213 protein-coding genes, 4 tRNA genes, 1 other RNA gene and 17 pseudogenes (2 of these 235 running past the window's edge) are annotated in these 229265 nt (G+C 69.2%); 102 read left to right on the top strand and 133 right to left on the bottom strand.

Annotated features, from left to right (window positions below; translation table 11 throughout):
- Positions 1-1956 carry the 5' portion of an acyl-CoA dehydrogenase family protein gene (locus B9D87_RS16505; RefSeq protein ID WP_007772384.1) on the bottom strand. Its footprint begins 195 nt before the window's first position, so 1956 of the gene's 2151 nt are visible here — the first part of the coding sequence; it begins with the start codon at positions 1954-1956; its stop codon lies off the left edge, out of view.
- 343 nt (positions 1957-2299) lie between these two features.
- Between B9D87_RS16505 and kstR the strand changes: the two genes are divergently transcribed.
- Positions 2300-2899: a cholesterol catabolism transcriptional regulator KstR gene (gene kstR / locus B9D87_RS16510; RefSeq protein WP_007772383.1), complete on the top strand. Its 600-nt coding sequence runs from the start codon at positions 2300-2302 to the stop codon at positions 2897-2899.
- Positions 2900-2910: 11 nt separating this feature from the next.
- Here the strand turns inward: kstR and B9D87_RS16515 are convergent, their stop codons facing one another.
- Complete coding sequence (locus tag B9D87_RS16515) at positions 2911-3999, bottom strand: Rv3575c family transcriptional regulator (protein WP_007772381.1); 1089 nt, start codon at positions 3997-3999, stop codon at positions 2911-2913.
- Positions 4000-4127: 128 nt separating this feature from the next.
- On the opposite strand from B9D87_RS16515, the gene B9D87_RS16520 reads away from it, so the two are divergent.
- Genes B9D87_RS16520 through B9D87_RS16545 form a run of 6 tightly spaced genes read left to right on the top strand, consistent with a single transcriptional unit; the run spans position 4128 to position 9215 of the window.
- Positions 4128-5063: a metal ABC transporter solute-binding protein, Zn/Mn family gene (locus B9D87_RS16520; RefSeq protein WP_007772380.1), complete on the top strand. Its 936-nt coding sequence runs from the start codon at positions 4128-4130 to the stop codon at positions 5061-5063.
- Positions 5060-5875 carry a metal ABC transporter ATP-binding protein gene (locus tag B9D87_RS16525; protein ID WP_007772378.1) on the top strand — a complete coding sequence of 272 codons (816 nt, stop codon included), beginning with the start codon at positions 5060-5062 and terminating at the stop codon, positions 5873-5875. Before B9D87_RS16520 ends, B9D87_RS16525 begins: the two co-directional genes overlap by 4 nt.
- On the top strand, positions 5875-6735 hold the full coding sequence (locus B9D87_RS16530) for a metal ABC transporter permease (protein WP_007772376.1): 861 nt from the start codon (positions 5875-5877) through the stop codon (positions 6733-6735). The genes B9D87_RS16525 and B9D87_RS16530 overlap by 1 nt, the downstream gene beginning before the upstream one ends.
- A 34-nt stretch (positions 6736-6769) precedes the next feature.
- Positions 6770-7480 carry a sensor domain-containing protein gene (locus tag B9D87_RS16535; protein WP_007772374.1) on the top strand — a complete coding sequence of 237 codons (711 nt, stop codon included), beginning with the start codon at positions 6770-6772 and terminating at the stop codon, positions 7478-7480.
- A 59-nt stretch (positions 7481-7539) separates the two neighbouring features.
- Positions 7540-8298, top strand: coding sequence for a LamB/YcsF family protein (locus B9D87_RS16540; RefSeq protein WP_007772370.1), 759 nt, complete (start codon positions 7540-7542; stop codon positions 8296-8298).
- Positions 8298-9215 carry an MBL fold metallo-hydrolase gene (locus B9D87_RS16545; RefSeq protein WP_007772369.1) on the top strand — a complete coding sequence of 306 codons (918 nt, stop codon included), beginning with the start codon at positions 8298-8300 and terminating at the stop codon, positions 9213-9215. The genes B9D87_RS16540 and B9D87_RS16545 overlap by 1 nt, the downstream gene beginning before the upstream one ends.
- Here the strand turns inward: B9D87_RS16545 and B9D87_RS16550 are convergent.
- Complete coding sequence (locus tag B9D87_RS16550) at positions 9117-10442, bottom strand: MFS transporter (protein ID WP_052002526.1); 1326 nt, start codon at positions 10440-10442, stop codon at positions 9117-9119. The two genes, B9D87_RS16545 and B9D87_RS16550, sit on opposite strands and share 99 nt — an antisense overlap.
- 213 nt (positions 10443-10655) lie before the next feature.
- Between B9D87_RS16550 and B9D87_RS16555 the strand changes: the two genes are divergently transcribed.
- Positions 10656-11897, top strand: a complete 1242-nt coding sequence (locus tag B9D87_RS16555) for an SLC13 family permease (RefSeq protein ID WP_007772366.1) — start codon at positions 10656-10658, stop codon at positions 11895-11897.
- A gap of 286 nt (positions 11898-12183) precedes the next feature.
- Here B9D87_RS16555 and B9D87_RS16560 read toward each other — a convergent pair whose 3' ends face one another.
- From B9D87_RS16560 to carD, 6 genes and pseudogenes are all read right to left on the bottom strand, one after another.
- A complete protein-coding gene (locus tag B9D87_RS16560; protein WP_052002534.1) occupies positions 12184-13137 on the bottom strand; it encodes a glycerophosphodiester phosphodiesterase in 954 nt (317 codons plus the stop codon).
- 41 nt (positions 13138-13178) lie between these two features.
- Positions 13179-14109, bottom strand: a pseudogene (gene rlmB / locus B9D87_RS16565) (23S rRNA (guanosine(2251)-2'-O)-methyltransferase RlmB).
- The gene (gene cysS, locus B9D87_RS16570) at positions 14110-15528 is read right to left on the bottom strand and encodes a cysteine--tRNA ligase (protein ID WP_007772363.1); all 1419 of its coding nucleotides are present in this window, start codon (positions 15526-15528) and stop codon (positions 14110-14112) included.
- A 49-nt stretch (positions 15529-15577) separates the two neighbouring features.
- Positions 15578-16066, bottom strand: coding sequence for a 2-C-methyl-D-erythritol 2,4-cyclodiphosphate synthase (gene ispF / locus B9D87_RS16575; protein ID WP_007772362.1), 489 nt, complete (start codon positions 16064-16066; stop codon positions 15578-15580).
- The gene (gene ispD / locus B9D87_RS16580; RefSeq protein WP_007772361.1) at positions 16063-16776 is read right to left on the bottom strand and encodes a 2-C-methyl-D-erythritol 4-phosphate cytidylyltransferase; all 714 of its coding nucleotides are present in this window, start codon (positions 16774-16776) and stop codon (positions 16063-16065) included. Before ispD ends, ispF begins: the two co-directional genes overlap by 4 nt.
- Positions 16777-16792: 16 nt before the next feature.
- Positions 16793-17281, bottom strand: coding sequence for an RNA polymerase-binding transcription factor CarD (gene carD / locus B9D87_RS16585; RefSeq protein WP_003419482.1), 489 nt, complete (start codon positions 17279-17281; stop codon positions 16793-16795).
- A gap of 300 nt (positions 17282-17581) precedes the next feature.
- Between carD and B9D87_RS16590 the strand changes: the two genes are divergently transcribed.
- From B9D87_RS16590 to disA, 3 genes are read left to right on the top strand one after another with little or no spacing between them, the layout of a single operon-like run.
- The gene (locus B9D87_RS16590) at positions 17582-18142 is read left to right on the top strand and encodes a copper chaperone PCu(A)C domain-containing protein (RefSeq protein WP_007772346.1); all 561 of its coding nucleotides are present in this window, start codon (positions 17582-17584) and stop codon (positions 18140-18142) included.
- 49 nt (positions 18143-18191) lie between these two features.
- Positions 18192-19607, top strand: coding sequence for a DNA repair protein RadA (radA, locus tag B9D87_RS16595; protein WP_040630642.1), 1416 nt, complete (start codon positions 18192-18194; stop codon positions 19605-19607).
- A 27-nt stretch (positions 19608-19634) separates the two neighbouring features.
- Positions 19635-20708, top strand: coding sequence for a DNA integrity scanning diadenylate cyclase DisA (gene disA, locus B9D87_RS16600; protein ID WP_007772344.1), 1074 nt, complete (start codon positions 19635-19637; stop codon positions 20706-20708).
- Between the two features lie 33 nt (positions 20709-20741).
- Here disA and B9D87_RS16605 read toward each other — a convergent pair.
- A pseudogene (locus B9D87_RS16605) lies at positions 20742-21550 on the bottom strand (hypothetical protein).
- 124 nt (positions 21551-21674) lie between these two features.
- On the bottom strand, positions 21675-22292 hold the full coding sequence (locus B9D87_RS16610; protein ID WP_007772342.1) for a carbonic anhydrase: 618 nt from the start codon (positions 22290-22292) through the stop codon (positions 21675-21677).
- Here B9D87_RS16610 and B9D87_RS16615 point away from each other — a divergent pair.
- Entirely contained in the window at positions 22291-23202 is a 912-nt protein-coding gene (locus B9D87_RS16615; protein ID WP_007772341.1) for an HhH-GPD family protein, read from the top strand. The genes B9D87_RS16610 and B9D87_RS16615 overlap by 2 nt on opposite strands.
- 19 nt (positions 23203-23221) lie before the next feature.
- Here B9D87_RS16615 and B9D87_RS16620 read toward each other — a convergent pair whose 3' ends face one another.
- The 8 genes from B9D87_RS16620 to B9D87_RS16655 form a co-directional block, all read right to left on the bottom strand.
- The gene (locus B9D87_RS16620) at positions 23222-24661 is read right to left on the bottom strand and encodes a hydrogenase large subunit (RefSeq protein ID WP_052002533.1); all 1440 of its coding nucleotides are present in this window, start codon (positions 24659-24661) and stop codon (positions 23222-23224) included.
- 47 nt (positions 24662-24708) lie between these two features.
- On the bottom strand, positions 24709-26187 hold the full coding sequence (locus B9D87_RS16625) for a proton-conducting transporter transmembrane domain-containing protein (RefSeq protein WP_007772339.1): 1479 nt from the start codon (positions 26185-26187) through the stop codon (positions 24709-24711).
- A complete protein-coding gene (locus B9D87_RS16630) occupies positions 26187-26849 on the bottom strand; it encodes a hypothetical protein (RefSeq protein ID WP_007772338.1) in 663 nt (220 codons plus the stop codon). The genes B9D87_RS16625 and B9D87_RS16630 overlap by 1 nt, the downstream gene beginning before the upstream one ends.
- Positions 26846-27796, bottom strand: coding sequence for a respiratory chain complex I subunit 1 family protein (locus tag B9D87_RS16635; protein WP_007772337.1), 951 nt, complete (start codon positions 27794-27796; stop codon positions 26846-26848). The genes B9D87_RS16630 and B9D87_RS16635 overlap by 4 nt, the downstream gene beginning before the upstream one ends.
- 5 nt (positions 27797-27801) lie before the next feature.
- Positions 27802-29745, bottom strand: coding sequence for a proton-conducting transporter transmembrane domain-containing protein (locus tag B9D87_RS16640; RefSeq protein ID WP_007772336.1), 1944 nt, complete (start codon positions 29743-29745; stop codon positions 27802-27804).
- Between the two features lie 29 nt (positions 29746-29774).
- Positions 29775-30254, bottom strand: coding sequence for an NADH-quinone oxidoreductase subunit B family protein (locus B9D87_RS16645; protein ID WP_007772335.1), 480 nt, complete (start codon positions 30252-30254; stop codon positions 29775-29777).
- Positions 30255-30268: 14 nt separating this feature from the next.
- The gene (locus tag B9D87_RS16650) at positions 30269-30604 is read right to left on the bottom strand and encodes a lsr2/espR transcriptional regulator (protein ID WP_007772334.1); all 336 of its coding nucleotides are present in this window, start codon (positions 30602-30604) and stop codon (positions 30269-30271) included.
- 107 nt (positions 30605-30711) lie between these two features.
- A complete protein-coding gene (locus tag B9D87_RS16655) occupies positions 30712-31476 on the bottom strand; it encodes an alpha/beta fold hydrolase (RefSeq protein ID WP_007772333.1) in 765 nt (254 codons plus the stop codon).
- Positions 31477-31539: 63 nt separating this feature from the next.
- Between B9D87_RS16655 and mhuD the strand changes: the two genes are divergently transcribed.
- Together mhuD and B9D87_RS16665 are read left to right on the top strand one after the other, a co-directional pair.
- On the top strand, positions 31540-31860 hold the full coding sequence (mhuD, locus tag B9D87_RS16660) for a mycobilin-forming heme oxygenase MhuD (RefSeq protein ID WP_007772332.1): 321 nt from the start codon (positions 31540-31542) through the stop codon (positions 31858-31860).
- Positions 31835-33199, top strand: coding sequence for a serine hydrolase (locus B9D87_RS16665; protein WP_040630641.1), 1365 nt, complete (start codon positions 31835-31837; stop codon positions 33197-33199). Before mhuD ends, B9D87_RS16665 begins: the two co-directional genes overlap by 26 nt.
- A 774-nt stretch (positions 33200-33973) precedes the next feature.
- Here the strand turns inward: B9D87_RS16665 and B9D87_RS16675 are convergent.
- The 18 genes and pseudogenes from B9D87_RS16675 to B9D87_RS16760 all read right to left on the bottom strand — a co-directional run bounded on the left by B9D87_RS16675 (position 33974) and on the right by B9D87_RS16760 (position 51361).
- Positions 33974-34522, bottom strand: a complete 549-nt coding sequence (locus tag B9D87_RS16675; protein ID WP_007772325.1) for a histidine phosphatase family protein — start codon at positions 34520-34522, stop codon at positions 33974-33976.
- Positions 34519-35304, bottom strand: a complete 786-nt coding sequence (locus B9D87_RS16680) for a CbtA family protein (protein ID WP_007772324.1) — start codon at positions 35302-35304, stop codon at positions 34519-34521. The genes B9D87_RS16675 and B9D87_RS16680 overlap by 4 nt, the downstream gene beginning before the upstream one ends.
- Before the next feature lie 9 nt (positions 35305-35313).
- On the bottom strand, positions 35314-35529 hold the full coding sequence (locus B9D87_RS16685; RefSeq protein WP_007772322.1) for a CbtB domain-containing protein: 216 nt from the start codon (positions 35527-35529) through the stop codon (positions 35314-35316).
- A gap of 188 nt (positions 35530-35717) precedes the next feature.
- Entirely contained in the window at positions 35718-38264 is a 2547-nt protein-coding gene (clpC1, locus tag B9D87_RS16690; RefSeq protein WP_007772321.1) for an ATP-dependent protease ATP-binding subunit ClpC, read from the bottom strand.
- A 324-nt stretch (positions 38265-38588) separates the two neighbouring features.
- Positions 38589-38927: a histone-like nucleoid-structuring protein Lsr2 gene (lsr2, locus tag B9D87_RS16695; RefSeq protein WP_007772320.1), complete on the bottom strand. Its 339-nt coding sequence runs from the start codon at positions 38925-38927 to the stop codon at positions 38589-38591.
- Positions 38928-39055: 128 nt separating this feature from the next.
- Entirely contained in the window at positions 39056-40552 is a 1497-nt protein-coding gene (gene lysS, locus B9D87_RS16700; protein WP_007772319.1) for a lysine--tRNA ligase, read from the bottom strand.
- Positions 40553-40630: 78 nt separating this feature from the next.
- A complete protein-coding gene (locus tag B9D87_RS16705; RefSeq protein ID WP_007772318.1) occupies positions 40631-41446 on the bottom strand; it encodes a type III pantothenate kinase in 816 nt (271 codons plus the stop codon).
- Between the two features lie 2 nt (positions 41447-41448).
- A complete protein-coding gene (panD, locus tag B9D87_RS16710; RefSeq protein ID WP_007772317.1) occupies positions 41449-41868 on the bottom strand; it encodes an aspartate 1-decarboxylase in 420 nt (139 codons plus the stop codon).
- Positions 41868-42788, bottom strand: a pseudogene (gene panC / locus B9D87_RS16715) (pantoate--beta-alanine ligase); the annotation flags it as partial. The pseudogene panC and the gene panD, both read right to left, overlap by 1 nt.
- A gap of 13 nt (positions 42789-42801) precedes the next feature.
- Entirely contained in the window at positions 42802-43713 is a 912-nt protein-coding gene (locus tag B9D87_RS16720; RefSeq protein ID WP_007772315.1) for a Rossmann-like and DUF2520 domain-containing protein, read from the bottom strand.
- Positions 43714-43776: 63 nt separating this feature from the next.
- Positions 43777-45306 carry a DUF6779 domain-containing protein gene (locus tag B9D87_RS16725; protein ID WP_254425535.1) on the bottom strand — a complete coding sequence of 510 codons (1530 nt, stop codon included), beginning with the start codon at positions 45304-45306 and terminating at the stop codon, positions 43777-43779.
- Positions 45307-45432: 126 nt separating this feature from the next.
- Positions 45433-45909 (bottom strand): DUF3180 domain-containing protein, encoded by a 477-nt coding sequence (locus tag B9D87_RS16730; protein ID WP_007772313.1) that lies wholly within the window; start codon positions 45907-45909, stop codon positions 45433-45435.
- Complete coding sequence (folK, locus tag B9D87_RS16735) at positions 45909-46457, bottom strand: 2-amino-4-hydroxy-6-hydroxymethyldihydropteridine diphosphokinase (RefSeq protein ID WP_007772312.1); 549 nt, start codon at positions 46455-46457, stop codon at positions 45909-45911. The genes B9D87_RS16730 and folK overlap by 1 nt, the downstream gene beginning before the upstream one ends.
- Positions 46454-46855, bottom strand: a complete 402-nt coding sequence (folB, locus tag B9D87_RS16740; RefSeq protein WP_007772311.1) for a dihydroneopterin aldolase — start codon at positions 46853-46855, stop codon at positions 46454-46456. The genes folK and folB overlap by 4 nt, the downstream gene beginning before the upstream one ends.
- Complete coding sequence (gene folP / locus B9D87_RS16745; RefSeq protein WP_007772310.1) at positions 46848-47699, bottom strand: dihydropteroate synthase; 852 nt, start codon at positions 47697-47699, stop codon at positions 46848-46850. Before folP ends, folB begins: the two co-directional genes overlap by 8 nt.
- Positions 47696-48298 carry a GTP cyclohydrolase I FolE gene (folE, locus tag B9D87_RS16750; RefSeq protein WP_007772309.1) on the bottom strand — a complete coding sequence of 201 codons (603 nt, stop codon included), beginning with the start codon at positions 48296-48298 and terminating at the stop codon, positions 47696-47698. The genes folP and folE overlap by 4 nt, the downstream gene beginning before the upstream one ends.
- A 16-nt stretch (positions 48299-48314) precedes the next feature.
- Positions 48315-50741, bottom strand: coding sequence for an ATP-dependent zinc metalloprotease FtsH (ftsH, locus tag B9D87_RS16755; protein ID WP_007772308.1), 2427 nt, complete (start codon positions 50739-50741; stop codon positions 48315-48317).
- 185 nt (positions 50742-50926) lie between these two features.
- Entirely contained in the window at positions 50927-51361 is a 435-nt protein-coding gene (locus tag B9D87_RS16760) for a VOC family protein (protein WP_040630639.1), read from the bottom strand.
- Positions 51362-51469: 108 nt separating this feature from the next.
- Between B9D87_RS16760 and B9D87_RS16765 the strand changes: the two genes are divergently transcribed.
- From B9D87_RS16765 to B9D87_RS16780, 4 genes are read left to right on the top strand one after another with little or no spacing between them, the layout of a single operon-like run.
- A complete protein-coding gene (locus B9D87_RS16765) occupies positions 51470-52432 on the top strand; it encodes an alpha/beta fold hydrolase (protein ID WP_085977825.1) in 963 nt (320 codons plus the stop codon).
- Positions 52432-53619, top strand: coding sequence for an LLM class flavin-dependent oxidoreductase (locus tag B9D87_RS16770; RefSeq protein ID WP_007772305.1), 1188 nt, complete (start codon positions 52432-52434; stop codon positions 53617-53619). The genes B9D87_RS16765 and B9D87_RS16770 overlap by 1 nt, the downstream gene beginning before the upstream one ends.
- A complete protein-coding gene (locus B9D87_RS16775) occupies positions 53619-54632 on the top strand; it encodes a zinc-binding dehydrogenase (protein ID WP_007772304.1) in 1014 nt (337 codons plus the stop codon). Before B9D87_RS16770 ends, B9D87_RS16775 begins: the two co-directional genes overlap by 1 nt.
- 32 nt (positions 54633-54664) lie before the next feature.
- Positions 54665-56248, top strand: a complete 1584-nt coding sequence (locus B9D87_RS16780) for an HNH endonuclease signature motif containing protein (RefSeq protein WP_007772303.1) — start codon at positions 54665-54667, stop codon at positions 56246-56248.
- A gap of 4 nt (positions 56249-56252) precedes the next feature.
- On the opposite strand, the gene B9D87_RS27540 is transcribed toward B9D87_RS16780, so the two are convergent.
- The gene (locus tag B9D87_RS27540) at positions 56253-56456 is read right to left on the bottom strand and encodes a PPE family protein, SVP subgroup (protein WP_052002524.1); all 204 of its coding nucleotides are present in this window, start codon (positions 56454-56456) and stop codon (positions 56253-56255) included.
- Between the two features lie 277 nt (positions 56457-56733).
- Between B9D87_RS27540 and B9D87_RS16790 the strand changes: the two genes are divergently transcribed.
- Positions 56734-57474 (top strand): SIMPL domain-containing protein, encoded by a 741-nt coding sequence (locus tag B9D87_RS16790; protein ID WP_007772301.1) that lies wholly within the window; start codon positions 56734-56736, stop codon positions 57472-57474.
- A 65-nt stretch (positions 57475-57539) separates the two neighbouring features.
- Here B9D87_RS16790 and hpt read toward each other — a convergent pair whose 3' ends face one another.
- From hpt to dacB, 4 genes and pseudogenes are all read right to left on the bottom strand, one after another.
- Positions 57540-58151: a hypoxanthine phosphoribosyltransferase gene (hpt, locus tag B9D87_RS16795; protein WP_007772300.1), complete on the bottom strand. Its 612-nt coding sequence runs from the start codon at positions 58149-58151 to the stop codon at positions 57540-57542.
- A 45-nt stretch (positions 58152-58196) separates the two neighbouring features.
- Positions 58197-59170, bottom strand: a pseudogene (gene tilS / locus B9D87_RS16800) (tRNA lysidine(34) synthetase TilS).
- Complete coding sequence (locus tag B9D87_RS16805; RefSeq protein WP_007772296.1) at positions 59149-60222, bottom strand: zinc-dependent metalloprotease; 1074 nt, start codon at positions 60220-60222, stop codon at positions 59149-59151. Before B9D87_RS16805 ends, tilS begins: the two are co-directional and overlap by 22 nt.
- Positions 60219-61604: a D-alanyl-D-alanine carboxypeptidase/D-alanyl-D-alanine endopeptidase gene (gene dacB / locus B9D87_RS16810; protein ID WP_085977824.1), complete on the bottom strand. Its 1386-nt coding sequence runs from the start codon at positions 61602-61604 to the stop codon at positions 60219-60221. The genes B9D87_RS16805 and dacB overlap by 4 nt, the downstream gene beginning before the upstream one ends.
- A gap of 105 nt (positions 61605-61709) precedes the next feature.
- Here dacB and B9D87_RS16815 point away from each other — a divergent pair, with 105 nt between their 5' ends.
- Entirely contained in the window at positions 61710-62198 is a 489-nt protein-coding gene (locus tag B9D87_RS16815; RefSeq protein ID WP_007772291.1) for an inorganic diphosphatase, read from the top strand.
- A gap of 76 nt (positions 62199-62274) precedes the next feature.
- Positions 62275-62967: a hypothetical protein gene (locus B9D87_RS16820; protein WP_040630638.1), complete on the top strand. Its 693-nt coding sequence runs from the start codon at positions 62275-62277 to the stop codon at positions 62965-62967.
- Here the strand turns inward: B9D87_RS16820 and B9D87_RS16825 are convergent.
- Positions 62964-64046 (bottom strand): DUF475 domain-containing protein, encoded by a 1083-nt coding sequence (locus B9D87_RS16825; protein WP_007772285.1) that lies wholly within the window; start codon positions 64044-64046, stop codon positions 62964-62966. The genes B9D87_RS16820 and B9D87_RS16825 overlap by 4 nt on opposite strands.
- Positions 64047-64174: 128 nt before the next feature.
- Here B9D87_RS16825 and B9D87_RS16830 point away from each other — a divergent pair.
- From B9D87_RS16830 to B9D87_RS16840, 3 genes and pseudogenes are all read left to right on the top strand, one after another.
- Positions 64175-65442, top strand: a pseudogene (locus tag B9D87_RS16830) (hypothetical protein).
- Positions 65443-65477: 35 nt separating this feature from the next.
- Positions 65478-66176, top strand: coding sequence for a polyprenyl-phospho-N-acetylgalactosaminyl synthase PpgS (ppgS, locus tag B9D87_RS16835; RefSeq protein WP_007772281.1), 699 nt, complete (start codon positions 65478-65480; stop codon positions 66174-66176).
- A complete protein-coding gene (locus B9D87_RS16840; protein WP_007772279.1) occupies positions 66173-66514 on the top strand; it encodes a DUF2304 domain-containing protein in 342 nt (113 codons plus the stop codon). Before ppgS ends, B9D87_RS16840 begins: the two co-directional genes overlap by 4 nt.
- A 7-nt stretch (positions 66515-66521) precedes the next feature.
- Here B9D87_RS16840 and B9D87_RS16845 read toward each other — a convergent pair.
- Positions 66522-67465 (bottom strand): annotated as a pseudogene (locus B9D87_RS16845) (NAD-dependent epimerase/dehydratase family protein).
- On the opposite strand from B9D87_RS16845, the gene B9D87_RS16850 reads away from it, so the two are divergent.
- Complete coding sequence (locus B9D87_RS16850) at positions 67431-69248, top strand: hypothetical protein (RefSeq protein ID WP_238553456.1); 1818 nt, start codon at positions 67431-67433, stop codon at positions 69246-69248. The pseudogene B9D87_RS16845 and the gene B9D87_RS16850 sit on opposite strands and share 35 nt — an antisense overlap.
- A gap of 20 nt (positions 69249-69268) precedes the next feature.
- Here the strand turns inward: B9D87_RS16850 and B9D87_RS16855 are convergent.
- Both B9D87_RS16855 and B9D87_RS16860 read right to left on the bottom strand, forming a co-directional pair.
- Positions 69269-69344, bottom strand: a tRNA-Thr gene (locus B9D87_RS16855).
- Between the two features lie 54 nt (positions 69345-69398).
- Positions 69399-70625, bottom strand: a complete 1227-nt coding sequence (locus tag B9D87_RS16860) for a DNA polymerase III subunit delta' (protein ID WP_007772276.1) — start codon at positions 70623-70625, stop codon at positions 69399-69401.
- Between the two features lie 153 nt (positions 70626-70778).
- Between B9D87_RS16860 and B9D87_RS16865 the strand changes: the two genes are divergently transcribed.
- Positions 70779-72407, top strand: coding sequence for an adenylate/guanylate cyclase domain-containing protein (locus tag B9D87_RS16865; RefSeq protein ID WP_040630637.1), 1629 nt, complete (start codon positions 70779-70781; stop codon positions 72405-72407).
- A gap of 7 nt (positions 72408-72414) precedes the next feature.
- Here B9D87_RS16865 and topA read toward each other — a convergent pair.
- From topA to cspA, 3 genes and pseudogenes are all read right to left on the bottom strand, one after another.
- Positions 72415-75227: pseudogene (gene topA / locus B9D87_RS16870) on the bottom strand (type I DNA topoisomerase).
- A gap of 214 nt (positions 75228-75441) precedes the next feature.
- Positions 75442-76041 (bottom strand): hypothetical protein, encoded by a 600-nt coding sequence (locus tag B9D87_RS16880; RefSeq protein ID WP_007772269.1) that lies wholly within the window; start codon positions 76039-76041, stop codon positions 75442-75444.
- A 154-nt stretch (positions 76042-76195) separates the two neighbouring features.
- A complete protein-coding gene (cspA, locus tag B9D87_RS16885) occupies positions 76196-76399 on the bottom strand; it encodes a cold shock protein CspA (protein WP_007772268.1) in 204 nt (67 codons plus the stop codon).
- Between the two features lie 296 nt (positions 76400-76695).
- On the opposite strand from cspA, the gene B9D87_RS16890 reads away from it, so the two are divergent.
- Complete coding sequence (locus B9D87_RS16890; protein WP_007772265.1) at positions 76696-79047, top strand: DEAD/DEAH box helicase; 2352 nt, start codon at positions 76696-76698, stop codon at positions 79045-79047.
- A 292-nt stretch (positions 79048-79339) separates the two neighbouring features.
- Positions 79340-80377, top strand: coding sequence for a PAS domain-containing protein (locus tag B9D87_RS16895; protein ID WP_007772264.1), 1038 nt, complete (start codon positions 79340-79342; stop codon positions 80375-80377).
- On the opposite strand, the gene B9D87_RS16900 is transcribed toward B9D87_RS16895, so the two are convergent.
- From B9D87_RS16900 to ssd, 7 genes are read right to left on the bottom strand one after another with little or no spacing between them, the layout of a single operon-like run.
- Complete coding sequence (locus B9D87_RS16900) at positions 80262-80675, bottom strand: Rv3654c family TadE-like protein (RefSeq protein WP_367648959.1); 414 nt, start codon at positions 80673-80675, stop codon at positions 80262-80264. The two genes, B9D87_RS16895 and B9D87_RS16900, sit on opposite strands and share 116 nt — an antisense overlap.
- A 31-nt stretch (positions 80676-80706) precedes the next feature.
- On the bottom strand, positions 80707-81009 hold the full coding sequence (locus B9D87_RS16905) for a TadE family type IV pilus minor pilin (RefSeq protein ID WP_007772262.1): 303 nt from the start codon (positions 81007-81009) through the stop codon (positions 80707-80709).
- Positions 81010-81032: 23 nt separating this feature from the next.
- Positions 81033-81233: a DUF4244 domain-containing protein gene (locus B9D87_RS16910; RefSeq protein WP_007772261.1), complete on the bottom strand. Its 201-nt coding sequence runs from the start codon at positions 81231-81233 to the stop codon at positions 81033-81035.
- Positions 81234-81251: 18 nt separating this feature from the next.
- Positions 81252-81809 carry a type II secretion system F family protein gene (locus tag B9D87_RS16915; protein ID WP_437340114.1) on the bottom strand — a complete coding sequence of 186 codons (558 nt, stop codon included), beginning with the start codon at positions 81807-81809 and terminating at the stop codon, positions 81252-81254.
- Positions 81810-81846: 37 nt separating this feature from the next.
- Entirely contained in the window at positions 81847-82644 is a 798-nt protein-coding gene (locus B9D87_RS16920) for a type II secretion system F family protein (protein WP_007772258.1), read from the bottom strand.
- A complete protein-coding gene (locus B9D87_RS16925) occupies positions 82641-83804 on the bottom strand; it encodes a TadA family conjugal transfer-associated ATPase (RefSeq protein WP_040630635.1) in 1164 nt (387 codons plus the stop codon). The genes B9D87_RS16920 and B9D87_RS16925 overlap by 4 nt, the downstream gene beginning before the upstream one ends.
- On the bottom strand, positions 83801-84865 hold the full coding sequence (gene ssd, locus B9D87_RS16930; RefSeq protein WP_007772254.1) for a septum site-determining protein Ssd: 1065 nt from the start codon (positions 84863-84865) through the stop codon (positions 83801-83803). The genes B9D87_RS16925 and ssd overlap by 4 nt, the downstream gene beginning before the upstream one ends.
- Positions 84866-85356: 491 nt before the next feature.
- Here ssd and B9D87_RS16935 point away from each other — a divergent pair, with 491 nt between their 5' ends.
- A complete protein-coding gene (locus tag B9D87_RS16935; RefSeq protein ID WP_007772252.1) occupies positions 85357-86214 on the top strand; it encodes an HAD-IB family hydrolase in 858 nt (285 codons plus the stop codon).
- 449 nt (positions 86215-86663) lie between these two features.
- Here B9D87_RS16935 and B9D87_RS16945 read toward each other — a convergent pair whose 3' ends face one another.
- The 5 genes from B9D87_RS16945 to B9D87_RS16965 are packed head-to-tail and all read right to left on the bottom strand — an operon-like array spanning position 86664 to position 92468.
- The gene (locus B9D87_RS16945; protein ID WP_007772251.1) at positions 86664-87422 is read right to left on the bottom strand and encodes a Fic family protein; all 759 of its coding nucleotides are present in this window, start codon (positions 87420-87422) and stop codon (positions 86664-86666) included.
- A gap of 4 nt (positions 87423-87426) precedes the next feature.
- Entirely contained in the window at positions 87427-89055 is a 1629-nt protein-coding gene (locus B9D87_RS16950; RefSeq protein ID WP_007772250.1) for a dipeptide ABC transporter ATP-binding protein, read from the bottom strand.
- A complete protein-coding gene (locus B9D87_RS16955; RefSeq protein ID WP_007772249.1) occupies positions 89052-89909 on the bottom strand; it encodes an ABC transporter permease in 858 nt (285 codons plus the stop codon). Before B9D87_RS16955 ends, B9D87_RS16950 begins: the two co-directional genes overlap by 4 nt.
- Positions 89902-90828, bottom strand: a complete 927-nt coding sequence (locus B9D87_RS16960; protein WP_007772248.1) for an ABC transporter permease — start codon at positions 90826-90828, stop codon at positions 89902-89904. The genes B9D87_RS16955 and B9D87_RS16960 overlap by 8 nt, the downstream gene beginning before the upstream one ends.
- A gap of 2 nt (positions 90829-90830) precedes the next feature.
- The gene (locus B9D87_RS16965) at positions 90831-92468 is read right to left on the bottom strand and encodes a peptide ABC transporter substrate-binding protein (protein WP_040630633.1); all 1638 of its coding nucleotides are present in this window, start codon (positions 92466-92468) and stop codon (positions 90831-90833) included.
- A 75-nt stretch (positions 92469-92543) separates the two neighbouring features.
- Here B9D87_RS16965 and B9D87_RS16970 point away from each other — a divergent pair, with 75 nt between their 5' ends.
- A complete protein-coding gene (locus B9D87_RS16970) occupies positions 92544-93341 on the top strand; it encodes an LppU/SCO3897 family protein (RefSeq protein ID WP_040630631.1) in 798 nt (265 codons plus the stop codon).
- 6 nt (positions 93342-93347) lie between these two features.
- On the opposite strand, the gene B9D87_RS16975 is transcribed toward B9D87_RS16970, so the two are convergent.
- Positions 93348-93890, bottom strand: coding sequence for a DUF4232 domain-containing protein (locus B9D87_RS16975; RefSeq protein WP_174320927.1), 543 nt, complete (start codon positions 93888-93890; stop codon positions 93348-93350).
- 136 nt (positions 93891-94026) lie between these two features.
- Between B9D87_RS16975 and acs the strand changes: the two genes are divergently transcribed.
- Entirely contained in the window at positions 94027-95979 is a 1953-nt protein-coding gene (acs, locus tag B9D87_RS16980) for an acetate--CoA ligase (protein WP_007772244.1), read from the top strand.
- A 10-nt stretch (positions 95980-95989) separates the two neighbouring features.
- Here the strand turns inward: acs and B9D87_RS16985 are convergent, their stop codons facing one another.
- Positions 95990-96688: a S1 family peptidase gene (locus tag B9D87_RS16985; RefSeq protein WP_085977822.1), complete on the bottom strand. Its 699-nt coding sequence runs from the start codon at positions 96686-96688 to the stop codon at positions 95990-95992.
- A gap of 262 nt (positions 96689-96950) precedes the next feature.
- Between B9D87_RS16985 and B9D87_RS16990 the strand changes: the two genes are divergently transcribed.
- Entirely contained in the window at positions 96951-97490 is a 540-nt protein-coding gene (locus B9D87_RS16990) for a phage holin family protein (protein WP_007772240.1), read from the top strand.
- The gene (locus B9D87_RS16995) at positions 97491-98450 is read left to right on the top strand and encodes an alpha/beta fold hydrolase (RefSeq protein ID WP_007772239.1); all 960 of its coding nucleotides are present in this window, start codon (positions 97491-97493) and stop codon (positions 98448-98450) included.
- Positions 98451-98460: 10 nt separating this feature from the next.
- On the opposite strand, the gene marP is transcribed toward B9D87_RS16995, so the two are convergent.
- From marP to nth, 4 genes are read right to left on the bottom strand one after another with little or no spacing between them, the layout of a single operon-like run.
- Entirely contained in the window at positions 98461-99654 is a 1194-nt protein-coding gene (gene marP, locus B9D87_RS17000; RefSeq protein WP_007772238.1) for an acid resistance serine protease MarP, read from the bottom strand.
- A 5-nt stretch (positions 99655-99659) separates the two neighbouring features.
- Entirely contained in the window at positions 99660-100475 is an 816-nt protein-coding gene (locus B9D87_RS17005) for an NUDIX hydrolase (protein WP_007772237.1), read from the bottom strand.
- Positions 100476-100504: 29 nt separating this feature from the next.
- On the bottom strand, positions 100505-101173 hold the full coding sequence (locus B9D87_RS17010; protein ID WP_007772235.1) for a TlpA family protein disulfide reductase: 669 nt from the start codon (positions 101171-101173) through the stop codon (positions 100505-100507).
- 30 nt (positions 101174-101203) lie between these two features.
- Positions 101204-101884, bottom strand: coding sequence for an endonuclease III (gene nth / locus B9D87_RS17015; RefSeq protein WP_040630627.1), 681 nt, complete (start codon positions 101882-101884; stop codon positions 101204-101206).
- Between the two features lie 173 nt (positions 101885-102057).
- Between nth and B9D87_RS17020 the strand changes: the two genes are divergently transcribed.
- Positions 102058-102453: a hypothetical protein gene (locus B9D87_RS17020; RefSeq protein ID WP_238553455.1), complete on the top strand. Its 396-nt coding sequence runs from the start codon at positions 102058-102060 to the stop codon at positions 102451-102453.
- A gap of 104 nt (positions 102454-102557) precedes the next feature.
- Positions 102558-103232: a cAMP-activated global transcriptional regulator CRP gene (gene crp, locus B9D87_RS17025; protein ID WP_007772229.1), complete on the top strand. Its 675-nt coding sequence runs from the start codon at positions 102558-102560 to the stop codon at positions 103230-103232.
- A gap of 63 nt (positions 103233-103295) precedes the next feature.
- On the opposite strand, the gene B9D87_RS17030 is transcribed toward crp, so the two are convergent.
- From B9D87_RS17030 to sp36, 3 genes are read right to left on the bottom strand one after another with little or no spacing between them, the layout of a single operon-like run.
- Positions 103296-104090: an MBL fold metallo-hydrolase gene (locus tag B9D87_RS17030; protein WP_007772227.1), complete on the bottom strand. Its 795-nt coding sequence runs from the start codon at positions 104088-104090 to the stop codon at positions 103296-103298.
- Positions 104091-104094: 4 nt separating this feature from the next.
- Positions 104095-104550 (bottom strand): RidA family protein, encoded by a 456-nt coding sequence (locus tag B9D87_RS17035; protein ID WP_007772225.1) that lies wholly within the window; start codon positions 104548-104550, stop codon positions 104095-104097.
- 13 nt (positions 104551-104563) lie between these two features.
- Complete coding sequence (sp36, locus tag B9D87_RS26550) at positions 104564-104725, bottom strand: Sp36 family protein (RefSeq protein WP_007772224.1); 162 nt, start codon at positions 104723-104725, stop codon at positions 104564-104566.
- A 35-nt stretch (positions 104726-104760) separates the two neighbouring features.
- Between sp36 and bagA the strand changes: the two genes are divergently transcribed.
- A complete protein-coding gene (gene bagA / locus B9D87_RS17040; RefSeq protein WP_007772223.1) occupies positions 104761-105780 on the top strand; it encodes an ATPase BagA in 1020 nt (339 codons plus the stop codon).
- A complete protein-coding gene (gene bagB, locus B9D87_RS17045) occupies positions 105777-106934 on the top strand; it encodes an ATPase BagB (RefSeq protein WP_007772222.1) in 1158 nt (385 codons plus the stop codon). Before bagA ends, bagB begins: the two co-directional genes overlap by 4 nt.
- 170 nt (positions 106935-107104) lie before the next feature.
- On the opposite strand, the gene B9D87_RS17050 is transcribed toward bagB, so the two are convergent.
- Complete coding sequence (locus B9D87_RS17050) at positions 107105-107455, bottom strand: WhiB family transcriptional regulator (protein WP_007772220.1); 351 nt, start codon at positions 107453-107455, stop codon at positions 107105-107107.
- Positions 107456-107808: 353 nt separating this feature from the next.
- Between B9D87_RS17050 and ponA2 the strand changes: the two genes are divergently transcribed.
- From ponA2 to B9D87_RS17070, 4 genes are all read left to right on the top strand, one after another.
- The gene (gene ponA2, locus B9D87_RS17055; RefSeq protein ID WP_007772218.1) at positions 107809-110238 is read left to right on the top strand and encodes a transglycosylase/D,D-transpeptidase PonA2; all 2430 of its coding nucleotides are present in this window, start codon (positions 107809-107811) and stop codon (positions 110236-110238) included.
- 99 nt (positions 110239-110337) lie between these two features.
- Complete coding sequence (locus B9D87_RS17060) at positions 110338-111357, top strand: metallophosphoesterase (protein ID WP_007772217.1); 1020 nt, start codon at positions 110338-110340, stop codon at positions 111355-111357.
- A complete protein-coding gene (cds1, locus tag B9D87_RS17065) occupies positions 111354-112478 on the top strand; it encodes an L-cysteine desulfhydrase Cds1 (protein WP_007772216.1) in 1125 nt (374 codons plus the stop codon). The genes B9D87_RS17060 and cds1 overlap by 4 nt, the downstream gene beginning before the upstream one ends.
- 61 nt (positions 112479-112539) lie before the next feature.
- Positions 112540-112613 (top strand) — tRNA-Pro (locus B9D87_RS17070).
- A gap of 61 nt (positions 112614-112674) precedes the next feature.
- On the opposite strand, the gene B9D87_RS17075 is transcribed toward B9D87_RS17070, so the two are convergent.
- Genes B9D87_RS17075 through B9D87_RS17085 form a run of 3 tightly spaced genes read right to left on the bottom strand, consistent with a single transcriptional unit; the run spans position 112675 to position 115602 of the window.
- On the bottom strand, positions 112675-113688 hold the full coding sequence (locus tag B9D87_RS17075) for a hypothetical protein (RefSeq protein ID WP_007772215.1): 1014 nt from the start codon (positions 113686-113688) through the stop codon (positions 112675-112677).
- Between the two features lie 17 nt (positions 113689-113705).
- The gene (locus B9D87_RS17080) at positions 113706-115022 is read right to left on the bottom strand and encodes a Dyp-type peroxidase (protein WP_007772214.1); all 1317 of its coding nucleotides are present in this window, start codon (positions 115020-115022) and stop codon (positions 113706-113708) included.
- Positions 115023-115041: 19 nt separating this feature from the next.
- Complete coding sequence (locus tag B9D87_RS17085) at positions 115042-115602, bottom strand: hypothetical protein (RefSeq protein WP_007772212.1); 561 nt, start codon at positions 115600-115602, stop codon at positions 115042-115044.
- A 279-nt stretch (positions 115603-115881) separates the two neighbouring features.
- Here B9D87_RS17085 and B9D87_RS17090 point away from each other — a divergent pair, with 279 nt between their 5' ends.
- Positions 115882-116571 carry a GAF and ANTAR domain-containing protein gene (locus B9D87_RS17090; protein WP_007772210.1) on the top strand — a complete coding sequence of 230 codons (690 nt, stop codon included), beginning with the start codon at positions 115882-115884 and terminating at the stop codon, positions 116569-116571.
- Between the two features lie 42 nt (positions 116572-116613).
- Here the strand turns inward: B9D87_RS17090 and B9D87_RS17095 are convergent, their stop codons facing one another.
- From B9D87_RS17095 to B9D87_RS17105, 3 genes are all read right to left on the bottom strand, one after another.
- The gene (locus B9D87_RS17095) at positions 116614-117261 is read right to left on the bottom strand and encodes a restriction endonuclease (RefSeq protein WP_007772208.1); all 648 of its coding nucleotides are present in this window, start codon (positions 117259-117261) and stop codon (positions 116614-116616) included.
- Between the two features lie 109 nt (positions 117262-117370).
- A complete protein-coding gene (locus tag B9D87_RS17100) occupies positions 117371-117673 on the bottom strand; it encodes a DUF4193 domain-containing protein (RefSeq protein ID WP_007772206.1) in 303 nt (100 codons plus the stop codon).
- A gap of 161 nt (positions 117674-117834) precedes the next feature.
- Complete coding sequence (locus B9D87_RS17105; RefSeq protein ID WP_007772203.1) at positions 117835-118152, bottom strand: hypothetical protein; 318 nt, start codon at positions 118150-118152, stop codon at positions 117835-117837.
- 235 nt (positions 118153-118387) lie between these two features.
- On the opposite strand from B9D87_RS17105, the gene B9D87_RS17110 reads away from it, so the two are divergent.
- The gene (locus B9D87_RS17110) at positions 118388-119065 is read left to right on the top strand and encodes an HAD family hydrolase (protein ID WP_007772202.1); all 678 of its coding nucleotides are present in this window, start codon (positions 118388-118390) and stop codon (positions 119063-119065) included.
- 16 nt (positions 119066-119081) lie between these two features.
- On the opposite strand, the gene B9D87_RS17115 is transcribed toward B9D87_RS17110, so the two are convergent.
- Together B9D87_RS17115 and B9D87_RS17120 are read right to left on the bottom strand one after the other, a co-directional pair.
- Positions 119082-119582, bottom strand: coding sequence for a DUF6328 family protein (locus B9D87_RS17115; protein ID WP_007772200.1), 501 nt, complete (start codon positions 119580-119582; stop codon positions 119082-119084).
- A gap of 262 nt (positions 119583-119844) precedes the next feature.
- Positions 119845-120213 carry an STAS domain-containing protein gene (locus B9D87_RS17120; RefSeq protein WP_234010010.1) on the bottom strand — a complete coding sequence of 123 codons (369 nt, stop codon included), beginning with the start codon at positions 120211-120213 and terminating at the stop codon, positions 119845-119847.
- 170 nt (positions 120214-120383) lie between these two features.
- On the opposite strand from B9D87_RS17120, the gene B9D87_RS17125 reads away from it, so the two are divergent.
- The 6 genes from B9D87_RS17125 (at position 120384) to B9D87_RS17150 (ending at position 126041) form a co-directional block, all read left to right on the top strand.
- Positions 120384-121286, top strand: coding sequence for an STAS domain-containing protein (locus B9D87_RS17125; RefSeq protein ID WP_007772197.1), 903 nt, complete (start codon positions 120384-120386; stop codon positions 121284-121286).
- Between the two features lie 22 nt (positions 121287-121308).
- Entirely contained in the window at positions 121309-121698 is a 390-nt protein-coding gene (locus B9D87_RS17130; protein WP_007772196.1) for an STAS domain-containing protein, read from the top strand.
- Positions 121688-122098: an anti-sigma regulatory factor gene (locus B9D87_RS17135; RefSeq protein WP_007772194.1), complete on the top strand. Its 411-nt coding sequence runs from the start codon at positions 121688-121690 to the stop codon at positions 122096-122098. The genes B9D87_RS17130 and B9D87_RS17135 overlap by 11 nt, the downstream gene beginning before the upstream one ends.
- A gap of 46 nt (positions 122099-122144) precedes the next feature.
- The gene (locus B9D87_RS17140) at positions 122145-122717 is read left to right on the top strand and encodes a SpoIIE family protein phosphatase (RefSeq protein WP_007772192.1); all 573 of its coding nucleotides are present in this window, start codon (positions 122145-122147) and stop codon (positions 122715-122717) included.
- Entirely contained in the window at positions 122714-124930 is a 2217-nt protein-coding gene (locus tag B9D87_RS17145) for a SpoIIE family protein phosphatase (protein ID WP_007772191.1), read from the top strand. The genes B9D87_RS17140 and B9D87_RS17145 overlap by 4 nt, the downstream gene beginning before the upstream one ends.
- Positions 124931-125000: 70 nt before the next feature.
- A complete protein-coding gene (locus tag B9D87_RS17150; RefSeq protein ID WP_007772190.1) occupies positions 125001-126041 on the top strand; it encodes an iron-containing redox enzyme family protein in 1041 nt (346 codons plus the stop codon).
- On the opposite strand, the gene B9D87_RS17155 is transcribed toward B9D87_RS17150, so the two are convergent.
- The 9 genes and pseudogenes from B9D87_RS17155 to selD all read right to left on the bottom strand — a co-directional run bounded on the left by B9D87_RS17155 (position 125968) and on the right by selD (position 135852).
- Entirely contained in the window at positions 125968-126222 is a 255-nt protein-coding gene (locus B9D87_RS17155; RefSeq protein ID WP_077093504.1) for a CDGSH iron-sulfur domain-containing protein, read from the bottom strand. The two genes, B9D87_RS17150 and B9D87_RS17155, sit on opposite strands and share 74 nt — an antisense overlap.
- A complete protein-coding gene (locus B9D87_RS17160; RefSeq protein WP_040630624.1) occupies positions 126219-126908 on the bottom strand; it encodes a HemK2/MTQ2 family protein methyltransferase in 690 nt (229 codons plus the stop codon). The genes B9D87_RS17155 and B9D87_RS17160 overlap by 4 nt, the downstream gene beginning before the upstream one ends.
- 106 nt (positions 126909-127014) lie before the next feature.
- Positions 127015-127569 carry a type 1 glutamine amidotransferase domain-containing protein gene (locus tag B9D87_RS17165; RefSeq protein WP_007772186.1) on the bottom strand — a complete coding sequence of 185 codons (555 nt, stop codon included), beginning with the start codon at positions 127567-127569 and terminating at the stop codon, positions 127015-127017.
- Between the two features lie 32 nt (positions 127570-127601).
- Positions 127602-128009, bottom strand: coding sequence for a hypothetical protein (locus B9D87_RS17170; RefSeq protein WP_007772184.1), 408 nt, complete (start codon positions 128007-128009; stop codon positions 127602-127604).
- Positions 128010-128196: 187 nt separating this feature from the next.
- Positions 128197-129183, bottom strand: coding sequence for an LLM class F420-dependent oxidoreductase (locus tag B9D87_RS17175; RefSeq protein WP_007772183.1), 987 nt, complete (start codon positions 129181-129183; stop codon positions 128197-128199).
- A 46-nt stretch (positions 129184-129229) separates the two neighbouring features.
- Positions 129230-130315 (bottom strand): NrfD/PsrC family molybdoenzyme membrane anchor subunit, encoded by a 1086-nt coding sequence (gene nrfD / locus B9D87_RS17180; protein WP_040630740.1) that lies wholly within the window; start codon positions 130313-130315, stop codon positions 129230-129232.
- Complete coding sequence (locus B9D87_RS17185; RefSeq protein WP_040630738.1) at positions 130312-131295, bottom strand: 4Fe-4S dicluster domain-containing protein; 984 nt, start codon at positions 131293-131295, stop codon at positions 130312-130314. Before B9D87_RS17185 ends, nrfD begins: the two co-directional genes overlap by 4 nt.
- Positions 131270-134610 (bottom strand): annotated as a pseudogene (fdh, locus tag B9D87_RS17190) (formate dehydrogenase). The gene B9D87_RS17185 and the pseudogene fdh overlap by 26 nt, the downstream one beginning before the upstream one ends.
- A 222-nt stretch (positions 134611-134832) precedes the next feature.
- A complete protein-coding gene (selD, locus tag B9D87_RS17210) occupies positions 134833-135852 on the bottom strand; it encodes a selenide, water dikinase SelD (protein WP_080598569.1) in 1020 nt (339 codons plus the stop codon).
- A 45-nt stretch (positions 135853-135897) separates the two neighbouring features.
- Here selD and B9D87_RS17215 point away from each other — a divergent pair.
- From B9D87_RS17215 to B9D87_RS17225, 3 genes and pseudogenes are all read left to right on the top strand, one after another.
- Positions 135898-135992, top strand: a tRNA-Sec gene (locus B9D87_RS17215).
- Between the two features lie 18 nt (positions 135993-136010).
- Positions 136011-137302 (top strand): annotated as a pseudogene (gene selA / locus B9D87_RS17220) (L-seryl-tRNA(Sec) selenium transferase).
- Positions 137290-139002 carry a selenocysteine-specific translation elongation factor gene (locus tag B9D87_RS17225; RefSeq protein ID WP_007772174.1) on the top strand — a complete coding sequence of 571 codons (1713 nt, stop codon included), beginning with the start codon at positions 137290-137292 and terminating at the stop codon, positions 139000-139002. The pseudogene selA and the gene B9D87_RS17225 overlap by 13 nt, the downstream one beginning before the upstream one ends.
- On the opposite strand, the gene B9D87_RS17230 is transcribed toward B9D87_RS17225, so the two are convergent.
- Positions 138986-139450 (bottom strand): GatB/YqeY domain-containing protein, encoded by a 465-nt coding sequence (locus tag B9D87_RS17230; RefSeq protein WP_007772173.1) that lies wholly within the window; start codon positions 139448-139450, stop codon positions 138986-138988. The two genes, B9D87_RS17225 and B9D87_RS17230, sit on opposite strands and share 17 nt — an antisense overlap.
- Positions 139451-139562: 112 nt before the next feature.
- Here B9D87_RS17230 and B9D87_RS17235 point away from each other — a divergent pair.
- From B9D87_RS17235 to B9D87_RS17255, 5 genes and pseudogenes are all read left to right on the top strand, one after another.
- A pseudogene (locus B9D87_RS17235) lies at positions 139563-140811 on the top strand (DUF7847 domain-containing protein).
- Between the two features lie 25 nt (positions 140812-140836).
- A complete protein-coding gene (locus tag B9D87_RS17240; protein WP_007772167.1) occupies positions 140837-141490 on the top strand; it encodes a DUF4129 domain-containing protein in 654 nt (217 codons plus the stop codon).
- Positions 141490-142629 carry a DUF4350 domain-containing protein gene (locus tag B9D87_RS17245; protein WP_040630734.1) on the top strand — a complete coding sequence of 380 codons (1140 nt, stop codon included), beginning with the start codon at positions 141490-141492 and terminating at the stop codon, positions 142627-142629. The genes B9D87_RS17240 and B9D87_RS17245 overlap by 1 nt, the downstream gene beginning before the upstream one ends.
- Positions 142626-143603 (top strand): AAA family ATPase, encoded by a 978-nt coding sequence (locus tag B9D87_RS17250; protein WP_007772164.1) that lies wholly within the window; start codon positions 142626-142628, stop codon positions 143601-143603. The genes B9D87_RS17245 and B9D87_RS17250 overlap by 4 nt, the downstream gene beginning before the upstream one ends.
- Positions 143603-144925: a DUF58 domain-containing protein gene (locus B9D87_RS17255; protein WP_007772163.1), complete on the top strand. Its 1323-nt coding sequence runs from the start codon at positions 143603-143605 to the stop codon at positions 144923-144925. Before B9D87_RS17250 ends, B9D87_RS17255 begins: the two co-directional genes overlap by 1 nt.
- 17 nt (positions 144926-144942) lie before the next feature.
- Here B9D87_RS17255 and B9D87_RS17260 read toward each other — a convergent pair whose 3' ends face one another.
- The gene (locus B9D87_RS17260; RefSeq protein ID WP_007772162.1) at positions 144943-145935 is read right to left on the bottom strand and encodes a stage II sporulation protein M; all 993 of its coding nucleotides are present in this window, start codon (positions 145933-145935) and stop codon (positions 144943-144945) included.
- Positions 145936-146012: 77 nt separating this feature from the next.
- Between B9D87_RS17260 and B9D87_RS17265 the strand changes: the two are divergent.
- Positions 146013-146940 (top strand): annotated as a pseudogene (locus B9D87_RS17265) (RDD family protein).
- On the opposite strand, the gene B9D87_RS17270 reads toward B9D87_RS17265, so the two are convergent.
- Positions 146937-147326 (bottom strand): hypothetical protein, encoded by a 390-nt coding sequence (locus B9D87_RS17270; protein WP_007772160.1) that lies wholly within the window; start codon positions 147324-147326, stop codon positions 146937-146939. The pseudogene B9D87_RS17265 and the gene B9D87_RS17270 overlap by 4 nt on opposite strands.
- Before the next feature lie 194 nt (positions 147327-147520).
- Between B9D87_RS17270 and B9D87_RS17275 the strand changes: the two genes are divergently transcribed.
- Positions 147521-148237, top strand: a complete 717-nt coding sequence (locus B9D87_RS17275; protein WP_007772158.1) for a PadR family transcriptional regulator — start codon at positions 147521-147523, stop codon at positions 148235-148237.
- 42 nt (positions 148238-148279) lie between these two features.
- Here B9D87_RS17275 and glpK read toward each other — a convergent pair.
- Positions 148280-149805, bottom strand: a pseudogene (gene glpK, locus B9D87_RS17280) (glycerol kinase GlpK).
- Between the two features lie 135 nt (positions 149806-149940).
- Between glpK and B9D87_RS17285 the strand changes: the two are divergent.
- Positions 149941-151413 carry a glutamate-cysteine ligase family protein gene (locus B9D87_RS17285; RefSeq protein WP_007772156.1) on the top strand — a complete coding sequence of 491 codons (1473 nt, stop codon included), beginning with the start codon at positions 149941-149943 and terminating at the stop codon, positions 151411-151413.
- Positions 151414-151423: 10 nt separating this feature from the next.
- Entirely contained in the window at positions 151424-152092 is a 669-nt protein-coding gene (locus B9D87_RS17290) for a class I SAM-dependent methyltransferase (protein WP_040630622.1), read from the top strand.
- On the opposite strand, the gene egtE is transcribed toward B9D87_RS17290, so the two are convergent.
- The 9 genes from egtE to B9D87_RS17335 all read right to left on the bottom strand — a co-directional run bounded on the left by egtE (position 152089) and on the right by B9D87_RS17335 (position 161309).
- Complete coding sequence (gene egtE, locus B9D87_RS17295; RefSeq protein ID WP_238553461.1) at positions 152089-153204, bottom strand: ergothioneine biosynthesis PLP-dependent enzyme EgtE; 1116 nt, start codon at positions 153202-153204, stop codon at positions 152089-152091. The two genes, B9D87_RS17290 and egtE, sit on opposite strands and share 4 nt — an antisense overlap.
- 47 nt (positions 153205-153251) lie before the next feature.
- Positions 153252-154217, bottom strand: coding sequence for an L-histidine N(alpha)-methyltransferase (gene egtD / locus B9D87_RS17300; protein WP_007772153.1), 966 nt, complete (start codon positions 154215-154217; stop codon positions 153252-153254).
- Positions 154217-154915 carry an ergothioneine biosynthesis protein EgtC gene (gene egtC, locus B9D87_RS17305; protein WP_007772146.1) on the bottom strand — a complete coding sequence of 233 codons (699 nt, stop codon included), beginning with the start codon at positions 154913-154915 and terminating at the stop codon, positions 154217-154219. The genes egtD and egtC overlap by 1 nt, the downstream gene beginning before the upstream one ends.
- The gene (gene egtB, locus B9D87_RS17310) at positions 154915-156231 is read right to left on the bottom strand and encodes an ergothioneine biosynthesis protein EgtB (protein WP_040630620.1); all 1317 of its coding nucleotides are present in this window, start codon (positions 156229-156231) and stop codon (positions 154915-154917) included. Before egtB ends, egtC begins: the two co-directional genes overlap by 1 nt.
- Positions 156232-156275: 44 nt before the next feature.
- A complete protein-coding gene (gene egtA / locus B9D87_RS17315) occupies positions 156276-157598 on the bottom strand; it encodes an ergothioneine biosynthesis glutamate--cysteine ligase EgtA (protein WP_007772142.1) in 1323 nt (440 codons plus the stop codon).
- 169 nt (positions 157599-157767) lie between these two features.
- Positions 157768-158394: a sensor domain-containing protein gene (locus B9D87_RS17320; RefSeq protein ID WP_085977828.1), complete on the bottom strand. Its 627-nt coding sequence runs from the start codon at positions 158392-158394 to the stop codon at positions 157768-157770.
- 77 nt (positions 158395-158471) lie between these two features.
- Positions 158472-159920, bottom strand: a complete 1449-nt coding sequence (locus B9D87_RS17325; RefSeq protein WP_007772140.1) for a catalase — start codon at positions 159918-159920, stop codon at positions 158472-158474.
- A 245-nt stretch (positions 159921-160165) separates the two neighbouring features.
- Positions 160166-160717 carry a hypothetical protein gene (locus tag B9D87_RS17330; RefSeq protein WP_007772139.1) on the bottom strand — a complete coding sequence of 184 codons (552 nt, stop codon included), beginning with the start codon at positions 160715-160717 and terminating at the stop codon, positions 160166-160168.
- Positions 160718-160871: 154 nt separating this feature from the next.
- Positions 160872-161309, bottom strand: coding sequence for a hypothetical protein (locus tag B9D87_RS17335; protein WP_007772138.1), 438 nt, complete (start codon positions 161307-161309; stop codon positions 160872-160874).
- Positions 161310-161444: 135 nt separating this feature from the next.
- On the opposite strand from B9D87_RS17335, the gene B9D87_RS17340 reads away from it, so the two are divergent.
- A complete protein-coding gene (locus B9D87_RS17340; protein ID WP_007772137.1) occupies positions 161445-161648 on the top strand; it encodes a hypothetical protein in 204 nt (67 codons plus the stop codon).
- Positions 161649-161859: 211 nt separating this feature from the next.
- On the opposite strand, the gene B9D87_RS17345 is transcribed toward B9D87_RS17340, so the two are convergent.
- From B9D87_RS17345 to B9D87_RS17355, 3 genes are read right to left on the bottom strand one after another with little or no spacing between them, the layout of a single operon-like run.
- Positions 161860-163020, bottom strand: a complete 1161-nt coding sequence (locus B9D87_RS17345) for a DUF4185 domain-containing protein (protein WP_040630618.1) — start codon at positions 163018-163020, stop codon at positions 161860-161862.
- Positions 163021-163027: 7 nt separating this feature from the next.
- Positions 163028-164062, bottom strand: coding sequence for an aspartate-semialdehyde dehydrogenase (locus B9D87_RS17350; RefSeq protein WP_007772135.1), 1035 nt, complete (start codon positions 164060-164062; stop codon positions 163028-163030).
- Positions 164063-165328 (bottom strand): aspartate kinase, encoded by a 1266-nt coding sequence (locus B9D87_RS17355; RefSeq protein WP_007772133.1) that lies wholly within the window; start codon positions 165326-165328, stop codon positions 164063-164065. It lies immediately after the preceding gene.
- Positions 165329-165621: 293 nt separating this feature from the next.
- Here B9D87_RS17355 and leuA point away from each other — a divergent pair.
- A pseudogene (gene leuA / locus B9D87_RS17360) lies at positions 165622-167429 on the top strand (2-isopropylmalate synthase).
- Here leuA and B9D87_RS17365 read toward each other — a convergent pair.
- On the bottom strand, positions 167430-168422 hold the full coding sequence (locus B9D87_RS17365; RefSeq protein ID WP_040630617.1) for a DEDDh family exonuclease: 993 nt from the start codon (positions 168420-168422) through the stop codon (positions 167430-167432). It abuts the pseudogene before it with no gap.
- 99 nt (positions 168423-168521) lie between these two features.
- Between B9D87_RS17365 and B9D87_RS17370 the strand changes: the two genes are divergently transcribed.
- From B9D87_RS17370 to B9D87_RS17380, 3 genes are read left to right on the top strand one after another with little or no spacing between them, the layout of a single operon-like run.
- Positions 168522-169760, top strand: a complete 1239-nt coding sequence (locus tag B9D87_RS17370) for a Mur ligase family protein (RefSeq protein WP_007772129.1) — start codon at positions 168522-168524, stop codon at positions 169758-169760.
- Positions 169761-169764: 4 nt separating this feature from the next.
- The gene (locus B9D87_RS17375) at positions 169765-170460 is read left to right on the top strand and encodes a type 1 glutamine amidotransferase (RefSeq protein WP_174320935.1); all 696 of its coding nucleotides are present in this window, start codon (positions 169765-169767) and stop codon (positions 170458-170460) included.
- A gap of 13 nt (positions 170461-170473) precedes the next feature.
- The gene (locus tag B9D87_RS17380; protein ID WP_254425536.1) at positions 170474-170830 is read left to right on the top strand and encodes a hypothetical protein; all 357 of its coding nucleotides are present in this window, start codon (positions 170474-170476) and stop codon (positions 170828-170830) included.
- A 72-nt stretch (positions 170831-170902) separates the two neighbouring features.
- Here the strand turns inward: B9D87_RS17380 and recR are convergent, their stop codons facing one another.
- Entirely contained in the window at positions 170903-171514 is a 612-nt protein-coding gene (recR, locus tag B9D87_RS17385) for a recombination mediator RecR (protein WP_007772124.1), read from the bottom strand.
- Between the two features lie 14 nt (positions 171515-171528).
- Entirely contained in the window at positions 171529-171873 is a 345-nt protein-coding gene (locus B9D87_RS17390) for a YbaB/EbfC family nucleoid-associated protein (RefSeq protein WP_007772122.1), read from the bottom strand.
- Between the two features lie 98 nt (positions 171874-171971).
- Here B9D87_RS17390 and B9D87_RS17395 point away from each other — a divergent pair, with 98 nt between their 5' ends.
- Positions 171972-172733: an Rv3717 family N-acetylmuramoyl-L-alanine amidase gene (locus B9D87_RS17395; RefSeq protein ID WP_007772121.1), complete on the top strand. Its 762-nt coding sequence runs from the start codon at positions 171972-171974 to the stop codon at positions 172731-172733.
- Positions 172734-172840: 107 nt separating this feature from the next.
- A complete protein-coding gene (locus tag B9D87_RS17400) occupies positions 172841-173830 on the top strand; it encodes an IS481 family transposase (protein ID WP_007770691.1) in 990 nt (329 codons plus the stop codon).
- A 1-nt stretch (position 173831) separates the two neighbouring features.
- Here B9D87_RS17400 and B9D87_RS17405 read toward each other — a convergent pair whose 3' ends face one another.
- Positions 173832-174269 (bottom strand): SRPBCC family protein, encoded by a 438-nt coding sequence (locus B9D87_RS17405; protein WP_007772119.1) that lies wholly within the window; start codon positions 174267-174269, stop codon positions 173832-173834.
- 82 nt (positions 174270-174351) lie between these two features.
- On the opposite strand from B9D87_RS17405, the gene B9D87_RS17410 reads away from it, so the two are divergent.
- On the top strand, positions 174352-175752 hold the full coding sequence (locus B9D87_RS17410; RefSeq protein WP_040630613.1) for an FAD-binding oxidoreductase: 1401 nt from the start codon (positions 174352-174354) through the stop codon (positions 175750-175752).
- The gene (locus tag B9D87_RS17415; RefSeq protein WP_193787394.1) at positions 175749-177059 is read left to right on the top strand and encodes a class I SAM-dependent methyltransferase; all 1311 of its coding nucleotides are present in this window, start codon (positions 175749-175751) and stop codon (positions 177057-177059) included. The genes B9D87_RS17410 and B9D87_RS17415 overlap by 4 nt, the downstream gene beginning before the upstream one ends.
- A gap of 4 nt (positions 177060-177063) precedes the next feature.
- On the opposite strand, the pseudogene B9D87_RS17420 reads toward B9D87_RS17415, so the two are convergent.
- The 3 genes and pseudogenes from B9D87_RS17420 to ffs form a co-directional block, all read right to left on the bottom strand.
- Positions 177064-178942: pseudogene (locus B9D87_RS17420) on the bottom strand (DNA polymerase III subunits gamma/tau).
- A gap of 232 nt (positions 178943-179174) precedes the next feature.
- The gene (locus B9D87_RS17425) at positions 179175-180458 is read right to left on the bottom strand and encodes an aspartate aminotransferase type Ic (RefSeq protein WP_157373223.1); all 1284 of its coding nucleotides are present in this window, start codon (positions 180456-180458) and stop codon (positions 179175-179177) included.
- An 85-nt stretch (positions 180459-180543) separates the two neighbouring features.
- Positions 180544-180640, bottom strand: an RNA gene (gene ffs, locus B9D87_RS17430) — signal recognition particle sRNA small type.
- A gap of 76 nt (positions 180641-180716) precedes the next feature.
- Between ffs and B9D87_RS17435 the strand changes: the two genes are divergently transcribed.
- Both B9D87_RS17435 and lucA read left to right on the top strand, forming a co-directional pair.
- Positions 180717-180805 (top strand) — tRNA-Ser (locus B9D87_RS17435).
- A gap of 88 nt (positions 180806-180893) precedes the next feature.
- Positions 180894-181724, top strand: a complete 831-nt coding sequence (lucA, locus tag B9D87_RS17440) for a lipid uptake coordinator LucA (RefSeq protein WP_007772114.1) — start codon at positions 180894-180896, stop codon at positions 181722-181724.
- On the opposite strand, the gene B9D87_RS17445 is transcribed toward lucA, so the two are convergent.
- Positions 181725-182465, bottom strand: a complete 741-nt coding sequence (locus B9D87_RS17445) for an enoyl-CoA hydratase/isomerase family protein (RefSeq protein WP_101896881.1) — start codon at positions 182463-182465, stop codon at positions 181725-181727.
- Between the two features lie 14 nt (positions 182466-182479).
- Positions 182480-182860: a hypothetical protein gene (locus B9D87_RS17450; protein WP_007772112.1), complete on the bottom strand. Its 381-nt coding sequence runs from the start codon at positions 182858-182860 to the stop codon at positions 182480-182482.
- Between the two features lie 175 nt (positions 182861-183035).
- On the opposite strand from B9D87_RS17450, the gene B9D87_RS17455 reads away from it, so the two are divergent.
- The 3 genes and pseudogenes from B9D87_RS17455 (at position 183036) to B9D87_RS17465 (ending at position 186679) form a co-directional block, all read left to right on the top strand.
- Complete coding sequence (locus B9D87_RS17455; protein WP_174320934.1) at positions 183036-183494, top strand: lipoprotein LpqH; 459 nt, start codon at positions 183036-183038, stop codon at positions 183492-183494.
- Between the two features lie 97 nt (positions 183495-183591).
- Positions 183592-185297, top strand: a pseudogene (locus B9D87_RS17460) (ATP-binding protein).
- The gene (locus tag B9D87_RS17465; protein WP_007772105.1) at positions 185294-186679 is read left to right on the top strand and encodes a CHAT domain-containing protein; all 1386 of its coding nucleotides are present in this window, start codon (positions 185294-185296) and stop codon (positions 186677-186679) included. The pseudogene B9D87_RS17460 and the gene B9D87_RS17465 overlap by 4 nt, the downstream one beginning before the upstream one ends.
- 3 nt (positions 186680-186682) lie before the next feature.
- Here the strand turns inward: B9D87_RS17465 and B9D87_RS17470 are convergent, their stop codons facing one another.
- Positions 186683-187021 carry a hypothetical protein gene (locus tag B9D87_RS17470; protein WP_040630610.1) on the bottom strand — a complete coding sequence of 113 codons (339 nt, stop codon included), beginning with the start codon at positions 187019-187021 and terminating at the stop codon, positions 186683-186685.
- Between the two features lie 44 nt (positions 187022-187065).
- Here B9D87_RS17470 and B9D87_RS17475 point away from each other — a divergent pair, with 44 nt between their 5' ends.
- Genes B9D87_RS17475 through B9D87_RS17490 form a run of 4 tightly spaced genes read left to right on the top strand, consistent with a single transcriptional unit; the run spans position 187066 to position 191268 of the window.
- The gene (locus B9D87_RS17475; protein WP_040630608.1) at positions 187066-188394 is read left to right on the top strand and encodes a hypothetical protein; all 1329 of its coding nucleotides are present in this window, start codon (positions 187066-187068) and stop codon (positions 188392-188394) included.
- Complete coding sequence (locus B9D87_RS17480) at positions 188391-189530, top strand: hypothetical protein (RefSeq protein WP_007772099.1); 1140 nt, start codon at positions 188391-188393, stop codon at positions 189528-189530. Before B9D87_RS17475 ends, B9D87_RS17480 begins: the two co-directional genes overlap by 4 nt.
- Positions 189531-189568: 38 nt before the next feature.
- Positions 189569-190636 (top strand): NAD(P)H-dependent amine dehydrogenase family protein, encoded by a 1068-nt coding sequence (locus tag B9D87_RS17485; RefSeq protein ID WP_007772097.1) that lies wholly within the window; start codon positions 189569-189571, stop codon positions 190634-190636.
- Positions 190633-191268 carry a cutinase family protein gene (locus B9D87_RS17490; protein WP_007772096.1) on the top strand — a complete coding sequence of 212 codons (636 nt, stop codon included), beginning with the start codon at positions 190633-190635 and terminating at the stop codon, positions 191266-191268. Before B9D87_RS17485 ends, B9D87_RS17490 begins: the two co-directional genes overlap by 4 nt.
- On the opposite strand, the gene lipL is transcribed toward B9D87_RS17490, so the two are convergent.
- Positions 191263-192537, bottom strand: a complete 1275-nt coding sequence (gene lipL / locus B9D87_RS17495) for an esterase/beta-lactamase LipL (RefSeq protein ID WP_007772095.1) — start codon at positions 192535-192537, stop codon at positions 191263-191265. The genes B9D87_RS17490 and lipL overlap by 6 nt on opposite strands.
- 171 nt (positions 192538-192708) lie before the next feature.
- On the opposite strand from lipL, the gene B9D87_RS27725 reads away from it, so the two are divergent.
- A complete protein-coding gene (locus B9D87_RS27725; RefSeq protein ID WP_274517471.1) occupies positions 192709-192837 on the top strand; it encodes a hypothetical protein in 129 nt (42 codons plus the stop codon).
- Positions 192838-192844: 7 nt separating this feature from the next.
- On the opposite strand, the gene B9D87_RS27060 is transcribed toward B9D87_RS27725, so the two are convergent.
- The gene (locus B9D87_RS27060; RefSeq protein ID WP_007772094.1) at positions 192845-193009 is read right to left on the bottom strand and encodes a hypothetical protein; all 165 of its coding nucleotides are present in this window, start codon (positions 193007-193009) and stop codon (positions 192845-192847) included.
- Between the two features lie 60 nt (positions 193010-193069).
- On the opposite strand from B9D87_RS27060, the gene B9D87_RS17500 reads away from it, so the two are divergent.
- From B9D87_RS17500 to B9D87_RS17510, 3 genes are read left to right on the top strand one after another with little or no spacing between them, the layout of a single operon-like run.
- Entirely contained in the window at positions 193070-193243 is a 174-nt protein-coding gene (locus B9D87_RS17500; protein ID WP_007772093.1) for a CsbD family protein, read from the top strand.
- Positions 193243-193965 (top strand): cutinase family protein, encoded by a 723-nt coding sequence (locus tag B9D87_RS17505; RefSeq protein WP_007772092.1) that lies wholly within the window; start codon positions 193243-193245, stop codon positions 193963-193965. The genes B9D87_RS17500 and B9D87_RS17505 overlap by 1 nt, the downstream gene beginning before the upstream one ends.
- A gap of 26 nt (positions 193966-193991) precedes the next feature.
- Positions 193992-194978 carry an NAD-dependent epimerase/dehydratase family protein gene (locus B9D87_RS17510; protein WP_007772091.1) on the top strand — a complete coding sequence of 329 codons (987 nt, stop codon included), beginning with the start codon at positions 193992-193994 and terminating at the stop codon, positions 194976-194978.
- 11 nt (positions 194979-194989) lie between these two features.
- Here B9D87_RS17510 and B9D87_RS17515 read toward each other — a convergent pair whose 3' ends face one another.
- From B9D87_RS17515 to B9D87_RS17525, 3 genes are all read right to left on the bottom strand, one after another.
- Positions 194990-195379, bottom strand: coding sequence for a PPOX class F420-dependent oxidoreductase (locus B9D87_RS17515; RefSeq protein WP_007772090.1), 390 nt, complete (start codon positions 195377-195379; stop codon positions 194990-194992).
- Positions 195380-195462: 83 nt separating this feature from the next.
- Positions 195463-196917, bottom strand: a complete 1455-nt coding sequence (locus B9D87_RS17520) for an aldehyde dehydrogenase (protein WP_007772088.1) — start codon at positions 196915-196917, stop codon at positions 195463-195465.
- 30 nt (positions 196918-196947) lie between these two features.
- Positions 196948-197652 carry an SDR family NAD(P)-dependent oxidoreductase gene (locus B9D87_RS17525; protein WP_007772086.1) on the bottom strand — a complete coding sequence of 235 codons (705 nt, stop codon included), beginning with the start codon at positions 197650-197652 and terminating at the stop codon, positions 196948-196950.
- 136 nt (positions 197653-197788) lie between these two features.
- On the opposite strand from B9D87_RS17525, the gene B9D87_RS17530 reads away from it, so the two are divergent.
- The 5 genes from B9D87_RS17530 (at position 197789) to B9D87_RS17550 (ending at position 202009) form a co-directional block, all read left to right on the top strand.
- A complete protein-coding gene (locus B9D87_RS17530; protein ID WP_040630604.1) occupies positions 197789-198754 on the top strand; it encodes a TIGR03621 family F420-dependent LLM class oxidoreductase in 966 nt (321 codons plus the stop codon).
- Positions 198755-198855: 101 nt separating this feature from the next.
- The gene (locus B9D87_RS17535) at positions 198856-199755 is read left to right on the top strand and encodes an enoyl-CoA hydratase/isomerase family protein (RefSeq protein ID WP_007772083.1); all 900 of its coding nucleotides are present in this window, start codon (positions 198856-198858) and stop codon (positions 199753-199755) included.
- Positions 199752-201068, top strand: a complete 1317-nt coding sequence (locus B9D87_RS17540) for an aromatic ring-hydroxylating oxygenase subunit alpha (protein ID WP_007772082.1) — start codon at positions 199752-199754, stop codon at positions 201066-201068. The genes B9D87_RS17535 and B9D87_RS17540 overlap by 4 nt, the downstream gene beginning before the upstream one ends.
- The gene (locus B9D87_RS17545) at positions 201065-201391 is read left to right on the top strand and encodes a hypothetical protein (RefSeq protein ID WP_007772080.1); all 327 of its coding nucleotides are present in this window, start codon (positions 201065-201067) and stop codon (positions 201389-201391) included. Before B9D87_RS17540 ends, B9D87_RS17545 begins: the two co-directional genes overlap by 4 nt.
- A 60-nt stretch (positions 201392-201451) precedes the next feature.
- Positions 201452-202009 (top strand): TetR/AcrR family transcriptional regulator, encoded by a 558-nt coding sequence (locus B9D87_RS17550; RefSeq protein WP_052002532.1) that lies wholly within the window; start codon positions 201452-201454, stop codon positions 202007-202009.
- Positions 202010-202018: 9 nt separating this feature from the next.
- Here the strand turns inward: B9D87_RS17550 and B9D87_RS17555 are convergent, their stop codons facing one another.
- The 3 genes from B9D87_RS17555 to B9D87_RS17565 form a co-directional block, all read right to left on the bottom strand.
- Positions 202019-203221 (bottom strand): cytochrome P450, encoded by a 1203-nt coding sequence (locus B9D87_RS17555; protein WP_007772076.1) that lies wholly within the window; start codon positions 203219-203221, stop codon positions 202019-202021.
- Between the two features lie 11 nt (positions 203222-203232).
- The gene (locus B9D87_RS17560; protein ID WP_101896848.1) at positions 203233-204066 is read right to left on the bottom strand and encodes a mycofactocin-coupled SDR family oxidoreductase; all 834 of its coding nucleotides are present in this window, start codon (positions 204064-204066) and stop codon (positions 203233-203235) included.
- An 80-nt stretch (positions 204067-204146) separates the two neighbouring features.
- Positions 204147-204734, bottom strand: coding sequence for a TetR/AcrR family transcriptional regulator (locus B9D87_RS17565; RefSeq protein ID WP_007772072.1), 588 nt, complete (start codon positions 204732-204734; stop codon positions 204147-204149).
- A gap of 96 nt (positions 204735-204830) precedes the next feature.
- Between B9D87_RS17565 and B9D87_RS17570 the strand changes: the two genes are divergently transcribed.
- The 3 genes from B9D87_RS17570 (at position 204831) to B9D87_RS17580 (ending at position 207208) form a co-directional block, all read left to right on the top strand.
- Entirely contained in the window at positions 204831-205415 is a 585-nt protein-coding gene (locus B9D87_RS17570) for a PaaI family thioesterase (protein WP_007772071.1), read from the top strand.
- Between the two features lie 6 nt (positions 205416-205421).
- Entirely contained in the window at positions 205422-206186 is a 765-nt protein-coding gene (locus B9D87_RS17575) for an SDR family oxidoreductase (RefSeq protein WP_007772070.1), read from the top strand.
- A gap of 191 nt (positions 206187-206377) precedes the next feature.
- Positions 206378-207208, top strand: a complete 831-nt coding sequence (locus B9D87_RS17580) for a rhomboid-like protein (RefSeq protein ID WP_007772069.1) — start codon at positions 206378-206380, stop codon at positions 207206-207208.
- Here B9D87_RS17580 and B9D87_RS17585 read toward each other — a convergent pair.
- Both B9D87_RS17585 and ligD read right to left on the bottom strand, forming a co-directional pair.
- Positions 207149-209161: a glycoside hydrolase family 172 protein gene (locus tag B9D87_RS17585; protein ID WP_040630722.1), complete on the bottom strand. Its 2013-nt coding sequence runs from the start codon at positions 209159-209161 to the stop codon at positions 207149-207151. The genes B9D87_RS17580 and B9D87_RS17585 overlap by 60 nt on opposite strands.
- 1220 nt (positions 209162-210381) lie before the next feature.
- A complete protein-coding gene (gene ligD, locus B9D87_RS17595) occupies positions 210382-211413 on the bottom strand; it encodes a non-homologous end-joining DNA ligase (protein WP_007772065.1) in 1032 nt (343 codons plus the stop codon).
- 26 nt (positions 211414-211439) lie between these two features.
- Between ligD and B9D87_RS17600 the strand changes: the two genes are divergently transcribed.
- Positions 211440-212510, top strand: coding sequence for an ATP-dependent DNA ligase (locus B9D87_RS17600; protein WP_007772064.1), 1071 nt, complete (start codon positions 211440-211442; stop codon positions 212508-212510).
- 13 nt (positions 212511-212523) lie between these two features.
- Here B9D87_RS17600 and B9D87_RS17605 read toward each other — a convergent pair whose 3' ends face one another.
- Entirely contained in the window at positions 212524-212811 is a 288-nt protein-coding gene (locus B9D87_RS17605) for a CDGP domain-containing protein (RefSeq protein ID WP_007772063.1), read from the bottom strand.
- Positions 212812-212893: 82 nt separating this feature from the next.
- Between B9D87_RS17605 and B9D87_RS17610 the strand changes: the two genes are divergently transcribed.
- Positions 212894-213262, top strand: a complete 369-nt coding sequence (locus tag B9D87_RS17610) for a hypothetical protein (RefSeq protein WP_007772062.1) — start codon at positions 212894-212896, stop codon at positions 213260-213262.
- Here the strand turns inward: B9D87_RS17610 and B9D87_RS17615 are convergent.
- From B9D87_RS17615 to B9D87_RS17640, 6 genes and pseudogenes are all read right to left on the bottom strand, one after another.
- Positions 213259-214517: pseudogene (locus B9D87_RS17615) on the bottom strand (cytochrome P450). The gene B9D87_RS17610 and the pseudogene B9D87_RS17615 overlap by 4 nt on opposite strands.
- Before the next feature lie 35 nt (positions 214518-214552).
- On the bottom strand, positions 214553-215458 hold the full coding sequence (locus B9D87_RS17620) for a haloalkane dehalogenase (RefSeq protein WP_007772060.1): 906 nt from the start codon (positions 215456-215458) through the stop codon (positions 214553-214555).
- A gap of 1 nt (position 215459) precedes the next feature.
- Positions 215460-215945 (bottom strand): NUDIX hydrolase, encoded by a 486-nt coding sequence (locus B9D87_RS17625; protein WP_007772058.1) that lies wholly within the window; start codon positions 215943-215945, stop codon positions 215460-215462.
- Positions 215946-215951: 6 nt separating this feature from the next.
- Positions 215952-217307: a WS/DGAT/MGAT family O-acyltransferase gene (locus B9D87_RS17630; RefSeq protein ID WP_007772057.1), complete on the bottom strand. Its 1356-nt coding sequence runs from the start codon at positions 217305-217307 to the stop codon at positions 215952-215954.
- Between the two features lie 108 nt (positions 217308-217415).
- Complete coding sequence (locus tag B9D87_RS17635; protein WP_007772055.1) at positions 217416-217799, bottom strand: DUF1330 domain-containing protein; 384 nt, start codon at positions 217797-217799, stop codon at positions 217416-217418.
- A gap of 45 nt (positions 217800-217844) precedes the next feature.
- Positions 217845-218702 (bottom strand): SDR family oxidoreductase, encoded by an 858-nt coding sequence (locus tag B9D87_RS17640; protein ID WP_007772053.1) that lies wholly within the window; start codon positions 218700-218702, stop codon positions 217845-217847.
- A gap of 113 nt (positions 218703-218815) precedes the next feature.
- On the opposite strand from B9D87_RS17640, the pseudogene B9D87_RS17645 reads away from it, so the two are divergent.
- From B9D87_RS17645 to B9D87_RS17660, 4 genes and pseudogenes are all read left to right on the top strand, one after another.
- Positions 218816-219874 (top strand): annotated as a pseudogene (locus tag B9D87_RS17645) (NAD(P)H-dependent amine dehydrogenase family protein); the annotation flags it as partial.
- A gap of 85 nt (positions 219875-219959) precedes the next feature.
- Positions 219960-220400, top strand: coding sequence for a VOC family protein (locus B9D87_RS17650; protein ID WP_044488862.1), 441 nt, complete (start codon positions 219960-219962; stop codon positions 220398-220400).
- Positions 220397-221170: an SDR family NAD(P)-dependent oxidoreductase gene (locus B9D87_RS17655; RefSeq protein WP_007772049.1), complete on the top strand. Its 774-nt coding sequence runs from the start codon at positions 220397-220399 to the stop codon at positions 221168-221170. The genes B9D87_RS17650 and B9D87_RS17655 overlap by 4 nt, the downstream gene beginning before the upstream one ends.
- Entirely contained in the window at positions 221167-221760 is a 594-nt protein-coding gene (locus B9D87_RS17660) for a TetR/AcrR family transcriptional regulator (protein ID WP_007772048.1), read from the top strand. Before B9D87_RS17655 ends, B9D87_RS17660 begins: the two co-directional genes overlap by 4 nt.
- Positions 221761-221768: 8 nt before the next feature.
- Here the strand turns inward: B9D87_RS17660 and B9D87_RS17665 are convergent, their stop codons facing one another.
- On the bottom strand, positions 221769-222758 hold the full coding sequence (locus B9D87_RS17665) for a D-2-hydroxyacid dehydrogenase family protein (protein ID WP_007772047.1): 990 nt from the start codon (positions 222756-222758) through the stop codon (positions 221769-221771).
- A 117-nt stretch (positions 222759-222875) separates the two neighbouring features.
- Between B9D87_RS17665 and B9D87_RS17670 the strand changes: the two genes are divergently transcribed.
- Positions 222876-223256: a hypothetical protein gene (locus tag B9D87_RS17670; RefSeq protein ID WP_007772044.1), complete on the top strand. Its 381-nt coding sequence runs from the start codon at positions 222876-222878 to the stop codon at positions 223254-223256.
- A gap of 30 nt (positions 223257-223286) precedes the next feature.
- Here the strand turns inward: B9D87_RS17670 and B9D87_RS17675 are convergent, their stop codons facing one another.
- On the bottom strand, positions 223287-224702 hold the full coding sequence (locus tag B9D87_RS17675) for a short-chain fatty acyl-CoA regulator family protein (RefSeq protein WP_040630595.1): 1416 nt from the start codon (positions 224700-224702) through the stop codon (positions 223287-223289).
- Between the two features lie 118 nt (positions 224703-224820).
- Here B9D87_RS17675 and prpD point away from each other — a divergent pair, with 118 nt between their 5' ends.
- The 4 genes in view from prpD to B9D87_RS17695 are tightly spaced (at most 5 nt apart) and all read left to right on the top strand, a layout consistent with a single transcriptional unit that may run on beyond the window.
- Positions 224821-226326, top strand: a complete 1506-nt coding sequence (gene prpD / locus B9D87_RS17680; protein ID WP_007772041.1) for a 2-methylcitrate dehydratase PrpD — start codon at positions 224821-224823, stop codon at positions 226324-226326.
- The gene (gene prpB, locus B9D87_RS17685; RefSeq protein WP_007772040.1) at positions 226326-227243 is read left to right on the top strand and encodes a methylisocitrate lyase; all 918 of its coding nucleotides are present in this window, start codon (positions 226326-226328) and stop codon (positions 227241-227243) included. Before prpD ends, prpB begins: the two co-directional genes overlap by 1 nt.
- The gene (locus B9D87_RS17690; protein WP_007772039.1) at positions 227240-228367 is read left to right on the top strand and encodes a bifunctional 2-methylcitrate synthase/citrate synthase; all 1128 of its coding nucleotides are present in this window, start codon (positions 227240-227242) and stop codon (positions 228365-228367) included. Before prpB ends, B9D87_RS17690 begins: the two co-directional genes overlap by 4 nt.
- Before the next feature lie 5 nt (positions 228368-228372).
- On the top strand, positions 228373-229265 hold the 5' end (the start) of the coding sequence (locus B9D87_RS17695; protein ID WP_007772038.1) for a pyruvate carboxylase. The gene runs 2491 nt beyond the window's last position; the window shows 893 of its 3384 coding nt (coding positions 1-893); it begins with the start codon at positions 228373-228375; its stop codon lies beyond the right edge, outside the window.

Raw genomic sequence — 229265 nt, forward strand, 5'->3', positions numbered from 1 at the left:
GATGAGTTTGCGCACGCTGGACTGCGCCCCCGGGTCTTGGCCGCCGACGGCCAGCTGAGCGATCCGCTGGTCCAGCAGCGCGCCGGTCTGCGCGGTAACGATCAACCGCCCCAACCGATCTTGTGCGGCGGCGTCGAGGTCGAGCTCGGCGAGCAGCTCGAGCAGTTCCTCCATCGGGTTGCCCAGCGCCGTCCCGTTGGCCATCGCGACCCGCTCGTTGGCCAGGGTGGTACGGGCCAGCCGCCAGCCGTCGTTGACCTCCCCGACGACCAATTCGTCGGGAACGAAGACGTTGTCCAGGAACACCTCGTTGAACAACGAGTCACCGGTGATCTCACGCAGCGGACGGATCTCGATGCCCGGGGAGCTCATCTCCACCAGGAAGTAGGTGATGCCTTTATGTTTCGGCGCATCGGGATCCGTGCGGGCCAGGCACACGCCCCACTTCGCCTTGTGCGCGGCCGACGTCCACACCTTCTGCCCAGTCAGGTTCCAGCCGCCCTCGGTGCGGACCGCTTTGGTGCGCAGCGAGGCCAGGTCAGAGCCGGCCCCGGGCTCGGAAAACAGCTGACACCAAAGGAATTCGCCGCGCGTGGTGCCGGGCACGAAGCGCTCGACCTGTTCCGGTGTGCCGTGCTCGAGGATGGTGGGGGCCGCCCACCAGCCGATCACCAGATCAGGCCGGGCCACCCCGGCCGCCGCCAGCTCCTGATCGATCAGCAGCTGCTCGGCCGGGCCCGCGCCGCGCCCATAGGGCGCCGGCCAGTGCGGCGCCTGCAGGCCCGCCTCGGCCAGAGCCGCCTGCCGCTTGTCCTCGGGCAGCTCGGCGATCCGGGCCACCGCGGCGGCGATCTCCGCCCGCTGGTCCTCGACCTCGGTCAGGTCGATCCCCAGCCGGCGCCGCACGCCAGCCTGGGTCAGCGCGGTGATGCGGCGCAACCAGGTCTCGGCCCCGCCCAGGAACCGGCCGATGGCGTGCGCCCGGCGCAGGTACAGGTGCGCGTCGTGCTCCCAGGTGCAGCCGATGCCGCCGAGCACCTGGATGCAGTCCTTGACGTTGGCCTTCACGGCCGCGATGCCGGTGCTCGCGGCGAGGCCCGCGGCGATGGAGAACTGGGATTCGTCGCCCTCGGCCGCGGCGCGCGCGGCGTCGGCGGCGGCCACCTCGGCCTGCTCGGCGCGGCACAGCATCTCGGCGCAGATGTGCTTGATCGCCTGGAAGCTGCCGATCGGCTTGCCGAACTGCTCGCGGACCTTGGCGTAGTCGACGGCGGTCTCCAGCGACCAGCGGGTGATGCCCGCCGCCTCGGCCGCCAGCACCGTCGCGGCCAGCTCCTCGACGCGGGTGCGGGTGTCCGACACCACGGTGGCCGGGGCCGCGCTCAGCACCACCCTGGCCAACGGTCGGGAGAAGTCGCTGGCAGCCAGCGGCTCGATCTGCACACCCTCAGCGCCGGTGTCGATCAGCAGCCACTTCGCGCCGGCCGGCGCCAACAGCACGGCCCCGTCGGCCACACCCAGTGCGAACGGCAGCGTGCCCGACGCCTTCGACGTCGTGCCGTCGAACTCGACGTCGCCTTCCAGCGCCAGCCCGGCGAAGCGTTCCCCGGCGGCGAGGGCGCCCAGCAACTCGGGATCCGAGCCCGCTTCGGAGAGAACCACAGTGGCCAGCGCCGTGGTGGCCACCGGGCCGGGAACCAGCGCTTTCGCCGCCTCCTCCACCATCGCGCACAGGTCTTCGATGCTGCCGCCGGCGCCGCCCAGCTCCTCCGGGATCGCGACACCGAAGATCCCCAGCTCGGCCAGCCGGGAGTACACCGGCCGCCAGGCGTCGGGTTTACCCTGCTCCACGTCGCGGATCGCCGTGGTGCCGCCCGGCCCCGACGTCGAATTGCGGGCCCAGTCGCGCACCAGGGCGCGCGCAGCAAACTGCTCGTCGGTGACGGTCGCTACCACCTGAGAGGACCTCCGCGTCCTTGACTCGACGTGACAAGGGGCCGGGCCCCTGTCCTGATTGTGCGATCTGCCCGCCAGGCGGGTATGTCTCCATCACGTGTTGGCGTGCAACCCGCTCTCTCCGAGACTAGAACGTGTTCTAATAGTGCCAGTGATCGACCGTCAAGTCGAACGCCATCACAGCAGCACAGCGCTTGTCCGCGGCGGTATGGAGGTGGGAAATTCACACGCAGAATGCGTATCGTTTGCAAGCGAACCGCCGGGAACAGGAGCAAACCGTCACATGCCAGCCAACGCAAATCCGGGCCGCGTGTCCGACGCGCAGCCGCGCGAGGTCATAAACGTGGCGGTACTGGCGGAATCAGAATTGGGGTCCGAAGCGCAGCGGGAACGCCGCAAGCGCATCCTGGACGCCACCATGGCGATCGCCTCCAAGGGCGGGTACGAGGCAGTTCAGATGCGGGCGGTGGCCGATCGCGCCGATGTCGCGGTGGGGACGCTGTACCGGTACTTCCCGTCGAAGGTGCACCTGCTGGTGTCGGCCCTGGGCCGCGAGTTCAGCCGCATCGACGCCAAGACGGACCGCTCGGCGATGACCGGTGGCACGCCCTTCCAGCGGCTCAATTTCATGGTGGGCAAGCTCAACCGGGCGATGCAGCGCAATCCCCTGCTGACCGAGGCGATGACGCGCGCCTACGTGTTCGCCGACGCCTCGGCGGCCAGCGAGGTCGACCAGGTCGAGAAGCTCATCGATTCGATGTTCGCGCGCGCGATGGCCGACGGCGAACCGACCGAGGACCAGTACCACATCGCGCGGGTGATCTCGGACGTGTGGCTGTCAAACCTGCTGGCGTGGCTCACCCGGCGGGCCTCGGCCACCGACGTCAGCAAGCGGCTGGACCTGGCGGTGCGGCTGTTGATCGGCGACACCGAACAGGCCTAGTCTCCAACCGGCTACGCCGGCGGGCCGGCGGTGCGGCCCCGGACGAGCTCGGTGTCCAGCAGTTCCACGGTCGGCAGGCCCGGCGTGCCCGTCCGTGGCGGCTTCAGCAACAGCTCCCCGGCCCGACGGCCCTTCTGCAGGCTGGATTGCGACACCGTGGTCAGGCCGCGGTTGATGGCCTCGGGGACGCCGTCGAATCCGGTGACGGTCATCTGGCCGGGCACGTAAATGCCGTGCGCCCGCAGGTAATCCATGGCGGACAGGGCCAGGATGTCCGCGGTGCACATCAGCGCGGTGATCCGCGGGTTGGCTTCCAGGGCCACCTTCGCGGCCGCGCCGCCGGATTCGGGCAGGTGCTCGTAGCTTTCCACCACGGTCAGGGAATCGGGGTCGACGCCGGCGGCCGTCATCGCCTCCCACACGCCGATGATGCGCTCGCGCTGCACGTCGAACGCGGGTGAGCGCAGCCGCTCGGCGTCCACCAGACCCTGGCGCCGGTCCCGGCCCAGCCGCATGGTCAGCAACCCGATCTCGCGGTGCCCCAGGCCCAGCACGTAGTCGGCGAGCTCGCGCATCGCGGCGCGGTCGTCGATGCCCACCCGCGAGACGCCGGCGAGCCCCTTCGGTTGGTCGACCACCACGACCGGCAGCCGGCGCTGCAGCACCACCTGCAGATAGGGATCGTCGTCGCACACCGAATACACCACGAAGCCGTCCACGCCGGCCGAAAGCACCGCGGCCGTCCCGTCTTTGAGGCCGCGGCTGGGCCCGACGGCGACCAGCAGCAGACCCTGGCCCAGCGCCTCGCACGACTGCGCCACCCCGGTGACGAAGTCGCGGGCGGCCGGGTCGCTGAAGAAATAGGTCAGGGGTTCGGCCATCACCAGGCCGACGGCGCCGGCCTTGCGGGTGCGCAGCGATCGGGCCACCGGGTCGGGACCGGCGTATCCGAGCCGCTTGGCCGTCGCGAGCACACGCTCCCGCAGGTCCGGGGAGAGCTGATCGGGCCGATTGAAGGCATTCGAGATCGTCGTGCGCGAAACGTTGAGCTCGTCCGCCAACGACGCCAGAGTCGCACGCCGGCGCGGTGTGGGACTCACGTTCGGTGAGGCTACAGCGGATCGGGCCCCGCGCGTACGAGCTTCCGCTTGCGGCTTTGTAATGGAAACGATTTTCATTAGTATTGTGGATCGGCTGACTCGCCGGCGGGAGGAAATCGGATGTGCGGATGGCACTGACGCGGCAGCGAACGGCGAAGGCCAGGACCGCCGGCGCGACCCGGTGGCTGGCGGCCGCCCTGGTGTTGACCGGCGGTGCGATCCTCACCGCCTGCGGCGGCACCGCCCACTCACGCGCCATCTCCATCGTCGCCTCCACCGATGTGTGGGGCAGCGTCGCGCGCGCCGTCGCGGGTTCCCACGTCACCGTCAAATCCATTCTGAGCGGGGCGGACGTCGACCCGCACTCCTACGAGGTCAGTCCCGCGGACGCCGCCGCGATCGCCGACGCCCCGCTGGTGGTCTTCAACGGCGGCGGATACGACGGCTGGGTCGACGACGTGCTGGCCCGCCACCCCGATGCCAAGCCGGTCGACGCCTACTCGTTCCTGGACGGCGGGCAGCCCCGCAACGAGCACGTCTTCTACGACCTGACGGTCGCGAAGGCGGTCGCGGCCACCATCGCCGACCGCCTCGCGGCGATCGACCCGGGCAACGGCGCCGACTACCGGGCCAACGCCGCCGCGTTCGGCCGCGAGGCCGACTCCATCGCCGGCGTCGAACACGCGATCGCGACCACCCACCCCAACACTTCGGTGATCGCGACCGAACCCGTCGCCTTCTACCTGCTGAAGGCTTCGGGGCTGATCAACCGGACCCCGCCCACCTTCGAGGCGGCCATCGAGAACGAGACCGATCCCGCGCCGGCCGACATGGCGGCGGTCCTGGACCTGGTCAACCGGCGGCAGGTCGCGGCGGTGCTGGTCAACCCGCAGACCTCCACGACGGCGGTCAACGGCCTGCGCGACGCCGCGCGGCACGCGGGTGTGCCGGTCACCGATGTGGCCGAAACGCTGAGCGACGGCACGGATTACCTGACCTGGCAACGCAATACGGTCAACCAGCTGCAGTCCGCGCTGCAGTCGGGCCGGCCCGCGCCGTCATGAGCCTCGAACCGAGCATCGAGAACACCGCGGAGACCGTCTCGCTGCGCGGCGCCCGACTGTCGTTCGGCGACCGCGTGCTGTGGGACCACCTGGACCTGTCGGTGTCGCGCGGCGAATTCATCGCGGTGCTGGGCCCGAACGGCAGCGGCAAGACCTCGCTGCTGAAGGTCCTGCTCGGCCAGCTGGCACTGAGCGCGGGCACCGGGCTGGTGGACGGCAAGCCGATCACCTCGGGCAGCGGACGCATCGGCTATGTGCCCCAACACCATCCGATGGACGCCGACGTGATGCTGCGCGGGCGCGATCTGGTCCGGCTGGGCATCGACGGGCCGCGCTGGGGCGCCATCCCGCTGCGGTCCGCCGATCGGGCCCGCCGGCGCGCGGCCGTGGGTCAGGCGTTGCGCCAGGTCAACGGCGAACATCTGGCCGACGTCCGGGTCGGGATGATGTCGGGCGGCGAGCTGCAGCGGGTGCGCATCGCCCAGGCGCTGGTCAGCGACCCGCTGCTGTTGCTGTGCGACGAGCCGCTGCTGACCCTGGACCCCGCGAACGCCAAGCTGGTGTCGGCGCTGATCGATCGGCGCCGCCAGGACGCCGCGACGACGGTCATCGTCGTCACCCACGAGCTCAACCCGATCCTGCCGTACGTGGACCGGCTGCTGTATCTGGTGGACGGCCGGTTCCAGATCGGCACCGTCGAGCAGGTGATGACCAGCCAGACGCTTTCGGCGCTGTACCAATCCGACATCCAGGTGGTGAAGGTCAAGGACGGCTACGTGGTGGCCGGCGCGCACGACGACGGGCACTGCTGATGGGGAATCGGCTCGCCGGCCTGCTGGACCGTCTGTTCTCCTTCGACATCACGGCCCACCTGCTCCGCCACGACTTCGTGCAGCAGGCGCTGGTGGCCGCCGCCCTGCTGGGACTGGTGGCCGGGCTGATCGGGCCGTTCATCGTGATGCGGCAGATGTCGTTCGCCGTGCACGGTTCCAGCGAATTATCGCTGACCGGAGCCGCTTTCGCGCTGCTGGTCGGCTTCGGCGTGGGCGTGGGCGCGCTGGTCGGCAGCGCCCTGGCCGCGGCGCTGTTCGGCGTGCTCGGGCGGCGCGACCGGGAGCGCGATTCGGTGATCGGCGTGGTGCTGGCCTTCGGGTTGGGCCTGGCGGTGTTGTTCATCCATCTCTACCCGGGCCGCACGTCGACCAGCTTCGCCCTGCTGACCGGCCAGATCGTCGGGGTCGGCTACACCGGACTGACAATGCTGGCGCTGGTCTGCCTGCTCGTCATCGCCGTGCTGGCGACGTGCTACCGGCCGCTGCTGTTCGCCACCGTCGATCCCGACGTCGCCGCGGCCCGCGGTGTGCCGGTGTACGCGCTGGGCATCGTGTTCGCGGCCCTGGTCGGTGTGGTGGCGGCCCAGGCGGTGCAGATCGTCGGCGCGCTGCTGGTGATGTCGTTGCTCATCACGCCGGCGGCCGCGGCGGCCCGTGTGGTCGCCTCGCCGGCGGCGGCGATGGTGACCTCCGTGGTGTTCGCCGAGGTGTCCGCGGTCGGCGGCCTGGTGCTGTCGCTGGCGCCGGGAGTGCCGGTGTCGGTGTTCGTCGCGAGCATCTCGTTCCTGATCTATCTGGTCTGCTGGATGATCGGGCGCCGCCGAGAGTCCGCCGCCTAAGCTGGTTACACACATTGGCCCCACGTCGGAGGCAGTGGTGCGCGGGTGGATCGCAGTCCTGGTGCTTGCGGCGGTGTGCGCGCTGACGGCCGGCTGCACCACCGTCGTCGGCGGCCGCGCGTCGCCCGCGGACACCTCCGGCCCGGTGCCCCGGACCCCGCTGAGCGCCGCGGACCTCGACGGGCTGCTGCTGGACAAGGATCAGATCAACTCCTTGCTCGACGCGGGGATGCGACTGCGCTACGGCGTGCAGGAGATGTGGGACTGGAGCTCGACTTTCAGCGACAAGAGCTGCCTGGCAATGGACGGGCCGGCGCAGGCGGCCGTCTACGCGGACACCGGGTGGACCGCGATGCGCGGCCAGCGCTTCGACGACAACTTCGACGACCCCGCCGTTCGCAACGACTCCGCCATCCAGGCCGTGATCGCCTACCCGTCCGCGCGGAAGGCCAACACGTTCTACGACGCCTCGGTGCGGCGATGGTTCGCCTGCGCCAATCGCAAGTTCTCCGAACGTCCCACGGGCAAGCCCGAAATCGTGTGGGCGGTGGGCGACGCCCACAAGGTCGGGGGCACGCTGAGCACGTCCGAGGTTCAGGACAGCAGCGACGGCTGGACGTGCCAGCGGGCGCTGACCGCGCGCAACAACGTCGTCATCGACGTCGCCACCTGCGGCTCCTTGCTGCCCGGCGGGTCCGCGGTCGACCTGGCCGAGCAGATCGCGGCCAAGGTCAGCAGGCAGTAGCAGCGGCTGCCGAACCTCCTCGCCTAGGCCGGCGCACGGCTCCCCCATAAGCTGGGCGGGTGGCCGGTATCGACCTCAACGCCGACCTGGGCGAGGGCTTCGGCGTCTGGCGCCTCGGTGATGACGACGCCATGCTCGGCATCGTCACCAGCGCCAACGTCGCGTGCGGTTTTCACGCCGGCGACCCCGCGGGTCTGGTGCGGGTGTGCCGGTCGGCGGCCGCGGCCGGGGTCCGCATCGGGGCGCAGGTGAGCTACCGCGACCTGGCCGGGTTCGGCAGGCGGTTCATCGACGTCACCGCCGAGGACCTGATCGCCGACGTGGTGTACCAGATCGGCGCGCTGCAGGCGATCGCGCACGCGGCCGGCTCGTCGGTGTCCTACGTGAAACCGCATGGCGCGCTGTACAACACGATCGTGACCCATCACGAGCAGGCCGCCGCCGTGGCCGAGGCGGTGCGCCTGGTGGACGCGCGGCTACCGGTGCTGGGCATGGCCGGCTCGGTGTTTTTCGACGAAGCCGCCCGCCGCGAGTTACGCACGATCGCAGAGGCTTTCGCAGACCGGGCGTATCGTCCCGACGGCCGGCTGGTGTCCCGCCGTGAGCCGGGCGCGGTGCTGCACGACCCGGCGGCGATCGCCGACCGGGTGGCCGCCATGGTCACCTCGGGCCGGGTCACCGCGATCGACGGCACGCAGATCGCCTTGCAGGCGCAATCCGTTTGCGTGCACGGTGATTCGCCGGGAGCGGTGCGGATCGCCACCGCCGTTCGCGACCGCCTCGCGGCGGCCGGCATCGAGATCGGGGCCTTCTGCTGATGCGGCTGAAACTCGGGCGCCCCGACATCGCGCGGTACGCACACCGGTTCGACGCGCCCGCCGCCGAGCCCGGCGCGCCCTCGGTGACCTGGATGGGCGTGGCGACCCTGCTGATCGACGACGGCTCGTCGGCGTTGCTGACCGACGGCTACTTCTCCCGGCCGAGCCTGGCCAAAATCGCGACCGGCAAGGTCGCGCCCTCGCCGGCGCGCGTCGACGGATGCCTTGCGCGGGCCAAGGTGTCGCGCCTGGCGGCGGTCATCCCCGTGCACACGCACATCGACCACGCGCTGGACTCGGCCCTGGTCGCCGACCGCACCGGCGCGCGGTTGGTCGGCGGGCGGTCCGCGGCCAATGTCGGGCGCGGGTACGGGCTGGCCGAGAACCGGATCGTCGTCGCGGTCAGCGGCGAACCGATTCGGTTGGGCGCCTATGACGTCACCCTGATCGAATCGCACCATTGCCCGCCCGACCGATTTCCCGGCGTCATCGACGAACCGGTGATCCCGCCGGTGAAGGCGTCGGCGTATCGCTGCGGGGAATCCTGGTCGACGCTGGTGCACCACCGATCCACTGGCAGGCGGCTGTTGATCCAGGGCAGTGCCGGCTTCGTCAAGGGCGCCCTGGCCGGCCATCGCGCCGACGCCGTGTACCTGTCCGTCGGGCAACTGGGGCTGCAGCCACGGTCATACCTGGTCGACTATTGGACCGAGACCGTGCGCGCGGTGGGGGCGCGCCGGGTGATCCTGATTCACTGGGACGACTTCTTCCGACCGCTCACAAAGCCGTTGCGCGCCTTGCCCTATGCGGGAGACGACTTAGACTTTTCCGTCCAGATCCTCGACGAGCTCGCCGCCAACGACGGTGTCGCGCTGCACCTGCCGACGGTGTGGCAACGCGAAAACCCCTGGGCCTGAAGCGGTCCCGGTCGCCGTTTCCGGCATCGCGATCAGGTAGAGGGCGAAGCCGAGCGCGGCGATCGCACCCAGCGACATAAAAGCCACGCTGTAGCCCGCGGCGACCACGATCCCGCCTGCGACGAAATTCGAGAGCGATGCGCCGATGCCCCACGCGCTGGTGATCGCCCCCAGGCTGACGTTGAACCGGCCCGTGCCGTGCGTGACATCCTGGACGACCAGCGGGAACAAGGCCCCGAATATGCCTGCCCCGACTCCATCGAGCAACTGCACACCGACCAGCCAGTAGGAATTGTCCGACAGCGGGTACAGGAATGCGCGAACCGTCAAGACGGCGAATCCCACCAAGAAGATCGGCTTTCGTCCCCAGCTGTCGGTTTTGGCGCCGACGAGGTAGGCCACCGGCACCATCACCACCTGCGCCGCGACGATGCACGCCGACATGAGCGCCGTCCCGACCTCCTTGTTGTGCAGGGCCAGCTTCTGACCGACCAGCGGCAGCATGGCCGCGTTGGCGAGGTGGAACGCAAAGACCACCACGGCGAAGATCATCAATCGCCGGTTGTGCAACAGCACCCCGAAACCGGACGGCCCCCGGTGTTGTCCTGACGTTGCCTTGTCCATGCCACGCGCTACGTCGTCGTCAATCGCGTCGCCCGGAACACGCAGCGTCGCAACGACACTGAGCACCGCCATGACGGCCAGCAGCCAGAACACCACCACCGGCCCAAAATAGTAGGCCAGCCCGCCGGCGACGACGGCGGCCGACGCGGTGCCGGCGTGCCTGAACGATTCGTTGCGCCCCACCCGCCGGGAAAACAGCCGCGGCCCCACGATGCCGAGCGTGATCGCGGCCAGCGCGGGGCTGAAGATGGAGCCGGCGATCCCGGTGACGGCCTGCAGGAATGCGATCGTATAGAAGCCTGGCAGCAGCGGCATCGCCAACGCGGCGACGGCCACCCCGACGGCCCCGGTAATGACCAGCGCCCGCTTCGCGGTCGTCTTGTCGACCAATGCGCCGACGGGTGTCTGCACGATGACGCCGGCGATACCGCCGAGGGCCATGACGAATCCGATCGAGGCCTGATCCCAATGATGGGTCACCAGAAGGTATATCGACAGGAACGGCCCCAAGCCATCGCGAACGTCGGCCAGCGAGAACGCCATCAGGTCAAGCGCGTGCGCCGTTCGCCGCCGGAGCGTCACCGCATTATCTGGCTGCGTCATCCAATCCGCTCTTTCCGACGGTTGGCAGGATCGCCATACGCTAACCGATCCGCACGGGGTTCGGCGCGCGACGTTGACGCCGCCGCACGGGATCGGCCGCCGACCGGTAACATCCGATCCGCAATCGCGGTTGGCGTCATCGCATTCACCGATAGGAGCACCGCCCCTATGGCCCTGACGCGTCGCCGACGATCTCCGGCAGCGAACTGAGCGATGGCCCTGACGCTTGCGCTGTTGCTGCTTGCCGTGGTTCTGGCGTTCGCCGTCGCGCGGCCCGGCGGTTGGCCCGAGGCGCTGGCGGCGGTCCCGGCAGCCCTGATCCTGGTCGCGGTTGGCGCGATCTCGGTTCACCAGGCGGCCAAACAGATCGCCGACCTGTCCGGGGTGGTGGCGTTCCTGGGTGCGGTGCTGGTGCTGGCCAAGCTGTGCGACGACGAGGGCCTGTTCGAGGCCGCCGGCGCGGCGATCACGCGGGGGCGGGTCGGGTCGGGCGGCCTGCTGCGTCGGGTGTTCGTCATCTCCTCGGTGATCACCGCGGTGCTGAGCCTGGACGCCGCCGTGGTGTTGCTGACCCCGGTGGTGCTGGCCGCCGTGCGCCGACAGCGCACCCGGGTGCGGCCGTACGCCTACGCCACAGCGCATCTGGCCAACGGCGCCTCGCTGTTGCTGCCGGTGTCGAACCTGACCAACCTGCTGGCCTTTCACACCGCCAACATCTCGTTCACGAAGTTCACGCTGGTGATGGCGGCTCCGTGGGTGGGCGCGGTGGTGGTCCTCTATTTGATCTTCCGGTGGTTCTTCGCCAAGGACCTGCGGGTGCAGCCGGACCCGGAGCAGCTGAGCGAGCCGCCGCGCCCGCCGGTGTTCGTGCTGGTGGTCGTCGCGCTGACGCTGGCCGGGTTCGCGGTCGCGCAGTCCGTGGGGATCGCGCCGGCCTGGGTGGCGCTGTGCGGCGCCGTGGTTTTGGCGGTGCGCAGCCTGCGCCACCGGCACACCTCGGTGGCCGACATCGTGCGCTCGGTGAACGTGTCGTTTCTGGTGTTCGTCCTGGCGCTGGGCGTCGTGGTGCAGGCGGTCATGCTCAACGGGATGGACCGGGCGATGTCGGCGGTGCTGCCATCGGGTTCGGGCCTGGCGGCGTTGCTCGCCATCGCCGCGATAGCCGCGGTGCTGGCCAACGTCGTCAACAACCTGCCCGCGACGCTGGTGCTGCTGCCGCTGGTTGCGCCGAGTGGGCCGGTGGCGGTTTTGGCCGTGCTGATCGGGGTGAACATCGGGCCCAACCTGACCTACGTCGGCTCGCTGTCCAACCTGTTGTGGCGGCGCGTGTTACGCCAGCACGACGTCGACGCCGGCGTCGGCGAGTACACCCGCCTCGGCGTGTGCACGGTGCCGGCCTCGCTGGTGGTCGCGGTGCTGGCGCTGTGGGGCTCGGCGCGGCTGCTCGGCCTCTAGCGCACGGGCGAACACGGCAGGGGCCCGACCGGATGATCGATGCCAGCTCCTCGCGCCCTGGCAGGCCCGGTACACGTGGCCCTCCACGGTGCGCACCGACATCACCGGCTTCTGGGCGATCTCGCGATTGGACAGGCCGGCGTTCGACGTCGGCGCGCTGCCGGCCGGACAACTTCAGTCCCGTCGGGGTGTGCAACGCCGGGGTGTGCAGGCCACCGCGCTAGTAGGCCAGTTCCCTGGCCACCGAGGCCCGCGAGAACGGCGACCTGGCCGGCAGCGTCGCCCGCTAGCCCCGCCGGTAGGCCGGCGGCAGCGGCATCGCCAGTTCGGCGAGCACGCCGCGCAGCAGCGTCGGATAGTCGGTGATCAGGCCGTCGACCCCGTATCCGATCTGCTGACGCATGGCGGCGGCGTCATTCACCGTCCACGGAATCACCTTGAGCCCCAACGCATGTGCTCTGTCGACGTACGCCTGACCGGTGACCATTTGATAATCCGGTGAGACGATGCCGGCGCCCACGATTCGCGCGCCGATCAGCGGATCGCCGATGAGCGTGGGGTTTTCGCCGGCCAGCCACGGCGAGTCCGGCGCCCAGGTGTGGCCGTCGTAGAGGGCCACCAACGGAATCGCCGGATCGGCGCGCCGCACCAGCGGCAGGGTGCGCCAGTCGAAGCTCTGAATCTGTACCCGGTCGGCCTTGCCCGCGGAGGTGACCGCGGCCAGGATCACGTCGACGAACTCCTGCGGCTCCGCCGACGCGCCGGGCCGGTCGGCCTCCACCTTGGTTTCGATGTTGTATCGGATCCCGTCGGCGCGGTAGGAGTCGGCGAGCGCGAATACCTGAGGCAGGGTCGCTATCTTGTTGCCCCGCACCACCTCCGCGTGGGGATACGCATCGAGCGGGCGGCCGCAGTCCAGCGTGTCGACCTGCGCCAGGGTGAGCTCGTGCACGAGCTTGCCGACGTAGGGGAACTGCGGGTCACCGGCGAACGCGGGCGCGGTGTCGGCGCACTTCTCCGCCCGGATCGTCGGGTCATGCCACACCAGCGGTTGTCCGTCCTTGGTCAGGACGACGTCGAGTTCCAGTGTGCTGACGCCTAATTCGAGCGCCTTGGCGAACGCGCGCAGGGACTCCTCGGTGGTCTCGCCCCGCCCCCCGCGGTGCGCCTGCAGGTCGAAGTCGGCCACCTGGGCCCGGGCGGCGCCAGTCGGGTACAGCGCGACGGCCAGCAGCACCAGCAGCGCGGCAAGGAGGCGCGCGGGCCGGCCGGGCAGCGGAGTCAACTCCTGCGTTGACGCGTGATCTCGGCGAGCACCACCCCGGCGGCCACCGACGCGTTGAGCGATTCGGTGTTTCCGGCCATCGGGATGGACACGACCTCGTCGCAGTTCTGCCGCACCAACCGCGACAATCCCTTGCCTTCCGAGCCCACGACAACCACCAGCGGATCGGTGCCGTCGATGTCGTCGAGCGTGGTGTCACCGTCGGCGTCCAGACCGATCACCCGCAGGCCGCGCGCGGCCCAATCCGTCAGTGTCCTGTTCAGATTCGTGGCGCGTGCCACCGGGATGCGGGCCGCGGCCCGGCGCTGGTGCGCCAGGCCACCGCCGTCACCGACGCCGACCTCCGCTGCGGGATCAGCACCCCGTGGCCGCCGAACGCCGCCACCGAACGGACGATGGCGCCCAGGTTGCGGGGGTCGGAGATGTTGTCCAGCGCGACCAGCAGCGCCGGCGGCGCGGAGAGTGCGGCGGCGACCAGGTCGTCGGGGTGGGCGTACTCGTAGGGCGGCACCTGCAGCGCGATGCCCTGATGCAGGTGATTGCCGGTCATCCGGTCCAGATCGGTGCGCGGCACCTCGAGGATGGAGATGCCCGAATCGGCCGCGCGAGTGACGGATTCGGTGAGGCGCTCGTCGGCTTCGGTACCCAGCGCCACGTAGAGCGCGGTGGCCGGCACCCCGGCCCGCAGGCATTCGAGCACCGGGTTGCGCCCCAGCACCGTCTCGGCTTCGTCGGTTCGGCCCCGCGCCGGCCGACGGCTCTGGGCCTTGGCGCGCTTGGCGGCCGGATGGTTTGGGCGCATGTGCGCCGGCGGGGTGGGCCCACGTCCTTCCAGGCCACGGCGGCGCTGGCCCCCGAACCCACGGTCGGGCCCTTCTTGGAGCCCTCTTTGCGGATCGCCCCACGGCGACGCGAGTTGCCGGCCATCTACTCGTCGGGCTTTTCGTCGTGTGCCGAAAGCTCCCACTGCGGTCCGTCGGCGGTATCGGTGACCTCGATCCCGGCGTGCTTGAGCCGGTCGCGGATCTCGTCGGCGAGCGCCCAATTGCGTTCCTCGCGCGCCTTCTGCCGGTTCTCCAGCTCCGCCCGGACCAGCACGTCGACGGCGGCCAGCGCCGCCGACGTTTCGTCGCGGGTCTCCCAGCGTTCGTCGAGCGGATCGCAACCCAGGATGCCCATCATCGCGCGGATGGCGCCGGCGTGTTGCAGCGCGCCTTCGTGATCACCGGAGTCCAGCGCCCGGTTGCCTTCGGCGCGGGACTGGTGCACCTCGGCGAGCGCGGCGGGCACCGCCAGGTCGTCGTTGAGCGCGTCGGCGAACTTCTGGGTCCACTGCCCGGGCTCGACGCCGCCGACCCGCACCCGCACGCGGTGCAGGAATTCCTCAACGCCGACATAGGCTTTCACCGCGTCCTGCAGGGCGACCTCGGAGAATTCCAGCATCGACCGGTAATGGGCGCTGCCCAGGTAGTAGCGCAGTTCGGCGGCCCGCACCCGCTGCAGCAGCGCCGGTATGGCCAGCACGTTGCCCAGCGACTTGCTCATCTTCTCGCCGCCCATCGTCACCCAGCCGTTGTGCAGCCAGTAGCGGGCGAAGCCGTCGCCGGCGGCGCGGCTCTGGGCGATCTCGTTCTCGTGATGCGGGAAGACCAAATCCATTCCGCCGCAATGGATGTCGAATTCCGGCCCCAGGTACGTGCGGGCCATCGCGGAGCATTCCAGGTGCCAGCCCGGGCGCCCGCGGCCCCACGGGGTGGGCCAGGACGGCTCGCCGGGCTTGGCGGCCTTCCACAGCGTGAAGTCACGCTGGTCGCGTTTGCAGGTGGCCACGCCCTCGCCCTGGTGGACGTCGTCGATCTTGTGTCCGGACAGCTGCCCGTACTCCGGGTAGCTGAGCACGTTGAAGTACACGTCGCCACCGGCGGCATAGGCGTGATCGGTTTCGATCAGGCGCCCCATCAATTCGACCATCTGGGTGATGTGCCCGGTGGCTCGCGGTTCGGCCGACGGAGGCAGCACGTCCAGCGCGTCGTAGGCGGCGGAAAAGGCACGCTCATAGGTGGCCGCCCACTCCCACCACGGCCGACCCGCCGCGGCGGCCTTGTTGAGAATCTTGTCGTCGATGTCGGTGACGTTGCGGATGAACGCGACGTCGCAGCCGCGCGCGATCAGCCACCGGCGCAGGATGTCGAAGGCCACGCCGCTGCGGACGTGGCCGATGTGCGGCAGGCCCTGGACGGTGGCGCCACACAGGTAGATGGAGACGTGACCCTCGCGCAGCGGGACGAAATCCCGCACGGCACCGGCCGCGGTGTCGTGTAGCCGCAAGCGGGCCTGATCGGTCACGACGTGCCAGCTTACCGGGTAGTTCCCCGGCGCCCGGCGGTGCGCGGGCTTACCCGGCGGGGATCACCAGCGCGGTGGCGATGGCGGCGAGGCCCTCACCGCGTCCGGTCAGCCCCAACCCGTCGGTCGTCGTCGCCGACACCGACACCGGCGCGCCGAGCAATTCCGACAGCACCCGCTGCGCCTCGTCGCGACGCGGACCGACCTTCGGCCGGTTGCCGATGACCTGCACGGCGGCGTTACCGACCCGAAAGCCTTGGCGCGACACCAGATCCGCGACATGGCGCAGCATGTCGGCGCCGCTGACGCCCTTCCAGCGCGGATCGTCAACCCCGAACACCGCCCCCACGTCGCCCAGCCCGGCCGCCGAGAGCACCGCGTCGCACAGCGCGTGCGCCCCCACGTCACCGTCGGAATGACCGGCACAACCGTCGGCGCCGGCGAACAGCAGACCCAGCAGCCAGCACGGCCGCCCGGGTTCGATCGGGTGAACGTCGACACCCAGCCCGACCCTGGGCAGCGCGGGCTGCGCGGTCATCGGCGTACCACGGTCTCGGCCAGCAGCAGATCGAGCTGGGTGGTGATCTTGAACGCCAGCGGATCGCCGTCGACCACCTGGACCTGGCCACCGACGTGCTCGACCAGCGACGCGTCATCGGTGAAACCGCCGCCGCCACCGGCCCGATACGCCCCGTAGGCGCGCAGCAACAGTTCGGTGGCGAAGCCCTGCGGCGTCTGCACGGCTCGCAGGCCGGCGCGCTCCGGCGTCCCCAGGACCACCCCGTTGGCGTCCACGGCCTTGATGGTGTCATGCAGCGGCAGCGCGGGCACCACGGCGTCGTGACCGGTCCGCAGCGCCTCCACCACACGGGTGATCAGCGCCGGGGGCGTCAGCGCCCGGGCGGCGTCGTGCACCAGCACGAACTCGGGCACCGCCGTCGGCAGCGCCGCCAGCGCGAGCTTGACCGATTCGGTGCGGTCCGCGCCGCCGGCGACGACGGTGGCCTGCCCGGCGCCGACGTCGCCGCCCAGCACCCGGTTGGCCTCGTCGATGCGGTCGGCGGGAACCGCCACCACAACGTGATCGACCGCTCCGGAAGCCAGCAAACCCGCGACGGCGCGCTGCAGCAGCGTGCGGCCGTCGACCGAACAGAATGCTTTGGGGATTCCTGCGGCGAGCCGTTCGCCCGACCCTGCGGCGGGGACGACAGCGACTACTTTGCCTGAGGTGCCCGTCTCCGGGACCACCGAAGTATCAGGACCTTCAGGAGGCGGCGGCCAGAACCTCGTCGAGGATGGTCTCCGCCTTGGCGTCGTCGGTGCTCTCGGCCAACGCCAGTTCACCGACCAGAATCTGACGCGCCTTGGCCAGCATCCGCTTCTCGCCGGCGGACAGGCCGCGTTCCTGATCGCGGCGCCACAGGTCGCGGACTACCTCGGCGACCTTGTTGACATCGCCGGAAGCAAGCTTTTCGAGATTGGCCTTGTAGCGGCGCGACCAGTTCGTCGGCTCTTCGGTGTGCGGCGCGCGCAGCACCTGGAAAACCTTGTCCAGACCTTCTTGTCCGACGACGTCGCGGACACCGACGTACTCAGCGTTCTCGGCGGGAACTCGAACTGTCAGGTCTCCCTGCGCCACCTTCAAGACGAGATACTCTTTTTGCTCCCCTTTGATCGTCCGGGTTTCGATCGCCTCGACTAACGCAGCACCGTGATGTGGATAAACAACGGTGTCGCCGACCTTGAAGATCATCTGATTCGAGCCCCTTTCGTTACTTCATCCTAACACGGCCGCCTAGCTACGCGCGAAGCAACGATGCAGGTCAGGGGCACAACACGCGCAGATTAGGGGTTGACATGGGGATCAAGTCGTGCAGTGCAGCACATTACCAACGCCCCGGAAGCGGCCCGGCAGTGGCCCATCGGAGGCCCATCGGAAGCCCATTCGGCCGCTCCCGCGCTGGTCTGGCGCCCCGCGCTATCGCGCGCGGAGCCTTCCTACTACTGTGCATAGTTGCATCAGTCGGACCGGCTCAGCAGGAGGCCTGAGAGAGTGAACCGCTTCAAGATCCGCCTCGGCCTTCCCGCGCTCGCCGTCGCCGCAGTGATGGCCGTTCTGGCCGCCCTGCTGAGCGGTTGCGGAGCCGGTCAGGTGTCGCAGATGGCGGTCCAGGAGCCGGCCATCAACGGCAACAAGGTCACGTTCAACAACGTGGCGTTGCGCAACATCCACATTCAGGCCAACCAGACCGGCGACTACCTGCAGCCGGGCCGGACCGTGGACCTGGTGCTGGTGGCGGTCAACCTGTCGCCGAATTCGCCCGACAGGCTGGTCGGCATCACCAGTGACATCGGCACGGTGACGGTCAGCGGCGACGCCCGGCTGCCCGCAGGCGGGTCGCTGTTCGTCGGGACGCCGGAAGGCCAGAAGGTGGCCCCGGGCCCGGTGGGGCCCGACACCACCGCGGCCAAGGCGACCGTCAATCTGGCCAAGCCGATCTCCAACGGCCTCACCTACAACTTCACCTTCACCTTCGAGAAGGCCGGACAGGCCACCGTCGCCGTGCCGATTTCGGCCGGTTTGGCACCGCCGCAGCAAAACCAAGCGGGGTAACCGCCTGTCGTGACGCGGGCTTGTCGTACCGGCTCGATACCGTCATGGCGTGGCAACTGCGCGCTCCCAATACCGGTGTTCGGAATGCCGGCACATCACCGCGAAATGGGTCGGCCGCTGCATGGAATGCGGCACCTGGGGCACCGTTGACGAGGTCCCGGTTCTCAGTGCGGTCGCCGGCCGCCGCAACGGCCTGGCCGCGGCCTCCCCGGCGGTGCCCATCACCTCCATCGAGCCCAACGCCAGCCAGCACCGCACGACGGGCGTAGACGAGCTCGACCGCGTGCTCGGCGGCGGCGTGGTGCCCGGCTCGGTCACGCTGCTGGCCGGCGATCCGGGGGTGGGCAAGTCGACGCTGCTGCTCGAGGTCGCGCACCGCTGGGCGCAATCCGGCCGCCGCGCGCTGTACATCTCCGGTGAGGAATCGGCGGGCCAGATCCGGCTGCGCGCCGACCGCATCGGCTGCGGCAGCGACGAGCTCTATCTGGCCGCCGAGTCCGACCTGCACACCGTGCTCGAGCACATCGCCACGGTCAGGCCCGCGCTGGTGATCGTGGACTCGGTGCAGACCATGTCGACCACCGAGGCCGACGGCGTGGCCGGCGGCGTCACGCAGGTGCGCGCGGTGACGTCGGCGCTGACCGCCGCGGCCAAAACCAACGCGGTCGCGCTGATCCTGGTCGGGCACGTCACCAAGGACGGCGCCATCGCCGGGCCGCGTTCCCTCGAGCATCTGGTGGACGTCGTATTGCACTTCGAAGGCGACCGCAACGGCTCGCTGCGCATGGTCCGGGGGATCAAGAACCGGTTCGGGGCCGCCGACGAGGTCGGGTGTTTCCTGTTGCACGACAACGGGATCGAGGGCGTCGCCGACCCGTCGAACCTGTTCCTGGATCAGCGTCCGGCCCCGGTTCCCGGCACCGCGATCACGGTCACGCTCGACGGGAAACGGCCGCTGATCGGCGAGGTGCAGGCGCTGCTGGCCATGCCGGCGGGCGGCTCGCCGCGGCGCGCGGTCAGCGGCATCGACCACTCCCGTGCCGCGATGATCACCGCGGTGCTGGAGAAGCACGCCAAGCTGCCCATCGGCGCCAACGACATCTACCTGTCCACGGTCGGCGGCATGCGGCTCACCGATCCGTCGTCGGACCTGGCGGTAGCGGTCGCGCTCGCGTCGGCGCTGACCGGCCTGCCGCTGCCCACCACGGCGGTGATGATCGGCGAGGTGGGACTGGCCGGGGACCTCCGGCGGGTCAGCGGCATGGAGCGGCGCCTGTCCGAAGCCGCGCGCCAGGGCTTCAGCATCGCGCTCATCCCGGACGGGGACGATCCACGGCGCGAGATCGTGCCGAACGGGATGCGGGCCCTGCGCGCGCCCACGATTGTGGCGGCGCTCGAGCACATGATCGACATCGCCGACCACCGCGGCGGCGCTCCCGCAAACCCGCGACGGCTGGACGCATGACGCGTCGGGCCGGAAGAATGACACGCTGTGACCCGTCCGACCCTGCGTGAAACCGTCGCCCGCCTGGCTCCGGGCACCGGGCTGCGCGACGGCCTGGAACGCATCCTGCGTGGCCGCACCGGCGCGTTGATCGTGCTCGGCAACGACGAGGCCGTCGAGGCCATCTGCGACGGCGGATTCGCCCTCGACGTGCGCTACGCGCCGACCCGGCTGCGCGAGCTGGCGAAGATGGACGGCGCAGTCGTGCTGTCCACCGACGGCAGCCGCATCGTGCGGGCCAACGTGCAGCTGGTCCCGGACCCGTCGATCGCGACCGACGAGTCGGGAACCCGGCACCGCTCCGCGGAGCGGGCCGCGATCCAGACCGGCTACCCGGTGATCTCGGTGAGCCACTCGATGAACATCGTGACCGTCTACGTCGGCGGCGAGCGCCACGTCGTCGCCGACTCGGCGACCATCCTGTCCCGGGCCAACCAGGCCATCGCCACCCTGGAGCGGTACAAGATCCGGCTCGACGAGGTCAGCAGGCAGCTGTCGCGCGCGGAGATCGAGGACTTCGTGACGCTGCGCGACGTCATGACCGTGGTGCAGCGGCTCGAGCTGGTCCGCCGCATCGGCCAAGTGATCGACAACGACGCCGTCGAACTCGGCACCGACGGGCGCCAACTGCGGCTGCAGCTCGACGAGCTGCTGGGCGGCAACGACAACGCGCGCGAACTGATCGTGCGTGACTATCACGCCAGCCCGGAGCCGTTGTCCGAGGTGCAGATGACGGCCACGCTGGACGAGCTGGATGCGCTCTCGGATACCGAGCTGCTCGACTTCACCATCCTGGCAAAGGTTTTCGGGTATCCGACCACCACCGAGGCGCAGGATTCTGCGGTCAGCCCGCGCGGCTACCGGGCGCTGGCCGGCATTCCGCGGCTGCAGTTCGCCCACGCCGACCTACTGGTCCGCTCGTTCGGGACGCTGCAGAACGTGCTGGCGGCCAGCGCCAGCGACCTGCAGTCGGTCGACGGCATCGGCGCGATGTGGGCCCGCCACGTGCGGGAGGGGCTGTCGCAGCTGGCGGAGTCGACGATCACCGACTCGCTGAGCTAGGTGAGTGCTAGGCGCGCTTGCGCGGGTTCGGTCTTAGCCGGCCGGCGGCGGGGGCATCGGCGGCGCCTCCGGCTGGGGCACGGCGCCGGGCTGACCCGGCCCGGGCACCGGGCCCGGGGGTGGCGGCGGCTGGTTCATGACGAACGGGACCGGCATCGAGCGCAGATTGCCCAGTTGCACGACGAGGTTGTAGGTGCCCGGCCCGATCGCCGGCCGCGGCAGCGGGCAGTGCGGCGCCGAGCCCATGCCCGTCCACGTCACCGCCGTGGTCACCTGCTCGCCCGGGGTGAAGGTTTTGATCAGCGTCTCGTTGGACGGGGCGCAGTCCAGGTTCGACCACAGCCGCTTGTTGTCCAGCGAGTAGACGTAGGCCGCCAGCACCGCGGCGCCGACGTCGCGCTTGCAGGCCACCAGGCCGATATTGGTGACGACCATGGTGAACTTCGGCTGGTCACCGATGAAGTACTGGGGCGCGTTGGTCAACCCCTTGACCGCCAGCGTCGAATCGGGGCAGTCGTCGCCCTCCTTCAGCACCGGGGGCGGTTGGACGGCGGCGGTGGGTGTCGGAGTCTCGGGGTTCTGCCCCTGCGCGGGCGGCGCCGCCGGCGCGGGGCCCTCGGGTCCCGGCGGCGGGGCGCTTGGGGCGCGGGCGAGCCCGGCTTGTTCGCAGCGGCGCTGGCCTTGTCGGCATTGGCGGGCTTGGCTCCCGTGCTATGCCCCATGAAGGCGATGACGATGGCGGCCACGATCCCGATCACGACGACCGCGATACCAATGGCCAGGCCTCTGCGCCGCCAATAGATCTCGGTGGGTAGCGGGCCACGCGGTTCCAGATCGAGCACGTTCGCAGCGTAGGCCCAGGTCACATCGATTCGGCTGACCCGCCTCGGCGTGTCGCCAGGTTTGCTGGGCGACCGGCGTGTAGTGGCGCCGGAAAACGCCGCCCGACGCGGTCCGTATTCGGCGCTATACGCCGATGTCCCCGGCGTGATCGCACAACTCCGCCCGCCCGTCCGCAAGGTGGTAGGTGACCCCCGCCACCGCGACGGTGCCCGCCTCCACCCGCTCGGCGATGATCGCCGACCGAGAGGTCAGTTGCGCAACCGTTTCGCAGACGTGCCGCTTCTCGAACTCGTCCACGCGGCTCAGGCCCTCGCGCCGGCCCATCAGGATCGAGGGGGCCACGCGTTCCACCACGTCGCGCACGAAACCGCCCGGTATCGTGCCGTCGTCGATCGCGGCCAGCGCCGCCTTGACGGCGCCGCAGCTGTCGTGACCCAGCACGACGATGAGCGGCACGCTGAGGACCGCCACGGCGAACTCGATGGAACCCAACACCGCCGAATCGATGGCCTGCCCGGCGGTGCGCACCACGAACATGTCACCCAGACCCTGATCGAAGATCAGCTCGGCGGCCACTCGGCTGTCGGCGCAGCCGAACACGACCGCGGTGGGGCTCTGACCTCCGGCCAGGCGCGCTCGATGCTCAACACTTTGGCTGGGATGCTGCGGCTTACCGGCGACGAATCGCTCGTTACCCTCTTTGAGTGACTTCCACGCGGTTACCGGACTGGTGTTAGGCATGGCTGACATCATGCCGCATCCGCCGGTTGCGGGCCCCGAATTCATATCAGTCACCAATCTTGTTCACTGGTACGAAAGTTCGCGCCGCGATCTGCCGTGGCGCGAGCCCGGGGTGAGCGCCTGGCAGATCCTGGTCAGCGAATTCATGCTGCAGCAGACGCCGGTGTCGCGGGTGCTGCCGATCTGGACGGATTGGGTGCGGCGCTGGCCGACCCCGTCGGCGACGGCCGCGGCCAGCGCCGCGGACGTGCTGCGCGCCTGGGGCAAGCTCGGCTATCCGCGCCGGGCCAAGCGGCTGCACGAGTGCGCCACCGTGATCGCGCGCGATCACGGCGACGTTGTGCCCGACGACGTCGACACCCTGCTGACGCTGCCCGGCGTCGGCAGCTACACCGCCCGCGCCATCGCCTGCTTCGCCTACGGCCAGTCGGTACCGGTGGTGGACACCAACGTGCGCCGGGTGGTGGCGCGCGTGGTGCACGGCCTGGCCGACGCGGGCGCGCCGTCGGCGACCCGCGACCACGCCGACGTGTCGGCGCTGCTGCCCGCCGACGAAACGGCGCCGAAGTTCTCCATCGCGCTGATGGAACTGGGCGCTACGGTCTGCACGGCGCGCGCGCCGCGCTGCGGGCTGTGCCCGCTGGACCGGTGCGCCTGGCGGGACGCCGGCCATCCGCCCGCGCAGGGCCCGGCCCGCCGCGTTCAGACCTATGCCGGGACCGACCGCCAGGTCCGCGGGCGCCTGATGGATGTGTTGCGCGCCAACGACTCTCCGGTGACCCGCGCCGAGCTGGATGCGGCCTGGCTGACCGACACGGCGCAGCGCGACCGCGCGCTGTATTCGCTGCTGGCCGACGGCTTGGTGACGCAGACCCGCGACGGCCGGTTCGCGTTGGCGGGCGAGGAGTAACGGCCGGGCTCAAAGGTCCTCAAAGATCGTTGCCGGCATAGGACTGGTTGAAGCTTTTGTTGGCCAACGGGAAATCGGGGACGATGGTGTCGGCCATCGCGACCGGCAACGCGGGCCAGTTGAACCACGACGGGTCGACGATTTTCGCGCGGGTGAGGCGGTTGGCCGCGTCGGTTTCCACCCGATGAACGATGGTGCCGCGCCAACCCTCGACGATGCCGATCCCGCTGCGCTTCCGCTGTGGCGTCGGCATCGTCAACACGTATTCGATTGGGCCACAGTGTGATTCGACCAGATGACAGGCAAGATCGGTGGACGCCGCGAATTCTTGGCACCGCACCGTGTAGCGCGCCAGCACGTCACCCGCATCCGCACCGCTCACACTGACGGGCAGCACGGTGGTGGGGTGCTCGAGCCGGGCATCGGTGTGCACCCCGCTCGCCCGCGCCACGTATCCCAGACAGCCGAGTGCGCGAGCGTCTTCGCGGGTCAGCACGGCGGTGCCGGCGAATCGGTCGTACACGACGGAGTTGCGCAGGGTCAGTTCGGCCAGCTCGGCGACATCGGCCGCAATGGCGCGCAGCGCGGCGACGTCGGGCAGCGCCTTCAGCGTTACCGCACCGGGGCGGATGGCGTCGCGCAGCAGCCGGTGCCCGGTGACCGACGCGTTGAGCCGCAGCAGTCGCTCCCGAACGCGTTGCGCGTGCGCGTTGGCCAGCGAGAATCCGACGTCGTTGGCCAGCGCGCCCAGGTCGGTGACGTGGTTGTACAGGCGCTCCAGCTCGACGAGCAACGACCGCAGCCGGTGCGCCTCGTCGGGAACCTGCACGCCGAGCGCGTCCTCGACGGCAAGGCTGTGGGCGAGCGCGTGCGCCGCCGACGTGTCACCGCTGATCCGTTCGGCCAGCTCGACGGCGTCGTCGGCCGGGCGGCCCTCGAACAGCTTTTCCATGCCGCGGTGCACGAACCAGAGCCGGGCCTTGAGCCGCACGACGGTTTCGCCGGCGACCGAGAAGCGGAAGTGGCCCGGCTCGATCAGTCCCGCGTGCACGGGGCCCACCGGGATTTCATAGATCCCCGGTCCCTCGACGGTGACGAACGGGAAATGCGCCCGGAGGTCGCCGACGCCCTCGAATTCCGGCGGCGGGCCCGCGGCCGCGCGCATGGGGTGCCACTCCTCGGGCCAGTGCGCATGCCGCACCAGGCGCCGCGGCTTGGGATGTCCGACCGGTGAGATCCCGTACAAATCCGCCATCTCGCGCTCGAACCGGCTGGCCGGGAACGACAGGTGAGCCAGCGAACGCACCGCAGGGTCACCGTTGGGCACAACGCATTCCAGTTCGACGCGACGGTCCGGCGCGCCGGCGAGAAACAAGTAGACCAGTCGCAGAACGCTGTCGTCGTCATGCGCTGCCACCAGTGCCAGGCGGAACCCGTTGCCCAGCAACTGTTCTGACATATCGGCCAGCTCGTCCCGCGACAGCCTGTGGCGGGCGACGGCGGTGTTCACGGCGATGCCCCCACGATGCCCGCCGCGGCGGTGAACAGGCCGGCAAGCGGGCCGGCGGTCACCCCGAGGGCGATCGATGCGGCGACACCGAGCGTCAGTGCGGCGGCGATCGTTTTAGGCACAACGATTTCCGGTGCTACCTCGGATGCGCCGGTGGCACCGCCGAGCAGGATGCGGCCCGAGTTGCGCGCCAGCGCGGCGAATGCGATGGCGATCGCCAGCAGGCCCGCGGCCAGGACCCAGGTGAGCCGGGCGTTGGCAAGCGCGCGGACGATGGACAGCTCGCTGGCGAACATCGCGAAGGGCGGCAGTCCGAGCAGCACGATCACCCCGGCAACGATCGACACACCCAGCATCCGGGAGCGCCGCAGCACGGCGGTGATGTCGGCGATGGCGGTGGAATCGTGCGCGGCCTGCAACTGGCCGCCGGCCAGGAACAGCACCGTCTTCCCGATCCCGTGCGCGAGGACGTGCAGCAGCAGCGCGGCGATCGCCAGCGTCGTGCCGGCGGCCGCCGCGATCGCGATCAGGCCCATGTTCTCCATCGAGGAGTAGGCGAGCATGCGCTTGATGTCGGATGTCACGGTCAGCATCAGCGCCGCGATGATCAGCGTCGCCAGTCCGGTCACCAGCAGCCCCGAGCGCATGAAGGCGGTCCCGGTTGCCGCGTCGATGATCGGCCTGATGCGGATCAGCACCGAGACGGCCACCGACAGCAGTACGCCGCTCATCAGAGCCGAGACGGGCGCCGGGGCCTGGCTGTGAGCGTCGGCCAGCCAGGTGTGAAACGGGAAAAGCCCGGCTTTCGCGCCATATCCGATCAGGAGTAAGCCGCCGGCCAGTCGCGCGGTGCCGGAATCAAGCTGCGCCGCGTGCGCGGTCAATGCGTCGAGGTTCAGCGCCGCGGCGGCGGGTGCTCCGGCGTGCTCGGCGGCGTAATAGAGCAACACGGTGCCCAGAAACGCGATCGCGATACCGACCGAGCAGATGACGACGTATTTCCAGGTCGCCTCGAGCGCTGTGCGCGTGCGGCGATGACCGACCAGGAAGGCGGTGATCACGGTGGTCGCCTCGATTGCGACCCAGATGACCCCAATATTGTTGGCGGACACCGCCACAACCATCGCGGCCAGAAATGCCGGGGTCAGCACGCCGTAGGTCCGCGCACCGCGGGCGTCGGTGTGGCCGCGCGCGAGTTCGGTTCCGATGTAGCCGACGCTGGCCCACGTCGCCAGTGTGGCAACGGTTCCGATGACGATCAGCATCGTGACGCTCAGCGCGTCCACCCGCAGCAACCCGCCCAGGGCGAATCGGGCCCCGGATCCGGCACCGCACCCCAGCGCCACCCCACACGCGAAAACCGTTGCCGCCGAGAGCACGGTCAGCGACGCGGTGGCACGGCGCCACCCACCGATCAAGGTCGCCAACGACGCGGCGACAGGCGCGAGGATCGCGGCGAGAAGTAGACCGGTCATCAGTCGTGCAACTCCTGCAAGGCGTCGAGGTCGGCGCCGCCGAAGGCACCGGTCAGGCGTCCGGTCAACACCCCGATCACCAGGACGGCGAAAAGGATGTCCAGCGAGGCGCCGAGTTCGACGATCAGCGGTACGCCCGCGGTGAGCAAGAACGCGGTGGCGGCAATTCCGTTGTCCAACATGAGAAACCCTGCGGCCTGCGACACCGCATGCCGCCGCGTCACCATGACGAGCAGCGCCACCAGGACTGCCGCCGAGGCGGCCGGCACCGCGGTGGTGGTGGCCCCCGGCTGCAGGTACACCAGCGGACGGGTGGCGGCGAACGCCACCAGCGTCAGTCCGGCGGTGATCAGCAGCGACGTTGCGGTGTTGACCAACGGCGTGGCCTCGCGGTGCCGTTGCGGCGCAACCCCGGCCGCCCGGGCCAGCAGCCGCGGCAGTATCAGGGCCCGCAACGCGAGGACTGCGACGCCGACGGCGACGAGTGCGGCATCGCGGGAGTACGCCCCGCGCAGGATGGGGATCGCCGCCAGGGCGACGCCCTGCCAACCCAGCAGGCGCACGATGGCGCCCACGTCGCGGCGCCACACGACCAGCACCGCAACCAAAATCAGTCCCCCGGCCGCGAAGTCGACGAGGATGGCGAAGGTATTCGGCGTCATGCGGGCACCCCGAAGAAGTTCGCGGCGATCACCGCGAGCAACGCCAACACGAATGACCCGGCCAGCAGCTCGGGCACCCGGAAGAGCCGAAGCTTGGCCATGAACACCTCGACGGTGGCCAGGACCGCGGCCAGCACGGCGACCTTGGCCACGACCGCCACCAGGCCGATGACGATGCCGATCGCGCCGGGGCCGCCGTCGGCAATTCCCCACGGCACGAACAGGTTAGCCAACAGCGCCAGCAGGACCGTCAGCCGCATACCGGCCGCCCACTCCACCAGGGCGAGGCGAGGGCCCGCGTATTCGAGGACCATGGCCTCGTGGACCATTGTGAGCTCCAGGTGGGTTGCCGGGTTGTCCACCGGAAGGCGCCCGGTCTCGGCGACGATCACGATCACCAGGGCGACGAAGGCCAGCACCGCGGCCAGCGACACCACCCCGCCGGGATGGGCGATGGTATGCGCAACCAGCGCACCGAGATTGGCCGACCCCGCCGGCATGGAGAGCGCGAAGACCGCGAGCAAAATGGTGGGCTCCACCAACGCCGCGATGGTGATTTCGCGACTGGCCCCCATGCCGCCGAAGGAGGTCCCGGTGTCAATCCCGGCCAGGGTCAGCGCGACGGTGCCCACGAACAGCAGGCCGACCACGGCGAACAGGTCGGCGCTGGCGTCCAGTGGAGATCCGGTCGCGACGAGCGGCGCGATCGCGGCGATCAGCAGGGTCGACGCTGCGACGATGACGGGGGCGGCCGCGAACACGACCGTCGTTCCGAGTGGCTTGATCTGTTGTTTGCCAAGCTGTTTGACGATGTCGTACCACGGCTGCAGGACGCCCGCGCCGACGCGGCCCTCCCACCGCGCCCGCACCTGCCGGGTCAGGCCCACCACGAGCGGTGAACCGGCGACCACGGCGCCGAGCTGAGTCGCACCGGCGGCGTAGGACAACGCGTTCATCGGGCGATCACCAGCACGGCGAGGACGCCGAGCGCACCGTAGGCCAGGTACAGGTGAACGCTGCCGGTGTGCGCGCGGCGCACCACAGCCGCGGCCGCCGCCACCAGTTGCAGCACCGGCGCGTAGAAGCGTTCCTCTATCGCGTCGGCGATGCGGGTGCGATAGACGATCCTCTCGGCGAAATACCGCGACTCGGCAACGTGGGTGATCTCGACGTCGGTGTCGGGTCGCAACACATCGTCGAAGACCCGCTGCAGCGGTTCGGCGAAAGAGGTTGCGGTGTATTGCATGCGGTCGGTGAGATCGTCCGCGCCACAGGCCCATAGCGGCAAGTCGGCGGGTTCCGGTCGAAGGCGCTTGCGCCATTGCGCCAACGCGGTGACGGTCACCGCGGCCACGCCCAGGGCGGCCGCGATGACCCCGGGTGCCACCGACCCCTGCACGCCCGGAAGCCGTACCAGGGTGCCGAAATCGGTGAACTGCGCCGCCCGCGCCGCGGGTAGCGCGGCGAGCGCCCGGCGCAGTGCCGGCGCCACCACCGACGGCACCAGCGCCAGGACCACGCAGGCGGCGGCGGCGAGGACCATGCCCGCCACCATGGCGGCCCCCGCCTCGCGGGCGCGGGCGGCCTCGTCGCTGCGCGGCCGCGCCAGGAAGCCGATCCCGAACGCCTTGACCATCGCCGCCACACCCAGGCCGGTGGTGAGCGCGACGGCGCCGACGGCCAGCGGCGTGGTCAAGGCCAGGAGGGTGGCATGACCGGAAGCCGTGTGAATCAGCGACTGCACCAGCAACCACTCGCTGAGGAAACCGGCCCCGAGCGGCAACCCACACGCCCCGAGCGCGGCCGTCCCAAACAGCATGGTGGTGGCCGGCATTCGGCGGGCCAGACCGCCCAACCGATCGAGGTCACGCAGGCCCGTCGCGGCCAGCACCGACCCGGCCGCCAGGAATCCGAGACTCTTGAACGCCGCGTGCGCCATCAGGTGCAACATGGCCGCGGCCGCGGCGATCACGGCGGGCCCGGCGGCGCCGGACGCCGCGAACAGGGTCGCGGCTCCCAACGCGAGGGTGATCAACCCGAGGTTCTCGGTTGTCGAATACGCCAGTAGGCGTTTGAGATCCGTGGCGACCGAGGCCTGCACCACCCCGTAGAGGGCGGAGACCGCACCGATGGCCATCAGGGTGAGGCCCCACCACCGCGGCCCCGGTCCGAGCAACTGCAGATCGAAGCGACAGATGCCGTACACCCCCAGGTTGACCATCGCCGCGCTCATCAGCGCCGACACCGGGCTGGGCGCTTCCGGGTGAGCGCGCGGCAGCCACGCGTGCAATGGCACCAGGCCGGCCTTCGAGCCGAACCCGGCCACCGTCAGCGCAAAGACCGCGGTGGCGGTGCCCGGCGGTATCCGATGCAGATCGGCGAACCGGTCGCCGCCGCCGGCGGCGGCCAGCACCACCAGGCCGGCCAGGATCGACACGAAACCCAGCTGCGTCATCACCGCGTACACCAACGCGGCCGCGCGAACCTCCAGTCGGGTGTGCTCGGCCAACACCAGCACCAATGACGCGACCGCCATCGATTCCCACGCGAACAGGAATGTGGTCGCCGACCCCGCGGCCGGCACCGCCAGCATCGCCGCGACGAACACCGGCAACGCCGTCAGCGTGGCCCGGCTCGGCCGCCCGTGCCGGGCATACCCGATCACGTAAACGCCGACCGCCCCCGCGACAGACCCGGTGAGCGCCATGAAGAAGCCGCCCAGCGGGTCCAGATCCAGCTGCACCCCGGACAGCGGCAGCAACCAACCGACGTGGACCGCACGGGCCTTGCCGAACATTCCCAGCAGGCCGGCCCAGACGCCGAGGGCACCGAGCAACGAGGTGAGCGCCCCCGCCAGAACGGGACCGAAATCGCTGCGGCGCAACGGCTTCGACATTCTCCCGTTGCCAGTGTGCAGTTGTGCGGTCACTTGCCGGTCACCGATCGCAGCGCGGCGACGATCTGGCTCGGGCTCGGCGGACATCCCGGAATCTCCACGTCGACGGGCACCACATCGCCCACCGCGCCGACGACGCCGTAGCCGTCCCTGAAGACACCCCGGCCAAGCGCACAGTCGCCGCAGGCGATCACCCGCCGCGGCCGGGGGGTGGCGTCGAGGGTGGCGCGCAGCGGTCCGGCCATGTTCCGGGTCACGACGCCGGTCACCAGCAGGGCATCCGCGTGGCGGGGGGAGGCCACCAGCCGCGCCCCGAATCGCTCGACGTCATATACCGGTCCGAACGCGCCGGAGATCTCCACCTCGCAGCCGTTGCACGAACCGGCATCGACGTGCCGGATTTGAACCGAACCGCGCACTCCCGCAACCGGATTCGCCGACATCGGCGGAGCGGGTGCGGCGGGTTCGGTGATGCGGCCCACCCGCAGGGCCCTGCCGATCCAGCCCACTGACAAGCCCCGCCTTACTCCGCGCCGCCGGCGCGCAGGTCTTCCAACACCGCGACGCGGTCGCTGAGCACCCCGGTGAGAACTTTGCGGGCCACCAGCAGCAGCTCGGCAATGTCTGGCGAGGCGATCGAGTAGATCACGGTGTTGCCGTCCCTGAGCGCGTCGACCACGCCGGCCCGGCGCAGCACCCCCAGCTGCTGAGACAGATTCGACGATTCCAGCCCGACCTCGGGCAACAGTTCGCCGACGGACTTCTCGCCCGCCACCAGCAGCTCGAGAATCCTGATCCGCGCCGGATGGCCCAACGTCTTGAAGAACTCGGCCTTGAGCTTGTACAACGGCTCCGACACGGCACCGATCTCCTGACGATTACAGCTTTTATAGAATCGAACAGTTGAAGAAATTATCAGATGTTGTTGCGGACTTCATCTCGGGCGCGGGTGACCGCCGCCACGGTTCAGGCCCGCGGCGTCGCCAGGAAGGCCTCGACAGCCTCGCGGTACAGCTGAGGCGCCTCGTCATGGATCAGGTGGCCTGCTTGCGGCGCCTTCAAATGCGTTGTCGCGTGGCCGGTTTCGGCCATCACTTGCATCTGTCCCGGTGGGGTCACCGAATTGCCGGCCTCGATGAGCAGCGCGGGGGCGCGCACCGCGCGCCACTGCGCCCAGTAGTCCCGGGTGCCCCACTCGGCGGCGATCTCGATCCAGCGGGCGGTATGGCCGTGCAGGCGCCAGCCGGTGTCGGTGCGGTCGAAGGCCTCCAGGAAATACTGGCCCGCGACGGGCCCGAATTCGGCGAAAACCTGCTCGGCGGAATCGAATTCGACGGGAAGGGCGTGCAACCACGGTTCCCAGGGGCCGGTGGTGCGGCCGCGGAAGTCCGGCGCCATGTCCTCGAGCACCAGGGCGGACACCAGTTCGGGCCGCTGCGCCGCCAAACACCACGAGTGCAGGGCGCCCATCGAATGCCCCACCATCCGGGCCGGCTCCCCCAGCGAACCCACCGCCTCGGCCAGATCGGCCACGAACCGTTCGGTGCTGATCGGGTGCGGATCGTCGACGTCACGACCCCGGTGCCACGGGGCGTCGTAGGTGTACACGGTGCCCAGCCCGGTCAGCCAGGGCAGCTGCCGCGGCCAGGTGCTTCCGCGCCCCATCAGGCCGTGCACCAGCACCAGCGGCTCACCGACGCCCCCCTGGCACGTCAACAGTTGGCTGGGCATAGCACCATCTTGCGTGCACCGCCCTCGGACCCGGCACCGGGATGGGCGGGGTAGCCTAGCGGCATGTCGCCAGTGGTGAAGATCAACGCAATCGAAGTACCCGCCGACGCCGGCCCGGAGCTGGAGAAGCGGTTCGCCCACCGGGCGCACGCCGTCGACAACCAGCCGGGCTTCCTCGGCTTCCAGCTGCTCCGCCCGATCAAGGGCGAGAACCGCTACTTCGTGGTGACGCAGTGGGAGTCCGAAGAGGCGTTCCAGGCGTGGGCGCAGGGCCCCGCGATCGAGGCGCACTCCGGCGAGCGGGCGAAGCCGGTGGCGACCGGGGCCTCGCTGCTGGAATTCGAGGTTGTGATGGACGTTGCCGGCAACAAGCAGGCTGGCTAGCGGGCTGTCGGCCTGGCGCCGCGCATTGACGCTGAGCGCGGCCGCCGCACTGGTAGCGACATCGGCGCCCGGGTGCGCCCCCAACCCCTCTCCGCAGGCCAACGCCGCGAATCCGGGGCGGCAGATCGACACCCGGACCCCGCCCGGAATCCGGGCGCAGCAGACGTTGGACATGCTCAACTCGGACTGGCCCATCGGCCCGGTCGGCGTTCGCACGCTGGCCGCGCCGGACATGGTCGAGTCGGTGGAGACCACCATGGAGGCGCTGTGGTGGGATCGTCCGTTCACGCTCAACGGGGTAGACCTCGGCGCGAGCGTGGCGACCCTGCACCTGACCTCGTCCTACGGAGCCCGGCAAGACATCCGGATTCACACCGACGACGGCGGCTCGGTGGATCGATTCGATCTCGACACCCGGGCGCCCACGATCAACTCGTGGCACGACATCGACGCGGTGCTGAGCAAGACCGGTGCGCGCTATTCGTATCAGGTCGCCAAGGTCGATGACGGCCATTGCGACCCGGTGGCGGGTACCAACACGCACGAATCTTTGCCGCTGGCATCCATTTTCAAGCTTTACGTGTTGCATGCGCTGGCGGGCGCGATCAAGGACGGGACGGTGTCCTGGGATGACCAGCTGACCGTGACCGACAAGAGCCGCGCCGTCGGCTCGTCGGGGCTGGCCTTGCCCACCGGAGCGCACGTTTCGGTGCGGACCGCCGCCGAGAAGATGATCGCCACCAGTGACAACATGGCCACCGACCTGCTGATCGGCAAGATGGGCACGCACGCCATCTCCGAAGCGCTCGCCACCGCGGGTCATCACGACCCGGCCAGCATGACCCCGTTCCCCACCATGTACGAGTTGTTCTCGGTCGGCTGGGGCAGACCCGACCTGCGCGAGCAATGGGAACACGGCTCGCCGCAAGTCCGCGGGCAGCTGCTGGAGCAGGCGAATTCGACGCCGTATGACCCGGATCCGATGCGGGCCCACTCGCCGGCATCCTCCTACGGCGCGGAGTGGTACGGCAACGCCGAGGACATCTGCCGGGTTCACGCGGCGCTGCAGGCCGACGCGGTCGGCAAGGCCGCGCCGGTGCGAGACATCCTGTCCGCGGTCGCCGGCATCCAGCTGGACCGCAACGTGTGGCCGTACATCGGCGCGAAAGCCGGTGGCCTGCCCGGTGATCTGACGTTCAGCTGGTATGCCGTCGACAAGACGCGGCAGCCGTGGGTGGTGAGCTTCCAGCTGAACTGGCCCCGCGATCACGGCCCGACGGTGACCGGCTGGATGCTCAAGATCGCCAAGCAGGCCTTCGCGCTGATCGCCCCGCGCTGAGGCTCACAGCCGGTTCACGCCGTGACCGCCCGCGAATCGCTGCTGGATACCTTTCCGGGCCGCCTGTTCATCGAGCACATGATGTCGTTTGGCAATTGGGGTACGCCCGAGGGACTGATCGGGGCCGCGACCCGGGCCGTCTCCCGCTATCTGTACACCGATGATTGTCTCGACGTAGCCGGCTTCGACGTGAATGACCCGCGGCTTCGTGAGTTCGATGCCGTGGGACTCGCGGCCCTGGCGTCGCTGCGCACCTTCGATTCGCCACAAATCCATCAGGGAACGATCAGCGAGTGGCACGCAGTCACTGTCAGCAACCGAGAGGCGTTGAGCGCGCTACCAAACGGCGCATTCTGGACATCGACTCCGATCAAAGACGGCGAAGACTCCTGGACCCTGTGCGGCGAAAACCTGCGCCGCGGATCGCCCCGATGGGAAGTTCATTTCGACATCACGCGTATCCGCGTCGCGCGAATCCAATCTGCCCGCGATTGGGCTGCGCTGATCGACTCGCACAGCGCGGGGAGCGGCTGTAAGTATCCGGACTGGCCGGCGATAGCCGAATCCTGGGACGCGGTCCACCTGTCGCCCGCGGGATTGCTACTTGCCCACCCCAAGATCTCGGCTACCCCGTTGAGCGCAACCGGCGAATCCGGATACGCGCACAGCCAAGCAGGCCGCTATGCCAGCGTCGGGGCCTGGTCTGCAGTCTCTACGGCCTGGCTACGCGAACCGCCAAAGGCCGAGTTCAGACCCGTGCCGGCCGCACATGGCTCACAGCCGCAGCGTCCAATGGCCGCCCCGGAGGTGCAGGACGACGCGGGCGCCCGGCTCGACGTCGATCCGCCAGAACGACGCCGGGGCGATGCCCAGCGCCGCCACGATCGCCGCGCGGATCACCGCCGGGTGGGTGACCGCCACCGTGCGTAATGGGTTGGCGGCCAACGACTCCAGCCATCCCGCCACCCGCGAGATCAGGTCGACGATCGACTCACCACCGTGCGGCGCGGCGCCCGGTTGAGCCAGCCACGCCTCGAGTTCGCCGGGCGGCAGGGCCGCGAGCGCCGCGCCGCGCCACCGTCCGCAGTCGAGGTCCGCCAGCCGCGGCTCGGTTTCGGCGTGCAGCCCAAGCAGTTTCGCGGTCTGCCTGGTGCGTTCTTCGGGTCCGGCCAGCTGACGCGGTATGCCAGCGGTCAGGCCGTCCACCGCCTCGACCTGGCGGCGGCCGATCGCATTCAACGGTTCGTCGGCAGGAAACCGCTTGTCCGCCATGGCATTCGTCATGCCATGCGACACCAGCGTCAGCCGGGCGACCCCCGTCATGCCGCGATGCTCGACGCCCGCCCCGTCCGCTCCCCGAGCAGCCGGCCGCTGATCGTCGCGAACACCAGGCCGATGCCCGCCCACAGCACTAGCTGGGCGGCCAGGGACAGCAACCGGAACTCGTAGAGGACGTCGGCGGGAAACCCCGGATAGATGATCGTCCCCGCGGCGTCGCGCAGCGGTTCGGGCGTCTCGTCCACGCTCGGCAGCAGCACCGCCACCACGACGATCGCCACCAGATACGCGCCCGCCGCCAGCAGCCTCGCGTTCCACGCGCCCAACCGGGCGGCGAGGCGCCGCGCCAGCCAGACCGCGCCGATCGCCAGCACCACCGACGCCAGCACCATCGCCAGGTACCAGCCGGTACGCGCACCGATCGTGTCGGACTGGCCGACCGCCGGTGGGTTCGGCGGATACTTCGCGAACGGCACCACATACACCGCCCCGAAGGCGCCGGCCGCCAACAGCAGCGAAAGCGCTTGCGGTTGACCGGTTTCGGTGCGCGCATAGACGACGCTGAACAGCACGGCGAACAGCGCGCCCATGGCGAGCCCGAAAATCAGCACACCGAATCCCAGCCCGGGGCCGGCCTGCACGCCGCGGGTGAACAGCTCGGCCCCGTGCTCGTGCACGCCGTGCGCGTTCTCGGCGTCGGTGCGGCCGTCTTCAAAAGCGATTGCGCGGCCGATGACGGGCTCGGCACACAGGCGGGCGAAGACAAACGCCAGCACCGCGCCGACAGCACCCGCCAGAAGACCGCCCCCGATAAGGCGTTTCTCCACGAGATCGGGTCAGTGGCAGGGGAAGCCGAGCAGGTGCCGCGCGTCGTGCACGAACTCGTGCACGTGCGAGTCGCTGCCGAACAGCGAGACCGCGCCCTGGTCGATGCCGACGAAATACAGCGCGAGCAACGCGAGGAAGACGGTCGCGGCGAACCAGAGCGCGGTGCGTGCCGCGGACAGGTCGACGGATCGGGTGCGGCTGCCGGTTAGCTGCGGATGGGACACAATCGGCTCCTTCTGGGGATAACGCGTCCCCGCTGGGTATGACGAGTCACGGGTCTGACTGTGGACAGTGGCGCGACCGTTCTGGACTCTCACCAGATTCCGTTACACGTCGATGACAACGGTCAGTGTAGGGCGCAGCGAAAACGGGCGGTAGTCCGACATCGACTACCGCCCGTTCTCCTTATTCGCTATTGCGCGTCCGGCCCCGGGTCGCCGGCGCTGTGCGCCCCGGCTTTGGCCAGGTCCGGCTCGGCCGGCGGCTTGCGGGTTCCGGTGAAGGTGAACTTCGCGTCCTCGCCGGCGCTTTCGCCGTCCCAGTCGTCCACGTCGACCGTGACGACCTGGCCCGGACCCACCTCCTCGAAGAGGATCTTCTCGGAGAGCTGGTCCTCGATCTCGCGCTGGATGGTGCGCCGCAGCGGACGGGCACCCAGCACCGGGTCGAAGCCGCGCTTGGCCAGCAACGCCTTGGCCTTGTCGGTCAGCTCGAGGGCCATGTCCTTGCTCTTGAGCTGGGTCGCCACGCGGTTGATCATCAGGTCGACCATCCGGATGATCTCGTCCTTGGTCAGCTGGTGGAAGACGATGATGTCATCGATGCGGTTGAGGAACTCCGGACGGAAGTGCTTCTTCAGCTCGTCGTTGACCTTCTGCTTCATCCGCTCGTAGTTGTTCTCACCGCCACCCTGGGTGAAGCCCAGGCCGACCGGCTTCGAGATGTCGGACGTGCCGAGGTTCGAAGTGAAGATCAGCACGGTGTTCTTGAAGTCGACCGTGCGGCCCTGACCGTCGGTGAGCCGGCCGTCCTCGAGGACCTGCAACAGGCTGTTGTAGATCTCCTGGTGGGCCTTCTCGATCTCGTCGAACAGCACCACCGAGAACGGCTTGCGCCGCACCTTCTCGGTGAGCTGGCCGCCCTCCTCGTAGCCGACGTATCCCGGCGGGGCGCCGAACAACCGCGACGCGGTGAACCGGTCGTGGAACTCACCCATGTCGATCTGGATGAGCGCGTCGTCGTCGCCGAACAGGAAGTTGGCCAGGGCCTTGGACAGCTCCGTCTTACCGACACCGGACGGGCCGGCGAAGATGAACGAACCCGACGGGCGCTTCGGGTCTTTCAGCCCGGCCCGGGTGCGGCGGATCGCCTTGGACACGGCCTTGACCGCGTCCTCCTGGCCGATGATCCGCTTGTGCAGCTCGTCCTCCATGCGCAGCAACCGGGTGGTTTCCGCCTCGGTGAGCTTGAACACCGGGATGCCGGTCCAGTTGCCCAGCACCTCGGCGATCTGCTCGTCGTCGACCTCGGCGACCACGTCGAGATCGCCTGAGCGCCACTGCTTTTCGCGCTCGGCGCGCTGACCCACGAGCTGCTTCTCGCGGTCACGCAGGCTGGCCGCCTTCTCGAAGTCCTGGGCGTCGATCGCCGATTCCTTCTCCCGGCGCGCCTCGGCGATCTTCTCGTCGAACTCGCGCAGGTCTGGCGGCGCGGTCATCCGCCGGATGCGCATCCGGGCGCCCGCCTCGTCGATCAGGTCGATGGCCTTGTCGGGCAGGAACCGGTCGTTGATGTAGCGGTCGGCCAGGGTGGCGGCGGCCACCATCGCGCCGTCGGTGATCGACACCCGGTGGTGCGCCTCGTAGCGGTCGCGCAGACCCTTGAGGATCTCGATGGTGTGCTCCACCGTCGGCTCGCCCACCTGCACCGGCTGGAAGCGGCGCTCCAGCGCGGCGTCCTTCTCGATGTACTTGCGGTACTCGTCGAGCGTGGTGGCGCCGATGGTCTGCAGCTCGCCGCGGGCCAGCTTGGGCTTCAGGATGCTCGCGGCGTCGATCGCGCCCTCGGCCGCGCCCGCACCCACCAGGGTGTGCAGCTCGTCGATGAACAGGATGATGTCGCCGCGGGTGTTGATCTCCTTGAGCACCTTCTTCAGGCGCTCCTCGAAGTCACCGCGGTAGCGGCTGCCCGCCACCAGCGAACCCAGGTCCAGCGTGTAGAGCTGCTTGTCCTTCAGCGTCTCGGGAACCTGGCCGTGCACGATCGCCTGCGCCAGGCCCTCGACCACGGCGGTCTTACCGACACCGGGCTCGCCGATCAGCACCGGGTTGTTCTTGGTGCGCCGGCTCAGCACCTGCATCACCCGCTCGATTTCCTTCTCGCGGCCGATGACCGGGTCGAGCTTGCCCTCCATCGCGGCCGCCGTCAGGTTGCGGCCGAACTGGTCGAGCACCAGCGAGGTGGACGGGCTGCCGGATTCGCCGCCGCGGCCACCGGTGCCGGCCTCCGCGGCCTCCTTGCCCTGGTATCCGCTCAGCAGCTGGATCACCTGCTGGCGCACCCGGGTCAGCTCGGCGCCCAGCTTCACCAACACCTGCGCCGCCACGCCCTCGCCCTCGCGGATCAGGCCCAGCAAAATGTGCTCGGTGCCGATGTAGTTGTGGCCGAGCTGCAGCGCCTCGCGCAGGCTCAGCTCGAGGACCTTCTTGGCACGTGGCGTGAACGGGATGTGTCCCGACGGGGCCTGCTGGCCCTGGCCGATGATCTCCTCGACCTGGCTGCGAACGCCCTCGAGCGAGATGCCCAGCGACTCCAGCGACTTCGCCGCGACGCCTTCGCCCTCGTGAATCAAACCCAGCAGGATGTGCTCGGTGCCGATGTAGTTGTGGTTGAGCATCCGGGCCTCTTCTTGCGCCAGGACGACCACCCGCCGTGCACGGTCGGTAAATCTCTCAAACATCGGGTTACCTGCTCTCCCTCACATCGGTACAAACCTGTTGGCGGCCCAGTGCCGGTCCCTGTGGCCGGAATCGCGTACCTGTCTCCACTGTAATGGTCGGCTTGCCAGCGGGCCTAACCTTGCCGTGCGTTCTTCGCTACGGGCCCGCCCGGTGTTTCCGGGGCCGATCTCACCTGCGACTGCCAGCGGCGTTGCGCGCCGTAACTGAAGAAACGTCGCGGACTTCCAATTCGTTTCCGCAAGCCGCCAGACGATTGTTTCGCGCCCAGCGAAACGACAAACCGGCGCCCGGGCTCGAAAGCCCGGGCGCCGGTTTGAGGACGGTTAGGTGGCCGCGTGGAATGCGTCGATCACGTCGGCCGGGATGCGGCCCCGCGTCGACACGTTGTGCCCGTTGCGGCGGGCCCATTCGCGGATGGCCGCGCTCTGCTCACGGTCGATGGCACCGCGGCCACGGCCCGTGCCGGAACGCCCACGGCGACGGCCGCCGACGCGGCGACCGGCCTCCACCCACTGCTTCAGATCCCCGCGCAGTTTCGCGGCATTCTTGGACGAAAGATCAATCTCGTAGGTCACCCCGTCAAGCCCGAATTCCACCGTTTCGTCGGCCGCGCCGGCACCGTCGAAATCATCGACCAAGGTGACGGTCACTTTTTTTGCCATTGGCTTACCCTCGCATTTCGTCCTGAGCGGTTACTGAGCAGATTGGATCGGACCTCCCCGGTCACCAATCTGCCATAACAGCGAAGCATACTCAATGTGTACGGAAGCCGCACAGTTGAAACTTTGAACTACGAGTGCGGTCGAACAATCGGGAACAAAACTGTCTCTCGAATTGACAGACCGGTCAATGTCATCAACAACCGGTCGATACCCATTCCCGTTCCGGTACATGGCGGCATCGCATACTCGAGTGCGGCAAGGAAATCCTCGTCGAGCACCATGGCTTCGTCGTCGCCGGCGGCCGCGGCACGCGCTTGCGCGGCGAACCTCTCGCGCTGCACCACGGGGTCATTCAATTCGGAGTACCCGGTGGCCAGTTCGACACCACGCACATACAGATCCCACTTCTCGGTGACACCCGTGATGCTGCGGTGCTGACGCGTCAAAGGCGTTGTCTCGACTGGGAAATCCCTTACGAACGTGGGAGCGGTGAGGGTATTGCCCACCGTGTGCTCCCACAGTTCCTCGATGATCTTTCCGTGTCCATAGCCACGGTCGGCGGGAATCTCCACGCCGAGCCGATCGGCGATCGCGAGGAGTCGTTCGACGGACGCCTCAGGCGTGATCTCTTCGCCGAGCGCCGACGACAGCGACGGGTACATTTGTATCGACGCCCATTCCCCGTCTATGTCGTAGACACTGCCGTCGGGCAGCGGTAGTTGTCGGGTTCCGATCGCCTCGTCGGCAACCTCTTGAATAAGCTCGCGCGTCACAACTGCCGAATCGTCATAGGTTCCGTACGCCTGGTACGTCTCCAGCATGGCGAATTCAGGAGAATGGGTGGAATCCGCACCTTCGTTTCGGAACACTCGATTTAGTTCGAAAACCCGGTCGAAACCACCCACGACGCACCGCTTGAGGAACAGTTCTGGTGCGATCCTCAAGTAGAGATCGATGTCGAGTGCATTGGAATGTGTGATGAAGGGCCGCGCGGCCGCGCCGCCGGCCAGCGTCTGCAACATTGGGGTTTCGACTTCGAGAAACCCGCGCCGCTCCAATGCGTTGCGGATGGCGCGGACGACGGCGATCCGCTGCCGCGCCACGGTGCGCGCCTGGGGGCGCACGATCAGGTCGACGTAGCGCTGCCGCACCCGCGCCTCTTCGCTCATGTCCTTGTGCGCGACGGGCAGCGGACGCAGCGACTTGGACGCCATCTGCCAGGAGTCGGCCAGCACCGACAATTCGCCGCGCCGTGAGCTGATCACGGTGCCGTGCACGTAGACGATGTCACCCAGGTCGACGTCGGCCTTCCACGCGTCGAGGGATTGCTGGCCGACTTTGTCGAGGCTGATCATCACCTGCAGGCTGGTGCCGTCGCCCTCCTGCAGCGTGGCGAAGCAGAGTTTGCCGGAGTTGCGGGCAAAGATCACCCGGCCGGCGACGCCGACGAGGTCGTCGGTCGCGGTGTCGACGGGCAGATCGGGATGGGCGGCACGGACCTGGGCGAGCGTGTGGGTGCGTTCGACGGCGACCGGGTAGGGGTCGTGCCCCTCGGCGAGCAGCCGAGCGCGCTTATCGCGGCGGATTCGGTACTGCTCGGGAATATCCAGATCGTCGGCACTCACGACGTGCCAGCTTAAAGGACCGGGCTTGGAGGCCGCGCCGACGGCTTTGCCTGCGCGCTGCGGCGAGACGCCGCAGCGTCAGCGCGCCGTCTTCAGCCGGCCGCGCTGGGCGTCGCGGTTGCGTTCGAAGATCAGCCGCAGCCCGTGCAGGGTCAGGTGCTGGTCGTAGTGGCTGACGGTCTGCAGCTCGGGCAGCAGCAGCGGCGCGGTGTGGCCGGTGGCGATGATGGCGACGTCGTCGCCGGCAAAGCCGTCCACGTCCTCGCGGATGCGACCCACCAGGCCGTCGACCAGCCCGGCGAAACCGAACACCGCGCCCGCCTGCATGCATTCGACGGTGTTCTTGCCGACCACGGAACGGGGGCGGGTCAGCTCCACCCGGCGCAGCGCGGCCGAGCGGGCCGCGGCGGCGTCCGAGGACACCTGCAATCCGGGCGCGATCGCGCCGCCGAGGAATTCACCCTTGCCCGACACGACGTCCACGCAGATCGAGGATCCGAAGTCGATCACGATGGCGGGGCTGTTGAAGCGGTGAAATGCCGCCAGGCAGTTGACGATTCGGTCGGCACCGACTTCCTTGGGGTTATCGACCAGCAGCGGGATGCCGGTGCGCACCCCGGGCTCGATCAGCACATGCGGCACCTTCGGCCAGTACTGGTCGAGCATCAGCCGCACCTCGTGCAGCACCGAGGGCACGGTGGACAGCGCGGCGGCGCCGGTGAGCCGTTCGGAGTCCTCACCGATGAGGCCGTCGATGGTCAGCGCCAATTCGTCGGCGGTGATCTCCGCTTCGGTGCGAATCCGCCATTGCTGCACGACGTTTGCGTGCTCCTTGGAGCCCGTTATCAACCCGACGACGGTGTGGGTGTTACGGACGTCGATCGCGAGCAGCACGGCTACCGCGCAACGATCCGGGGATCCAGTAGTTCGGCCGCGTCGGCGGGCACGAATGCCGGATCGTTGCCGAGGTCGATCGGCTTGTTGTCGGCGTCGACGAACACGATCCGCGGCTGGTACGCCCGCGCCTCCGCCTCTTCCATGGTGCCATAGGCGATCAGGATCACCAGGTCGCCTGGGTGGACGAGATGCGCTGCCGCACCGTTGATTCCGATCACACCGCTGCCGCGCTCACCGGTGATCGCGTAGGTGACCAGCCGGGCGCCGTTGTCAATGTCGACGATGGTGACCTGTTCGCCCTCGAGCAGGTCCGCGGCGTCCATCAGATCGGCGTCGATGGTCACCGAGCCGACGTAGTGCAGGTCGGCCTGCGTGACGGTGGCGCGGTGGATCTTCGACCTGAGCATCGTCCGTAACATCAATTCCTCCAAGGTGATTGGGCGTATTCGTGGTGCCCGTCCGGCCCAGCGGTGCCGGCGGGCGTTTCGATCAGCATTTCGATGTTGTCCAGCAGCCTGGTGGTGCCCAGCCGCGCCGCGACCAGCAGCCGGGCCGAACCGTTGGCGGGCGCCGGGCCGAGACCGGCGTCGCGCAACTCGAGGTAGTCGACCGTGAGGTCGGGCACGGCGTCGAGCACCGCGCGCGCGGCGGCCAGCGCGGCCGCGCCGCCGTGGTGCGCGGCGTGCGCGCCGGCGGTCAGCGCGGCCGAAAGTGTCACGGCCAGCTCGCGTTGCACGGGGTTCAGGTAGCGGTTGCGCGACGACATCGCCAGGCCGTCGGATTCCCGGACGGTCGGCACACCGATCACCTGTGCGTCGATGTTGAGGTCGGCGACCATCTGCCGAACCATCACCAACTGCTGATAGTCCTTCTCGCCGAAGAAGATCCGGTCCGGTCGCACGATCTGCAGCAGCTTGCACACGACGGTGAGCATCCCGGCGAAATGGGTGGGCCGGACGGCGCCCTCCAGCTCGGCGGCCAGCGGGCCCGGCTGCACGGTGGTGCGCAGACCCTCGGGATACATCGCGGCGGCCGTTGGGGTGAAGACGATCTCGACGCCCTCGCCGCGCAGCAGTGCGACGTCGTCGTCCAGGGTCCGCGGATAGGCGTCGAGGTCCTCACCGGCGCCGAACTGCAGCGGGTTGACGAAGATCGACACCACCACCACGGCGCCCGGCACCCGCTTGGCCGCGCGCACCAACGCCAGGTGCCCGGCGTGCAGTGCGCCCATGGTGGGCACCAACATCACCCGGCGCCCGGTGTGGCGCAGCGCGCGGCTGACGTCGGCGACGTCGCGCGGGGCGGAGTAGACGTTGAGTTCGCCCGCCGTGAAGGCCGGGGCTTGCCGGGGCTCATGGCGCCAGAACCTCCACCACTTCCTGGGGCGCGTGCGCGCGCTGGGCGGTCCGCAGGGCGTTCACCCGGTACGCCTGCGCCAACTCCGGGCCGACCCGGCCCAGCGCGGCCAGATGCCCGGCGACCGCGGCCGCATCGCCACGGGCGACCGGACCCGTGAGCGCGGCCTGCCCGCGTTGCAGGGTGTTCTCCAGCGCGGCCCTGGCCAGCGGCCCGATGATCCGTTCGGCGATGCCGCCCGGTTGGTCGTCGACGGACTGTTGGCCGAGCAGTTCGCTGCCACGCAGCGCGGCGCGCAGCGCGTCGAGCGCGTCGGCGAGCACCGTCACCAGGTGGTTGCCGGCGTGAGCCAGCGCGGCGTGGTACAGCACGCGGGCGTCCTCGGCGACGCAGAACGGTTCGCCGCCCATCTCCAGGACCAGCGATTGCCCGATCGCGTACCCGATCTCGTCGGCGGCGGTGACGCCGAAGCAGGAATCCGCCAGCCGGCTGATGTCTTCGTCGGAGCCGGTGAACGTCATCGCCGGGTGGATCGCCAGCGGAATGCAGCCGTCCTGGGCCAGCGGCTCGAGAATGCCGATCCCGTTGGCGCCGGACGTGTGGACCACGATGGTTCCGGGCCGCACCGCCGACGTGGCGGCCAACCCGGACACCAGGCCGGCGAGTTCGCTGTCGGGCACCGCGAGCAGCAACAGCTCGGCACCGGCCGCCACATCCGGCGGCGTCGCCACCGGCGTATCGGGCAGGCGGCGTTGCGCGCGCTGCCGCGACGCATGGGAGATGGCGCTACACGCCACCACGACATGGTCCGCGCGCTCCAGCGCGACTCCGAGGGCGGTGCCGACCCTGCCGGCCGAGATGATTCCCACCTTGAGCCGAGCGGGGCGCAGACCGTCGAACTGCACCATCGCAGACGACCTCACAGATATCTTGTTTCGTTCCGGTCCCACCTCGTGGGTACCGTTCGGTCACTACGACTGTAGTCGATTACCAGGCATTACCCAATGTGAGGAAGCTCCCAGCTCAGCCTTCGCGACGACGACGCCTGCCGCCCTCGGAGGGCTGCACCTGCAAGCGGGCCAGCAGGTCGGCCACCGACTGGCCGCCCGTCGAGGTGCCATCCCGCCGGCCATCGGGTTCCTCTTGCTCGGCGTCACCGCCGTGCCGCGGCGCCTCATCCGGGGCGGGTGGCGGCGCCAGGCGCGGTGGCGGGGCGCACCGGCGGACGGGCCCGGGTGCATCGGGGAGCCGGCGGCGGGGCGGCGGCGTCGCGGCGGCCGGCGGGGCGGCGCGGCGCCGGGCTGCGGTCCGGCGGGCGGCTCGTTGCCGGGCGAGAAGTTGCGGACTCCGTAGTCGCGGTATTCCGCCGAGTGGCGCGACCGCGCCCGGCGACCGGAATCGCCGTACGGCGCAGGCGGTACCGGCTCGACCGGCAGCCCGTCCCAGGCCTCGTCGACGCCCGAATGCCGGGCACGCCGCCGTCCACCGGTGGAATCCGTGGGGGCATCGGCGCCGGCCCAATTGCTGCCCGGGGCGCCTGGCGGCAACCACTGGCCTTCCGCGGCGGCCGGCTGCCAGCCCTGCCCCGGCCACTGCGCCTGGGGCTGTCGCTGCGGTTCCGGCTCGGGTGCGGGCTCGGGTCGCGGTGCGGGCTCCGGCTGCGGCTCCGGCTGGAACTGGGCCGCGGGCGCGGGTGGCGGTTGGTGGCGGGGCTCGAAGCGCGGCTCCGCCGGTCCGGAATACGAGGGCTCCTGGGCGTACGAGGGCTCCTCGGCATATGAGGGCTCCTCGGCGTACGCGGGGTCCGCTGCCGGTTCGTACTGGTGCCGGACCCGCTCCCGTCGGGGTGGCGGCTGCTGTCGGGGGGGAATCAGCGGTTCCTCGGGCACGTCGATGATGGCGTCGTCCGCACGGCCGGCGTTGTCCGGCGGCACCGACGTCACCCGGTCGCTGGGCACCCAATCGACCGGGGTGTCCCGGGGGTTCTCGCCGTTGCGATCCCATTCGCTGTACGCGCGCTCCGGTTGCGGCTCGGCCTCGGGGGTGCCGCCGAGGGCCGGGCGGTGCGCGAGGTCGGTGTCGAACAGGATTTCCAGGCTGGTCCGCAGCGCGGAAAGTTCCGCGCGCAACTCGGCCAGATCGTCGGCGGCCTGGGCGCGCAGCTCAGAGGCCAGCTCGCGGCGCAGCTGGGACTCGACGGTCAGCTCGTATTCGCGCCGGGCCGAGATCTCCCGGTCCAGCTGTAGGTCGTAAACCAGTTTGAGGTCGCGGACGCGGGACTGATCGGCGTCGCTCTGGCGCCGATAGAGCACGGAGACGAAGGCGCCGGCGACTGCGGCCCACAGCGCCAGGATTACAGCGAGCTTGAGGAGTTCCACCCGATTGGTGAAAACCAATGCGGAACTGGCCCCCATCGCGAGGACGAGCAACGCGGTCAAGAGCACCCACCCCGGCCTGCGGCCGCCGCGCCGGACCCGGGCGCCGCGGGACAGAACGGTCATGGCCTGAGAGTACCTGCGCGAGGTCGTTCCGCGTGTCGCGCGGCTCCGGCGATTCTCGCGCGGGTTAGCGGCGGCGTCACCGGCAGAGTTGATCGGCCGCCCACCGCCGGCAATCGCGGCGACCGGCTAGGTTTCCGCGCCCTCGCCGTGCTCAGTCGAATCCGGCGGTGATTTGCAGCAATGTTGCAGCCACAGCGCGGCGATCAGCAGCGCCAGCGCGCTGACGGCGGCGACCACGGCCCCCGAGGTGTCCTCGGCGGCGGCCCGCAACCAGGACTTGCGCGGCAGGAAGTACACCAGGATGCCCACCCACCAGCCCAGCATCACCGCACCCACCCAGGCCGAGGCCTTGGCCACAATCAGGCTGCGCGCCACCGCCAGCGGGTGCAGCCAGCCCGGACCGGACCCGATCTCGCCCGCGCTGATCCTGGCCCGCACGTAGCGCGCCCACAGCGCCTCGACGATGGCCACCGCCAGCAGCGACAGGCCGGTCCACACCGTGATCGGCGGAAACCACCGGTAGAGGCCCTTGACCAGCAGATATCCCACAATGGCTGCGGCGACCACCGCGGCGGTCAGGTCACGCTTGCGGGTGGGGCCCATCAGGCCGTCGACCCCTGATCGCCCGGCGGCTTCCCGTCGCGCCGAAGCGTCAGGCCGGTCGGGCGCACGCCGTCGCGGTCGGCCGCTTCCAGCTGGGCCAGGAGGCCGGCGGCCGGTTGCGACCCGTCGGCCAGCGTCAGCCGCGCGTCCGGGTCGACATCCAGCCACGGGATGAGCACGAACGCGCGCAGGTGGGCCAGCGGGTGCGGCAACGTCAGGTTGTTCTCCCGGGAGATCACCTCGGTGGCGCCGTAGCAGGCGATCAGGTCGACGTCGAGGGTGCGCGGGCCCCAGCGTTCGCCGCGCACGCGGCCCGCCGCCCGCTCGAACTCCTGCGCGCGGCGCAGCCAGCCCTGCCCGTCGCACGCCGGATCGTCGGCGATCAGCACCGCGTTGAGGAACGGCGCCTGGTCCACCCGGCCCCAGGGGTCGGTCTCGTACACCGGCGACACGGCGAGCACCTTCTCCCCCAGCCCGTCGACGACCGACTGCAACCGCGCCAGCCGGTCGCCCAGGTTGGAGCCGATGGACAGCACGACGCGCGTCATACCGACCCGCCCGCCGGGACCACCCAACCGCGGCCGCCGCGGCGCGACCGTCGCACCACCACCGCGACGTCGGCGAACTGCTGGGGGATCGGAGCCTGGGGCTTGTGCACCACCACCTCGACGGCGTGCACGCGTTCGTCGTCCATCACCTGGTCGGCGATCTGGGCTCCGACGGTTTCGATCAGATTGCGCGCAGGGCCGGCGACCACGTCGGCGGCCAACCGGGCCAGCGCGCCGTAGTCGTAGGTGTCGGCCAGGTCGTCGCTGGCGGCCGCGTCGGCGAGGTCGATCCACACCGTGATGTCGACGACGAAGTCCTGACCGTTGGCGCGCTCGTGGTCGAAAACCCCGTGTTGGCCGCGAACCTTCAATCCGCGCAACTCGATTCGATCAGCCATTGTCTCCAGCCAGTTCCGTGTGCGACCCGTCGGTCCAGGCCGCTACGACCTTGAGGGCGTCGACCGTGGCCCGCACGTCGTGCACGCGCACCCCCCAGGCCCCGTTCAGCGCGGCCAGCGCGGACACCACCGCGGTGGCCGTCTCACGCCTATCGGGCGGTCGCGGCGAACCGTCGGCCCCGGCTAACAACGTACCGAGGAAGCGTTTGCGCGATGCACCCAGGAGCACCGGGACGCCGGTGGCCACCAGCTGCGGCAGCGCATGCAGCAGCGCCCAATTGTGTTGTCCCGTCTTGGCGAATCCCAGCCCGGGATCGATCATCAGCCGGTCGGGGTCGACACCGGCGGACACCGCGGCGTCGACGCCGGCCAGCAGCTCGTCGCGCACCTCGGCGACCACGTCGCCGTAGTGCGGCACCGCGTGCGGCCGCTCGGCCGACACCGACCGCCAATGCATCAGCACCCAGGGCACTTTCGCCTCGGCCAGCAGCGGCGCCATCGCGGGATCGGCGCGGCCGCCGGACACGTCGTTGACGATCCGCGCTCCAGCGCACAGCGCCGCCCGTGCAACGTCGGCGTGCATGGTGTCGATGCTGACGGTGATACCTTGCGCTGCAAGCTCTTTGACGACGGGAACGACCCGGGACGTCTCGACGCCAGGATCGATCCGGGTGGCGCCGGGCCTGGTCGACTCTCCGCCGACGTCGACGATGTCGGCGCCGTCGGCGACCAGGGCCAGACCCCGCGCCACGGCCTTGCCGGGGTCGAGATAGCGGCCGCCGTCGGAGAACGAATCGTCAGTGACGTTCAGGACTCCCATTACCTGCACAGGCGCCAGACTCACTTACGCAGGATCAGGTCGAGCGCTTCGGCTCGAGACGCCGCGTTGGTTTTGAACAGCCCGCGCACCGCGGAGGTGGTGGTGACCGCCCCCGGCTTGCGGACGCCGCGCATCGCCATGCACAGGTGCTCGGCCTCGACCACGACGATCACGCCGCGCGGATTGAGCTTCTTCACCAGGGCGTCGGCGATCTGGCTGGTGAGCCGCTCCTGCACCTGGGGCCGCTTGGAATACAGGTCGACCAGCCGCGCGATCTTGGACAGGCCGGTGACCCTGCCGTCGTTGCCCGGGATGTAGCCGACGTGGGCCACGCCGTGGAACGCCACCAGGTGGTGCTCGCACGTGGAGTACAGCGGGATTTCCTTGACCAGCACCAGCTCGTCGTGGTCCTCGTCGAACATGGTGTTCAGCACGCTGTCGGGATCGGTGTAGAGCCCGGCGAACATCTCGCGGTAGGCGCGCGCGACGCGCGCCGGAGTCTCCCGCAGGCCGTCCCGGTCGGGGTCTTCACCGATCGCGTGCAGCAACTCGCGGACGGCCGCCTCGGCGCGCTCCTGATCGAACGCCCGCGTCGTGGGCATCGCGGTATGCGGCAGCGCCATCGAATCCTCCGTTTGCTCAGCCGTGAGCCGGCGGGTTGGACCGGCTTACGTCCTCATCCTGCCGGTCGGGCTGGGCGCCTTCCGGGGCGGGTTGTCCGGGCGGCGGATACGGCGGATACGGCGGATAGGCGGGATGGGGCTGACCGGGGTGGCCCGCGCCGCCCTGCGGCCCGGGGTAGCTTTGCTGACCGCCCTGGTGGCCCTGCTGCCCGGGATAGCCCTGCGGGCCCGGGTAGCCGCGGGCCGGCTGCTGCCAGTAGGGCGGCTGCGCCGGCGGGTGCCAGTAGTTCGGCTGTTGTTGCTGCGGCGGCCATCCGGGCGCCCGCCAGCCGGCCGGGGCGCCGTAGTCGGGCTGGGTCGGCCCCTGTTGCTCCCCTTGACGGTTACCGCCGCCTTGGGCGCCATGAGAACCGTTGCCGCCGTTGGCGTTCCGGTCGGCCTCCAGCCGGGCGGCGGCAGCGGCCTCGCTGGCCCGCGCGATGGCCGCCTTGAAGGCGGGCTCGGGGGTCGGCGGTGGCCACGGCTCGCCGCGCTCGATGGCCAGCTCGCCCGGCGTCTTGATCGGCGGCTTGTCCGACGGGATGCGGCCGCCGAAATCGTCGAACATGGTGAGCCTGGGCCGCTTTTCGACCCCGGAGAAGATGCCCTCGAGCTCGGCCCGGTGCAGGGTCTCCTTCTCCAGCAGTTGGCCCGCCAGGGTGTCGAGTATGTCGCGGTACTCGGTGAGGATCTCCCACGCCTCGGTGTGGGCGGCCTCGATGAGCTTGCGAATCTCGTCGTCGATGTCGCGGGCGACCTCGTGCGAGTAATCCGCCTGCGTCCCCATGGTGCGGCCCAGGAACGGGTCGCCGTGCTCCGAACCGTATTTGACCGCGCCGAGTTTGGAGCTCATCCCGAATTCGGTGACCATCGCGCGGGCGATCTTGGTGGCCTGCTCGATGTCGGACACCGCGCCGGTCGTCGGCTCGCGGAAAACCAGTTCCTCGGCGGCGCGCCCGCCCATCGCGAACACCAACTGCGCGATCATCTCCGAGCGGGTCCGCAGGCCCTTGTCTTCCTCCGGCACCGCCACGGCGTGCCCGCCGGTGCGCCCACGCGCCAGGATCGTCACCTTGTAGATCGGCTCGATGTCGGGCATCGCCCAGGCCGCCAGGGTGTGTCCACCTTCGTGGTAGGCGGTGATCTTCTTTTCCTGCTCGCTGATGATCCGGCCCTTGCGGCGCGGGCCGCCGATCACCCGGTCCACCGCCTCCTCGAGCGCGGCGCTGGTGATGACGGTGCCGTTCTCCCGGGCGGTCAGCAGCGCGGCCTCGTTGATGACGTTGGCCAGGTCGGCGCCGGTCATGCCGACGGTGCGCTTGGCCAGACCGGCGAGGTCGGCGTCCGGGCCGATCGGCTTGCCCTTGGAGTGCACCTCCAACACCGCTTTGCGGCCCGCCAGGTCCGGGTTGGAGACCGGGATCTGGCGGTCGAAGCGGCCGGGGCGCAGCAGCGCCGGGTCCAGGATGTCCGGCCGGTTGGTGGCGGCGATCAGGATGACGCCGGCCCGCGGGTCGAATCCGTCCATCTCGACCAGCAACTGGTTCAGCGTCTGCTCGCGCTCGTCGTGGCCGCCGCCCAGGCCCGCGCCGCGCTGGCGGCCCACGGCGTCGATCTCGTCGACGAAGATGATGCAGGGGTTGTTCTGCTTGGCCTGGTCGAACAGGTCACGCACCCGGGACGCGCCGACGCCGACGAACATCTCGACGAAGTCGGAGCCCGAGATCGTGAAGAAGGGGACGCCGGCCTCCCCCGCGACCGCGCGGGCCAGCAGCGTCTTACCGGTGCCCGGCGGGCCGTAGAGCAGCACGCCCTTGGGGATCTTGGCGCCCAGCGCCTGGTAGCGGCCGGGATTCTGCAGGAAGTCCTTGATCTCGTAGAGCTCCTCGACCGCCTCGTCGACGCCCGCGACGTCGGCGAACGTGGTCTTCGGCATGTCTTTGGAGAGCTGTTTGGCGCGCGACTTGCCGAAGCCGAAGCCCATCCGGGCGCCGCCCTGCATGCGGGAGAACATCACGAACAGCCCCACCAGCAGCAGCAGCGGCAGGACGTAGACCAGCAGCTCGCCCAGGATGCTGCCCTGGTTGACGACCGTGCTGACCTTGGCGTTCTTGGCGCTCAGCGCGTTAAACAGGTCGACCGCGTAGCCGCTGGGGAACTTGGTGATGACCTTGTCGGAATTGTCGGTGTCACCGTTGCCCTTTTTCAGGGTCAGTCGCAGTTGCTGTTCGCGGTCGTCGATTTGAGCGCTTTTGACGTTGTCGCCGTTGATCTGGGACATTGCCACGGACGTGTCGACGGGCTTATAGCCGCGGGTGTCGTCGCTGAAGTAGAAGAACGACCAACCGAGCAGCACCACGACAGCAATTGCCGTGATGGTGCGAATCACGTTTTTCCGGTTCATCAATCATCGGCCTTAGCGGCCAGGTCCTTCCCCGATATACACGCAGCTGAAAAAGTCCAGGCTACCGCTAGCGGCGATCGCCAGCTCCGGCAGAGCCGGGGCGCAGCGGGTCGCCGCCATTGTGTCCGCGGCGATCGCCAGCTCCGGCAGAGCCGGGGCGCAGCGGGTCGCCGCCGTCTCTTCAGTTAACGACCGGCAGTTCCCGGCTGCTCGTAATACCGGGCCTCGACCACGTTTCCGTCCGGGTCGGCGAAGTAGTACCCCTGCGGGGCCCATCCGCGCGCGCCGAAGCTCCGGTTCAGCCGCGCGCGGGTATCCACGCCTTCGGCCTGCAGCCGCCGATCCAGCGCGTCGTATTCGGCCTTCGCCAGCGCCAGGCACACGTGATTGACCGGGTGGCCGGCGCTGCCCTCGCTGCGCGTCAAAGTCTCGGTCGCCGAAATGGCGTCGGTGGGCATCAAGTCGATGATGGAGTCCGCACAAATCCGCACGCTCGGGAACGGCGCGTCGCCGGCTTCGAATTCGGCGAACCGCACCGGTTCCAGCCCGACGACGCGGGTGTAGAAGTCCATCGACACCCGAGGGTTCCTCGTCCAGAGCACCACGTGGTCCAAGCGCATCGCATCGAGTATTCCCGCCGTCCGCCGACTTGATCGCCAACCCCGCGCGGGCGACGCCAAACCGATTCGGGCCTTCTCAGCCAGCAAGCGTTGTGCTTTGGTGGGACGGTGCCCCCAACCGAACGGTTAGTAGAGACCAATGGTGCGCGGTTACGGGTGATCGAGGCGGGCGACCGCGGCGCACCGGTGGTGCTCCTGGCGCACGGCTTCCCAGAACTGGCCTACTCCTGGCGTCACCAGATACCCGTCCTCGCCGACGCCGGCTACCACGTGCTGGCGCCCGATCAGCGCGGCTACGGCGGTTCGGACCGTCCGGACTCCGTCGACGCCTACGACATTCACCAGCTGACCGCCGACCTGGTCGGGCTGCTCGACGACGTCGGCGCGCAGCGCGCCGTGTGGGTGGGGCACGACTGGGGTGCCGCCGTGGTGTGGAACGCCCCGCTGCTGCACCCGGACCGGGTCGCGGCCGTCGCGGCGATGAGTGTGCCGGTGACGCCGCGCCCGCGCGTCGCGCCGACGACGGCGTGGCGCAAGACCTTCGGCGAGAACTTCTTCTACATCCTGTATTTCCAGGAGCCCGGCGTCGCCGACGCCGAATTGAACGCCGATCCCGCCCGGGTGATGCGGCGCATGATGGGCGGCCTACGGACGTCCGGCGACAAGGCCGCGGCGCTGCGGATGGTGGCGCCCGGTCCGGAAGGCTTCATCGAGCGGCTGCCCGAACCCGACGGCCTGCCGGACTGGATAAGCCAGGACGAACTCGACCACTACATCGCCGAGTTCACCCGCACCGGCTTCACCGGCGGCCTGAACTGGTATCGCAATTTCGACCGCAACTGGGAGACCACTCCCGAACTCGACGGCGCGAAGATCTCGGTCCCGTGCCTGTTCATCGGCGGCACGGCCGATCCCGTCCTGTCGTTTACCCGCACCGACCGCGCGGCCGACGCGATCTCGGGCCCGTACCGACAGGTGATGATCGAGGGCGCCGGGCATTGGCTGCAGCAGGAGCGCCCCGACGAGGTGAATGCGGCCTTATTGGAATTCCTCAACGGATTGGAGCTGTAATGAGCGCGCCCCTGCGTTTCGGTGTCTTTATCACCCCGTTCCACCCCATCGGCCAATCCCCCACGGTCGCATTGGAATACGACATGGAACGCGTCGTCGCGCTGGATCGGCTCGGATTCGACGAGGCGTGGTTCGGCGAACACCACTCGGGGGGCTACGAGCTGATCGCGTGCCCGGAAGTCTTCATCGCGGCGGCGGCGGAGCGGACCAAGCACATCCGGCTGGGCACCGGCGTGGTCTCGCTGCCCTACCACCACCCACTCATGGTCGCCGACCGCTGGGTGCTGCTCGACCACCTGACCCGCGGCCGGGTGATGTTCGGCACGGGGCCCGGCGCGCTGCCGTCGGACGCCTACATGATGGGCATCGACCCCATCGAGCAGCGCCGGATGATGCAGGAATCGCTCGAGGCGATCCTGGCGCTGTTCCGCGCCGCACCCAGTGAACGCATCGACCGGCACTCCGACTGGTTCACCCTGCGTGACGCGCAGCTGCACATCCGGCCCTACACCTGGCCTTACCCCGAAATATCCACGGCGGCAATGATTTCACCGTCAGGACCCCGGCTGGCCGGCGCGCTCGGCACCTCGCTGCTGTCCCTGTCCATGTCGGTGCCGGGCGGCTACGCGGCGCTGGAGACCACCTGGGACGTGGTCCGCGAGCAGGCGGCCAAGGCGGGGCGGGAGGAGCCGGACCGCGGCGACTGGCGCGTGCTGAGCATCATGCACATCGCGGACAGCCGAGAGCAGGCCATCGACGACTGCACCTACGGGCTGCAGGATTTCGCGAATTACTTTGGCGCCGCTGGATTTGTGCCGCTGGCCAACAGCGTGGAAGGCAGCCAGACGCCGCACGAGTTCGTCGCCGACTATGCGGCCAAGGGAAATTGCTGCATCGGCACCCCGGACGACGCCATCGCCCACATCGAGGACCTACTCGACCGCTCCGGCGGCTTCGGCACCCTGCTGATGCTCGGCCACGATTGGGCCTCGCCGCAGGCGACGTACCACAGCTATGACCTGATGGCGCGCAAGGTGATTCCCCATTTCAAACGGCAGCTCGAAGCGTCCCGCTCGTCGCACGACTGGGCCAAGGGCAAGCGTGATCAGCTGATCGGCCGGGCCGGCGAGGCCGTCGTCAAGGCCATCACCGAGCACGTCGACGAGCAGAAAGACGCGGTGCACTGATGCGTGCGGCGGTGTTGCGGGACGGCCGGATGGTCTATCGGGACGACGTGCCCGACCCGATACCCGAGACCGGCCAGGTGCTGGTGGGCGTGCGCGCGTGCGGAATCTGCGGGTCCGACCTGCATTTCGCCGCCTACGGCGCGCAGGTGCTGGAAATGAGCGATCGGGTGGCCGGCGGGTCGGGGGCCATGCACGTCGACCTGGACCATGACATCTTCATGGGTCACGAGTTCAGCGCCGAGATACTCGAAGCCGGCCCCGACACCGAGACCCATCCGCCCGGCACGCTGGTCACATCGTTGCCGGTGCTGTTGTCCGCCAAGGGCGTCGAGCCGATCGTCTACAGCAACAGCACGGTCGGCGGCTACGCCGAACGGATGCTGCTGTCGGCGCCGTTGCTGCTGCCCATCCCCAACGGCCTGGACTTCAAACACGCCGCCCTCACCGAGCCGATGGCGGTCGGGCTGCACGCGGTCAACAAGTCCAATGTGGCGCCCGGCGAGACCGCCCTGGTGCTCGGCTGCGGCCCGATCGGGATCGCGATCATCGCCGCCCTGCGCGCGAAGGGCGTGGAAACGATTGTGGTGTCTGACTTTTCGCCGCGACGACGGGAACTCGCCACGGCCATGGGCGCCCATCAGACGCTGGACGCGGCGCAGGGTTCACCCTTCGACGCCGTCAAGCCCGCGGTGGTGTTCGAGGCGGTCGGCGTGCCCGGCATCATCGACGACGTGCTCCTTCGGGCGCGGCCGGGCACCCGCCTGGTGGTCGCCGGCGTGTGCATGCAGCCCGACACCGTGCACCCCTTCTTCGCGATCGCCAAGGAGATCAACGTGCAATTCGTGCTCGCCTACACGCCCGAGGAGTTCGGCGATTCGCTACGCGCGCTGGCCGAGGGCGAGATCGACGTCAGGCCGCTCATCACCGGCGAGGTCGGCCTCGACGAGGTCGGCACGGCGTTCGACGACCTCGCCGACCCGGAGCGGCACTGCAAGATTCTCGTCACGCCCTGAAGGCTGTCGGTCAGCCGCGTATAATCGAACGTATGTTCGACTTGCCGGATCGCCCCTCCTGCCTGCTGGAGGTGATCGAGTCCACCCACCGGGAGGAGTCGATCCTGGTCGCGCGCCGGCTGGCGGCGGTGGCGGCGTTGCTCCGGCATCGCGTTGCGGCCGCCGAGCGACCCGACCGGGAGTACGCGGAGATCGTCGGCTTCGAGCAGACCGCCGCCGAGGTCGCCGCGGCGATGAACCTCTCCCCCATGGCCGCCAGCTACCTGGTGTCCTACGCGGAGGCGCTCGATGTCAGGCTGCCCAACATCGCGGCCCTGTTGGCAGCGGGCCGAACGGATTGGCGCACAGTGCGATTGATCATCGGCCGCACCGATCTGGTCACCGACGAAGCGCTGATCGCCAAGCTTGACCGTTCGCTGGCCGAGCGCATCGGCAACTGGCACGGCTGGTCCAGGCAGCGCATCGTCAACGCCGTCGACGCGGCCGTGCGAACCGCCGATCCCGACGCCGCCCGCGAGCGCCGCCTGGCCGCCGAGGACCAACGTTGCATCGGGATCAGCGCCGCGGCCGACGGGATGGCCGAGGTGCACGGATCGGTCGCGGCCTCGGCCGCCGTCGCCTTCGATCGACGGCTGTCCCAGCTCGCCAAGCAGGTGTGCCCGGCGGACCCGCGAACCATGGATCAGCGACGAGCCGACGCGTTGGGGGCGCTGGCCGAAGGCCGTGAATTGGCCTGTGCCTGTGGGCAAGCGGACTGCCCGGTCCGGGTGGGCGCCCACGATCGCGACGACGATCGGCCGGGCGCGCGCGTCGTCATCAACGTGGTGGCCGGCGAGCGGACCGTCCAAGACGACGGGGCCGAACCCGGCTATCTGGAGGGCTATGGCGTCATCGACGCCGAGCAGGTGCGCCGATTGGCCGCCGCGGCATCGGTACTCGTCGCCAACCCGGTGACCAGCCCGGCCGAAGCGCTGCGCTATCAACCGTCAGCGGCCCTGGAGCGGGCGGTTCGATGCCGGGATCTGACCTGCCGCTTCCCAGGATGCAGCCGCCCCGCGGTGGTCTGCGACCTCGACCACACGATTCCGTTCAACCACCAGAACCCGGCGGCTGGCGGACCGACCACCGCGGGCAACCTCAAATGCCTCTGCCGTCAACATCATCGGCTGAAGACGTTCGGCGGGTGGCGCGACCAACAGCTTCCCGACGGCACGGTGGTGTGGACGTCGCCGAGCGGGCGGGTCTATCGGACCTCGCCGGCCGGGGCCGACCTGTTCCCGCAGCCGCGCGCCCCGGCCTGCGCGACGCCCGCCCCGCAACGACGGGCCAGATCGCAACACCGCAGCGCACGCATCGCCCGGGCCCGCAAGCACAATCGCGAGCAACGGCCGATCAACGAGGCCCGGATGCTGCTCGAGCAAGCGCGCAAGGAAGAGATCTCGTCGCGCAAGTTCCGAAACCATATGCGCGACATGCTCTTTCTGTTCAAGGGGACACCGAGCACCAGCCCCTACTGCACCTGGGTGAATGATCCTCGAGAGCCCGAGGAGTTGCCGCCCGATTGGCGGCCCGATGATCCGGTTCTGCAACCGCTGCAAGACGATCCGCCCTTCTGATGCCTCAGCCACCCGCCGGGGGTTGCGCGATCACGGTGGGCTTGAAACCGTAACGGGGAGTGACGAAGTGAGCACCGGCGCTGCGTCCGACCCCGGCCGGCACCATCGGCACCCCACCCACCGCGTTGGTGGCACGCTCAATGGCACCTGCAGACGCGGCGCCATTGAGCGCCGCGGCGACCGCGGGCGCCGTGGGTGCCGCGCTCACCCAGGCCGCCGGTACCGACGGCCCACCGACCGATGCCGCCTTGCGGACGGCCCCGCCGATCGCGCCGATCGTGCCCAGGCCAGCCCCCGAAACGGCGGCGGGAGCAATGGATTCGGCGGCTTTGGCGACGCCCTCGGCCGCCGACTTCGCTGGCGCACAGAACGATTCGCGTCGACAACCGGCCCGCCGGCCGTGCCGTCACGACACGGACGACGCGGGGGCACGCTGGGGAGAAATCCATCCCACAAAAGGCGTCCCAGCGGCTAGGGTGCCAGGCATGCCGGTCGCAAGGAACGCCTCGAAGTTCATCCGCCCATCGATCGCCGTGGCCGCGGCCGGCCTGGCGGTCGCGGCGATCTCGGCGTGCGACAAACACAACCCGCCGCAGTCCGGGGCGGGCCCGCGCCAGGTCACGGTCGTGGGCACCGGTCAGGTGCAGGGCGTCCCGGACACCCTGACCGCCGACGTCGGCATCGAGTTCACCGCGCCCGACGTCACCACCGCGATGAACCAGACCAACGACCGTCAACAGGCCGTCATCAACGCACTGACCGGCGCCGGCGTCGACCGCAAGGACATCAGCACCACCGAGGTCACCCTGTCGCCGGAATACAACAACCCCGGGCCCAGCGGCACCGCCGCCATCACGGCGTACCGCGCCACCAACGGCATCGCGGTCAAGATCCACCCGACGGACGCCGCGTCGCGCCTGCTGGCCCTCATCGTCGGCACCGGCGGCGACGCCACCCGGATCAAGTCCGTGCGCTATTCCATCGCCGACGATTCGCAGCTGGTGAAGGACGCCCGGTCGCGGGCCTTCAACGACGCCAAGAGCCGCGCCGACCAGTACGCCCAGCTGTCCGGGCTCCGGCTGGGCCGGGTGCTGTCCATCTCGGAAGCCACCGGCAACCCCCCGCCGCCGGTCGGTGCGCCGCGGGCCATGCCGTCGATGGTTCCGCTGGAGCCGGGCCAGCAGACGGTGAACTTCTCGGTGACCGCGGTGTGGGAGCTGGACTGAGCCCGCTGGCGGCGACCCGCCGCCAGCCCGATGGCGGCGACCCGCCGCCAGCCCGATGGCGGCGCCTACTGCTGGTAGACCCTGGGGTCCAGGGTGCCGATGTAGGACAGGTCGCGGTAGCGCTCGTCGTAATCGAGGCCGTAGCCCACGACGAAGTCGTTGGGGATGTCGAAGCCCACGTAGGCGATATCGACGTGCGCGCCCTGCGCGTCGGGCTTGCGCAGCAGCGTGCACACCCGCAGTGACCGCGGGTGCCGCGTCTTGAGGTTGCGCAGCAGCCAGGACAGCGTCAGGCCGGAGTCGACGACGTCCTCGACGATCAGCACGTCGCGGCCCTCGATATCGCGGTCCAGGTCCTTGAGGATCCGCACCACGCCCGAGGAGGACGTGGATGAACCGTAGGAGCTGACCGCCATGAATTCGAACTGCGTGGGCAGCGGGATCGCGCGGGCCAGGTCCGTGACAAAGATCACAGCGCCCTTGAGCACGGTGATCAGCAGCAGGTCCTGCCCGGTCTCGGTCGCGGCGTCGCGGTAGCCGTCGCCGATTTCACGGCCGAGTTCGGCGATTCGCGCCTGAATTTGCGCGGACGTCAGCAGGACAGACTTGATATCCCCGGGGTACAGCTCCCCGGGTTGGGCTGGGGTGATCGCCGAGGAGATCTGGGCCACGCCCACAGAGTGCCACGACGACGGGCGAATAACCAACGGCAGCCCCGGTAACTAGCGGATCGGTTTACCCACCGGCTCGCGCCACAGCGTCAGCACGCCGTCGCGGCGGCCCGCGAACAATCGCTCATCGGACAGCGACGAGCCGACCGCCACGCCGCCCTGCCCGTGCCAGCCGGTCACCAGGGCGTCGACACCGCGAATCTGCTTGTCGGTCAGGTTCGTTGCGCCGCCGGCCAACAACCAGGCCCGGATCACCCGCCGTCGCACCGGGGGTCCAGCGTCGCCAGCGCCTGCACCCGCAGGCCGGAGTCCGCCTTGGCCCCGGGCAGCGCCCGGGCCGCCAGCGCGTCGATCAGCTCGGAGTCCTCCCGCAGCGATGTCGCGGTGCGGGTCAGCGCCTCGGCCACGCCACCGCCGAGCACGTCCTCCAAGAGCGGCAGCACCTCGGTGCGCAGCCGGGTCCGGGTGAACCTGCGGTCGGCGTTGTGCGGATCCTGCCAGGGGCTCAGCCCCAGCTCCGCGCAGGCGGCGTGGGTGGTGGCGCGGCGCACCTCCAGCAACGGCCGGCACCACGGCGGGTCGTAGGGGCGCATCCCGGCGATCGAGCGCACCCCGGACCCACGGCCCAGACCCAGCAGCACCGTCTCGGCCTGGTCGTCGAGCGTGTGGCCCAGCAGCACCGGGCCGGTGTGATAGGCGCTCAACGCGGCGTAGCGGGCCGCGCGGGCCGCGGCTTCGGGACCGCCCTGGTTGCCCACCTGCACCCGGACCACTTGAGCCCCAACGCATCCCAACTCGACGGCCTGGGCTCGAGCGGTCTCGGCGACGGCGGCGGAGTCGGATTGCAGGCCGTGGTCGACGATCACCGCCGTGGTGGGCCGCAGCTGGGCCGCCACCGCGGTCAGGGCCAGGGAATCGGGACCGCCGGACAGCGCCACGCACCACTGTTCGACGGTGACCAGGTGGGTCTCGACGAACGCCTCGACAGCGGCGCGCAGCCGGCCTACAGCACCCGGTCGATCCACCGCTGGGGTTCTCCGATCTCGGTGGGCAGCGGCAGCGTGTCGGGGCCCGTCCAGATGGCGTTGAACCGGGCCATCCCCACCTGGCCGACCACGTGGTCGACGAACGCCTTGCCGCGGGTGTACTGGCTGAGCTTGGCGTCGAGCCCCAACAGCGCGCGCAACAACCGCTGCAGCGGGGGCTGCTTGCGGTGGCGGCGCTCGTCGAACCGGCGGCGGATGGTGGCCACCGACGGCACCGCCATCGGCCCGACGGCGTCCATGACGTGGTCGGCGTGGCCCTCCAGCAGGGTGCCCAGCACCAGCAGTTGGTCCAGCGCCTGGCGCTGCGGTTCGGACTGCACCGCGCGCACCAGCCCGAGGATGCCCGACGAGTTGGCGTCGGATTCTGACGTCCCGACGCCGCGGTTGCGGGCGTAGTCGGCGAGCCGGCCCATCACCTGGCCCATGTCCTCGCCGGCGTCGCGGGTGAGCAGGCAAAGCGCCTCCGACATGTAGTCGGGCAGCCACGGGTTGGCGGTGAACTGCACGCGGTGGGTCACCTCGTGCAGGCACACCCACAGCCGGAAATCGGACGGCTCGATCCGAAGCTGCCGCTCGACGGCGATGACGTTCGGATACACCAGCAGCAGGCAGCCGGTTCTGGCCCCGTCGTTGGCCGCGAACGGGTCGTATTGGCCGAGAATCCCCGAGGACACGTAGGCCAGGACGGCGCCGGTCTGCGCGCCGGTGACACGGCCGGTGAGAAAGCCGCGCGGCTTCTCGGCGCCGTTCATCATCACCCGCATCGATTCGGTGGCCGCACCGATCCAGTCCGGGCGGTCGACGACGCGCGCGGCAGGCACCCGGCCCTTGTCGACGCCATCGGTGACCAGGCCGGTGACGTCACGCACCAGCGGTTCGGCCTTGGTGGACGCGGCGGCGAGTTCGTCGATCACCTGGCGGCGGGTGTAGTCGCTGGCCGGCGGGCCCGGCCGGGCCAGCCGCCGCCCGACAGTGGCCGCGAACTGCCAGTCGACGGCGGTACCCAGCGTCAGGTCCGGCGACGGCGTCATGAGCACCCGCAGGACCACAACCGGGTCGCCAGGGCATCCATCACGTTGCGGCCGTTCGGGCCGGCGTTGTTGGAGATGAACGCGAAGGTGAGCACCCGGCCGCTGCGGTCGGTGAGCACCCCGGCCAGTGCGTTGATGCCGGTCAGCGAGCCGGTTTTGGCCCGCAGCCAGCCCGCCGGGCCCTGGGCCGTGGAGGCGTCGGTGAAGCGATCGGCCAGCGTCCCGCTGCCGGCGGCGATCGGGAGCAGGTCCAGCAGCGCCCGCAGCGACGGCTGGTCGGGCCCCGCCGCGGCCTGCAGGACGCCGTCGAGCGTCTTGGCCGTCAGCCGGTCGTCGACGGAGAGCCCACTGGAGTCCAGCAGCGCCACACCCGCGGTGTCGACGTGCGCGGTGGTCAGCCGGTTGGTCACCGCGTCGGCGGCGCCGGCGAAGCTGCGCGGCCGGTTGATGGCGGCCGCCACCTCGCGGGCGATGCTTTCGGCCAGCACGTTGTCGGAGTGGTCCATCATCTCGGACAGCCGCTGGACCAGCGGCGCCGACTGCACGACAGCCAGCTGCCGGGCGCCCGACGGCGCGGTGGCGGTCGTCACCGCGTTCGGGTCCAGGCCCAGCGCCTTGGCCAGTTCGCGGCCGGCGTCCAGCGCCGGGGTCCGGGACCGCCGCGAGTTGACCGTCGACGGCTGGATGCGTCCGGCGTCGATCATCACCGACTCGATCGGGGCGATGTCGCCGTTGTCGACGTCGGCGAGGTCCCAGCCCTGCGCCATCGTCGGCCCGCTGAACGCGGAGGTATCCACCTGCACCGAGGTCGGCGTCACCCCGCTGCGGCGGATCTGTTCAACGAGGTCGGACAGGCGCGCCGATCCCCGGTACCAGGTGGGGACGTCGGGCGGCGCCGCCGACAGCACCGGATCACCGGCGCCCACCAGCACGACGGGGCCCTGCGCGTTCTGGCTGCCGGCCACCACGCGGGTGCTGATCCGGGCCTGGCGGTCCAGCGTCAGCAAGGCCGCGGCCGCCGTGAGCACCTTGTTGGTCGACGCAGGCACCAGCGGCATGTCGTCGCCCACCTGCCACAGCTCTTTTCCGGTGATGGCGTCGGTAACCCGTCCGCCCAGCCGGCCCAGGTTGGGGTCGCCCGCCACCGGCGCCAGCATCGCGGCGACGCCGGGTCCGCTGGGTAGCTCGGCGGTATCGCTCACCGGCACCATGCCGGGCTTCACCGTCGGGGCGTGCGGGGGCGGTATCGGGGCATGCGCGCTGTTGGCGCCGTGTCCGGTCGTGGTGAAAAACGCTGCCGCCACCACGACGGCGGCGACAAACGCCAGCACGCCCAACCCGATGAACACTGGGGTGGATTTTTGCCAGCGAGTACGGGCCATCACTCTCCTGACTGTCTGGACCCATTCTGCCGAATCGGCGGAGATGCGCTCGACTAGGGTGTAGCAGAGCAAAATTGGCCTGCCTAAAGACAAGGAGTCGACGCGGTGGAATTCGACGTGACCATCGAGATCCAAAAGGGCCAGCGGAACAAGTACGAGGTCGACCACGAGACTGGACGGCTACGTCTGGACCGCTACCTGTACACCGCGATGGCCTACCCGACCGACTACGGCTTCATCGAGGACACCCTCGGCGAGGACGGCGACCCGCTGGACGCGATGGTGCTGCTCCCGCAGTCGGTGTTCCCCGGCGTCATCGTGGAGGCCCGCCCGGTGGGCATGTTCCGGATGACCGACGAAAAGGGCGGCGACGACAAGGTGCTGTGCGTGCCGGCCGGCGACCACCGCTGGGACCACATCCAGGACATCGGCGATGTTCCGGAGTTCGAGCTGGACGTGATCAAGCACTTCTTCGTGCACTACAAGGACCTGGAACCGGGCAAGTTCGTCAAGGCCGCGGACTGGGTCGGCCGCGAAGACGCCGAGGCGGAGATCCAGCGCTCGATCGAGCGGTTCAAGGCCGAAGGGCACTGAGCCACGCCGCCGCGTTGATGCTCTCGGCGTAATCGCACCCGCAACGCCGCGGGATTGTCGGTGGCATCCTGGCGATGTGAGCCCGGTGCTGCATTTCGCCGCGAACTTCTGGTGGCTGGTTTTCCCGCTGGGCGGCGCGATCGGCGGCGGGCTGCGGGCGATCGGCGCGGCCAACGAACGCCGGGCCGAGCGCCGGATGGAGCGCTACCGGCTCAAGCAGCAGGCCAAGATCGCGGTGGCCGAAGCTTCCGGACGCGGGCGGACCCACGAGCAGGCCGACCGCCGCGAAATCGCCAAGCTCGTTGCGTTGCATGACCGTACCGACGCCCGGTGGTTCGACTATGAGCTCGACGTCGCGAAGTTGTTGGACTTCCCGCTGATGACCAACATGCGCGACCCGCTCACCATCGCGTTCCATAAGGCGAAGCGGCGCGCCGACCTGCTGCGACCGGAACCGCCCGACGCCCTGGTGGGTGACCGGGATGCGCTGCTGGACTACCGCGACGCCGTCCACGAGTACCTCAGTGCGTTCGAGATCGCCGAGGCCGAGGCGATCCGGCGGCGGCGCAGCGACTTCTCGGCCGATGACCAGCAGCGGCTGGCGCGCGCCCAGAACCTGCTGCACCTGGCGAACGACGACGCGGCGACACGAGAGGAGCGCCAGAGCGCCTACGCGCGGGCGACCAGGGAGCTCGACGGTTTGATCGCGCTTCCCGCCCCCGCCCGGGCCGCCATCGAACAGCGCATCGCCGGGCAGATCGAGGCCTAGACCGCCGCGGCCCCGGCGCGGGCTTCGCGGCGATTGCGCACGATGCTCCAGCCCAGCGCCGCGGCGATGAAGACCACGCCGACCGAGGCCGTGACGGCCTCGGGGATCTCGAAAGCGGGCTCGATGGAGGCCAGCATGATCACGGCCAGCGCCCCGATCGCCCAGTGCGCGCCGTGTTCGAGGTACACGAACCGGCCCAGGGCCTCCTGGCGGACCAGATAGATGGTGATCGACCGGACGAACATCGAGCCGACCAGTCCCAGCCCCAGCGCGATGACGATCGGGTCGGAAGTGATGGCGAACGCGCCGGTGACGCCGTCGAAGGAGAAGGCGGCGTCGAGCACCTCGAGGTAAGCGAACAGGGTCAGGCCGGCCCAGCGCGTCGCGGGTTCGGCCCTGGCGGTGTCGGTGTCCGACGGCCGAAACGCCCGACTCAACCCGTTGACCACCAGATAGGTCACCATGCCCAGCAGCCCGGCCGTCAGCACCGTGGCCGCCTCGTCACCCGAGTGCGTCAATTGCATGCCCACCAGGACCAGCGCCACGCCGGCGACCACCAGCGACACCTGCCCCAGCCGCCCGATGCGCGCGAAGGGAATCTCGATCCACTTGAGCCACTTGATGTCTCGGTCGTAGAAGACGAAATCCAGGAACAGCATCAACAGGAAGATGCCGCCGAACGCGGCGATCTGCGGATGCGCGGCGATGACGAGCTTTTCGTAGCTGGGCGAGCCGTCCGGAAACTCCAGCGCGCCGTGAGGCGGCGGATGCAGCGCCAGCTTCATCGCGCGCACCGGCTCCAGCCCGGCGGTCGCCCAGACGATGAGCAGCGGGAAGATCAGCCGCATGCCGAACACGGCGACGAGGATCCCGATCGTCAAAAACATCCGCTGCCAGAAGCGGCTCATCCGCTTCAGGATCGAGGCATTGATGATGGCGTTGTCGAACGACAGCGACACCTCGAGGGTGGCCAGCACCAGCAGCAGATAAAGACCTTTGAAGCCGCCATAGGCATAGCCAAAGCACAGGGCCGCCGCGGTGACCACCAGCGAGATCCCGAAGGTGCGCAAAGCGGACATGGATCCTTTCCGACCGCCGCCCACACTAGTGAACCGGATCGCCGCGATGGGCGATCGCTGCGGGCCGCATAGAATTTTCAAATTGTGGCGAACCATCGGGGCAGTCGGCCGACACCGCCGCCGCCCCGATGACCGAGATCAGCGCCTCGCAGGGGCCGGTGGCCCGCGGCAGCATGGCCCGGGTCGGCACCGCCACCGCCGTGACGGCGCTGTGCGGTTACGCGGTGATCTACCTGGCCGCGCGCGACCTGGCGCCGAGCGGGTTTTCGATATTCGGCGTGTTCTGGGGGGCGTTCGGACTGGTCACCGGCGCGGCCAACGGCCTGCTGCAGGAAACCACGCGGGAGGTCCGCTCGACCCCGTACATCAGCGACCTGGCCGCCCTGCCCGCGCCGGGCGAGCCCCGCACCCACCCGATGCGCGTCGCCATGCTGGTCGGGATCGCCGCCGCCGTCCTGATCGCCGGCAGCTCGCCGCTGTGGAGCGGGCGGGTGTTCGTCGAGGCGCGGCTGCTGTCGGTGGCGCTGCTGTCCGTCGGGCTGGCCGGGTTCTGCATGCACGCCACCCTGTTGGGCATGCTGGCCGGCACCAACCAGTGGACCCGCTACGGCGCGCTGATGGTGACCGACGCCGTCATCCGGGTGTTGGTGGCCGCGGCCACCGTGGCGCTGGGCTGGCGGTTGGTCGGCTTCCTGTGGGCGACGGTGGCGGGAGCGGTCGCCTGGCTGATCCTGCTGGTGGCCTCGCCCGCGACGAGGGCCACCGCCCGGCTGCTGACCCCGGGCGGCACCGCGACCTTCCTCCGCGGCGCGGCGCATTCGATCACCGCCGCCGGCGCCAGCGCCATCCTGGTGATGGGCTTTCCGGTGCTGCTGAAGCTGACCAGCGCGGAGCTCGGCGCGCAGGGCGGGGTGATCATCCTGGCCGTCACGCTGACCCGGGCGCCGCTGCTGGTGCCGCTGACGGCCATGCAGGGCAACCTGATTGCGCATTTCGTCGACGAGCGCAGCGACCGGATCCGCGCGCTGCTCGCCCCGGCGGGAATCGTCGGGGCGATCGGCGCGGTCGGAGTGGCGGCCGCGGCGTGCTGGGCCCGTGGCTGTTGCGGGTCGCGTTCGGGCCGCAGTATCACGCCAGCAGCGCGCTGCTGGCGTGGCTCACCGCGGCCGCCGTGGCGATCGCCATGCTGACGCTGACCGGGGCCGCGGCGGTGGCCGCCGCGCTGCACCGTGCCTACTCGCTGGGCTGGGTCGGCGCGACGGTCGCGTCGGGATTGCTGCTGTTGCTGCCGCTGTCCCTGCAGACCCGGACCGTGGTGGGGCTGCTGTGCGGGCCGGTGGTGGGGATCGGCGTCCATCTGCTGGCGCTGTCGCGCGCCGCGCGCTCTACCGGCTGATATGACCTGCACCAACGTGTACCTTGTGGGCTTAGATGGGTACTGAAACGCACAATTCCGTCGTCTGGGTCGTCATTCCCGCCTTCAACGAAGCAGCTGTCATCGGCGAGGTGGTCGCCGATGTGCGCTCGGTGTTCGACCATGTCGTGTGCGTGGACGACGGCAGCACCGACGGCACCGGGGAGATCGCCCTGCGAGCCGGCGCTCACCTGGTGCGGCATCCGATCAACCTCGGGCAGGGCGCCGCCATCCAGACCGGTGTCGAGTACGCCCGCAAGCAGCCGGGCGCGCAGATCTTCGCCACGTTCGACGCCGACGGCCAGCACCGCGTCAAGGACCTCGCCACGATGGTCGACCGGTTGCGGGCCGGCGACGTCGACATCGTCATCGGCACCCGGTTCGGCGCACCACAAAGCGCCCGGCCGCCGTTCGTCAAGCGGGTCGTGCTGCAGACCGCCGCGCGGTTGAGCCGGCGCGGCCGCCGACTTGGCCTGACCGACACCAACAATGGGCTGCGGGTGTTCAACAAGAAGGTCGCCGACGGCCTGGACATCACCATGAGCGGCATGAGCCACGCCAACGAATTCATCATGCTGATCGACGAAAACCATTGGCGCGTCGCCGAAGAGCCGATCGAGGTGCTCTACACCGCGTACTCGAGGTCGAAGGGGCAACCCCTGCTCAACGGCGTCAACATCATTTTCGACGGGTTCCTGCGAGGGAGGACTCCATGAACTGGATCCAGGTGCTGCTGATCGGGGCGATCGTCGCGCTGCTGGTGTATCTGCTGCGGTCGCGCCGCAATTCGCGGTCTAAGGCGTGGGTCAAGGTCGGCTACGTTGTGTTCGTGCTGGCCGGCATCTACGCCGTGCTGCGGCCCGACGACACCACGGTGGTGGCGCACTGGTTCGGGGTGCGGCGCGGCACCGACCTGATGCTCTACGCGCTGATCATGGCGTTCTGCTTCACCACGCTCAGCACCTACATGCGGTTCAAGGACTTGGAGCTGCGTTACGCGCGGCTGGCCCGGGCGGTGGCGATGGACTCCGCGCAGGCCCCCGAGGGCGGCTAGCGGGCCGCTATCCGGCCTGCGCCTGCCGAAAGAATTCCACCGTTCGGGCCACCCCGTCCTGCAGCCCGACTTTCGGCTTCCATCCCAAAACCTCTGCGGCCAAACCGATGTCGAGGCAGGACCGCTTGAGGTCGCCGAGCCGCGGCTGCGCGAACTCCGGATCGTCGGGCCCCCGACGGCAGCCGCCACCGCCGAATGCAGTTGACGGTCCGACGTTTCGATGCCGGTGCCGATGTTGAACCGCTGCCCGCCGCCGGCGTCGCCGGACGCCCTGACGAACGCGTCCACGACGTCGTCGACGAAGACATAGTCGCGGGTGTTGCTGCCGTCCCCGAAGACCTTGGTGGGCTTACCCGAGAGCAGCGCCTGGGCGAAGATCGCCACCACGCCGGCCTCGCCGTGCGGATCCTGGCGCGGGCCATACACATTCGCCGGGGCGATGTGCGAGCAGTCCAGGCCGTACAGGTGGCGGAAGGTGTTCAGGTAGATCTCGCCCGCCACCTTGCCCGCGGCATACGGCGACGCGGGGTCGGTCGGCACCGTCTCGGGAGTCGGGTACCGCGGCGGGGTGCCGTAGATGGATCCGCCCGAGGAGGTGTGCACGACCTTGCGGACATGCGCCCGGCGGGCCGCCTCGGCCAGGCGCACCGTGCCGACGACGTTGACCGAGGCGTCGAACTGCGGGTCGGCCACCGAGTGCCGCACGTCGATCTGGGCGGCCAGGTGGAACACCACCTCCGGGCGGTGCTCGTCGAGGATGGCCTCCAGGTCGGCCGTCACGATGTCGGCCTCGACGAAGACGTGCGCCGGATTGTCGGCCAGGTGCTCCAGGTTGGTCGCGCGGCCGGAGGCGAAGTTGTCCAGCCCCACCACCGCATGACCGTCGGCTAACAGACGGTCGACTAGCGTCGAGCCGATGAATCCGGCCGCCCCGGTAACCAGTGCACGCACCGGCCCACCATACATAGCGACCGCGGCCGCCGCGCTCATCGCGGTGCAGCTGGCGGTGCGGGCGGTGCTGGCGTTCGGCGGCTACTTCTACTGGGACGACCTGATCCTCATCGGCAAGGCCGGCACCCACAACCTGCTCGCGCCGTCGTACCTGTTCGACGACCACGACGGGCACGTCATGCCCGGCGCATTCCTGGTCGCGGGCACCATAATCCGGCTGGCGCCGCTGAACTGGACCTGGCCGGCGGTCAGCCTGCTGGTGCTGCAACTGCTCGCGTCGCTGGCCCTGTTGCGCGCGCTGCACGTCATCCTCGGCTGGCGGCCGGTGCTGCTGATCCCGCTCACGTTCGCGTTGTTCACGCCGTTGGGGGTGCCCGGCTTCGCGTGGTGGGCGGCGGCGCTGAACTCGCTGCCGATGCTGGCCGCGCTGGCCTGGGTGTGCGCCGATGCCATCCTGCTGGTGCGCACCGGCAAACAGCGCTACGCGGTGACCGGGGTGCTGGTCTACTTCGGCGGGCTGCTGTTCTTCGAGAAGGCCGCGGTGATCCCGTTCGTCGCGTTCGCGGTGGCCGCGCTGCTGTGCCACGTCACCGGCGATCGGAGCCTGGGATCGGCGCTGGCGACGGTGTGGCGGGCCGGCCTGCGATTGTGGATCGCCGCACTGGCCCTCACGGCGGCCTGGGTCGCGCTGTATCTGGCCGTGGTCAACCAGCAGCGGTGGAGTTCCGACCTGGCGATGACGGGGCAGCTGCTGATGCGCTCGATCACGCACGGCATCGTGCCGGGGTTGGCCGGCGGGCCGTGGCACTGGGATCGGTGGGCGCCGGCCTCGCCCTGGGCGACGCCCGCGCCGCCGGTGATGACGCTGGGCTGGCTGGTGCTGGCCGCGATCCTGGCCGTGTCGCTGGTGCGCAAGGAGCGCATCGGGCCGGTGTGGGCGATCGCCGTCGGCTACGCCGTCGCCTGCCAGGTGCCGATCTACCTGATGCGGTCCTCGAAGCAGACCGCGCTGGAACTCGCGCAGACGCTGCGCTACCTGCCGGATCTGGTCGTGGTGCTGGCGCTGCTGGCCGCCGTGGCGTTGTGCGCACCCAACCGGCGGGCCGCTCCGCGCTGGCTCGACGCCTCGCCGAAGCGCACCGCGGTCGCCGCGGTCTTGGCGGCGTTGTTCGTAGCCAGCAGCCTGTACTCGACGGCGACGTTCCTGACCAGCTGGCGCGACAACCCCGCCCAGCCCTATCTGCGCAACGCGCGGGCCGCCCTGGCCCAGGCGCACGCCGCATCGGACGCGCCGCTGCTGGACCAGGAGGTCGATCCGCTGGTGCTGCAGCGGGTGGCCGCACCGGAGAATCTGGCCAGCCACCTGTTCGCCCTGCTGCGTGATCGGCCCGAATTCGCGCCCGCCACAACGCAATTGCGCATGTTCGACCGCTCGGGCCGGCTGATCAAGGCGCGCGTCACCTGGGTGCGGACCATCGCGCCCGGGCCGATACCGCGGTGCGGCTACTTCGCCCAGCCGGACAAGCCGGCCCGCCTGGTCCTCGACGGCCCGCTGCTGCCCGCCGACTGGACCGTCGAGCTGAACTACCTGGCCAACAGCGACGGCTCGATGACGTTGACGATGACCCAGGGCCCCGAGGTCAAGGTGCCGGTGCATCCCGGACTCAACCGGGTCTTCGCCCGGCTGCCGGGCGCCGGGGATGCGATCACCGTGCGCGCCAACACCACCGCGCTCGCGTTGTGCATCGCGTCGGGCCCCGTGGGCTTCCTGGCGCCGGCCTGAACGCGCGACTGCTGAAAAGATGGAGCCGCCTGGGGGAATCGAACCCCCGACCTATTCATTACGAGTGAATCGCTCTACCGACTGAGCTAAGGCGGCATACCCGCACGCCGGGCGGCACGAGTCTACGGCAGCCGGGCGGACAGACCCAACTCAGTCGCGCAGTTCCTGGCCGATGGTGGCGACCATGGCGTCGACGGCGAACTTGGGCTTGACGTTGATCGCCAGCGCCTCGCGGCATTCGAGCACCGCTTCGATGCAGCGCAGCAGCCGCGCGGGCGGGGCGTGCGCGGCCAGCGCCGCGACCTTCTCGGCCATATCGGGATGGTTGGCCCGCACCGCGCCGGCTCCCCCGTCCAGGGCGGAGGTCATCAGCGCGTCGCGGAAATAGGTCGCCAGGTCGATCAGCGCGCGGTCCAGGGCGTCACGCGAGGCCCGGGTCTGCCGCGACTTCTGCCGTCGCTCAAGGTCCTTCATCGCCCCGGCCGCGCCGCGCATCGCGCCCGCGGTGCCCTTGCCGGTACCGCCGGCGCCCAGGGCGGTGCGCAACTCCTCGGTCTCCGCCTCGGCACGGTCGGCGGTCAGCACCACGGCCTCGGCCTCGGCCGCGGCCACCAGTTCCTCCGCGGCGGCGTAGGCCCGCGACGGGGTCGCGGCGTCGCGCACCAGCGACAACGACCGCTCGCGGCGTTCCCTGGCCTCGGGGTCGGTGGCCAGCCGGCGCGCCCGCCCCACGTGGCCGCCGCTGACCGACGCCGCCCAGCTCGCCGTGTCCGGGCTCAGGCCGTCGCTGTCGACCAGCACGCGCGCTATCGCCTCGGTCGACGGCGTCACCAGCGCCACGTGCCGGCACCGGGAGCGCAGCGTGATCGCGATGTCCTCGGGATCCACCGACGGCGCGCACAGCAGGAACACGGTCGACGGCGGCGGTTCCTCGACCACCTTCAGCAGGGCGTTGGCCGCGCCCTCGGTCAGCCGATCGGCGTCTTCGATCACCACGATCTGCCAGTGCCCGGTAGCCGGGCGCCGCGACGCGATCTGCACGATCGACCGCATCTCGTCGACGCCGATGGACAGGCCTTCGGGAACCACCCGCCGCACGTCGGCGTGGGTGCCGGCCATGGTCGTCGTGCACGCGTGGCAGCGCCCGCACCCTGGGTCCCCGTCCTCGGCGGCAGACGTGCACTGCAGCGCGGCCGCGAAGCACAACGCCGCCACCGACCGCCCCGAACCCGGCGGACCGGTGATCAGCCACGCATGTGTCATAGTCCCGGCGCCCGCCCCCGTGTGGCCCACGTCACCACGCGCGGCTCTGGCGGCGGACAGCAGCTCGGCCGTCACCGCGTCCTGGCCTACCAGCCGCGTAAACACCCCGGACATCACCGGTAACAGTAGTGGCGCCGCCGACAGATACCGAACAGCCACCGGACCGCGACCATTCCGTTATCTTCGGCGTCATCACGGCACCCCGGCGACCTGCCGAGATCGTTATTAAGTTTCCGGGAGGTCGGCGCCGACCGATACGGTGGGTTCGTGACAACGGCGGCGGCACTACCGGGGCGGATCAGCGCATTCGTCCGCTGGGTGATGCGCACGCCGTGGCCGCTGTTCTCGCTCAGCATGCTGCAGGCCGACATCATCGGCGCCCTGTTCGTGCTCGGCTTCCTCCGCTACGCGCTGCCGCCCGAGGACCGCATCCAGTTGCAAGACCTGCCGGTCTTGAACCTAGCGATCTTCGCCACCGCGCTGGTGGTCGTGTTCCTCACCGGATTGGCCGTGACGCTGCGGCTGCTGATGCCGGTGTTCCGGTGGCAGCGCCGCGACAACATGCTCGCCGAGGCGGACCCGGCGGCCACCGAGCTGGCCCGCAGCCGCGCGCTGCGAATGCCGTTCTACCGCACCCTGATCAGCATCGTGGCCTGGGCCATCGGCAGCGTGGTGTTCATCATCGCCAGCTGGTCGGTGGCCCGCTTCGCCGCGCCCGTGGTCGCGGTGTCCACCGGGCTGGGCGCCGCGGCCACCTCGATCATCGGCTACCTGCAGTCCGAGCGGGTGCTGCGGCCCGTGGCGGTGGCCGCCCTGCGCAGCGGGGTGCCCGAGAACGTCAAGGCGCCCGGCGTCATCCTGCGGCAGATCCTGACCTGGATGCTGTCCACCGCCGTGCCGGTGCTGGCGATCGTGCTGGCGGTGGTGGCGGACAAGACGTCGCTGCTGCACGCCACCCCCGAGAAGCTGTTCACCCCGATCCTGTTGCTGGCGTGCGCCGCGCTGGGCATCGGCCTGGTCAGCACGCTGCTGGTGGCGATGTCGATCGCCGACCCGCTGCGCCAGCTGCGCTGGGCGCTCTCGGAGGTGCAACGCGGAAACTACAACGCGCACATGCAGATCTACGACGCCAGCGAGCTGGGCCTGCTGCAGGCGGGCTTCAACGACATGGTGCGCGATCTGTCCGAGCGGCAGCGGCTGCGTGACCTGTTCGGCCGTTACGTCGGCGAGGACGTGGCCCGCCGGGCGCTGGAGCGCGGCACCGAGCTGGGCGGCCAGGAGCGCGACGTCGCGGTGCTGTTCGTGGACCTGGTCGGCTCCACCCAGCTGGCCTCCACCCGGCCACCCGCCGAGGTCGTCCACCTGCTCAACGAGTTCTTCCGGGTGGTCGTGGAAACCGTCGGCAAGCACGGCGGTTTCGTCAACAAGTTCCAGGGTGACGCCGCGCTGGCCATCTTCGGCGCACCGATCGAACACCCCGACTCACCCGGCGGGGCGCTGGCCGCGGCCCGGGAACTGCACGACGCGCTGCTACCGGTGATCGGTTCGGCGGAGTTCGGCATCGGGGTGTCCTCCGGGCGGGCCATCGCCGGCCACATCGGCGCGCAGGCCCGCTTCGAGTACACGGTGATCGGCGACCCGGTCAACGAGGCCGCCCGACTGACCGAACTCGCCAAGCTGGAGCCCGGCCACGTGCTGGCATCGGCCATCGCGGTCAGCGGGGCGCTGGACGCCGAGGCCCTGTGCTGGGACGTCGGCGAGGTGGTCGAGCTGCGCGGCCGCCGGGCGCCCACCCAGCTGGCCCGTCCGGTGCACCTGGCCGGCACGCCCGACTCGGAGGCCCCCCGGGCTCGCGCCGAAGAGATGTCCGGCGAGACCATCGGCCCGGGCTACTGAGCCGGGGCTAACCGCGCTTGGCGGCCTTTTTGGCCGCGGCCTTCTTCGCCGGAGCCTTGCGGGTGGCCTTCTTGGCGGGACGCTTCACCGGACCACGGGCCCGGCGGTCGGCCAGCAGTTCCGCGGCGCGCTCGTCGGTGATCGAGGCGACGTCGTCGCCCTTGCGCAGGCTGGCGTTCGTCTCACCGTCGGTGACGTACGGACCGAACCGGCCGTCCTTGATCACCATCGGCTTGCCGCTCGCCGGGTCGGCGCCCAGCTCGCGCAGCGGCGGCGCGGCGGCGCCTTGCCTGCCACGGCGTTTGGGCTCCGCGTAGATCTTCAGCGCTTCCTCGAGGGTGATGTCGAACATCTGCTCCTCGGTCGCCAGCGATCGAGAGTCGGTGCCGCGCTTCAGGTATGGCCCGTAGCGGCCGTTCTGCGCGGTGATCTCCTCGCCGGTTTCGGGGTCGACACCGACCACCCGCGGCAGCGAGAGCAGCCGCAACGCGTCCTCGAGCGTGACCGTCTGCAAGTCCATGGTGCGCAGCAGTGAACCGGTGCGCGGCTTGGGGCCGGTGGGCTTCTTGCCCTTCTTCGCGGCCGTGGCGCTGCCGTCGTCGCCGCCGGGCGGCGGTTCCGGCAGCACCTCGGAAACGTATGGCCCGTAACGGCCGTCCTTGGCGACGATCTCGTGCCCGGTTGCCGGGTCCACCCCCAGCACCCGACCCTCCTGCGGCGTGGCGAACAGCTGCTCGGCCACCTCCAGGGTCAGCTCGTCGGGGGTCAGCGAGTCGTTGAGGTTGGCCCGCTGCGGCTTGGGCTCGCCGTCGTCGCCGGTCACCATGCGCTCCAGATACGGCCCGTTCTTGCCCACCCGGACGTAGACCGGGCGGCCCTGTTCGTCGTCAAAGAGCCTGATGGAGTTGACTTCTCGAGCGTCGATGCCTTCCAGGTTGACGCCGACGAGCTTCTTCAGGCCGCCCGAGCGGGCCACCGAGTCGGCCACCCCGTGCTCGCCGCCGAAGTAGAAGTTGTTGAGCCAGTCGGTGCGTCGCTCCTGCCCCGAGGCGATCGCGTCCAGCTCGTCTTCCATCGCGGCGGTGAAGTCGTAGTCGACGAGGCGGCCGAAATGCTGTTCCAGCAAACCGGTTACGGCGAACGCCACCCACGAAGGCACCAGCGCGCTGCCCTTCTTGTGCACGTAGCCGCGGTCCTGGATGGTCTTGATGATCGACGAGTACGTCGACGGGCGGCCGATGCCCAGCTCTTCGAGCGCCTTCACCAGCGACGCCTCGGTGTAGCGCGCGGGCGGGTTGGTGGCGTGGCCGTCGGGGGTGAGCTCGAGGGCGTCCAGGCGCTGCCCCTGGGTCAGCTGCGGCAGCCGGCTCTCGGCGTCGTCGGCCTCGCCGCCTGCCAGCTCGTCCACGGTCTCCACGTAGGCCTTCAAGAAGCCCGCGAACGTGATGGTGCGACCGCTGGCCGAGAACACCACGTCGCGACCGGCTGATTGGCCGTTGATCCGCAGGCTCAGGGTGGTGCCGCGCGCGTCGGCCATCTGCGAGGCCACCGTGCGCTGCCAGATCAGCTCGTAGATGCGGAATTCGTCGCCGTCGAGTTCGCGGCGCACCGCGTCCGGGGTCGCGAACGTCTCACCCGCGGGACGGATCGCCTCGTGCGCCTCCTGGGCGTTCTTGACCTTCCGGGTGTACTGGCGCGGCGACGGGGACACGTATTCGGCGCCGTAGAGCTGGCGGGCCTGGGTGCGCGCGGCGTTGATCGCCGACTCCGACAGCGTCGTGGAGTCGGTACGCATATAGGTGATGTAGCCGTTCTCGTAGAGCCGCTGGGCGATGCTCATCGTGCGCTCGGAGGAGAACCGCAACTTGCGGCCGGCTTCCTGCTGCAGCGTCGAGGTCATGAAGGGCGCGTAGGGCCGCCGGGTGTAGGGCTTCTCCTCCACCGACGCGACGGTGAGCTGGGCGCCGCTCAGGCCCGCCGCCAGCTGCGTCGCGCTCGCCTCGTCGAGGATGGTCACCTCGTTGGCCTTGCGCAGCTGCCCCAGCGAGTCGAAGTCGCGGCCGGCGGCCACGCGCAGGCCGTCGACGCCGGTCAGGCGGGCGGTGAAGGTGGGCGGCGAGGCCTGCGGGTCGGAGACGCTGGCGTCCAGCTTGGCCAGGATGTCCCAGTACGAGGCGCTGCGAAACGCCATGCGGTCGCGTTCGCGCTGCACGATGATCCGGGTGGCCACCGATTGGACCCGGCCCGCCGACAGCTTCGGCGCGACCTTCTTCCACAGCACGGGGCTGACCTCGTAGCCGTACAGGCGGTCCAGGATGCGCCGGGTTTCCTGCGCGTCGACCAGGTCGATGTCCAGGTCGCGGGGGTTCTCGGCGGCCTCGAGGATGGCCGGCTCGGTGATCTCGTGGAACACCATCCGCTTGACCGGGATGTTCGGCTTCAGGGTTTCCAGCAGGTGCCAGGCGATGGCTTCGCCCTCGCGGTCACCATCCGTGGCCAGGTAGAGCTCGTCGACTTCCTTGAGCAGGCCCTTGAGTTCGGTGACCGTGCTCTTCTTCTCGGGGCTGATGATGTACAGCGGTTCGAAGTCCGCGTCGACGTTGACCCCGAGCCGGGCCCAGGGCTCCGACTTGAATTTCGCCGGCACGTCGGCGGCGGCGCGGGCAGGTCGCGGATGTGGCCGCGCGACGACTCGACGATGTACCTGGAGCCCAGGTAGCTGGCCAGTTTGCGCGCCTTGGTGGGCGACTCGACGATCACGAGTCGCCGGCGGCTGCCATTCCCGCCGCTGCCGGTGTCCTTTAGTTTCGGGTCAGCCAACTGCCCTTACGCTCCATCCGTGATTGGTCCCCCCTGCGAGACCACCTGCAGGAAGAATGACAGGTCGGCATCGAAAATTCCGGTGAAATTCAGGTACGCGACCGTTCCTTCGCCCTGCGGCACCTGACAATTTCGCACCCTTGGGCGCGCCTGCGCAAACTGACATCCGCGAAAATGACGGAAAGCCGACACGATTTCGGGCGTTGTCTCCAGGTTAGACTCGCGGCCACCGCGATAGCGCCTCAGCGCCGTCGGGCGGCTCGCCCACGTTCTCTACCAGGCGCGATAGCCTGCGGCGCCCGCTGATCCGCAGCGCCGGCCGGCCACCGCGGGTGCCGATCAGGGTGGGCGCAATCCCGACGCGCATCAAAGCCGACGCCAGCGGCGAGTGCGTGTCCGGCGCGTGCGGGTCCAACGCCAGCAGGTAATGCTCGCCCTCCGGGTTTCCGGCGGCCAGCGTCCACGCCCGCAGCTCGCGCGGCCCGGGCAGCCAGCGCGGCGGCACCGTCTTGACCGCGCCGCGCGTCCATTCGGCGGCCAGCGTGCTCAGCGAGGGGTCCACCGCCGTGCGCACCAACGGGGTGTCCTCGTCGGTCCGGCTGATCTCGGCCACCAGACCTGCCTCGCGGATCATGTCGGCGAGCGCCGAGGCCCGCCAGGACTGGTCCACGACCACCGACAGCCGGGCCCCCGCGACCCGGCTTTCACCGGTGGCACCCACGGTGACGATCTGCCCGGACGCCGCCAGCACCCCGGAAAGATCGGCGACCGCGGGCGGCACCGACTCCGCTGTGAAGAAGGACAGCTGGCTCACGCCACCGACAGTAGGCCAGGGGGCCCATCCGCGTCTTGAGGCAACCGGCGCGGCGCCCCGGCCCGTCCTGGTTGGGGCGGTAAAAGAGGAAACCCCCCGGCCGGACCCGCTGGGCGGGTCTGCACGGGGGGTATCCGTTCTGGTCTGCTCGTCTCTACAGGGAGCGGACTCCGGTGGCCTGGGGGCCCTTAGGGCTGTGGCCGATCTCGAACTCGACCTTCTGGTTCTCTTCGAGGGTGCGGAAGCCCGAACCCTGGATCTCCGTGTAGTGGACAAACACGTCAGCGGAACCGTCTTCGGGGGCGATGAACCCGAAGCCCTTCTCCGCGTTGAACCACTTCACAGTTCCCTGTGGCATCTCTCGATCTTTCCTTTTCTTCTGGGTGCGGGGCATCGCTTTTCGATGCCCCGGGCCTGGTACGACCGCCATACCTCGCTGAGTCGCCGGAACTTCACCCGACCGATTAACCTCGCAGGAACCGCGGCCGCAACGTCGATCCTGCGAAAGTTTGACACGAACACAGAAGCTGCGACCGCAAATAGTCAACCATGTTCATCGCGTCGGCGACAGACTTGTGTGTTTCGCCGATTCGAAGGCCGATTCCAGGGCCGATGCGAAGGCTGATTTCACGACGGATCCACCGAGGGGGTGAGATGGCGAGTTTCGGCAGTGAGCTGCTCGCCGCAGCACTCGCCGGAACGGCGTCCGACGAGCACCCACTGCGCCACGTCGCCGAACTCCCACCGCGCAGCGGCCGCCCGCACGATTGGCCGGCCTGGGCCGAGCCGGACGTGGTCAGCGCGTTCGCCGACCGCGGGATCAAATCGCCGTGGTCGCATCAGTCCGCGGCGGCGGACCTGGCGTACGCCGGCCGGCACGTGGTGCTCAGCACCGGTACCGCCTCGGGCAAGTCGCTGGCCTATCAGCTCCCCGTCCTCAACACGTTGGCCACCGATCCGCGGGCCCGGGTGCTGTACCTGTCGCCGACGAAAGCGTTGGGCCACGACCAATTGCGGGCCGCCCACGCGCTGACGGCCGCCATCCCGACGTGCCACGACGTCGCGCCCACCGCCTACGACGGCGACAGCCCGACCGAGGTCCGGCGCTTCGCGCGGGAACGTTCGAGGTGGGTGTTCTCCAATCCCGACATGATCCACTTGTCGATCTTGCGCAACCACGCCCGGTGGACCGTCCTGTTGCGCAGTCTTCGCTTCGTGATTGTCGACGAATGTCATTACTACCGTGGGGTTTTCGGCTCCAACGTGGCAATGGTGCTGCGCCGCCTGTCGCGGTTGTGCGCCCGCTATTCGGCTCGCCCCGACTGCCAGCCGACTTTCATCTTCGCCAGCGCGACAACGGATTCCCCGGGCGCGACGGCCACCGAACTCCTCGGGCAGCCGGTCGCGGAGGTCACCGAGGACGGTTCACCGCAGGGCGCCCGGACGGTCGCACTGTGGGAGCCCGCGCTGCGGTCCGACCTGACCGGCGAGAACGGCGCCCCGGTGCGCCGTTCCGCCGGTGCCGAGGCGGCGCGCGTGATGGCCGACCTGATCGCCGAGGGCGCCCAGACGCTGACCTTCGTACGCTCGCGCCGTGCCGCGGAATTGACCGCGCTGGGCGCGCAGGCGCGGTTGGACGACATCGCCCCGGAGTTGTCCGGGCAGGTCGCGTCGTATCGGGCCGGTTACCTCGCGGAGGACCGCACCGCCCTGGAGCGGGCGCTGGCCGAAGGCCGGCTGCGCGGCCTGGCCACCACCAACGCGCTGGAACTGGGCGTGGACATCGCCGGACTGGACGCGGTCGTGCTCGCCGGTTTCCCCGGCACCGTCGCCTCGTTCTGGCAGCAGGCCGGCCGGTCCGGGCGCCGCGGGCAGGGGGCGCTGGTGGTGCTGGTGGCCCGCGACGATCCGCTGGACACCTACCTGGTGCACAACCCCGCCGCGCTGCTGGACAAGCCGGTCGAGCGCGTCGTGATCGACCCGGCCAACCCCTACATCCTGGGTCCGCAGCTGCTGTGCGCGGCAACCGAATTACCGCTGGACGACGCGGAGGTGCGCGCCCTCGAGGCCACCGAGGTGGCCGACGGGCTGGTCGACGACGGGCTGCTGCGGCGGCGCGGCGGCAAGTACTTTCCGGTGCCCGGCCTGGAACCCCATGCCGCGGTGGACATCCGGGGCTCGGCGGGCGGCCAGATCGTCATCGTGGAGGCCGACACCGGGAGGTTGCTGGGCAGCGCAGGCGCCGGTCAGGCGCCCGCCACCGTCCACCCCGGCGCGGTGTACCTGCATCAAGGCGACAGCTACGTGGTGGACTCCCTGGACACCGAGGAAGGCATCGCGTTCGTGCACGCCGAGGACCCCGGTTATGCGACGTTCGCGCGCGAGGTCACCGACATCGCCGTCACCGGAACCGGCGAGCGCCTGGCGTTCGGACCGGTCACGCTGGGTCTGGTCCCGGTCACGGTCACCCATCAGGTGGTGGGGTACCTGCGCCGCAGGCTGTCCGGGGAGGTGATCGACTTCATCGAATTGGAGATGCCCGAACACACTCTGGCCACCACGGCGGTGATGTACACCATCACCGAAGACGCGTTGCAGCGCAAGGGCGTTGAGGCGACCCGGATCCCCGGAGCGTTGCACGCCGCCGAACACGCGGCGATCGGGCTGCTGCCGCTGGTGGCCAGCTGCGACCGCGGCGACATCGGCGGGCTGTCCACCGCCGTCGGGCCCGATCCCCTGGGCCTGCCCAGCGTCTTCGTCTACGACGGTTACCCGGGCGGCGCGGGGTTTGCCGAACGGGGCTTTCGTCGTGCCCGCATCTGGCTGGGCGCGACCGCAGCCGCGATCGAGGCATGCGAGTGCCCCCGGGGCTGCCCGTCGTGCGTGCAATCCCCCAAGTGCGGCAACGGCAACGACCCGCTCGACAAGGCGGGCGCGGTGCTGGTGCTCAGGCTCGTCCTCGCGGAGTTGGCGCGGGGGCCACGGGAGCACGATTTCCGCGGATGACGACCGACCCCTCGACGGTCGACCCAGCGGATTGCCCCGTGACGCCCACGCCACGAACGCATTTCCTGCTGCTCAAGAAATGGCGGCGTGCTGTCGCACTGAATGAGAAAGCGATTAGGTGTGCGCCACCCGCAACCCCGACGATGCGGGCGCAGCAGGAAACTACCAAGGCCCCGTTGGCATCGCAAGCACCGACAACGCGGGCGTCGGGTGCCGGTTGCGGAGGCCTTCGGCGCCCGACGGTGTCGCCCGCACTCCCCTCGTCCCGTCGGCTCACCGTAAAATCGGCCGCATGGCCCACGACTGGTTGCTCGTGGAGACACTCGGGGGTGATCCCACCGTGGTGGCGCAGGGCCGCCAGCTCAAAAACCTGGTGCCCATCACCACATTCCTGCGCCGCAGTCCCTATCTCGCCGCGGTACGCACGGCGATCGCCGAGTCGGTGCAGACCGGCCAGGCTTTGACCAGCATCACGCCCAAGCGGGACCGCATCATTCGCACCGAACCGGTGGTGATGTCCGACGGCTTCATCCATGGCGTGCATGTCTGGACCGGTCCCGCCGACGCCGAGCCGCCCGAGCGGCCGATTCCGGGGCCGCTGAAATGGGACCTGACCCTCGGCGTGGCCACCGACACCCGCGAATCGCTGATCAACAGCGGGAAGAATCCCGAGGTCGAGGTGACCTTCGGCAGGGCCTTCGCCGAAGACCTCCCATCCCGTGAACTCAACCCGAACGAGACCAAGGTGCTGGCGATGGCGGTCAAGGCCAAGCCCGACCAAACACTGTGCAGCACCTGGGATCTCACCGATTGGCGGGGAGAGGCTATCCGGATAGGTTTCGTCGCACGCACGATTCTGGAACCGGGGCCCGACGGCCGGGAGCACTTGGTGGCGCGGGCGATGAACTGGCAGTCCGAACTCAAGGGCCCGGAGGTGTCGACCGATGATCTGGCGCAACGGATCCTCAGCGGCCTGGCCCAGGCCGGGGTGCACCGGGCGCTGATCGACCTCAACACCTGGTCGCTGCTGAAATGGCTCGACGAGCCCTGCACGTTCTACGACTGGCGCAGCAGCGAGACGGGCACGCCCCGGGTGCACCCCGACGACCATGACCTGATGTCCAGCATGACAAGGGAATTCAGTGGGGGCGCCACCAGCCGGGTGCTGCGGATGCCCGGGCACAACGGGGATTGGGTGCCGGTGCACGTCACCGTCAACCGGGTCGAGCTGGAACCAGACACGTACGCCGGGCTGGTCTCGCTGCGGCTGCCCACCGACGAGGAACTGGCCACGGCGGGATTGTCGCCGAGCCCCGACGCCGCGCCCTAGTCGGATGCCGCGGAAGCCGGCCCGCCCGCGCGGCGGCCCGCGCCGCGCCGCCGAACGCGACGGCCACCCGCGCGGTCACGATGACATCGAGACCGTCCACCGCACAGCCGATGTCGTCGACCCGCATCTGCCGTGCCACCCCAGCGGCTCTGGCGCAGGCCGCATCCGCGCCGGAGGCCAGCCGCGCCGCGGCCGCCAGGGCGGCCAGGTCGGCGACAGCCTGCGCGCGGTGCCGCGCCACCACCGCCGAACCCAGATAGGCGCCGGCGCCGGCCGCCGTCAGCAGCACCACGATCATCCACGCCGCGACCAGGGTAGCCGAGCCCCGCTCACCGCGCCGGCTCGGCCGCCGAGACGGCCTTGGCCGCAATGTCGATGGTGGGCAACAACTTCGAGTGCGCGACGACGGTGGCCACCAGGAAGTCGCCGTCGCGGTGCAGGTCGACTCGCGCACCACCGGGCGCCAGCCGGCGCGCGGCGGCCACCGCCGAGCGTTCGTCGCCGCGGGCCGCCAGCCGGGCGGCTTCGCGGGCGGCGTCGACGCAGCGCACCTGCATCGACACCGCGCTGACACCGGCCAGGCACAGCACCAGCACCACCACCAGCGCGGCGATGCCCAGCGCCGCCTCCACGGTGGAGGCACCGGCACTGCCCGCTACACCTTGGTGTTGAGCGCACGGCCGATGATGTTGGTCAGCGCCGAGACGATGGAATCGCCGGTGACGACGGTGTAGAGCACCGCGCCGAAGGCGGCGGCCGCGATGGTGCCGATGGCGTATTCGACCGTCGACATGCCCGACTCGTCGGCCACCAGCACGGCGACGCGCGCCGCGAATTCGCGAAACATGTTGACCATCAATGGTTTCCTTTCGTTTCATAGCAGACCCGACTGCAAGACATCACCGGCCAGCCCGGCCACCACCGGGACGATGCCCAGGCAGACGAACGCCGGCAGGAAGCACAGGCCCAGCGGTCCGGCGATCAGCACACCGGCCCGCTCGGCCGCGGCGGTCGCCGCGTGCGCGGCGTCGTTGCGAGACTCCTCGGCCAACTCGCCGACGGCGCCGGCCAGCGCCGCGCCCGAGGACGCCGAACGCCTGGCCAACCGCAGCAACGCATCGATCTGCGGATCGGCGGCCTGCCGCGGGCCGGGCGGAATGGACCATGCCACAGCGGGATCGGCGCCGAGCGCGAGCAGGTCGGCGGCACGGCGCAACACCCTGGCCAGCTTTGGCGGCGCGGACGGGGCCGCGGCCGCCGCGGCCGTCGACACGGCCATCCCCGCGCCCAGGCACACCGCCAGCACGTCCAGGCAGGAGGCGACCGCCAGCGGGTCCGTCCCGCGCGACGGTGCCCGGCCCGCGGCCGTCGGCCGCCACGCGCCGGCGTCCCGGCGCGGCTGCGCACCAGCGAGGGTCCGGGGCCGACCCACAGCGCCAGCGCCAGCAACACCGCGACCAGGCCCACCCTCACGACGCCACCCGATCCGCGATGCGATCCGCCCACAGCAGCCCGACGCAGGCCAGCGTCGACCCGACGAGCAACAGCCACCCGCCCGTGTGCCCGCCGAACAGGAAGGCCAGCGGCCGGGCGCCGATCAGTTGGCCCAGCAGCACTCCCAGCACCGGCAGCGTGGCCAGGATCGTCGCGGTTGCGCGAGCGCCTGCCATGCTCGACGAGACCCGGGCCGAGAACCGTTGCCGCTCAGCGATGTCGCGCTGCGCGGCGCGCATCAGTGTGGCTATTCCTAGCCCGTTGTCGCTGGCCAGCCGCCAGCACAGCGCGAGCCGCTGCCAGTGCACCGGCAGCGCCGAGCCGCGGGCCGCGGCGGCCAGGCCCGCCGCGACGTCGGCCCCCAGCCGGGCCCGCGCCGCCACCGAACACAGCGACGCGGCAACAGCGCCTTCGCTGTCGTCTGCGGCGACGCCGAACGCGCGTACCGGATGCGAGCCGGCCCGCAACTCGCCGACCAGCACCTCCAGCGCGGATTGCAGCGCGTCGCCCTCAGCCGTGCCGCGCCGCACGCTCCGGCGGCGCCGATATCGCAGACCCGCGGTCGCGCCCACGACCGCGAGGCACAGGACGGTGGTCAGCGGCAGCACGATAACGGCGACGCACCCGACGGCCGCGGCGACCCAGCCCGCCTCCCGCGGCCCGACCGTCGGAAGGTGCCGCCGCCGGGCGGCCGACAGGCGTCCGCGCGGCGAGGGCCGAACGACGACGAGCGCCAGCGACAACGGCAGCACGCCGGCCAGTGGGGCGTTCACGCCGGCATCCTGTCGCGCAGCAGGCGCTGCAGCCGCGGGGCCGCATCCGTCATCCCCCGATCCGCATGCCACACGGTGACGGCGCGCACCTGGCCGTGATCGTTGTGCAGCGCGGCGATTTCGCTGAGCCGCCGCCGGCCGGCGCGGTCGCGTTCGACGTGCAGCAGCACCTGCACGGCGGCGGCGAGTTGGCTGTGCAGCGCGGCACGGTCGAGGCCGCCGAGCGCGCCCAACGCCTCCAGGCGAGCGGGAACCTCCCCGGGGTTGTTGGCGTGCACGGTGCCCGCGCCGCCGTCGTGGCCGGTGTTCAGCGCGGCCAGCAGGTCCACGACTTCGGCGCCCCTGACTTCGCCGACCACGATGCGGTCGGGCCGCATGCGCAGCGCCTGGCGGACCAGTTCGCGGACCGGAACCTCGCCGACGCCTTCGACGTTGGCGCACCGCGCGACGAGCTTCACCAGGTGCGGGTGCCGCGGCGCGAGCTCCGCGGCATCCTCCACGCACACGATCCGCTCGCCTGCCGGTACGGCGCCCAGCATCGCGGCGAGCAGCGTCGTCTTGCCTGCGCCGGTGCCACCGCTGACCAGGAAGGCCAGCCGGGCGTCGATGATCTCGGTGACCAGCGCGGCGGCCGCCGGATCGATCGCGCCGGTGGCCGTCAGCGCCGCCAGATCCTGGCTGGCGGGCCGCAGGACGCGCAACGACAGGCAGGTGCCCGCGGCCGCCACCGGCGGCAGCACCGCGTGCAGCCGCACCGTGAGGCCGCCGGCGCCGATCCCCGTCAGCTCGCCGTCGACCCAGGGCTGCGCGTCGTCCAGCCGGCGGCCGGCCGCCAGCGCCAACCGTTGCGCCAAGCGCCGCACCGCAGCCTCGTCGGCGAAACGGATCCCGGTACGCCGCAGGGCGGTGCCGTCGTCGACCCACACCGCATCCGGCGCGGTGACCAACACGTCGGTCGTCCCGTCCGCGCAGAGCAGCGGGTCGAGGATGCCGGCACCGGTGAGCTCGGTCTGCAGCACCCGCAGGTTGGCCAGCACCTCGGTGTCGCCGAGCATCCCGCCGGACTCGGCCCGGATCGCGGCGGCAACCACGGCCGGCCCGAGCGGCCCTGCCTCACCGGCCAGTCGCTCGCGGACCCGTTCGATCAGCGAACCGCTCACGCCGCCTTGCCGTTCCGCCCCGCCCGTCGCCGCGACCCGGCGGACGGGAGCACGCCGAGCACCTGTCGCGCCCCCGTCGCGAGCGCCGAGCGCCGGCCTAACCGCAGGCCGCCGCGGTCGACCTGCTCGGCGAGTTGCGGTTGCGCTTTGATCGAGGCCAGCAGCGGCAGGCCGGCGATCTCGGCGATCTCGGCGGGCCGCAGTCCGGCGGGCGACGGCCCGCGCACCACCAGGCCGACGTTGGGATTGATGGACGCCAGGTCCGGCGCCAGCGCGCCGGTGGCCGCGCAGGCCCGCACGTCACAGCGGCTGACGACGACGACGAGATCGGCCGCGCTGAGCGCGGCTTGGGCGGCGTCGGTGAGACGGCGGGGTAGGTCGCAGATGACGCTGGCCGCGCCACGCCGGCCGGCGTCGACGACGGCGTGCACCGGACCGGCGTCCAGCTCGTAACCGCGTCGGGTGCCGGACAGCACGCTGACCCCGCGGTGTCGCGGCAGCGCATCGCGGACGGCCGGCCAGTTCAGCCGGCCGCCCTGCAACGCCAGATCCGGCCAGCGCAGCCCCGGCGCGCTTTCGCCGCCCAGCAACAGGTCGAGGCCGCCACCCCAGGGGTCGAGGTCCACCAACAACGCGTCCGTGGCGGCCTGCGCCAGGGCGACCGCGAGTAGGGAGGCGCCCGCCCCGCCGCAGCCCCCGATGACGGCGACCGCGTGTCCGCGCGCCCCGTCGTCGCGCGACGATTCGGCGGCCTCGGCGAGTGCGCGGACCAAGTCCGCTTCCTGCCCGGGCAGCCGCAACACATGCGCGGCGCCGACCCCGACGGCGGCCGCCCACGTCGCCGTCTCCGGTTCGGCGGCCGTCAGCACGGTGACGTGATCGCGGCGCGGCAGCACCCGTCGCCCGCAGCGCGCCGCCGCCCGCGCGTCCAGCACGACGGCCGCGGCCGCCGCCCAGGTCTTGCGGCTGACCGGAGAACCGTCGCCGGCATGCACCACCCGCACACCGGCGGCGGCCGCCACCCGGTCCAGCTCGGCGCGCAGGTCGGGCTCCGCCAGCATCGCCAACACACCCGCGGAACCCGTCGCGTCAACTCCCGATCTGCTGGCCACCCGACCACTGTGCGGGGCCGTGACCCTGGCACAACAGTGCCAAATGCGGATTTGTGGATAGAGACGCGAGTGTGCACAAACGCGTCGCCGGGGCATGCGCCAGCGACGACGGGCACGCTTTCCCGCAACGCACCCGAACCAGCGCCCGGCGCGGTGCGGCGAAGCAAAACTGACCCTAGAAAAGGGACGACCCCCGCCAGGGGGGGAGGAGGCGAGGGTCGTCGTGTATCAGCCCCGGGGGGTCGGGCTGATACACCCTCGGCTCAGGCCGAGTAATGCTTACTATACACATGACAAGCCGGAGTAACGCAAGACATCATTTTCTGAAAAAACAGCTTGAGCCGCGTAAACACAGCTTCGTCCACGCCCCGAACCCCCCTGAGCGGCCATTTCCGGTGCGGGATCGCGGCCTCGCGGCACCGTCGACCTATGCTGGGTCGGTGACCGTCTTCGACCCCACCGCGGAGCAGTCAGCCCCGGAGCAATCAGCGGCAAGCACCGCTCCCCACGCCCGAACGGCGGCCTTCTTCGACCTGGACAAGACGATCATCGCCAAGTCCAGCACCCTGGCGTTCAGCAAACCGTTTTTCAATCAGGGCCTGCTCAACCGCCGCGCCGTGCTCAAGTCCAGCTACGCCCAGTTCATCTATCTGCTCTCGGGTGCCGATCATGACCAGATGGATCGGATGCGCGCGCACATGACCAACATGTGCACCGGCTGGGACGTCGAACAGGTCAAGTCGATCGTCAACGAGACGCTGCACGACATCGTGACCCCGCTGGTGTTCGCCGAAGCCGCCGACCTGATCGCGGCGCACAAGTTGTGCGGGCGCGACGTCGTGGTGGTGTCGGCCTCCGGCGAGGAGATCGTCGCCCCCATCGCCCGGGCCCTCGGCGCCACCCACGCGATGGCGACCCGGATGGTCGTCGAGGACGGCCGCTACACCGGCGAGATCGCGTTCTACTGCTACGGCGAGGGCAAGGTGCAGGCGATCCGCGAACTCGCCGCGCGCGAGGGCTACCCGCTGGAACACTGCTACGCCTACTCCGACTCGATCACCGACCTGCCGATGCTCGAGTCGGTCGGCCACCCCAACGTGGTGAATCCCGACCGGGGGCTGCGCCGCGAAGCCGTCGAACGCGGCTGGCCGGTGATGTCCTTCTCCCGTCCGGTGTCACTGCGTGACCGCATCCCGGCGCCGTCCGGTGCGGCGATCGCCACGACGGCCGCGGTCGGCATCAGCGCCCTGGCCGCCGGCGCGGTCACCTATTCGTTGTTGCGCCGGTACGCGTTCTGACCGCCGCGGCCGCCACAGCAAACTCGTTAAACGCGCAATCCAAAATGGATTCGGCGGCATTCGCGGTTTGGCCCTTGATGTGCTAGGGGTCTAGTAGTACAAAGGAACCACGGAAGCCCGGTGAGGCCAAGGTCTAGCCGGAAGAGAAGGTTCGTCCTCCCGACCCGGGCGCCCAGCACGGTGCTCGGCACCCACGCCGAGTCACAGCCGCGAAAATGGCAGAAGTGTTGCGGGCCTGCGAAATTGCGAAGATGCCGAAGGTATCGACGACCCTTTGGGTGGGGTTGCAACCGTAAGCGTCGTGAGATCGCCGAGGCCAACCCACGCAGCCCAGAGATGCACGCTTGGTAACCGAGCCCCGTGCTAGCGGGCGGCGGACCGAACATTCGGAACGTCGCCCGCTCTACATTTTTCCGGCCATTTCTCCCGGCCTTGCGGCACCGCCCCAGCTACCGGTTAGACATCGAGTCGGCAATCGACACGGCCTCTTGCGCACCGGCTTTCATCGCCCGGCAGCACAGCACCAGCCAGGCGCCCACGCCCTCCGGTGTGCCGTCGGCGAATCCCCGCGCGGCGTCGCGATACGCGGCGGGCTGGCGCATCCAGCTGACCTCGGGCACACCGAGCCCGTGCGGGTCCAGCCCGCTGGCGATGGTCACCAATCGCGACACCGCCCGGGCCACCACGCCGTCAGAGCTACCGAACGGCTTCAGCGTCAGCAGTTCGCCGTGGGCGACGGCGGCAAGCACCGGCGCCGGCACCTGGGTGCGCCCATTCACCAAGTCCGCCAACAACTCCAATCGCGGCCCGATGCCGGCATCGGGACGCGGGCGACCCAACCGCTCGTCGTCGACCTGCTCCGCCGCGGCCAGCATGTGCAGGCGGGCCAGCGCCTGCAGTGGCGCCCGCCGCCAGATGGCGACGACGGGCCCTTCGCCGCCCTCGAGCGCCTGGGCCACGCGCAGCGCCCCGGCGAACACCGGATCGCTGATCTGCCCGGCATCAGCGAGGTCCTCCAGCCGGACGGGGCCACCGTCGAGCACCGACGACGCGCGCGCGGCCCGCAGGGCCGCCTCGGCCGCGGTCACGGGCCAGCCGCGCAGGTTGGCGCGGTGGCGGTGGGCGCGACCCAGCGCGTCGCGGGCGCGGTCACTGGCCTCGGCGACGCCGGGCAGCTCCATCAGGGGGGCCAGCGGATCAGCTGTCACAACCTCACAACCTATCCCCGCGCTCGCCGCCTGAATTCGGCGCGTGCGGGATGGCGTCCAGCAACTGCCGGGTGTACTCGTGGCCGGGCTCGGTGAACAGCTTGTCGGTGGCCGCGTGCTCCACCACGCGGCCCGCCAGCATTACCAGGACGTCGTCGGCTATCTGCCGGATCACCGCCAGGTCGTGGCTGATGAACAGGTAGGCCAGGCCCAGCTCGGCCTGCAGCTCGGTCAGCAGATCGAGGATCTGCGCCTGCACCAGCACGTCGAGGGCGGACACCGCCTCGTCGCAGACCAGCACCTCGGGCCGCAGCGCCAACGCCCGCGCGATCGCGACCCGCTGGCGCTGGCCGCCCGAGAGCTCGCGCGGCAGCCTGCTCAGCACCGACGACGGCAGCGCCACCTGATCGAGGAGTTCGCGCACCGTTTTCTCGCGGTGGACGCGGTCGCCGACGCGGTGAATCCGCAGCGGTTCCTCGATGGCGCGGAACACCGAGTACATCGGGTCCAGGCTGCTGTACGGGTTCTGGAAGACGGGTTGCACGCGCCGGCGAAAAGCCATCATCGCGTCGCGGCCCGTTCTATCGGATATCGGCGTACCGCCGAAAACGACCGTGCCAGAGGTGGGTTGGAGAAGTCCCAGCGCCATGCGGGCCACCGTCGACTTTCCCGACCCGGATTCGCCGACGATGGCCAGGGTGCGGGACCGCTGCAGCCGGAACGACACCGCGTCGACGGCGCGAAATTCGCCGCGCCGCCAGGGTGTGCCGTGCGAATCCCGGTAGATTTTGGTGAGCTCCGAGGCGACCAGGATGTCGTCGGTCCGTGCGGGTGTCGGCCGGCCCGTGCGCGTCAGCGACGGCGCCGCGGCCACCAGCCGCTGGGTGTACTCGTGTCGGGGCCGGCGCAGGATCGTCTGTGCCGCACCGGTTTCCACGACGATGCCACGGTGCACGACGACGACGCGCTCCGCCCGCTCGGCGGCCAGCGCCAGATCGTGCGTGATCAGCAGCAGCGCGGTGCCCAGCTCGTCGGTGAGCCGCTGCAGATGGTCGAGGACCTGACGCTGCACCGTGACGTCGAGCGCGGACGTGGGCTCGTCGGCGATCAGCAGCTGCGGACGACCCGCCAACCCGATGGCGATCAGCGCGCGCTGGCACATACCGCCCGATAATTGGTGCGGGTACTTACCCGCCTGCCTCGCCGGGTCCGGCATGCCGGCCTGGGCGAGCAGTTCGACCGCGCGTTGCCGCGCCCGGCGGCCGTCGGTGTTGGCCCGCAACGCTTCCCGGATCTGAAAGCCGACCTTCCACACCGGGTTGAGGTTGGTCATCGGGTCTTGCGGCACGTAGCCGATGCGGCGGCCCCTGATCGAGCGCAGCACCCGGCGATCCGCCGACGTTATGTCGATCCCGTCAAACATGATGCGGCCGGCCGTGATTCGCCCTCCCGGCGGCAACAGCCCCAGGATCGCGGCGGCCGTGGTGGACTTGCCCGATCCCGACTCGCCGACCACGGCGACGGTCTGGCCGCGTTCGACGCGCAGATCCACGCCGGCCACCGCGGGGGCGTGGTCGCCGAACCTGACCTCGAGGCCCTCGACCGTCAGCAGCGCGGAGTCACCGGCGGTCATGCGCGCCTGGCCCGCGAGGCCGGATCCAGGGCGTCGCGCAGCGCGTCGCCCATCATCATGAACGCGAGCACGGTCGTCGCCAGCGCGCCGGCGGGATAGAACAGGATCGGCGAGCCGGCGCGCAGCCGGGTCTGGGCGAGGTTGATGTCGCCGCCCCAGGACACCACCGAACTCGGCAGGCCGACGCCGAGGTAGGACAGCGTGGCCTCGGTGACGATGAACGCACCCAGCGCGATCGTGGACATCGCGATCACCGGTCCCACCGCGTTGGGCAGGGCGTGCCGGAGCAGCGTTTGAAACCTGCTCATCCCCAACGCTTTAGCCGCGAGCACGTAGTCGCTGCCGCGCACTTCCAGCACCGCGCCGCGGGCGATCCTGGCGATCTGCGGCCAGCCGAACAAGGCCAGGATGGCGATCACCGTCCACACCGTCCGATGGTGCAGAACCTGCATCAGCACGATCGCGGCCAGCAGCAGCGGCAGCCCGAAGAAGATATCGGTGACGCGGGAGATGACGGCGTCGAGCCACCCGCCGTAGAAGCCGGCGAGAGCTCCCACCACCCCGCCGACGGCGAACACCAGCAGCGTGGCGCCCAGCCCCACCGTCACCGAGGCCCGCGCCCCGTAGACGGTGCGCGCGTAGATGTCGTGGCCCTGCAGGTCGGTGCCGAACCAGTGCTCCGCCGACGGGCTGCGCAGGCTCTGGCCGGGATCGGCATAGCCGGGGTCGGCGTGGGTGAACAACGCGGGAAACAGCGCGACGAGAAGGATGAGCAGGATCAGCGCGGCGGCCACGATGAACTTCGGACGGCGCCGCAGCTTCCGCCAGGTTTCCCCCCAAAAGCCCTCAGCCATAGCGGATCCTGGGGTCCAGCGCGGCATACAGCAGGTCCACCAGCAGGTTGGTGACCAGATAGATCAGCACCAGCACCGTCACGATCGAGACCACCGTGGGCGCCTCCTGCCGGGTGACGGCCTGATAGAGCACGCCGCCGACGCCGTGGATGTTGAAGATGCCCTCGGTCACGATCGCCCCGCCCATCAGCGCCCCCAGGTCGGCGCCCAGGAACGTCACGACCGGGATCAGCGAGTTGCGCAGGATGTGCACGGTCACCACCCGTGGCCGCGACAACCCCTTGGCGGTCGCGGTGCGGACGTAGTCGGCGTGCGCGTTGGCGGCCACCGCCGATCGGGTCAACCGCACGATGTAGGCGAATGAGACCGAGCCCAAGACGATTCCGGGCAGCAGCAGGCGCGCGAGGCTCGCCCGTTCGCCGACGGTGACCGGCGCGACGCCCAGCTTGACCCCGAACAGGAACTGGGCCAGAAAGCCCAGCACGAAGATCGGGATCGCGATGATGATCAGTCCGGCGATCAGCACCGTGGCGTCGAAGAGTCCGCCCTGGCGCAACCCGGAAATCACGCCGAACCCGACGCCCAGCACCGCCTCGACGACCAAGGCGATCAAGGCGAGCCGGAGCGTGACCGGAAACGCATGGGCGAGAACGGCACTGACCGGCAATCCGGAGTAGGCGCGGCCCAGGTCGCCGTGCACGACCCCGCCCAGGTAGCGCAGGTACTGCACGATGAAGGGGTCGTCGAGGTGATAGCGGGCCCGCAGCGCGGCCGCCACGGCCGGCGTCAGCGGGCGATCCCCGGCGATGGCGGCCAGCGGGTCACCGGGCAGCAGGAAGACCATGCCGTAGATCAGTAGCGTCGCGCCCAAGAAGACGGGCACCATGACGGCGATCCTGCGCGCGATGTACCAACCCATCGTCACTCCTTGACGATGTTCTCGTAGTCGGGCAGCCCGTTCCAGGTGACCTTGACGGCGCTGACCTCCGGCGACCAGCCGACCACGGCGATGTAGTACCACAACGGCACTGCGGGCATGTCGTGCAACAGGATTCGTTGCGCGACGTTGACCAGCGCGTCGGCCTGCCGCAGGTCGGGGGCCGCCTCGGCGGCGGCCAGGGCTGCGTCGAACTCGCGGCTGGAGTATCCGACGTCATTGGATCCCGCGCCGGTGGTGTACAGCGGGGCGAGGAACTCGATCATCGACGGGTAGTCGCCCATCCAGCCGGCCCGGAACGCGGTGTCGATGGTGCGGTTGGTGATCTGGGTGCGAAACCCGGCGAAGGTGGGCTGCGGCGCACCGGCGGCATCGATGCCCAGCACGTTCTTGATGCTGTTGGCCACCGCGTCCACCCACTCCTGGTGGCCGCTGTCGGCGTTGTAGGCGATGGCGTACCGCCCGCTCCACGGTGAGATCGCGTTGGCCTGGGCCCAGAGTTGTTGTGCGCGTCCGGGATTGAAGTCCAACGCGGCACTGCCCGGGATGTTCGGATCGAATCCCGGCAGCGAGCTGGCGGTGAAGTCACGGGCCGGGCTGCGGGTGTTGTTGAAGATCTGCTGGCAGATCTGCGGACGGTTGATGGCCGCCGACAGCGCCAGCCGGCGCAGCCGGCCCTCCTCACCCCCGAAGTGCGGCAGCCGCAGCGGCGTGTCGACCGATTGGCTGACGGCGACGGGTCCGCGGGCGGCGTTGCCGCCCAGGTCGCGCTCGTAGATCGTCAACGCGCTGGACGGGATGGTGTCCAGCACGTCGAGGTTGCCGGACAGCAGGTCGGCGTAGGCGGTGTCGAGGTTGGAGTAGAACTCGAACCTCAGCCCCTTGTTGTGTGGCTTGCGGTTGCCACGGTAACCGGGGTTGGGCCGCAGGTCGATTCGGACGTTGTGCTCCCACGCGGGCCCGTCGGGACCGTCGGCGAGTCGGTACGGGCCGTTGCCGACCGGGTGCTGCCCGAAGGCGCTCATGTCCCGAAAGGCGGCCTGCGGCAATGGATAGAACGCACTGTGCCCCAGCCGCAGCGTGAAGTCGATGGTGGGCGCCTTCAGCCGGACGGTGAACTCCCGGTCGTTGATCACCCGGAGGCCGGACATGGTGGTGGCCGTCGGCTTGCCGTCGCCGGTCAGCCCGGCGACGGCGTCGTACCCGTCGATGGGGCTGAAAAAGCTCTGCTGCAGTTGGGCATTGGTGCTCAGCGCCCCGTAGTTCCACGCGTCGACGAAGGAATGGGCCGTCACCGGCGACCCGTCGGTGAACGTCCAGCCGGGTTTGAGGAGGATCCGGTAGTTGACGTTGTCGGTGGTGTCCACCGACTGGGCGACCTCCGGCGACGGGTTTCCGGCGGCGTCGTAGGACATCAGCCCGGCGAAGAGCCGATCGAGGATCCGGCCGCCCTGGCTGTCGTTGGTGCCGGTGGGAATCAGGGGGTTCGGCGGTTCGCCGCCGTTGACCACCACCAGATCCGGGCTCAGCGCGCCGCCACCACAACCGGCCAGCGAGGCGATCGTCAGCATCGCGGCGGCAACCGGGGCCAGCAGGGCCACCGGTATCCGCATCCGACGCATGACACCCGACCCTAGGGCCTGAAGTCGTCGCGCGGTGAAGTGCCCGGCGCGGCTTCGTTAACTTAGAATCCGGCCGTGACTGTGGCGTATCTGGCCTCCGACGAATCGGCGGTGCGCACGGGCCGTTTGCTGTTCTCCCTCGGTCTGCCGGCAATCGGATTGGTCTGCCTGGTCGTTGGGCTGGTGGAGCGCTCCCGCGGCCGTCGGCGGGCTCCCGCCTATCCGCCGCCGCAGTACCCGCCGGGCTTTCCCGGCAACGCCGGGTACCCGTATCCGCCAGCCCCGGGCTACCCGGTTCCGCCGTATCCGCCCTATCCGGGTTACCCGGCCGGCTATCCGCCCCGGCCGCGGACGCCGAAGTCGGCCACCACGCTCATCACCATCGGCGCGGTGCTGCTTGTCCTGGGCGTCCTCGGCAACGCGGTGCGGGTGCTGTCCCCGCACGGAGCCGACGCCCTGCTGGGGGTCGGCCAGTGTATCACCGAAAGTGATTACGCGGCACATCATTTCGACGAACCCACGGACGCTGGCTGCGCGGACCCGGCGAACACCTACGAACTCGCTTTCAAGGGCGGCACCTCGGAGAGCTGCCCCGACGGCCAACGGGACCACTCGATCTACGAGCGGGTCACCAATCCCAGGACGACGTTGTGTTTCATGATCAACCTGCGGCAGGACCAGTGCTACCAGGTGACCCGCGACGGCGAAGCCGTGAGCATGAAACCGGACGACTGCAACGCGTCAGGCCCCATGCACGTCAGAGTCAGTCAGCGCATCGAGGGCAGCTCGGACAAGACTCGGTGCCCACCCGACAGCAGGGGCATCGCCTACCCCGCCCCCGCGCGGGTCTACTGCCTGGTCAGAGTCGATTGACGCCGCTCAGACCGCGGTGATCGGATGCACCTGCAACGCGCAGGCCTCGATGGTGGCCGACACGGTCACCACGTTGGTGGTGTCCGGCGGATTGATGAGCAGGTCGGTATAGGTGGGGCATGGCGCGCCGTGGGCGTCGACGGCGATGCCCTCGACGATGGCCTGCCCCTGAGTCGATATCGACAGAATGACCGTGGGCGGCTCATTGACGCCCGCCGGCAGCCCGCCCAGGTATCCGCGCAGCGTGGGCTGGGCATGGATCAGCGGGCCACCCGCACCCGAGTCGACCCCGGCGTATCCGGTGAGCGTGCACGGGTCGGCGCCGCCGGCGAGGCTGAATGTCAGGGTCAGCCCCCGGTGCCCCACGGCGGCCTCGGCGGGCGAGGCGGTGACCGCGATCTGGTCCGACCAGCACGGCGTCGGCGCGTCGGCGGTGTCGGCGGGCATGGCCGCTGCGGGCCACCCCAGCGTGGTGGCCGCGGCGTAAACCGCTGCGGCCCCGGCAAAGCTGGGGACTAGTCGGCGGATGGCCCGCCCGTGGACCGGCACACGGGTGATTATCCGGCATCGGGGCACACTTTGACCCCGGATTCGCGCGCGCGGCTACCACTCGCACGGCTTCACCTCACCGGGCTAGGCTCGCAGTCGGCCACCGACCGGCGCAGTCTCGACACAGGAGAACCCAGTGACCGCCACCAACACCGCAGGCCCGTCGTCGTACCCGCCGCCGGCGCAGTTCGCCGCGCAGGCCAATGCCGGCGAAGAGCTGTACCGCGAAGCCGAGCAGGACCGGATGGCCTTCTGGGCCAAGCAGGCCAACCGGCTGTCGTGGGCGACGCCGTTCACCGAGGTGCTGGACTGGTCGGAGGCCCCGTTCGCCAAGTGGTTCGCCGACGGCAAGCTGAACGTCGCCTACAACTGCGTCGACCGCCATGTAGAGGCCGGGCACGGGGACCGGGTCGCGTTCCATTGGGAGGGCGAACCCGTCGGCGATCACCGCAGCATGACCTATTCCGACCTGCAAGCGCAGGTGTGCAAGGCCGCCAACGCGCTGACCGATCTCGGTCTGGTCGCCGGCGACCGCGTCGCGATCTACCTGCCGCTCATCCCGGAGGCGGTGATCGCGATGCTGGCCTGCGCGCGCCTGGGCCTGATGCACAGCGTGGTGTTCGCCGGCTTCACCGCCAAGGCGTTGCAGGCCCGGATCGCCGACGCGCAGGCCAAGCTGCTCATCACCAGCGACGGGCAGTTCCGCCGCGGCAAGCCGGCGCCCTTGAAGGACGCGGCCGACGAGGCCGTCCAGGGCGGCGACAGCCCCGTCGAGCACGTTCTTGTGGTGCGGCGCACCGGAATTGACGTCTCCTGGGACGACGACCGCGACCTGTGGTGGCACGACGTCGTCGACGCCGCCTCTCCCGAACACACCCCGGAACCCTTCGACGCCGAGCAGCCGCTGTTCCTGCTGTACACCTCCGGAACCACCGGCAAGCCCAAGGGCATCGTGCACACCAGCGGCGGCTATCTGACCCAGGCCGCCTACACGCACTACTACGTCTTCGACATCAAGGCCGAAACCGATGTCTTCTGGTGCACCGCCGACATCGGCTGGGTCACCGGACACACCTACGGCGTGTACGGGCCGCTGGCCAACGGCGTCACCGAGGTTCTCTACGAGGGCACGCCCGACTCACCCAGCCAGCACCGGCATTTCGAGATCATCGAAAAGTACGGTGTGACAATCTATTACACCGCGCCCACCCTGATTCGCACGTTCATGAAGTGGGGACGCGAGATTCCCGACGCGCACGACCTGTCCAGCCTGCGGCTGCTGGGTTCGGTGGGCGAACCGATCAACCCCGAGGCGTGGCGCTGGTATCGCAAGGTGATCGGCGCCGATCGCCTGCCGATCGTCGACACCTGGTGGCAGACCGAGACGGGCGCTACGATGATCTCCCCGCTGCCGGGAGTCGCTGCGGCCAAACCGGGTTCGGCGATGCGGGCGCTGCCGGGCATCTCGGCCAAGATCGTCGACGACCACGGCGATCAGCTGGTGCCGGGCATCCACCACGGTGAGCACGTCACCGGCTACCTGGTGCTCGACCAGCCGTGGCCGTCCATGCTGCGCGGCATCTGGGGCGATCCGCAGCGATACGTCGAGACCTACTGGTCCCGGTTCGCCGAGCAGGGCTGGTATTTCGCCGGCGACAGCGCTTATTACGACCGTGACGGCGCCATCTGGGTGGTGGGCCGCATCGACGACGTCATGAACGTGTCGGGGCACCGGCTGTCCACCGCTGAGGTGGAGTCCGCGCTGGTCGGCCACGTCGCGGTCGCCGAGGCGGCGGTGGTCGGGGCGACCGATTCGACCACCGGACAGGCGATCTGCGCGTTTGTCGTCTTGTGCGCGGATTACCAAGTGCACGAAGGGATCGTCGACGAGTTGCGCGTCGAGGTGGCCCGGGAGATCTCGCCCATCGCCCGCCCGCGCGAGGTGCACGTGGTGCCCGAGCTACCCAAGACCCGCAGCGGCAAGATCATGCGCCGGCTGTTGCGCGACATCGCCGAAAACCGCGAATTGGGTGACACGTCGACGCTGCTGGACCCCGGCGTGTTCGACGCGATCAGGGCGGCGAAGTAGTCGCTGCCGATCAGCCCGGCAGCGGGCTGAACCCCGCACCCGGCCGGTGTTTTGCGTTGATGTCGGCCAGTGCGGCGTTGAACGACATCACCACCGCCGGGGTGTGCAGCGGGATGTATTTGATGATGCACGTCGGCAGGTTGTCACTGAACGCGCCGTGAATCATGCCCACCAGCAGGTTGTTGACGGTGACGGGCGCCCCGGAGTCACCCGGCTGGCCGCACACCTGCATGACGATGGTGCCCGGGTCCTGCCCCGGTCCCCAGGTGACGCCGCACGAATTGCCCGTGGTTCGCCCCTGCTTGCAGGCGATCTCGCCGAAGGCCGGGTCCGGCCCGACGCCGCTGATCAGGAAGCCGTTGTAGTTGGCCACCGGGGTCACCTTCGCCGGATCGAACTTGATCACCGCGTAGTCCAGGTTGTCGTTGCCCGAAACCATGGTGCCCAGTACGCCCGCCTTCTCGGCGCCCTCGGCCGCCACCTGCGCTCCCGGGCCGCCACAGTGCGCGGAGGTGAAGCCGATCAGCTCACCGGCGGCATCGCCGCCGATGGTGGTCAGGGTGCACATCGTGTCCCCGTTGATGACGATGCCCGCCCCACCGCCCATCGGGACGCGGACGTCAGCTGCGGCGGCGCGGGCAAACGAACCCATCGCGGCCACGAGCAGGGCAACCATCGCCACTAGGAAGCATCGGTGCGCCCTCCGCACAGCCCCACTCCTATCGGTAGGCCGGACATCGCGACCGGCTTGGCCGAGTGTAATCGGCCGGGATGGGATGTTCGCGCTCCGAAAGCGCCGTGGCACCGCGGCGTCGCCGACCTCCTTCTGGCCGAACCGAACTGGCCGTCCGGGCGCCCGAACCTGCGGCGTGGCGGCCGGCCGGCCTCGGATGGCTTCGTCTATCCGGGCGCCACATGGCAACATGAACCGCGACGACAGCGAGCCGGGCGACGACGAAAGAGGACCGTCTGTGAGCAAAGCCGATGGCAAGACCGGTGTGCCCAGCACCCTGACCACGATTCCGTTGACCGACCCGCATGCCAAACCCGCCGAGCCATCGATCGGTGACCTGATCAAAGACGCCACCACCCAGGTCTCCACGCTGGTGCGCGCCGAAGTCGAACTGGCCCGCGCCGAAATTACCCGGGACGTCAAAAAGGGTCTCACCGGCAGCGTCTTCTTCATCGCCGCGCTGGTGGTGCTGTTCTACTCCACCTTCTTTTTCTTCTTCTTCCTCGCCGAGCTGCTGGACACCTGGTTGTGGCGCTGGGTGTCGTTCCTGATCGTATTCGGGATCATGGTCGTGGTCGGCGCCGTGCTGGCCCTGTTCGGCTTCCTCAAGGTGCGCCGGATCCGCGGACCGCGCGAGACGATCGAATCGGTCAAGGAGACGCGCAGCGCGCTCACCCCGGGCCACGACAAGGCTCCGGGCGGCGCCAAGGCGCTCCCCGAGCCCCACGGCAGGCACGCCAAGCCCGGCAGCGACGCCGGCGATCCATCGGGTTGGTAGATGGCGCCGCCGGATCCGTCGGTAACCCGCATCGAGGGCCCGTGGCGCCATCTCGATGTGCACGCCAACGGCATCCGCTTCCACGTCGTCGAGGCGTTGAGCGACGCCGACGGCCCGCCCGCCACGGCGCGCCCGCTGGTGATGCTGCTGCACGGTTTCGGATCGTTCTGGTGGTCCTGGCGGCATCAGCTGCGCGCACTGCGGGGCGCGCGGGTGATCGCCGTCGACCTGCGCGGCTACGGCGGCAGCGATAAGCCGCCCCGCGGCTACGACGGCTGGACGATGGCCGGCGACACCGCCGGACTCATCAGGGCGCTGGGACACTCCTCGGCCACCCTGGTGGGCCATGCCGACGGCGGGCTGGCGTGCTGGGCCAGCGCCTTGCTGCATCCGCGGCTGGTGTCGGCAATCGCGCTGATCAGTTCGCCGCACCCGGCGGCGTTGCGCAGATCCACGCTGACGCGACGCGACCAGGGCTATGCGCTGCTGCCGACGCTGCTGCAATACCAGATACCGCTATGGCCCGAGCGCGTGTTGACCCGCGACGACGGCGCCGAGGTCGAGCGCCTGGTCCGCAGCCGCAGCTGCGGCAAATGGCTTGCCTCCGAAGACTTCTCCGAAACCATCGGCCACCTGCGGACGGCGATTCAGATCCCGGCGGCCGCGCACAGCGCACTGGAATACCAGCGCTGGGCGGTACGCAGCCAGCTGCGCGACGAGGGCCGGCGCTTCATGAGGTCGATGAGCCAGCAGCTCAGCGTGCCGCTGTTGCACCTGCGCGGCGAGGCGGACCCGTATGTGCTTGCCGACCCGGTGGACCGCACGCGGCGCTACGCGCCGCAGGGACGCTACGTATCTATCTCGGGCGCAGGGCATTTCAGCCATGAAGAGGCCCCCGAGGAGATCAACCGGCACCTGACGAAGTTCCTTGAACAGGTGCACCCGACCCGAGCGAGATGAGCGCGCCGGCTCAGCCGACGCAGGAGCCGGTGCCCACCAACTGGGTGTCACCGATCCTGGAGAGCTGACTGGCCACCTCGTCGGCGGTCAACACGAACCCGGTGTCGGGATCGTCGACCGCCGCGCCGAACACCACCCCGAGCACGTGGCCGTCCAGGTCGATCAGCGGCCCGCCCGAATTACCTTGCTCCACACTGGCTCTGATCGTGTAGACGTCACGGGTGACCGGGGCGGGATCCCGGTAGATGTCGGGTCCGCTCAACTTGATCAGCTCGCGAATCCTGGCCGGGGTGGCGGTGAAGTTCCCGCCACCGGGGTAACCGAGGACCACCACGCTCGCACCGGTTTTCGCGTCGCCCTGCGCGAAAGCCAGTGGGGGCGGCGGCAAATTGGGGACGGCCAGGATCGCGACGTCGACCGCCGGATCGTAGGACACCACCGTGGCGTCCAGCGGACTGCCGCTGGCGTAGATCTGCACGCTGTTGGACCCGGCCACCACGTGCGCGTTAGTCATCACCCGGTCGGGCGCGATCACGAATCCGCTGCCCTCCAACACTTTCTGGCAGCTGGGAGCCAGGCTGCGCACCTTGACCACGCTGGGCGCGGTGGCCTGCACCACCGGATTGTTGGCCAGCTCGGGATCGGGTGAGGCGACGGGAATGACCGGGGTGCGGCTGAACGGCTCCAGCACCGCCGGCAGGCCGGAGGTGTTCAGCAGCGCGGACAGCCGCTTGGGCACCGTCTTGAGCCAGGGCGGCGCTACGTCGTTGACTTGAGCCAACACTCGCGAACCTCGGACCGCGGCGGCCAGCTCCGGCTGGTCCTTGGACTGGGTCAGCGGCGTCGCCAGCAGCCACGCCGCGGTCAGCACCACGACCAGCTGGACCGCCACCCCGATGATCGAGTCGACCGTGCGGATCGAACGGCTGCGGATCGCGCCGCGCACGGCGCGTCCCAGCACCACGCCGGCGACCTCGCCGATGACGACCAGCGCGAGGATCAGGAACAGCGCGGCAAACAATTTCGCGCGCGGCGCCGCGATGTGGCTGACCAGGTGGGGCGCCAGCAGCACGCCCGCGATCGCCCCGAGCAACACGCCGACGAACGAGAGCAACGAGCCCAGCGCTCCCGACCGCCATCCCGAAATCGCCGCGATGAACGCGACCGCCAGGACGGCGACGTCCAGCCACTGGGACGGGGTCATGGAATTCATCGTGCTCCGCCCCCGTCGCCGACCAGCGCCATCGCCGCGTCCAACTCCCGCTCGTCGGTGGTGTCCCACGGTTGTGCCCAGCCGGCGACGTCGAGCAACGCAGAAATCACCTGGCCAGTGAATCCCCAGACCAGCATCTCGTTGAGCAGAAACGCCGGACCGGCCCATCGGCGGCCGAGATCGCTGCGGTACACCATCAGCCGGTTGTCCGGGTTGATGAAGGCGCGCACCGGAACTCGCGCGACGATCGCCGTTTCGGCCTCGTTGACGACGGCCACCGGGCCGGGGTCCGGCGAATAGGCCAACACCGGGACGACGTGAAACTGCGACGGCGCGATGAACATCTTCTCCATCGTGGCCAGCGGGTACAGCCGGCTGACGTCGATGCCGGTCTCCTCGCGGGCCTCGCGCAGCGCGGTATCGACCGGGCCGTCGTCGGTGGGATCGGCGGCACCACCGGGAAACGCGGCCTGGCCCGCGTGGTGGCGCAGCGTCGACGCCCGCACCGTGACCAGCAGGTCGGCGTCGGCGGGGAAGCCGCCGTCGGGTGCGCCGGATTCCGGACCGGAGAACAACACCAGCACGGCGGCTTCGCGGCTCGCGCCGCGCAGGGCGGTCACCGCCGATGCGGCCTTGGTGGTGATCATCGCCAGCACGTCGGCGGGTAGGCGGCGCCGGGCCGCGTCGGGAATGTCATCGACGCGGTCGACCAGCGGACGCAGCCACGGCGGGCAGGCGTCAGGCCGCAGCGGAACGGACCCGCGCGCGGGGTCGGGGTCCCCATTCCGCAGGGGCGAACCCCCAGCACTCACGGCCCCTCCAGTCGGTTCAATTTTTCCGCTTATCCCCTGTCGTTGCCGATCGCGGCCGCGATCTCATCGGCAGTGGTGAAAGCTCGTGGCAGCGTTTGGGCAACGCTACCGTCCGGCCGCAGGACCACCGTCGCGGGCATCACATTTACCACCCGCAGCGCGGCCGCGACCCGGCGGCGACCGTCCTGCAAGGTGGGCAGCCGCACCCCGAGTTCGGCCAGCCGCAGCAGCGCCGCGGTCTCGTTCTCGTCTTGATGCACCGTCACCACCATCACGTCCGAACCGGCCCGACGTTGATACTCGGCCATCGCGGGCAGTTCGGCCGCGCACGGCGCGCACCAATATGCCCACAGGTTGAGCACCACCCGGCGCCCGGCCAGCGCGCGGGCGACGTCGACGGGGGAACCGTCGGCGGCGCAGTCGGCCGTCACGCCGCGCAGCGCCGCGGGACCGTCTCCGGCTCCGGCGCCCGGGCATGGCGGCAGGTTGGCGCGCTGCCGCGGACCGGCCAGCGCGGCGGGGGTGTCGGCGTCGCGGTGTTCCCGGTCGGCCACCGGCCGATCGGTCGCGGGCGTGGACGTCGTGGCCGAGTCGTCGCGCAGCTGCGCGACCAGCGCCACGATCAGGGCGGCCACCACCGCCAGAATCGCGATGTGCCAGCGAGCCTTCCGGGTCAAGGTCGGCTTCGAAATAGGCATGCGGTCCCTGCGCGGCGGTCGCGGGCCGGCTTACAGCCCGGCCAGGGCCAGCAGGTGCTCGGTTTCCGGGCCCTTCACCAGGGGCGCGGCCAACGCCGGTTCGGTGGGGCCGAGGCCGAACGAGGGGCAGTCTTTGGCGATCAGGCAGACGCCGCACGCCGGTTTGCGCGCATGGCAGACCCGGCGGCCGTGGAAGATCACCCGGTGGCTCAACATCGTCCACTCGCTGCGTTCGATGAGCTCGCCGACGGAGTGCTCGATCTTGACCGCATCCTTGTCCGCGGTCCAGCGCCACCGGTGCACCAGGCGCGTGAAGTGGGTGTCGACCGTGATGCCGGGGACGCCGAAGGCGTTTCCCAGGATGACGTTGGCCGTCTTGCGGCCGACCCCGGGCAGGGTGACCAGTTCGGCCATGGTCGACGGCACGTCGCCGTCGAACCGTTCGACCAGGGCCTGCCCCAGGCCGATCAGCGAGGACGCCTTGTTGCGGAAGAATCCGGTCGGCCGGATGAGGTTCTCCAGCTCGTCGCGGTCCGCCTGGGCGTAATCCAGCGCCGACGGGTACCGCTTGAACAGCGCGGGCGTCGTCAGGTTGACCCGCTTGTCGGTGCTCTGCGCCGAAAGGATTGTGGCGACCGTCAATTCGAGCGGCGTCGTGAAGTCCAGCTCGCAGTGGGCGTCCGGAAATGCTTGCGCCAGAGCACGATTCATTCGCCGCGCGCGCCGCACCAGGCCGACTCGGGTTTCCTGCGACCAGCGCCCGGCGTCACCGCCGCCGGGCGTGGCCGGAGTCGATTTCGAACGCCCGGACGACTTAGCCGCTGTCACCTACGACAGAGTACTGATTTCGTGATCTCGCCGAGACCCCGAGTTGATTGAAGGCGATGTTTACTCTTCGTGTGTCGTGGTTGCTGGTGGCCGGTATTCCGGCGCTGCTGATGCTGGCGGCGCTGGGGCTCGGGCGCCTCGAGTCCGAGCTCGCCCCCCGCGCCCTGGTGGTGGCCGACGTCGACGAGTTCCTGGAGCGCGCCGGCGGCGTGGACATGCACACGCTGGCCTCCGAGGGCATGCCCGAGGCGCTGGAATACCTGCATCGGCGCGAGCTTGCGCAGTTGTCGGAGGCCCCGGCGAGCGGGCGGACCGGCGGACCGCGGCACGCCGCGCCGTCGTTTGCGGTCAGCTTCGACGACCGCGACGAGATGACCTTGCCGACCCGAATCCACGGTCATTCGCACGTCAATCCGCAGTTTAGGGCACCTCGACACGCCAATCGTGTGTAGCGTTGGCACGTTAGACACAACGGCGTTCCTCTAGACTCGTCACGCGAGCAAGGGGTTAGCCTGCCCGTATCACATTAATTTTTTGGGAAAGTTGAAGAGGCAACGTGGACGAGATCCTGGCAAGGGCAGGAATCTTCCAAGGGGTTGAACCCGGCGCAGTCACAGCGCTGACCAAGCAGCTGCAACCCGTCGACTTCCCCCGCGGACACACGGTCTTCGCCGAGGGGGAACCCGGTGATCGGCTGTACATCATCGTCGCGGGGAAGGTGAAGATCGGTCGTCGCTCGCCCGACGGACGTGAGAACCTGCTGACGATCATGGGCCCCTCGGACATGTTCGGCGAGCTGTCGATCTTCGACCCCGGTCCGCGGACGTCCAGCGCCACCACCATCACCGAGGTGCGCGCGGTGTCGATGGACCGCGACGCGCTGCGCGCGTGGATCGCCGACCGTCCCGAGATCGCCGAGCAGTTGTTGCGGGTGCTGGCCCGACGGCTGCGCCGCACCAACAACAACCTGGCCGACCTGATCTTCACCGACGTGCCCGGCCGGGTGGCCAAGCAGCTGTTGCAGCTCGCCCAGCGGTTCGGCACCCAGGAGGGCGGCGCCATGCGGGTCACCCACGACCTGACCCAGGAAGAGATCGCGCAGCTGGTCGGGGCGTCGCGGGAGACGGTGAACAAGGCGCTGGCCGACTTCGCCCACCGCGGCTGGATCCGCCTGGAGGGCAAGAGCGTGCTGATCTCGGATTCCGAGCGGCTGGCCCGCCGGGCGAGGTAGCGGCGGTTTGCGCGCCGAGCCTGTAATTTTGCAGGCCGCTACTCGGACTTCTCCTGCAGAAGTTCAGGCTCGACGCAGGTAGTCCAGCTGCACCTGCACCGACCACTCGGCGGCGTCCCACAGCTTCTCGTCGACGTCGACATAGACGTGTTCGACGACCCGCCGGGCGCCGACGTCCTCCCCCAGCTCGCGCAACGCCGATCGCACCTGATCCAGTCGCTCCCGCCGGTGTTCGAGGTAGCCGTGCGCGACGCGTTCCAGATCGGTGAGGTCCGGGCCGTGGCCGGGCAGCACCGTCCGCCGGCCCAGGCCGCGCAGCCGCCGCAGCGATTCCAGGTAGTCCGTCAGGCTGCCGTCCTCCTTGTCCAGGACGGCCGTCCCCCGGCCCAGGATGGTGTCGGCGGTCAACACGGCGTCGTCGAGCAGGAAGGACAGCGAATCGGCGGTGTGGCCAGGGGTCGCCATGACCTTGATCTCGAGGCCGGCGGCATCGATCACCTCGCCGTCGGTCAGCTCGCCGCCGAGGCCGCGCAGGAAGCCGCTACCCGCCGAGCGGACGGTCGCGCCGGTGAGCTCGACCAGCTTGTCGATGCCGTCGGTGTGATCGCTGTGCCGGTGGCTGATCAAGACCAGGGCGACGCGGCCGAGCGCGGCCAGCCGGGCGATGTGCTCGTCGTCGTCGGGCCCGGGGTCGACGATCACCAGCTCGTCGCTGCGCGGGCCGCGCAGCACCCAGGTGTTGGTGCCCTCGAGCGTCAGCAGCCCGGGGTTATCGGCCAGCAGGACCGACGCGGTGTCGGTGACCGGCCGCAATGTGGCATACGCGGGATGGGTCAGCGACTCGGCGGCCTGGGTCATGGCTTCAGCCGACCTCGACGATCAGCTCCACTTCCACCGGCGCATCCAGTGGCAGCTCGGAGACGCCGACCGCCGAGCGCGCGTGCGCGCCCTGCTCGCCGAACACCTCGGCAAGCAGCTCGGAGGCCCCGTTGATGACGCTGGGCTGGCCGTTGAATCCCGGCGCCGAGGCGACGAATCCGACCACCTTGACCACCCGCGTCACCTCGTCGATGCCCACCAACGCGTTGACCGCCGCCAGCGCGTTGAGCGCACAGATCCGCGCCATCGCCTTGCCCTCGTCCGGGCCGACGTCGGCGCCGACCTTGCCGGTGGCCAGCAGCTTGCCGTCCCGCATCGGGAGCTGGCCCGCGGTGTAGACCAGGTTCCCGGTGCGCACCGCCGGTACATAGGAGGCCAGCGGCGCAACCACCTCCGGCAGCGCGAGGCCGAGCTGACCGAGCCGGGCCGAAGCACTCATCGGACCCGACCCTCTACTTGGGGCGCTTCAGATACGCGACGTGCTGCTCGCCGGTCGGCCCCTGCAGCACCGACACCAACTCCCAGCCGTCGGCGCCCCACTGGTCGAGAATTTGTTTGGTCGCGTGCGTCAGCAGCGGAACCGTGACGTACTCCCATGCGGTCGGTTGGCTCATGCCGCGAGCTTATCGGGTCGGGCTAGCATGCGAAGGTGGCAACCACATCGGGCGGCGGAGCTGCCGTCGGCTGGCCTGCGCGCTTGACGAAGGCCCGTTTACATTTCGTGACCGGCAAGGGCGGCACGGGCAAGTCGACCATCGCGGCCGCCCTGGCGCTGACCCTGGCCGCCGGGGGCCGCAAGGTTCTGCTCGTGGAAGTCGAGGGCCGCCAAGGGATTGCGCAACTCTTCGACGTCCCGCCGCTGCCGTACCAGGAGGTCAAGATCGCGACCGCCGAACGCGGCGGTCAGGTCAACGCCCTGGCGATCGACATCGAGGCCGCGTTCCTGGAATACCTCGAAATGTTCTACAACCTGGGCATTGCCGGCCGCGCGATGCGCCGCATCGGCGCGATCGAGTTCGCGACGACGATCGCGCCGGGCCTGCGTGACGTGTTGCTGACCGGCAAGATCAAGGAGACGGTGATCCGGGTCGACAAGAACCGGCTCCCGGTTTACGACGCGATCGTCGTCGACGCCCCGCCGACGGGACGGATCGCGCGCTTCCTGGATGTCACCAAGGCGGTCTCCGATCTGGCCAAGGGCGGGCCGGTGCATTCGCAGGCCGACGGCGTGGTGAAGCTGCTGCACTCCGAGCAGACGGCCATTCACTTAGTCACCCTGCTGGAGGCGTTGCCGGTGCAGGAGACGCTGGAAGCCATCGAGGAGCTGGCCGAGATGCAGCTGCCGATCGGCAGTGTGATCGTCAACCGCAACATCCCCTCGTACCTGCAGCCGGCCGATCTGGCGAAGGCCGCCGAGGGGGACGTCGATGCGGACTCGGTGCGGGCAGGACTGCAGAAGTCCGGAATCACCTTGGACGACAAGGACTTCGCGGGCCTGCTGACGGAAACCATCGAGCATGCGACCGTCGTCGCTACGCGCGCCGAGATCGCGCAACAGCTCGATGCGTTGAAGGTGGCGCGACTGGAACTACCGGCCATCTCCGACGGGGTCGACCTCGGTAGCCTCTACGAGCTGTCGGAATCGCTTGCACAGCAGGGGGTTCGATGACCGCCACACCCAAACGGCTCGATATGGCCGCCATCCTGGCCGACACCACCAACCGTGTCGTGGTGTGTTGCGGCGCGGGCGGCGTCGGCAAGACCACCACCGCGGCCGCGATCGCGCTGCGCGCCGCCGAGTACGGCCGCAACGTCTGCGTTTTGACGATCGATCCGGCCAAGCGGCTGGCCCAGGCGCTGGGGGTCAGCGACCTCGGCAACACGCCGCAGCGGGTCCCGCTGTCGGCGGAGGTTCCCGGCGAGCTGCACGCGATGATGCTCGACATGCGACGCACCTTCGATGAGATGGTGGTCCAGTACTCCGGACCCGGTCGGGCACAAGCGATTCTGGATAACCAGTTCTATCAAACCGTCGCCAGTTCACTCGCCGGCACGCAGGAGTACATGGCGATGGAGAAGCTGGGCCAGCTGCTGGCCGAGGATCGGTGGGACCTGGTGGTGGTCGATACCCCGCCGTCGCGCAACGCGCTGGACTTCCTGGACGCGCCCAAACGGCTGGGCAGCTTCATGGACAGCAGGCTGTGGCGGCTGCTGCTGGCGCCGGGCCGGGGCATCGGCCGATTGGTCACCGGCGCAATGGGTTTGGCGATGAAGGCGATGTCGACCATCCTGGGGTCCCAGATGCTCGGCGATGCCGCGGCGTTCGTGCAGTCGCTGGACGCCACCTTCGGCGGCTTCCGCGAGAAGGCCGACCGCACCTACGCGCTGCTGAAAAGGCGTGGGACGCAGTTCGTTGTGGTGTCGGCGGCCGAGCCCGACGCGCTGCGCGAGGCGGCATTCTTCGTCGACCGGCTGTCGCAGGAAGGGATGCCGCTCGCCGGGCTCGTCCTCAACCGCACGCATCCGCCGTTGTGCTCGCTGCCGGCCGAGCGGGCGATCGACGGCAGCGAAATGCTGGACCACGACGCCGACTCCGAGGCGGCGTCGCTGGCCTCGGCGGTGTTGAAGATCCACGCCGACCGGGCGCAGACCGCCAAGCGGGAGATCAGATTGCTGTCGCGGTTCACCGGCGCCAATCCGCACGTGCCCGTCGTCGGCGTTCCGTCGCTACCGTTCGATGTCTCGGATCTCGAGGCGCTGCGCGCGCTGGCCGATCAGATCACTTCGGTCGGTGACGATGCGGGCCGGGCAACGGCCCGCTGAGGAACCGGCCCATCCGGCCACGCCGGTGACGATGCGGGCCGGGCAACGGCCCGCTGAATCACTTATAACTTCGTGGACCCGGCCTGCCGTAACAGAAACGTAATTACGAGCGGCAGGCCGTCAGCCTCATTCCTGCATTGACGGGCGACCCGTCAGCGGGCGGCGAAGGGTCAGCCGACGCTGCGGGTCCGCCTCTTGTCGAAGAAGTCCGCCCAGGACACGACCTCGGGGTGCTGCTTGAGCAGGGCACGGCGTTGCCGCTCGGTCATGCCGCCCCAGACGCCGAACTCGACCTTGTTGTCCAGCGCGTCTGCGCCGCACTCCTGCATCACCGGGCAGTGCCTGCAGATCACCGCCGCCTTGCGCTGGGCCGCGCCGCGGACAAACAGTTCGTCGGGATCGGTGGTCCGGCAGAGCGCCTTCGAGACCCAGGCGATCCGTTCTTCGGCATCGACACTGCGGAGTACCCCTTGTGCGGCTGCAATGTTTGTCCTACGCGCCGCCGGCCGTATTGGTGACACGAACTGTTCCCTTTCCCTACCGGCCGCCCGTCACGGCCGCCCTCCTCGGGTGCAGATCCTGGGCTAGCGACCTACGCCACACTGTGTCCTTCGGTGTTACCTGAATCTCACCGTGTGTCTAAGTTAGGTGGTCAGGTGCCAATTGCGCAACAGTCCGATAACGCTTTTTTTGGGACGGGCGTCCAGTCTCGTACCAAACGAGAGGCGAAGGAGTGATCTTGCACACCCCGTTGGCCGTCTGACCTGTGACGCGACTGAAAATTCTCATACCGGGCGCCTGGTCATCAAGTCACCCAATTTTTTGGCGAATGCGCAGCGTGGCGGCGTGACTGGGGGCCGCTACTGTAGTACCCATGTCAGACCGCCCCCCGGCCGCGCTCACGATTCTCAAGCTTGCGGGGCTCTGTTTGTTGGCCAGCGTCGTGGCCACGGCGCTGCTGTTCCCCTTCGCCGGCGGCATAGGGCTGGTGTCCAATCGGGCGTCGGAAGTGGTCGCCAACGGCTCGGCTCAGCTGCTCGAGGGCGAGGTGCCGGCCGTCTCGACGATGGTCGACGCCAAGGGCAACACCATCGCCTGGCTGTATTCGCAGCGCCGGTTCGAGGTGCCCAGCGACAAGATCGCCAACACGATGAAGCTGGCGATCGTCTCCATCGAGGACAAGCGGTTCGCCGACCACAACGGGGTGGACTGGAAAGGCACCCTGACGGGGCTGGCCGGCTACGCCCGCGGCGACGTCGATACCCGCGGCGGTTCGACCATCGAGCAGCAGTACATCAAGAACTACCAGCTGCTGGTCACCGCGAAGACCGACGCCGAGAAGCGCGCGGCGGTGGAGACCACCCCGGCCCGCAAGCTGCGCGAGATCCGGATGGCGCTCACGCTGGACAAGACCTTCACCAAGCCCGAAATCCTGACCCGGTATCTGAACCTGGTCTCGTTCGGCAACGGCTCGTTCGGCGTGCAGGACGCCGCCCAGACGTACTTCGGCATCAACGCGTCCGACCTCAACTGGCAGCAGGCCGCGCTGCTGGCCGGCATGGTGCAGTCGACCAGCGCGCTCAACCCGTACATCAACCCCGAGGGCGCGCTGGCACGGCGAAACCTGGTGCTGGACACCATGATCGAGAACATCCCGCAGGAGGAGGAGGCGCTGCGCGCGGCCAAGGCGGCACCGCTGGGCATCCTGCCGCAGCCCAATGAGCTGCCTCGCGGCTGCATCGCGGCGGGCGACCGCGCGTTTTTCTGCGACTACGTCCAGGAGTACCTGTCGCGGGCCGGCATCAGTAAGGAGCAGGTCGCCCGGGGCGGCTACCTGATCAAGACCACCCTGGACCCCGACGTGCAGATCCCGGTCAAGGCGGCCATCGACAAGTTCGCCAGCCCGACGCTTCCGGGCATTTCCAGCGTGATGAGCGTGATCCAGCCCGGTAAGACGTCGCACAAGGTGATGGCCATGGCCAGCAACCGCACCTACGGGCTCGACGTCGACGCCGGTCAAACGATGCGCCCCCAGCCCTTCTCGCTGGTCGGCGACGGCGCGGGATCCGTGTTCAAGATTTTCACCACGGCCGCGGCCCTGGACATGGGCATGGGCATCAACGCCACCCTCGAGGTGCCGGGCCGGTTCCAGGCCAAGGGCATGGGTAGCGGTGGGGCCAAGGGTTGCCCGAAGGACAACTGGTGCGTGGTCAACGCCGGCAACTATCGCGGGTCGATGAACGTGACCGACGCGTTGGCCACCTCGCCCAACACCGCGTTCGCCAAGCTGATCCAGCAGGTCGGCGTGACGCGCACGGTGGACATGGCGATCAAGCTCGGGCTGCGGTCCTACGCCGATCCGGGCACCGCCCGCGACTACAACCCCGACAGCAACGAGAGCCTGGCCGACTTCGTCAAACGGCAGAACATCGGCTCGTTCACCCTCGGCCCGATCGAGGTGAACGCGCTGGAGCTGTCCAACGTCGCGGCCACGCTCGCCTCGGGCGGCACCTGGTGCCCGCCCAACCCGATCGACAAACTGGTCGACCGCAAGGGCAACGAGGTCGCGGTGACCACCGAGACCTGCGATCAGGTGGTGCCCGAGGGCCTGGCGAACACCCTGGCCAACGCGATGAGCAAGGACGCCCTCGGCGGCGGCACGGCGGCCGGCTCGGCCAGCGCCGCGGGGTGGGACCTGCCGGTGTCCGGTAAGACGGGCACCACGGAGGCCCACCGCTCGTCGGGCTTCGTGGGCTTCACCAACCACTACGCGGCGGCCAACTACATCTACGACGACTCCACCAACCCGACCGATTTGTGCTCCTCCCCGTTGCGCCACTGCGGCGAGGGCGATCTGTACGGCGGTAACGAGCCGGCGCGCACCTGGTTCACCGCGATGAAGCCGATCGCCACCAGTTTCGGGCCGGTGCAGTTGCCGCCCACCGACCCTCGCTACGTCGACGGGGCGCCGGGGTCGCGGGTGCCCAGCGTGGCCGGCCTGGACATCGACGCGGCGCGCCAGCGCATCAAGGAGGCCGGCTTCCAGGTCGCCGACCAGAACAACTTCGTCAACAGCAGCGCCAAGCAGGGCGAGGTGGTCGGGACGACGCCCAGCGGCGCAACGATTCCGGGGTCGATCATCACCATCCAGGTCAGCAACGGCATCCCGCCGGCCCCGCCACCGCCGCCGGAGGGCGCGCCGCCGCCGGTCGGCTCGCAGGTCGTCGAGATTCCGGGTCTGCCGCCGATCACGATCCCGCTGCTGGCGCCTCCGCCACCGGCACCCGGTCAGCCGCCCCCGTAAATCTGATCGCCGCAGCCCGATGCACCCGCTTCGCCGTCGGGCAGGCGTCGTGATCCAAGAGATACTCTGCCAATCCCCGACCGGCAGTAGGCTGCGAGCATGGCTGATGCTCAAGTCTCGATTGCCCGGCTCCTCCCCGGGCCGCCTCGCGGCCCGCATCGTCGCCGAGCTGTCCCCGTCCTGATACGTGCCGGCGCCGCCGCGTTAGCTTCGGGCGTCGCCGGTCTGGGCTACGCCGCGGTCATCGAGCGCAACGCGTTCGTCCTGCGCGAGATCACCATGCCCGTGCTGAGCCCGGGGTCGACCCCGCTGCGGGTGCTGCACATCAGCGACCTGCACATGACCCCCGGCCAACGCCGCAAACAGGCGTGGCTGCGCGAGCTGGCGGGCTGGGAACCGGATCTGGTGGTCAACACCGGCGACAACCTGGCGCATCCCAAGGCGGTCCCGGCGGTCATCCAGGCCCTGGGCGATCTGCTGTCGCGGCCGGGTGTGTTCGTGTTCGGCAGCAACGACTACTTCGGCCCGCGGCTGAAGAACCCGCTGAACTACGTGACCAACCCGTCGCACCGAGTTCGCGGGGAACCGCTGCCCTGGCAGGACCTGCGGGCGGCGTTCACCGAGCGCGGCTGGCTCGACCTCACCCACACCCGGCGCGAGTTCGAAGTGGCGGGTCTGCACATCGCCGCCGCGGGCGTGGACGACCCGCACATCGACCGCGACCGCTACGAGACCATCGCCGGTCCGGCCAGTCCGGCCGCGAATCTGCGGCTGGGACTGACCCATTCGCCCGAGCCGCGGGTGCTGGACCGCTACGCCGCCGACGGCTATCAGCTGGTGATGGCCGGACACACCCACGGCGGTCAGGTCTGTCTGCCGTTCTACGGCGCCCTGGTGACCAACTGCGGCCTGGACCGCACGCGCGCGAAGGGACCGTCGCGCTGGGGCGCCAACATGCAGTTGCACGTGTCCGCCGGGATGGGCACCTCGCCGTTCGCGCCGGTGCGATTCTGCTGCCGGCCGGAGGCGACCCTGCTGACACTGATCGCCACCCCGATGGGCGACCGCGACGCGGCGAGCGACCTGAGCCGTTCGCAGCCAACAGCATCGGTGCGTTGACCGACCAGACCCGGATCGCGGTTCGCGGCCGCTCACGCTGCTGGACGGACAACGCGATCCGGCTGATCCAGGCCGACGCCCGGCGCAGCGCCGACACCCACCTGCTGCGCTACCCGCTGCCGTCGGCGTGGAGCGAGGGCGGCCCCGGCGCTCAGGTCGCGCTGTACCTCAAAGACGAGACGACGCACATCACCGGCAGCCTCAAGCACCGGCTGGCCCGCTCGTTGTTCCTCTATGCGCTGTGCAACGGCTGGATCGACGAGGGCACCACGGTGGTCGAGGCGTCGTCGGGTTCGACGGCGGTATCGGAGGCCTATTTCGCGGCGCTGCTCGGTCTGCCGTTCGTCGCCGTGATGCCCGCGGCGACGAGCGCGTCGAAGGTGGCGTTGATCGAATCCCATGGCGGCCGTTGCCATTTCGTGCAGAGTTCCAGCGAGGTCTACGCCGAGGCCGAGCGGGTCGCGCACGAGACCGGCGGGCACTACCTGGACCAGTTCACCAACGCCGAGCGCGCCACCGACTGGCGGGGCAACAACAACATCGCCGAGTCGATCTTCGAGCAGCTGCGCGAGGAGCGCTACCCCATCCCGGACTGGATCGTGGTCGGGGCGGGCACCGGTGGCACCAGCGCCACGATCGGCCGCTACATCCGCTACCGGCGCCACGCCACCCGGCTGTGCGTCGTCGACCCGGAGAACTCCGCGTTCTTCCCCGCGTACGCCCAAGGTCCGGACGACCTGAACGACGTCGTGATGACCACCTCGTCGCGCATCGAGGGCATCGGCCGGCCGCGGGTGGAGCCGTCGTTTCTGCCCGGCGTGGTGGACCGGATGGTGTCCGTCCCGGACGCGGCGTCGATCGCGGCCGCCCGTCACGTCAGCGCCGTGCTGGGACGTCGCGTCGGGCCGTCGACGGGCACCAACCTGTGGGGCGCGTTCGGCCTGCTCGCCGAGATGGTCGCCGAGGGCCGCAGCGGTTCGGTGGTCACCCTGCTCGCCGACAGCGGCGACCGCTACAGCGACACCTATTTCGACGACGAATGGGTCGCGGCGCAGGGGCTGGACCCGGCGGAGCCGGCCGAGGCGCTGGCCGAGTTCGAGCGATCGTGCATCTGGAGGTGACCTGCCCCACCGCGGTTTGGCCTCCCGATGGCCCGGTGCGATAGGCTGTCGAGGCTTCAAGCGGGGTGTGGCGCAGCTTGGTAGCGCGCTTCGTTCGGGACGAAGAGGCCGTGGGTTCGAATCCCGCCACCCCGACTCATGTTGCGGAAGTTCGCGGCGGACATCAGCCCTCAACAGGGTGTTGCCGCGAACTCCCTCACTTCATCGTCGCCAGGTTGTGCCAGAAGTTCTTGAGGCTGTCGGTGCCGCCAAACAGCGTGGTGAAATTCGTGGAGTCAACGAGCACGATGTCACCGGCCCGGTCGCCGGCCGGCGGCATCCAGATCAGCGAATTGAATTCGCTGTTGCCCGCCGCGGTAAAGGGATGGGGCCGTTGCGGGTCCACGCGCTGCCTGCCGAGCACGCGCAGCAGGTCGCTCTCCGGAGCGGTGAGTTCGTAGTGCGGCAGGTGCGGGTGAAAGTTCAGCGTGGTGACGTTGTTCAGCAACCCCGGCGCGTCCAGGTCGCGAAATCCGGTCAGCGGCGCGATCTCACCGGTCCCCTCCACCAGGGCGGGACGCAATCCCCACGTGTTGTGCACGGGAACGCCGAGCGCCTTCATCAGTGAGCGCGTGTAGGCGGTGAACCGCTGCTGCCGTGGCACCAGCGGGTCCCCGTGATGGAGGTACTCGACCTGACGCTGCGCCGCGTCGTCGGTGAAGCCGACGTCGTGGTGCGGCGCCAGCAGCAGGCAGGTTCCGTCGCGGCTTAGCCACTCGCGCAGGGCGGCGACCTCTTCATCCCGCGCCTGTTCCTCGCCGACCAGATGGTCGAGACCGAACACCATCAGGGTGTCGGTGTCGGCCAAGATCCGTTCGTCGATCAGCTGCTGGTAGCCGGCCTGGTCGATGCGCTGGAACACCGCGACCGGGTGGCCGGTGTCGGCGCCCGCCAGCTGCTGGAACGCCAGCGTCGAGCGGTGGAACAGCTCCAGGGTGCCGGCGATCCCCTGCAGGAAGTGCGCCTCATCCCAGTCGGGGCCCTCGTAGTGGGGCCAGGCCGCTCTGCGCACTTCGGTCATCGTCGAAAACCGGTTGTCCAGCGTCTCGACATCGCGCTGCGATTCCCACGGATAGCTCCACGTCCAGTAGATGCTGATCCGTCGTCCGCCCGCGTGGGGTCGCGGTACGTGGGTCTGGTTGTAGGTGCGCGCGGCGGGCAGGGTGCTCATGATGGTTTCCCCGGTCGTCAGTCAAGCGCCGCTAGGTAGCGCATGGCGTTGATGCCCGGCAGGAAGAAGTACGCCCCGCCGGTCAGCGTCGTGAACGCCGGAAGCCCCTTGAGGACTCGGCGGATGGGCCGCCTCGGTATCTTGAATTCCATTGTGCCGTCTTGCGTTCCGCAGATCGGGTCGTGCTCGTTGCCGAGTTCGTGGAACGTGCGGTCGTTGATCCAGACGTTCTGCGCGAATTCGAACTGCCGGATCAGGCTGGCGCAGATGATGAATGCGGCGATGCCACGGTCCGCTCCGTCGTCGGGGGCGCCGTCGGGCAGCGCCGGGCCATAGGTGGCTCCGCGGCGGATCATCCTGCGCCGGTTCATGTTGTGCGCGGTGTCTCGCGGGTTGAGCCGCCGGGCGTGGGCGCCCAGCGGGCACGCGTACCCGAGCGGGTCCATCTCCTTGTAGTTGAAGTCGTTGTTGCGCATCGGGTCCGCGCCCAGCTCGGGGTCGTCGGCGTCCGGCGCGAGCACCAGGGGGGCGCCGCTGCGCCAGCGGCCCATGAACTTCGCGGCCAACAGCTCCTCGTCGTCGGGCGTGCGAGCCTGCGAACGGATGTACTCGCGGAACAACGCCACGTGTTCGCGCAGTCGCCGGTAAGCGGCGTACGTCCCGTTGCGCGCGAGCACATCCGGCTCGGGTGAGTTGGCCACCGGCCCGACCTCATCGGGATAGCCGAGGATGAACTCGCCGGCCTTCAGCGGCGCACCCGATCCCGGCGTGGGTTCCTCGCCCGATCCCTCGATCACCGGCTGCGACAACCGATCCCGGAAGCCGAAATGGTCGTGGGCGTAGTTGAACGGGGGTGTCGCATTGAGATCCAGGTACGAGACCCGGCGCACGCCGTCGCACCTTCGCACCAGGTCGTCGTGGGCGCCGGTGGCGCGGGCGTGTTCGGCGTCGTCCCGGGCGAACAGGATCGCGATCGCGTGCAGGTCGTCGCCGGCCAGTCCCCCCACCCAGTTGTCGGGATGGTTTCGTCCGGTGTCGCCGAGGATGTCGGACCGGGCGGCCATGCCCTGCCGGAACTCCTCGGGAAAGGTGGCCAGCGCCTCCTCCGGCACACCGAGCGCCCGAAGGCCGTTCCAGGTGAAACCCAGGGTGACCCAGCGCCTGGTGTCGTCCATGGCGTCTCGCACCGACGCGGCGGACTGCACCACGTCCACCAGTTCGGACAGCCAGGCCCGTCCGCCCACCGGATCGCCGAACGAAAGGAACTCGTAACGCCCGGTCAGGGCCGGGGTACGGGTCAGCAGGATGTGCTGGATGTCGTCGAGTTCAAGCATCGGCACGCTCCGATGGGCGTCACTGCATCTGATCCAGCATGGTGCCGAACGCGGCTTTCAGCCGCAGCCCCTTCTTGATCTCGTCGGCCGTGACATAGGGGTACTCCCCGTATTCCAGGAAGCTCGGGCATTGGTGGTCGCGCACGTACTTGACGAAGGCTTCCGGGTTCTCTCGCCAGTCCTCCGGGAAGCCCTCGAGGTTGGTGAAGACGGTGGTGATCCCTGTCTGGCTGAACAGCTGCACCGCGTCCTCGGTGTACTTGTCGAAGTCGGTGTCGAAGATGCCCTGGTACTGGAAGTGCAGCCCCGACCCCACGTCGAAGAGCTGCCAGCGCAGGTAGTGCAGCCGCAGCGGCGCCAGCACTTCCGGGTTTGCCTTGACGGCTTCTTCGATCTGTTTGCCGTAGGCGCGAACGGCCGCTTCACGGCCATCCTTGACCTTGGCGATGATGGAAAAGCCGTAGCATGCTGGGGTGCGCGGGTACAGGGGCCCGTACCGGCCGCGTTCCAGCTCGAAATAACCTTCCTTGGGGATGGCCAGGGCCGCGGGTTTGCTCCACTGGTCTTCGGTTGCCACCATCGTCGCTCCAAAGTCTGACCGGTGCGCCGGACGCTACCACCTGACTCCGCCCGCGCAACCCGGATCGGCCGAGGGGCCCAGCACACATCTGCCGTACCGGGTATCTAGCGCAATCATCCGAAACCGGGCCGATATAATGGATCTCACGTCGTGCTAAGCAGACAGCATCGACATTCGTCGCCGTCATAACTCATCAGTGATCGCCTCGCGAGACCGCAGGCTGCAGAAAACGGCGCGGAAATGCCTGTAACCGGTCTCGAAGCATGAGGGCGCCACTCAGTGACCAATCTTGACGATCTCAGCCTGCTCACCGACGTTCTGCGGGCCATCTATTCGGCCGACGCCGACGACTTCCCCCAGGTGCTGGACGACCTGACGACGGCGGCCGCGCGCTGGGTGCCTGGCGCCGAAGAAGCGGGCATCACCGTCACCAGCCGGCAAAACGAGGTCAGCAGCCCGTCCGTCACGCACGACTGCGCCCGGTTGCTCGACGAGTTTCAGCAGCGCCACCTCGAGGGGCCCTGCGTCCACGCCGCCTGGACCCGCAAGGTCGTCGTCATCGACGACCTTGAAGCCGACGCGCGCTGGCCGAAGTACCAGGCCGACGCGCTCGCGCACACGCCAATCCGCAGCGTGCTGTCGCTGCCCATGTTCGCCGACGAGCTGAGCATGGGCGCGCTGAACTTCTACGCCGAACGCCCGCGGTCCTTCTCCGAGGACTCGCGCCGGATCGCGGCCGTCTTCGCGACACTGGGTGCCCTGGCATGGAGCAACGTCGTGCGCACCCAGCAGTTCAAGGAAGCACTGAGCACCCGCGACACGATCGGACAGGCCAAGGGCATCCTCATCGAGCGCTACGACCTCGACGACCAGACCGCCTTCAACACCCTGATCAAGCTGTCACAGAGCATGAACACCCCGCTGCGCGACATCGCGCGCCGGGTGATCGACGACGCAACCGGGCGCTGACGTCACGGGCCGGCCGAACATGCCAGGGCCCATGGCATTTGGCTAGCATTCGCACTCCGGTTCCAGTCGTTGCGGTCTGGCGCGCGGCGCGACCCCGCGCGGGCGCCGCGGACCCCGCACGACAACGGGCTGGATGCGCGTCCAGCTCTGCAACTGGGAGCGGCCCACCAGGCGGCAATGGTGGGTGCCGGCCAACTGGCGGGCCGCCTTGGTGAAGGTCTGGTTGGTCACGACGACCGTCCGGTTACAGCCGTGGTGCAGCGCGCCCGCCACGACCTGCTGGACCGCGGCCACACCGACGGCCTTCGCCAGCCTCTTGCATTGGACGGCCATCCGAGCGCCGTCTTTCCCGGCGATCAGATCCACGCCGTAGTCTCCGGTGCTGGCGGTCGGGGTGACGCTGTAGCCGGCGACGCGAAGCTGCGCCGCAACGAATTCCTCGAACTCGGTGCCCGACATCCGGTCGATGGCCCGCAGCCCGGATTTCGTCAATCGGAGATCGCGGCGTCGGTGCGCGTCGGCCTGGTAGCGGTCCCGCTGTAGCGACAACCACCACAAAAGCGCCACGGCGACGGCGAGCCCGCCGAGTCCCGCGAGGCAGCCCGCCGGCAGGCTGCCGGTGGCCTGCTGCGTGAAATACCAAGGGAGCGCTAAGCCCAGCGGCAGGAGCGACCCGAGCACCTTCTCCATTGCCCGATGAACCTAGCGGACGCCACCGACAATTCGGCGCAATGCAGCGAGGGCTCACGGTCGCGGCACGGCACGCGGGGTCGCCCCGCCCGGACCGAGGTGCCTGATGTCAGGCGCAGTCGGCGCACACCGGCAGGCCGGAGCTGGACGTACGCATCCGGCTGCGGTGCTGCACCAAAAAGCAGCTCGAGCAGGTGAACTCGTCGGCCCGCTGCGGAATCACCGTCACGGACAGCTCTTCTCCGGACAGGTCGGCACCCGGCAGCTCGAAGAAGTGCACATCGTTGGGGTCCTCGTCGACCACGGCGGTGGCAGGTCCCTGCAGGGTCGGTGCCAGTTCGCGAAGCGGGCCTTTCTCCTGGGTGTCGGCGTCGGATACACGGCGTGCGTCGTAGTCAGTGGTGGTCGCCATCGGTGTTCCTTCCTGCTATGGAACGGGTAGACGCACTTTCCTGTACTCACCCGTGGCGCAGGCAGTACCCCGTTCGGGGGTGCGCTACACCATCGCGGCCCGAAAAAGTTGCTGCAACTGGGAAACGGGCCGCCGGGACCGCCCGCCCAAACCCGGCGCGCTCAGCTGCTGGGCGGTGGCGCGGGCTGGTCGGAATGAGCGGCGTGCCAGCGCAGTTCGGCGTCGCGGACCTTGCGGTGGGCGCGCAGCAGCCACGCCGCGCTGAGCGCGCCGAGGGCGACCGCCACCAGCAGCGCGACGGCACCGCCCACCAGGTGCCCGGCCGCCACGGCGAACAGGCCCACGGTCAGGGCGATGACCGCGACCGCAGCACCGGCGAGGCCCGGGGCGTTGGCGCCGTTCTTCAGGGATTCGCCCGCGTGCTGGCGAGTGGTACGGGCATGGTCGATCGGGGGGTCCTTGGGGTAATCCAACGTCATTCCTCGTCGAGAATCTGTGTGTACCAGCATCATTCGTATGCGTACGGTCGCGAGCGATCCGCCGGCGGGCGCGGCACAACCGCCCCGGTGTCGCGGATCACCTCCCCGTGTACCCGTCGCCCCCATGGCCAAACGGAACCACGCACTGTGTCGGCCTGGGCCAGCCTGGGTATGCCGCGACCATGACTTCACGACCGCACGCGAGCGCACGCCCCGCCGCCGGGGACCTGCCCTGATGGCCGGCACACCGGCCGTCCTGTTCGACGTCGACGGCACCTTGGTGGATTCGAACTATCTGCACGTCCATGCCTGGCAGCGCGCGTTCGACGCCGAGGGCATGCAGGTGCCGTCCTGGCAGATCCATCGCTGCATCGGCATGGACGGATCCCGGCTGGTCAAAACGCTGTCCGATGACGCCCCGGACGACGTGCGGGAGCGGCTCAGCGACATGCACAGCCAGTACTACCGGGAGATCACCCCCCTGCTGCAGCCGTTGCCCGGGGCCCGCGATCTGCTGCGCCGCGTCGCCGACCTGGGCCTACAGGTGGTGCTGGCCAGCTCGGCGCCCGAAGACGAGCTGGAGATTCTGCGCAAGGTGCTCGACTGCGACGACGTGATCTCCGAGACGACGTCGTCGCGCGACGTCGACACCGCCAAGCCAGAGCCCGGCATCGTGCGGGTGGCGCTGGATCGCGCCGGCGTGGACGCCCAGCGCGCAGTGTTCGTCGGGGACGCCGTGTGGGACGCGCACGCAGCGGCCGGCGCGGGTTTGCCGTGCATCGGGCTGCTGAGCGGCGGCATCGCGGGTGCCGAGCTGCGAGACGCGGGCGCCGAACCCGTCTTCGCCGATCCGCGCGACCTGCTCGAACACCTGGACTCCACCCGGATCGCGGCGCTCGCACCGGGCCGCTGACCGACGGATCTTCGCCTCAGTCGCCGCGGGTCCGCAGCATCAGCGGCAGCACCCACCAGAAGAAGGTGAACAGCGGCAGCGCACAGGCTCCGGCTATGAGGCCGGCAGTGCGCCCGGCCACCGCCGCGAAGATGATCGTGGTCAGGCCGATCAGCGCCAGGCCGAGCAGGCCGAGCCCGGCGAAGGCGCACCGGTGCGCGGCCGATACGAGGACCTGGAGCCGGTGACGCCGGAAGAGGAGCCGGTGCATGGCGACCGGGGCTATCAGCAACACGGTCGCACACACCGCGCACGCCACGGTGGCCAGATAGACGACGCGCATGGGCGGGCTCAACACGTCGAAGCGCTGCTGGAACGGCAGCGTCAGCAGGAAGCCGGTCAGCAGCTGCACCCCGGTCTGGACCACCCGCAGCTCCTGCAGCAGGCTGTTCCAATTGCGGTCCAGCCGTTGAACTTCGGTCTCGCCGCGCTCACGGCGATCCCACCGCTGGTCGTCTTGCGGATGGTCGACGTCCATAGTCCCGATCATCGCACCTGGGCCGCGGGGGGACACCGGTTCGAGCGGACGCGCCGCGGGTAAAGGTCTTCGCTGTTTTCGCTCAACGGAATTTCGGCGGCCGGCCGCGATTCCGGGAAAAACCCGGGATAAGACCCGAAATCGATGAGATGCGGAACAAGACTCACCGCATTTTCGCCAAACACGTTGTCAGACAAGTAAATCTGTAAAAATTCGGCTCGGCGTAACCGGGCCGCGGATACGGCGCAGGCGGGGTGGGTCGCTAGCCGTTGAGCTTGCCGTCGCGCACCCCGGTCAACGCGTCGTCGAGCGTCGGGTACAGCGGGAAGGTCTTGTCCAGGCCGGTCAGGTGGATCGGCCTGCGGGTCGCCGGGCCGCGCGCGACCACGCCGAACCCCGTCTGGTTGCCCAGCTTCTCGTAGGTCGCCGCCAGGATCTTGAGGCCGACCGAGCCGAGGAACTCCACGGCGGAGAGATCGATGATCAACGCGGTGGGGCTGTCCGCGACGACCGCGCTGATGGCTTGTTCCAGGGCAGGAGCCGTGACCAAATCGATTTCGCCGCTGACACTGACCACGGAAACGCCGTCGTGGTCCTCAACCAACGTGGTAATCGAATCAGGAGCTGACAATGGCAATCCTTTGTCCTGGGCCGTGGCGTGGTCTCAACCCTAGCCTGCCTTACCGAACTGGGAGAAGAATATGCCCTCTACACGTGCCCCGCGACAACCCACGCTAGTCTCGCAACAGGAACTGCAGACCGCAGGGCGCGACGTGTGCTCGGGAGGCCTTGGGAGGCCAGATGTCAGATTCGCCGTCGGAGTTCAACAGTACCGGCACCGCAGCGCAGACCGTCAGCATTTCCAGTGAGGGCCTCCTTCCCCAGCTAGTCCAGCATCTGCGGCAGAATCGAACCGTCCTGCGGGAGGAATGGGCCCGCCGCATCACCGAAGCCGAGCTTCTCACCGCGATGACGCCGGAGGAGCTCTTCTCCGAAGCCACGGCCGTCTACGACAACTACGTCGAGGTGCTCGAGACCGGTAGCGTCGAGGCGCTGCAGGCCTACGCGCGTGACCTGTCCGAACGCATCATTCCGCGAGGCGTGGAGACCGACGAGGTGCTCGGCATCGTCCTGCTGCTGCGCGACGTGCTCGCCCGCTCGCTGTTCGAGAAGTATCAGACCGAGTTCGAGATGCTCAACCGCGTCCTCGACGCGTACGAGCCGGCGGCCAACCGCATCGCCAACACCGTGGGCGTGTCCTTCGTGCAGGAACGCGAGCGCATCATCCGCCAGCAGCAGGAGGCCATCCGCGAGCTGTCGACGCCGGTGCTGCAGGTGCGCGAACAGCTGCTGATCCTGCCGATCATCGGCGTCCTGGACAGCCAGCGCGCCCGCCAGGTCACCGAACAGCTGCTGCGGGCCATCCGCGCCAACCGCGCCAAAGTGGTGGTCATCGACATCACCGGTGTGCCGACCATCGACTCGACGGTGGCCAACCACCTGGTGCAGACGGTCGACGCGTCCGGCCTGATGGGCGCGAGCGTGATCATCACCGGCCTGTCCTCCGAGATCGCGCTGACGCTGGTGACGATCGGTCTGGACCTGTCGAAGATGAACGCCGTGGGCGACCTGCAAGGCGGCATCGAGGAAGCCGAACGCCTGCTGGGTTACGAGGTGACCCGCACGGGCGAGCAGACCGGATAACCACCATCGACACGAGCACCCCATGCCAGTACCGATCCTGAAACAGGGCTCGATCCTCATCGCGTCGGTACAGGCCGCCCTCACCGATTCCGACGCCGAACGCCTGCGCTACGACCTGATGGAACGGGTCAGCCAGTTCCGCGCGCAGGGCATCATCGTCGACGTCACCGCTATCGATGTGATGGATTCCTTCGCCGCGAGGTCGCTGCGCACGATTGCCCACATGACCCGGCTGCGCGGCGCGGACACCGTGATAGTCGGATTGCAGCCGGAGGTCGCCTTCGCGATGGTCCAGCTTGGTCTGGCGTTCGACGACATGAACACGGCGCTGGATCTCGAAGAGGGCCTCGCGCTGCTGAATCGCCAAGGCGGAGTGGGGAAGTCGACGATCGGGCCCGACGGTGGCGGCTGATATCGTCGTCGCCATCGACCACCCCGACGACATCGTCGAAGCCCGCAAGGCCGGACACCAGCTCGCCCTCGACTTGGGATTCTCCCTGACCGACGTCACGATGATCGCCACCGCGATCTCCGAGATCGCCCGAAACATCACCAGCTACGCCGGCCGCGGCGCCGTCCGGGTCGCCATCGCCGACCGGGAGGGACGCAAGGCCCTGGTGGTGCGCGCCGAGGACCAGGGCCCCGGCATCGCCGACATCGAGCGGGCGATGGAAGACGGCTACACGACCGGACGCGGGCTGGGCATGGGTCTGCCGGGCGCCCGCCGCCTGATGGACCGGTTGGTCGTCGAGTCCACGTTGGGGCAGGGCACCGTCATCGAAATGTGGAAATGGGTCCCGCCCCGTGCATGAGAACGGTCGCTTCGGACCTATCGAATGGGCAAGGGCGGGGCGGCCTTTGCCGAGCGAATACACCTCCGGTGACCGGGGTATCGCGGTCGACGTCGGCGGTGAGGCAGCGCTGTTCGGGCTGGTGGACGGCCTCGGCCATGGGCCGGCCGCCGCGGAAGCCGCGCTGCGCGCCGTCGACGCGCTCACGCGCGCCAGCTCCGAGCGGGTGGAGGTGTTGATCCAGCTCTGCCACCGCCTGTTGGTCGGCACCCGCGGGGTGGCAATGACGTTGGCGCGGGTGGATTTTGCCGCCAACACGCTCACCTGGACCGGCGTCGGCAATGTCACCGCCCACCTGGTGGCCAAGGCACCAACCGGTATCCAGATTCGGTCCAGCGCGCGGCTTACCGGGGGCATCGTCGGCTACCGCATACCCGAAATCCGTCCGGCGCAAGTGGTTTCGATCCGGCCCGGCGATCTGATCGTGATCAGCACCGACGGAATCGCCGAAGACTACCTGGACCATATCGACTTCTCGGCCACCGCCGTCGCCATCGCCGAGGGACTGCTCGGCAAGGACGCGAAAGAGACCGACGATGCGATGGTGCTGGCGGCGCGTCACAGGGGAGTATCGAATTGACCGGCGACACCGACTTTTACCAGCAGTACGAGGCCGCGCTGCGTGCTTACCTGGAATCGCACGACGAGGCCAGCCTGTCGATCGGCAACGAACTCGGCCGCCGGGCCCTGCAGGAACAGATCAGCCTGCTCGACATCGTCGAGCACCACGTCCGGCTGGTTTTCGAGATCTCGCAAGACGTGCGCATCGATGCTCCGATCGCGCTGGAATTCCTGCTGCAGCTGCTGGTTCCGCTTGACGTCGCGACGCGTGGCTTCATCGACGGCAACAGGCGCTACGCCGAACAGCGGGCCCGCGCCGAGGGGCTTGCCGACCGCGACAAGTTTCGTACCGCACTGGTGAACTCGCTGCAGGAGGGCTTCTTCGTCGCCGATCACGAGGGCTCCGTGGTCGAGATCAACGACGCCTTCATCGACATCCTCGGCTTTCCCAGCGAGCGCCTGCCGTACAAGTGGCCGCACCCCTGGCTGGTCGACACGAAGACGGCGGCCGAACAGATTTCGCTGGTGCTGAAGAACGGCCGGGCCGACTACGAAACACCGATCCGCCATGCGGACGGCCACCTGGCGTGGGTGAAGGTAAGCATCAACGCGGTCAAGGAGACCGGCAGCGATCGGGACGCGTACGTCGGAACGATCCGCGACGTCACCGCCGAGCGTGCGTTCGCGGCCCGGGAAAGCGCGGTGTTGCGGCTGGCCACCGCCGTGGCGGTGGCCAAGAGCGTGGACGAGTTGCTCTCGATCACGCTCGACGAGTGCAGCGCGGCGATCGATGTGCAACGGGTGATCGCGGTCTCGTGGCCCAACGGCGACAGCGACCCGACGGTCCAGGTGGCGGGCAAGCCCTCCGCCTCGTCGTGGCGCCGGCTGGATCCGTGGTTGCGTAATACGTTCCAGGACGCGCGTCATCAGCTGCCACTGACGGCGAAAACCGTTGAGGCGCCTGATCATCCGGGCAAGGTCCAGGGGCTGGTCGCGGCGCTCTCCGGCACCGGGGACCTGACGCTGTGGCTGGAGCTGCGCACCCCGCGCTGGGTCAGCGGGGAGGATCGGTTGCTGGTCACCGTGCTGATCGGCCACCTGAGCCTGGCCATGCAGCACGTGCGTCAGTTCGAAAGCGCGCGTGAGACGTCGCTGACGTTGCAGCGGGCCATGCTCCCGCCGGTCCAGCCACCGCCGGGTTTCGCCGTTCGCTACGAGCCCGCGGTACCGCCCTTGGAGATCGGCGGTGACTGGTATGACGTGCTGCCGATCGGTGAGCACCACATCGGCATCGTCGTCGGAGACTGCGTGGGCCGCGGCCTGCCCGCGGCCGCGATCATGGGTCAGCTGCGCAGTTCCGCCCGGGCGCTGCTGATCAACGGTGCCGAGCCCGCCGTGCTGCTGGACCAGCTGGACTCAGCGGCCTCGCTCATCCCGAACGCGTACTGCACGACCGTGTTTCTGGCGATCCTGGACACCGACACCGGAGTGCTGCAGTACAGCAACGCAGGCCACATGCCGGCGGTCCTGGCCGGTCCGGAGCCCGGCACGACGACGTTGTTGACCGATGCCGCGTCGGTGCCGCTGGCGGTTCGCCGCAACGAGCCGCGCCCGCAGGCCACGCAGGTGCTGCCGTCCGGCTCGACGCTGATGCTGTTCACCGACGGGCTCGTCGAACGCAAGCATGAGTCGATCGACGACGGAATCGCCCGTGCGGCAGATGTTCTGGCACAGACCATGGCTTCGCCGCTGGACACCGTCGCCGATGCGGTGCTGCGCAAGCTGGCCCCGCCGGGCGGGTGCGACGACGACGTCGCGATGGTGATCTATCGGCACCACCAGACGCCCCTGCGGATCGAAACCGGTGCCACCGCAGACCAATTGGTTCACATCCGGCATCGGCTGGCGGATTGGCTGCACGCCGGCGGCGTGTCCGAAGACCGGTCCGCCGACATCGTGCTGGTCGTCAACGAGGCGTGCACCAACTGCGTCGAACACGCCTACCGTGGATTCGCCGCCGGAACCATGCTGCTCGAGGTCGACATCACCGACGGCGAAGTGCGCACCCGGATCACCGATTACGGATCGTGGAAGACGCCGGCCACTCCCCCGGGCAACGGCGGGCGCGGCCTGCCGCTGATGCGGGCGCTCAGCGACACGATGGAGCTCGAGACCACGGCCAGCGGCACCACCGTGGACATCGGCTTCCGACTGCCGGCAGGTGACATGTGAGGCGCGGCGACGGGCGGTTGCGACGCCCGCCCCACCGTTTGCCCGCCCCGCGCAGCGGGTAGACATCGGCGTGACCCACGTATCGACCCTGACCGAACCCGTCCTGCCCGCGGCGCACGGGCCGTTGTCGACGGCCGTACGCTGCGCGCTGGCCGGTCCACCGTCGGTCGACCAGCTGACCCGCATCGGCGCCTCGGTGCGCGATTCCGATCCCTACGGCCTCGATCTGCAACTGGCGCTGTCGATGTGCTACGAGCTGCACTACCGCGGCCTTGCCGGCGTGGACCCCGCCTGGGAATGGAATCCCGCGCTGCTGGGCCTGCGCGCCGAGCTGGAACGGGTGTTTTTGGCCGGTGTGCGCCGCGACGTCGGGCACATCGATCCCGATCGGACGGCGGCGGCCGAGATGGAAGCGCTGACGATCGAACCCGTCGACGGCACCGGCCCGTCGTACCACCTGCGCGACACGGGAACGTGGCAGCAGATGTGCGAATACTTCGTCCATCGCTCCCTGTACCACCTCAAAGAGGGCGATCCGCACGCCTTTGCCATCCCCCGCCTGACGGGCGTGGCCAAAGCGGCATTCGTGGCAATCGAATTCGACGAATACGGCGCCGGACGGGGCCCGCGGCTGCACCAGCGGCTGTTCGCCGACCTGCTGGCGGCGGCCGGCCTGGACGCGACGTACTGGGGTTACGTCGACGCGGTGCCCGCCGAGTCCCTGGCGGTGGTCAACCTGATGTCGCTGTTCGGCCTGCACCGCGCGTTGCGCGGCGCGGCGATCGGGCACTTCGCGTCGACGGAGATCACCTCACCGCCGGGATCTCAGCGCATGGTGCAGGCGTTGCGGCGCCTGCAGGCGCCGGCGGCCTGCGTCGAGTTCTACAGCGAGCACGTCGAGGCCGACGCCGTGCACGAACACGTCGTGCGCAACGATGTGGTGGGCGATCTCATCGCCCAGGACCCGCGGCTCGAGCACGATGTCATCTTCGGCATCCGGGCCCACGCCGCGGTCGAAGACCGCTTGGCGGAACGGATTATGACGTCGTGGGGGCGGAATCAGACGTCGCTGCGGAAGCCGCTGGAGCAGACGAGCGCGCCGACGTCTTGAGGCGCCGGCAGCGGCGATGGCTGGTGTCGCACAGCGGGTAGCGGCCGCTGCGACGGCAGGTGCAGATGGCCACCATGAAGCGGTCCGACTCAACGACCTCGCCGTCGGGCATCTCGATGCGCACCGGGCCCGACACCAGCACGGGCCCGTTGGGCACCACCTGCACCCGGGTGGTGGTCATCGCTTCTCCGCGCGGATCACGATCAGCTCCTCCTCGCGCCGCCCGCGCGGGATCAGGCCGACCTCCTCCAGCCACTTGGCCCGGGAAGACATCACCGGGCCGAACGGAATCCATTTGGAGGCAATAACTTTCGCATCCATGCCAGCCCACTTCAGCGAATCCAGCGACTGCTGAACGCCGGCGAGCGCGGAATGCACCAGCAGCAGGGAACCGCCGTCGCGCAGCAGCTTCGGCGCCGATTCGCACAGCGGGTCGAGGATCATCCGGCCGTCCACGCCGGCGTTCCACGCCCAGGACGGCCCCGCGGTCGGGCAGATCTCCTCCAGCTCCGCGCCGGGCGGCGTGGGCACGTAGGGCGGGTTCGACACGACCACGTCGAACGGCGCGCATTCCACCGCCGCAACCCACGACCCCTCGCGCACGTCGACCTCGACACCGGCGACCGCCGCGTTTTCCCGGGCACACCGCACGGCCTGCGGGCAGATGTCGAACGCCGTCGCGCCGGCGCATCCCATCGCGGCCGCCGCAATGGCCACGAAGCCACTGCCGGTGCACAGATCGAGGACCCGCCGCCCCGGGATCAGGCCGCTGTCATGCATCACGTCCACCAGCAATCGAGAGTCCTCTTGCGGCTGATACACGTTCGGAACGGTCGAGACAGCGGGCTCGGGATACGTGATTGTCACTGTTGGCCTTTCGAGAACCCTACAAGGATTGCCGCTCAGCACGGCATGGCGGGATAATGCCCGCAAACCGGCGCATTCAAACGGACCAGCCGGAAAGTCTTGGCGGCTAACCCGCCGTCGCGTGGGCGAACTGCTTGAGGATGGCCGTGCAGAACGCCGGAAGGTCCGACGGTGAGCGGCTCGAGATCAAATTTCCGTCGACGACGACCTCCTCGTCGACGACGTGTGCGCCCGCGTTGCGCAAATCGGTGCGAATGCTGGGATACGACGTCAGCGTGCGACCCACTGCCACACCGGCTTCCGCCAGCGTCCAGGGGCCGTGACAAATCGCCGCCACGGGCTTGCCCGACCCGACGAAATCGCGGACGAAGGATACCGCTGCGCGGTCCATCCGCAGCTTGTCCGGGTTCACCGTGCCGCCCGGCAGCACCAGGCCGTCGTAGTCGTCGACCGACGCCTCGGATACCTTCCGGTCCACGGGGAAGGTGCCCGCCGGTTCGAGATCGTGGTCGCGCGCCTGGATTTCGCCGTCCTTCAGCGACAGCAGCTGCACCCGCGCGCCGGCATCCTGCAGCGCCGCGCGCGGCTGTTCGAGCTCCACCTTTTCCACGCCGTCGGCCGCCAGGAACGCTATCGTCTTGCCCTGCAATTCATTTGACATCGTCGCTTCCCTTTCTGCGATCGTTCATCGGATCAAACAGCTCGTAATTGCGGAGCGCGGCGCCGAGCGCCGCTGGTTCGCAACGCCGTGTAGAGGTCAAGTCCGGCGATGCCGGAGAGCAGCGTGGCCGAAATGGCACCCTGGCGCCGTCGCCCGGGGCCGCGGGCGACCACCCCGGCGACCAGCAGCGCCATGTCCAGGACGTCACCGGCCACGCGGGTCCACACCAGCTTGGCGGGGCCGCCGAGCAGGGCGACGCCGTGGCCGCATTCGCGCACCCCCAGCGCGCGGATCACCCGCCGCGACCGGCCGGTGTCGTCCACGCCCGCGATGGCGGCGACCTTCCCGGGGGCCACCAGTTCGCTCACACCCAGGCCGAAGCTGGCACCACTGAGCGCCTTGACGAGTGTGGTTGTGGTGTCGCCGGTTTGATCGCTCATAAGTTCACTCCCCCTGCTTGGCCGGACTGCGGACGCCTGTAAGCCGGCTGTGCGGCAGCGGAGATGCGGGGCCAACGCACGCCGGAACATCCGTACACGTCCCAGCTCTACCGACGTCCGACGCGCGTTGGCCGGCTGCGCACGACTGCGAGGCGGATACCCGGGCGGGCAGCGGTCAAACCTGCGATCAGTTTGCTGCGTCGCGCAACGCCGCGAGCAAAGGCTCCGCGGCTTCTTGGAGGAACCGTTCCTGGGTTTCGCCGCCGATCTGCACGAGGGCGATGTCGGTGAACCCGGCCTCCCAGTAGGGCCGCACGCCCTCCACGATCGCGTCGAGGTCAGGCCCGCAGGGGATGGTCTCCGCGACGTCTTCGGGCCGCACGTACTGGGTCGCGCCGGCGAAGCCGGCCGGCGTCGGCAGGTCGGCGTTGACCTTCCAGCCTCCGGCAAACCAGCGGAACTGGTCGTGCGCGCGTTTGACGGCGGTGTCACGGTCGGGATCCCAGGACACCGGTATCTGGCCGATCACGCGCCCGCCGCCGGCGAGATTGGCGGCCTGCCGGGCGCCGTGCCACGCGTCGACGAGCTCGTTCTGCGGTTCGGTGGCGATCAGGTGGTCGGCCAGCTTGGCGAACTTGTCGACGGCCCTGGTTCCGCCGATCGCCACCCCGATGCCGACCGGAACGTCCGGCACGTCCCACAGCCGCGCCGAATCGACCTGGAAATAGTCGCCGGTGAAGTCCACCAGTTGCCCGCCGAACAGCTCACGGATGATTTTGATGGCCTCACGCAGCATGTCCTGCCGGCGCGCGACGGTCGGCCAGCCTTTGCCGACGACGTGTTCGTTCAGGTTTTCGCCGCTGCCGAGGCCCAGGGTGAACCGGCCGTCGGACAGGATCTGCACGGTGGCCGCCTGCTGGGCGACGATCGCGGGGTGATACCGCATCGTCGGGCACGTCACATAGGTGTAGAGGTCGACCCGCTCGGTGGCCTGCGCCACCGCGCCCAACACCGCCCAGGCGTTCGGCGCGTGTCCCTGCGAGGTGAGCCAGGGCGAGAAGTGGTCGCTGCACACATGGAAGTCGAAGCCGCGCTCTTCAGCCGAAACCGCATAGCGGACAAGGTCTTTGGGTCCACTCTGCTCGGTCATCAAAGTGTAGCCAAAATTCGTCATGCGTGACGGAGTACCCGGCTGCTCCGGGCGCAAACGACCCCGGCGTTCAGTCCGCGGTGGTGATCGAGTCCCCGGTGATGCCGGCCGCGCGGCGGGCGGCGAGCCTGCGCTTCTGCGGCTCGATCGTGTAGCGCGGGTCGCCGGTCGATTCCTTGCCCGCCTCGAAGAAACCGAACCGCAGCATCGCCGACGCCGTCAGCAGGCTCAGGCCGGACAGCGCGGCGACGGCGCGGTGTCGTCCGCCCAGCAGCGCGCCCAAACCCCCTGCGGCGGCTAGCCATTCGCTGGCCGACAGCAGCCGGCCCGGTGTTCCGTGGTGCAGCGGTTCCCGGGTCACCGGGTCCATCCGGTACTCGGTGAACCTGGCGGAGATCAGGTCGCCGACCGCGCCGATGACGGCCAGCTTGCGGGCGGGCCCCGCCTCGGCGACCGGCGTGGTGATCATCGCCAGCCCCGAGGCGGCCAGGCTCGCCGAGCTGACGAACACGAACGGCAGGTCCCGGTACGCGGCATTCCACGTCGGGGTGGCGGTGTCGGTGAGCAGCACCGCGGTGTAGACGGCCAGCGGTGCCGCGAAGACGGCGGCCTCCAGTCCGGCGGGCCCCTCCACTGCGCGCAGGACGGGCCGCAACGGGCCCAACGGGATTCGCTCGCCGGTCATCCGGTCCACCTCCGAGGCCGCGGCGACGCCGATGCCGGCGGAGAAGAAGCTGAGAATCCACGAGCCGATGCTCATCGGCGACGTCAGCTTGACCGTCCGCAGCATGTTGACGAAACGCTCGGGCCGGCCCAGGTCCTTCACCAGGGCGAAGGCCCCGAGCGCCACCGCGATCAGGGCGGACAGCCTGGTGTTGCGGCGCAACGTGTTTCGCCCGGTGAGCTGGGCTCCCGCCGCCAGCAGGCCGGACCCGCCGGCGACGCCGCCGAGGAAGAGGTACGCCGCCACCTCGTGCCCCCACGGCGCCGGCTTGACCACCGGACGTCCGTAATACGAGGTGAATTCGGCGTCGGGGACCATCGGCATCTCGCGTGACCCGTCACCGCCGCCGCGGCGGCCCGCGCGCCTGCCTTTGCGGCGCCGGCCACCGGTGGGTTCCGGCGGGCGGAAGCTGTCGAATTCCGAGGTGCTCACCGGCTGCTCCAGAAGGCCCACGCCGCCGCGCCGACCATGCCGGCAGCGGCCATGCTCGCCCGCTTGAACATCGTCTTCAGGTCGGCCGTGCACACCCGCGGATCGGGCGGCAGTCCGTACACCTCCGGCTCGTCGAGCAGCAGGAACACCGACCCGGTCCCGCCAACGCCGTCGTTCTCGTTGGCGCCGTAAAGCCTTGCCTCGGTGCGGCCTTCGGCGTGCAGCTGCGCGACGCGCTCGCGCGCCTGGGTCACCAGCTCGTCGTGATCGCCGAACTTGATCGATGTGGTCGGGCAGGTCTGGGCGCACGCCGGCACCTGGTCCTCGACCAGGCGGTCGTAGCACAGCGTGCACTTCTGGGCGACGCCGGTGACGAAATCCTCCTGGGGACGGCCGGGTCGTTCCACCGGCGTTGCGTATGTGCCGTCGCTGCGGCGTTCGACCACGCCGAACGGGCATCCCGCCACGCAGGTTCCGCAGCCGTTGCACACGTCGTGCTGCACCACCACGGTGCCGAATTCGGTGCGGAACAACGCGCCCGTCGGGCACACGTCCAGGCAGCCGGCGTGCGTGCAGTGCTTGCACACGTCCGACGACATCAGCCAGCGGAACTCCGGGGTGTGCAGCGGCTGCGAAACAGGCTCTGGCGTATCGGTTTTCGTGGCACCGGGGATGCCGGGCATGCCCAGATTGATCAGCGCGCGACCGGATTCGCGGGCCTCTTCGATGCGGTCACGGCCCTGCTCGATGAAGGCGACGTGGCGCCAGGTGCTGGCGCCCAGCGCCCCGGTGTTGTCGTAGGAGGACCCCAGCAGCTCGAGGTCGCCGTCGCGCGGGTTGCGGTTCCACTCCTTGCACGCGACCTCGCAGGCCTTGCAGCCGATGCAGATCGAGGTGTCGGTGAAGAACCCCTTGCGCGGCTTGCGATCCGACCAACCGGCATCGGTGGCCGGGTCAGTCGGTCCGATCAGCTGACCCATCGGCCCTCCTCGTGTCCGGCGGCCCGATGACGTCCCAGACCGCATCGTCGACCCGTACATTGTCCGTCTCGGTGGTGGCGCCCGACCGGGACTGGTATTCGGCGATCAGGCGCAGCAGCTCCTCGCCCCGCGGACGGCGGCCCGGGCGGATGTCGCACGAGCCGGCCTTGGACTCCTGGATCTGCACATTGGGATCGAGCGTCACGCCCAGCAGGTCGTTGGCCGCGTCGCCGCTGACCACCGCGTCGCCGCCCACGCCCCAGTGGTACGGCAGCCCGATCTGATGCACGGTGTGCCCGTTGATGATCAGCGGCTTGACGCGTTTGGTGACCAGCACCCGGGCCTCGATCGCGGCGCGCGGCGAGATGAGGGTGGCCCACCCATAGGGCTCGAGCCCGCGTTCGGCGGCCAGTTCCGGGGACACCTCGCAGAACATCTCCGGCTGCAGCTCCGACAGGTAGGGCAGCCAGCGACTCATGCCACCCGCGGTGTGGTGCTCGGTGAGCCGGTAGGTCGTGAAGACGTAGGGGTAGACCTCGGCCCCGGGATCACCGGCGCTCGGTGCGCTCAGATTGTCCTTGCGCGGGAACGTGATTCGCGCCGGATTGCGCTGCTGCGGGTAGAGCGCGTTGCTGACCGGTGACTCCTGCGGCTCGTAATGCGTGGGCAGCGGCCCGTCGATCACGCCCTTGGGCGCGAACAGCCAGCCCTTGCCGTCGGCCTGCATGATGAACGGGTCGTCGCCGGCCAGCGCGTCGGGACCACCCAGGTCGGGGTCCGGGCGGCTACCGGGCGCCCGGTCGGCGACGAAGTCAGGCACGTCGTAGCCGACCCAGCGCTGTTCGTCCGAGTCCCACCAGACGTATTTCTTGCGTTCGCTCCACGGCTTGCCGTCGGGGTCGGCCGACGCGCGGTTGTAGAGCACCCGCCGGTCGGCCGGCCACGCCCAGCCCCACTCGGATTGGCTCGGTGAGTCACCGCCGTGCGGCACCCGGCGGGCGGCCTGGTTGGTGGCGTTCGCGTACACCCCGGTGTAGATCCAGCAGCCGGCGGCCGTCGACCCGTCGGCGCGCAGTTCGGTGTAGGAGGTCAACGGGTCCCCGGTGGCGCCACCGCCGACCCGATACCCGTTGACCTCGGCCAGCACCGCTTCCCCGTCGGGTTCGCCGTGCTCGTCGGTCGGGTAGTCCCACGTCAGGTCCAGCAGCGGCCGGTCCCGCTCGTCGGTCGAGCCGGCCAGCCGTTGCCGGATCCGCTTGCCGAGCTCGTAGAAGAACTGCAGCTCGCTCTGGCACTGGCCGGGCGGCTCGACGGCCTTGTGCCGCCACTGCACCAACCGCTGGGTCTGGGTGAACGAACCGGCCTTCTCGACGTGCGTTGCGGCGGGCAGGAAGAACACCTCGGTCTCGATGTCGGAGGTCGTGAGTTCGCCCGACGCGATCTCCGGACCGTCCTTCCACCAGGTGGCCGACTCGATGAGGTTGAGGTCGCGGACCACCAGCCACTTGAGATGCGACATGCCCAGCCGCTGCATGCGGCCGTGGGCCGAACCCACCGCGGGGTTCTGCCCGAGCAGGAAGTAGCCCTCGACCTCGTCATCCAGCATTCCCATCACGGTCTGATAGGTGCCGTGCGGACCGGTCAGCCGCGGCAGGTAGTCGTAGGCCCAGTCGTTGTCCGCGGTGGCCGCATCGCCCCACCACGCCTTGAGCAGGCTGACGGCGTAGGCATCCGCGTTGGCCCAGAAGCCCTTCTGCTTCTTGGAGCCCACCGCCTCGAGGTAATCGGCCAGGGTGTCGTGCATGCCCGCCTTGGGCATCGGCAGGTACCCGGGCAGCAGGTTGAACAGCGTGGGGATGTCGGTGGAACCCTGAATGGTGGCGTGGCCGCGCAGCGCCATGATCCCGCTGCCGGGCCTGCCCACGTTGCCCGTCAGCAGCTGCAGAATCGTTGCGGTGCGGATGAATTGGGCACCCAGGGTGTGCTGGGTCCAGCCGACGGCGTAGGCGAAGCAGGTGGTGCGCTCGCGTCCCGAGTTCTCCACGATGGATTGGGCCAGATAGTCGAAGTCCTCGCGGCTGATGCCGCAGACGTCCTTGACCATCTCGGGGGTGTAGCGGGCGTAGTGGCGCTTGAGGATCTGGAACACCGTCCGGGGGTGCTGCAGGGTTTCGTCGCGCTTCACCTTGGCGTGCGCCAGCGGCGGGCCGCCGCTGCCGTGCTCGTGTCCCGCTCCGCTTTCCGAGGCGGTGGCGCCGTGCGTGTGGCCCCGCCCGGGGACTCGATCTGTCCGTTGCCTTCCTCGTCGTAGGCCCAGCTCGACGTGTCGTACTGCCCGGTTTCCGGGTCGAACCCGGAGAACAGGCCGCCGAGATCCTCGGTATCCCTGAACTTCTCGTTGATCAGCGTGGCGGCATTGGTGTACGCGACCACGTACTCCTTGAACCACAACTCATTGGACAGGATGTGGTTGATCAACGCGCCGAGCAGCACCACGTCCGAGCCGGCGCGGATCGGGATGTGCCGATCGGCGACCGCCGAGGTGCGGGTGAAGCGCGGGTCGACGTGGATCACCCGCGCGCCGCGGGCCCTGGCCTCTTCGACCCACTGGAATCCGACCGGGTGGCACTCGGCCATGTTGGAGCCCTGGATGACGATGCAGTCCGCATTGGCCATGTCTTGCAGTGATTGGGTGGCGCCGCCGCGCCCGAAGGAGGCTCCCAGACCGGGAACCGTTGCGCTGTGTCAAATACGGGCTTGGTTCTCGATCTGGATCGCGCCCGCGGCGGTGAAGAGCTTCTTGATGAGGTAGTTCTCTTCGTTGTCCAGGGTCGCGCCGCCGAGCGCCGCGATGCCCATGGTGCGGCGCAGCAGGTTGCCCTTCTTGTCGATGTCCTGCCAACTGTTGCGACGCGACTCCACGAAGCGGTCGGCGATCATGTCGATGGCGGTGTCGAGCTCCAGCGGTTGCCATTCGGTCGCCCGGGGCGGCCGGTAGAGCACCTGCAGCTGCCGCCCGGGCGAGTTCACCAGCTGCTCGCTCGCAGAACCCTTGGGGCACAACCGACCTCGTGAGATCGGCGAATCGGGATCGCCCTCGATCTGGACGACCCGCTCATCCTTGACGTACACCCGCTGCCCGCAGCCCACCGCGCAGTACGGGCACACGCTCTGCACGACGCGGTCGGCGGTGGTGGTGCGCGGCGTGAGCGCGCGGGTGTGTTTGGACGTCACCGCCGAGCCGCGGCCGAGCTTGTCGGTCGACCGCAACTGGCGCAGCACGGGCCATTCCAGAAACACTTTGCGCAGGGCCATGTCCTCACCCTAATGGCGATCGCAAGCGCGGCGAAGCCGGGCGCGGCGGGTCGCCATGCAACCTCATGGCGATCGCAAGCGCGGCGAAGCCGGGCGCGGCGGGTCGCCATGCAACCTCATGGCGATCGCAAGCGCGGCGAAGCCGGGCGCGGCGGGTCGCCATGCAACCTCATGGCGATCGCAAGCGCGGCGAAGCCGGGCGCGGCGGGTCGCCATGCAACCTCATGGCGATCGGTGGGCTGCGCGCACCACGATGGTGTGCTCACCGCGTGGCACCAGCTCACCGATGACCGGTGCCTCCGGGATCTCCCCGGCGATCAGCAGCCCACCGGAGGTCTGCGCGTCGGCGAGCAGCAGGGCGTCGTCGGAGCCCACGGCCGACAGGTCGACGTGCGGCGCCACCCAGTCGAGGTTGCGCCGGGTGCCCCCGCTGACGTAGCCGGCGGCCAGCGCTTCGCGCGCGCCGTCCAGGTAGGGCACCGCCGCCGAGTCGATCACCGCGGTGACGCCGCTGGCCCGCGCCAGCTTGTGCAGGTGTCCGAGCAGCCCGAAACCGGTGACATCCGTGGCACATTCGATGCCGGCCGCCAGCGCCGCGGCGGCCGCCTCGGCGTTGAGCGTGGTCATCACGGCGATCGCCTCCTCGAAGCGCTCCCCGGTGGCCTTGTGACGGTTGTTCAGGACGCCGACACCGAGCGGCTTGGTCAGCGACAGCGGCGTTCCCGGTTTTCCGGAATCGTTGCGCAGCAGGCGGTTTGGGTCGGCTATCCCGGTGACCGCCAGCCCGTACTTGGGCTCGGGGTCGTCGACGCTGTGTCCGCCGGCCAGGTGGCAGCCGGCCAGGCCGCACACGTCGAGCCCGCCGCGCAGCGTCTCGGCGGCCAGCTCGAACGGCAGCACCTCGCGCGGCCAGCCCAGCAGGTTCACCGCGACCACCGGGCGCCCGCCCATCGCGTAGACGTCGGACAGCGCGTTGGTGGCCGCGATGCGGCCCCAGTCGTAGGCGTCGTCCACCACCGGGGTGAAGAAGTCCGTCGTCGCGATCAGCGCCGTCCCGTCCTGGATGCGGACCACCGCCGCGTCGTCGCCGTTGTCGAGCCCGACCAGTAACTCCCCGACCGCGTCGCGCGGGGGGTTCGATCCCAGCCCGCGGACCACCTCCTCGAGCTCACCGGGCGGGATCTTGCAGGCGCAGCCGCCGCCATGGGCGTATTGAGTCAGTCGGTACGTCACGGCGTCCATGGTGCCCGCGGCGCGGAGGCTGCGACAATTGGCGCCATGGCTCAAGGAGGCGTGTCCGGTCTGGTGACCGGCGCGGTCTTCAAAACCGTCGAACGGCAGTCGCTGCCGTTGGCGGGTTCAATTCCCGTCCGCCTCCGCCATGTTCTTCCGGGCCCGACATGAGCGACCCGCGCCGCCGGGTGCCCGGCACCGACACGCTGCTCGCCGACCCGCGGCTGGTCGCGGCGCAGCGGGTGCTCGGCCGCGAGCTGGTCAAGTCGGTGATCACCGCGGCACAACGGCGGGCGCGGGCCGGAGAGATCACACCCGAGCAGGTCGCCGAGCACGCGGTCGCCGCCCTGCCCGCCACCGCGTCGAGCCTGCGGCCGGTCATCAACGCCACCGGCGTAGTGGTGCACACCAATCTCGGCCGCGCCCCGTTGTCGCGGGCCGCGCTGGACGCGGTGGTGGCCGCCGGCGGGGCCACCGACGTGGAGTTCGACCTGGCGACGGGCCGGCGCGCGCGGCGCGGCCGGGGTGCGCTGGCCGCGCTGGCGGGTGCGGTCCCCACCGCCGGCGGCGTGCACGTCGTCAACAACAACGCGGCCGCGCTGCTGTTGACCGCCATGACCCTGGCGCCCGGCAAGGAAATCGTGCTCAGCCGCGGCGAACTCGTCGAAATCGGTGACGGCTTCCGCATTCCCGAGCTACTGGAATCCACCGGATCGCGACTGCGCGAAGTCGGCACCACCAACCGCACCAGCCTGCGCGACTACGCCGAGGCGCTCGGCCCGCAGACCGGATTCGTGCTGAAGGTGCATCCGTCCAACTTCCACGTCACCGGGTTCACCTCGGCCGTGGACGTCGCGACGTTGGCGCCGGAACTGCGCGGGCTCGGCGTACCGCTGGTGGTCGACATCGGCTCCGGCCTGCTGTCGCCACACCCGGTGCTGCCCGACGAGCCGGACGCGGCGTCGACGCTGGCCGACGGCGCGGACCTGGTGACCGCGAGCGGGGACAAACTGCTGGGCGGGCCGCAGGCGGGGTTGCTGTTCGGCCGCGCCGAGCTGATCGAGCGGATCCGCCGCCATCCCGCGGCGCGCGCCCTGCGGGTCGACAAGCTGACGCTGGCCGCGCTCGAGGCGACGCTGCTGGGGCCGCCCCGCCCGTGGCGCAGGCGCTGGCCGCCGACGTGGAGCGGCTGCGCGCGCGGGCCGCGTCGCTGGCCGCCGACCTGCCCGGCGCCACCGCGGTGGACTGCGTCGCGGCCGTCGGCGGCGGTGGGGCGCCCGGGGTCGAACTGCCCAGCGCCGCGGTGAGCCTGCCCGAGTCCTACGCCGCCGCGCTGCGCCTGGCCAGCCCACCCGTCGTGGGCCGGCTGGAGGGCGGCCGGTGCCTGCTCGACCTGTGCACGGTGGCACCCGAGGACGACGCGCTGCTGGCAGCCGCGGTACGGGCGTGTTCGTCCTAGCCACCGCCGGACACGTCGATCACGGCAAATCGACCCTGCTGCAACGGATCACCGGGATGTGGCCGGATCGGCTGGCCGAGGAGCGGCGCCGCGGCCTGACCATCGATCTGGGCTTCGTGTGGACGGAGCTCGGCGGCCGGCAGATCGCGTTCGTCGACGTGCCCGGCCACGAACGGTTCGTGGCCAACATGCTGGCCGGCGTGGGGCCGGTACCCCTGAATGGCGGAGTGGTGTTCGTCGTCGCCGCCACCGAGGGCTGGATGCCGCAATCGGAGGAGCATCTGGCCGCCCTGGAGGCGCTGGGGATCCGGCACGGGCTGCTGGTGATCAGCAAGGCAGATCTCGCCGACCCGCGCCCGGCGGCGCGGCAGGCGGTCGAAAGGCTGTCCGCCACATCGCTTTCCGGAATCCCGGTGGCCGTTTCCACCGACCTCGACCGGGTGCGGGCGGAACTGGCGGCGCTGACCGACCGGTTGCCGGCGCCCGATCCCGGCGCCGATGTGCGGCTGTGGGTCGACCGCAGCTTCACCGTGCGGGGAGCGGGCACCGTCGTCACCGGCACGCTGGGCGCCGGCACGGTGCGGGTGGGCGATGAACTCGAGCACGCCGGGCGGCGGGTCACCGTCCGCGGGCTGCAGTCGTTGGGCCACCCGGCGGAGGCAGTGGGCCCGGTTTCCAGGGTGGCGCTGAATCTACGGGGCGTTGACCGGCACGAGATCGGCCGCGGGGATACCGTGCGCACGCCGGGCGCGTGGCTGGACACCACGGAGATCGACGTCGCGCTGAGAGCCGCCGACAGCTTGCACCGCCAGCTCGTGCTGCACATCGGGTCGGCGGCGGTGCCGGTGCAGGTGCGCCGGCTGGGGACGGCGGCGGCGCGGCTGCGGCTGGCCAGGCCGCTGCCGCTGCGGGTTTCGGACATCGGGCTGCTCCGCGACCCCGGACAGCACCGCATCGCGGCGCGAGTCGAGGTGCTCGACGTACGCCCGCCCGCGCTGCGGCGGCGCGGCGCTGCGCGGGCGCGCGCCGACGAGCTGGCCACCGGCGAGGTCGCCGCACCCGCCGTCGCGCGCGCGGCGGAGTTGCGTGCCATGGGCCTGCCGCCGCGCGGGCAGCGGGTGGGCGACTGGGTGGTGGATCCGCGGTGGTGGGCGGCGCGGCGCGAGGAGGCGGCCGCGGCGGTGCGGCGCTGGGCGGACGATCACGACGTCGCGGCGGGCATGCCGCTCGAGACGTTGCGGCAGCAGGTCGGGCTGCCCGCCGCCGACCTGCTGCCGCAGTTGCTGGACGGCACGGGTCTGGAGGTTGCCGGCGGGTTGGTCCGCCCGCCCGGGTCGGGCCTGCCGGCCCGCGTCGACAAGGCTGTGTCCGCGGTCGAGGAGTGGCTGGCCGCCGAGCCGTTCCGGGCGCCCGAGGCCGACGAGCTGGCCGAGCTGAAGCTGGGCCCGCGCGAGCTGGCCGCGGCCGTGCGGGCCGGGCGGCTGACCCGGATCGCCGACGGGGTGGTGCTGGGACCCGATGCCCTGGACCGCGCCGCCGGCGTGCTGGCGGCGCTGCCGCAACCGTTCACCGTCAGCGAGGCGCGCCGCGCGCTGGGCACCACCCGGCGGGTGGCCGTGCCGCTGCTGGAACAGCTCGACGCCCGGCGCGTGACGCGCCGCGGCGACGACGGAACCCGGGTGGTTACAGCCGCTCTTTGACGGCGGCCGAGAGGCGGGCGCCGTCGGCCTTGCCGGCGGCGATCGCGGTGGCGGCCTTCATCACCATGCCCATCTGTTTCATCCCCGGCCGCTCGCCGATTTCCTCGGCTACCTGCGCGATCGCGGTGTCGGCGACGTCGGCCACCTCGGCCTCGGTGAGCGGGGTGGGCAGGTACTCGTCGATGATCCGCCCCTCGGCGTGTTCGTTGGCGGCGAGCTCTCCGCGCCCGTTCTGGGTGTAGATCTCCGCGGATTCGCTCCGCTTGCGGGATTCCTTCGCGAGCACCTTGAGGACCTCCTCGTCGGTGAGGTCCCTGGCCTCCTTACCGGAGACTTCCTCGGTTTGGATCGCAGCCAACAGCATGCGCAGGGTGGCCGTTCGCAACTTGTCCTGGGCCTTCATCGCCGCGGTGAGGTCGGTCCGGATCCGGGATTTGAGTTCCGCCATCTCTGAGACGCTACGCGCCGGGCGGGGGGTCAACGTTGTGAAATGCCCCGGCCGCCGACAGGATGGAGCCCATGACGAACGACGCGCCCGGCTGTAAAGGCCGCGGGGTTCGGTGAGCGCGCCGCCGCCTGGTTATCCGGCTGGTCCGCCACCGGCATCCGGCCCACAACCTCAATACGGTCCGCCTGCGGGCTACGGCCCACCACCCGGCTACGGCCCACCTGCGGGCTACGGCCCCCGCCGGGGTACCTGCCCCCGCCCGGCTACGGGCCACCACCGGGCTACGGACCCCCACCCGGCTACGGGCCCCCACCCGGCTACGGGCCTGCGCCCGGCTACGGGCCTGCGCCCGGCTATGGATCGCCGCAACCCTTCGGCACACCGCCGGGCTACGGGGCCGCCAAGCCCGGGATCATCCCGCTGCGGCCGCTGACGCTCGGCGACATCTTCAACGGCGCGGTCGGCTACGTCCGGGCCAATCCGAAGGCGACGCTGGGCCTGACCGCCATCGTCGTGGTGATCATGCAGATCGTCACCAAGGTCGCCTTCTTCGGGCCGCTCGCCGCGGCCGACAGGCTGGCCAGCGACCAGCCCGGTCAGCTGAGCTCAGGCGTGCTGGGGCCTGGTCGGTATCGGTGGGCGGCGGCATCCTGGTCGGCTGGCTGGGCGGCATGCTGCTGTCCGGGATGCTCACCGTCATCGTCGGTCGGGCGGTGTTCGGGTCATCCATCACCATCGGCGAAACCTGGAGCAAGATCCGCGGTCGACTGCTGGCCCTGCTCGGCCTGGCCCTGCTGGAAGCCGTGGTGGTCGCGGCCCTCGCCGGGCTGGTCGCGGTGATCATCGGCGTGCTGGCGGCGATCGGCAGCGCCGTGGCGGCCGTCGTGTTGGGCATCCCGCTGGTGCTGGTCGTCCTCGCGCTGCTGGTATTCCTGTACACGGTGGTGTTGTTCGCCCCGGTGCTGATCGTGCTGGAGCGGCTCCCCGTCATGGACGCCATCGCCCGCTCGTTCAAGCTGGTGCGCAACGGCTTCTGGCGGGTGCTGGGCATCCGGGTGCTCGCGTTCTTGGTGACGTCGGTTGTCGCCAACGCCGTCGCGGTGCCGTTCAGCATCGCCGGCCAGTTCTTCCAGATCACCTCGTCCGGCACCGCATTCCTGGTCAGCACGGCGGTCCTCTCGGTAGGGGCGGCGATTGGCGAGATCATCACCGCACCCTTCAACGCGGGGGTCATCGTGCTGCTCTACACCGACCGCCGGATGCGCGCCGAGGCATTTGATCTGGTGCTGCAGAGCGGCGCCGCCCAGGGGCCCTACGCGGCCGCGTCCACCGACAACCTCTGGCTGACGCGGCCCCTGTAAGGGCCGAGCGAGGACTAGCTCAAGCATGCCTTCCATCGACGTCGACCGCGATGCCGCACATCGCGCCGCGCAGGACGAGCTGAACAAACCGATCTATTCCAAGGGCTCCGCGCGGGAACATTTCGTCGACTGGCTCAACGACCTGATCTACCGGCTGCTGCAGAAAACCTCCGCCCTGCCGGGGGGATGGCTCACCGCCACGGTGCTGTTCATCCTGCTCGCCATCGCGGTGATCGCCGGCATCTACGTGCTGCGGCGCACCATGCGCACCCGCCGCGGCGGCGACTACGCGTTGTTCGAAGCCGCCCAACTGACCGCCGCCCAGCACCGCGCGACCGCGGAAAGCTTTGCGGCCGAGGGGGATTGGGCCGCCGCGATTCGTCACCGGCTGCGCGCAGTCGCCCGCCAGCTCGAAGAGACCGGCGTGCTGACAGCGGCCCCCGGCCGCACGGCCAACGAGCTGGCCCGCGACGCCGGTGCCGCATTGCCCCACCTGGCCGGCGAATTAACGCAAGCGGCAACGGCTTTCAACGATGTGACGTACGGCGAACAGCCCGGGACCCAGGACGCCTACCGGATGATCGCCGAGCTGGACGACCACCTGCGGTCCCGCTGGCAGGGCGGTCCGCTGGAGCCCGGCCGGGCCCATGCACCCGAGTCATGGGCGCAGGTGCGGTGATGGCGACGATCACCGGGGCCGCTCCCGAAACCGCCCCTCGGCGCAGGCGCTCCTGGCGCTGGGTGCTCGTCATCCTGCTGGCGCTCGCCGTCATCGGCGGCGTCGACGCGTACCTGAGCGCACCGCGCCCCGGCGCCCGGATGGACCCCGCGTCGACCGGCTCGGACGGCGCCCACGCGCTGGTGCAGTTGCTGCGTGACGCCGGAGTCGACGTCGTCGTGGCCAACAACATCGCCGACGTCGAACACGCGGCCCGCCCCGACGCGCTGATCCTGGTGGCCCAGAGCCAATACCTCACCGACACGCTGCTGGACCGGCTGGACAACGTGCATTCGGACCTGCTGCTGGTGGAGCCGACCACCCGGACCCGCGAGGCGCTGCTGCCGGGCGTGCGGGTCTCCGGCGCCAACGGCTTTGACCTCGACCCGAATTGCACTCTGCGCGAAGCTGTTCGCGCCGGGCCCGTCCGATTCGGGGCCAGCAACACCTACAAGTCCAAAGACGGCCGCGCGATGACCCGCTGCTACGACGGTGCGCTGATCCGCTTCCGCAACGACGGACGCACCGTCACCGCCGTCGGCAGCACCGACTTCATGACGAACGGCAGCCTGCTGCAGGCGGGCAACGCCGCGCTGGCGATGAATCTCGCGGGCGACCGGCCCCGGCTCATCTGGTACGCCCCGCACCACGTCGAAGGTGAATCCTCGCCCAAGGCAACGCTTTTCCAGCTGATTCCGCCCAACGTCGTCTGGATGGTCGGGCAACTGGCGCTGGTGGTGCTGCTGGTCGCCATGTGGAAGGGTCGTCGGCCCGGTCCGCTGGTGGCCGAGGAGCTGCCCGTGGTGGTGCGCGCCTCGGAGACCGTCGAAGGTCGCGGCCGGCTGTACCGGTCCCGACGGGCACGCGATCGCGCGGCCGCCGCTCTGCGCGCCGCCACGGTGGCGCGGCTACTGCCGCGGCTCGGCCTGGGTGCGGGCGCTGCGCCGGCCGCGGTGGTGACCACAGCGGCCCAGCGCACCGGATCGGATCCGGCTTTCGTCTCCTACCATCTGTTCGGTCCGCCCCCGGCGACCGACAACGACCTGTTACAACTTGCCCGTGCGCTCGACGAAATCGAAAGGCAGGTCGCACACCCGTGACACAACCCACTACCGCTTCGTCCCCCACCGCTGAATCGGCGCGCGAGGCGCTGCTGGCGCTGCGCGGCGAACTCGCCAAGGCCGTCGTCGGACAGGAGGGCGTGGTCAGCGGCCTGGTGATCGCGCTGCTGTGCCGCGGCCACGTGCTGCTGGAAGGCGTTCCAGGAGTGGCGAAGACGCTACTGGTCCGGGCGCTGTCCGCGGCGCTGCAGCTGGAGTTCAAGCGGGTGCAGTTCACCCCCGACCTGATGCCCGGCGACGTGACGGGCTCACTGGTCTACGACGCGCGCACCGCCGCGTTCGTGTTCCGGCCCGGGCCGGTGTTCACCAACCTGCTGCTGGCCGACGAGATCAACCGGACCCCGCCCAAGACCCAGGCCGCGCTGCTCGAGGCGATGGAAGAGCGTCAGGTCAGCGTCGACGGCGAACCGCAGCCGCTGCCCGACCCGTTCATCGTGGCGGCCACCCAGAACCCGGTCGAGTACGAGGGCACCTACCAGCTGCCCGAGGCCCAGCTGGACCGCTTCCTGCTCAAACTGAATGTGGCGCTGCCGCCGCGGGACGCCGAGATCGCCATCCTGCACCGGCACGCGCACGGATTCGACCCGCGCAATCTGTCGGCGATCAAGCCGGTGGCCGGACCCTCCGACCTGGCGGCCGGCCGCGAGGCCGTGCAGAACGTGCTGGTCGCCGACGAGGTGCTGGGCTACATCGTCGACATCGTCGGTGCCACCCGTTCCTCCCCCGCGCTGCAACTGGGGGTGTCACCGCGCGGGGCGACCGCCCTGCTGGCCACGGCGCGCTCCTGGTCGTGGCTGTCCGGCCGCAACTACGTCACCCCCGACGACGTGAAAGCCATGGCCCGCCCGACGCTGCGGCACCGGGTGATGCTGCGGCCCGAGGCCGAACTCGAGGGGGCCACGCCCGACGGCGTGCTCGACGGGATCCTGGCGTCGGTTCCGGTGCCCCGCTAGTGGTCCTGACCGGACGCGCCGGGCTGGTCGCATTGATCTGCGTCCTGCCCATCGCGCTATCTCCTTGGCCCGCAATCACTTTCGCGGCCCTGCTGATAGCGCTGGCAATCGCGGTCGTCCTCGACATCGTCCTGGCGGCCGGCACGACCGGACTGCGCTACGTGCGTTCCCCGGATCGCTCGGCGCGGCTGGGACAGCAGGTGGAGTGCGGCCTGTCGATCCACAACGACGGGCCGCGCCGCTTCCGCGGCCAGATCCGCGACGCCTGGCCGCCCAGCGCCCAGGCGCGACCGCGCGTCCACCCCATCGACATCCCCGCCGGCCAAGACCAGCACGTCGAGACGCAGCTTCAACCCGTTCGGCGCGGCGACCAGCGGGCGACGGTGGTGACCGCCCGATCGATCGGCCCGCTCGGGCTGGCGGGACGGCAGCGTTCGCGGCCGGTGCCCGGGCAGCTGCGGGTGCTGCCCCCGTTCCTGGCCCGCAAGCACCTGCCGTCGCGGCTCGCCAAGCTCCGTGAGATCGACGGGCTGCTGCCGACGCTGGTTCGCGGGCAGGGCACCGAATTCGACTCGCTGCGAGAGTATGTCGTCGGCGACGACGTGCGCTCCATCGACTGGCGCGCCACCGCGCGCCGCGCCGACGTGGTGGTGCGCACCTGGCGGCCCGAGCGCGACCGGCGGGTGGTGATCGTGCTCGACACCGGCCGTACGGCGGCCGGCCGGGTCGGCGTCGACCCAACCGCGTCCGATCCGGCGGGCTGGCCGCGGCTGGATTGGTCGATGGACGCCGCGTTGCTGTTGGCGGCCCTGGCGTCGCGGGCCGGCGACCATGTCGACTTCCTCGCCCACGACCGGGTGAGCCGGGCCGGCGTGTTCGGCGCCTCGCGCACCGAGCTGCTCGCCCAGCTGGTCGACGCGATGGCCCCCGTGCAACCGTCCCTTGTCGAATCGGATTGGCGGGCAATGGCTTCGGCCATCGCGCTGCGCGCCCGCCGACGGTCACTGGTGGTGCTGCTGACCGACCTCAACCCGGCCGCGCTGGACGAGGGCCTGCTGCCCGTATTGCCGCAGCTGTCGGCTAAGCATCACCTGCTGCTGGCGGCGGTCTCCGATCCGCGCGTCGACCAAATGGCCGCGGGCCGTTCGGATGCCGCGGCGGTGTACGACGCGGCGGCCGCCGAGCGATCCCGCAACGACCGCGGCGCGATCGCCGCCCGGCTGCGTCGCAGCGGGGTGGAGGTCGTCGACGCCCCGCCCACCGAACTCGCACCCGCGCTGGCCGACCACTACCTGGCGATGAAGGCAACCGGGCGGCTGTAGCCGCCGGCGACCCGCACTCAGCGGGTCGGGACGAAGTCCGGCGCCTCGGCCATGTCGCCGCTCTCCCCGGCCTGCACCGCGCGGCGGCCGAAGTAGACGATGTAGGACAGGAACGCCACCTCGGCGATGACGCCGATGCCGACCCGCACGAACGTCGGCAAGGGTGAGGGGGTGACCAGCGCTTCGATCAATCCCGACACCAGCAGCACCGCAACCAGACCCATGGCGACCGAGACGACGGCGCGACCCTGTTCGGCGAGCACCTGGCCCCGGGGCCGGTCCCCGGGCGAGATCACCGACCACCCCAGCCGCATTCCCGTTGCGCCGGAGAGGAATACCGCCGTCAGCTCCAGCAGCCCGTGCGGGACAAGCAGACCCAGCAGCAGGGCTCCCTTGCCGGCCGGGAACATCAGCCCGGCGATGACACCCAGGTTGGCGGCATTTTGAAACAGCACAAAGGGTATCGGCACGCCCAGCACCACCGACATCGCGATGCATTGCGCGGAGACCCACGAGTTGTTTACCCAGATTTGCAGCGCGAACGCCGCGGCGGGATGTTCGCTGTAGTAGGACTCCACGTCGTGGTTGACCAATTGCTGGATGTCGCTGGGTGTTCCGAGCGATGACTGCACATCCGGGTTTCCGGCCACCCAGAGCGCGACGATCACGACCACCGCGAAGAACGCCGCCGCGGTGGCCAGCCACCACCGCCAGGTGCGGTAGGCCACGACCGGGAACGACACCGTCCAGAACCGGGTGAAGGCACTGCTGAGCGGCGCGTGGGCACTGGTCACCGCCGACCGGGCGCGCGCGACCAGGCTCGAGAGCCGGCCGATCAACACGGAATCCGACGACGCGGATCGCAGCATCGACAGGTGCGTGGAGACCCGCTGGTAAAGCTCGACCAGTTCGTCGATCTCCGCGCCGGACAGCGACCGGCGCCGCCCGATCAACCGGTCCAGGCGGTCCCAGGTAGGACGATGGGCCAGCACGAACGCATCGACATCCACCCTCGGCAGCCTAATCGCACCGCCGGCAGGGCAAAGTGCGGCCGGCCGCGCCCACCCAGCCTGTACCGTTCGAAGTTATGTCGGAGGTGGTGACCGGGGACGCCGTGGTGCTCGATGTGCAGATCGCCCAGCTGCCGGTGCGGACGCTGAGCGCGCTGATCGACATCGTCGTCATGGTCATCGGCTACCTGCTCGGCCTGATGTTGTGGGCGGCCACCCTGACGCAATTCGACACCGCACTGACCAACGCGATCCTGCTGATATTTACGGTGCTGGTAATTGTGGGCTATCCCTTGGTTCTCGAGACGGCGACGCGGGGACGCTCGGTGGGCAAGATCGCGATGGGCCTGCGCGTGGTGTCCGACGACGGTGGCCCAGAGCGCTTCCGCCAGGCCCTGTTTCGGGCCCTGGCGGCGCTGGTGGAGATCTGGATGCTGTTCGGCAGCCCCGCCGTCATCTGCAGCATCCTGTCGCCGAAGGCCAAACGGATCGGCGACATCTTCGCCGGCACGGTGGTGGTCAACGAGCGCGGACCCCGGCTCGGGCCCCCGCCCATGATGCCGCCCGCCCTGGCGTGGTGGGCATCGTCGCTGCAGCTCTCCGGCCTGTCCGCCGGTCAGGCCGAGGTGGCGCGTCAATTCCTTTCCAGGGCAACCCAACTCGACCGTCAGCTGCGGCTGCAGATGGCGTACCGGATCGCCGGGGACGTGGTGGCCCGCATCGCGCCGCCACCACCGCCCGGCGCCCCACCCGAACTCGTGCTCGCGGCCGTCCTCGCCGAGCGGCACCGCCGGGAACTGGCCCGGCTGCGCCCGGTCATGCCCGCGCCCGGACCGATGGGGCGCCGCCGTGGCCACCGCCCGGCGGTGCCTACCCGGGGCCCCGGGGTGGCCCAGCCCGCCGCCCGGTGCGGTGCCGCCACCGCAGCAATCCGCCGGATGGCCCGACCCGCGATCGGGCGGTCCCGGTCCGGGCGACCCCGGTGGTTTCTCAGCGCCGCACTAGCCGGCCACACTCGCCGCCATCAGGGCGACGTCGATGACCAGCAGCGCCCATCCGCACAGTGGAACCGCGATGCCGCCGCGCCGTTTGGCGGTGAAAAACGAGATGACGATGACGACCACGGCGACCGCGGGCGCACCGTAGAACGCGACGCCGAAATCGATCCCGCCGTGGCCCAGGTTGGGACAGCTGCGATCACTGCAGCCGTCGGTGCTCATCACGGCGCCGAGCGCAAAGAGCATCACGATCGCGGCGGCGGGCACCGTCGCCAGCGCCAAGCCCCAGTTGATCCACGTCCGGCTGTTACGCCGCCGGCCACCATCGGGTCGCCCGAATGCGGCCGCGCCGGCGCCACCGCTATCGACCCGCAGGTTGTTGTCAGCGTCCATCCCCTTAATTCCTACCCCCGGCTTGATGCACGCAAACCGCGCTCCGCCGGACGGGCTTTGCCGGATCTCCGCAGCTCAGCGCTCATTCGACAATCTTTTCCAACATATCCCGTTGCATCGCGTTAGTTTCCGATATATCGTGATGTTTCGAAAGCGCGCGACCGATGCGCAACCCACACACGTAAGGACAGAAAATGACCACCCCATTCACTCCCCCAGAAGGACCGTTCGCCGGCCGGCCCGGTTTCGGCTTCGGTTTCGGCTCCGGCCCGGTTGACCGGCGCGCCCTGCACGAGGCGCGGCGCCAGGCCCGGCGGGACTTCCGCGAGCACCTGCGCGATCACGCCGGTGGTCACGACGGCCCGCTCGGCTTCGGCCCCGGTTTCGGCCCGGGCTTCGGTCCCGGCTTTGGCCCGGGCTTCGGCTTCGGGCCCGGTGGCCGGCGCGGCGGATGGCGCCGAGGCGGCCCGGGCCGCGGCAAGCGCGGCGACGTGCGAGCGGCCATCCTGACGCTGCTGGCCGAGCGGCCGATGCACGGCTACGAAATGATCCAGCAGATCGCCGAACGCAGCAACGGACTGTGGAAGCCGAGCCCCGGTTCGGTGTACCCGACACTGCAACTGCTCGACGACGAAGGCCTGATCACCGCGAGCCAAACCGAAGGCAGCAAGAAGCTTTTCGAGCTGACCGAGGAGGGCCGCGGCGCGGCCACGAAGATCGAGACCCCGCCGTGGGACGAGATCACCGAAGGCGCCGACCCCGGTCACATGAATCTGCGGGCGGCCGTCGGCCAGTTGTTCGGCGCGGTCGGGCAATCGGCCCACACCGCGTCGGCCGAGCAGCAGCAGCGCATCGTCGACATCCTCAACAATGCGCGGCGCGAGATCTACGGCATTCTCGGCGAAGACTGAGTGCCTCCGGCGGGCCCTGGATCGGGTGACGTCACGTGACCACTAGGTCACGGAGACCCAATCCAGGGTCCGCTGCACGGCTTTGCGCCAGCCCGCGTAACCGGCGGCGCGCTGCTCGTCGTCCCAGGCCGGCACCCAGCGCTTGCCCTCTTGCCAGTTGGCGCGCAGATCAGCCGGGTCGGCCCAGAACCCCACCGCCAGGCCGGCCGCGTAGGCGGCGCCCAGCGCGGTGGTCTCGGCGACCACCGGGCGCACCACGTCCACACCCAACACGTCAGCCTGGATTTGCATGCACAGGTCGTTCCCGGTGATGCCGCCGTCGACTTTCAAAACATCAAGGCGCACACCGGAATCCGCCGCCATGGCGTCCACCACGTCACGACTCTGATAGCAGATCGCCTCCAGCGTTGCGCGCGCCAGATGCGCGTTGGTGTTGAACCGGGACAGGCCCACGATCGCGCCGCGCGCATCGGATCGCCAGTAGGGCGCGAACAACCCGGAAAACGCGGGAACGAAATAGACTCCGCCGTTGTCGTCGACCTGGCGTGCCAGCGATTCGCTTTGCGCGGCACCGCTGATGATGCCCAGCTGATCGCGCAGCCACTGCACGGCCGCGCCGGTCACCGCGATCGAACCCTCAAGCGCGTACACGGGTTTGGCGTCCCCGAACTGATAGCAGACGGTGGTCAACAGTCCGTTGTCTGACCGCACGATCGTCTCCCCGGTGTTGAGCAGCAGGAAGTTTCCGGTGCCGTAGGTGTTTTTCGCCTCGCCCTCGGACAGACACACCTGGCCGACCATCGCCGCGTGCTGATCGCCGAGCATCCCGGTGATCGGCACCTCGCCGCCGGCCGGCCCGGTCTCCGACGTCACACCGTAGGGCTGCGGCGAGGACGACGGCGCGATCCTCGGCAACATCGCGCGAGGGATCGCGAAGATCGACAACAGTTCGTCGTCCCAGTCCAGGGTTTCCAGGTTCATCAGCATGGTCCGGCTGGCGTTGGTCACGTCGGTGGCGTGCACGCCGCCGCGCGGCCCCCGGTGAGGTTCCACAACACCCAGGTGTCGGCGGTGCCGAACAGGGCGTCACCGCTGTCGGCGGCCGCGCGCACCCCGTCGACGTTGTCCAGGATCCATTGCAGCTTGGCCCCAGAGAAGTAGGTGGCCGGGGGCAGGCCGGCCTTACGCCGGATCACGTCGCCGCGACCGTCGCGTTCCACCGCCGACGCGATCCGATCGGTGCGGGTGTCCTGCCAGACGATCGCGTTGTAGTAGGGGCGCCCCGTCTTGCGGTTCCACACCAGCGTCGTCTCGCGCTGATTCGTGATACCCAGCGCGGCAATGTTTTCGGTACTCAGATTGGCGCGGTTGAGCACCGACGTCAGCACCGAGGAGGTGCGCTCCCAGATCTCGACCGGGTCGTGCTCCACCCAGCCGGCCCGGGGCAGGATCTGCTCGTGCTCGAGTTGATGGCGCGCCACTTCGGCACCCTCGTGATCGAAGATCATGCAGCGGGTGCTGGTGGTTCCCTGGTCGATGGCGGCGACGAATTCGGCTGACTCGGCCAACTGCTCTCCTCCACCCGTGAGCTCGGACACGCTTGCGGCAAAAGTCCATCATGGTCTACCCGCTGCGCGCGCGAGTCGGGAACCGCGACTCGTGGGAGCTTGCGTTACGCGCGGTAACCCTGTTGCATCTGCGGTGTGGGCGAAGAGGTCAAGCGCACCACGTACGACAGCGCACATCGGCGGGAGTACCGGCGCAAGGTAGCGCTGTGCCTGGACGCCTTCGAGACGATGCTTGCCCAGTCGAGCTTCGATTCCGAGCAGCCGCTCACCGGCATGGAGATCGAATGCAACCTGGTCGACGCCGACTACCAGCCAGCCATGTCCAATCGACACGTGCTGGACGCCATCGGCGATCCTGCGTACCAGGTCGAATTGGGCGCCTACAACATCGAATTCAACGTTCCGCCGCGGCCGCTGCCCGGGCACACCAGCCTGGACCTCGAGGCCGAGGTGCGGGCCAGCCTGAACGAGGCCGAGAACAAGGCCGGCGCCGCCGGCGGTGCCCACATCGTCATGATCGGCATCCTGCCCACCTTGATGGCCGAGCACCTCGACCACGGCTGGATGAGCGAATCGAAGCGATACGCCGCCCTCAACGAGTCGATCTTCAGCGCCCGCGGCGAAGACATCCCCATCAACATCTCCGGACCCGAGCCGCTGAGCTGGCACACCGCGACGATCGCACCCGAATCCGCCTGCACCAGCATGCAATTGCACCTGCAGCTGGATCCGGGGACCTTCGCAGCGAACTGGAATGCGGCGCAGATCGTCGCCGGCCCGCAGCTGGCGCTGGGCGCCAACTCGCCGTTCTTCTTCGGCCACCGGCTGTGGGCGGAAACACGCATCGAGCTGTTCGCGCAGTCCACGGACACCAGACCCGACGAGCTGAAGTCCCAAGGCGTGCGGCCGCGGGTGTGGTTCGGCGAGCAGTGGATCGACTCGGTCCTCGATCTCTTCCGGGAGAACATCCGCTACTTCCCGTCCCTGCTGCCCGAGGTGTCCGACGAAGACCCGGTCGCCGAGCTGGCCGCCGGCCGCATCCCGCAGCTGTCCGAACTGCGGCTGCACAACGGCACCGTCTACCGATGGAACCGTCCGGTGTACGACGTCGTCGACGGTCGCCCGCATCTGCGGCTGGAGAACCGGGTGCTGCCGGCCGGGCCGACGGTCGTCGACATGCTGGCGAATGCGGCCTTCTTCTACGGCATGCTGCGCAGCGTGTCCGAAGCGGACAAACCGCTGTGGACCGTCATGGATTTCGGTGTGGCGGAAGCCAATTTCATGGCGGCGGCGCTGGACGGCATCGACGCCGGGCTGCACTGGCCCGGCCTGGGCGACGTGACCGCGCGTGAACTGGTGCTCGACACCCTGCTGCCGATCGCCGACGAGGGGTTGCAGCGCTGGGGTGTCGACGCCGAGGTCCGCGACCGGTTCCTCGGGGTCATCGAAGGCCGGGCCCGGGCGGGGCGCAACGGTGCCAGCTGGCAGGTGTCCACGGTGCGCGCGCTGCAGGACGGCGGCATGAGCAGGCCCGCGGCGCTGGCCGAGATGCTGCGCCGGTACTGCGACCACATGCACGCCAATGAACCGGTGCACACCTGGGAGTAGCTTGGGGTCCATGCCGTCTGACGAAGTGATGGACTGGGACAGCGCGTATCGAGAGCAGGCTCACTTCGAGGGCCCGCCGCCGTGGAACATCGGTGAGCCGCAGCCCGAACTGGCCGCCCTGATCGCGGCCGGCAAGTTCCGCAGCGACGTGCTGGACGCGGGCTGCGGAGTCGCCGAGCTGTCCTTGACCCTGGCCGCCCAGGGTTACACCGTGGTCGGCATCGACCTCACCCCCACCGCCGTCGCGGCGGCCACCAAGGCGGCGGCCGACCGCGGCCTGACCACCGCCACCTTCGTGCAGGCGGACATCACCTCGTTCACCGGCTACGACGGACGGTTCTCCACCGTCGCCGACAGCACGCTGTTCCACTCGCTGCCGATCGAGGGCCGCGACGGCTACTTGAGCGCGGTGCACCGCGCGGCGGCGCCGGGGGCCCGCTTCTTCGTGTTGGTCTTCGCCAAGGGCGCCTTCCCCGACGAGTGGGAAGCCAAGCCCAACGAAGTCGACGAGGACGAGCTGCGCGACGCGGTGAGCAAGTACTGGGAGATCGACGAGATCCGGCCGGCATTCATCCACGCCAACATTCCGCCGGTCCCCGACGGCCCAAAGCACGACCGCGACGAGAAGGGCCGGATGAAGATGCCGGCCTACCTGTTAACCGCGCACAAAGCCGGCTAGGCCGTCGCGGTCGCCGCGGTGGCGGCGATGAGCGCCTCGGCGAACGTCTCCAGGTCGTCGGCCGTCGTGTCGACGTGCGGCGAGATCCGCAGCACGGGTTCCGTCAGCTCCAGCGGCGCCCGCTGCACGCCCGCGAACGTGGTCAGGATCCGCCGCTCGGCGAGCAGCCAGTGGCGCACCGCCTGCGGGTCGGCACCGTCGGTCGGTGCCAAAGTGGTGATGGCACTGGGTTCTTCGACCTCTTCGACCACCGTCCACCCGGCCACATCGGCCAGCGCCGTGCGGGTCAGGGCGCCCACCTTGGCCAGCCGCGCACACACCGCCTGCGGCCCGTACGCCAGATGCTCGCCCAGCGCCAGCGAAAACCCCACGCGCGCAGCGACGTTGGCCTCGCCGAATTCCAGCTGTTCGGCCACCGTCGGCGCGCCGCCGTTGCGGGCCCACTCCGGTGCGGCCAGCCGCGGGCGCAGGCGCCCCATCAGTTCGCGGCGCACGCCGAGGATGCCGACACCGCGCGGCCCGGCGATCCACTTGCGCGACGAGGAATAGGTCACGTCGGCGCCGGCCGCGCACTCCACCTGGCCCAGGGCCTGTGCCGCGTCGACGACGAGCGGCAGATCCAGCTCCCGGCAGAGTTGGGCGACCATCGAAACCGGTTGCACCACACCGCGATGGCTGGCGACCGCGGTCAGATGCACCAGGTCCGGTGGATCGCTCTGCAGGGCCAGCGCCGCGTCGTCCAGCGCGATCTGGCCGTCTTCCAGGGCGGGCAGCAGCTGTCGGTCGAACCCGTGCGCGGCCATCATCGCCAGGTTGGGGCCGTATTCGCCGGGCAGGCAGGCCAGCCGTTTTCGCTCTGTCGCTCCTGACGGCCAGGCGCCCAGCAACAGATCCAGGGCATTCAGCGAGCCGGTGGTGAAAACCACTTCGGCATCAGCCATTCCGGTCAACGCGGCGAACGCCACGCGGCCGGCATCGAGCACCGGCGTGGCCGCCTCCGCCGCGACGTAGCCGCCCAGCTCGGACTCGTTGCGGGCGTGCTGCGCGCCGGCCTCGATCACCGCCAGGCTCTGCCGCGAACAGGCCGCGTTGTCCAGGTGCAGACCGGCCATCGGCGGGCGGGCTGACCGCCACTGATCGGCCAGCGCAATGCCGGCGGTCACTTCACGGCCAACGACAACCCGAAGTCGCCCGCCTCGTCGGTCCACCACCGGGTGCGGCGCAACCCCGCGGCGGCCAATTCGCCGGTTACCTTATCGGAGCTGAACTTACACGACACCTCGGTGAGCATCTCCTCGCCGGCCGAGAAGTCGACGGTCAGCTCGAGCGCACCGACCCGCACCCGCTGGCGCCGGTCGGACCGCAGCCACATCTCGATGCGTTCCTCCGCGGCGTTCCACCGGGCCACGTGCCGGTAGGCGTCCACGTCGAAGTCGGCGTCGAGCTCCCGGTTCACCACCGCGAGCACATTGCGGTTGAACGCCGCCGTCACCCCGGCGGCGTCGTCGTAGGCGCGCACCAGCCGCTCGGTGTCCTTCACCAAATCCGTGCCCAGCAGCAGGCTGTCGCCGGGCCGCATCTGGGCGGACAGTGCGGCGAGGAATTCCGCGCGCGGTCCGGGCGTGAGATTGCCGATCGTCGACCCCAGGAACACGAAGAGCCGCCGCCCGCCTTCCGGGATCTCGGTCAGGTGCTCCTCGAAATCGCCGCAGACGGCCTTGATTTCGATGCCCTCGTATTCCTGTTGGATGGCCGCTGCGGCGGTCGACAGGATGCTGGCGTCGACGTCGAACGGGACGAACCTGCGCAGCGAGCCCCGCGTGCGCAGGGCGTCGAGCAACACCCGCGTCTTCTCCGAGGTTCCGCTGCCCAGCTCCACCAGGGTGTCGGCCTCGCTGGCCGATGCGACTTCGCCCGCCCGAGCCCGCAAGATCTCGGCCTCGGCGCGCGTCGGGTAGTACTCGGGCAGCCGGGTGATCTGGTCGAACAGATCGCTGCCGACGGAATCGTAGAACCATTTGGGCGGCAACGTCTTTGGTGTCTCCTGCAGGCCGTGCAGGACGTCGCGGCGCAGCGCGTGGTACGCCGAATCGGCGGCCAGGTGGTTCGACAGCGACAGCGTCATCAAGATCCTCTCGGCTGATCCAGCGGCGTCATGGCGACGCCGTCCGCGGTGACTTCGACGAGGTGGCGGTCCGGCACGTCCTCCCAGTCGGAGTCGTTGTCATAGGGTTCGCTGGCCACGACCACACCGTCCGGGCGCCGCAGGATGCTCAGCGTGTCGCCCCAGGCGGTCGCCAGCATGCGAGATCCGTTGGCGGCCAATATGTTCAGTCGGGCGTTCGGGTCGGCGGCGGCGACCTCTTCGACGGTCTTCCCCAGCGCGTCAAGCCCGCGCTCGAAGATCATCGCCGCCAGTATCGCGCTGTCACAGACCGATTCGGCCCGCTGCGTGGTCGGCAACACGGACCGGTCGACGATTCCGTTGTGCGACAACAACCACTGCCCGTCGGTGAACGGCGCGCACGCGCTGGCCTCGATCGGCATGCCGACGGTGGCCGAGCGCACCGCGGCCACCACGCAGTGGCTGCGCAGCGCGGGCGCGATGGAGTCGAACGACACATCGCCCCACAGGGGCGCCTGGCTGCGCCAACGACGCGGCACGTGACCGTCGAAAAACCCGACGCCCCAACCGTCGGCGTTGAGCAGGCAGTGCTTTTGCCGGCGCGGCGCATAGGACTGCACCCGCAGGCCGAACGGCGGGTCGAGCACCAGCGAGGAAACCGTGACGTCGGTTCCCAGCCAGCCCAGGTGCCGGCACATCAGGCGGGATCCCCGCCGTCGGAGACGTCCCACGCCAACCGCACGCCGGAGAAGATCTGGCGCCGGTAGGGGTGATCCCAGTTGCGGAAACTCGGGCGCATGATGCCCGGCTCCACGGCCCACGAGCCGCCCCGCAGCACCCGGTAGTCGCCGTCGAAGAAGGGTTGCGAATACCGTTCGTAGAGCATCGGGATGAACCCCGGCCAGGGCCGCAGCGGGGAGGTGGTCCACTCCCAGACATCGCCGAGCATCTGCTCGGCCCCGCACGGCGAAGCGCCTGCCGGGTAGGCCCCGACGGGCGCCGGCCGCAACGCGCCGCCGCCGAGGTTGGCCAGCGTCTCGTCCGGTGTGCGCTCGCCCCAGGGATACCGCCGCCGCGTATTGGTGGCCGGATCCCAGGAGCAGGCCTTCTCCCATTCCATCTCGGTGGGCAGCCGGGCACCGGCCCAGGCCGCGTAGGCCTCGGCCTCGAAATAGCTGACGTGCTGGACGGGTTCGTCGGCGGGGATGTCCTCGACGTGGCCGAACCGGGTGCGCGTCGTGGCGTCGGAGCTCCAGAACTGCGGCGCGGTCAGGCCAGCGGCCTGGCGGTGCTGCCAGCCGCGCTCCGACCACCAGCCCGGCCGGTCATAACCGCCGTCCTCGACGAACCGCCGCCATTCGCCGTTGGTGACCGGAACCCGGCCGATCCGGAACGCGGGCAAGTCGACGACGTGGGCCGGGCGCTCGTTGTCCAGCGAATACGGTTCGCCGGCGGCGTCCACGCCGAGCACGAATTCACCGCCGGGCACCAGCACCGACGTCCCGGCCAACCCCGCTCGCCCGGCCGGCAACTCGGAGGCGTCCCGCAACAGCGGTGCGCCGCTGCGCAGGTTCAGCGCCTGCAACATGGTCTCGTCGTGCTGGTTTTCGTGGCTGACCACCATCGCGTACACGAACACGGCCTCGTCGCCGGCGGGATCGTCGGGCAGGGCGTCGAGCCTGTCGAGCACGGCCGACCGCACGGTCTGGCAGTAGGACCGCGCCTGGCCCGGCGACAGCAACGGCAGATCGACCCGACTGGCGCGGGAGTGCACGAAGGCGTCGTAGAGCCCCTCGACGGCCGGCGGCAGCATCCCGGGGCGCGCGGGGTCACCGCCGCGCAGCAACCACAGCTCCTCCTGCTGACCGATGTGCGCCAGGTCCCACACCAGCGGGCTCATCAGCGGGTCGTACTGCCGGCAGAGTTCGGCGTCGTCGAACTCGACCAGGCGCAGCGTCCGCGTCCGCGTCCGCGCCAGGTCGTCGGCGATGCCCTCCCGGCATGACGACCGCAAGCGCGGCGCAGCCGGGCGCAGCGGGTCGGAATCATCAGGAGACGTCACAGCTCCCCTTGCGGGCAACTCGCCGCTTCCGAGACGGCGGCCGCGAGGCCGTGCTCGACCACGCGGTCGGAGAAATCGTCGCCCGGGCAGCGGCCCTGGTCGACCAGGCGGACCAGCCGCTGCATCGAATCGGCGAGCTCGGCGGGCGCTTTCGCGGCGGCGACGGCCATGCAGGCGTTGGCCGCCGCGTACAGCCGCCGGTCCCGCAGCCCCACCCGGGCCGCGGTGTCCCACGCGGTGGCCACCGGTTCGACGGCCTCGGCCGCGATGTCGGCGGCGTCCGGGTCGTCGAGCAGGACCGCCAGCGTGAACGCGACGGCGGGCCACAACGCGTCGGGCACGCTGTCCAGATACCGGATCTCCAGCCACTGCCTGGGCCGCACCGGCGGGAACAGTGTGGTCAGGTGGTACTCCAGGTCGGCGACGCTCGGGCGACGATCCCCGAGCAACACGCGGCCGTCGACCCAGTCGGCGAACGGCACCCACTGCGTGACGGCCTCGGCGTCGGGATTGTGCACCAGCATCACCGGCGCCTTGAGCGCATACCGCCCCCAGTCGGTGCCCGGGTCGTCACCGCTGGCGCCCAGGATGGGTCCACAGCGCGCCGAGTCCATCCGGCCCCACACCCGCTGCCGGCTCGACACCCAGCCGGTGAAGTCACCGTCCAGCATCGGCGAGTTCGCGGTGATCGCGATCATGGTGGGCCCCAACGCATGTGCGAGACGGACCCGGGCTGCCCAGCCGTCGCGCGGCCCGGCGTCCAGATTGACCTGAATCGAGGCGGTCGACGTCATCATCGCCGCGCCGGCCTCCCCGGAGCGGCTGGTCGCGAAGAACTGCTCCATCGCGCGGTAGCGGGCCCCGGGGTTGATGCGCTTGGGCGGGCGCAGCGGGTCGGCGCCGAGGAACACCAGGCCCAGCCCCGCAGCGGCAAACGCCGGCCGGAGCACGGCCTGATCGCGGCGCATGGCGTCGATGGCCGGCAGCACGCCGTCGGCGGGCGGCCCGGACAGTTCGACGGCGCCGCCGGGTTCCACGGTGATCCTGCTGCCGCCCGGCAGCGCGGGCAGCGCGTCGAGCACGTCGCTGATCTCGCTCCAGCTCGGCCTGCGGTGCGGGTCGGCCGGGTCGTGGCAATGGGCCTCCAACTCGAGCCCGACCCGCCCCAGCGGCGCGTCCACCAGACATCCCTCGGCGATGTAGTGCGCGACGGCCGCGGAGTCGCCCAGTTCGGCGATGTCGAGCTCGGGGGCGGGGTCGGCTCCGGCCACGCGCGACTCCGACTGCGAAGCCGCGGCAGTGATCGGCGCGAACGTCATATCACGATCCCTTCGGGCCCGGGCAAGCCTGAACATGCACCTGCGGACCGCTTCCCAGCGCAGCTAATCGGCACCACTTCGTCTAGTGCTTCATCTATCAGACGCCCCCGACATATTCCCTTCTGTGCACGTTGAGGTGCTCGGGACAGACGGTTACCCAATCGCTCGCTTATTGACCCAACGCGTTCTGCATCGCCCCAGCTAGCACGTTCACCGCAGGTCCGGCGTTGCCGGATTGGCACACTTTCGCCTGCAGCAACACGTTTTCGCGCAGCCTGGTTTGATTGAAGCACCGGCGATCGGTGCCGGCCTCCTGCTTCGTCCAGTTCTCGTCGGCCGGGCCGGCCGGCCCGCCGTCGAACGACCACACCTGTGTGGTGCCGTTGTCCAGGTGGAGCGCGGTCGTCTGTCCCGAACAGCCCACCGTTCGATCCACCACCCGATGAAATGCCCGGCCAGCCGCCTCGTTGGTGGCGAACACCCCGACGGCCTGTTTGACCAGATGGGTCTGGTCGGTGGCCGACGTCTGGGTGACGGCCCCGTTGAACGACGCCAGGTCGGGGTCGTTGTACACCTCGGGCAAGCCGATGTCCGCCCAGTTGTTGCAGTCCGGCAGGTCCACCCAGTCACCTTGCCCGGGCTGGGTGAACACCGACTCCCATCCCATCTGCCCGCCGACGATGTTGCCCACCGATCCCTTGCCCAGCACGGCGTAGTTCACCACGCCGGGCTCCGAGGGGTGCGCGGCCGCGACCGGAATTGCGGCCGCGCCCGCGAGACCCGAGCCGATGGCCATCGCGGCCCCGAGCAGCTGGGCAACCTGCGTAACCCGCATGGTCATGCAGCGATCATGCCAGGCGCACCGGAGTGCGGTCAGCCCCCGTTGCCCCGGACGCCGTCCTCGACCTTTTTGCCGAGGTCTGGGTCGACGTTGCGCCAGTACTCGAACACCCGCGACAGCACCGGCTCCTTCACGCCTTGGGAGACGTGGCCAATGATGTTGTGCGCCAGGCGTTCCCTGGCCGCATCATCGAGGACCTCGCGGACCATGGTGCCGGCCTGCCCCCAGTCGTCGTCCTCGGCGTGCAGCGTGTAGGCCGAGCGGACCATGTCCCCGTCGGCATGCCAGCGGATCTCGGCGGCGCATGCCGGGTCGGCGTGCGGCCCACCATAGGAATTGGGCGCATACACGGGGTCGGAGACGTTGTTGATGCGCATGGCGCCGTCTTTGGAGTAGCTGTTCACCTCGACTCTGGGGGTGTTGACCGGGATCTGCCGGTAGTTGGTCCCCAGCCGGGCGCGGTGGGCGTCGGAGTACGAGAAGCCGCGCGCCTGCAGCATCTTGTCCGGGCTCAGGCCGGTGCCGGGCACGGTGTTGTTCGGTTCGAAGGCCGCCTGCTCGATCTCGGCGTGGTAGTCGGTGACGTTGCGGTTCAGCGTCATCTTGCCGACGTCGATCAGCGGATAGTCGCCGTGCGGCCAGACCTTGGTCAGGTCGAAGGGGTTGAACCGGTAATTCTTGGCTTCCTCGTACGGCATGATCTGCATCTTCAGCGTCCAGCTCGGGTGATCCCCCCGCTCGATCGACTCGAACAGGTCGCGCTGGTGGTAGTCGCCGTCCTCGCCGGCCAACCGGTCGGCGTCCTCCTGGGTGAGGAACTCGATGCCCTGATCGGTGATGAAGTGATACTTCACCCAGAAGATCTCGCCGGCCGCGTTGATCCAGCTGTAGGTGTGGCTGCTGTAGCCGTTCATGTTCCGCCAGGTCTTGGGGATTCCGCGGTCGCCCATCAGCCAGGTCACCTGGTGCGCCGACTCCGGGGACAGGCTCCAGAAGTCCCACTGCATGTTGTGGTCGCGCACGTTACTCGCCTGCAGGCGCTTCTGCGACCGGATGAAGTGCTGGAATTTCAGCGGATCCCGCATGAAGAAGACCGGGGTGTTGTTGCCGACCAGGTCGAAATTGCCCTCGCTCGTATAGAACTTGAGCGCGAAGCCCCGCGGGTCGCGCCAGGTGTCTGGGCTGCCGCGCTCGCCGGCGACGGTGGAAAACCGGGCCAACATGTCGGTTTTGGTGCCCGGCGCGAACACCGCGGCCCGGGTGTACTGGCTGACGTCATTGGTCACTTCGAAATGCCCATACGCGCCACCACCTTTGGCGTGCGGCTGGCGCTCCGGGATGCGCTCCCGATTGAACATCGCCATCTGTTCGATCAGGTAGTGGTCCTGCAACAGAATCGGGCCGTCTGGGCCGATCGTCAGCGACTGGTCGTCGCTCGGCGCAGCGATGCCGGCGTCAGTGGTCGTGAAACGCTCCGTCATTCCGCTCTCTCCTCGTCACCGGGCTGCAGGCCGCGGCACCCGAGGTCACACACCGTGGAACCGAAACCACTTGAGCATCAAGCATTTTCAGTACCGCGGTGCGCGGCCCGGATCTTCCGGCCTGCAATCGAGTATTCCCCTCATCTTGACCAAGTCAAGAAATGCGGGCGACTTCCGATCGGCCGCCCACTACGGGCTAATACCCATTCCGGGCACGACTTAAGGCGTGACTTGACCGCCCGCGGTCAGGGGCGCGGCGGCGGGGGTGCGCCGGGGCCCGGGTTGACGCCGGGCGGCTGACCCGGGCCGCTGACACCCGGGCCGGCGACCGGTCCACCGGGACCGCCCGGACCGCCGGGGGGCATCGGAACGATCAAGCCGGGACCGGTGGGCCCGTATCCCCATGGTCCGTTGTCGGGTCCGCCCGGGCCGCCGGGCCCGCCGTACCACGGTCCGTAGCCGCCGGGCGCGCCGTACTGCCCGGGTCCGTTACCCGGCCCGGGGCCACCCCACGGCCCATTGCCCGGTCCCGGGCCGCCGGGGCCCGCCGGATGGAACATGCCGTGGTGGTGATGGTGGCAGTAGTAGTTGTGCTTCCAGATGAAAGCGCCGACAAAGAAGGCCGACGTGAGGATGAAGACGACGCCCGCGACGATCACCACCCAGGCGGCCGCCGTGTAGAGCCGCGGCGGCTTCACCCTGTGCGGGGGCGGCGGCGGTGGCGTGGTGACGGGTGCGGCCGGGGTCGACTCCGTGGGTGGTGTCGGCTCGGTGTGTGGTTCGGGTGTCTCGCTCATGCCTTGCCATACTGCCCCGCATGCCTGATCCCTAACAGGCCCAGGCGGCAAAAATGTTGTGAATCGAGATGCGCCGGTTAGACGCCGGTGACCCCGAAAGACTGGTGGCCCGGCGCTCGCGAGGAGCGCCGGGCCACTGGTTGACAACGGTTTTTCAGTTGGTCAGCACGATGACGCTCGGGACCTGACCCGTCGTGGCCGCGGAGTGGAAGACCGACGGCGGGAGCTGACCCGGGGCCATGCCGCTGGGACGCACGCCCGACGGAGCCGGAGGAGCGGTGGTGGCTCCCGGACCGTTCTGTCCGCCCTGTCCACCCTGGCCGCCCTGGCCACCCGGCGCGCCCGGGCCGCCGAAGTTGCCCGGTCCACCGGGGCCGCGGTGGTGAACCATCGCGTGGTGGTGCTTGTGGTGGTGGTGGCCGTGATGGCCGCCGCGGTGGCCGAGGATGAAGCCGGTGAAGAAGATGACCGCGACGATGAACACGATCCCGGCGACGATGGCGACCCACGCGGCGAGTTGGAAGACCCGCGGGGCCCGGTAGGCCGCCGCCGCTTCGGCGGCGACCGGTGCAGTGGCGGTGGAGTGCCGCACAGTGGGGGTTTCAGATGTTTCACTCATGAGACAAATGATGAAGCCGTTAACAGTAGTGGCGGCTATGCGCTGCTTATGTAGCAGCTGTGAACCAAAGGCCCCGCTCAGCGGGCATATCGCCCCCGGGAATCAGCGGTGGTCGTCGGCCGCATCGCGGTGGTCGTCGGCAACGTCACGTTCCCGTCGCGCCGTGGCTCGTTCTTTTTCCGCTCGGCTCAGGTGGCGTTCCGCATTCTCGGGCTCGTGTGCCGCATGCACCTCGTGAGCGTCGGCCGCTCGCCGGTGCAGTTCGGCTGCCTGTTCGTGAAGCTGCATGGCGCTTTTGTGCGCAGCCAGTGACCGGGCGTGGGCTTGTTGCGCTCGAGCGTGGGCTCGAGCGGCGTCTTCGCGCGTCACGGGTTTGCGAGCGGCGAGTTCGGCTCGGCGCTTGGCTTCTTCGGTTTCGCCTTCGCCCACTGGCACCTCCAACGCTGGCGCGTACCTCAACGTACAACGCGAAGGTCGGGTTCGGCCGCGCTTCGGAGGGCCTCCAAGATCCGTTGCGGACGGATCAGGGCTGTTGACCGGGCCGCAGCGGGTTGACCGCGAACTGGATCACCCGGTACGGCGCAGCCACCCGCGCGCGAGTGTCCCACTGGCTCACGAAGATTCGCAGCTCGTCCAGCGTGGACCCGGGTGAGATGTAACCGCCGTACGGTTGCGCGAGCCGGTTGTCGTAGGGCGGCGGCAGGCTCTCGGCCGGATCCGGCCACTCGTCGTGCTGCACCACCGTGGTGACCGGCGCGTCGCCCAGGCCCGTCGGGTCGTCGGCCACCCGGACCTCCATGTTGCCCGTGACGGCGTTGAAATAGGACAGCACCGCCTTGCCGTCGATCTGCCGAATGCACATCTCGCCGACCGCGTCCGGCCACAGCGGCGTCGGTGGCTTGCCCCAGCCCCCTCCCGGGCCGGCCGCCCAGCCCTGCCACCGCGACCGATCGGTGAACGTCTGCGGGGTGGCCCGGTAGAGCAGCACCGGGTCCCTGCGGGTGAAACTGTCGGCGACGATGTAGACCCACCCGCTGGGCGAGTCCGGGGTGGGGATCGGGTCGTAATAGCCGCTGATCTGCGTCTGCGAGCCGCCCTGGTACGACGCGGGCCGCTTGGATCCCGGGATCGTCTGCCAGCCCGCGCGGGCCGGCTCGGCGCTCACCAGGCGTGAGGTCTGCGGCTCGAGGTTTTTGGTCGTCGTCACCAGCAGGTAGTTGCGCCGGTTGATCTGGACCACCCCGGCCGGCAACTGCGAGGCGCCCGGCGGGGCGGGGTCGGCCAGCAGCGGATTGCTGATGCCGGTGACCCCGGTGTAGCGCACCCCGCCCGGGTCGTCGACGGACGCGGTGTCGACGCGCAGCGCGACCGGCGCGTACCAGCCGCCGAAACCGACCCCCTGGCCGGCGAAGCTGTCGCCGCACACCTGGAGCAACTCGGCGGGGAATTCGACGAACTCACACAGGTCGGTCGCGCCGATGCCGTAGTCCCCGGTCGGTGTGCCGGTGCCCGCGGTGGGGCCGATGCGCAGCACCTGGCCGGGCGCCAGCGGCTGCAGCACGGGCTCGGGGGCGGGCGCGGCCGGATCGGCGTGCGCGGCGCTGGAAAACCATTGCGGCAGAACCAAACACGCCGCGGCGAACAGTGAGCACCGCACGCCCAGGCGAGCGTGGGTGGTGCTCACCCGCTTGTCACAGCTGGGCGGCCAGCAGCTCGGCGATCTGGATGGTGTTCAGCGCAGCCCCCTTGCGCAGGTTGTCACCGGAGACGAACAACGCCAGCCCGCGGCCGTCGGGCACCCCGGGGTCGCGCCGGATGCGGCCGACCAGGGATTCGTCGACGCCGGCGGCCGCCAGCGGGGTCGGCACGTCGACCACCCTGACGCCCGGCGCCCCGTCGAGCAACTCGTGGGCCCGCTCCGGGGACAGCGGCCGGTCGAATTCGGCGTTGATCGACAGCGAGTGCCCGGTGAACACCGGCACCCGCACGCAGGTACCGCTGACGGCCAGCTCGGGGATGCCGAGGATCTTGCGGCTCTCGTGGCGCAGCTTCTGGTCCTCGTCGGTCTCGCCCGAGTCGTCGTCCACCAGCGAGCCGGCCAGCGGCACCACGTTGAACGCGATCGGCGCCACGTAGGTCTTGGGCGCCGGGAACTGCACCGCTCGGCCGTCCTGCACCAGCCGCTCGGCGCCGTCGATGACCGCGCGCGCCTGCGTGGCCAGCTCCTCGACCCCGGCGATCCCGCTGCCGGACACCGCCTGATAGCTGGACACCACCAGGCGTCGCAGCCCGGCTTCCTCGTGCAGCACCTTGAGCACCGGCATCGCGGCCATGGTCGTGCAGTTCGGGTTGGCGATGATGCCCTTCGGCCGGTTGGCCGCGTCCCTGTCGAAGTTCACCTCGGACACCACCAACGGCACGTCCGGGTCCTTGCGCCAGGCCGACGAGTTGTCGATGACCGTCACCCCGGCCGCGGCGAACCGCGGCGCCTGCACCAGCGACATGGTCTTGCCGGCGGAGAACAGCGCGATGTCCAGGCCGTTCGGGTCGGCCGTCGCGGCGTCTTCGACCTCGATCTCCTGGCCCCGGAACTCCAGCTTCCGGCCCTGCGACCGCGACGACGCGAAGAACCGCACCGAGGTGGCCGGAAAGTCCCGCTCGTCGAGCAGCCTGCGCATCACCTGGCCGACCTGGCCGGTGGCGCCCACAACGCCTATGGCAACCATTTATCTACCCGTCCCCGCATACACCGTCGCCGACTCCGCGCCGCCGAGCCCGAACGCCTCGTGCAACGCCACGACGGCCTTGTCTAGTTCGGTGTCGCGGCACAGCACCGAGATGCGGATCTCGGAGGTGGAGATCAGCTCGATGTTGACGCCCACCTCGGCGAGGGCCTCACAGAACGTGGCGGTGACGCCGGGGTGGCTGCGCATGCCGGCCCCGATCAGCGACACCTTGCCGATGTGGTCGTCGTAGAGCAGCTGGCTGAACCCGATCTCCTCCTTGAGCGCATCCAGCTTGGCCACCGCGGTGGGCCCGCTGTCGCGCGAGCAGGTGAACGTGATGTCGGTCTTGCCGTCCTCGACCTTCGAGACGTTCTGCAGCACCATGTCGATGTTCACGTCGGCGTCCGCGAGCGCCCGGAAGACGCGCGCGGCGTATCCCGGGATGTCGGGAATGCCGACGACGGTCACCTTGGCCTCGCTGCGATCGTGCGCGACTCCGGTCAGGATGGGGTCTTCCATGGCTATGTCCTTGATCGATCCGACGACAACGGTGCCCGGGTTCTCCGAATACGACGATCGGACGTGCACCGGAATGCCATAGCGGCGTGCATATTCCACGCAGCGCAGCATCAAAACCTTGGCGCCGCAAGCCGCCATCTCGAGCATCTCTTCGAAGGTGACCGTGTCCAGCTTGCGGGCGTTGTGCACGATCCTCGGGTCGGCGCTGAAGATGCCGTCGACGTCGGTGTAGATCTCGCAGACGTCGGCGCGCAGCGCCGCGGCCAGGGCCACCGCCGTGGTGTCCGAACCGCCGCGGCCCAGCGTGGTGACGTCGCGGGTGTCCTGGCTGACGCCCTGGAACCCGGCCACCAGCACGATGCGCCCCTCGTCGAGCGCGGCCTGCAGCCGTCCCGGCGTGACGTCGATGATCTTGGCGTTGCCGTGCGTGCCGGTGGTGATCACCCCGGCCTGGGAGCCGGTGAACGAGCGCGCCTGCGCACCCAGCGATTCGATCGCCATCGCGACCAGCGCGTTGGAGATGCGCTCACCGGCGGTGAGCAGCATGTCGAGTTCGCGCGGCGGCGGGGCCGGGCACACCTGCTGGGCCAGATCCATCAGGTCATCGGTGGTGTCGCCCATCGCGGAGACGACGACCACTACATCGTTCCCCTGCTTCTTGGTAGCGACGATGCGCTCGGCCACCCGCCGGATCCGATCGGCGTTCGCCACTGAGGATCCGCCGTACTTCTGCACGACGAGCGCCACGTTTTTTCCTGCCTCTCCGGGCCTGCGCACTTCAATTTCGGGTATAAGTCCACAACAGAATACGTGCCCCCGCATGGTGATTTACGTCGCGATACCTGGTTCCCCGGCCTGCGCATTCGCTACCGTCTCAGCGGCATTTTTACCCAGCCGCTAAAAGCGGTAAAGTGCAGGACGTGCAGCGGGTGCTCCTCCTCGGACGCCGCGACGGGGTCTGATCCAGACCGGCTTCCCGTCGCGGGTGTTCGCGATGCGCCGGTCTGAAGTTCCCTTCTGAAACCCCCGGAGCAATCACCGTGACTTCCAATCCCGACGCATTCAGCTCGACACGAACCATCGTCCAGCCGGCCGGCCCCCGGGCCCCGGGCAGCCCGTGTGGAACCTGCAGCGGGGCTCGTCGATGCCGGTCAACCGGTACCGGCCCTTCGCCGAAGAGGTCGAGCCCATCCGGCTGACCGACCGCACCTGGCCCGACCGCGTCCTTGACAGCGCGCCGCTGTGGTGTGCCGTCGATCTGCGCGACGGCAACCAGGCGCTGATCGACCCCATGAGCCCGGCACGCAAGCGCCGCATGTTCGATCTGCTGGTTCGGATGGGCTACAAGGAGATCGAGGTCGGATTCCCGTCGGCCAGCCAAACCGACTACGACTTCGTCCGCGAGATCATCACCGACGGCGCCATCCCCGACGACGTCACCATCCAGGTGCTGACCCAGTGCCGCCCCGAACTGATCGAGCGCACCTTCGACGCGTGCCACGGCGCGCCGCAGGCCATCGTGCACTTCTACAACTCGACGTCAATCCTGCAGCGCCGCGTGGTTTTTCGCGCGGACCGGGCCGCGGTGCAGGCCATCGCGACCGAAGGCGCGCGTAAGTGTGCGGAGGAGGCCGCCAAGTACCCGGGCACCCGGTGGCGGTTCGAGTATTCGCCGGAGTCTTACACCGGCACCGAGCTGGAGTACGCCAAGCAGGTGTGCGACGCCGTCGGCGAGATCATCGGCCCGACGCCGGAGAACCCGATCATCTTCAACCTGCCCGCCACGGTGGAGATGGCCACGCCCAACGTCTACGCCGATTCGATCGAGTGGATGAGCCGCAACCTGGCCAACCGGGAGTCCGTCATCCTGAGCCTGCATCCGCACAACGACCGCGGAACCGCCGTCGCCGCAGCGGAATTGGGCTACCAGGCCGGCGCCGACCGCATCGAGGGCTGCCTGTTCGGCAACGGCGAACGCACCGGCAACGTCTGCCTGGTGACGCTGGGGCTGAATCTGTTCTCCCGCGGCGTCGACCCGCAGATCGACTTCTCCAACATCGACGAGATCCGCCGCACGGTGGAGTACTGCAACCAGTTGCCGGTGCACGAGCGCCACCCCTACGGCGGTGACCTGGTCTACACCGCGTTCTCCGGCAGCCACCAGGACGCCATCAACAAGGGACTGGACCAGATGAAGGTCGACGCGGACGCCGCGGACACCGACGTCGAGGACATGCTCTGGCAGGTGCCGTACCTGCCGATCGACCCCAAGGACGTCGGGCGCACCTACGAGGCGGTGATCCGGGTCAATTCGCAGTCCGGCAAGGGCGGGGTGGCCTACATCATGAAGGCCGACCACGGTCTGGCGCTGCCGCGACGGCTGCAGATCGAGTTCTCCCAGGTGATCCAGAAGATCGCGGAGGGCACCGCAGGGGAAGGCAGCGAGGTCAGTCCCAAGGAGATGTGGGACGCCTTCTCCGAGGAGTACCTGGCCCCGGTGTCGCCGCTGGAGCGGATCAAGCAGCGCGTCGACGCCTCCGAGGAGGACAGCGGCATCACCCGCATCACCGCGACCGTCAAGCTCAACGGGGCGGAGACCGAGATCAGCGGGGAGGGCAACGGCCCCCTGGCCGCGTTCGTGCATGCGCTGGGCAGCGTCGGTTTTGACGTGGCCGTGCTGGACTATTCCGAGCACGCCATGAGCTCGGGCGACGACGCGCAGGCCGCGGCGTACGTGGAGGCGTCGGTGGACGGCCGCACGGTGTGGGGGGTCGGCATCGCGCCGTCGATCACGTCGGCGTCGCTGCGCGCCGTCGTGTCCGCGGTCAACCGCGCCGCCCGCGGCTGATCAGAACAGCGCCAGCTGCTGGTCCAGCGTGCTGGCGTCGGTGAACTCGTCCATGCTGGTGCCGCCGATGACTGCGCCGACGCAGTCCATGAACTGCGCGTCGGAAATCACCGGCACTCCCAGCTGCCGGGCGAGGTAGCCCTTGCCCTGCTCGGCGGCGGGATCGTTGCAGACCACCAGCGAGGTCTCCCGGTCGACGGCGTCGGTGTAGGCCAGCCCGGCGTGCAGGATGCGCTCGACGAGCTCCTCGTGGGTGCGGCCCACCTCGGCGGCCAGCGCCACCCGCATGCCCTGCACCAGCGGCCGGCCGCCGACGTAGGGGCCCGGGTTGAGATAGGGGCAGGGCATCCGGGACGCGAGCACCTTGAGCGGTCGCAGTTCGTCGTGGGTGACCCGGCCGTTCGGCCAGCGGCGCCGGGTCACCGGATGAATCGGCAGCCAGATGTCACCGGCGCGGGCCAGCTTGAGCGCCGAGGCCAGCACGTGGGTGAGCACCATCGCGTCGTCGAAGGCGTCGTGCGGCCGCTCCTGGGTGACGCCCCAATGCGCGGCGAGCGTCTCCAGCCGCAGGTTCTGCACGCCGAGGTCCAGCCGCCGGGCCAGCTCGACCGTGCACATGACGCTGTCGACGGGCAGCTCGGTCTCGGCGAGTTCGGCCTCGGCGGCCAGAAACGCGTAGTCGAACGCCACGTTATGGGCCACCAGGGTGCGACCGCGCAGCACCTCGGCCACGTCGCCGACGATGTCGGCGAACTGGGGCTGGTCTTCGAGCATGGCGGCGGTCAGCCCGTGCACGTGGGTGGGACCGGGGTCCACGCCGGGGTTGAGCAGGCTCACCACCGAATGTTCGACGTTGCCGTCGGCGTCCAGCCCGAGCGCCGCCACGCTGATGATCCGCGCCTGACCCGGCCGAAAGCCCGAGGTCTCGACGTCGACGACGGCCCAGCCGGCGTCCGGCTCGCTGGCCGGCCGACCCCAGGACACCCCGCTCATGCTCTGAGGATGGCACGGCCGACCGACATCATCCGGCCGCTACGCGGCCGTGTCGGCGGGGAATTCGATACGGCCGCGGCGCGCATTTAAACTTCCCGGGTGATTACCACCCGCGCTCGTCTGGCCCTCGCCGCGGGAGCCGGCGCGCGCTGGGCGTCGCGGGTGACCGGGCGCGGCGCGGGGGCGATGATCGGCGGCCTGATCGCGATGACGCTGGACCGCTCGGTTCTCCGGCAGCTCGCCGGCGGCCGGCGCACCGTCATCGTCACCGGCACCAACGGCAAATCCACCACCACCAGGATGACCTCGGCCGCGCTGGCGACGCTGGGCCCGGTGGCCACCAACGCCGAAGGCGCCAACATGGACGCCGGCCTGGTCGCCGCGCTGGCCGGCAAGCGCGATGCGCCGCTGGCGGCCCTGGAAGTCGACGAGATGCACGTGCCGCACGTCTCCGACGCCGTCGAGCCCGGCGTCGTCGTGCTGCTCAACCTGTCCCGCGACCAGCTGGACCGGGTCGGCGAGATCAACGTCATCGAGCGGACCCTGCGCGCCGGCCTGGCCCGGCACCCGAGGGCCGTCGTCGTGGCCAACTGCGACGACGTGCTGATGACGTCGGCGGCCTACGACAGCCCGAACGTGGTGTGGGTGGCCGCGGGAGGTGCGTGGTCGAACGATTCGGTCAGCTGCCCGCGCAGCGGCGAGATCATCGTCCGCGAGCCGGGGCACTGGTACTCCACCGGCGCGGACTTCAAGCGGCCGAGCCCGCACTGGTGGTTCGACGACGACGCCCTCTACGGGCCCGACGGGCTGGCCCTGCCGATGCGGCTGGCGCTGCCGGGCGCGGTCAACCGGGGCAACGCCGCCCAGGCCGTCGCGGCCGCGGTCGCGTTGGGCGCCGATCCCGCGTCGGCGGTCGCGGCGGTCTCGGCGGTCGACGAGGTCGCGGGGCGTTACCGGACCGTCCGGGTCGGTGCCCACGAGGTGCGCATCCTGCTGGCGAAGAACCCCGCCGGCTGGCAGGAGGCGCTGTCGATGGTCGACAAGCATGCCGCCGGGGTGGTCATCTCGGTCAACGGCCAGGTGCCCGACGGGGAGGACCTGTCGTGGCTCTGGGACGTGCGGTTCGAGCACGTAGCGGAGGCCTGCAAAGGGACAGTGGTGGCCGCCGGGGAACGCGGGACCGACCTCGCGGTGCGGCTGGGCTACGCGGGCGTCGAGCACACGTTGGTGCACGACACCGTCGCCGCGATCGCGGGATGCCCGCCCGGACGGGTGGAGGTCGTCGCCAACTACACCGCGTTCCTGCAGTTGCAACGAGCGTTGGCGCGCCATGGCTGACTCGGTGGTGCGGATCGGGCTGGTGCTGCCCGACGTGATGGGCACCTACGGCGACGGCGGCAACGCCCTGGTGCTGCGGCAGCGACTCCGGTTGCGCGGCATCGCCGCCGAGATCGTCGAGATCACGCTGGCCGACCCGGTGCCCGAGTCGCTGGACGTCTACACGCTGGGCGGGGCCGAGGACTACGCGCAGCGGCTGGCCACCCGGCACCTGATCAAGCACCCGGGCCTGCAGCGCGCCGCCGAACGGGGGGCGCCGGTGCTCGCGATCTGCGCGGCCGTGCAGGTGCTCGGGCACTGGTATGAGACGTCGGCCGGGGAACGCGTCGACGGCGTGGGCATGCTCGACGCGACGACGTCACCGCAAGAGGCGCGCACCATCGGCGAGCTGGTAACCAAGCCGCTGCTGGCCGGTCTGACCGAGCGCCTCACCGGTTTCGAGAACCACCGCGGCGGCACCGTGCTGGGGCCGGCGGCGTCGCCGCTGGGCGCGGTGGCCAAGGGCGCGGGCAACCGGCGCGGCGACGGCTTCGACGGCGTGGTGCAGGGCAGCGTGATCGCGACCTACATGCACGGGCCGTGCCTGGCCCGCAACCCGCAACTGGCCGACCTGCTGCTGGGCACCGTGGTCGGTGAGCTGCCGCCGCTGCCGATGCCTGAAGTGGACCTGCTGCGCCGCGAGCGGCTGGCGGCGCGCTAGGGAGGTTGGCGAAATGACGAAGATCAGCCCGAGACTGGCCGCCGGCGCCGCACTGGTCGCCGCGTTCCTCGCGTCGTCGGCGCCGGCGCGCGCCAACCCCGACGTCCCGATGGGCCGGTACACCGTGCTCTACACCGATAGCGACAAGGCGACCGCGTGGGTGTTCGCGCCGTGCGGGTCCGACTGCACGCTGGCGACCTCGCAGGACGGCGGGACGTTCGTCATCAGCTGGGAGTTCCACCTCGCGGACGGGCGGTGGAGCCACAGCGGCCCCGCCCAGGCGCCGTGCGCGAACGGTGCCTCGGCCCCGCGACCGTCGACTACAGCTTCGACGCGGTGTCGCTTGCCGGCGAGGGCCGGACGACGATGACGGACGGGTGCGGCGGGGCGCCGGGCACGACCGTCACCAGAGCGTTCCAGCTGACTAAGGGCTGAACAGGCCTCAGACCATCGCCCGGCGGCCGGCCAGGGCGCGGCCGAGTGTGAGTTCGTCGGCGAACTCCAGGTCCCCGCCCATCGGCAGCCCGGACGCGATCCGCGTCACGGTCAGGCCGGGGATATCACGTAGCATCCGGACCAGGTAGGTGGCCGTCGCCTCGCCCTCGGTGTTCGGGTCGGTGGCGATGATCACCTCGGTGATGTCGACGTCGTCGACCCGCTCCCCGATCCGGGTCAGCAGCTCGCGGATCCGCAGCTGATCGGGCCCCACGCCGGACAACGGGTCGAGCGCACCGCCCAGCACGTGGTAGCGGCCGCGGAATTCGCGGGTGCGTTCGACGGCCTGGACGTCCTTGGGCTCCTCGACGACGCACACCTGCGAACCGTCCCGCCGGGGATCGGCGCAGATCCGGCACCGCTCGTTGTCGGAGACGTTGCCGCACACCGCGCAGAACCGCACCCCGTCGCGGACCTTCGTCAGCACCGCGGTCAGCCGGTCGATGTCCTGCGGCTCCACCGACAACAGGTGAAAGGCGATGCGCTGGGCGCTTTTGGGCCCGATGCCCGGCAGCTTGCCGAGCTCGTCGATCAAATCCTGGACGGGTCCTTCGAACATGTCGGTCGCGGAGCCTAAAGCCCCTGCGCCGGCGCGGGAGGTTGCCCCGGCGGCGGGCCGAAGCCACCGGCCAGCGACCCCAGCCTCTCCTGGGCCATCCGGGTGACCTGCTTGGACGCGTCACCCATGGCGCCGACTATCAAATCCTGCAACGTCTCGACGTCCGACGGGTCGACGACGGAGGGATCGATCTTCACCGCGACCACCTCGCCGCTGCCCTTCACGACGACGCTGACCAAGCCCCCACCGGCCTGACCATGCACCTCAGCGTTCGCCAGTTGTTGCTGCGCCTCCATGAGCTTCTGCTGCATCTGCTGCGCCTGGGCCAGCAGCGCCGACATATCGCCTCCGGGTTGCATGACAATCCCCTCGCATCTTGGTCTCGAGTTGGTTTCGCTCGTGAGTCTCCGGCGATTCGAAACCCCCAGCGTAGACCGCGCGGCGTTAGCTTTGCGCCGTGGACCTACGACTGAGCAGACGTGTCGGGATCAAACTGGCGATTGGTGCGCTCGTCGCCGCGTCGACGGCGATCATGCCGACCGCGACGGCGGTCCCCTCCAACATCGCCGGCATGGTGGTTTTCATCGATCCGGGTCATAACGGGTCCAATGACGGCTCCATCAACCGCCAGGTGCCCACCGGCCGCGGCGGCACCAAGGACTGTCAGACCAGCGGAACGGCGACCAACACCGGCTACCAGGAACACACGTTCACCTGGGACACCGCCCTGCGGGTGCGCGCCGAGTTGAGCGCCCTGGGAGTGCGGACCGCGCTGTCCCGCGCCAACGACAACGGGCTGGGGCCGTGCGTCGACGAACGCGCGAACGCGGCCAACGCGCTGCACCCCAATGCGATCCTGTCCATCCACGCCGACGGCGGCCCGCCGTCCGGCCGGGGATTCCACGTCAACTACTCGGCCCCGCCGCTCAACCAGGTGCAGGCGGGCCCGTCGGTGCAGTACGCGCGGATCATGCGCGACCAGATGCAGGGCTCGGGGATCCCGCCGGCCAACTACATCGGCCAGAACGGCCTTTACGGCCGCTCGGACCTCACCGGCCTGAACCTGGCGCAGTACCCGTCGATCCTGGTCGAGTGCGGCAACATGAAAAACCCCGCCGATTCGGCGCTGATGCAGTCGGCCGAGGGCCGGCAGAAATACGCCGACGCACTGGTCCGCGGGGTGGCGGGCTTCCTCGCCTCGCAGGGCCAGGCGCGCTAGCTGTACTGACCACGGACGTTGGTGACGGCGTGGCGTGGTGACATGACGAAGACCTCCGAGTGAAGTGCGAGCTGTCGAGGAACGCACTGCTCACTTCGGAGGTCTTCGTGTCCCACCGTAATGCTCCATTGTCAGAAACCGGCCGTCTGCGGCTGGCTCGTTGTGTTGTCGAGGATGGATGGCCGCTGCGGCGTGCCGCGGAACGGTTCCAGGTGTCAGCAACGACGGCGTGGCGGTGGGCCGACCGGTACCGCACGTTGGGGGCTGCGGGCATGGTCGACCGCAGTTCGCGCCCGCACCGCAGCCCACAGCGGACTCCGACTCGTACCGAGCGTCGCATCATCAAAGTCCGCGTCCTGCGGCGCTGGGGGCCCGCACGGATCGGGTATCTGCTGGGCATTCATCCCTCCACGGTGCATCGGGTACTGACCCGCTACGGGATGGCCAAATTACGGTGGTTGGACCGCTGTACGGGCCGCGTTGTCCGTCGGATGGAGCCCGCCAGCTGCGGTGACATGGTGCATGTTGACGTCAAAAAGCTTGGCAAAATCCCGGCTGGCGGCGGCTGGCGGATGTTGGGCCGCATCGCCGGTAACCACAACACCAGAGCCGACAAGAGTTCAGGCCAGCGCAGCAAGCATGGTGATCCGCTCCACGGCCACCACTTTCTGCATACCGCGATCGATGGCTACTCACGGTTGGCCTACAGCGAACTGCTCAGCGATGAGCGCCAGCACACCGCCGCCGCGTTTTGGGCGCGGGCCAACGCCTGGTTTACCGAGTGCGGCATCACCGTCCGCAAGGTGTTGACTGACAATGGTTCCTGCTACCGCTCCCACACCTTTCGAGAGGCCCTGGCAGGCATCGAACACCGACGCACCCGGCCCTACCGGCCCCAGACCAACGGCAAAGTCGAGCGATTCCACCGCACCCTGGCCGATGAATGGGCCTACGCACGGCTCTACCGCAGCGATACCGAACGCTGCGAAGAATTTCCCCGGTGGCTACACACCTACAATCACCATCGCGGCCACACCGCACTCGGCGGCCAACCACCCGCCAGCCGCGTACTTAACCTCTCAGGTCAGTACAGCTAGCTCAGCCCTCCAGCTCCTTCTTCAGGTTGGCCAGCACCTCGCCCTGAATCCGCTTGAGCCCCAACGGCGCAAAGGTCTTCTCGAAGAAGCCCTTCACACCGCCGGCGCCGGTCCAGGTGGTCTTCACGGTGACGCTGGAGCCGGGCCCGGCCGGAGCGACCGTCCAGTTGGTCACCATGGACGAGTTCGCGTCCTTCTCGATGACGGTGTGCCCGGCGACATCGACGTTGACCTGCACGTCGCGCACGCGTGATTTGGTGGCCTGCAGCCTCCACTTGGCGACCGTGCCCGGCCCCTGCCCGCCCTCGAGCACCTGGTACTCGCTGTACTGCGGGGACAGGATTTTCGGGCGGACGGTCTGGTAGTCCGCGACGGCGGCAAGCGTTGCCGCGGGCTCCGCGTTGATCAAGATGGTGCTCTCTGCGCTCACCTGTCCCAAGGCGACCCCTCCTCATCAAGATTTTCCCCGGTGCCGCGCCTTGCGACGGGTGCACGGGCTGTTGTCGAAGACTAGGGTATATGTGGTGCCTGTCCTTGGATCTGCACTCTCGGCCCACAGGTCCGGCGTTGACCGGATGCTGGCGAGTTATCGTTCCATTCCCGCAACGTCCGCCGTCCGGCTGGCCAAGCCGACGTCAAATCTGTTCCGCGCCCGCACCAAACGCGATGCACCGGGCCTGGACACGTCCGGGCTCACCGGCGTCCTGAGTGTCGATCCCGAAACCCGCACCGCCGACGTGGCGGGCATGTGCACGTATGCGGACCTGGTCGCCGCGACGCTGCCGTATGGTCTTTCGCCGCTGGTCGTCCCGCAGCTCAAGACCATCACGCTGGGCGGCGCGGTCAGCGGACTGGGCATCGAGTCGGCGTCGTTCCGCAACGGCCTGCCGCACGAATCAGTGCTGGAAATGGACATCCTCACCGGCGCTGGCGATTTGCTCACCACCTCGCGCACCCAGCATCCCGACCTGTTCCGCGCCTTCCCGAATTCCTATGGCACGCTTGGATATTCGACCCGGCTTCGGATCGAGCTGGAATCCGTCGCGCCGTTCGTAGCGCTGCGCCACATCCGGTTCCGCTCGCTGCCCGACCTGATCGCGGCCATGGAGCGCATCATCGACACCGGCGGGCAGGGCGGTACGCCGGTCGACTATCTCGACGGGGTGGTCTTCAGCGCCGACGAAAGCTACCTGTGCGTGGGCAGGCGGACGACCACGCCCGGCCCGGTCAGCGACTACACCGGGCGCAACATCTACTACCAGTCCATCCGGCACGACGCGGCGGGCCCGGAAATCACCGCGGCCACCAAGGATGACCGGCTGACCATGAACGACTATTTCTGGCGCTGGGACACCGACTGGTTCTGGTGCTCACGCGCATTCGGCGTGCAGAACCCGCGGCTGCGGCGCTGGTGGCCGCGCCGCTACCGGCGCAGCAGCGTCTATTCGAAGCTGATCTCCATGGACCGTCGCTTCGGGCTGTCCGACCGCCTCGAGACGCGCAACGGCCGGCCGCCGCGCGAGCGGGTGGTGCAGGACGTCGAGGTGCCGGTCGAACGCACCTGCGACTTCCTGGAGTGGTTCCTGGACAACGTGCCGATCACGCCAATCTGGTTGTGCCCGTTGCGTCTACGCGACCACCACGGCTGGCCGCTGTACCCGATGAGGCCGGATCACACCTACGTCAACGTCGGCTTCTGGTCCTCGGTGCCGGCCGGCGCCACCGAGGGCGCCACCAACCGGATGATCGAGGCCAAGGTGAGCGAGCTCGACGGCCACAAGTCGCTGTATTCGGATTCCTTCTACTCCCGCGAGGACTTCGACGAGTTGTACGGCGGCGAGGCCTACAACACCGTCAAGAAGACCTATGACCCCGACTCTCGTTTACTCGACCTCTACGCGAAGGCGGTGCAACGGCGATGACGACGACAAAGGAACCCCACCGCTCACCGACCGGCAAACTGAGCATGGCCGAGATCCTGGAGGTCTTCGCCGCGACCGGACGACATCCGCTGAAGTTCACCGCCTACGACGGCAGCACGGCCGGAAGCGAGGACGCCGAACTGGGTCTGGACCTGCGGACTCCCCGCGGCGCCACCTACCTGGCCACCGCCCCCGGCGAACTCGGCCTGGCCCGCGCCTACGTGGCGGGCGACCTGCAGGCGTACGGCGTGCATCCGGGTGATCCGTACCGACTGCTCAAGACGCTGACCGATCGGGTCGAATTCAAACGTCCGCCGGCACGGGTGCTGGCCAACGTCGTGCGTTCGATGGGCCTCGAGCGGCTGCTGCCGGTGCCGCCGCCACCACAGGAAACCCCGCCCCGCTGGCGGCGGGTCGCCGACGGGCTGATGCACAGCAAGACCCGCGACGCCGAGGCCATCCACCACCACTACGACGTCTCCAACACCTTCTACGAACTCGTGTTGGGCCCGTCGATGACCTACACCTGCGCGGTGTATCCCGACGCCGATGCCTCGCTGGAGGACGCGCAGCAGAACAAATACCGGCTGATCTTCGAGAAACTGCGGCTACGGCCCGGCGACCGCCTGCTGGACGTCGGCTGCGGCTGGGGCGGCATGGTGCGCTACGCCGCGCGCCGCGGCGTCCGGGCGATCGGCGCGACCCTGTCGGCCGAGCAGGCGAAGTGGGCGCAGCGGGCGATCGCCGACGAGGGGCTGACGGAGCTGGCCGAGGTGCGGCACTCGGACTACCGCGACGTGGGCGAGGCGCAGTTCGACGCCGTCTCCTCGATCGGGCTGACCGAGCACATCGGCGTCAAGAACTACCCGGCCTACTTCGGGTTCTTGAAGTCGAAGCTGCGCACCGGCGGTCTGCTGCTCAACCACTGCATCACCCGTCACGACAACACCTCGACCTCGTTCGCCGGCGGGTTCACCGATCGCTACGTCTTCCCGGACGGCGAGCTGACCGGCTCGGGGCGCATCACCTGCGCGATCCAGGATGCGGGCTTCGAGGTGCTGCACGCGGAGAACTTCCGCCATCACTACGCGATGACGCTGCGCGACTGGTGCCACAACCTGGTCGAGCACTGGGACGTGGCGGTGGGCGAGGTCGGCCTGCCGACCGCCAAGGTGTGGGGGCTGTACATGGCGGCGTCCCGGGTGGCGTTCGAGCAGAACAACCTTCAGCTCCATCATGTGCTGGCGGCCAACGCCGCCGCGCGGGGCGACGACGACCTGCCGCTGCGGCCGTGGTGGGCGGCCTGAACCGCTAGCCGTTGTCGATGCGGCGGGCACCCAGCTCGCTCTGCAGCAGTTCGAGCGCGACCTCTTCGGGGTCGCGGCGCGGCGCCGATGGCTCGTCGCGGACGGCCTCGGCGAGCATGTGTTCCTCCTCATCGCGGCGCGCGGTGTCCACATCGGGGGCGGGCTCGACGACGTTCGTCGCCGCCGGGCCGGCTCCCCCACCGGCCGGAGGTGGTGGAGCGGCCGGCGCCGGCGCGCCGGCCTCACAGCGCACCCGCCAGTTGACGCCCAGCGCGTCTTTGAGCGCCTCGGCGATGACGTCGGCGTTGCGCTGTTCGCAGAGCCGCTTGGCCAGCGGCGCCGATTCATGGCTGAGCACCAACGTGTTGCCGTCGATGGCGCGCACGGTCGCCCCGGCCAGCATCACCTCGGTGGTGCGGCTGCGCTGGCGTACCTTTTCGCGCACGGTAGGCCACATGCTGCGCACCGCCGCGGTGTTGAGTTCACCTGGGACGGAGGCTGATTCGGCCGCCGGGGCCGGAGCCGCTGCGGGTTCGGGCGCGGCCGGCGGGGGCGCAGGAGGTTCGGGGCGGGCGCCGCCGCGGGCTCGGGCTTCGGGTCGGGTGTGGGTTCGGGCTTGGCGGCGGCCGCCGCGGACGGCCGGGTGAACCGGACGGGTGGCTCGGGCTCGGCGGCCGCCGGCGCGCCGCGCGGCCGGGCGGGGCGGGGCCCTCGGAGCCGGGGATGGACATGTCCAGCCGGGTCTCGATCCGCTCGACGCGTTGCAGCAGCGCCGATTCGCTGTCGCTGGCCGAGGGCAGCAGCAGTCGCGCACACACCACCTCGAGCAGCAGACGCGGTGCCGTCGCGCCGCGCATCTCCCCCAGCCCCGCCTGCACCACCTCGGCGTAGCGGGTCAGGGTCGCCGGGCCGATCCGGGTCGCCTGCTCACGCATCCGCTCCAGCACGTCCTCCGGCGCGTCCACCACGCCGCGGCTCGCCGCGTCCGGAACGGCCTGCAGCAGGATCAGGTCGCGGAACCGCTCGAGCAGATCGGTGGCGAACCGCCGTGGGTCATGGCCGGCGTCGATCACCGACTCCACCGCGCCGAACAGCGCCGCGGCATCGGCGGCGGCCAGCGCGTCCACAGCGTCGTCGATCAGCGCCAGGTCGGTGGCCCCGAGGAGGCCCAGCGCCCGCTGGTACGTCACGTGTGCGCCCTCGGCCCCGGCCACCAGCTGATCCAGCACCGACAGGGTGTCGCGGGGCGAGCCGCCGCCGGCGCGGATCACCAGCGGGTAGACGGCATCGTCGACGGCGACGCCCTCCTGCTCGCAGATCCGCCCGATCAACGACCGCATGGTCTTCGGCGGCAACAACCGGAACGGGTAGTGATGGGTGCGCGACCGGATTGTCGGCAGCACCTTCTCCGGTTCGGTGGTCGCGAAGATGAAGATGAGGTGCTCGGGGGGTTCCTCGACGATTTTGAGCAGCGCGTTGAACCCCGCGGTGGTCACCATGTGCGCCTCGTCGACGATGAACACCCGGTAGCGCGACTGGGCGGGCGCGTAGAACGCGCGGTCGCGCAGCTCGCGGGTGTCGTCCACGCCGCCGTGGCTGGCGGCGTCGAGCTCGACCACGTCGATGCTGCCGGGCGCGTTGGGAGCCAGCGCCTGGCACGAGTCGCAGACCCCGCACGGGGTGGCCGTCGGGCCCTGAGCGCAGTTCAGCGAGCGGGCCAGGATGCGCGCCGAGGAGGTCTTCCCGCAGCCGCGCGGACCCGAGAACAAATACGCGTGGTTGATCCGTCCGGCTTCCAGGGCGATCGAGAGTGGTTCGGTGACGTGCTCCTGCCCCACCACTTCGGCGAAGGTTGCCGGACGGTACTTGCGGTAGAGGGCCACGGTCAGCAGGCTACCGGGGCTCGGTGACGCTGCGGACCCGGCAGGGTCCGCCGAGGAGGCGGGCGATCAGGCCGCGCGCGCCGACTACGGCGCGGGCGCCGCAGGGTCCGCCGAGAAGTCCGGCCATCGAGTGTGCGCCAGCGGCTTTCGGTGTGAACCCACGGTGGACGCGTCCAGCGCGTCGTGGCCCTCGGTTCACCGCCGAAGCCCTCGGTTCACACTCGACGCGGACTCAAACTCGTTGGGACGCCAGCAGCGATTCGGACGCCGCCAGCAGCGCGCAGGTGGCCAGGCCGTCGACGGCGTCGCGCAGGTCCGGCAGCGACGGGAAGGTCGGCGCGATCCGGATGTTGGTGTCGTTCGGATCCTTCCGGTACGGGAACGACGCACCCGCCTCGGTGACCGCGATGCCGGCGTCCTTGGCCAGCGCGACGGTCCGCTTCGCGGTGCCCGGGAGCACGTCGAGGCTGATGAAGTAGCCGCCCTTGGGGTCGGTCCACGACGCGATCTTGGAGTCGCTGAGCCGCTGATCGAGGATCTCGGCGGCCAGCGCGAACTTCGGCGCCAGGATCTGCTGGTGCCGCAGCATGTGCAGCCGCACCCCGTCGGCGTCGCGGAAGAAGCGCAGGTGCCGCAGCTGGTTGACCTTGTCGGGCCCGATCGACTTCTTCCCCGCGTATTGCAGGTACCAGGCGATGTTGCCCAGCGATCCGCCCAGGAAGCTCACGCCGGCGCCGGCGAAGGTGATCTTCGAGGTGGAGGCGAACACGTAGGGCCGATGCGGGTTGCCGGCCGCCGAGGCCAGGCCGAGCACGTCGACCTGCCGGATGAAGTCGTGCGTCAAAGTGTGCACCGCATACGCGTTGTCCCAGAACAGCCGGAAGTCGGGCGCCGCGGTCCGCATCTGGACCAGCCGCAGGACGTTGTCCCACGAGTAGGTGACCCCGGTGGGGTTGCCGAACACGGGCACCGTCCACATGCCCTTGATGGCCGGGTCGGCGGCGACCAGCTCTTCGATCAGGTCGACGTCGGGCCCTTCGGACAGCATCGGAACGGGGATCATCTCGATGCCCATGGTCTCGGTGATGGCGAAGTGCCGGTCGTAGCCGGGGGCCGGGCACAGGAACTTGACGCTCGGCTCGTCCTTCCAGGGCCGCTGCGAGTCCACGCCGCCGTACAGCATCGAGAAGGCCACCAGGTCGTGCATCAGTTCCAGGCTGGAGTTGTTGCCCGCGATGAGGTTTTGCACCGGGATGCCCAGCAGCTCGCCGAAGATGGCCCGCAGCTCGGGCAGGCCGTGCAGCCCGCCGTAGTTGCGGGTGTCGGTGCCCTCGCTGTCGCGGTAGTCGTCGCCGGGGAGGCTCAGCAGCTGGTTGGACAGGTCGAGCTGGGCGGGAGCGGGTTTGCCGCGGGTCAGGTCCAGCGCGAGCTTCTTGGCTTGCAGCTCGGCGTAGTCCTGTTGGTGACGAGCGTGTGCTCCGGCCAGTTCTTCCGGGCTGAGAGACTCCAACGACACCATGGACCCTTTCGCTGTCGAAGGCGGGAAACCAGTGGCGATCGCGAGCGCGGCGGAGCCGGGCGAAGCGGGTCGCCACTCTTGGAGATAGGGGACCCCGCGCACCCGACAGAGCCCATTGACCCTTGCTGCCTTCCGGCCCTGGGGGAGTTCACAGGATAGACGCCGCGCGGGGTCCAGCGACGAGTCTAATACCTGCCCGGGAGTCGACGACGAGCAACTGGCGGGGGCCCTCGGGGCCTCGGTTACCATGGCCACGGAGGATTCGCCTAGTGGCCTATGGCGCTCGCCTGGAACGCGGGTTGGGTTAACAGCCCTCGCGGGTTCAAATCCCGCATCCTCCGCCATTGGTCCGCCCAGCGGACACGTACGAATTGATATGGATTCGGGTCGGCCGGCTTTAGGCTGGCGTGAATCACCAGCACGAGGAGGGGTATGGGGCGCAAGGTCGCCATCCCGTGGCACGCGTCATTTTCGATCGCTGTCGGCTTCCTCTACTTCTTCTTCGTGCTGCCCCGCTGGCCCGAGCTGATGGGCGACACCGCGCACACGTTGGGGACGGCGATGCGCATCGTGACGGGTGCGCTCGTCGCGCTCGCGGCGCTGCCCGTGGTGTTCACCCTGCTGCGCAGCCGCAAGCCCGAGTTGGGGACGCCGCAGCTGGCCCTGTCCATCAGGGTCTGGTCGATCGTGGCCCACGTGCTGGCCGGGGTGCTGATCATCGGGACGGCGATCAGCGAGATCTGGCTGAGCCTGGACGCCGCCGGACGGTGGTTGTTCGGCATCTACGGCGCGGCCGCCGCGATCGCGTTGCTCGGCATATTCGCCTTCTACCTCTCCTTCGTCGCCGAGCTGCCCCCGCCGCCGCCCAAACCGATCAAGGCGAAGAAGCCCAAGGAGCGTCGCGTGCGGCGCAAGAAGGGCGCCGAGGCCGAGGCCGACGAGACCGAAGAAGAAGAAGAAGCCGAGGCCGACGAGACCGTCGAGGTTGAAGCGGAACAAGCCGAAGAAACCGAGGACGCCGAGCCGGCGGCCGCACCCGCCGAGGTCACCGCCGAAACCGCTGAAACGGCCGAAGCCGAGCCCGCACCGGAGCCGACGACCGAGGCGGCGCCCGCCGAGGACACCGAGGCAGCCGGAGACGAGGCTGACGAGTCGAAGGCCAAACTGCGCAACCGGCGTCCGACCGGCAAGGGATCGCACCGGATGCGGCGCAGGCGTACTCGGGCCGGTGTGGCCCTGGATGACGGCGCCGACGAGGATTAGTCAGCGCCGCCGCAGCTGCTCCACGTAGACGGCGATGCGTCGCAGCGTCTCGTCCGTGCCCCACATCCGGCGAACCTCGTCATCGACCCCGCGGGCCTCGCGGATGCGCGCCATCGTCGGGGCGTGCAACTGCATCTTCGTCTGCCGGTAGGCGTCGGCCGGGATGCTGCCCAGGTCCGACGCCTCCGCCACGGCCGCCTCCATCAGCTCGTCGCCGACGACGCGGTGGGCCAGTCCGCGTGCCACGGCCTCGGCACCGCGATAGTTGCGGCCGCCCAGCAGCACCTCGTCGGCGTGCGTGCCGCAGGCATAGCGCATCACCTCCAACGCCGCGACCGGGAACGGGACCCCGACGCGCACCTCGGCCGCCCCGATCGGCGCCTCGGGGCTGATCAAGCGGCGATCGCAGGCGCAGGCGAGCACGCAACCGCCGGCGATGGCGGCGCCGTTGATCGCGGCGACGGTCGGCCCCGGATAGCCGAACATCGCCTCGAACGCCGCGGACAGCGCGGGGACCAGCCGATCGGTATAACCGGTGCCGCCCTGCACCACGCGGTTGAGGTCGACGCCGGCGCTGAAGGCGCGGCCGGCACCGGTGACAACCAACGCCCCGGCGCCCGAACGGCCCAGGTCGCGCACCGCCGACGCCAGCTCTTCGAGCAGCTCGACATCCTGCGCGTTGACTGCGCCCGACGACAGGGTCAGCACCTGCACGGTGCCCACGGTGCCGATGTCGATCATGGTCATTCCTCCGATCAGCGAGGCGCCACCGCGAGAACCACGGGAATGTCCGTGTTCTCGTCGGTGTGATAGCTCGCGCAGACGCGGTGGTAGCCGTCGGCGATCTGCAATGGAACCCCGGCCACGAAGTCGCCGCGCACCAGCAGGATGGGTGACAGCGGCAGGCCCTTCTCGATCTTGGTCAGGTCCGCCGCGACGTGCGGGTTGTCCACCGGCAGCAGGCTCAGCTGCGCCGCCCGCAGGATGTCTTTGGCCTTTTTGTGCGTCACGGTCCCGGACTTCAGCCGTTTGACGACCTTCTTCACGGTCTGCGCGCCCGCGAGCATGGTGAGATAGTCCGCCGCCGCCGGAAAGTCGTGGGCCTCAGGCTTTTCCAACCATTTGACGGTGAGCATCGCGTTCCTCCCTGTGCCGGTCCGACATCGACGCAGCCTACCGGTTCCGCGCCGCGAAATTTGGGATCGGTAGCGACCGGGGCCGCCTGTACTGGCGCAAGGACGACGCCATCGGGGCGGCGCACGAAGGAAGGAACCACAAGTGAAACGTCTTCTCGCAGCTGCGATTGGGACCCTGGGCTGCGCCGCGGCTTCGGTGGCCCTGGTGGGATGCTCGGGCGGCGGCCACTCGGCCGCACCGGCGTCGAGCACCACCCCCAGCCCCTCTACGGGCACCAACGCGCAGGTCAAGGTGGGCGGCACGGACCTGGCCGGGGTGAACCCCGCGTCGGTGACCTGTGTGCGGACCGGCGGCAAGATCGACATCGGCAGCGGCTCCACGGGCGGCGCCCAGCAGGCGCTTGCCGTTGTGATGACCGACGAAGCCAATCCGAAGGTGCAGTCGGTGGCCCTCGTTGTCGACGGCAACGCCCTGGCGGTCAGCGACAACATGGGCGCGAAGGTGGGGTCGGCCAACGTCGCGGTCGATGGCAAGACCTACACCATCACCGGTCAGGCGCAGGGCGCCGACATGAAGAACCCGATGGCGGGAATGATCACCAAGGACTTCACCATCAAGGTGTCCTGCGGCTGATCGGTTGCGGCCCTCGAGCGGCGGACGTGCCTCACTCACGCGTCCGCCGCTCGCGGTTTGGCCGACCGGATACCGCCCCCGGACTTATGATGCAGCCGTGTCGATCCCGGACGAACTGGACAAGGCGCGTCGTATGGCGTTCGCCGCCGATGAGGCCGGGGCACGCGACCTGCTGCTCTCGTTGATTACGCGAATCGAGCGCGACGACCGAGACGACCTCATGCTGGAAGTCCTTGGGCAGCTTGGCGAGATCTACCTGGCGCGCGGGGCGTACGACGGGGTCCGCGAATCGGTCCAGCGGATTCAGGACTGCGTGGCGATCTACGCCGGCACCGCCGCCGAACGGGTGCGGCTGTCCGAGACCGAGATCGCTCACATGATCTGCCGGTACGCGCGGCGCGCCCAGTTCCTGCGGACGGGGTTGGCCGCGGCGCGGGGTGATCACGAAGGTGCGGCGGCGGAGCTGGTGTCGTTGTGCGACAACGACACCGGACCGGCCGACCTCGCCGGCGAACACCGGCGGCTATGCACCTACGCGCGCGTCCTGTGCGCTCTCGCGCTGTGCGACGACGACCTGCACGTGCGGTCGGCGCCCTTGTGGGAGAGGGTTCTTGGCGGCATCGAGCACGCCGGTGACGACGGCGAGCGCGCCGACCACCTGTGGGTCACCGCGGCGACCGGGTACGGCAGGTTCTGCGTGGAGACCGGACGGTCGCCGGAAGCCGAGCCGTGGCTGCGCCGCGCCGAAGCGCGCGCACAGGCCCACGGCTGGGAACTCGCCGCAGCCAGAGCACAATTGGAACGCGCCGCCGCGCGCTGGGCGGCCAACGACCATGCCGGCACCGAAGAACTGGTGAACCAGGCCTATCCCGTCATCGCCCGCCATGACCGGGCCCACGACGTCGCCCGGTGCTGGCTGTACATGGGACTCACCCGGCTGGGCGCCGGCGCCCTGGAGGCCGCCGACGAATGCTGGGAACACGCCGAACGGCACTGGCGGGAATTGGGTAAGCCGCTGCACCTGCACCGTATCCTGTTGCAGCGCAGCTGGATCGCCATCTTCTGGAGCCACTTCTCCGACGCGGTCGAACTCATCGCGCAGGCCCGCGAACTGCTGGACTCCTCGCCGCGCAGCAGCTGGCTGCAGTACGCCCAGCTCGACAATCATCTCGGAACCGTCTGGCGCGCGGACGCTTTGGCCGACCTCGGGTTCGACAGCTCGGGCGATCCCGACGAGACCCTGGAGGAAACCGAGGCGCGGCAGGCCGACGGGCTCGGCATCCTGCGTGGCGAGGTGGGCACGCCGGAATACTGGCGCGGTATGACCAAGCTGGAGCAGGCCGCCGAGCTCAAGGTGCCGGCCGCTTTGGCGGTCGACTCGGTGCGATATTCCATCGCCGACGCCGACGCCAGGGCCCGCTGGGCCACCGGCATTGCGGCGCCCATCCTGGCCGGTGCGTTTGCCGTGGCCTGCGAGTGGGAGAACACCGCCCTGATCAGTGAGCTCGTCGAATACCACAGCGCGCGAGGGACTTTCGAGGGTCTGCAGCGGCCGCGGATGGGCGAGTGGGCGTCGACGGCCATCGCGTCGGTGCCCATCGACGCCGACGCGCAGGCCGACGCGCTGGCCGCCGCGGGCCGCCCGTCGCGGGCGGCGCCTCGCTGACCAGGCTGGGGCCGTTGCCGCCGCTGCAGATGCAGCCCGGGGCGGAGCCGATCCTGAGTCACTATCGCGCGCTCGCCTCGCAGCGCTATGGGCGCGATGTCACCGCGCCCGAACCCGCCTGGTCGACGTGGCCATGAGCGAGCCCGACCGGCTGACCCTGGTGCTGCGCTACGCCGACCTCGGGATCGCGACCTACGCCAGCCTGCGGATCGTCGGACAGCCGTCGAGAACCGTCACCTGGGTGCTGGAAGAGCCGCTGCTGCTGGCCGGCCTGCAGGAGCTCACCGCCGCCCTGCCCGAGCCGCACGGCGCCGAAACGCGGCGTGACGCCATCGAGCGTGCCCTGACGACGGGACCATTCGCCAGGCCGGACACCGAACTCACGGTTGCCTACATCCTCGGTGTGCTGCTGATCGGAACACCCGGGTGGCAGCTGTTGGCCGAATGCGTGGCCTCGCCGCGGGCGGTGCTGTTCGTCTCGCCCAGCGCTCGGCTGGCCCGGGTGCCCTGGGGACTGCTGGCGATCCCGAAGTCGGGCCCCAGCAAGGAGGAACTGGTGCGCGCGCGCCAGGACGCGATCACCGCCAGCGGCCGCGCCGCGGCCCAAATCCCGTGGCGGCTGGCCGATATCGATGATCTCACCGACGGCCATCGGCTGATGGAGCTGGCCGACGTGCTGATGGCGGTGCCGCCCAACATCGTGCACTCGCCGCGAACACCCGCCCGGTGGGATGCCCGGCGAGAAGGGCCACCACTGCTGGTCCTCGATCCCCGGGTGCCGGGACAGCGACCGGACTCCGCGCTCGGATCGGTGCTGGGCAGGCCCGCGCCGCACACGCCCGTGGCTCGGCATTTCGCCGGACTCATCGAGCGGCGACCGGTCCTGCCGCGCACCGACACCGTGCTCGAGCTGTTTCGCCGCCACGACGCCGACCGCGCGTGGCTGGGCGAGCAGCTGGCCCAAACCCCGTGCCGGCTGCTCTACGTCGGGCACGCGAGTTCGGCAGACGATCGACACGACCAGGGCACTCGGGCGGACCGGGCGGCGCTGCACCTGGCCGACACCGCGGCCATCCCCGGGGACGCCAACGCGATCGGCGATCACCGCCCGCTGACCGCATCGGACCTGATGGCCCTTCGGCTGCCGATGCCGCCGCGGGTGGCGCTGCTGGCGTGCGGATCCGGTGGTGACTATCAATTCGACGAGGCAACCGGTTTGGTGGCGGCGCTGATCCTCAACGGCGCGCAACTGGTGACCGCCACGTTGTGGTCGCTGCCGACGACGGCGGCGTACCGGCAATTCGCCGAGTTGGCCGGCGCGCCGGGTCCGGAGCCAACCGATCCGATGGCCGAGCTGGTGGCCGCCGTCGACGCCGCGCACGATGCCGCGCCGGAGGCGGGATGCGCGGTGAATCGTTGGCAGCGAGAACAGCTGCGGCGCTGGCGCGACGGGGACCCGCGCGCCAGCCCGCTGTATTGGGCCGCCCTGGTCACGTTCGCCGTGGATGGCGAACGGTAGCGCTCACAGCGACGCCACCCAGGCCGCGTGCACGGCCAGCACGTCGTCGGGCAGCGAAAGCTCCTCGCGGGCGGTGGGATCGAACGCCACCAGCACCACCAGGCCCGGCCGCAGCAGGGACAGGTCCAGGCCGCCGTCGCATCGCGCCAGCTTGGCGATGAACGTCTCCCCCGAGACGGCCACCACCTCGATGAAGACCTGCCGCTTGACCTTGCGCACGGTGCCGACCCCGACGGTCCGGTTCCCGGCATCCCCGCGGCGGCGGGACCCGAGCCATTCGGCCAGCAGCAACAGCTTGTTCATGCGATCAGCGTCCGGCCGGGCACCGGCTACCGAACCCAACTTTATGGCTGCCGCGAAGTTTGCGATGGCCCTATTCTGTGCAGATGAGCGCCGAGCCGCAGGTAGCGACCGCCGGGGAAGGCGAGGCGTCGGGCCATCCGCGCCGGCTGGTGATCGAGGCGGCGTGGCGGGCCATCGGTCCGGGCGTGGAGGTGCTCAGCGGTGACGACGGCGGCCCGCTGAGCCGCACCGTCAAACGCATCATCGACCCGCTGGTGCTGCGCCTGCGGTCCAACCCCGCGTACTCGGCCCCGGTCGTGACGCCCGAGACGGCCGCGCAGATGCATGGCCTCATCGTCGGCAGCGGTTCCGAATTGCGCTCGGCCGCAGCCTGGTTCGAGGCCCTCAAACTGGAGCGCCGGCGGCATCGGATCCGCACCGGGAATGCGCAGGAACTCTACTTCCCGGTGTGCTTCGAGCTCGCCGTCACGAAAGGCCGACCGACGCCGGGGGATTACCGGACGGCGGCGGCGGTGCTCGGCGAGATCCACCGGGATCGCGACCGCACCGCGATCGAGGTGCTGCATCGATACGTCGCGGACCCCGACGTGGTTGCCACGCTGGCCAAGCAGCTGGAGCGCAGTTGGCGTGACGTGCGGGCGGGCGAGGCCGCCATCGATCCGTTCCGCGCCGAGCTCGGCACGGTGTTGGGCACGGCCGGCAGCCACGGCGCCGCGGCGGCCCGGCAGCGGGTCTGGACGGCGATGATCACCGACGCCACCCCGTACAACCTGGGTGCGCTGGCCCGCACCGACACCGATCGGCTGCCGTGGTCGATCGTCGGGTTGGGTTTGAGTTCGGTTGCGCCGCAACGCCCTCCGGAGATATCCCAGAGCAGCAACGGCGACCGCCCGCTGGATCGCAGCGTGGTAGACCGGGTGCGCGCCACCCTGCGGCGCGCCTTGGATCGCGACGCGTTGCCCGAAATCCCGTTGCTCTGCGAGGAAGAAGTCGATCGCGCCTGCGCGCCGTGGGGGCTGTTGGCCGAGGACAAACAGGCCACGCTGGTGGCCGGCATCGAGGTCGCGGTCCAGCTGGCTCCGCTGGATCCGGCCGCCTCTTGCCGCTACGACCTGGCCGCCCAGATCCAGGCGCGGCTGCGCAAGGAAGCCTATGTGTTGCACGCCCGCCGCTATCTGGCCGAGAACGGCCCCATTCATCCTCGCCAGCGGCAGGTGGTCGACGACCTCGCCAGCTACGCACAGCCCTACCTGAGCCGGCTGTGGGCGCGGCTGCACGGCCGCGACGTCTGGCAGGAGCCCTGCGCCGACGTCGACGACGTGCGCGCGCTGCTCGACGGTGTGGCGCGGTCGGTGAGCCTCGACCACCGGCAACGGATCAAAGCGATGCTGGAATTGCAGGTGGCCGGATGAGATTGGTTGCCGATTCCGGACTTTGGAGCACCGGCCCCGTCGATACTGCGGTCGCGACGCCACTGGTCGCGCTGCTGGAAGTCAGCGGCGCGGTGCTGTCCTGGACGCTGGACGATCCCGACGATGCGGCGCCGCACATCACGTTCACCGATGCGTCGCGCGCGGACTGGTTGTGGCGGGTCCTCGGCGAGGCCGGACATGTCGCGGTGGTGTCGGCGCTCGACGGCGCGGCGGGCCGGCCGCGCAGCATCGAGCTCACCGGCGTCGAGCTGGTGGCGGGCTCGGTCGCCCCGCTGCGCAGGCTGGCCACCGGGCACTGGCTGCGCCGGTGGTGGCCGGCCAGCAGGCAGGACGGCATCGCCGGCCTGGACCGTGCGCTGCTCGACGTCGAGGTCGCATTGCTGACCGCCGGGGCGCAGAGCTTCTTCCCCGACGACACGCTGGATTCCGACGTGACGCAGCTGCTCGCGCCACACGCCGCCGCGCTGATAGGCCATGTCCGCAGCCATGATTCGCGGATTGCCGACCTGGTACGGACGGGCGCCGAACTCGCCGACGAGATCGGCGCCGATGGTGACGGCTGGCCGGAACTGATTGCGGCTGTGGATGATTCGAGTGTGATCCCGAGGTCGCCGAGCGATCGCCGCGAGGATTACGCGCTGGCCGCCGGCGCGGGCACGGGTCCGCGCGGCGCGGGGGCGATAGCCCGCGGCGTCGCATCGATCGCCTGGAGCGGGGTTCCGCCCGCGATCTTCGATGCCGGCGAGAACACCGTCGAGTGGAGCATCGAGGCCGGCGGCGCGACCGTCGTCGCCGTGGTACGGGCGGCGGTCATCGGCCCGGACCCGGCTACCGGCATCGCGGTGCGGCTGCGTTCGGCGGCCGTCGACGGCACCGGCACCCTGGACGCGACCGGGCGCGCGACCCTTCCGCTCGAGGACGGGCCGGGCCGCGCCCTCACCGAGTCGGCCGCCTGGGGCCACGACTGGTCGGCGGCGTCCGTGGTCGTGGGCGCCGAAACGCCCGAATCCGCCGAGACCCGGGCGCGCGTGCGGAGGTGGGCGCGGGCGCGGCTGGACCTGCCGCCGCGCGACGCCTTCCTCGCCGAAATATTGGCCGCAGAATCTGCCTATTAGGCCTACTAAGAACCCCGGCCATTCCCTATGCTGAGCGAGTGCCAAACACCTATCGCGTCGTTCAGTGGAACACCGGAAACGTCGGCAAGAGCTCGCTGAAATCGATCGTCACCAACCCCACCCTGGAATTGGTGGGCTGCTACGCCTGGTCACCGGAGAAGGCGGGCCGCGACGCCGGCGAACTCGTCGGGCTCCCGCCGCTCGGCGTCAAGGCGACCAACGACATCGACGAGCTGCTGGCGCTGAAGCCGGACTGCGTGGTCTACAACCCGATGTGGATCAACGTCGACGAACTGGTCCGCATCCTGTCCGCGGGCGTCAACGTGGTGACCACCGCGTCGTTCATCACCGGGCACAACCTGGGCGAGGGCCGCGACCGGATCCTGGAGGCCTGCGAAAAGGGCGGTTCCACGATCTTCGGGTCCGGCGTCAGCCCGGGCTTCGCCGAATTGCTGGCGATCGTCTCGGCCATGGTGTGCAACCGGATCGACAAGGTCACCGTCAACGAGGCCGCCGACACCACGTTCTACGACTCCCCGGAGACCGAGAAGCCGGTCGGCTTCGGCCAGCCGATCGACCACCCCGACCTGCCGGCGATGGCCGCGAAGGGCACCGCCATCTTCGGCGAGGCCGTGCGACTGGTCGGCGACGCCCTCGGCATCGAACTCGACGAGGTCAAATGCGTGGCCGAATTCGCCCAGACCACCGAGGATCTCGTCATGGCGTCCTGGACGATCCCGGCGGGGCACGTCGCGGGCACCTACATCAGCTGGCAGGGCATCGTCAACGGCAAGGTCCTGATCGACCTGAACGTCCGGTGGAAAAAGGGGCAGACGCTCGAACCCGATTGGCAGATCGAACAGGACGGCTGGGTCATCCAGGTCGACGGGCAACCGACGGTCACCACCAAGGTCGGCTTCCTGCCGCCGCCGTACTTCGAGGCCACGACGCTCGAGGAATTCATGGACCTCGGGCACATCATGACGGCGGTGCCCGCCATCAACGGGATCGCCGCCGTCGTCGCGGCGGCGCCGGGCATCGCGACCTACGCCGATCTTCCGCTGACACTGCCGCGCGGCAACGCGTATGTCAGCATTGATCGGTGAGTGCGCGCTTCATCATTCGCATCCTCAGCGTTGCGGCCGCGACTGGAGCGTTGAGCGGCCTGCCCGACAGCCCTGCGGCGCAGGCCGATCCGTGCCCGGACGTCGAGGTGGTGTTCGCCCGCGGCACCGGCCAGGACTCCGGCGTCGGCCACGTGGGTCAGGGCTTCGTCGACTCACTCGGGTCGCAGATCAACGGGCGTTCGATGGGGGTCTACCCCGTGAATTACCCGGCGTCGGCGGCTTTCGCGTCCAGCGCCCAAGCCGGCGCGGACGACGTGGTCGCTCACGTCGACGACATGATCGGGCGCTGCCCCGGCACGCGACTGGTGCTCGGTGGCTTCTCGCAGGGGGCGGGTGTGATGGATCTGGCCACCCGGGCCCTGCCGCCCCAGGCCATCGATCATGTGGCGGCGGTCGCCATCTTCGGCAATCCCACCAGCGAGCTAGCCGGCAATTTCACCGGCGCCGTTTTCTCGCCGATCGGCCCGCCGTACAACGCCAAGACCATCGACCTGTGCGCCGACGGCGATCCGGCATGCTCCCCCGCGGGCGGCAACCTGATGGCGCACGGCTCGTACGTGCAGTCGGGGATGACGGCCCAGGCCGCCACGTACGTCGCCGGCCGGCTATAGAGCGGCGCGCCGCCGAGCGGCTTTGGCGTAGCGGGCGCCCAGCGCCGGCACCGCGATCGGGCCCTGGTCGCGGACCGCCTCGATGGCATTGCGCAGCGGACGGGCAAGGCCCGCAAAGGATCCCATGTCGAACAGCAGAGGGGTCAGCAGCCGGTTGTGGACGAAGCCGAAGGAGCTGCCGGTCTCGGGGTCGGCCCAGCCGAGCGTTCCGCCCAGCCCGACGTGACCGAAGCCGCGAAGCAGACCGGGAACCGGCGACTCGTGGTAGCCCAGGTGAAAAGGCATGGGCACCACCATGTTCGCGTCGGGCCACTTGCGGCGCGCCTGTCCGGCCAGTCCGTGCGCCAGATCCTCCGACACGAACTTCTTCCCGTCGATGCGGCCGTCGTTGGCCAGCACGCCGAACATCTTGGCCAGCGCCCGCGCGGTCACCACGCCGTTGGCGGCGGGCACCTCGCCGTCCAAAAACGGGGTGTCACCCTTGATCAGGGAGATGACGCCGGGGAAGTACATCGCGCCCAGCGCACCGGAGAACGGCAGACCCGCCACCCGCGGTGCGAGGAAGTTGATCACCGGTGCGCGCAGCCGTCCCTGCGGGATCAGGATTTGGGCCGCCGTGGTCGGCGAGCCCTCCGGTGGGCGGCCCAGATGCAGCCCGTCGGTGTTGAGCGGACGGGCCACCTCCTGGCGGATCAGCTCGCGCATGCCCTTGCCGGTCACCGCCCTGGCCAGGCCGGAGAGCAGCCATCCGTAGGTGAGCGCGTGGTAGGCCTGCACCCCGCGCAGGTGATCGACCGGCGCCGCCGCGAGTCGCTCCTCCATCAGCAGGTGGTCCATCAACTCCGCCTTGGTGACGCCGCGCAGGTGCGACAGCCCGGAGCGGTGCCGCAGGACGTCGCGGACCGTGATCTCGGCCTTCCCGTTGGCGGCGAACTCGGGCCAGTACTCGGCGACGGGCGCGTCGTAGGAGAGCAGGCCGCGGTCGGCGAGTCGGTGAATCACGGTGGACGCGACACCCTTGGTCGCCGAGAACACCATGGCGCCGGTGTCCGCGGTCCAGCGCTGCGTGCCGGCCCGGTCCGACCACCCGGTCCAGACGTCCACGACGGGAATCCCGTCGACGTAGACGCTCAGCGCTCCCCCACCGAACCGGCGCCCGGGAAACAGCTGGGAGAACACCCTGATGGCGCCCGCGAAACGCGGGTCGGCAGCACCGGACACACCGCGCGGCAGGCCGGCATCGGTGACCAGCAGGGTCGACGGCGTCACCGCGCCGGGACCCCTCGAACGTTCACGCGCTTGAAGCTATCAGCCTGCGCCGATTCACCCGCCTGACTTCACAGATCAGCGCGCGGAGCCGTCCAGAAGCGCGTCGAGGAGTCCGTCGAACTCGGTCGCCGGGGGGCCGCCCGCCGGTATACCGGTCAACACCCGCAACAGGTGTGCACGGCCAGCGCCGGCGGGGGACTCTGGCAACGCGCCGAGGTCGCGGTGGCCCTGGCTCAGCGATACGCGGTCGCCTTCGGCGACTTGGAGTGCGCGGCCGCGATCCCCGCGATCGCACGCTGAACCCGCGTCAGCCGATCGGTGGGTCCGGAGGCGGGGCGGCATCTGTGCCGTGGGCTGGTTCGGTGGGCGAGTCCCTCAAATACCGCCTCAGCCGCAGCAGCTGATTGACCACCATGCCGACGCCGAGCAGCATCAACACCACCACTACGGCCACCACGATCGCGGTGCTCACGGGTCCATGATGACACTGCGGGGGTTTCGATAATCCCTGTTGAGGGGTAGCCACCTCGCCATGAGCGCCGAAGACAAGCTGAAAAACAAGATCGAGGACCTCGGGGGCCGGGCCAAGGAAGCCGTCGGCAAGGCCACCGGCGACCCCGAGACCAGGGACGAAGGCCGGGCCGATCAGGCGAAGTCGGCGTTGAAGGATGCCGGCGAGAAGGTGAAGGACGCTTTCAAGAAGTAATGAAGATTCGCAACGTGTTGACCGCCGTGTCGGCGCGCGGGCTGTCGGTGTGCGCGCTGTCGGCTGCGGCGGTGTTCGGTTCGTTCGTCCCGAGCGCGCCCGTTCCGTCCGCGGCGGCCGAGCCCTGTCCCGATGTCGAGGTCGTCTTCGCCCGAGGGTCGGGCGAGCCGCCCGGCGTCGGTGGGATCGGCCAGCCGTTCGTCGACGCGTTGCGCGCACAGACGGGCGGCAGGTCCCTGACCGTCTATCCGGTCAATTACCCTGCCAGCACCGACTTTTCGAGCCCTGACTTCCCCGCGACCGTCATCGACGGGATCCGGGACGCCAGTTCGCACATCGAGTCGATGGCCGCGAACTGCCCCGACACCAAAGAGGTGCTCGGCGGCTACTCGCAGGGGGCGGCGGTGGCGGGCTACACCACGTCGGCCGCCGTGCCCCCGGGCGTCCCCGCATCCGCGGTGCCCCCGCCGATGCCGCCGGACGTCGCCAAGCACGTCGCCGCCGTCGCGTTGTTCGGCACGCCGTCGGGTGAGTTCCTGCACAAGTACAACGCACCCCCGCTCACCATCGGACCGCTGTATCAGCCCAAGACGCTCGAGTTGTGCGCGCAGGGCGACCCGGTGTGTGGCAACGGCGGTGGCAACGATTTCGCCGCGCACACGTCGTATCCGGTTAACGGCATGACACACCAAGCCGCCAACTTCGCCTCCAGCCATCTCTAGGTTCGGCGGTCTTGCAGAATGAGCCCATGCGGGTTCTGATCACGGGCGGCACCGGATTCGTCGGCGGGTGGACCGCCAAGGCCATCTGCGACGCCGGGCACTCCGTCAGGTTCCTGGTCCGCAACCCCGGCAAGCTGCAGACCACCGTCGCCAAGCTCGGCGTCGACGTCTCTGACTTCGCCGTCGCGGACATCACCGATCGCGTCGCGGTGCGCGACGCGCTGCAGGGTTGCGACGCCGTGGTGCACAGCGCCGCGCTGGTCGCCACGGACCCGCGCCAGACCCCCGAGATGCTTGCCACCAACATGCAGGGCGCGCAGAACGTTTTGGGTCAGTCCGTCGAACTCGGCCTGGATCCGATCGTGCACGTGTCCAGCTTCACCGCGCTCTTCCATCCGGACCTGGAGACGCTGACGGCGGACCTGCCGGTGGTGGGCGGGGCGGACGGATACGGAACGTCCAAGGCGCAGGTCGAGATCTATGCCCGGGGCCTGCAGGACGCGGGGGCGCCGGTCAACATCAGCTATCCGGGCATGGTGCTGGGCCCTCCGGTCGGTGACCAATTCGGTGAGGCCGGCGAGGGCGTAAGGGCGGCCGTGCAGATGCACGCGATCCCCGGCCGCAGCGCGGCGTGGCTCATCGTCGACGTTCGTGACCTGGCCGCGCTGCACGCGGCGTTGCTGGAGCCCGGGCGCGGGCCGCGCCGCTACACCGCCGGCGGACACCGGGTGCCCGCGGCCGACCTGGCCACCCTGCTCGGCGAGGTCGCCGGGACGCCGATGGTCGCCGTCCCGATCCCGGATACCGCGCTGCGCGTGGCGGGCGCGGTGCTGGATCGGGCGAACCGTTTCCTGCCCTTCGAGACGCCGTTCACCTGGGCGGGCATGCAGTACTACACCCAGATGCCGGCCTCCGACGATTCCCCGAGCGAACGAGACCTCGGCATTACGTATCGCGATCCCAAGGAGACGGTGGCGGACACCTTCGAGGCCATCCGCGCCGCGGGCGGCTAGCCGCGGGCGCCTCAGCCGGCGGGCTTGATCTCCAGGCCGACGTGCACCTTGTCGATGCCGCCGCGGACGATCGAGTGCACGTAGAACCACGGCGCGTGGTACCAGTACCGCTTGAGGACGGCGTTGTAGACGCGGCGCGTCTCGGACTTGGGTAGCACCCGGGCTTTCGCTTGGACCTCTTCGCTCTTGGGCTTGCCCAGCGCCCCGCTCTTCGCGATCGTCACCCGGGGAGTGTTGTTGATGCGCTTGGTTTTCCACGACCCGTCGTCGGTGATCACCAGCAGCGTGTCGTCACCGTCGGGGACGCCCCAGATCGGTGTCGGTTTCGGGCGGCCGTCCTTGGTGAATGTTGTCAACAGCAAGTACTTGGACTGGATGACGTCCTGGAAGCTGGGGGCCACGGGTGTTCCTTACCTCTGGAGGGCTTGCCCCGTCCCTATCCCCGGTGGTTAAGAAACTTAAACGCGGCGGCCAACCGTGCCGGTCACGAGGCCGCGACCGAAATGGATTGGCTGACCGTGTAGCTGTCGATCCCCTCGGTGCCCAGTTCGCGGCCGTACCCGCTGTTCTTGACCCCGCCGAACGGTGCCGCCGGATCCATGATGTAGCCCTCGTTGACGCCGAAGGTGCCCGACCGCACCCTGGCCGCCACGCCGTAACCACGCTCGACGTCGGCGGTGAACACCGATCCCGCCAGCCCGTACTCGGAGTCGTTCGCGATCCGGACCGCCTCGTCCTCGTCCCGGTAGGAGATCACGGTCAGCACCGGACCGAAGATCTCCTCGCGGGCGACCCGCATGTCATTGGTGGCGTCGCTGAACAGCGTCGGCCTTACGTACCAACCGGTTTCGAGGCCGTCGGGCATCTCGCTGCCACCGGTCACCAGGCGCGCGCCCTCGCCTTTGCCCGATTCGATGTAGCCGCGCACCCGCTCCTGTTGGCGCTGCGCCACCAGGGGCCCGATCTGGGTGTCGGGGTCGGCCGGGTCGCCCACCGCCATCGACCGCATGCCCGCCGCCAGCGCATCGACGAATTCGTCTTTACGGCCCTGCGGCACCAGGATCCGGCTCAGCGCGTTGCATACCTGACCGCTGTTGGCCAGGCTGGCCATCTGAATGGCGGTGGCGGTCGCGGCGGGGTCGGCGTCGTCGAGCACCACGGCGGCTGACTTGCCACCCAGTTCCAGGCTCACCTGTGTCAGCTCCTGGGCGCAGGCCAGCGCGACCTGCCGCCCGGCGGCGGTGGACCCGGTGAACGAGACCTTGTCCACGCCGGTGTGACCCACCAGCTGCTCTCCGACGTCGCGGCCGCCGGGCACCACGTTGAACACGCCGGGCGGAAAGCTTGCCGCCGCAACGAGTTCGGCCAGCAGCTGCGCGTCGAGCACGGATTCGGGGGCGGGCTTGAGCACCACCGAACATCCGGCCAACAACGCCGGCACGATCTTGCACATGGTGAGGAACTGGGGCATGTTCCACGGCACCACGGCGGCAACAACGCCGACGGGTCGCTTGACGATGCGAATATCCTTGCCGTACAGGCCCGGACGATCCTGTCGCCACTGGTAATTCGCCGCCATACCGCAGAACGCCGAGATCATGGTCAGCGGCAGGCGAACCTGGGCCATCTTCGCAAAGGTGATGGGCGCGCCGATCTCGGCCGAGATCAGCGCCGCCATGTCGGCCCGCCGCTCCTTGTAGATGCCGGCCAGGCGGGTCAGCGCCTCGATCCGTTCCGCCGGCCGCATGCGGCGCCACGGCCCGGTGTCGAACGCCGCGCGCGCAGCGTCGACGGCGCGGTTCACATCCTCGGGTCCGGCGGCGACGGCGTGGCCGATCACCTCCTCGCTGTGCGGCGATACCACCGAGATGACGGTGTCGCATCCAGCGGCCGGTGCGGCCCACTGGCCATCGATGAAGAGCTGGTCCCTCTCGTACATCAATCTCCTTGGGGCTCTGCGGTTCAGCGATCAAGTGTTGCGGCCGCCGTTGACCCCGAGTATCTGACCGGTGATGTAGCCGGCTTCCTCGGAGACGAAGAAGGCGCACGCCGCGGCGATGTCTTCCGGCGTGCCGACGCGACGCACCGGGGTGCGCTGGATGTGATCCTCCACCGTGCCACCGAGCAGGTGCCGCCGCTCGGCGCTGCGCAGCATCGGTGTGTCGACGAAGCCCGGCGGAACCGCGTTGACCGTGATGCCGGCCGGGCCGTATTCGAGCGCCAGCGATTTGGTCAGGCCGTTCACCGCGGACTTCGCGGCGACGTAGTGGGCCATGAACGGCTGCCCGGAGTGGGTGCTGGACGAGGAGATGTTGACGATGCGACCCCATCCGGCCTCGACCATGTCGGGCAGCACGGCCTGAACCGTGTGGAAGACGCCGTGCAGGTTCACGTCGATGACCTTGGACCATTCCTCGAAGGACATGCTCGTGAACTTTCCGAACCCCTCCACGCCGGCGGCATTGACCAGCACCAGAATCGGGCCTAACGCCGCGCGGATCTCCGCTATCGCGGCATCGACCTGGGCGCGATCGGTGACATCGGCGCCATAGCCGAAGCCGTCATCGGTGGGAGTCAGGTCGAGGACGGCCACCCGAAATCCGTCGCTGCGCAATCGCTCGGCGACGGCACGGCCGATCCCCGAGGCGCCGCCGGTAACGACCGCCGTCTTCACGCGAATGACACCTCGACTTTCCTGAGCGACCGCCCAAATGAGGGCTTCACATGCCTATCACCCGGCCTCACCCACGGTCAAGCGCGGTTGTCGATCCCGCTTGATCCGCACTCCGTGGCCCACTTAAGGTCCGTTGATGGACAGACCCCCGTTTCGTTTCGGAGTGCAGGCCACCAATGCCGCCGGGTCACGAGAGTGGCGCGATACGGTGCGCCGGGTCGAAGGTCTTGGATACACAACGCTTTTCCTCGCGGATCACTACCTGGGACCCGGGCCGGCGCAGCGCGAGGCGCGCACCCCGCGCCAGGACCTGGCGCCCATCGCGGCGATGGCGGCGGCGGCCGCCTGGACCGAGACCCTGCGCATCGGTTGCCGCGTCTTCTGCATCGATTACCACGTTCCCGCGGTGTTGGCCAAGGAGGCGGCGACACTCGATCTGCTCTCCGATGGGCGCCTGGAATTCGGCGTCGGTGCCGGATGGAGCGGAGTCGAATACGCCGCGATGGGGCTCGCGTTCGATCGGCCGGGCCGTCGCATCGCCAAGCTGGCCGAGGTGGTTTCGCTCGTCAAGGCCCATTGGCAGGGCGACGAACTGGAATACTCGGGCGAGTTGGTCGAGGCACGCGGCTATGCCGGTCGGCCACGGCCGGTGCAACAACCCCACCCGCCGATCATCATTGGCGGGGGCGGGCAGCGCGTCCTCACGCTGGCCGGACGCGAGGCCGACATCGTCAGCATCTCCAGCGTGCCGTTTGTGGCACGCGATCCCGACGGGCTGGACCCACAGGCGGTGGCGGAGCGCCGGATCGGCTTCGTACGCGACGCCGCCGGCGCGCGCTTCGGCCGCCTGGACGTCGAAAGCTCGCCGTACTTCACCGAAATCACCGATGATCCCGAGACCGTGCTGGCGGCGCTGGCGAAGTCGACGGGCATCGCCGCCGACCTGTTGCGCGATCATCCAAATGTGCTGATCGGTTCGGCGGATCACGTTGTGGAGACGCTGCATTCGCGCCGGGAAACCCTGGGCGTCAACTACGTCACGGTGCAACAGGAACAGATCGACTCCTTCGCGCCGGTGGTGGCCCGCCTGCACGGACGGTGAGCCTTGACCGCCGCGACCGCAGGTGCAAGCATGGCAGCTACGCGGTTTGGGCGATCGCTCAAACCGCCTGACTGACGGTTTCTCGGGAATGAGACGGCGCAATGGCGAAGCGGACCAGGTACAGCGAATATCACGACCGGTATGCGAACTACCGGTTCGAACTCACCGACGACGGAATCCTGTTCATGCAGTGCCACACCAACGGCGGCAGTTTGGTGTGGGACTGGCGCGCGCACGACGACATGTCGGATGCCTTCGCCGACATCGCCGGAGACCGCGAAATCAAGGTCCTGATCCACACCGGTACCGGCGAGAACTACAACGCCAACTGGGGCCGGTTGCCCAACGGTGAGCTGGTGGACGAGCCCGAGTACCTGTTGATGTCCGGCACCCGCGGACTGGTCAAGCTCGACGAAAAGGCTTGGTATGCACGGCATCTGATCACCAACGTGCTCGACGTCGATGTCCCGATGATCAGCGCGGTCAACGGCCCGTGCAACATCCACTCCGAGGTGGCGCTGCTGGGCGACATCGTCCTGGCCTCCGAAGACGCCTACTTTCAGGACGCATCCCACTTCCCTCGCGGCCAGGTGCCCGGCGACGGCCAGCACGTCATCTGGAGCTTCCTGGCCGGCCACACCCGCGCCCGCTACTTCCTGCTGACCGGCATGAGGCTCGGGGCGGCCGAGGCCAAGGAGTGGGGCGTCGTCAACGAGGTGCTGCCCAAGGACAAATTGCTGGACAGGGCCTGGGAACTCGCGCGCGAACTGGTCAAGCGCCCACCACTGACGCTGCGTTATTCGCGCCAGTTGTTCACCAATCCGCTCAAGCGGGCCTTCATCGACGAGCTCGGCCATGGCCTGGCCCGGGAAACCTACGCGCAGCGTGCCTTCTTCCCGTTCGGCGGCGAGATGGCACCGCTGGACCGGGCCTGGGACCAGGAGCCCTGGAAAGGCTCGGCGCAAAACGGCGGCCAGCGCAGCGAAGGAGTGCCCTCGTGACCGGCATCCAGCAGCGCCTGTCGACCGGGCGGGGCAAGTTCACCACCGACTATCCCGAACTTGGGACGGCCCCCGTCAGCTATGAGGATTCGATCTCCGAGGAATTCTTCACCGCCGAGCGCAAGGCGGTGTTCGAGCGAAACTGGTTGTGCGTCGGCCGGATTGAACGCCTGCCCCGCAGGGGGTCGTACTTCACCCGTGATCTGCCCGGACGGCTGGCCTCGATCGTGATCGCCCGCGACCGCGACCGCGACGACACCGTGCACGCCTTCCACAACGTGTGCGCGCACCGGGGCAACAAGGTGGTCTGGCAGGAGCACCCCGCGCGGGAATCGTCGGGCACCTGCCGCGCGTTCGCGTGCAAGTACCACGGCTGGCGCTACGGTTTGGACGGCAGGGTCAACCACGTCACCAACGAGGGCGAGTTCTTCGACCTCGACAAGAGCACCTTGCGGATGCCACCGGTGCACTGCGAGGTGTGGGCCGGCTTCATCTTCGTCAACTTGGCTTCCAAACCGGGACAAGTTCCGGTGCCGCTGCGCAGCTTCCTGGGCGACGGGCTGCTCCCGATCGAGAACTACCCGTTCGACAAGATGACTCAGCACTACGGGTTTTCGACCCGGATCAACGGGAACTGGAAGCTGGCCGTCGACTCGGTGTGCGAGTGGTATCACCCGCCCTACGTGCATGGACGCTTCATCGATCCCGACGTGTCCAAGGCGGAGAAGATGGTGCCGCCCGTCGACTCGTATCACTACGAACTGTTCCGGCCGCACATGCTCACGTCGGTCCCGGGACCGCCGCCGCTGCCGCCGCGCGAGCCCGGCGCCGCCGGCCCGGCCCGCCAGGACCAGCGCTGGGTGTACAAGCTGTTCCGGGCCGGGCTTTTCGGCCCCGACGACGTCCCCGATATCGGGCCGCAACCGGACTTCCTCAACCGGGGCGAGATCGCCTCGTGGGGCAATGATCAGTTCTGGGTCTTCCCGAACATCTCGATCCAGATCTGGGCCCGCGGGTACTACATCACCTACACCTATTGGCCCGAGACCGTCGACTCACACATCTACGAGATCGACATGTACTTCGTGCCGCCGGCCAACGCCGCCGAACGACTGGCGCAGGAACTGGTGGTCGACAGCACGATCGAATTCGCGATGCAGGACGTGAACACGATCGAGGCCACGCATTCGGCCCTGAAGACGCGCGCGCAGAGCACCTTTCACCTCAGCGACCAGGAATTGCTCATCCGCCAGTTCCACACGGTCATCCGTGACACGGTCGACGCCCACCGGTCTGAGGAGGCGCGCCCATGACACTGCCGCAGGGGTTCGCCGACCTCGAACCGTTCGTCGCCGATTGGGCGTTGCCGACCCGGGCGCAACGCTACGAGGCACGGCTGTCCAAGCCCTACGAGGACCTGGTCAGGTTCTACGACGCCATCGCCCCCCGAGCCGAGGAGGCGATCGCGTATCTGAACGAGCGCGACATCAACGCCTTACCGGACGATGCGACCAGGCTGCTGCACCTGCTCTATTCGATGATCCTGATCTCCTATGCCGTCAACGTGTTCAAGCAGAACCGCATCCCGGACTCCGGCGCCGCGTTCTTCGACATGGTCGCCGAACCGGCCGTGTGATATGACCAGACCGTGACCGCATCCGAGCGACCGAAAGCGCGCGACTCCACCACGCGCGACATGCTGGTGGCGGCGACGAGCCAGATCATGGTCGAGGAGGGCTACGCCGCCGCCACGTCGCGGCGGGTGGCCGCCAAGGCCGGGGTCAAACCGGCCCTGGTGCATTACTACTTCCCCACCATGGACGAGTTGTATCTGGCTGTCTTCCGCAACGGTGCCGCCGTCTACCTCGAGCGCCAGCAGCAGGCATTGGCCTCCGACCGCCCGCTGCACGCCTTCTGGGACACGCTCACCGCACCCAAGGACACCCGGCTGCTGCTGGAGTTCATGGGACTTGCCAACCACCGCAAGGAGATTCGGGCCGAGATCTCGGCGTGGTCGGAACGCTGGCGCGAACAACAGATCACCGCGCTGAACTTCATCGTCCGCGAACACGAACTCGATCCCGACGAATTCCCGCCCGCGGCCCTGGCGGTGGTCATCGCCTCCATCGGGCGCACCCTGATCCTCGAACAGGGCCTGGGCACCCGCGGTGGGCACGACGAGGCCGTCGCGCTGGTCCACCGTTTCCTGGACCGCTTCGAAATGCCCACTCCGAAGAAACGCCGGACCACCTGAGGCGCCGGCTCAGGGCAACACGACGCGCAGCCGCTCCCAGCCGCGCACCGTCGACGTCGACGCCAATTGCGCTGTGTCGTAATCGATGTCCCATTCGGGCCAGCGGTTGAGGATCTCGTCCAGCGCGACGCGGCCCTCGAGGCGGGCGAGGTTGGCACCCAGGCAGTAGTGCACGCCTTTCCCGAAGGTGATGTGCGAGATGTTGTCGCGACGGATGTTGTACGTGTCCGGATCGGTGTAGCGGCGGTGATCGCGGTTGGCGGCGCCGAACAGCAACAGCATGGCGCTGCCGGCCGGAACCGTCGTGCCGTAACACTCGAAATCCTTTGCCATCCAACGCGCGACGTGCGGGCCGGTGGGTTCGAAACGCAGCGTCTCGTCGATGGTGCGGGTCAGCAGCGACCGGTCCTCGTAGACCGCGCGGCGCTGGTCGGGGTGCTCGGCGAGCACCTTGGCCAGCGAGCCGATCAGCCGGCCAGTGGTCTCATTGCCCGCCCCGGCGACCACCTGGGTGTAGTGCAGCACCTCCTTGCGGGTCAGCTTGCGGTGCACCCCGTTATCGTCGTCGAATTCGACGTTGAGCAGCGTCGTCATCAGGTCGTCCGAGGGGTTCTTGGAACGCCATTCGACGTAGTCGGCGTAGATCCGGCCGTCGGCGATGGAGTCGGCGTCGGCGACCTTCAACGGCGCACCCGGCTTGGTGCGCAGGTTGGCGTCGTTGGCGTCACGGACCGAGATCTGTTCGGACTCCGGGATTCCCAACAGCATCCCGATCACGCGCATCGGCATCATGGACGCCAGCTCGGCGATGATGTCGAATCCACCGGAACCGACCAGCGGATCCAGGCAGCGTATGCAGTACTGCCGAATCTGGTCCTCGAGGGCGGCCATCCGGCGGGGGGTGAACACCCGCGACATCAGGCCGCGCAGCCTGGAGTGCTCCGGCGGATCCTGGAACATCATCACGCCGCCGGGCATGTCGAACTTCGACTGGACGAGCTCGAGGATGTCGCTGCGCCGGTTGGAGAAGGTTTCCCAGTTGGCCAGTCCGTGCTCGACGTCGGAATGCCGTGACAGCGCCCAGAAGTCGTATTGTTCGTTGTAGTAGATCGGTGCCTCTTCGCGCAGCCGGGCGTAGACCGGGTAGGGGTTGGCATTGATGTTGACGTCGTAGGGGTCGTAGTAGACGTCGGTGTCGTTGGTGACGGTCATCGATGCGTTCCTTACTTCAGACAGCTGCCGGCATCCACCGGCAGCGCCACGCCGGTGATGTATCGCGCTTCGTCGGAGGCCAGGAACAACACGGCATTGCTGATGTCCTGGGCGGTGACCCACGGGATTGGCAGCGTGTGGAAGGTTTGGCAGATCGGGGCCAGGTCGTCCGGGCCGGGGTTCTCCAGGTCGGGACGAAAGGCATGAAAGGTGCCCTCGTTGATCAGCAGCGGCGTGTTCACGTGGGTCGGCAGGACGGCGTTGACCCGGATCATCTTGTGCCCCAATTCAACTGCGAATGCCCGCATCAGCCCGATCACCCCGTGCTTGGCCGACGTGTAGTGGCCGGTGTGCAAGTAGGCCTTCTTACCCGCGACCGACGAGGTCAAGATGATCGAGCCGCCGCGGTCCCCGGCCAGCATGTGCGGGACGCCGGCTTTGACCGACTTCCACACCCCGCTGAGGTTGACGTCGATCATCTCCTGCCACAGCGCCTCGTCGGTCTTGTGCAGCTTGCCGGTCATCGTGCCGATGCCCGCGTTGGCGACGATGGCATCCAGGCGCCCCAGCTGTTCGACGCCGCTGTCGACCGCCGCCTTTAACGCGTCGTACTCACGCACGTCCACCTCGGCGGTCACGACGCGGGCTCCGGCGTCCTTGATCATGCCGGCGGTGATGTCGAGGTCTTCCGGCGTGGCGGCGGGGGCCGGCGAGCCTTCGAATCCACGGCAGATGTCGACCGCGATGATGTCGGCGCCCTCCTGCGCGAGCCGGACGGCGTGACTTCTGCCCTGCCCCCGTGCCGCACCGGTCACGAATGCGACCTTGTCATCCATCCGACCCATGCATCCTCCACCCATCGGACTTTGGGCGATCGCCCAAAAGTGTGGCGCAGGCCATGTCTAGCAGCATCCCGACGAGTCCGTCAAGACCGCAGGGCGGCCTCGATCAGCGTCGCCGCGGCGGCGCGGGCATGGACGACGGGCGCGGTGTCATTCAGCGACGTGGCCATCGCGGTGGCACCCTCGAACAGCACGGCCAGCTGCTGGCCGAGCAGATGGGGATCGGCGGCACCGGCCTCGCGCGCCACGGCGATGAGGCGGTCGGTGAAATCCCGCTTGTGGGTCCGCACGATCTCGTCGGTTGTCGCCAGCGATCCGGCCGACTCCACGGCGGCGTTGTGAAAGGGGCAGCCGCGCACGACGTCTGATTGGCGCAGATCGAAAATGGCCAGCAGGCGCTCGCGGGCGGGAAGCGTGGCGTCGTCGAGGCGCTTCTCGGTGGGCGCTCCGCCGCGGGACTCGATGTTGCGCAGGTAGTTGTCGACGAGTTCGTTCTTGCTGGCGAAGTGCTGATACAGCGTTCGCTTGGAGACGCCGGCCTCGTGCGCGACGAGTTCGACGCCGGTCGCGTGGATGCCATTGCGGTAGAAGAGCCGGGCCGCCGCACGCTCGATGCGTTCGCGCGCGCCGCGGCCGGCGGCGGGACGCGGCTGCGCTGTGGCTGCACTCATGCCGCGATGGTACACCGCTCGGTTTACAAGGCTGCCGCTTACCGGTAGTTTGGCCCTATCGAAGTAAACCGATCAGTTTTTTCGAAGGGGAACGGGATGGTCCATCCGCAGGACATTCGCGCTGACCAAGCCGCTATCGAGGGCTGGGGTGACAAGGAGTCGCGGCTGATCACCTGGCACGACCCGATCACCACCCAGTCCACCGCCGCGGCGATGTCCGGCCTCGCCTACTGGCGCGCCGTGGCCGACGGCCAGTTGCCGCCACCGCCGATCGGTGAGCTCATCCAGATGCGCGTCACCGAGGTCGCGAGCGGTCGAATCACGTTCACCTGCACGCCCGACGGGTCCATGTACAACCCGCTGGGAACGGTTCATGGCGGCACGGTGTGCACCCTGCTGGACACCGTCACCGGCTGCGCGCTGCACACCACGCTCGGCGAGGGCGTCGGCTACACATCGGTGGAAATCAAGGTCAACTACCTGAAGGCCATCACCGTGGCCGGCGGTCCGCTGACCGCGGTGGGCGCCGTCGTCAAGGCGGGATCGCGGATCGGGTTCACCGAGGCCAAGGCCACCGATGCGTCGGGGGCGCTCGTCGCGACCGCAACCAGCACGCTGTTGGTCTTCGACTTGCCCGGCCGGACACATAACGGCAACGGCACCCAACGCCGAAGGGATTGAGCTGCCATGTCTTCCGTTCTCATCACCGGAGCCAACCGCGGCATCGGGCGCGCCATCGCCACCGAGTTCGCCGGCCGCGGCCACCGCGTGGTGGCCACCGCACGTGATCCCCGCACCCTGGCGGACCTTGACGTCAGCCAGCGGCTGTCCCTCGACGTCACCGATGACGCCAGCGTCACCGCGGCCGTTGAGGCCGCCGGTGACATCGACATCGTCGTGGCCAATGCGGGAGTCATCTTCTATGCCGCCGTGGAAGCCACCCCGCTGGCCGAGCTGCAGCGGCTGCTCAACCTCAACACCATCGGGGCGATCCGCGTGGCCCAGGCGGTCCTGCCGCAGATGAGGTCACGCGGTGCCGGGAAACTGCTCTTCATGTCCAGCGTCGTCGGACGCGTCGTGTTGCCGCCCGGCGCGGCGTATGCGGCGACGAAGTGGGCGCTGGAAGCCCTGGTCGAGTCGCTGGCGATCGAGGTTGCGCCACATGGCGTTCAGACCGCGTTGTTGGAGCCCGGCGCGGTGAGCTCCGGGGCCCTCGACGACGTGACCACCTACACGCTGCCCGACGATCCCTACGCCGCGATCCTGCGGGGCGGCGGTCCCCGCGACGGCATGATCACGCCCGAGCAGGTCGCGGCCGAGGTGGTCGATGCCGCGGAGAAGCCCCAACTGCCGCTGCGCATTCCAATCGGTGCGCCCGCCAGGGCGCTGCTGGCCGCCCGCCACGCGGCTTCCGACGAGGTGCCGTTCATTATGGGGGCGGCCGAGAGATGATGGTCCGGTGGCGAATGACAAAGCGGCGACCGGGCTTCTGCTGATCGTGACCGCCGAGGAGGCCGTCGCCGCGATCACCTCTCTTTAAAAAGACGTCACGTGGTGGCCGGCTCCATGAAGATTTGCGTCATAGGTGTGAAGGCTTCGTTAAGAACGCGGCACGCCGCCCTTTGGACCCGCACCGTGGAACCATGACATTCGCCGCTACCCGCGACGGCGCTTTGCGCTGGACACGGGCGCCGCTGCGCGCCGCGCCCGCCGCGGCGTCGATTCGAGTCACGGCCAGCTATGCGGTCCTCCTGCTCGCCATCTACCTGCTCCTCGCGGCGCTGGGTCCGCACGCGCGCGAGGTCGCCGTGAGCCGGATGAGCACGAACGTTCACAACCTTGGGCGCGGCCACCTGGGCACGTTGATCGGCAGCGCATTCGTCAACGACGGCGGCGACCTGTTCTTCTGGCTGCCCGGGCTGGTCTGCCTGCTGGCTCTGGGCGAACTCATGTGGTGCGGCCGGGGGCTGCTCGTCACCTTCGCCGTCGGCCACATCGGCGCCACGCTCATCGTGGCGGTCGGGCTGGTCGCCGCCATCGAGGCGGGGACGCTGCCGGTGTCGGTCGCCCGCGCCAGTGATGTGGGGATCAGCTATGGCGCGGTATGCGTGCTCGGCGCGTTCACGGCGGCGATCCCGGCACGCTGGCGCGGCGCCTGGGCGGGCTGGTGGTTGGGGACCGCGGTGGTGGCGGCCTCGAGCGCGGACTTCACCGCCGTCGGTCACGTGGTGGCGTTGCTGCTCGGCATCGGGTTGTCGGCTCGAATGCGACCGGCAGCCAGCTGGACTCCGCTGCATCAGGCCTTGCTGATGGTGGGCGTCACGTTCGGTTATCTGTTGCTGGCCGGGCCTTCGCTGATGGCGCCCGCCGGCGGTCTCGCCGGTGCGCTCATCGGGCTGGCCGGCAATCGCTCCCTAGTCAGGGGGCCCCGTCAATGCGTCGACGTGGTAGCGGCTCGCAGTCCAGGGCGGTGAGTCGGCAGTGGGGGTCAAGGTGACGGTGACCTGTGCCTTGCCCGCGGTGACCGACTGCGGCACCAGGTAGGTGTCGTCCAGCCACCGGTGAACGGTGTTGCTGCGCGGCTGTAGCCAATTGCCCGTCGGTACGCCGTCGACGGCGACGTCCGCCGACTGGAATCCCGTCGCCTGATCCGAGGTGCGCCGCAGCAGGACGCCGTGGTTGTCCGGGTCGATCTGGACGTGAAAGGCGATCGCGCCCTGGGTGGTACGGACCGAGCCGACGACGGGCAGGGTGTCTTGAGTCCCCTCGTATTCGCTGACCAGCAGCTGGTCGGTCGCGTCGGAATCGGTGTAGCCGTGCAGGACCCGATTGACCGGATCGGTGGGGCTGACGTCGTCACCGGCGCTGATCCCGGCGTCTGGCTGCGTGTAGAGGAATGCGGTTGAGCTGTAGTCGGGTTGGACCATATTCCTTTTCCCGTGCTCGATGCCGAACCGGATCCCGGAGTGATAGCCGATCGCGTCGGCCAGCATGATGCGGTACACGGCGACGCAGTAGTCGGCGCATCCGCCCGTGGCGGTGCGCTGATCGGGCTGGCCGTTCAGGGGGTCGCTGAAGTGGGTGCCGTTCTTGAAGTACCAGCCGCCCTCGTAGAGGTCCTCGGTGCCGGTGCCGTACCACTGCGGCGACGCGGCGCCGTCGGTGTAGACACGCTCGGCGCCTTCGAGAAAATACGGGGCGTCATCGCTGAACGCCGTTTTGGTTCGATAGCCGTGAATGGTGTGACTGACGCCGACGAACTTGCCGCGGCCCTGCTCCTCGGCGAACACCCAGTCCTGTCCGGGTACCGTCGGTCCGGCGTGCGAGCGCGCGGTGAAGTAGCCGGCGCGGCCGCTGGCCAACGCGGGCGCCCATTGCGCGTCGGGCGTGGTGACGACGTCGCTGACGATCCCCGTCACCGGGCCGGCGCCCGTGTTGACGACCGTGACGCGGGCCGACTGCGCGAAAGGCATTGGCCACCAATCGCATAACACCAACGATCCATCGGGCTGGGTGCTGGCGCCGAACATCAGCGACCGCACGGGGTTCGCACCGAGTCCGGCACCGAAGAATTCCCCGAGTGGCGAGTCGACCATGGTTCGGCCGTCGAACTCGATCTGCAGCCGCAATCCACCCAGCTGTTCGGCGGCCGGTCCGGGCAGCTGCAGCCGCAGCTCCGAGATGCCGGCCGAGCCAGTCGGTTCGGCGATGGTTTGTGCGGCACCGGCGGAAAGGTCGCTGACCCGAGTGCTGTGCGCCGCACCGGGTGCCACCGGTTTGGGGTCGGCCACGCCGGCGGACGTGAGCGTGCCCAGCACGTCGAGCGCGGGATCGGACGGTGAGAACGTGTTGATTCCGTCCCCGTCGGGAAACTGCCGATAGTCGACGTGGTAATACTCCAAATGCGATGTGACGCTGATCCGCATCGAGCGCCGGTAAGGCATCGGCACCTTGATATAGACGCCGCCCGGCGATTGCGCGGCGTTGGCCACCAGCGGCCATACGAACGGGGCCCCCAATGCGCCGTCGACCACCGATTGCAATGGTGCGTCTACAACGGCCTGCCCGTCCAGCTCGATGCGGATGTTTCCCAGGGCGCGGACATTGCCGCCATCGCGGGTCAGCCAGATCGAATCGATTTCTCCGGCACCGTGATCCTCCGCGATGACGCAGCCGGCACCCCCGGGCGCCAGGCAGCCGCCACTGCCGTTGCGATTGCCGGTGGATATGTCGAAATCGCCGCCGCTGCGGTCAAAGCTCGACACCTGCAGAGTCTGCGCACCGGGGTTCAAATAGGGCAATCGGTCCAATCGGCGGTAGGTGTCCCAGCCGACCATCCGTGCGCCCGGCGGGTCGGTGTCGGGTGCGGCCGGCTCGGCGCCGGCCACCGCGGCCCAGGGAATCGCCACTAGCAGCAACGCGAACACCGCGGAACTCACCCGCGCGGCCACCGACATAGCCACTGAGCCTACTTTTGTCGGTCTCGTCGGCGGATGATCCGGCCACGACATCCCACCGAACAGGGCAATCGCGTACTCGTAGTTTAGGTCAGCCCACAATGTCGTACCGAAAGTTGGATTTGACCCCGTCAAGCAAGCTGGTATCCCGTTTCAACGCAACGTGTTTAAGCCCGTCCGCATTATCACGGAATGCAAGCAGGGGCCGCATTCGCTCATCGACCGGGACAGAGCGCCCAGATCGTATTCAACTAGGTCCGTTGGGGCACAGTAAAACCCGCTTTTCGCGGGAATTTGCGAGCGCACACCGTCGCCGACGATTCGAATTCAGAGGGTTGTCACCTGCCGGCTTTCAGTCAGGTGACGTATTTTGTCGAAAATTACTCATTTTCATACTCACCCAAGAGCTGAACGCGTAATATCCCTACTCTCGGGCGTCAAGATTTCTCCTAAGGACGGAGTGGTCATGTCTGGTCTGAAATACAAAGTTGTTCTTGGCATTATCCTCACCTTCACGGCCATCGCGGCTTCCGGCTGCACAACGCCGATCACGATCGACTGCGGTCCTAATCTGACCTGCACGGGGTAGGTCTGCCGGGGAACCGGCAGGGCCTCAGCTACTCGCACCCATTACTCGCTACGGCCCTTATTCGGGCCCATTGAGTGCTCCCCTGATGCCATTTGGGTGCCAGTCCTCGCACGGCTACACGCCGCGACGTGCCAACGTAGCGGATGCTGTCGTGACCGCATCGGCCAACGTCTGGTGATGTGAAAACCGTTGGGATTCAATGCCTTTGCGGCCGGCGGCCGCGTCTCCGGTCATCTCGGGACAACGCCGGCAATCGAACCACGCGGGGGCGTGCGCACGTTTCGGGCCGTGCGCACGCTCTACGCGAATTGTGCTGACCGTCGCGGTGGTTGGCGGTAAGCTAATCGCCTCACTGCGGCAATGCTGCAAAGTGGTTGACCCTGATACCTCGACGGTTCGGGTGGGGAATTCGTGCGTTTTGAATCCGGCCGCTACACCTCGCCGATGACCCCGGTTGTCACTGTGACAAATCGTCTTAAGCCACTGCGGCGCAAGAGAATCACTGCCCGTGCGTATCGGCGGGCGCTACGTTGAGATTCTCACGCGGGCAGAGCGACTCATCTACGCGAGAGGGGAAAACGCGGGCCCAATCGCCGGCCGGCTAGCCCTTGTCGGCTTTGAGATCTCGATCCCGGCTGGGCTGAACGCGTTTGGGCTCGCCCGGCATTTTCGGATAGTTCGGCGGATACGGCATATCCCCGAGCCCGCGCTCTTCGTCGGCCTCGGCCATTTCCAGCAGGGAACCGATCGATTGGACCGCATCATCCATTGCGGCCCAAGGGTCTTCTCGGTCTCGGACCAGATCGGCCGCGGTTGCCATGGTGTAGTCGTCCGGCTCGGCGTCGGCCAGCTCCTCCCATGTCAGTGGCATCGAGACCGTCGCGATCGGGGTGCGCCGCACCGAATACGCCGACGCCATGGTGCGGTCCCGGGCGTTCTGGTTGAAGTCGATGAAAATGCGTTCTCCGCGCTCTTCCTTCCACCAGGACGTGGTGACGAGGTCTGGCGCACGGCGCTCGACCTCACGGGCCAGGGCGATGCCGGCGCGGCGCACCTCGGTGAAATCCCAGTCCGTGGCGATCCGCAGAAACACGTGGATCCCGCGACCGCCGGAGGTCTTCGGATATCCGATGAGACCGAGCTCGTCGAGTAGCGGCCGCAACACGTCGACCGCGACGGTGCGCGCCTGCTCGAACGCCACACCGGGCTGCGGGTCCAGATCGATGCGCAGTTCGTCGGGATGGTCGGTGTCCGGGCAGCGCACCTGCCACGGATGCAAGGTGACGGTGCCCATCTGTGCCGCCCAGACCACCGCCGCCGGGTGAGTCACCTTCAGCGCGTCGGCCGTCCGCCCGGACGGAAACGTCACCTGGCACGTCTGCAGATAGTCGGGATGGTGCTGCGGGATCCGCTTCTGGTAGATCTCCTCGCCGTCGACGCCGTCCGGGAAGCGCTGCAGGTGGGTGGGCCGGTCGCGCAGCGTGTCGAGCATCGGGCCGCCCGCGACGGCGCGGTAGTAGTCGACCAGGTGTCGCTTGGTCCCCTTCGACCCCAGTTTGGGGAAATACACCTTGTCCGGATTGGTCAGGCGCACCGCAATGCCGTCGACGTCGAGCTCTTCTGCAGCAGCCATACCCCCGATTCCAGCACAATCAGGCTATGGACCTCCCTGTCATGCCGCCGGTGTCGCCGATGCTGGCGAAGTCGGTGCGCTCAATTCCCCCGGACGCGTCCTATGAGCCCAAGTGGGACGGCTTCAGGTCGATCTGTTTCCGCGACCGCGACGAGGTCGAGCTGGGCAGCCGGAACGAACGGCCGATGACGCGTTATTTCCCCGAGCTGGTCGCCGCGGTCAGGGCCGAGCTGCCGGCGCGCTGCGTGATCGACGGCGAGATCGTCATCGCCACCGACCACGGGCTGGACTTCGAGGCGCTGCAACAACGCATTCACCCGGCCGACTCGCGGGTGCGGATGCTCGCCGAGACCACACCGGCGTCCTTCATCGCGTTCGACTTGCTCGCCCTCGGCGACGACGACTACACGCGGCGGCCGTTCCGCGAGCGGCGCGCCACCCTGGTCGAGGCCCTGGCGGGTTCGGGACCCTCGATCCATGTCACGCCGGCTACGACCGATCTGGGCACCGCCCACAGCTGGTTCGGCGAATTCGAGGGTGCCGGACTCGATGGCGTGATCGCCAAGCCGCTCGACATCACTTACCAGCCGGACAAGCGAATCATGTTCAAGATCAAGCACGAGCGGACCGCCGACTGTGTGGTCGCCGGCTATCGGGTGCACAAATCCGGTGCCGGCGCGATCGGTTCGCTGTTGCTGGGTCTGTATCAGGACGACGGCCAGCTCGCGTCGGTCGGCGTGATCGGTGCCTTTCCGATGGCCGAGCGGCGGCGACTGTTCGACGAATTACAGCCGCTCGTCACCGATTTCGAGCACCACCCGTGGAATTGGGCCGCGCACGAAGCCGGCGAGCGGACCCCGCGTAAGAACGAGTTCTCGCGTTGGAACGCCGGCAAGGACCTGTCGTTCGTGCCGCTGCGGCCCGAGCGGGTGGTCGAGGTCCGCTATGACCACATGGAGGGCCGGCGATTTCGTCATACCGCGCAGTTCAATCGGTGGCGTCCGGACCGCGACCCGCGTTCGTGCACCTACGAACAGCTCGAGCAACCGGTGACGTTCAGCCTCGGGGAGATCGTGCCGGGGCTCGGTTCGGGCTGAAGCGGCGGGCCGCTCAGTCGATGTGCGTCGGTGGGTCGGCGAAGGCGAAATCCGAGGGCTGCTGACCTGGCCCCATCAGACCGCAGTGGTTGTCGGGGACCAGATACGAACTGGCGCCGTTGGGAACCAGGCGGGTCACCGCGACGCAACGTTGCCAGGTGCCGTCGGGCTGGACGGGTCCGTCGCACTTGCTCAGAACCGGTCCCCCGTATTGGCACCCGGCGCCGGCCGGCGGCGCCGACGCAATCAGCCCTGCGGCCGTCAGCAGGGCGGCCGATCCACCAACAATGCCGCGCTTCATGGTTGCCTCCCGTCACGACGCTACCGCTCGAGTAAGCGGATTTGGTCCGTTTAGCCCCGACCACAGCGGGCACGCGGCCAGCATGTCAGTCACAGCCTTTCAGGATCTGCCGTTGGCCGATCGGGACCGCAAGTGGGACGGCGACGCGGCCGAGAAGCGGGTGCGGCAGTGGGCCGATGCCCAGGACGGGCCGAACCAGAAATACCGCGACGCGCACGTCTGGTACGACGGCGACAAGAAGGACAACTTCACGGCCTACAAGCTGCTGATCGCCGACGTCGTCGACGGCGACCTCAAAGCCGTGCCGCGTGGAGTGATGGCGGCCGGCGCGATCATGGACGGCGCGCGCGGCGGCATCGATGTGCCCGCGTCCGACGTCGATCGGATCAAGAGCCACCTGGCGAAGTACTACAAAAAGATGGACGAGAGCCCGCCCTGGGATCGGGACTAGACCGCGACTATGAGCTCCGAGAGCCCGCGCAGCGTGACATTGGCCTTGTAGCGCGGCTCGCTGTCCAGCCGGGCGTTCGGGAAACGCGCCGTCACCGCCGACAGGGCCACGCCGGCCTCCAGCCGGGCCAGCGGCGCACCCAGACAATAGTGCGCACCACGACCGAACCCTAAGTGACGCAACGCTTTCCGATCCGGATCGAAGACATCGGGGCGGTCGTACTCGGCGGGATCGCGCTGGGCGGCGGCGGTCAGCAGCATCATGATGTCACCCGCGGGCACGTCGATGCCCCCAATTGCCATGTCGTCGCCCGCAGTTCGGGCGATCATCTGCACCGGCGGGTCGTAGCGCAACGTCTCTTCGATGACCGCCGCAACGCGGCCGGCGTCGGCGCCGAGCGCGGCCCATTGCGACGGTTGGCGCAGCATCGCCAGGACCGCGTTGCCGATCAGATTCACCGTGGTCTCATGACCGGCGACCAGCAACAGGACGCAGGTGGAGACGATCTCCTCCGCGGTCAACTGATCGCCCGACTCCTCCACGGCGATCAGGCCGGACATCAGATCATCACCCGGCCGCGACCGTCGCCGGTCGATCAGCCCGTGCAGGTAGGCGCGCAACCACATGCCGGCGTCCATCCGCTCTTTCAGGTTGTCCGACGGCGTTCCGGTGAAGGCGACAAACGGGTCCAGGGACTGCGCCAGCAGCGCGGACACCCGGCTGAATTGCGGCTCGTCCTCGATCGGCACACCGAGCAGCCGGCAGATGACCGCCACCGGCAGCGGATAGGCGAGGTCCTCGACAACTTCGAACCGGCCCCGTTCGGCGATCCGGTCAAGCAATCCGTCGATCAGCGCGGTGATGTCGGGTTGCAGCGCGTTCACCACCTTCGGCGCGAACGCCTTGCTGACCAGCTTGCGCAGCCGGGTGTGGTCCGGCGGGTCCTGGAACAGGAATCCCGGCGGGGTTGGGGCGGCGCCTCGGCGCCCGCCTCGATGAGCTGCCGGGTCTGCGCCTCGATCTGCGCCCGGGCGGCCGTCGACTTGAGCCGGTCGTTGCTCGACGACGGGTGGCGCAGAACTTCGTCGCAGTCGCGGTAGGTCGAGAACACCGCGAGGTTGCCCTCCGGCAAGGCGAACGATCCGCGGTCCCGAAACTGCGCGAACAGCGGGTAGGGATCGGCCCGGACCGCCGGGTCCAACAGCCGCACCAACAACTCGTCGGGTTTTGTGGACTCGGTCGGCGCGGTCGTCATGCTGACATTGTGCCCGCCACTCGGCGGCGCCCGGCTCAGCGGCGCAGGAACTCCACGATGTGGCCGGCCAGTTCCGCTCCGGCGTCCTCCTGCAGGAAATGGCCGGCGTCGCGGATCACCGGGTGCTCGATCCCCTGTGCGCCGCGCATCTCACGCTGGAAGGCGGCGGCCATCGGCCCGGTGATCGGGTCGCTGTCGCTGAAGGCGACCAGCATGGGTGTCGGGCTCACCGACAGCCTGGCCCAGGCGGTCTTGTTGGCCGCCGCGGCGGGATCGTCCGGTGACGTGGGCACCAGACCGGGCATGGCGCGCGGCCCGGCGCAGTGTTCGTCGGTGGGGAACGGCGCGTCGTAGCCCGCACGCTCCTCCTCGCTCATCTGTCGGCGACAGCCGCCCTGCACGAAAGCGCCGACGTTCAGCGTCGGCGCTTTCGTGACGGCTTCGCGGAAGCGCCACCAGACGTCCGCCATGGGCTGCTCGCCATTCGGCAGCCCGGTGTTGGCGACGACGACCCGCGCGAAGCGTTCGGGATGCTCTGCGGCAAGCCGCAATCCGATCAGCCCACCCCAGTCCTGGCCGACCAAGGTGACGTTGCGAAGGTCGAGGACGTCGAAGGCCACCGCCCGCATCCACTCGACGTGGCGGGCGTAGCTGTGGTCTTCGCGGCGGGTGGGCTTGTCCGAACGGCCGAACCCGACCAGGTCGGGACAGATGACGCGATGGCCCGCTTCGGCCAGCACCGGAATCATCTTGCGGTACAGATACGACCAGGACGGTTCGCCGTGCAGCATGAGAATCGGATCTGCGCTGTCCGGGCCGTCCTCGACCCAGGCCACGCGCAGGGAGCCGCCGTCATCGTCGGGCACTTCGCCATACCTTGGGGCGTAAGGGAAGTCGGGAAGGCCGTCGAATCGGTCATCCGGCGTTCGCAGCGTTTGCATGTCATGTCCCTTCGGATAGTCCGGCCACGCCAGGATCCGCCATCAGGCGATCGAGAAAGCCGCGCTGGCCCTTGAGCAATTTGATGCGCGCGGTCGCCACCGCGAACCATCCCACCCGATCAACCTCGGGAAATTCCCGCAGCTTGCCCGATCCCTTCGGCCACTCCAATTCGAAAGTGTTGCTGCGCGCGTCGGTGACGTCGAGGTCGCCGTGCACGGCGTAGGCGCTCACCACCTTGCCACCGGATTGCTTCAGCTGCCCGAGGTCGAGGCGCGGCCCGGCCGGCACCGCCAGACCCAGCTCCTCGGCGAACTCTCGCTGCGCGGCCGACCACGGGTCCTCCCCGTCGGTGTACTCGCCCTTCGGGACGGACCACGCGCCGTCGTCTTTGCGGGCCCAGAACGGCCCGCCCGGATGCGCGATCAACACCTCGACGACGCCGTCGCGGGTCCGGTACAAGATCACGCCCGCGCTCAGTTTGGCCATCGAGTTCTACTCCCCCACAGCGCGTTCCAGATCCTTGAGCGAGGACTCCAGGTGCGCGAGGAGGCGTTGCAGGTGCGGCACGCTGCGCCGGCATCCCACCAGACCGAAGTCCAGGTTGCCGGCGTTGTTGGCCAGGGTGATGTTCAGCGCCTGGCCGTCCAGCGCGATGGACAGCGGGTAGTTGCCGTCGAGCCGCGCGCCCCCGTAGTAGATGGGCTGCGTCGGTCCCGGCACGTTCGAAATGATGATGTTGAACGGCGGGGACGTCGACGCGACCCAGCCCGGGACCGCCGCCAACGCCAGCGCCGACGTGTTGACGGCCGACAGCGCCAGCGCCTGAAACCTCGACAACTGCGAGAACACCTTCTTGTTGCTGCGCATCGATTCGCTGATGGTCAGCAGGCGCTGCGCGGGATCCTCGGCGTCGGTCGCGAGATTGCACAGGATGGCCCCGACCAGGTTGCCGCCGGCGTCGGCCTCCTCCTCGGTGCGCAGGCTCACCGGGACCATCGCGATCAGCGGAGTGTCCGGCAGGGCGTCGTGCTCGAGCAGGTAATAGCGCAGGGCGCCCGAACACATCGCCAGGACGACGTCGTTCACCGTCACCCCCGCGGCCCGCTTCACGCTTTTGATGCGGTCCAGCGACCAGGACTGCGCCGCGCAGCGGCGGGCGCCGCCGATCTTGACGTTCAACATGGTCTTCGGCGCCCCGAAGGGCAGCGTCAGTTGCTGCTCGAACAACGCCGCGCGCGCCAGCCCGATCGTTGAGGGGGCAAGCGCGGCAAGGGATCCCGCCGTGCGGGCCAACGAGGCCAACGGAGAAGCCGGCCCGGATCTGCGCTGGGGTTTGCGCAGGCTCCACGGGGCACGGATCTCGACGTCGTCGGGATCGGTGGACAGCGCGCGCTGCATCAGCTTCTGCGCGGAGACACCGTCGATCAGTGCGTGGTGCACCTTGGTGTAAACGGCGAACCGGCCGTCTTTGAGGCCCTCGACGATGTGCGTCTCCCACAGGGGGCGGTGGCGGTCCAGCAGGCTGCTGTGCCACCGCGAAGTGAGTTCGAGCAATTCGCGGACTCGTTTGGGCGACGGCAGCGCCGAACGCCGGACGTGATAGTCGACGTCGATGTCCTCGTCGTAAGACCAGCCCAGGTTTGCGATTCCGCCGACGAGACTGGCGGGGTGCTTGCGAAACGTGGGCTGGAAATCCCGCTGGGCGGTCAGGCTTTTGTAGAGGTCACGAACGAAGCCGCGGCCGGCGCCCGGCGGGGGCGTGAACAACTGCAAGCCTCCGACGTGCATGGGATGTTCGCGAGATTCTCCCAGGAGAAAGATCGCGTCGGTGGGCTTTATCAGTTCCATCCAACCATTAGACCCATTTCGGCCTGATCCGGAAAGCCATCGCGTGATCGGACCGGCACTTCGGAGGGTGCAGCACCGCGCGGCCGGGCCGGGCGGGGTGGCCTCGGGTCAGTCGGATGCCATCGACCATGTCGAGGTCGCGATCAAATCTCCGCGGTCCAGGCCGGCGGCGCGGTGTTCGTGCACTGTGGCGTACTCCTGGGTCGTCACCATGTCGATGAAGGCCTGTGGGTTTGGGTACTCGACGACGAGAATGGCGTCCCACCAAGGCCGTTCGCCGTCTCCGATCACCACCGACGGCGCTCCCCCGGCATAGCGCAGGGTGGCGCCGACGCGCTGCAGGTGTGGGGCCACTTCCCGCCCGTACCGCAGGTAGCTCTGCACCCCGCCCTCGGGTTTGAACTTCAACAGGTTGACCATCACCACCGCAGCGTCGGCCGGTCGCGCCGCGAGGGCGGCGAACTGCTCGGGCGTGGGTTCCAAGCCGGCCATGCGAATCTCCTTGCGCTGGTTTTGTTCTGGATCCACCCCGAGGCGCTAGAGCAGATCGGTGATGGTCTTCAAGCCCGCGTCATAGAGGACGCCGGGCAGCATCCCGCCGTCGCATTCGATGGTGGTGCCGTTGACGAAGTCGGCCTGTCCGCCGGCCAGGAAAACGCAGACCCGTCCGACTTCGGCGGGCTCACCCGCGCGGCGCAGCGGCACGGCGGCAAAATACTTCGCGCCATCGGGGTCGTCCTTGGGCAGCACGAAGGACCGGAAGTTCTCGGTCATCGTCGGGCCCAACGCCACGCAGTTGACCCGCACCTTGGGCCCCCACTCTTCGGCGAGCGAGCGGGTGAGATGGTTGAGGCCGCTCTTGGCCGCCCCGTAGGAGACCAGGGTTGGCGATCCCGCCGGATGGCCGGCGCCGCTCGAGATGTTGATGATGCAGCCGACGCCGTCCTGGCTTTGCATCTGCCGATACGCACGGATCGCGAACCACAACGGGCTGATCAGGTTCATCTGCACGGCGAAAGCGTGGAACAACGCGGTGCGCGCGTAGTCGTCGTCGGCGGCGGGCGCACCCTGAATGCGTTGCACCAGTTCGGGAATGCTCTCGGCATGCGGCGCCGGGACGGTGCCGCCGGCGTTGTTCACCAGGATGTCGACTCGTCCGTGGCCGGCCACGACATCCGCGACGAACGCGTCGATCGAGCGGTAGTCACCCTGATCGCATACCCGTTGCGAAGCGCGGTCCGCCCAGGCCGGTTCGATGCCGGGGATGCCGTCCAGCGCTGACCGCGAGCAGCCGATCACCGTCGCCCCGGCGCGCAGCAGTTCGTGGGCGATGCCCACCCCCACGCCGCGGCTGGTGCCGGTGACGATCGCGATCTTGCCGTCGAGGACGCTCATCGATGAACCCTCTCACCACGCGGTCGATTGTTGACAGTCACTGCCAGCAAGTCATAGCCTGCCATTTCATTCGCCGATGTGTAAAGGGCCGCGCACCGTCCGGGAGGTCAATGATGAGTAGCCCGTCCAAGCTTCGTGTCATCCAGTGGGCCACCGGGGGCGTGGGGAAAGCCGCGATCGCGTGCGTCGTCAATCACCCGCAGCTGGAACTGGTGGGCTGTTGGGTGCACAGCGCGGACAAGGACGGCGTCGACGTCGGCACGATCGTCGGGACCCAGGAGCTCGGCGTCAAAGCCACCACCAGCATGGACGAGATCCTGGCGCTGGACGCCGACTGCGTGATGTACAGCCCGCTGATACCCAACGACGACGAGGTGATCGCGATCCTGCGGTCCGGGAAGAACGTCGTCACACCGGTGGGCTGGGTGTATCCGGATCCGGGCAACAAGCGTCACCGGGCCGTCGCCGACGCGGCGACGGAAAGCGGTGTGACACTGCATGGTTCGGGAATCCACCCCGGCGGCATCACCGAGCGGTTCCCGCTGATGGTGTCCTCCCTGTCGTCGGCGATCACGCATGTGCGTGCCGAGGAGTTCTCCGACATCCGCACCTACAACGCCCCGGACGTGGTGCGGCACATCATGGGATTCGGCGGCACACCGGAGGAAGCGACGCAAGGGCCGATGGCCGGCCTGCTCGACGGCGGCTTCAAGCAGTCGGTCCGGATGATCGCCGATCACATGGGATTTCGCATCGACCCCAACATCAGGACCATTCAGGACGTCGCCGTGGCGACCGCGGATATCGACTACGATCCATTCCCCATCACCACCGGTACCGTGGCCGCGCGGCGGTTCCGCTGGCAGGCGCTGGTTGACGGTGAACCGGTCATCACCGCGGCGGTCAACTGGCTGATGGGCGAGGAGAACCTGGATCCGGCGTGGAATTTCGGCGATCGCGGCGAACGCTTCGAGGTGGAGATCACCGGTGATCCCGACGTGAGCCTCACCTTCAAGGGTCTGCAACCGGAGACGATCGCGGAAGGCTTGGTGAAGAACCCGGGGGTGGTCGTCACCGCCAACCACTGCATCAACGCCATTCCCGACGTCTGCGCCGCCGAACCGGGCATCAAGACCTACCTCGACCTGCCGTTGTTCGCGGGGCGTCCGGCCCGAATCTTTCGGCGGGCAAGCGGTGACGGACCGCGCCGTCCTGGGCGACGTGTCGTTCTGCCACCTCGTCGTCGGCGTGACCGACATGGACCGCGCCCTGGCGTTCTACCGCGACGTGCTCGGCATGGACATCGTCTTCGAAACCCTCATCTCCGGGGAGCCTTTCGACGCGGCATTGCACTCGAGCCGCAAGCAGGAGGGCCGGGTGGTCGGGGGCCTGCTCGGCGGGTTGATGGTCGAGCTGCTGTCGATCGGCACCAACCCGCCCGAGCAGAAGCAGCGTCGCGGCATCACGGGCATCCACAACGTGTCGCTGTCGGTCACCGATCTGGACGACACCCACCGCCGCATCATCGACGCCGGCTACACCCCGGACCAGGCCCCCTTCGAGATCGCCGGCGTCCGAATGTTTTTCGTCAAGGACCCGGACGGGACACCGGTGGAGTTCATCCAGCTGCCCGGCGGGGCGCGCAGCACCTACGAAATGCACCGCGGCGTACGGCTGCAGATGGGACCGGCCAGATGACGTACAGCCACCCCGATTCGATGCGCGGTCACGCCGCGATCGTCACCGGCGCCGCCCAGGGTGTCGGGAAGGGCGTCGCCACCGCGTTGCTTGAACGCGGGGCCGAGGTGCTGCTGGTCGACATCCAGGAAGAGGCTTTGGGCCGGACCACGACCGAGCTCGAGGCGATCGGGCGGGTGGAACAACTCGTCGCCGATCTGCGCGACCCGGACAGCGCGCGGCGCATCGCGGCCGCGGCGGTCGACGCCTTCGGCACGGTGCACGGCCTGGTCAACAACGCGATCGCCACCAACGAGCCCAAGGCGTTCGTCGACATCACCACCGAAGACCTGGCCCTCGGCTACGACGTGGGCCCACGCGCGACCTTCCTGCTGATGCAGGCCGTGCACCCGCTGATGGTCGGGGCCGGCGGCGGGTCGATCGTCAACCTCGGTTCGGGGACGGGCACCGGCGGCGAGCCCAAGTGGGGCGGCTACGCCGCCGCCAAGGAGGGCATCCGCGGGCTGTCGAAGGTGGCCGCGCTGGAATGGGGCCGCGACAACATCCGCGTCAACGTCATCTGTCCCTTCGCCGAATCCGATGGCGTCAAGTTCTGGAAGTCGTTCGCGCCCAAGGAGTACGAAAAGGCCGTGGGCCGGGTACCGATGAAGCGCATCGGCGATGTCCGCACCGACGTGGGCGCGCTGGTGGCGTTCCTGCTCGGCAGCGACGCCACCTTCATCACCGGTCAGACCATCCACGTCGACGGCGGGATCGGCTGCTTCCGATGAGCGGCGAGTCGCTCCGCGACCGGCAGCGCGCACAGATCCGGGCCGATATCCGGCGGGCGGCGTTCCGCCTGTTCGTCGAGCGCGGGTACGACGCGGTGACCACCGAGGAAATCGCCACGGCCGCCGGGGTTTCCCCGCGCACGTTCTTCCGGCACGTGCCGGCAAAGGAGGAGCTTCTCCTCGCGCCGGTGCGCTACGGCGGCGCGGCGATCGTCAATCTCCTCGAGGGGCGGCCCGCCGGCGAGTCACCCGACGTCGCGCTGATCAACGCCATCGTCACGCGGACACGCTCCTTCGAGCAGGCCGACACCGAAGAATGGCGCGAAGCCCTGCTGGTGGTGCCCGACCTGCTCGACAAGGTCACGGTGCACCGGCCGGCTGACAAGGAGCGCGCGACCAAGCTCATCGCCGAACGCATGGGCGTCGATCCGGATGCCGATCTGCGTCCGGGCCTGCTGGTCCAGCTCGCCTTCGCGGCGGCCGATTTCGCTTTCCAGCAATGGGTGCGGCAGTCCGGAAAGCCGCGGCCACTGGATCGATACGTCGCCGATGCGCTGGACGCGGTCAAAAGTCCGCATTGGAAGAAGTGAGCCCGGCTTCAGCCCCGTTGCGCCACTTCGGGATTCGCGATCCTGATGGGCTCCCCGTCCAGCCAGGCCGCCACCGACTCCACCGTGTCCGAATAGAAGGCGCCCAGCATTTCGCGGGTGACGTACCCCAGGTGGGGTGACAGGGTCACGTTCGGAAGCAGCCGCAGCCGATGGTCTTTCGGTAGCGGCTCGGTGTCATAGACGTCCAGCCCGGCCCCGGCGATGCGCCCGGTTTCCAGCGCCGCCATCAGAGCCGCCTCGTCGACGATCGGGCCCCTGGAGGTGTTGATCAGGTAGGCGTGCGGCTTCATCAGTGCCAGCTCGGCCGCGCCGACCAGGCCCCGGGTGCGTTCCGAGAGCACCAAATGGATGGAGACCACGTCAGAGGATTCGAACAGCGCGGCCTTCTCGACCCGGCGCGCGCCCGCGCCGGCGGCGGCCTCCTCGGTGAGATTCTGGCTCCACGCGACGACTTCCATCCCGAACGCCGTGGCGTATTCGGCCATCCGCCGACCGACCCTGCCCAGGCCGAGCAGCCCGAGGGTCTTGCCGGACAGGGTCATCCCCGCGCTGGTCTGCCACCCGCCGTCGCGCATGTTGCGATGCTCGTCGGCGAGGTTGCGCACCGTGGCGAGCATCAGCCCCCAGGCGAGTTCGGGAGTGGCGTCGCGCATGGACCTGAATCGGGGATGCGCGAAATCCGAATGCGCGATTAAAACCCCGTATTCGCCGGCCGCGGCCATGTCGAGGTTCGGCAGGCTCCTGCCGACGATCGTGATCAGCTTGAGGTGGGGCAGCCGCTCGATCAGAGTGCGCGGAAACGCCATCCGCTCTCGCAGGGTGCAGACCACATCGAACGGCCGCAGCGCATCGGCCGCCTCGTCCTCGGTGAGGTGCCGGCCGAAAACGGTTACCTCGGCCCGCTTTTGCACGGCCGACCAGTCGGCGACCTGTAGGGCCACTCCGGCGTAGTCATCGAGAATCGCTACCTTGGGCATGCCGTCTCCCCGATCCGGTGAAGGGCTCACGGCAACATTACGTCCCCGCCGCCGTAAAGACCGCATACTCATCTGGTGGGGAGGCGGCTCGGTTTAGTCCTGTTCGGGACGATATGGATGTTCAGCGGCGCAATGATGGCCTTCAATCCGCCGCCGCACGATTTCCGTCGAGCGGCCGCGCTGCCATTTGTCGGCTGGGTCACGATGGCGTTCGGGGCCTACATCGCGGTCAAGATGCTGCGCGGCCAGGACACCACGGATAGCGGCGGGCCGCCGCGACATTCCAGCGGCGAGGAGACCAGCGTGCGCGACTCGGTCAAGTTCGTCCTGGGCATGGTGTTCCTTCCCGCGTGTGGCGGCCTGGCCATCTGGGACGGCGTCCATCGGGGGATGCTGTCGCTGGTCGGCTTGGGAATCGCGACAATCGCCATGGGGTTGCTCGCGCTACCCCTCACGTTCGGGCTCCTGAAATGGTTGCTGCGCCAGGTCCGCAGCTAGATGGCGGCGGGCGTCCCGACCTGGCCGCCCTCAGGTTGTAATCGCCGGTGGATACGGCAGATCCGTGCTGCTGTGCGGATCGACATAGACCGGGCGACCCAGATACGGGAAGGCGCGTTGCGGGCAGGCGGGCCGGTCGCAGATCTTGCAGCCGGCGCCGATCGGCACGATGGATTCGGCGTTGGTCGGGTCGATGCCCACCGAGTAGATGAGTTTCCCGGCGTGGGCGACGTCGCAGCCCAGCCCGATGGCGAAGCTCTTGTCCGGGCCGAGGTAGCGGCTCGGTTCGCTCGCCGTGGTCCGGGCGACCCAGAAGTAGGTGCGGTCGTCGGGCATCTGCGCGACCTGCGTCAAAAACTGCCCGGGCCGGGAAAACGCGTGATGCACCACCCACAGCGGGCAGTTACCGCCGACGCGGGAAAAGTGGAATGCCGTGGCGGACTGGCGTTTAGAGATGTTTCCCGCGCTGTCGGTGCGGACGAAGATGAACGGGATGCCGCGGGCGTTGGGGCGCTGCAGGGTGGACAGCCGGTGGCAGATGGTTTCGAACCCCACCTCGAATCGCCTTGCCAGCTGGTCGATGTCGTAGCGGACGCTCTCGGCGGCATCGAGAAACCGGAGGTAGGGCAAGAGCAGCGCGCCGGCGAAATAGTTGGCCAGGCCGATGCGGGCGACGCCGCGCGCATCGTCGCTGAGCTGATCGTCGGCGGCGATGATCCCGGTGATCAACCTGTCCTGGGTCAGCAGTGCGATCTGCGTGGCGAGCTGGAAGGCGCGCTGGCCGGGGTGAAGCCACCGGGCCACATACAGGGTCTTGGATTCGGGCGCAAACAGCCGTTTGGAGTTCGGATCCAGCGCCTGGCCGTCGTCGATCACCACCGTGACGCCGAGTCGGTCGGCGAGCAACTGCGCCAATTGGCCGTCGAGACCACCGATGCGCAAACGGTTCTCGTTGAACAGGTCTTCGGCAGCGGTGTCCAGTTCGCCGATGTAGTTCTTGCGGTCGTAGAAGAAGTCACGCACCTCCTCGAAAGGCATTGGCTGCTGGGGCATTCCCGACGTGTCGGCGCTGGCGCGACTGTGTAGCGCTTCGAGTTCGGCGGTGGTGTCGTGCAGCCGGCGGTGCAGATTGACCAGTGTCTGACCGATCGCCGGCATCCGGGCGACGAGCTCCTCGACTTGGGCGGCCGTAGCGGGCGCGTCGGCCAGGACTTCGCGCAGGTCCGAGACCAAGCGCGCGTCGGATTCCGGCGCGAAGTAGTGCGTCGGCAGGTCGAACCGCTCGGTGAGGGTGAGCAGCACCGGGACCGTGATCGGCCGCTGATCGTTTTCCAGCTGGTTGACGTAGCTGGTCGACAATCCCAGGACGCGCGCCAGCGCCACTTGGGTCAGCCCCTGCTCCTCGCGTAACCGCCGCAGCCGCGCTCCGGCGAATGTCTTCGCCACCCATCACACGGTACGCCCGGCCTTTTCACAAAGTTTGCAAACTGCTGCGGGTAAGGACACACGATTACGCTTTTACAGGGCATTTACCTCGCATCTGGCTTTGCGTACTGTGCGGCATATGCGCCTCCATGACGTTCGAACCCGACGCAGCGCCGACGACTTCCCGCGCAATGAGCACCTGGCCTGGAAGATCGCCGAGGTCGCGGCCGACCCGGTCGCCGTGCCCGCCGACACCGAGGCGATGGTGATCAACCGGATCATCGACAACGCCGCGGTGTCGGCCGCCTCGGTCACCCGCCGCCCCGTCGCGGCCGCCCGGGCCCAGGCCCGGGCACACCCCAACTCGTTCAAGGGCGCCAAGGTCTTCGGCATCCAGGGCGACTACTCCCCGGAATGGGCGGCCTGGGCCAACGGCGTCGCGGTGCGCGAACTCGACTTCCACGACACCTTCTTGGCCGCCGAGTACTCCCATCCGGGCGACAACATTCCCCCGCTGGTGGCCGTCGCCCAGCACCTCGGGATCAGTGGAGCCGACCTGATCCGTGGCATCGCAACGGGTTATGAGATCCAGATCGATCTGGTCAAGGGAATCTGCCTGCACGAGCACAAGATTGACCACGTCGCCCACCTGGGCCCTTCGGTGGCTGCCGGCCTCGGCGCCATGCTGCGGCTGGACAAGGACACCATCTATCAGGCGATCGGGCAGGCGCTGCACCTGACGACCTCCACCCGGCAGTCACGCAAGGGCCTGATCTCCAGTTGGAAGGCGTACGCGCCGGCCTGGGCCGGCAAGGTCGCCATCGAGGCCGTCGACCGCGCCATGCGCGGCGAGGGCGCACCCGCCCCGATCTGGGAGGGCGAGGACGGGGTGATCGCGTGGCTGCTCTCGGGCCCGGAGCACACCTACCGGGTTCCGCTGCCCGAGCCGGGCGAGCCCAAGCGCGCCATCCTGGACAGCTACACCAAGGAGCACTCGGCCGAATACCAGAGTCAGGCGCTGATCGACCTGGCCCGCCGAATGCGGGAAGGCATAGGCGATCTGGACCAGATCGCGACGATCGTGTTGCACACCAGCCATCACACCCATTACGTGATCGGCACCGGGGCCGGCGATCCGCAGAAGTTCGACCCGGATGCCTCGCGTGAAACGCTGGATCACTCGGTGATGTACATCTTCGCCGTTGCCCTGCAGGACGGGACCTGGCATCACGAACGGTCTTACGCGCCGGAGCGGGCGCACCGACCCGACACCGTCGAGCTGTGGCGCAAGGTCTCGACGGTCGAAGATCCCGAATGGACCCGGCGCTACCACTCCAGCGACCCGGCGGAAAAGGCGTTCGGAGCCCGCGCCGAGGTCACGCTCAAAAACGGTGAGGTGATCGTCGACGAGATCGCGGTGGCCGACGCACACCCCTTGGGGGCCAGGCCGTTTGCCCGCAAACAGTACATCGGGAAGTTTCACGCATTGGCCGAGGGCGTCGTCGGCGACACCGAGCGGCAGCGTTTCCTCGCGGCAGCGGAGGCCCTGTCGGACCTGCAACCGGGCGCGCTGGGCGGGTTGAACATCTCGGTGGCTCCGCTGGTGCTCGACCGGGCGCCCACCATTGCGGCGGGGATTTTCTGATGAGCGGGCTGATCGGCGGCACCGCATCCGCGCCGGCCAAGCGAGCGCACTTCCGCGCTGCGCTGGAAAGTGGTCGGCTGCAACGATTCCCGGGCGCCTTCTCGCCCCTGGTCGCCAAGCTGGTCGCCGAGCTCGGATTCGACGGGGTGTACGTGTCCGGGGCCGTCCTGTCGGCCGATCTGGGACTGCCCGACATCGGCCTGACCACCCTGACCGAAGTCACCGGCCGAGGGGCGCAGATCGCGGCGGCCACCGACCTGCCCACCCTGATCGATGCCGACACCGGTTTCGGCGAACCGATGAGCGCCGCGCGCACCGTCACCGTCCTCGAGGACGCAGGGCTGGCCGGCTGCCATCTCGAGGACCAGGAAAACCCGAAGCGATGCGGGCATCTCGACGGCAAGGCCGTAGTGCCGGCCGCCGAAATGATCAAACGCCTACGGGCCGCCGTGACCGCCCGCAGGGACCCGAACTTCATCGTCTGCGCCCGCACCGACGCCGCCGGCGTCGAGGGATTGCGTGCGGCCATCGACCGCGCGAAGGCCTACGCCGACGCGGGCGCCGACCTGATCTTCACCGAAGCCCTGCACACACCAAGCGAATTCGAGCGCTTCCGGGCCGCCGTGGACACGCCGCTGCTGGCCAACATGACCGAGTTCGGCAAGTCGGAGCTTTTGACCGTCCAACAACTCTGCGACATCGGCTACAACGTGGTGATCTATCCGGTGACCACGCTGCGGCTGGCCATGCATGCCGTCGAGGCCGGCCTTCGTGAAATCGCGGACGCCGGAACCCAATCCGGCCTGTTGGACCGCATGCAGCACCGCGGCCGGCTCTACGAGCTGCTGCGCTACGCCGACTACAGCCAATTCGATTCCGACATCTACAACTTCGCCATCGGAGGAGACGCGCAATGAGCGCCATCGAAGACAGCCAGCCGCGCATCTACAAGGGCCTGGCCGGTGTCGTCGTCGACACCACCGCCATCTCCAAGGTCGTCCCGGAAACCAACTCACTGACCTACCGCGGGTATGCGGTACAGGACCTGGCGGCGCACTGCAGCTTCGAGCAGGTGGCCTACCTGCTATGGCACGGCGAACTGCCCGACGAGCAACAGCTTGCGCTGTTCACCCAGCGGGAACGTGCGGCCCGGCGCCTGAACCGATCGCAGCTGTCGTTGCTGACCAAGCTGCCCGAGAGCTGCCACCCGATGGACGTGGTGCGCACCTTCATCAGCTCGATGGGCGCCGAAGACCCCGACGAGGACGACAGCAGCCCGGCGGCGAACCATGCCAAGGCGTTGCGGATGTTCGCGGTGCTGCCCACCATCGTCGCCGCCGACCTGCGCCGCCGGCGAGGCCTGGACCCCATCGCGCCGCACAGCCACATGAACTATGCGCAGAATTTTCTGCACATGTGCTTCGGTGACGTGCCCGAGCAGGTGGTGGTGGACGCCTTCGAGCAATCGATGGTGCTCTATGCCGAACACAGCTTCAACGCGTCGACCTTCGCCGCGCGGGTGGTCACCTCCACCCAGTCCGACATCTACAGCGCGGTCACGGCCGCCATCGGCGCGCTCAAGGGTCCGCTGCACGGCGGTGCCAACGAGGCGGTGATGCACGACATGCTCGAGATCGGCACCGCCGACAGGGCCGGGGAATGGCTGCGGGGCAAGCTGGCTCGCAAGGACAAGATCATGGGATTCGGCCACCGGGTGTACAAGAACGGCGACTCGCGGGTGCCGACCATGAAGGAGGCCCTCCGGCGCGTCGCCGCGGCGCGCGACGGCCAAAAGTGGCTCGACATCTACGAAGCCTTGGAGAAGGGCATGGCCGAAGCCAACGGCATCAAGCCCAACCTGGACTTCCCGACCGGACCGGCCTATTACCTGATGGGCTTCGACATCGGCATCTTCACGCCGATCTTTGTGATGAGCCGCATCACCGGGTGGACGGCACACATCATCGAGCAGACCGCGTCCAACGCGTTGATCCGTCCGCTGAGCGAGTATGTCGGACCTGCACAGCGCGCTCTATCGTAAATACCGTGTTTGCGAAGGTACTGGTCGCCAATCGCGGGGAGATAGCGATCCGCGCGTTCCGCGCGGCCTACGAGCTGGAAATAGGCACGGTCGCGATCTATCCGTACGAGGACCGCAACTCCGTGCATCGGCTGAAGGCCGACGAGTCCTACCAGATCGGTGAGGAGGGCCACCCCGTCCGCGCGTACCTGTCGGTCGACGACATCGTCGCGACGGCCCGGGCTTGCGGCGCGGACGCGATTTACCCCGGCTATGGCTTCCTGTCGGAGAATCCGGACCTGGCGGCGGCCTGCGCCGCGGCGGGCATCACTTTCGTCGGCCCCAGCGCGGAGGTCCTCGAGCTCACCGGCAACAAGTCGCGGGCGATCGCGGCGGCGCGGGAAGCCGGCCTTCCGGTGCTGGCCTCCTCGGCGCCCTCGACGTCGGTGGACGAACTGCTGGCGGCCGCCGAGTCGATGACGTTCCCGCTGTTCGTCAAGGCGGTCGCCGGTGGCGGCGGGCGCGGAATGCGCCGGGTGGCCGACGCCGCGTCGCTGCCCGAGGCGATCGAGGCCGCCAGCCGTGAGGCCGAGTCCGCGTTCGGAGACGCCTCGGTGTTTCTCGAGCAGGCGGTGATCAATCCGCGCCACATCGAGGTGCAGATCCTGGCCGACACCCAGGGCAACGTCATGCACCTCTACGAGCGGGACTGCAGCGTGCAGCGTCGCCACCAGAAAGTCATCGAGATCGCGCCGGCCCCCAATCTGGACCCCGAACTGCGCCAACGGATCTGCGCGGACGCGGTGGCGTTCGCGCGCAACATCGGCTATACGTGCGCCGGCACAGTGGAATTCCTGCTCGACGAACGCGGCAACCACGTGTTCATCGAGATGAACCCCCGCATCCAGGTGGAGCACAC

The sequence above is a fragment of the Mycobacterium colombiense CECT 3035 genome (assembly GCF_002105755.1).
Taxonomy (GTDB): Bacteria; Actinomycetota; Actinomycetes; order Mycobacteriales; family Mycobacteriaceae; genus Mycobacterium; species Mycobacterium colombiense.

Coding starts and splice junctions, on each gene's coding strand:
- B9D87_RS17600 (WP_007772064.1), top strand. CDS start 211,440: ATGGACCTCCCTGTCATGCCGCCGGTGTCGCCGATGCTGGCGAAGTCG.
- B9D87_RS17580 (WP_007772069.1), top strand. CDS start 206,378: ATGACATTCGCCGCTACCCGCGACGGCGCTTTGCGCTGGACACGGGCG.
- B9D87_RS16770 (WP_007772305.1), top strand. CDS start 52,432: ATGAGCGCGCCCCTGCGTTTCGGTGTCTTTATCACCCCGTTCCACCCC.
- B9D87_RS16825 (WP_007772285.1), bottom strand. CDS start 64,046: ATGTCCGCTTTGCGCACCTTCGGGATCTCGCTGGTGGTCACCGCGGCG.
- B9D87_RS17660 (WP_007772048.1), top strand. CDS start 221,167: ATGAGCGGCGAGTCGCTCCGCGACCGGCAGCGCGCACAGATCCGGGCC.
- B9D87_RS17610 (WP_007772062.1), top strand. CDS start 212,894: ATGTCAGTCACAGCCTTTCAGGATCTGCCGTTGGCCGATCGGGACCGC.
- B9D87_RS16615 (WP_007772341.1), top strand. CDS start 22,291: ATGGCTGACATCATGCCGCATCCGCCGGTTGCGGGCCCCGAATTCATA.
- B9D87_RS16860 (WP_007772276.1), bottom strand. CDS start 70,625: ATGTCCGGGGTGTTTACGCGGCTGGTAGGCCAGGACGCGGTGACGGCC.
- B9D87_RS17230 (WP_007772173.1), bottom strand. CDS start 139,450: ATGGCGGAACTCAAATCCCGGATCCGGACCGACCTCACCGCGGCGATG.
- B9D87_RS17465 (WP_007772105.1), top strand. CDS start 185,294: ATGAGCGAGCCCGACCGGCTGACCCTGGTGCTGCGCTACGCCGACCTC.
- B9D87_RS17185 (WP_040630738.1), bottom strand. CDS start 131,295: ATGGGTCAGCTGATCGGACCGACTGACCCGGCCACCGATGCCGGTTGG.
- B9D87_RS17380 (WP_254425536.1), top strand. CDS start 170,474: ATGACGAAGATCAGCCCGAGACTGGCCGCCGGCGCCGCACTGGTCGCC.
- B9D87_RS17060 (WP_007772217.1), top strand. CDS start 110,338: ATGGCTGATGCTCAAGTCTCGATTGCCCGGCTCCTCCCCGGGCCGCCT.
- B9D87_RS16850 (WP_238553456.1), top strand. CDS start 67,431: ATGAATCCGGCCGCCCCGGTAACCAGTGCACGCACCGGCCCACCATAC.
- B9D87_RS17690 (WP_007772039.1), top strand. CDS start 227,240: ATGAGCGCCATCGAAGACAGCCAGCCGCGCATCTACAAGGGCCTGGCC.
- B9D87_RS17290 (WP_040630622.1), top strand. CDS start 151,424: ATGCCGTCTGACGAAGTGATGGACTGGGACAGCGCGTATCGAGAGCAG.
- B9D87_RS16910 (WP_007772261.1), bottom strand. CDS start 81,233: ATGGTCAACATGTTTCGCGAATTCGCGGCGCGCGTCGCCGTGCTGGTG.
- B9D87_RS16720 (WP_007772315.1), bottom strand. CDS start 43,713: ATGGTGCAGTTCGACGGTCTGCGCCCCGCTCGGCTCAAGGTGGGAATC.
- marP (WP_007772238.1), bottom strand. CDS start 99,654: ATGACCCCGTCCCAGTGGCTGGACGTCGCCGTCCTGGCGGTCGCGTTC.
- B9D87_RS17665 (WP_007772047.1), bottom strand. CDS start 222,758: ATGCCCAAGGTAGCGATTCTCGATGACTACGCCGGAGTGGCCCTACAG.
- B9D87_RS17320 (WP_085977828.1), bottom strand. CDS start 158,394: ATGGCCATCGGCTCGGGTCTCGCGGGCGCGGCCGCAATTCCGGTCGCG.
- B9D87_RS16890 (WP_007772265.1), top strand. CDS start 76,696: ATGGCGAGTTTCGGCAGTGAGCTGCTCGCCGCAGCACTCGCCGGAACG.
- B9D87_RS17110 (WP_007772202.1), top strand. CDS start 118,388: ATGGCCGGCACACCGGCCGTCCTGTTCGACGTCGACGGCACCTTGGTG.
- B9D87_RS17500 (WP_007772093.1), top strand. CDS start 193,070: ATGAGCGCCGAAGACAAGCTGAAAAACAAGATCGAGGACCTCGGGGGC.
- B9D87_RS16630 (WP_007772338.1), bottom strand. CDS start 26,849: ATGACGCCGAATACCTTCGCCATCCTCGTCGACTTCGCGGCCGGGGGA.
- B9D87_RS17030 (WP_007772227.1), bottom strand. CDS start 104,090: ATGACCCAGGCCGCCGAGTCGCTGACCCATCCCGCGTATGCCACATTG.
- B9D87_RS17635 (WP_007772055.1), bottom strand. CDS start 217,799: ATGGCCGGCTTGGAACCCACGCCCGAGCAGTTCGCCGCCCTCGCGGCG.
- nth (WP_040630627.1), bottom strand. CDS start 101,884: ATGAATCGTGCTCTGGCGCAAGCATTTCCGGACGCCCACTGCGAGCTG.
- B9D87_RS17655 (WP_007772049.1), top strand. CDS start 220,397: ATGACGTACAGCCACCCCGATTCGATGCGCGGTCACGCCGCGATCGTC.
- B9D87_RS16760 (WP_040630639.1), bottom strand. CDS start 51,361: ATGCGCTTGGACCACGTGGTGCTCTGGACGAGGAACCCTCGGGTGTCG.
- B9D87_RS17240 (WP_007772167.1), top strand. CDS start 140,837: ATGCCTTCCATCGACGTCGACCGCGATGCCGCACATCGCGCCGCGCAG.
- B9D87_RS16775 (WP_007772304.1), top strand. CDS start 53,619: ATGCGTGCGGCGGTGTTGCGGGACGGCCGGATGGTCTATCGGGACGAC.
- B9D87_RS17605 (WP_007772063.1), bottom strand. CDS start 212,811: ATGAAGCGCGGCATTGTTGGTGGATCGGCCGCCCTGCTGACGGCCGCA.
- B9D87_RS16840 (WP_007772279.1), top strand. CDS start 66,173: ATGAACTGGATCCAGGTGCTGCTGATCGGGGCGATCGTCGCGCTGCTG.
- bagB (WP_007772222.1), top strand. CDS start 105,777: ATGACCGCCACACCCAAACGGCTCGATATGGCCGCCATCCTGGCCGAC.
- ispF (WP_007772362.1), bottom strand. CDS start 16,066: ATGACCGCGCAGCCCGCGCTGCCCAGGGTCGGGCTGGGTGTCGACGTT.
- prpD (WP_007772041.1), top strand. CDS start 224,821: ATGCGCCTCCATGACGTTCGAACCCGACGCAGCGCCGACGACTTCCCG.
- B9D87_RS16730 (WP_007772313.1), bottom strand. CDS start 45,909: ATGGGCCCCACCCGCAAGCGTGACCTGACCGCCGCGGTGGTCGCCGCA.
- B9D87_RS17020 (WP_238553455.1), top strand. CDS start 102,058: ATGTTTACTCTTCGTGTGTCGTGGTTGCTGGTGGCCGGTATTCCGGCG.
- B9D87_RS17365 (WP_040630617.1), bottom strand. CDS start 168,422: ATGAGCGGGGTGTCCTGGGGTCGGCCGGCCAGCGAGCCGGACGCCGGC.
- B9D87_RS17530 (WP_040630604.1), top strand. CDS start 197,789: ATGGACAGACCCCCGTTTCGTTTCGGAGTGCAGGCCACCAATGCCGCC.
- B9D87_RS17480 (WP_007772099.1), top strand. CDS start 188,391: ATGAGATTGGTTGCCGATTCCGGACTTTGGAGCACCGGCCCCGTCGAT.
- B9D87_RS17560 (WP_101896848.1), bottom strand. CDS start 204,066: ATGGGTCGGATGGATGACAAGGTCGCATTCGTGACCGGTGCGGCACGG.
- B9D87_RS17275 (WP_007772158.1), top strand. CDS start 147,521: ATGACCACCCCATTCACTCCCCCAGAAGGACCGTTCGCCGGCCGGCCC.
- recR (WP_007772124.1), bottom strand. CDS start 171,514: ATGTTCGAAGGACCCGTCCAGGATTTGATCGACGAGCTCGGCAAGCTG.
- ppgS (WP_007772281.1), top strand. CDS start 65,478: ATGGGTACTGAAACGCACAATTCCGTCGTCTGGGTCGTCATTCCCGCC.
- B9D87_RS17535 (WP_007772083.1), top strand. CDS start 198,856: ATGGCGAAGCGGACCAGGTACAGCGAATATCACGACCGGTATGCGAAC.
- B9D87_RS17520 (WP_007772088.1), bottom strand. CDS start 196,917: ATGTACGAGAGGGACCAGCTCTTCATCGATGGCCAGTGGGCCGCACCG.
- B9D87_RS17130 (WP_007772196.1), top strand. CDS start 121,309: ATGCCAGTACCGATCCTGAAACAGGGCTCGATCCTCATCGCGTCGGTA.
- folE (WP_007772309.1), bottom strand. CDS start 48,298: ATGGCGCTGCCGCATACCGCGATGCCCACGACGCGGGCGTTCGATCAG.
- selD (WP_080598569.1), bottom strand. CDS start 135,852: ATGGACGCCGTGACGTACCGACTGACTCAATACGCCCATGGCGGCGGC.
- prpB (WP_007772040.1), top strand. CDS start 226,326: ATGAGCGGGCTGATCGGCGGCACCGCATCCGCGCCGGCCAAGCGAGCG.
- B9D87_RS17555 (WP_007772076.1), bottom strand. CDS start 203,221: ATGACCGTCACCAACGACACCGACGTCTACTACGACCCCTACGACGTC.
- B9D87_RS17630 (WP_007772057.1), bottom strand. CDS start 217,307: ATGGAACTGATAAAGCCCACCGACGCGATCTTTCTCCTGGGAGAATCT.
- folK (WP_007772312.1), bottom strand. CDS start 46,457: ATGACGCGCGTCGTGCTGTCCATCGGCTCCAACCTGGGCGACCGGCTG.
- B9D87_RS17550 (WP_052002532.1), top strand. CDS start 201,452: ATGCTGGTGGCGGCGACGAGCCAGATCATGGTCGAGGAGGGCTACGCC.
- B9D87_RS16625 (WP_007772339.1), bottom strand. CDS start 26,187: ATGACCGGTCTACTTCTCGCCGCGATCCTCGCGCCTGTCGCCGCGTCG.
- panD (WP_007772317.1), bottom strand. CDS start 41,868: ATGTTACGGACGATGCTCAGGTCGAAGATCCACCGCGCCACCGTCACG.
- B9D87_RS17330 (WP_007772139.1), bottom strand. CDS start 160,717: ATGAGCGAGACACCCGAACCACACACCGAGCCGACACCACCCACGGAG.
- B9D87_RS17175 (WP_007772183.1), bottom strand. CDS start 129,183: ATGACGAATTTTGGCTACACTTTGATGACCGAGCAGAGTGGACCCAAA.
- B9D87_RS17170 (WP_007772184.1), bottom strand. CDS start 128,009: ATGAGCGATCAAACCGGCGACACCACAACCACACTCGTCAAGGCGCTC.
- B9D87_RS16965 (WP_040630633.1), bottom strand. CDS start 92,468: ATGCGTCGGATGCGGATACCGGTGGCCCTGCTGGCCCCGGTTGCCGCC.
- B9D87_RS17245 (WP_040630734.1), top strand. CDS start 141,490: ATGGCGACGATCACCGGGGCCGCTCCCGAAACCGCCCCTCGGCGCAGG.
- B9D87_RS16895 (WP_007772264.1), top strand. CDS start 79,340: ATGGCCCACGACTGGTTGCTCGTGGAGACACTCGGGGGTGATCCCACC.
- B9D87_RS16780 (WP_007772303.1), top strand. CDS start 54,665: ATGTTCGACTTGCCGGATCGCCCCTCCTGCCTGCTGGAGGTGATCGAG.
- B9D87_RS16955 (WP_007772249.1), bottom strand. CDS start 89,909: ATGGCTGAGGGCTTTTGGGGGGAAACCTGGCGGAAGCTGCGGCGCCGT.
- B9D87_RS17445 (WP_101896881.1), bottom strand. CDS start 182,465: ATGATCGACATCGGCACCGTGGGCACCGTGCAGGTGCTGACCCTGTCG.
- ponA2 (WP_007772218.1), top strand. CDS start 107,809: ATGTCAGACCGCCCCCCGGCCGCGCTCACGATTCTCAAGCTTGCGGGG.
- dacB (WP_085977824.1), bottom strand. CDS start 61,604: ATGGCCCGTACTCGCTGGCAAAAATCCACCCCAGTGTTCATCGGGTTG.
- B9D87_RS16805 (WP_007772296.1), bottom strand. CDS start 60,222: ATGACGCCGTCGCCGGACCTGACGCTGGGTACCGCCGTCGACTGGCAG.
- B9D87_RS17450 (WP_007772112.1), bottom strand. CDS start 182,860: ATGCTCACCGTCAAATGGTTGGAAAAGCCTGAGGCCCACGACTTTCCG.
- folB (WP_007772311.1), bottom strand. CDS start 46,855: ATGGCTGATCGAATCGAGTTGCGCGGATTGAAGGTTCGCGGCCAACAC.
- B9D87_RS17475 (WP_040630608.1), top strand. CDS start 187,066: ATGAGCGCCGAGCCGCAGGTAGCGACCGCCGGGGAAGGCGAGGCGTCG.
- B9D87_RS16555 (WP_007772366.1), top strand. CDS start 10,656: ATGGCCCTGACGCTTGCGCTGTTGCTGCTTGCCGTGGTTCTGGCGTTC.
- ssd (WP_007772254.1), bottom strand. CDS start 84,865: ATGCTGGCGGAGCCCGACCTGCGCGCCGAGCTGGACCGGGTGGCGGCC.
- B9D87_RS17085 (WP_007772212.1), bottom strand. CDS start 115,602: ATGGTGGCAACCGAAGACCAGTGGAGCAAACCCGCGGCCCTGGCCATC.
- B9D87_RS17505 (WP_007772092.1), top strand. CDS start 193,243: ATGAAGATTCGCAACGTGTTGACCGCCGTGTCGGCGCGCGGGCTGTCG.
- B9D87_RS16995 (WP_007772239.1), top strand. CDS start 97,491: ATGGCGCCGCCGGATCCGTCGGTAACCCGCATCGAGGGCCCGTGGCGC.
- egtC (WP_007772146.1), bottom strand. CDS start 154,915: ATGTGCCGGCACCTGGGCTGGCTGGGAACCGACGTCACGGTTTCCTCG.
- B9D87_RS17350 (WP_007772135.1), bottom strand. CDS start 164,062: ATGGTTGCCATAGGCGTTGTGGGCGCCACCGGCCAGGTCGGCCAGGTG.
- B9D87_RS16620 (WP_052002533.1), bottom strand. CDS start 24,661: ATGTCAGAACAGTTGCTGGGCAACGGGTTCCGCCTGGCACTGGTGGCA.
- ligD (WP_007772065.1), bottom strand. CDS start 211,413: ATGGCTGCTGCAGAAGAGCTCGACGTCGACGGCATTGCGGTGCGCCTG.
- B9D87_RS17620 (WP_007772060.1), bottom strand. CDS start 215,458: ATGCAAACGCTGCGAACGCCGGATGACCGATTCGACGGCCTTCCCGAC.
- egtE (WP_238553461.1), bottom strand. CDS start 153,204: ATGGCCGGTCTGCACCTGGACAACGCGGCCTGTTCGCGGCAGAGCCTG.
- B9D87_RS17105 (WP_007772203.1), bottom strand. CDS start 118,152: ATGACGTTGGATTACCCCAAGGACCCCCCGATCGACCATGCCCGTACC.
- B9D87_RS16790 (WP_007772301.1), top strand. CDS start 56,734: ATGCCGGTCGCAAGGAACGCCTCGAAGTTCATCCGCCCATCGATCGCC.
- B9D87_RS17510 (WP_007772091.1), top strand. CDS start 193,992: ATGCGGGTTCTGATCACGGGCGGCACCGGATTCGTCGGCGGGTGGACC.
- B9D87_RS16545 (WP_007772369.1), top strand. CDS start 8,298: ATGCGGCTGAAACTCGGGCGCCCCGACATCGCGCGGTACGCACACCGG.
- egtA (WP_007772142.1), bottom strand. CDS start 157,598: ATGACGTTCGCGCCGATCACTGCCGCGGCTTCGCAGTCGGAGTCGCGC.
- ftsH (WP_007772308.1), bottom strand. CDS start 50,741: ATGAACCGGAAAAACGTGATTCGCACCATCACGGCAATTGCTGTCGTG.
- B9D87_RS17670 (WP_007772044.1), top strand. CDS start 222,876: ATGTTCAGCGGCGCAATGATGGCCTTCAATCCGCCGCCGCACGATTTC.
- B9D87_RS17270 (WP_007772160.1), bottom strand. CDS start 147,326: ATGGACGCTGACAACAACCTGCGGGTCGATAGCGGTGGCGCCGGCGCG.
- carD (WP_003419482.1), bottom strand. CDS start 17,281: ATGATCTTCAAGGTCGGCGACACCGTTGTTTATCCACATCACGGTGCT.
- B9D87_RS16525 (WP_007772378.1), top strand. CDS start 5,060: ATGAGCCTCGAACCGAGCATCGAGAACACCGCGGAGACCGTCTCGCTG.
- B9D87_RS16640 (WP_007772336.1), bottom strand. CDS start 29,745: ATGTCGAAGCCGTTGCGCCGCAGCGATTTCGGTCCCGTTCTGGCGGGG.
- B9D87_RS17570 (WP_007772071.1), top strand. CDS start 204,831: ATGGTCCATCCGCAGGACATTCGCGCTGACCAAGCCGCTATCGAGGGC.
- B9D87_RS17080 (WP_007772214.1), bottom strand. CDS start 115,022: ATGCTTGAACTCGACGACATCCAGCACATCCTGCTGACCCGTACCCCG.
- B9D87_RS16675 (WP_007772325.1), bottom strand. CDS start 34,522: ATGACGGGGGTCGCCCGGCTGACGCTGGTGTCGCATGGCATGACGAAT.
- B9D87_RS16900 (WP_367648959.1), bottom strand. CDS start 80,675: ATGATCGTGGTGCTGCTGACGGCGGCCGGCGCCGGCGCCTATCTGGGT.
- B9D87_RS17325 (WP_007772140.1), bottom strand. CDS start 159,920: ATGACGGAGCGTTTCACGACCACTGACGCCGGCATCGCTGCGCCGAGC.
- B9D87_RS16550 (WP_052002526.1), bottom strand. CDS start 10,442: ATGACGCAGCCAGATAATGCGGTGACGCTCCGGCGGCGAACGGCGCAC.
- B9D87_RS17565 (WP_007772072.1), bottom strand. CDS start 204,734: ATGAGTGCAGCCACAGCGCAGCCGCGTCCCGCCGCCGGCCGCGGCGCG.
- B9D87_RS17010 (WP_007772235.1), bottom strand. CDS start 101,173: ATGCCTATTTCGAAGCCGACCTTGACCCGGAAGGCTCGCTGGCACATC.
- B9D87_RS16530 (WP_007772376.1), top strand. CDS start 5,875: ATGGGGAATCGGCTCGCCGGCCTGCTGGACCGTCTGTTCTCCTTCGAC.
- mhuD (WP_007772332.1), top strand. CDS start 31,540: ATGTCGCCAGTGGTGAAGATCAACGCAATCGAAGTACCCGCCGACGCC.
- lsr2 (WP_007772320.1), bottom strand. CDS start 38,927: ATGGCAAAAAAAGTGACCGTCACCTTGGTCGATGATTTCGACGGTGCC.
- B9D87_RS17415 (WP_193787394.1), top strand. CDS start 175,749: ATGACGACGACAAAGGAACCCCACCGCTCACCGACCGGCAAACTGAGC.
- B9D87_RS17095 (WP_007772208.1), bottom strand. CDS start 117,261: ATGGAGAAGGTGCTCGGGTCGCTCCTGCCGCTGGGCTTAGCGCTCCCT.
- egtD (WP_007772153.1), bottom strand. CDS start 154,217: ATGACGCTGTCGCTGTCGAACCACCTGGCCGCCGATTCGGCGTACCAC.
- B9D87_RS16655 (WP_007772333.1), bottom strand. CDS start 31,476: ATGCCCAGCCAACTGTTGACGTGCCAGGGGGGCGTCGGTGAGCCGCTG.
- B9D87_RS17390 (WP_007772122.1), bottom strand. CDS start 171,873: ATGCAACCCGGAGGCGATATGTCGGCGCTGCTGGCCCAGGCGCAGCAG.
- B9D87_RS16610 (WP_007772342.1), bottom strand. CDS start 22,292: ATGCCTAACACCAGTCCGGTAACCGCGTGGAAGTCACTCAAAGAGGGT.
- B9D87_RS17115 (WP_007772200.1), bottom strand. CDS start 119,582: ATGGACGTCGACCATCCGCAAGACGACCAGCGGTGGGATCGCCGTGAG.
- B9D87_RS17545 (WP_007772080.1), top strand. CDS start 201,065: ATGACACTGCCGCAGGGGTTCGCCGACCTCGAACCGTTCGTCGCCGAT.
- lucA (WP_007772114.1), top strand. CDS start 180,894: ATGGGGCGCAAGGTCGCCATCCCGTGGCACGCGTCATTTTCGATCGCT.
- B9D87_RS17575 (WP_007772070.1), top strand. CDS start 205,422: ATGTCTTCCGTTCTCATCACCGGAGCCAACCGCGGCATCGGGCGCGCC.
- B9D87_RS17155 (WP_077093504.1), bottom strand. CDS start 126,222: ATGACCACCACCCGGGTGCAGGTGGTGCCCAACGGGCCCGTGCTGGTG.
- B9D87_RS16725 (WP_254425535.1), bottom strand. CDS start 45,306: ATGACCGTTCTGTCCCGCGGCGCCCGGGTCCGGCGCGGCGGCCGCAGG.
- B9D87_RS17035 (WP_007772225.1), bottom strand. CDS start 104,550: ATGAGTGCTTCGGCCCGGCTCGGTCAGCTCGGCCTCGCGCTGCCGGAG.
- sp36 (WP_007772224.1), bottom strand. CDS start 104,725: ATGAGCCAACCGACCGCATGGGAGTACGTCACGGTTCCGCTGCTGACG.
- B9D87_RS16520 (WP_007772380.1), top strand. CDS start 4,128: ATGGCACTGACGCGGCAGCGAACGGCGAAGGCCAGGACCGCCGGCGCG.
- B9D87_RS17625 (WP_007772058.1), bottom strand. CDS start 215,945: ATGGCCAAACTGAGCGCGGGCGTGATCTTGTACCGGACCCGCGACGGC.
- B9D87_RS17650 (WP_044488862.1), top strand. CDS start 219,960: ATGGACCGCGCCCTGGCGTTCTACCGCGACGTGCTCGGCATGGACATC.
- B9D87_RS17100 (WP_007772206.1), bottom strand. CDS start 117,673: ATGGCGACCACCACTGACTACGACGCACGCCGTGTATCCGACGCCGAC.
- B9D87_RS16960 (WP_007772248.1), bottom strand. CDS start 90,828: ATGGGTTGGTACATCGCGCGCAGGATCGCCGTCATGGTGCCCGTCTTC.
- B9D87_RS17075 (WP_007772215.1), bottom strand. CDS start 113,688: ATGAGCACCCTGCCCGCCGCGCGCACCTACAACCAGACCCACGTACCG.
- B9D87_RS17640 (WP_007772053.1), bottom strand. CDS start 218,702: ATGAGCGTCCTCGACGGCAAGATCGCGATCGTCACCGGCACCAGCCGC.
- cspA (WP_007772268.1), bottom strand. CDS start 76,399: ATGCCACAGGGAACTGTGAAGTGGTTCAACGCGGAGAAGGGCTTCGGG.
- B9D87_RS16950 (WP_007772250.1), bottom strand. CDS start 89,055: ATGACCGCCGGTGACTCCGCGCTGCTGACGGTCGAGGGCCTCGAGGTC.
- clpC1 (WP_007772321.1), bottom strand. CDS start 38,264: ATGTTTGAGAGATTTACCGACCGTGCACGGCGGGTGGTCGTCCTGGCG.
- B9D87_RS17125 (WP_007772197.1), top strand. CDS start 120,384: ATGTCAGATTCGCCGTCGGAGTTCAACAGTACCGGCACCGCAGCGCAG.
- B9D87_RS17165 (WP_007772186.1), bottom strand. CDS start 127,569: ATGTCAAATGAATTGCAGGGCAAGACGATAGCGTTCCTGGCGGCCGAC.